The 230,686-nt window shown below is 66.9% G+C and carries 203 protein-coding genes, 3 tRNA genes and 3 pseudogenes (2 of these 209 running past the window's edge); 110 read left to right on the plus strand and 99 right to left on the minus strand.

Features of this window, described 5'->3' with window-relative positions; genetic code table 11:
* Positions 1-189: the 3' portion of a GNAT family N-acetyltransferase gene (locus ACWPXK_RS01645; RefSeq protein WP_454194234.1), read on the plus strand. It extends 417 nt beyond the left edge of the window; 189 of the gene's 606 nt are visible here — the last part of the coding sequence; the start codon falls outside the window, past its left edge; the stop codon is at positions 187-189.
* Positions 190-201: 12 nt separating this feature from the next.
* On the opposite strand, the gene eccCa is transcribed toward ACWPXK_RS01645, so the two are convergent.
* Genes eccCa through eccD form a run of 3 tightly spaced genes read right to left on the minus strand, consistent with a single transcriptional unit; the run spans position 202 to position 7,201 of the window.
* On the minus strand, positions 202-4,302 hold the full coding sequence (eccCa, locus tag ACWPXK_RS01650) for a type VII secretion protein EccCa (RefSeq protein WP_454194235.1): 4,101 nt from the start codon (positions 4,300-4,302) through the stop codon (positions 202-204).
* 3 nt (positions 4,303-4,305) lie between these two features.
* Positions 4,306-5,709: a type VII secretion-associated serine protease mycosin gene (gene mycP / locus ACWPXK_RS01655; protein ID WP_454194236.1), complete on the minus strand. Its 1,404-nt coding sequence runs from the start codon at positions 5,707-5,709 to the stop codon at positions 4,306-4,308.
* Between the two features lie 19 nt (positions 5,710-5,728).
* Positions 5,729-7,201, minus strand: a complete 1,473-nt coding sequence (gene eccD, locus ACWPXK_RS01660; RefSeq protein WP_454194237.1) for a type VII secretion integral membrane protein EccD — start codon at positions 7,199-7,201, stop codon at positions 5,729-5,731.
* Between the two features lie 121 nt (positions 7,202-7,322).
* Between eccD and eccA the strand changes: the two genes are divergently transcribed.
* The 4 genes from eccA (at position 7,323) to ACWPXK_RS01680 (ending at position 12,997) form a co-directional block, all read left to right on the plus strand.
* Entirely contained in the window at positions 7,323-9,143 is a 1,821-nt protein-coding gene (gene eccA, locus ACWPXK_RS01665; protein WP_454194238.1) for a type VII secretion AAA-ATPase EccA, read from the plus strand.
* A gap of 431 nt (positions 9,144-9,574) precedes the next feature.
* Entirely contained in the window at positions 9,575-11,851 is a 2,277-nt protein-coding gene (locus tag ACWPXK_RS01670) for a transglycosylase domain-containing protein (protein ID WP_454194239.1), read from the plus strand.
* Between the two features lie 252 nt (positions 11,852-12,103).
* Complete coding sequence (locus ACWPXK_RS01675; RefSeq protein WP_067477108.1) at positions 12,104-12,562, plus strand: GyrI-like domain-containing protein; 459 nt, start codon at positions 12,104-12,106, stop codon at positions 12,560-12,562.
* Between the two features lie 9 nt (positions 12,563-12,571).
* Positions 12,572-12,997, plus strand: coding sequence for a GyrI-like domain-containing protein (locus ACWPXK_RS01680; RefSeq protein WP_454194240.1), 426 nt, complete (start codon positions 12,572-12,574; stop codon positions 12,995-12,997).
* Between the two features lie 105 nt (positions 12,998-13,102).
* Here the strand turns inward: ACWPXK_RS01680 and ACWPXK_RS01685 are convergent, their stop codons facing one another.
* The 5 genes and pseudogenes from ACWPXK_RS01685 to ACWPXK_RS01705 all read right to left on the minus strand — a co-directional run.
* Positions 13,103-14,203 carry an inositol-3-phosphate synthase gene (locus tag ACWPXK_RS01685; RefSeq protein WP_454194241.1) on the minus strand — a complete coding sequence of 367 codons (1,101 nt, stop codon included), beginning with the start codon at positions 14,201-14,203 and terminating at the stop codon, positions 13,103-13,105.
* The gene (locus tag ACWPXK_RS01690) at positions 14,196-14,753 is read right to left on the minus strand and encodes a PadR family transcriptional regulator (protein WP_364320755.1); all 558 of its coding nucleotides are present in this window, start codon (positions 14,751-14,753) and stop codon (positions 14,196-14,198) included. Before ACWPXK_RS01690 ends, ACWPXK_RS01685 begins: the two co-directional genes overlap by 8 nt.
* Before the next feature lie 112 nt (positions 14,754-14,865).
* The gene (locus ACWPXK_RS01695; RefSeq protein WP_454194242.1) at positions 14,866-15,663 is read right to left on the minus strand and encodes a DUF1707 SHOCT-like domain-containing protein; all 798 of its coding nucleotides are present in this window, start codon (positions 15,661-15,663) and stop codon (positions 14,866-14,868) included.
* Positions 15,664-15,667: 4 nt separating this feature from the next.
* Positions 15,668-16,615: a DUF1707 SHOCT-like domain-containing protein gene (locus tag ACWPXK_RS01700; protein ID WP_454195395.1), complete on the minus strand. Its 948-nt coding sequence runs from the start codon at positions 16,613-16,615 to the stop codon at positions 15,668-15,670.
* 12 nt (positions 16,616-16,627) lie between these two features.
* A pseudogene (locus ACWPXK_RS01705) lies at positions 16,628-16,792 on the minus strand (DUF1707 SHOCT-like domain-containing protein); the annotation flags it as partial.
* 138 nt (positions 16,793-16,930) lie between these two features.
* On the opposite strand from ACWPXK_RS01705, the gene ACWPXK_RS01710 reads away from it, so the two are divergent.
* From ACWPXK_RS01710 to ACWPXK_RS01720, 3 genes are all read left to right on the plus strand, one after another.
* The gene (locus ACWPXK_RS01710) at positions 16,931-17,350 is read left to right on the plus strand and encodes a DUF5318 domain-containing protein (protein ID WP_169811140.1); all 420 of its coding nucleotides are present in this window, start codon (positions 16,931-16,933) and stop codon (positions 17,348-17,350) included.
* Between the two features lie 560 nt (positions 17,351-17,910).
* Positions 17,911-20,247 carry a transglycosylase domain-containing protein gene (locus tag ACWPXK_RS01715; RefSeq protein ID WP_454195396.1) on the plus strand — a complete coding sequence of 779 codons (2,337 nt, stop codon included), beginning with the start codon at positions 17,911-17,913 and terminating at the stop codon, positions 20,245-20,247.
* An 805-nt stretch (positions 20,248-21,052) separates the two neighbouring features.
* Entirely contained in the window at positions 21,053-22,765 is a 1,713-nt protein-coding gene (locus ACWPXK_RS01720; protein ID WP_454195397.1) for a glycosyltransferase family 87 protein, read from the plus strand.
* 29 nt (positions 22,766-22,794) lie between these two features.
* On the opposite strand, the gene ACWPXK_RS01725 is transcribed toward ACWPXK_RS01720, so the two are convergent.
* Positions 22,795-24,366, minus strand: a complete 1,572-nt coding sequence (locus ACWPXK_RS01725; protein WP_454194243.1) for a TerD family protein — start codon at positions 24,364-24,366, stop codon at positions 22,795-22,797.
* Between the two features lie 28 nt (positions 24,367-24,394).
* On the minus strand, positions 24,395-25,804 hold the full coding sequence (locus ACWPXK_RS01730; protein WP_454194244.1) for a TerD family protein: 1,410 nt from the start codon (positions 25,802-25,804) through the stop codon (positions 24,395-24,397).
* Positions 25,805-25,986: 182 nt separating this feature from the next.
* On the opposite strand from ACWPXK_RS01730, the gene ACWPXK_RS01735 reads away from it, so the two are divergent.
* The 4 genes from ACWPXK_RS01735 (at position 25,987) to ACWPXK_RS01750 (ending at position 29,185) form a co-directional block, all read left to right on the plus strand.
* A complete protein-coding gene (locus ACWPXK_RS01735; protein WP_454195398.1) occupies positions 25,987-26,610 on the plus strand; it encodes an AIM24 family protein in 624 nt (207 codons plus the stop codon).
* A gap of 9 nt (positions 26,611-26,619) precedes the next feature.
* A complete protein-coding gene (locus tag ACWPXK_RS01740) occupies positions 26,620-27,318 on the plus strand; it encodes an AIM24 family protein (RefSeq protein WP_454194245.1) in 699 nt (232 codons plus the stop codon).
* Between the two features lie 2 nt (positions 27,319-27,320).
* Positions 27,321-28,085, plus strand: a complete 765-nt coding sequence (locus tag ACWPXK_RS01745) for an AIM24 family protein (RefSeq protein ID WP_454195399.1) — start codon at positions 27,321-27,323, stop codon at positions 28,083-28,085.
* 257 nt (positions 28,086-28,342) lie between these two features.
* Positions 28,343-29,185, plus strand: a complete 843-nt coding sequence (locus ACWPXK_RS01750) for a hypothetical protein (protein ID WP_454194246.1) — start codon at positions 28,343-28,345, stop codon at positions 29,183-29,185.
* A gap of 19 nt (positions 29,186-29,204) precedes the next feature.
* Here ACWPXK_RS01750 and ACWPXK_RS01755 read toward each other — a convergent pair whose 3' ends face one another.
* Entirely contained in the window at positions 29,205-30,002 is a 798-nt protein-coding gene (locus ACWPXK_RS01755; RefSeq protein ID WP_454194247.1) for an MBL fold metallo-hydrolase, read from the minus strand.
* 47 nt (positions 30,003-30,049) lie between these two features.
* Between ACWPXK_RS01755 and ACWPXK_RS01760 the strand changes: the two genes are divergently transcribed.
* Positions 30,050-30,451, plus strand: coding sequence for a MerR family transcriptional regulator (locus ACWPXK_RS01760; protein ID WP_454194248.1), 402 nt, complete (start codon positions 30,050-30,052; stop codon positions 30,449-30,451).
* Between the two features lie 150 nt (positions 30,452-30,601).
* Here the strand turns inward: ACWPXK_RS01760 and ACWPXK_RS01765 are convergent, their stop codons facing one another.
* Positions 30,602-30,955 carry a hypothetical protein gene (locus ACWPXK_RS01765; RefSeq protein ID WP_454194249.1) on the minus strand — a complete coding sequence of 118 codons (354 nt, stop codon included), beginning with the start codon at positions 30,953-30,955 and terminating at the stop codon, positions 30,602-30,604.
* A gap of 207 nt (positions 30,956-31,162) precedes the next feature.
* Between ACWPXK_RS01765 and ACWPXK_RS01770 the strand changes: the two genes are divergently transcribed.
* Both ACWPXK_RS01770 and cyaB read left to right on the plus strand, forming a co-directional pair.
* A complete protein-coding gene (locus ACWPXK_RS01770; RefSeq protein WP_454194250.1) occupies positions 31,163-31,663 on the plus strand; it encodes a hypothetical protein in 501 nt (166 codons plus the stop codon).
* Positions 31,660-32,229 carry a class IV adenylate cyclase gene (gene cyaB, locus ACWPXK_RS01775; RefSeq protein WP_454194251.1) on the plus strand — a complete coding sequence of 190 codons (570 nt, stop codon included), beginning with the start codon at positions 31,660-31,662 and terminating at the stop codon, positions 32,227-32,229. The genes ACWPXK_RS01770 and cyaB overlap by 4 nt, the downstream gene beginning before the upstream one ends.
* Here the strand turns inward: cyaB and ACWPXK_RS01780 are convergent.
* Genes ACWPXK_RS01780 through ACWPXK_RS01800 form a run of 5 tightly spaced genes read right to left on the minus strand, consistent with a single transcriptional unit; the run spans position 32,201 to position 38,099 of the window.
* Complete coding sequence (locus tag ACWPXK_RS01780) at positions 32,201-32,989, minus strand: HAD family hydrolase (RefSeq protein WP_454195400.1); 789 nt, start codon at positions 32,987-32,989, stop codon at positions 32,201-32,203. The two genes, cyaB and ACWPXK_RS01780, sit on opposite strands and share 29 nt — an antisense overlap.
* A gap of 59 nt (positions 32,990-33,048) precedes the next feature.
* The gene (locus ACWPXK_RS01785; RefSeq protein ID WP_454195401.1) at positions 33,049-34,164 is read right to left on the minus strand and encodes a cysteine protease StiP family protein; all 1,116 of its coding nucleotides are present in this window, start codon (positions 34,162-34,164) and stop codon (positions 33,049-33,051) included.
* Between the two features lie 20 nt (positions 34,165-34,184).
* Complete coding sequence (locus tag ACWPXK_RS01790; protein ID WP_454194252.1) at positions 34,185-35,660, minus strand: phosphoribosyltransferase domain-containing protein; 1,476 nt, start codon at positions 35,658-35,660, stop codon at positions 34,185-34,187.
* Complete coding sequence (locus ACWPXK_RS01795) at positions 35,657-36,871, minus strand: HpcH/HpaI aldolase/citrate lyase family protein (RefSeq protein ID WP_454194253.1); 1,215 nt, start codon at positions 36,869-36,871, stop codon at positions 35,657-35,659. Before ACWPXK_RS01795 ends, ACWPXK_RS01790 begins: the two co-directional genes overlap by 4 nt.
* A 13-nt stretch (positions 36,872-36,884) precedes the next feature.
* The gene (locus ACWPXK_RS01800) at positions 36,885-38,099 is read right to left on the minus strand and encodes a hypothetical protein (protein WP_454194254.1); all 1,215 of its coding nucleotides are present in this window, start codon (positions 38,097-38,099) and stop codon (positions 36,885-36,887) included.
* Positions 38,100-38,244: 145 nt separating this feature from the next.
* Here ACWPXK_RS01800 and ACWPXK_RS01805 point away from each other — a divergent pair, with 145 nt between their 5' ends.
* The 3 genes from ACWPXK_RS01805 (at position 38,245) to ACWPXK_RS01815 (ending at position 40,795) form a co-directional block, all read left to right on the plus strand.
* Positions 38,245-38,820: a TerD family protein gene (locus ACWPXK_RS01805; protein WP_364320715.1), complete on the plus strand. Its 576-nt coding sequence runs from the start codon at positions 38,245-38,247 to the stop codon at positions 38,818-38,820.
* Between the two features lie 162 nt (positions 38,821-38,982).
* Positions 38,983-40,080 carry a DUF475 domain-containing protein gene (locus ACWPXK_RS01810; protein ID WP_454194255.1) on the plus strand — a complete coding sequence of 366 codons (1,098 nt, stop codon included), beginning with the start codon at positions 38,983-38,985 and terminating at the stop codon, positions 40,078-40,080.
* A 91-nt stretch (positions 40,081-40,171) separates the two neighbouring features.
* Positions 40,172-40,795 carry a TerD family protein gene (locus ACWPXK_RS01815; protein WP_454194256.1) on the plus strand — a complete coding sequence of 208 codons (624 nt, stop codon included), beginning with the start codon at positions 40,172-40,174 and terminating at the stop codon, positions 40,793-40,795.
* A gap of 8 nt (positions 40,796-40,803) precedes the next feature.
* Here ACWPXK_RS01815 and ACWPXK_RS01820 read toward each other — a convergent pair whose 3' ends face one another.
* The gene (locus ACWPXK_RS01820) at positions 40,804-42,189 is read right to left on the minus strand and encodes a hypothetical protein (protein ID WP_454194257.1); all 1,386 of its coding nucleotides are present in this window, start codon (positions 42,187-42,189) and stop codon (positions 40,804-40,806) included.
* A gap of 146 nt (positions 42,190-42,335) precedes the next feature.
* On the opposite strand from ACWPXK_RS01820, the gene rpsF reads away from it, so the two are divergent.
* The 5 genes from rpsF to ACWPXK_RS01845 all read left to right on the plus strand — a co-directional run bounded on the left by rpsF (position 42,336) and on the right by ACWPXK_RS01845 (position 48,515).
* The gene (gene rpsF / locus ACWPXK_RS01825; protein ID WP_454194258.1) at positions 42,336-42,623 is read left to right on the plus strand and encodes a 30S ribosomal protein S6; all 288 of its coding nucleotides are present in this window, start codon (positions 42,336-42,338) and stop codon (positions 42,621-42,623) included.
* An 89-nt stretch (positions 42,624-42,712) separates the two neighbouring features.
* Entirely contained in the window at positions 42,713-43,249 is a 537-nt protein-coding gene (locus ACWPXK_RS01830; protein ID WP_454194259.1) for a single-stranded DNA-binding protein, read from the plus strand.
* Between the two features lie 57 nt (positions 43,250-43,306).
* Positions 43,307-43,558, plus strand: coding sequence for a 30S ribosomal protein S18 (gene rpsR, locus ACWPXK_RS01835; protein WP_364320701.1), 252 nt, complete (start codon positions 43,307-43,309; stop codon positions 43,556-43,558).
* 17 nt (positions 43,559-43,575) lie between these two features.
* Complete coding sequence (rplI, locus tag ACWPXK_RS01840) at positions 43,576-44,028, plus strand: 50S ribosomal protein L9 (protein ID WP_454194260.1); 453 nt, start codon at positions 43,576-43,578, stop codon at positions 44,026-44,028.
* Positions 44,029-44,729: 701 nt separating this feature from the next.
* Positions 44,730-48,515 (plus strand): replicative DNA helicase, encoded by a 3,786-nt coding sequence (locus ACWPXK_RS01845; RefSeq protein WP_454195402.1) that lies wholly within the window; start codon positions 44,730-44,732, stop codon positions 48,513-48,515.
* An 88-nt stretch (positions 48,516-48,603) separates the two neighbouring features.
* Here ACWPXK_RS01845 and rpoB read toward each other — a convergent pair whose 3' ends face one another.
* Both rpoB and ACWPXK_RS01855 read right to left on the minus strand, forming a co-directional pair.
* Complete coding sequence (rpoB, locus tag ACWPXK_RS01850) at positions 48,604-52,044, minus strand: DNA-directed RNA polymerase subunit beta (protein WP_454195403.1); 3,441 nt, start codon at positions 52,042-52,044, stop codon at positions 48,604-48,606.
* Positions 52,045-52,644: 600 nt separating this feature from the next.
* Entirely contained in the window at positions 52,645-53,880 is a 1,236-nt protein-coding gene (locus tag ACWPXK_RS01855; protein ID WP_454194261.1) for a phthiocerol/phthiodiolone dimycocerosyl transferase family protein, read from the minus strand.
* Positions 53,881-54,114: 234 nt separating this feature from the next.
* Here ACWPXK_RS01855 and ACWPXK_RS01860 point away from each other — a divergent pair, with 234 nt between their 5' ends.
* The 4 genes from ACWPXK_RS01860 to ACWPXK_RS01875 all read left to right on the plus strand — a co-directional run bounded on the left by ACWPXK_RS01860 (position 54,115) and on the right by ACWPXK_RS01875 (position 58,600).
* Positions 54,115-55,032, plus strand: a complete 918-nt coding sequence (locus tag ACWPXK_RS01860) for a DMT family transporter (RefSeq protein ID WP_454194262.1) — start codon at positions 54,115-54,117, stop codon at positions 55,030-55,032.
* A gap of 83 nt (positions 55,033-55,115) precedes the next feature.
* Positions 55,116-55,781 (plus strand): class I SAM-dependent DNA methyltransferase, encoded by a 666-nt coding sequence (locus ACWPXK_RS01865; protein ID WP_454194263.1) that lies wholly within the window; start codon positions 55,116-55,118, stop codon positions 55,779-55,781.
* Between the two features lie 136 nt (positions 55,782-55,917).
* Entirely contained in the window at positions 55,918-57,255 is a 1,338-nt protein-coding gene (locus ACWPXK_RS01870) for a WS/DGAT/MGAT family O-acyltransferase (protein ID WP_454194264.1), read from the plus strand.
* Positions 57,256-57,475: 220 nt separating this feature from the next.
* Entirely contained in the window at positions 57,476-58,600 is a 1,125-nt protein-coding gene (locus ACWPXK_RS01875; RefSeq protein WP_454194265.1) for an NAD(P)H-dependent flavin oxidoreductase, read from the plus strand.
* A 241-nt stretch (positions 58,601-58,841) separates the two neighbouring features.
* Here the strand turns inward: ACWPXK_RS01875 and ACWPXK_RS01880 are convergent, their stop codons facing one another.
* The gene (locus ACWPXK_RS01880; protein ID WP_454194266.1) at positions 58,842-59,618 is read right to left on the minus strand and encodes a GntR family transcriptional regulator; all 777 of its coding nucleotides are present in this window, start codon (positions 59,616-59,618) and stop codon (positions 58,842-58,844) included.
* 240 nt (positions 59,619-59,858) lie between these two features.
* On the opposite strand from ACWPXK_RS01880, the gene ACWPXK_RS01885 reads away from it, so the two are divergent.
* The gene (locus ACWPXK_RS01885; RefSeq protein WP_454194267.1) at positions 59,859-61,214 is read left to right on the plus strand and encodes an ABC1 kinase family protein; all 1,356 of its coding nucleotides are present in this window, start codon (positions 59,859-59,861) and stop codon (positions 61,212-61,214) included.
* Between the two features lies 1 nt (position 61,215).
* On the opposite strand, the gene ACWPXK_RS01890 is transcribed toward ACWPXK_RS01885, so the two are convergent.
* Positions 61,216-61,809 (minus strand): DUF459 domain-containing protein, encoded by a 594-nt coding sequence (locus tag ACWPXK_RS01890; RefSeq protein ID WP_454194268.1) that lies wholly within the window; start codon positions 61,807-61,809, stop codon positions 61,216-61,218.
* A 156-nt stretch (positions 61,810-61,965) separates the two neighbouring features.
* Here ACWPXK_RS01890 and ACWPXK_RS01895 point away from each other — a divergent pair, with 156 nt between their 5' ends.
* Positions 61,966-62,748: a 2OG-Fe(II) oxygenase gene (locus tag ACWPXK_RS01895; RefSeq protein WP_454194269.1), complete on the plus strand. Its 783-nt coding sequence runs from the start codon at positions 61,966-61,968 to the stop codon at positions 62,746-62,748.
* Entirely contained in the window at positions 62,735-63,517 is a 783-nt protein-coding gene (locus ACWPXK_RS01900) for an SDR family NAD(P)-dependent oxidoreductase (protein WP_454194270.1), read from the plus strand. Before ACWPXK_RS01895 ends, ACWPXK_RS01900 begins: the two co-directional genes overlap by 14 nt.
* Before the next feature lie 4 nt (positions 63,518-63,521).
* Here ACWPXK_RS01900 and ACWPXK_RS01905 read toward each other — a convergent pair whose 3' ends face one another.
* Positions 63,522-64,379 carry an SDR family NAD(P)-dependent oxidoreductase gene (locus ACWPXK_RS01905; RefSeq protein ID WP_454194271.1) on the minus strand — a complete coding sequence of 286 codons (858 nt, stop codon included), beginning with the start codon at positions 64,377-64,379 and terminating at the stop codon, positions 63,522-63,524.
* A gap of 20 nt (positions 64,380-64,399) precedes the next feature.
* Entirely contained in the window at positions 64,400-65,299 is a 900-nt protein-coding gene (locus tag ACWPXK_RS01910) for a polysaccharide deacetylase family protein (RefSeq protein ID WP_454194272.1), read from the minus strand.
* 503 nt (positions 65,300-65,802) lie between these two features.
* On the opposite strand from ACWPXK_RS01910, the gene ACWPXK_RS01915 reads away from it, so the two are divergent.
* A complete protein-coding gene (locus ACWPXK_RS01915) occupies positions 65,803-68,082 on the plus strand; it encodes a lysylphosphatidylglycerol synthase domain-containing protein (RefSeq protein ID WP_454194273.1) in 2,280 nt (759 codons plus the stop codon).
* Positions 68,083-68,145: 63 nt separating this feature from the next.
* On the opposite strand, the gene ACWPXK_RS01920 is transcribed toward ACWPXK_RS01915, so the two are convergent.
* Positions 68,146-68,832, minus strand: coding sequence for a class I SAM-dependent methyltransferase (locus ACWPXK_RS01920; protein ID WP_454194274.1), 687 nt, complete (start codon positions 68,830-68,832; stop codon positions 68,146-68,148).
* 98 nt (positions 68,833-68,930) lie between these two features.
* On the opposite strand from ACWPXK_RS01920, the gene ACWPXK_RS01925 reads away from it, so the two are divergent.
* Both ACWPXK_RS01925 and ACWPXK_RS01930 read left to right on the plus strand, forming a co-directional pair.
* Positions 68,931-69,518 carry a TetR/AcrR family transcriptional regulator gene (locus ACWPXK_RS01925; RefSeq protein ID WP_454194275.1) on the plus strand — a complete coding sequence of 196 codons (588 nt, stop codon included), beginning with the start codon at positions 68,931-68,933 and terminating at the stop codon, positions 69,516-69,518.
* A 256-nt stretch (positions 69,519-69,774) separates the two neighbouring features.
* Positions 69,775-70,512 carry a hypothetical protein gene (locus tag ACWPXK_RS01930; protein ID WP_454194276.1) on the plus strand — a complete coding sequence of 246 codons (738 nt, stop codon included), beginning with the start codon at positions 69,775-69,777 and terminating at the stop codon, positions 70,510-70,512.
* Between the two features lie 23 nt (positions 70,513-70,535).
* Here the strand turns inward: ACWPXK_RS01930 and ACWPXK_RS01935 are convergent, their stop codons facing one another.
* Entirely contained in the window at positions 70,536-70,871 is a 336-nt protein-coding gene (locus ACWPXK_RS01935; RefSeq protein WP_454194277.1) for a DUF397 domain-containing protein, read from the minus strand.
* 6 nt (positions 70,872-70,877) lie between these two features.
* The gene (locus tag ACWPXK_RS01940; protein WP_454194278.1) at positions 70,878-71,744 is read right to left on the minus strand and encodes a DUF5753 domain-containing protein; all 867 of its coding nucleotides are present in this window, start codon (positions 71,742-71,744) and stop codon (positions 70,878-70,880) included.
* A 159-nt stretch (positions 71,745-71,903) separates the two neighbouring features.
* Between ACWPXK_RS01940 and ACWPXK_RS01945 the strand changes: the two genes are divergently transcribed.
* The 3 genes from ACWPXK_RS01945 (at position 71,904) to ACWPXK_RS01955 (ending at position 73,299) form a co-directional block, all read left to right on the plus strand.
* Positions 71,904-72,194 (plus strand): hypothetical protein, encoded by a 291-nt coding sequence (locus tag ACWPXK_RS01945; protein ID WP_454194279.1) that lies wholly within the window; start codon positions 71,904-71,906, stop codon positions 72,192-72,194.
* A gap of 270 nt (positions 72,195-72,464) precedes the next feature.
* A complete protein-coding gene (locus tag ACWPXK_RS01950; RefSeq protein WP_454194280.1) occupies positions 72,465-72,965 on the plus strand; it encodes a hypothetical protein in 501 nt (166 codons plus the stop codon).
* Positions 72,966-73,062: 97 nt separating this feature from the next.
* On the plus strand, positions 73,063-73,299 hold the full coding sequence (locus tag ACWPXK_RS01955; protein ID WP_454194281.1) for a hypothetical protein: 237 nt from the start codon (positions 73,063-73,065) through the stop codon (positions 73,297-73,299).
* Here the strand turns inward: ACWPXK_RS01955 and ACWPXK_RS01960 are convergent.
* Positions 73,296-73,871 (minus strand): RBBP9/YdeN family alpha/beta hydrolase, encoded by a 576-nt coding sequence (locus ACWPXK_RS01960; protein ID WP_454194282.1) that lies wholly within the window; start codon positions 73,869-73,871, stop codon positions 73,296-73,298. The two genes, ACWPXK_RS01955 and ACWPXK_RS01960, sit on opposite strands and share 4 nt — an antisense overlap.
* Before the next feature lie 60 nt (positions 73,872-73,931).
* Between ACWPXK_RS01960 and ACWPXK_RS01965 the strand changes: the two genes are divergently transcribed.
* The gene (locus ACWPXK_RS01965) at positions 73,932-74,303 is read left to right on the plus strand and encodes a MerR family transcriptional regulator (RefSeq protein WP_454194283.1); all 372 of its coding nucleotides are present in this window, start codon (positions 73,932-73,934) and stop codon (positions 74,301-74,303) included.
* Positions 74,304-74,326: 23 nt separating this feature from the next.
* Here the strand turns inward: ACWPXK_RS01965 and ACWPXK_RS01970 are convergent, their stop codons facing one another.
* Together ACWPXK_RS01970 and fadD5 are read right to left on the minus strand one after the other, a co-directional pair.
* Positions 74,327-74,929: a cysteine hydrolase gene (locus ACWPXK_RS01970; protein WP_454194284.1), complete on the minus strand. Its 603-nt coding sequence runs from the start codon at positions 74,927-74,929 to the stop codon at positions 74,327-74,329.
* A 67-nt stretch (positions 74,930-74,996) separates the two neighbouring features.
* A complete protein-coding gene (fadD5, locus tag ACWPXK_RS01975) occupies positions 74,997-76,568 on the minus strand; it encodes a fatty-acid--CoA ligase FadD5 (RefSeq protein WP_454194285.1) in 1,572 nt (523 codons plus the stop codon).
* A gap of 342 nt (positions 76,569-76,910) precedes the next feature.
* Between fadD5 and ACWPXK_RS01980 the strand changes: the two genes are divergently transcribed.
* Positions 76,911-77,885: an NAD(P)H-dependent flavin oxidoreductase gene (locus tag ACWPXK_RS01980; protein WP_454194286.1), complete on the plus strand. Its 975-nt coding sequence runs from the start codon at positions 76,911-76,913 to the stop codon at positions 77,883-77,885.
* Positions 77,886-77,890: 5 nt separating this feature from the next.
* On the opposite strand, the gene ACWPXK_RS01985 is transcribed toward ACWPXK_RS01980, so the two are convergent.
* Positions 77,891-78,862, minus strand: coding sequence for an MBL fold metallo-hydrolase (locus tag ACWPXK_RS01985; RefSeq protein WP_454194287.1), 972 nt, complete (start codon positions 78,860-78,862; stop codon positions 77,891-77,893).
* 178 nt (positions 78,863-79,040) lie between these two features.
* Between ACWPXK_RS01985 and ACWPXK_RS01990 the strand changes: the two genes are divergently transcribed.
* From ACWPXK_RS01990 to ACWPXK_RS02005, 4 genes and pseudogenes are all read left to right on the plus strand, one after another.
* Positions 79,041-79,376: an acyl carrier protein gene (locus ACWPXK_RS01990; protein ID WP_454194288.1), complete on the plus strand. Its 336-nt coding sequence runs from the start codon at positions 79,041-79,043 to the stop codon at positions 79,374-79,376.
* Positions 79,373-84,472, plus strand: coding sequence for an SDR family NAD(P)-dependent oxidoreductase (locus ACWPXK_RS01995; protein ID WP_454194289.1), 5,100 nt, complete (start codon positions 79,373-79,375; stop codon positions 84,470-84,472). Before ACWPXK_RS01990 ends, ACWPXK_RS01995 begins: the two co-directional genes overlap by 4 nt.
* A gap of 41 nt (positions 84,473-84,513) precedes the next feature.
* A pseudogene (locus ACWPXK_RS02000) lies at positions 84,514-84,891 on the plus strand (AMP-binding protein); the annotation flags it as partial.
* 459 nt (positions 84,892-85,350) lie between these two features.
* Positions 85,351-86,646 carry a fatty acyl-AMP ligase gene (locus tag ACWPXK_RS02005; RefSeq protein ID WP_454195404.1) on the plus strand — a complete coding sequence of 432 codons (1,296 nt, stop codon included), beginning with the start codon at positions 85,351-85,353 and terminating at the stop codon, positions 86,644-86,646.
* 40 nt (positions 86,647-86,686) lie between these two features.
* On the opposite strand, the gene ACWPXK_RS02010 is transcribed toward ACWPXK_RS02005, so the two are convergent.
* From ACWPXK_RS02010 to ACWPXK_RS02025, 4 genes are all read right to left on the minus strand, one after another.
* Positions 86,687-87,247 carry a GNAT family N-acetyltransferase gene (locus ACWPXK_RS02010; protein WP_454194290.1) on the minus strand — a complete coding sequence of 187 codons (561 nt, stop codon included), beginning with the start codon at positions 87,245-87,247 and terminating at the stop codon, positions 86,687-86,689.
* Positions 87,248-87,269: 22 nt separating this feature from the next.
* Positions 87,270-87,674: an RNA-binding S4 domain-containing protein gene (locus tag ACWPXK_RS02015; protein ID WP_454194291.1), complete on the minus strand. Its 405-nt coding sequence runs from the start codon at positions 87,672-87,674 to the stop codon at positions 87,270-87,272.
* Positions 87,675-87,677: 3 nt separating this feature from the next.
* Positions 87,678-88,271 (minus strand): C40 family peptidase, encoded by a 594-nt coding sequence (locus ACWPXK_RS02020; protein WP_454194292.1) that lies wholly within the window; start codon positions 88,269-88,271, stop codon positions 87,678-87,680.
* Positions 88,272-88,697: 426 nt separating this feature from the next.
* Positions 88,698-88,955: a hypothetical protein gene (locus tag ACWPXK_RS02025; RefSeq protein WP_454194293.1), complete on the minus strand. Its 258-nt coding sequence runs from the start codon at positions 88,953-88,955 to the stop codon at positions 88,698-88,700.
* A 133-nt stretch (positions 88,956-89,088) separates the two neighbouring features.
* Here ACWPXK_RS02025 and ACWPXK_RS02030 point away from each other — a divergent pair, with 133 nt between their 5' ends.
* The 7 genes from ACWPXK_RS02030 to ACWPXK_RS02060 all read left to right on the plus strand — a co-directional run bounded on the left by ACWPXK_RS02030 (position 89,089) and on the right by ACWPXK_RS02060 (position 98,373).
* Positions 89,089-90,270 (plus strand): AAA family ATPase, encoded by a 1,182-nt coding sequence (locus ACWPXK_RS02030; protein ID WP_454194294.1) that lies wholly within the window; start codon positions 89,089-89,091, stop codon positions 90,268-90,270.
* Positions 90,271-90,435: 165 nt separating this feature from the next.
* Positions 90,436-92,391, plus strand: coding sequence for an acyl-CoA dehydrogenase family protein (locus ACWPXK_RS02035; protein ID WP_454194295.1), 1,956 nt, complete (start codon positions 90,436-90,438; stop codon positions 92,389-92,391).
* Between the two features lie 346 nt (positions 92,392-92,737).
* On the plus strand, positions 92,738-93,700 hold the full coding sequence (locus tag ACWPXK_RS02040) for an alpha/beta fold hydrolase (protein ID WP_454194296.1): 963 nt from the start codon (positions 92,738-92,740) through the stop codon (positions 93,698-93,700).
* 193 nt (positions 93,701-93,893) lie between these two features.
* Positions 93,894-94,181 carry a hypothetical protein gene (locus ACWPXK_RS02045; protein WP_454194297.1) on the plus strand — a complete coding sequence of 96 codons (288 nt, stop codon included), beginning with the start codon at positions 93,894-93,896 and terminating at the stop codon, positions 94,179-94,181.
* Between the two features lie 611 nt (positions 94,182-94,792).
* Complete coding sequence (locus tag ACWPXK_RS02050; RefSeq protein WP_454194298.1) at positions 94,793-95,659, plus strand: hypothetical protein; 867 nt, start codon at positions 94,793-94,795, stop codon at positions 95,657-95,659.
* A 24-nt stretch (positions 95,660-95,683) separates the two neighbouring features.
* Positions 95,684-97,624, plus strand: a complete 1,941-nt coding sequence (locus ACWPXK_RS02055; protein WP_454194299.1) for a fumarate reductase/succinate dehydrogenase flavoprotein subunit — start codon at positions 95,684-95,686, stop codon at positions 97,622-97,624.
* 2 nt (positions 97,625-97,626) lie between these two features.
* Positions 97,627-98,373 (plus strand): succinate dehydrogenase/fumarate reductase iron-sulfur subunit, encoded by a 747-nt coding sequence (locus ACWPXK_RS02060; protein WP_454194300.1) that lies wholly within the window; start codon positions 97,627-97,629, stop codon positions 98,371-98,373.
* 47 nt (positions 98,374-98,420) lie between these two features.
* Here ACWPXK_RS02060 and ACWPXK_RS02065 read toward each other — a convergent pair whose 3' ends face one another.
* The 5 genes from ACWPXK_RS02065 to ACWPXK_RS02085 form a co-directional block, all read right to left on the minus strand.
* The gene (locus ACWPXK_RS02065) at positions 98,421-98,558 is read right to left on the minus strand and encodes a hypothetical protein (RefSeq protein WP_454194301.1); all 138 of its coding nucleotides are present in this window, start codon (positions 98,556-98,558) and stop codon (positions 98,421-98,423) included.
* 232 nt (positions 98,559-98,790) lie between these two features.
* The gene (locus ACWPXK_RS02070; protein WP_364322684.1) at positions 98,791-99,015 is read right to left on the minus strand and encodes a DUF397 domain-containing protein; all 225 of its coding nucleotides are present in this window, start codon (positions 99,013-99,015) and stop codon (positions 98,791-98,793) included.
* Between the two features lie 251 nt (positions 99,016-99,266).
* Positions 99,267-99,728 (minus strand): DNA-directed RNA polymerase subunit beta, encoded by a 462-nt coding sequence (locus ACWPXK_RS02075; RefSeq protein WP_454194302.1) that lies wholly within the window; start codon positions 99,726-99,728, stop codon positions 99,267-99,269.
* A 223-nt stretch (positions 99,729-99,951) separates the two neighbouring features.
* Positions 99,952-100,872 carry a DNA-3-methyladenine glycosylase family protein gene (locus tag ACWPXK_RS02080; RefSeq protein WP_454195405.1) on the minus strand — a complete coding sequence of 307 codons (921 nt, stop codon included), beginning with the start codon at positions 100,870-100,872 and terminating at the stop codon, positions 99,952-99,954.
* Positions 100,873-101,158: 286 nt separating this feature from the next.
* Positions 101,159-103,948 (minus strand): FAD-binding and (Fe-S)-binding domain-containing protein, encoded by a 2,790-nt coding sequence (locus ACWPXK_RS02085; RefSeq protein ID WP_454195406.1) that lies wholly within the window; start codon positions 103,946-103,948, stop codon positions 101,159-101,161.
* Positions 103,949-104,480: 532 nt separating this feature from the next.
* Here ACWPXK_RS02085 and ACWPXK_RS02090 point away from each other — a divergent pair.
* Positions 104,481-106,361, plus strand: a complete 1,881-nt coding sequence (locus ACWPXK_RS02090) for an ABC transporter ATP-binding protein (protein ID WP_454194303.1) — start codon at positions 104,481-104,483, stop codon at positions 106,359-106,361.
* Between the two features lie 45 nt (positions 106,362-106,406).
* Here ACWPXK_RS02090 and ACWPXK_RS02095 read toward each other — a convergent pair whose 3' ends face one another.
* From ACWPXK_RS02095 to ACWPXK_RS02105, 3 genes are all read right to left on the minus strand, one after another.
* Positions 106,407-107,927 (minus strand): alpha/beta hydrolase, encoded by a 1,521-nt coding sequence (locus tag ACWPXK_RS02095; protein WP_454194304.1) that lies wholly within the window; start codon positions 107,925-107,927, stop codon positions 106,407-106,409.
* A gap of 173 nt (positions 107,928-108,100) precedes the next feature.
* On the minus strand, positions 108,101-109,096 hold the full coding sequence (locus ACWPXK_RS02100) for an oxidoreductase (protein ID WP_454194305.1): 996 nt from the start codon (positions 109,094-109,096) through the stop codon (positions 108,101-108,103).
* Positions 109,097-109,133: 37 nt separating this feature from the next.
* Positions 109,134-110,204: a DNA polymerase IV gene (locus ACWPXK_RS02105; RefSeq protein WP_454194306.1), complete on the minus strand. Its 1,071-nt coding sequence runs from the start codon at positions 110,202-110,204 to the stop codon at positions 109,134-109,136.
* Between the two features lie 106 nt (positions 110,205-110,310).
* Between ACWPXK_RS02105 and ACWPXK_RS02110 the strand changes: the two genes are divergently transcribed.
* Complete coding sequence (locus tag ACWPXK_RS02110) at positions 110,311-110,898, plus strand: TetR/AcrR family transcriptional regulator (protein ID WP_454194307.1); 588 nt, start codon at positions 110,311-110,313, stop codon at positions 110,896-110,898.
* Positions 110,895-111,329 (plus strand): PaaI family thioesterase, encoded by a 435-nt coding sequence (locus ACWPXK_RS02115; RefSeq protein ID WP_454194308.1) that lies wholly within the window; start codon positions 110,895-110,897, stop codon positions 111,327-111,329. The genes ACWPXK_RS02110 and ACWPXK_RS02115 overlap by 4 nt, the downstream gene beginning before the upstream one ends.
* Positions 111,330-111,558: 229 nt before the next feature.
* On the opposite strand, the gene lon is transcribed toward ACWPXK_RS02115, so the two are convergent.
* From lon to ACWPXK_RS02130, 3 genes are all read right to left on the minus strand, one after another.
* On the minus strand, positions 111,559-113,895 hold the full coding sequence (gene lon, locus ACWPXK_RS02120) for an endopeptidase La (RefSeq protein ID WP_454195407.1): 2,337 nt from the start codon (positions 113,893-113,895) through the stop codon (positions 111,559-111,561).
* Between the two features lie 341 nt (positions 113,896-114,236).
* Complete coding sequence (locus ACWPXK_RS02125; protein ID WP_454194309.1) at positions 114,237-114,890, minus strand: hypothetical protein; 654 nt, start codon at positions 114,888-114,890, stop codon at positions 114,237-114,239.
* Positions 114,887-115,738: a hypothetical protein gene (locus ACWPXK_RS02130; protein WP_454194310.1), complete on the minus strand. Its 852-nt coding sequence runs from the start codon at positions 115,736-115,738 to the stop codon at positions 114,887-114,889. Before ACWPXK_RS02130 ends, ACWPXK_RS02125 begins: the two co-directional genes overlap by 4 nt.
* A 342-nt stretch (positions 115,739-116,080) precedes the next feature.
* Between ACWPXK_RS02130 and ACWPXK_RS02135 the strand changes: the two genes are divergently transcribed.
* The 6 genes and pseudogenes from ACWPXK_RS02135 (at position 116,081) to ACWPXK_RS02160 (ending at position 120,995) form a co-directional block, all read left to right on the plus strand.
* Entirely contained in the window at positions 116,081-117,436 is a 1,356-nt protein-coding gene (locus tag ACWPXK_RS02135) for a hypothetical protein (RefSeq protein WP_454194311.1), read from the plus strand.
* Between the two features lie 112 nt (positions 117,437-117,548).
* Complete coding sequence (locus tag ACWPXK_RS02140; protein ID WP_454194312.1) at positions 117,549-118,340, plus strand: TIGR03084 family metal-binding protein; 792 nt, start codon at positions 117,549-117,551, stop codon at positions 118,338-118,340.
* 289 nt (positions 118,341-118,629) lie between these two features.
* Positions 118,630-118,968, plus strand: a pseudogene (locus tag ACWPXK_RS02145) (FAD-dependent oxidoreductase); the annotation flags it as partial.
* A 115-nt stretch (positions 118,969-119,083) separates the two neighbouring features.
* Positions 119,084-119,815, plus strand: coding sequence for an L-2-hydroxyglutarate oxidase (gene lhgO, locus ACWPXK_RS02150; RefSeq protein WP_454194313.1), 732 nt, complete (start codon positions 119,084-119,086; stop codon positions 119,813-119,815).
* 138 nt (positions 119,816-119,953) lie between these two features.
* On the plus strand, positions 119,954-120,412 hold the full coding sequence (locus ACWPXK_RS02155; RefSeq protein ID WP_454194314.1) for an SRPBCC family protein: 459 nt from the start codon (positions 119,954-119,956) through the stop codon (positions 120,410-120,412).
* Between the two features lie 10 nt (positions 120,413-120,422).
* Complete coding sequence (locus tag ACWPXK_RS02160) at positions 120,423-120,995, plus strand: ribonuclease H family protein (RefSeq protein ID WP_454194315.1); 573 nt, start codon at positions 120,423-120,425, stop codon at positions 120,993-120,995.
* A 222-nt stretch (positions 120,996-121,217) separates the two neighbouring features.
* Here ACWPXK_RS02160 and ACWPXK_RS02165 read toward each other — a convergent pair whose 3' ends face one another.
* Positions 121,218-122,150, minus strand: a complete 933-nt coding sequence (locus ACWPXK_RS02165) for a helix-turn-helix domain-containing protein (protein WP_454194316.1) — start codon at positions 122,148-122,150, stop codon at positions 121,218-121,220.
* A 172-nt stretch (positions 122,151-122,322) separates the two neighbouring features.
* Here ACWPXK_RS02165 and ACWPXK_RS02170 point away from each other — a divergent pair, with 172 nt between their 5' ends.
* The 3 genes from ACWPXK_RS02170 (at position 122,323) to ACWPXK_RS02180 (ending at position 122,958) form a co-directional block, all read left to right on the plus strand.
* Positions 122,323-122,490, plus strand: a complete 168-nt coding sequence (locus ACWPXK_RS02170) for a hypothetical protein (protein WP_454194317.1) — start codon at positions 122,323-122,325, stop codon at positions 122,488-122,490.
* The gene (locus ACWPXK_RS02175; RefSeq protein ID WP_454194318.1) at positions 122,487-122,660 is read left to right on the plus strand and encodes a hypothetical protein; all 174 of its coding nucleotides are present in this window, start codon (positions 122,487-122,489) and stop codon (positions 122,658-122,660) included. The genes ACWPXK_RS02170 and ACWPXK_RS02175 overlap by 4 nt, the downstream gene beginning before the upstream one ends.
* Positions 122,661-122,784: 124 nt before the next feature.
* Entirely contained in the window at positions 122,785-122,958 is a 174-nt protein-coding gene (locus tag ACWPXK_RS02180; RefSeq protein ID WP_454194319.1) for a hypothetical protein, read from the plus strand.
* A 58-nt stretch (positions 122,959-123,016) separates the two neighbouring features.
* Here ACWPXK_RS02180 and ACWPXK_RS02185 read toward each other — a convergent pair whose 3' ends face one another.
* The 9 genes from ACWPXK_RS02185 to ACWPXK_RS02225 form a co-directional block, all read right to left on the minus strand.
* Positions 123,017-123,580 (minus strand): hypothetical protein, encoded by a 564-nt coding sequence (locus ACWPXK_RS02185; RefSeq protein ID WP_454194320.1) that lies wholly within the window; start codon positions 123,578-123,580, stop codon positions 123,017-123,019.
* On the minus strand, positions 123,580-124,422 hold the full coding sequence (locus ACWPXK_RS02190) for a phage major capsid protein (protein ID WP_454194321.1): 843 nt from the start codon (positions 124,420-124,422) through the stop codon (positions 123,580-123,582). Before ACWPXK_RS02190 ends, ACWPXK_RS02185 begins: the two co-directional genes overlap by 1 nt.
* Before the next feature lie 128 nt (positions 124,423-124,550).
* A complete protein-coding gene (locus ACWPXK_RS02195; RefSeq protein WP_454194322.1) occupies positions 124,551-125,039 on the minus strand; it encodes a hypothetical protein in 489 nt (162 codons plus the stop codon).
* On the minus strand, positions 125,032-125,244 hold the full coding sequence (locus ACWPXK_RS02200) for a hypothetical protein (RefSeq protein WP_454194323.1): 213 nt from the start codon (positions 125,242-125,244) through the stop codon (positions 125,032-125,034). Before ACWPXK_RS02200 ends, ACWPXK_RS02195 begins: the two co-directional genes overlap by 8 nt.
* 554 nt (positions 125,245-125,798) lie before the next feature.
* Positions 125,799-127,295: an AAA family ATPase gene (locus ACWPXK_RS02205; protein WP_454194324.1), complete on the minus strand. Its 1,497-nt coding sequence runs from the start codon at positions 127,293-127,295 to the stop codon at positions 125,799-125,801.
* Between the two features lie 32 nt (positions 127,296-127,327).
* The gene (locus ACWPXK_RS02210; RefSeq protein ID WP_454194325.1) at positions 127,328-127,672 is read right to left on the minus strand and encodes a hypothetical protein; all 345 of its coding nucleotides are present in this window, start codon (positions 127,670-127,672) and stop codon (positions 127,328-127,330) included.
* Positions 127,669-127,980 carry a hypothetical protein gene (locus ACWPXK_RS02215; protein WP_454194326.1) on the minus strand — a complete coding sequence of 104 codons (312 nt, stop codon included), beginning with the start codon at positions 127,978-127,980 and terminating at the stop codon, positions 127,669-127,671. Before ACWPXK_RS02215 ends, ACWPXK_RS02210 begins: the two co-directional genes overlap by 4 nt.
* Positions 127,981-127,991: 11 nt before the next feature.
* The gene (locus ACWPXK_RS02220; protein ID WP_454194327.1) at positions 127,992-128,549 is read right to left on the minus strand and encodes a DUF6907 domain-containing protein; all 558 of its coding nucleotides are present in this window, start codon (positions 128,547-128,549) and stop codon (positions 127,992-127,994) included.
* Positions 128,550-128,641: 92 nt separating this feature from the next.
* Positions 128,642-128,854: a helix-turn-helix transcriptional regulator gene (locus ACWPXK_RS02225; RefSeq protein ID WP_454194328.1), complete on the minus strand. Its 213-nt coding sequence runs from the start codon at positions 128,852-128,854 to the stop codon at positions 128,642-128,644.
* A gap of 108 nt (positions 128,855-128,962) precedes the next feature.
* Here ACWPXK_RS02225 and ACWPXK_RS02230 point away from each other — a divergent pair, with 108 nt between their 5' ends.
* On the plus strand, positions 128,963-129,448 hold the full coding sequence (locus ACWPXK_RS02230; RefSeq protein WP_454194329.1) for a helix-turn-helix domain-containing protein: 486 nt from the start codon (positions 128,963-128,965) through the stop codon (positions 129,446-129,448).
* 3 nt (positions 129,449-129,451) lie between these two features.
* On the plus strand, positions 129,452-130,564 hold the full coding sequence (locus ACWPXK_RS02235; protein ID WP_454194330.1) for a tyrosine-type recombinase/integrase: 1,113 nt from the start codon (positions 129,452-129,454) through the stop codon (positions 130,562-130,564).
* A gap of 49 nt (positions 130,565-130,613) precedes the next feature.
* Here the strand turns inward: ACWPXK_RS02235 and ACWPXK_RS02240 are convergent, their stop codons facing one another.
* The 9 genes from ACWPXK_RS02240 to ACWPXK_RS02280 form a co-directional block, all read right to left on the minus strand.
* Positions 130,614-131,402, minus strand: coding sequence for a hypothetical protein (locus ACWPXK_RS02240; RefSeq protein WP_454194331.1), 789 nt, complete (start codon positions 131,400-131,402; stop codon positions 130,614-130,616).
* A 132-nt stretch (positions 131,403-131,534) separates the two neighbouring features.
* Positions 131,535-132,713 (minus strand): MlaD family protein, encoded by a 1,179-nt coding sequence (locus ACWPXK_RS02245; protein ID WP_454194332.1) that lies wholly within the window; start codon positions 132,711-132,713, stop codon positions 131,535-131,537.
* Complete coding sequence (locus ACWPXK_RS02250; RefSeq protein WP_454194333.1) at positions 132,710-133,801, minus strand: MlaD family protein; 1,092 nt, start codon at positions 133,799-133,801, stop codon at positions 132,710-132,712. The genes ACWPXK_RS02245 and ACWPXK_RS02250 overlap by 4 nt, the downstream gene beginning before the upstream one ends.
* 8 nt (positions 133,802-133,809) lie before the next feature.
* Positions 133,810-134,919, minus strand: coding sequence for an MCE family protein (locus ACWPXK_RS02255; RefSeq protein ID WP_454194334.1), 1,110 nt, complete (start codon positions 134,917-134,919; stop codon positions 133,810-133,812).
* Positions 134,916-135,914 (minus strand): MCE family protein, encoded by a 999-nt coding sequence (locus ACWPXK_RS02260; protein ID WP_454195408.1) that lies wholly within the window; start codon positions 135,912-135,914, stop codon positions 134,916-134,918. The genes ACWPXK_RS02255 and ACWPXK_RS02260 overlap by 4 nt, the downstream gene beginning before the upstream one ends.
* Positions 135,914-136,957 carry an MCE family protein gene (locus tag ACWPXK_RS02265; RefSeq protein ID WP_454194335.1) on the minus strand — a complete coding sequence of 348 codons (1,044 nt, stop codon included), beginning with the start codon at positions 136,955-136,957 and terminating at the stop codon, positions 135,914-135,916. Before ACWPXK_RS02265 ends, ACWPXK_RS02260 begins: the two co-directional genes overlap by 1 nt.
* Positions 136,954-138,441 carry an MlaD family protein gene (locus tag ACWPXK_RS02270; RefSeq protein WP_454194336.1) on the minus strand — a complete coding sequence of 496 codons (1,488 nt, stop codon included), beginning with the start codon at positions 138,439-138,441 and terminating at the stop codon, positions 136,954-136,956. The genes ACWPXK_RS02265 and ACWPXK_RS02270 overlap by 4 nt, the downstream gene beginning before the upstream one ends.
* 7 nt (positions 138,442-138,448) lie before the next feature.
* Positions 138,449-139,312 (minus strand): ABC transporter permease, encoded by an 864-nt coding sequence (locus ACWPXK_RS02275; protein WP_454194337.1) that lies wholly within the window; start codon positions 139,310-139,312, stop codon positions 138,449-138,451.
* A gap of 4 nt (positions 139,313-139,316) precedes the next feature.
* Positions 139,317-140,171: an MlaE family ABC transporter permease gene (locus ACWPXK_RS02280; protein ID WP_454194338.1), complete on the minus strand. Its 855-nt coding sequence runs from the start codon at positions 140,169-140,171 to the stop codon at positions 139,317-139,319.
* Between the two features lie 526 nt (positions 140,172-140,697).
* Here ACWPXK_RS02280 and ACWPXK_RS02285 point away from each other — a divergent pair.
* Positions 140,698-141,372 carry a S1 family peptidase gene (locus tag ACWPXK_RS02285; protein ID WP_454195409.1) on the plus strand — a complete coding sequence of 225 codons (675 nt, stop codon included), beginning with the start codon at positions 140,698-140,700 and terminating at the stop codon, positions 141,370-141,372.
* 64 nt (positions 141,373-141,436) lie between these two features.
* Here ACWPXK_RS02285 and ACWPXK_RS02290 read toward each other — a convergent pair whose 3' ends face one another.
* Together ACWPXK_RS02290 and lppU are read right to left on the minus strand one after the other, a co-directional pair.
* Positions 141,437-142,888: an MFS transporter gene (locus tag ACWPXK_RS02290; protein ID WP_454194339.1), complete on the minus strand. Its 1,452-nt coding sequence runs from the start codon at positions 142,886-142,888 to the stop codon at positions 141,437-141,439.
* 50 nt (positions 142,889-142,938) lie between these two features.
* Positions 142,939-143,562, minus strand: coding sequence for an LppU family putative lipoprotein (gene lppU / locus ACWPXK_RS02295; RefSeq protein ID WP_364322720.1), 624 nt, complete (start codon positions 143,560-143,562; stop codon positions 142,939-142,941).
* A 261-nt stretch (positions 143,563-143,823) separates the two neighbouring features.
* On the opposite strand from lppU, the gene ACWPXK_RS02300 reads away from it, so the two are divergent.
* From ACWPXK_RS02300 to ACWPXK_RS02310, 3 genes are all read left to right on the plus strand, one after another.
* Positions 143,824-145,110 carry a serine hydrolase domain-containing protein gene (locus tag ACWPXK_RS02300; RefSeq protein ID WP_454194340.1) on the plus strand — a complete coding sequence of 429 codons (1,287 nt, stop codon included), beginning with the start codon at positions 143,824-143,826 and terminating at the stop codon, positions 145,108-145,110.
* Positions 145,111-145,178: 68 nt separating this feature from the next.
* Positions 145,179-146,558, plus strand: a complete 1,380-nt coding sequence (locus tag ACWPXK_RS02305) for a cytochrome P450 (protein WP_454194341.1) — start codon at positions 145,179-145,181, stop codon at positions 146,556-146,558.
* A gap of 278 nt (positions 146,559-146,836) precedes the next feature.
* Entirely contained in the window at positions 146,837-147,751 is a 915-nt protein-coding gene (locus tag ACWPXK_RS02310; protein WP_454194342.1) for a L,D-transpeptidase, read from the plus strand.
* 235 nt (positions 147,752-147,986) lie between these two features.
* Here the strand turns inward: ACWPXK_RS02310 and ACWPXK_RS02315 are convergent, their stop codons facing one another.
* The 3 genes from ACWPXK_RS02315 to ACWPXK_RS02325 all read right to left on the minus strand — a co-directional run bounded on the left by ACWPXK_RS02315 (position 147,987) and on the right by ACWPXK_RS02325 (position 151,315).
* Positions 147,987-150,014: a M13 family metallopeptidase gene (locus ACWPXK_RS02315; protein WP_454195410.1), complete on the minus strand. Its 2,028-nt coding sequence runs from the start codon at positions 150,012-150,014 to the stop codon at positions 147,987-147,989.
* Positions 150,015-150,078: 64 nt separating this feature from the next.
* The gene (locus ACWPXK_RS02320) at positions 150,079-150,453 is read right to left on the minus strand and encodes a DUF397 domain-containing protein (protein WP_454194343.1); all 375 of its coding nucleotides are present in this window, start codon (positions 150,451-150,453) and stop codon (positions 150,079-150,081) included.
* Between the two features lie 10 nt (positions 150,454-150,463).
* Positions 150,464-151,315, minus strand: coding sequence for a Scr1 family TA system antitoxin-like transcriptional regulator (locus ACWPXK_RS02325; RefSeq protein WP_454194344.1), 852 nt, complete (start codon positions 151,313-151,315; stop codon positions 150,464-150,466).
* Between the two features lie 134 nt (positions 151,316-151,449).
* Here ACWPXK_RS02325 and ACWPXK_RS02330 point away from each other — a divergent pair, with 134 nt between their 5' ends.
* On the plus strand, positions 151,450-151,974 hold the full coding sequence (locus ACWPXK_RS02330) for a hypothetical protein (protein ID WP_454194345.1): 525 nt from the start codon (positions 151,450-151,452) through the stop codon (positions 151,972-151,974).
* On the opposite strand, the gene ACWPXK_RS02335 is transcribed toward ACWPXK_RS02330, so the two are convergent.
* Together ACWPXK_RS02335 and ACWPXK_RS02340 are read right to left on the minus strand one after the other, a co-directional pair.
* Complete coding sequence (locus ACWPXK_RS02335) at positions 151,943-152,437, minus strand: DUF4190 domain-containing protein (RefSeq protein WP_454194346.1); 495 nt, start codon at positions 152,435-152,437, stop codon at positions 151,943-151,945. The two genes, ACWPXK_RS02330 and ACWPXK_RS02335, sit on opposite strands and share 32 nt — an antisense overlap.
* Positions 152,438-152,559: 122 nt before the next feature.
* Positions 152,560-153,348, minus strand: a complete 789-nt coding sequence (locus tag ACWPXK_RS02340) for a pirin family protein (protein ID WP_454194347.1) — start codon at positions 153,346-153,348, stop codon at positions 152,560-152,562.
* 232 nt (positions 153,349-153,580) lie between these two features.
* Between ACWPXK_RS02340 and ACWPXK_RS02345 the strand changes: the two genes are divergently transcribed.
* Both ACWPXK_RS02345 and ACWPXK_RS02350 read left to right on the plus strand, forming a co-directional pair.
* A complete protein-coding gene (locus ACWPXK_RS02345; protein ID WP_454194348.1) occupies positions 153,581-154,045 on the plus strand; it encodes an NUDIX domain-containing protein in 465 nt (154 codons plus the stop codon).
* A 127-nt stretch (positions 154,046-154,172) separates the two neighbouring features.
* Positions 154,173-155,471, plus strand: a complete 1,299-nt coding sequence (locus ACWPXK_RS02350) for an MFS transporter (RefSeq protein WP_454195411.1) — start codon at positions 154,173-154,175, stop codon at positions 155,469-155,471.
* Here ACWPXK_RS02350 and ACWPXK_RS02355 read toward each other — a convergent pair.
* On the minus strand, positions 155,461-155,955 hold the full coding sequence (locus tag ACWPXK_RS02355; protein ID WP_454194349.1) for a hypothetical protein: 495 nt from the start codon (positions 155,953-155,955) through the stop codon (positions 155,461-155,463). The two genes, ACWPXK_RS02350 and ACWPXK_RS02355, sit on opposite strands and share 11 nt — an antisense overlap.
* A 313-nt stretch (positions 155,956-156,268) precedes the next feature.
* Here ACWPXK_RS02355 and ACWPXK_RS02360 point away from each other — a divergent pair, with 313 nt between their 5' ends.
* Positions 156,269-157,897, plus strand: coding sequence for a DUF4185 domain-containing protein (locus ACWPXK_RS02360; RefSeq protein ID WP_454195412.1), 1,629 nt, complete (start codon positions 156,269-156,271; stop codon positions 157,895-157,897).
* Here the strand turns inward: ACWPXK_RS02360 and ACWPXK_RS02365 are convergent.
* From ACWPXK_RS02365 to ACWPXK_RS02375, 3 genes are read right to left on the minus strand one after another with little or no spacing between them, the layout of a single operon-like run.
* Positions 157,867-158,724 (minus strand): 5-oxoprolinase subunit C family protein, encoded by an 858-nt coding sequence (locus tag ACWPXK_RS02365; RefSeq protein WP_454194350.1) that lies wholly within the window; start codon positions 158,722-158,724, stop codon positions 157,867-157,869. The two genes, ACWPXK_RS02360 and ACWPXK_RS02365, sit on opposite strands and share 31 nt — an antisense overlap.
* Positions 158,721-159,425 (minus strand): 5-oxoprolinase subunit B family protein, encoded by a 705-nt coding sequence (locus ACWPXK_RS02370; protein ID WP_454194351.1) that lies wholly within the window; start codon positions 159,423-159,425, stop codon positions 158,721-158,723. The genes ACWPXK_RS02365 and ACWPXK_RS02370 overlap by 4 nt, the downstream gene beginning before the upstream one ends.
* Positions 159,426-159,434: 9 nt before the next feature.
* Positions 159,435-160,190, minus strand: a complete 756-nt coding sequence (locus ACWPXK_RS02375) for a LamB/YcsF family protein (protein WP_454194352.1) — start codon at positions 160,188-160,190, stop codon at positions 159,435-159,437.
* A gap of 140 nt (positions 160,191-160,330) precedes the next feature.
* On the opposite strand from ACWPXK_RS02375, the gene ACWPXK_RS02380 reads away from it, so the two are divergent.
* The gene (locus tag ACWPXK_RS02380; protein WP_454194353.1) at positions 160,331-161,146 is read left to right on the plus strand and encodes a hypothetical protein; all 816 of its coding nucleotides are present in this window, start codon (positions 160,331-160,333) and stop codon (positions 161,144-161,146) included.
* 5 nt (positions 161,147-161,151) lie between these two features.
* On the opposite strand, the gene ACWPXK_RS02385 is transcribed toward ACWPXK_RS02380, so the two are convergent.
* Positions 161,152-162,612 carry a CCA tRNA nucleotidyltransferase gene (locus ACWPXK_RS02385; RefSeq protein WP_454194354.1) on the minus strand — a complete coding sequence of 487 codons (1,461 nt, stop codon included), beginning with the start codon at positions 162,610-162,612 and terminating at the stop codon, positions 161,152-161,154.
* Between the two features lie 337 nt (positions 162,613-162,949).
* Here ACWPXK_RS02385 and ACWPXK_RS02390 point away from each other — a divergent pair, with 337 nt between their 5' ends.
* From ACWPXK_RS02390 to ACWPXK_RS02425, 8 genes are all read left to right on the plus strand, one after another.
* Positions 162,950-163,486, plus strand: a complete 537-nt coding sequence (locus tag ACWPXK_RS02390; RefSeq protein WP_454194355.1) for an NUDIX hydrolase — start codon at positions 162,950-162,952, stop codon at positions 163,484-163,486.
* A complete protein-coding gene (locus ACWPXK_RS02395) occupies positions 163,483-166,056 on the plus strand; it encodes a DUF6049 family protein (RefSeq protein ID WP_454194356.1) in 2,574 nt (857 codons plus the stop codon). Before ACWPXK_RS02390 ends, ACWPXK_RS02395 begins: the two co-directional genes overlap by 4 nt.
* Positions 166,057-166,903: 847 nt before the next feature.
* On the plus strand, positions 166,904-170,758 hold the full coding sequence (locus tag ACWPXK_RS02400) for a murein biosynthesis integral membrane protein MurJ (RefSeq protein WP_454194357.1): 3,855 nt from the start codon (positions 166,904-166,906) through the stop codon (positions 170,756-170,758).
* 331 nt (positions 170,759-171,089) lie between these two features.
* The gene (sigM, locus tag ACWPXK_RS02405; RefSeq protein WP_454195413.1) at positions 171,090-171,650 is read left to right on the plus strand and encodes an RNA polymerase sigma factor SigM; all 561 of its coding nucleotides are present in this window, start codon (positions 171,090-171,092) and stop codon (positions 171,648-171,650) included.
* Between the two features lie 101 nt (positions 171,651-171,751).
* Entirely contained in the window at positions 171,752-172,549 is a 798-nt protein-coding gene (locus ACWPXK_RS02410; protein ID WP_454194358.1) for a hypothetical protein, read from the plus strand.
* A gap of 128 nt (positions 172,550-172,677) precedes the next feature.
* Positions 172,678-173,658, plus strand: coding sequence for a thioredoxin-disulfide reductase (gene trxB, locus ACWPXK_RS02415; protein WP_454194359.1), 981 nt, complete (start codon positions 172,678-172,680; stop codon positions 173,656-173,658).
* Positions 173,659-173,691: 33 nt separating this feature from the next.
* The gene (trxA, locus tag ACWPXK_RS02420) at positions 173,692-174,024 is read left to right on the plus strand and encodes a thioredoxin (protein ID WP_454194360.1); all 333 of its coding nucleotides are present in this window, start codon (positions 173,692-173,694) and stop codon (positions 174,022-174,024) included.
* A gap of 160 nt (positions 174,025-174,184) precedes the next feature.
* A complete protein-coding gene (locus tag ACWPXK_RS02425) occupies positions 174,185-175,378 on the plus strand; it encodes an N-acetylmuramoyl-L-alanine amidase (protein WP_454194361.1) in 1,194 nt (397 codons plus the stop codon).
* A gap of 72 nt (positions 175,379-175,450) precedes the next feature.
* Here the strand turns inward: ACWPXK_RS02425 and ACWPXK_RS02430 are convergent, their stop codons facing one another.
* From ACWPXK_RS02430 to ACWPXK_RS02445, 4 genes are all read right to left on the minus strand, one after another.
* Complete coding sequence (locus ACWPXK_RS02430; RefSeq protein WP_454195414.1) at positions 175,451-176,179, minus strand: GNAT family N-acetyltransferase; 729 nt, start codon at positions 176,177-176,179, stop codon at positions 175,451-175,453.
* Between the two features lie 431 nt (positions 176,180-176,610).
* On the minus strand, positions 176,611-177,645 hold the full coding sequence (locus tag ACWPXK_RS02435; protein ID WP_454194362.1) for a ParB/RepB/Spo0J family partition protein: 1,035 nt from the start codon (positions 177,643-177,645) through the stop codon (positions 176,611-176,613).
* A gap of 69 nt (positions 177,646-177,714) precedes the next feature.
* A complete protein-coding gene (locus tag ACWPXK_RS02440) occupies positions 177,715-178,671 on the minus strand; it encodes a ParA family protein (RefSeq protein WP_454195415.1) in 957 nt (318 codons plus the stop codon).
* Positions 178,672-179,265: 594 nt separating this feature from the next.
* Positions 179,266-179,397, minus strand: coding sequence for a hypothetical protein (locus ACWPXK_RS02445; protein ID WP_454194363.1), 132 nt, complete (start codon positions 179,395-179,397; stop codon positions 179,266-179,268).
* Between the two features lie 68 nt (positions 179,398-179,465).
* On the opposite strand from ACWPXK_RS02445, the gene ACWPXK_RS02450 reads away from it, so the two are divergent.
* Positions 179,466-179,636 (plus strand): hypothetical protein, encoded by a 171-nt coding sequence (locus tag ACWPXK_RS02450; RefSeq protein ID WP_454194364.1) that lies wholly within the window; start codon positions 179,466-179,468, stop codon positions 179,634-179,636.
* A gap of 281 nt (positions 179,637-179,917) precedes the next feature.
* Here the strand turns inward: ACWPXK_RS02450 and rsmG are convergent, their stop codons facing one another.
* The 6 genes from rsmG to rpmH form a co-directional block, all read right to left on the minus strand.
* Positions 179,918-180,706 carry a 16S rRNA (guanine(527)-N(7))-methyltransferase RsmG gene (rsmG, locus tag ACWPXK_RS02455; protein WP_454194365.1) on the minus strand — a complete coding sequence of 263 codons (789 nt, stop codon included), beginning with the start codon at positions 180,704-180,706 and terminating at the stop codon, positions 179,918-179,920.
* Between the two features lie 143 nt (positions 180,707-180,849).
* Positions 180,850-181,356 carry a Jag family protein gene (locus ACWPXK_RS02460; protein ID WP_454195416.1) on the minus strand — a complete coding sequence of 169 codons (507 nt, stop codon included), beginning with the start codon at positions 181,354-181,356 and terminating at the stop codon, positions 180,850-180,852.
* A gap of 158 nt (positions 181,357-181,514) precedes the next feature.
* Positions 181,515-182,597 carry a membrane protein insertase YidC gene (yidC, locus tag ACWPXK_RS02465; RefSeq protein WP_454194366.1) on the minus strand — a complete coding sequence of 361 codons (1,083 nt, stop codon included), beginning with the start codon at positions 182,595-182,597 and terminating at the stop codon, positions 181,515-181,517.
* 4 nt (positions 182,598-182,601) lie between these two features.
* Positions 182,602-183,000 (minus strand): membrane protein insertion efficiency factor YidD, encoded by a 399-nt coding sequence (gene yidD / locus ACWPXK_RS02470; protein ID WP_454194367.1) that lies wholly within the window; start codon positions 182,998-183,000, stop codon positions 182,602-182,604.
* The gene (rnpA, locus tag ACWPXK_RS02475; protein WP_454194368.1) at positions 182,997-183,428 is read right to left on the minus strand and encodes a ribonuclease P protein component; all 432 of its coding nucleotides are present in this window, start codon (positions 183,426-183,428) and stop codon (positions 182,997-182,999) included. Before rnpA ends, yidD begins: the two co-directional genes overlap by 4 nt.
* Before the next feature lie 21 nt (positions 183,429-183,449).
* On the minus strand, positions 183,450-183,593 hold the full coding sequence (gene rpmH, locus ACWPXK_RS02480; protein WP_006550910.1) for a 50S ribosomal protein L34: 144 nt from the start codon (positions 183,591-183,593) through the stop codon (positions 183,450-183,452).
* A gap of 646 nt (positions 183,594-184,239) precedes the next feature.
* Here rpmH and dnaA point away from each other — a divergent pair.
* The 9 genes from dnaA to ACWPXK_RS02525 all read left to right on the plus strand — a co-directional run bounded on the left by dnaA (position 184,240) and on the right by ACWPXK_RS02525 (position 198,140).
* Positions 184,240-186,177, plus strand: a complete 1,938-nt coding sequence (dnaA, locus tag ACWPXK_RS02485) for a chromosomal replication initiator protein DnaA (protein WP_454194369.1) — start codon at positions 184,240-184,242, stop codon at positions 186,175-186,177.
* Positions 186,178-187,076: 899 nt separating this feature from the next.
* On the plus strand, positions 187,077-188,252 hold the full coding sequence (dnaN, locus tag ACWPXK_RS02490; protein WP_454194370.1) for a DNA polymerase III subunit beta: 1,176 nt from the start codon (positions 187,077-187,079) through the stop codon (positions 188,250-188,252).
* Between the two features lie 243 nt (positions 188,253-188,495).
* Positions 188,496-189,704 carry a DNA replication/repair protein RecF gene (gene recF / locus ACWPXK_RS02495; RefSeq protein WP_454194371.1) on the plus strand — a complete coding sequence of 403 codons (1,209 nt, stop codon included), beginning with the start codon at positions 188,496-188,498 and terminating at the stop codon, positions 189,702-189,704.
* 376 nt (positions 189,705-190,080) lie between these two features.
* Positions 190,081-190,650, plus strand: a complete 570-nt coding sequence (locus tag ACWPXK_RS02500) for a DUF721 family protein (RefSeq protein ID WP_454194372.1) — start codon at positions 190,081-190,083, stop codon at positions 190,648-190,650.
* A gap of 127 nt (positions 190,651-190,777) precedes the next feature.
* The gene (locus tag ACWPXK_RS02505; protein ID WP_454194373.1) at positions 190,778-191,689 is read left to right on the plus strand and encodes an alpha/beta fold hydrolase; all 912 of its coding nucleotides are present in this window, start codon (positions 190,778-190,780) and stop codon (positions 191,687-191,689) included.
* A 275-nt stretch (positions 191,690-191,964) separates the two neighbouring features.
* Positions 191,965-194,046: a DNA topoisomerase (ATP-hydrolyzing) subunit B gene (gene gyrB, locus ACWPXK_RS02510; RefSeq protein WP_454194374.1), complete on the plus strand. Its 2,082-nt coding sequence runs from the start codon at positions 191,965-191,967 to the stop codon at positions 194,044-194,046.
* Positions 194,047-194,155: 109 nt separating this feature from the next.
* The gene (gene gyrA, locus ACWPXK_RS02515; RefSeq protein ID WP_454194375.1) at positions 194,156-196,669 is read left to right on the plus strand and encodes a DNA gyrase subunit A; all 2,514 of its coding nucleotides are present in this window, start codon (positions 194,156-194,158) and stop codon (positions 196,667-196,669) included.
* A 39-nt stretch (positions 196,670-196,708) separates the two neighbouring features.
* Entirely contained in the window at positions 196,709-197,902 is a 1,194-nt protein-coding gene (locus ACWPXK_RS02520) for a DUF3566 domain-containing protein (protein ID WP_454194376.1), read from the plus strand.
* Positions 197,903-198,066: 164 nt separating this feature from the next.
* Positions 198,067-198,140: transfer RNA gene (locus tag ACWPXK_RS02525), tRNA-Ile, on the plus strand.
* A gap of 611 nt (positions 198,141-198,751) precedes the next feature.
* Here ACWPXK_RS02525 and ACWPXK_RS02530 read toward each other — a convergent pair.
* Together ACWPXK_RS02530 and ACWPXK_RS02535 are read right to left on the minus strand one after the other, a co-directional pair.
* Positions 198,752-199,300, minus strand: a complete 549-nt coding sequence (locus ACWPXK_RS02530; protein WP_454194377.1) for a hypothetical protein — start codon at positions 199,298-199,300, stop codon at positions 198,752-198,754.
* A gap of 907 nt (positions 199,301-200,207) precedes the next feature.
* A tRNA-Ala gene (locus tag ACWPXK_RS02535) sits at positions 200,208-200,283 on the minus strand.
* Between the two features lie 421 nt (positions 200,284-200,704).
* Between ACWPXK_RS02535 and ACWPXK_RS02540 the strand changes: the two genes are divergently transcribed.
* Positions 200,705-202,906 (plus strand): MMPL family transporter, encoded by a 2,202-nt coding sequence (locus ACWPXK_RS02540; RefSeq protein ID WP_454194378.1) that lies wholly within the window; start codon positions 200,705-200,707, stop codon positions 202,904-202,906.
* Between the two features lie 20 nt (positions 202,907-202,926).
* Here the strand turns inward: ACWPXK_RS02540 and ACWPXK_RS02545 are convergent, their stop codons facing one another.
* Positions 202,927-203,589 (minus strand): TetR/AcrR family transcriptional regulator, encoded by a 663-nt coding sequence (locus ACWPXK_RS02545; protein WP_454194379.1) that lies wholly within the window; start codon positions 203,587-203,589, stop codon positions 202,927-202,929.
* A 135-nt stretch (positions 203,590-203,724) separates the two neighbouring features.
* Here ACWPXK_RS02545 and ACWPXK_RS02550 point away from each other — a divergent pair, with 135 nt between their 5' ends.
* From ACWPXK_RS02550 to ACWPXK_RS02595, 10 genes are all read left to right on the plus strand, one after another.
* Positions 203,725-204,858: a VOC family protein gene (locus tag ACWPXK_RS02550; RefSeq protein WP_454194380.1), complete on the plus strand. Its 1,134-nt coding sequence runs from the start codon at positions 203,725-203,727 to the stop codon at positions 204,856-204,858.
* Entirely contained in the window at positions 204,855-205,790 is a 936-nt protein-coding gene (locus tag ACWPXK_RS02555) for a fumarylacetoacetate hydrolase family protein (protein ID WP_454194381.1), read from the plus strand. Before ACWPXK_RS02550 ends, ACWPXK_RS02555 begins: the two co-directional genes overlap by 4 nt.
* Positions 205,787-207,703, plus strand: a complete 1,917-nt coding sequence (locus ACWPXK_RS02560; protein ID WP_454194382.1) for an acyl-CoA synthetase — start codon at positions 205,787-205,789, stop codon at positions 207,701-207,703. The genes ACWPXK_RS02555 and ACWPXK_RS02560 overlap by 4 nt, the downstream gene beginning before the upstream one ends.
* A complete protein-coding gene (locus ACWPXK_RS02565) occupies positions 207,700-208,053 on the plus strand; it encodes a DoxX family protein (protein ID WP_454194383.1) in 354 nt (117 codons plus the stop codon). Before ACWPXK_RS02560 ends, ACWPXK_RS02565 begins: the two co-directional genes overlap by 4 nt.
* Positions 208,053-209,681 carry a bifunctional 3-(3-hydroxy-phenyl)propionate/3-hydroxycinnamic acid hydroxylase MhpA gene (gene mhpA / locus ACWPXK_RS02570; protein ID WP_454194384.1) on the plus strand — a complete coding sequence of 543 codons (1,629 nt, stop codon included), beginning with the start codon at positions 208,053-208,055 and terminating at the stop codon, positions 209,679-209,681. The genes ACWPXK_RS02565 and mhpA overlap by 1 nt, the downstream gene beginning before the upstream one ends.
* Positions 209,678-210,727 carry a DUF3068 domain-containing protein gene (locus ACWPXK_RS02575; protein ID WP_454194385.1) on the plus strand — a complete coding sequence of 350 codons (1,050 nt, stop codon included), beginning with the start codon at positions 209,678-209,680 and terminating at the stop codon, positions 210,725-210,727. The genes mhpA and ACWPXK_RS02575 overlap by 4 nt, the downstream gene beginning before the upstream one ends.
* Positions 210,728-211,053: 326 nt before the next feature.
* Positions 211,054-211,129 (plus strand) — tRNA-Ala (locus tag ACWPXK_RS02580).
* Positions 211,130-211,565: 436 nt separating this feature from the next.
* Entirely contained in the window at positions 211,566-212,291 is a 726-nt protein-coding gene (locus tag ACWPXK_RS02585) for a ParA family protein (protein WP_364322782.1), read from the plus strand.
* 176 nt (positions 212,292-212,467) lie between these two features.
* Positions 212,468-213,118 carry a hypothetical protein gene (locus ACWPXK_RS02590; RefSeq protein ID WP_454194386.1) on the plus strand — a complete coding sequence of 217 codons (651 nt, stop codon included), beginning with the start codon at positions 212,468-212,470 and terminating at the stop codon, positions 213,116-213,118.
* Between the two features lie 683 nt (positions 213,119-213,801).
* Positions 213,802-214,326, plus strand: coding sequence for a C40 family peptidase (locus ACWPXK_RS02595; protein WP_454195417.1), 525 nt, complete (start codon positions 213,802-213,804; stop codon positions 214,324-214,326).
* Positions 214,327-214,407: 81 nt separating this feature from the next.
* On the opposite strand, the gene ACWPXK_RS02600 is transcribed toward ACWPXK_RS02595, so the two are convergent.
* Both ACWPXK_RS02600 and ACWPXK_RS02605 read right to left on the minus strand, forming a co-directional pair.
* Positions 214,408-215,598, minus strand: coding sequence for a hypothetical protein (locus ACWPXK_RS02600; protein ID WP_454194387.1), 1,191 nt, complete (start codon positions 215,596-215,598; stop codon positions 214,408-214,410).
* A gap of 44 nt (positions 215,599-215,642) precedes the next feature.
* The gene (locus ACWPXK_RS02605) at positions 215,643-216,347 is read right to left on the minus strand and encodes a YoaK family protein (protein WP_454194388.1); all 705 of its coding nucleotides are present in this window, start codon (positions 216,345-216,347) and stop codon (positions 215,643-215,645) included.
* Between the two features lie 256 nt (positions 216,348-216,603).
* Between ACWPXK_RS02605 and ACWPXK_RS02610 the strand changes: the two genes are divergently transcribed.
* From ACWPXK_RS02610 to ACWPXK_RS02630, 5 genes are all read left to right on the plus strand, one after another.
* Positions 216,604-217,083, plus strand: a complete 480-nt coding sequence (locus ACWPXK_RS02610) for an SDR family NAD(P)-dependent oxidoreductase (RefSeq protein WP_454194389.1) — start codon at positions 216,604-216,606, stop codon at positions 217,081-217,083.
* Positions 217,080-217,583, plus strand: a complete 504-nt coding sequence (locus ACWPXK_RS02615; RefSeq protein WP_454194390.1) for a pyridoxamine 5'-phosphate oxidase family protein — start codon at positions 217,080-217,082, stop codon at positions 217,581-217,583. Before ACWPXK_RS02610 ends, ACWPXK_RS02615 begins: the two co-directional genes overlap by 4 nt.
* 39 nt (positions 217,584-217,622) lie before the next feature.
* Positions 217,623-218,552 carry an acyl-CoA dehydrogenase family protein gene (locus ACWPXK_RS02620; protein WP_454194391.1) on the plus strand — a complete coding sequence of 310 codons (930 nt, stop codon included), beginning with the start codon at positions 217,623-217,625 and terminating at the stop codon, positions 218,550-218,552.
* Between the two features lie 839 nt (positions 218,553-219,391).
* Positions 219,392-220,411: an ATP-binding cassette domain-containing protein gene (locus ACWPXK_RS02625; protein ID WP_454194392.1), complete on the plus strand. Its 1,020-nt coding sequence runs from the start codon at positions 219,392-219,394 to the stop codon at positions 220,409-220,411.
* Positions 220,408-221,256 carry an ABC transporter permease gene (locus tag ACWPXK_RS02630; RefSeq protein ID WP_454194393.1) on the plus strand — a complete coding sequence of 283 codons (849 nt, stop codon included), beginning with the start codon at positions 220,408-220,410 and terminating at the stop codon, positions 221,254-221,256. Before ACWPXK_RS02625 ends, ACWPXK_RS02630 begins: the two co-directional genes overlap by 4 nt.
* Positions 221,257-221,271: 15 nt before the next feature.
* Here the strand turns inward: ACWPXK_RS02630 and ACWPXK_RS02635 are convergent, their stop codons facing one another.
* Positions 221,272-221,484: a hypothetical protein gene (locus ACWPXK_RS02635; protein WP_454194394.1), complete on the minus strand. Its 213-nt coding sequence runs from the start codon at positions 221,482-221,484 to the stop codon at positions 221,272-221,274.
* Positions 221,485-221,589: 105 nt separating this feature from the next.
* On the opposite strand from ACWPXK_RS02635, the gene ACWPXK_RS02640 reads away from it, so the two are divergent.
* Together ACWPXK_RS02640 and ACWPXK_RS02645 are read left to right on the plus strand one after the other, a co-directional pair.
* A complete protein-coding gene (locus ACWPXK_RS02640; protein ID WP_454194395.1) occupies positions 221,590-222,117 on the plus strand; it encodes a peptidylprolyl isomerase in 528 nt (175 codons plus the stop codon).
* Positions 222,118-222,121: 4 nt separating this feature from the next.
* Complete coding sequence (locus tag ACWPXK_RS02645) at positions 222,122-222,994, plus strand: rhomboid family intramembrane serine protease (protein ID WP_454194396.1); 873 nt, start codon at positions 222,122-222,124, stop codon at positions 222,992-222,994.
* A 60-nt stretch (positions 222,995-223,054) separates the two neighbouring features.
* Here the strand turns inward: ACWPXK_RS02645 and ACWPXK_RS02650 are convergent, their stop codons facing one another.
* A complete protein-coding gene (locus ACWPXK_RS02650; RefSeq protein ID WP_454194397.1) occupies positions 223,055-223,534 on the minus strand; it encodes a PH domain-containing protein in 480 nt (159 codons plus the stop codon).
* A gap of 86 nt (positions 223,535-223,620) precedes the next feature.
* Positions 223,621-223,887: a cell division protein CrgA gene (crgA, locus tag ACWPXK_RS02655; RefSeq protein ID WP_454194398.1), complete on the minus strand. Its 267-nt coding sequence runs from the start codon at positions 223,885-223,887 to the stop codon at positions 223,621-223,623.
* A 96-nt stretch (positions 223,888-223,983) separates the two neighbouring features.
* Between crgA and ACWPXK_RS02660 the strand changes: the two genes are divergently transcribed.
* A complete protein-coding gene (locus ACWPXK_RS02660; protein WP_454194399.1) occupies positions 223,984-224,628 on the plus strand; it encodes an aminodeoxychorismate/anthranilate synthase component II in 645 nt (214 codons plus the stop codon).
* Positions 224,625-225,305, plus strand: coding sequence for a RibD family protein (locus ACWPXK_RS02665; RefSeq protein WP_454194400.1), 681 nt, complete (start codon positions 224,625-224,627; stop codon positions 225,303-225,305). The genes ACWPXK_RS02660 and ACWPXK_RS02665 overlap by 4 nt, the downstream gene beginning before the upstream one ends.
* Positions 225,306-225,505: 200 nt before the next feature.
* Here the strand turns inward: ACWPXK_RS02665 and ACWPXK_RS02670 are convergent, their stop codons facing one another.
* The 4 genes from ACWPXK_RS02670 to ACWPXK_RS02685 all read right to left on the minus strand — a co-directional run.
* Positions 225,506-225,925: a CBS domain-containing protein gene (locus tag ACWPXK_RS02670; RefSeq protein WP_454194401.1), complete on the minus strand. Its 420-nt coding sequence runs from the start codon at positions 225,923-225,925 to the stop codon at positions 225,506-225,508.
* 109 nt (positions 225,926-226,034) lie between these two features.
* A complete protein-coding gene (gene pknB / locus ACWPXK_RS02675) occupies positions 226,035-227,927 on the minus strand; it encodes a Stk1 family PASTA domain-containing Ser/Thr kinase (protein ID WP_454194402.1) in 1,893 nt (630 codons plus the stop codon).
* A complete protein-coding gene (locus tag ACWPXK_RS02680) occupies positions 227,924-229,432 on the minus strand; it encodes a protein kinase domain-containing protein (protein ID WP_454194403.1) in 1,509 nt (502 codons plus the stop codon). The genes pknB and ACWPXK_RS02680 overlap by 4 nt, the downstream gene beginning before the upstream one ends.
* Positions 229,433-229,469: 37 nt before the next feature.
* Positions 229,470-230,686, minus strand: partial view of a peptidoglycan D,D-transpeptidase FtsI family protein gene (locus ACWPXK_RS02685; protein WP_454194404.1) — the 3' portion only. It continues 250 nt past the right edge of the window; 1,217 of the gene's 1,467 nt are visible here — the last part of the coding sequence; its start codon lies off the right edge, out of view; the stop codon is at positions 229,470-229,472.

A 230,686-nucleotide genomic window follows, 5' to 3' on the forward strand; every position in this document is an offset into this window, starting at 1 on the left:
CTGCACGACTACTACCGCTCGGCGGGATTCCGCCTGGCCCGCATCGCGGGGCCGCCGGCGCAGGGGCCCTCCCGCGCGCTGTTCGAGCGCAGGGCCGACAGCTGGGACCAGGCGCTGCCCGTGCCGGTCCCCGCCGTCGGCCGTCCGGACCATTCGGTGATCCTGGGTCCGCCGCGACCGAACAACTGACCAGCCCGCGGGTTACAGCGGTGGCAGATAGGCGATCTGGATCATCTCCGGTTCCCTGCTGCGCGAAATGAGAGTCCCGCGGCCAGGTGGAAGCTTGGTCGAACGGATGTCGCCCAGGAACTTGCCCTCGTCCTTGGGCGCGCTCATCAGCAGCGCGTCGACCGAGATCTCCTTCATCCGGCCGAGCACCTTGTCGTACAGGGCCCGCGACGCGCCGCCGGAGCGCCGGGTGACAATGAGGTGCATGCCGATGTCACGCGCTTGGGGCAGGAATTCCAGCAGCGGTTCCAGCGGGTTCTGACCCGCGGCGACCATGTCGTAGTCGTCAACGACGATGTAGATCTCCGGCCCGCTCCACCAACTGCGCTCCCGCAGCTGCTGCGGCGTGATGTCCGAACCCGGAATGCGTTTGGCGAGATAACCGGCGACTTCTTTGATCATGCCGACCGAGGTCTGCGACGACGTCGAATAGCCGGCCAGCTGGTCGCCTTCGAGCACACCGAGCATGGTGCGCCGGTAGTCGATGAGGATCACCCTGGCCTCGTCGGCGGTCGAGTTCTCCGCGATGCCGAGCACGATGTTGCGCAGCAGCGTGGTCTTGCCGCATTCCACGTCGGCGAAGGCCATGAAGTGCGGTTGGGCGCCGAAATCGAGTACCAGCGGCTGCAATTCGGACTCGCCGAGACCGACGACCACGCGGGTCGGGCCCTGCTCGATACCGCGTGCACGCGCCGCCGCAAGAACCTGTTCACGCGGGATCTCCATGGGCAGCATCCGCACTTCGGGGGCGCGCCTGCCGCCGTAGAGCTCGTTGAGCTGCTGTTTGGCGGCGCCGACACCTTCGGGCAGACTCTGCGGATCGGAGTCGGAATCCAACCGCGGCAACGCGATCAGCATGTGCAGCCGGTCGGGCGTCAGGCCGCGGCCGGGACGCCCCATCGGGACGAGCACCGCGGTGCGCCGGTCCATCTCGGAATCCGCGGGGTCGCCGAGGCGCAACTCCAGCCGGGTACCGATGAGGTCCTTGACGGCGGGCCGGATCTCCGCCCAGCGATTGGCCGAGACCATGAGGTGGATGCCGTAGGACAGACCCTGCGCGGCCAACGCGTTGAACGCCGGTTCCAGTACGTCGAATTCCGCGCGAATGGTCGGCCAGCCGTCGACGACGAGGAATACGTCGCCGAACAGATCCTCCGACAGCGGGTCGGCGGCGCGCTCGGTTTCGGTCATCATGGCCAGTTTGGCCTTGCGCCTGCGGAACTCGTGGATCGACTCGATGCCAAGCTCACGGAAACGTTCCTCACGCTGGTGCAGCAACGTGGTCATCTCCGCGATGGTGCGCCGGACCCGGTCGACCTCGAGCCGTCCCGCGACCGAACCGACGTGCGGCAGATCGGCCAGGCCGGCCAGGGTGCCGCCGCCGAAGTCCAGACAGTAGAACTGCACCTGCTCGGGGGTGTGCGTGGCCGCGGCGGCCATGATGACCGTACGCAGAGTGGTCGACTTGCCCGACTGCGGACCGCCGACCACGGCCAGATTGCCCTGTCCGCCGGACAGATCGATGACCAGCACGTCTCGGCGCTGCTCGTAGGGCTTGTCGATGACACCGATCGGCATCCACAGCTGACCGTGCCGGTTCACCGGGGACTTCCAGTCCGGATCGGGCAGCAGCATGTCCACCGAGGGCGATTCGTCCAGCGGCGGCAGCCAGACCTCGTGCGCGGGCCTGCCGTGACCGGTAAGGCGTCCGACCACCACTTGGAGCAAGGTCGCAGGCACCGCCTCGACCGGACGCGCGGCCTCGACCGGTTCCTCCGCGAGGTCGAGCTCGCCCGGCGGAGGCGGCAGCTCGAGCGACCCAGGAGACGGCGGGAGCTCGGGACGCCCTTGCCGAGCGGTTCTTTCGGCGCGGGTGGCCTGCTCCCGCTCCTCCACCGTGCTCGCCGTGAACACCACCGGCGACTGGCCGCCGACCGCGCGGCCGTCCACCTGCTGGCTGCCACGTGGCGAAACGTAGGGCCCGGACACATAGGCCGCGTTGAACCGCAGCGGGTCGTCCGCGTCGCTCTTGAGGTAGGCCGAACCGGGCACGCTCGGGAGATGGTAGGCGTCGGTGATGCCGAGCACCGCGCGGGATTCGTTGGCCGAGAAGGTGCGCAGACCGATGCGATAGGACAGGTGACTGTCCAGGCCGCGCAGCTTGTTCTCCTCCAACCGCTGCGAGGCCAGCAGCAGATGCACCCGCAGCGAGCGGCCGAGGCGGCCGATCATCACGAACAGGTCGGCGAAATCCGGCTTCTGCGAGAGCAGTTCGGAGAACTCGTCGACCACGACGAACAGCGCGGGCAGCGGATCGAGCTGGGCGCCTGCGGCACGCGCCTTCTCGTATTCGGTGACGTTGGCGAAATTGCCCGCCGAGCGCAGCAGTTCCTGACGGCGGTTCATTTCGCCCGACAGCGCGTCCTTCATGCGGTCGACCATCGAGAGTTCTTCCTCGAGGTTGGTGATCACCGCGGCGACGTGCGGCAGCGATTCCAGGCCGAGGAAGGTCGCGCCGCCCTTGAAGTCGACCAGCACGAGGTTGAGCAGGTCCGGCGAATGGGTGGTGACCAGCGAGAGCACCAGGGTGCGCAGGAACTCCGATTTACCCGAACCCGTCGCGCCGATGCACAACCCGTGCGGGCCCATGCCGTTCTCGGCGGACTCCTTGATGTCGATCTCCACCGGCGTGCCGTCCGGGGAGACGCCGATCGGCACGCGTAGTCGCTCCCGGTCGCTGCGCGGGCGCCACACCACGGCCGGGTCGATCTGGGCGGCGTCCGGAATCTTCAGCAGCGCCATCAGACCGGGGACGGCGCGCGTCTCGTCACCCAGGCTGACGATCTGCGCAGCGGTCGCGACCCGGTATCGGGCCAGGTCGCGGGACAGCGCGGCGGCTTCGGCCAGGCTCACCGAGTCCGCGGTCGCGAATCGTTCGGTGCCGGCGGCGGATTTCGCGGCCACCCACCCGTCCGAGACCACCAGTTGCAGGCCGCGGCGCACGGCGAGACCGGTCTGCGGCGCGGTGAGGTCGAGCACGGTGACCGAGTCCAGGCCCGCGTCGCTGACGATCCGCTCGGTTCCGCTGACGAAACCGTCGTCGATGATGACGAGCAAGTGGATCCGGCCGGCGGTCGGCTGCGCGTTACGCATGAACCTTCCGCGTTCGAGCAGCTCGGCGGCCATTGCCGTTTCGAGTTCGCCCAGTGACCGGTACATCATGCGCGCCGATCCGATGCCGTCGCGATCGACCGGATGCTGCAGGTGTGGAAGCCACTTCGCCCACGACCACGCCTCACCATCGGGATCGGCGCAGATGATGGCGACCGCGGTGTGGTCGGGTCCGTGGAACGCGGTGAACTCCATCAGCATCGACCGCGCGAGCATGCGGGTCTGTGCCGGTTCGCCCTCGATGTTGATGGCCGGGAACGCGCGCAGCGAGATCGCGGTCGGCAGGTCGTGCACCACCGAATGGGTGCGCACGAAACGACGCAGCGCCACCGTCGACACCGGCTCGAGATCCTCCAGCGGACCCGTCTCCGGCCGGGCCAGCTTGGTCGCCAACCGGTGGCTGCCGACGCCGACGCGCACGTGCCCGAAATCCGGGTCGTTGGGGCGGCGCTCCCACATGCGCCGGGTACCGACCAGCGACTGGAGATCGGCCGGGTCCGGATGACTCCACAGCAGCGCGTCGAGCTGCGCGCGCCCGGTCTTGCGGACGTCCTTGCGCACCTGGTCCAGGTACCGGAAGTAGTCCTTGCGTTCCTCGTTGAGCTCGGCGGCCTTCTTCGGTCCGCCCCCGCCCCGGTATCCCGCCATCATGCCGACCATCGACATGATCATCATCATCGGGAACATCATCATGAACGGATTGGCCAGCAGGCTGCGGCCCATCATGACCATCATCGCGATCATGCCGACCACGGCGACCACCATCACGACCGGCATGAGCTTCATCAGCAGGCCGCTCGGTATCGGACGGGGAATCTCCGGCGGAGCGGTCAGCGCCACCTCGCCGCCGGGCGCCCGCGGCGGCGCGATGCGAGGCCGGCGCACGAAACCTTCGGTAGCCATGTCCTACAGTCCTTCTCCGGTCTCCGCCGGGTCGACGACGCCGCGGCCCCGGCGAAACGGGACGGACAGCGCGTATCCGATGCCGAGCAGGGACAGCAGCACGATCGTGCCTATGGTCGCGACGCGACGCGGCGTCGGATCGACATAGGGCGGGGGCGGAGGCGGCGGAATGGGCCGCGCCACATCGGCTCCCGCGTTCACCGGGCGTTCGGGCAACTGCGCGGTCAGCGCGGCTAGCGGGTCGACCAGGCCGTGGCCGATCCGGTCGTCGCGTCCGGAGCCGGGTTGCTGTGCCGTGCGGGTGATCCGGTCGATCACCTGCTGCGCCGACAACTGCGGGAATCTGGCGCGCACCAGCGCGGCGAGCCCGGACACGTAGGCGCTGGAAAAGCTAGTCCCGTCAATGGATCCGACGCCCTCGGCGGTCTGCACCGAATCGACCAGACCGGTAGCGCCCGGCTTGCTGTCCAGCGAAACGATATTGCGTCCCGGGGCCGCGACGCCCACCCACGGTCCATGGATGGAGAACGGCGAGGCCGTGCCATCGGCCTCCACCGAGGCGACCGAGAGCACGTAGGGCGCGAACCAGGCCGGACTCACCGCGGTACGCACCGCGCCCCATCCTGTTCCCTCGTTCTGGCCATCACATGCCCCACCCTGCTGTATGTTCCCGGCCGCGGCCACCACGACCACATTTCGATCGTAGGCGTATTTGACGGCCGCGCCGAGCGCGCCGTCGGCCGGGTCCGCACCCGCCGGTGAGCAGGCGACCTCGGAGATATTGATCACGCCCGCCCCCATGTCCACCGCGCGCACGACCGCGGCGGCCAGGGTCAGCACGTTGCCGTACCCGGCGCTGGCGATCTTTCCCGGAACCTCCGAGCGCGCCCGGTCTTTCGGCTCGTACGCCAGGCTCAGCTGCCGGATGGCCAGGATCTCCGCGTCGGGCGCGACGCCGGAGAACGCGTCGTCGGGGCTCGGCCGCGCGGCGATCAGGCCGGCGACCAGCGTGCCGTGGCCGTCGCAGTCACTGGTGCCGTCGGAGTTGGATACGAAATCGCCGCCGGGTTGCAGCGCGGGCAGCCGCGGATGCCGGTTCACGCCGGTATCGATCACCGCGACCTTCTGTCCGCCGCCACGGCTGAACTCCCAGGCCGCGGGCAGGTCGAGAATCCGTTGCGGCAGCGGCGCGTCGCGTGGCGGGCCGCCGCCGAGCATCGGCTCGGCACACACCGAGCGCTGTTCGGTCTCGTCCGGCGGACCACCCCTGGCATTGACCGCGATCGCCGCGCCCAGCGCGCCGTCATCGATGGCGGGCGGCCCGAGGGCGGAGGCCGGAGCTGGCGGCGCGAGACAGCTGAGGCCGAGCACCAGCGCCACCCCGGTGAGCCGTAGCGGAACACTCATCGCCACAACCACTCCACGATCACAGGTTTCTTGCCGCCGAGTACAAGTCCATGATCCACAGCACCAGCGGCACGACGGTGACGATCAGCAGATATTCGAAGATCTCCCCGGCTCGTCTGGTCACCGGCGACATCTCGGTGTGCGGAGCGATGACACCGAAGCCGACCATCGCCGTCGCGACCGCCAGCAGAATGCCCGCCGTCGGCACCAACCACGACGAATGCCCGACCGCGACGGCGACACCGACCGCGACCAGCGTGGCCGCGCCACCCGCGATCAGCGTGCCCGCCTGGACCAGGTCCGCGAATGCCCGTCCGCGCAAGGACAGGATCAGCCCGACGACCACCCCCAGTGCGATGCCCTGCCAACGCGCCGCACCCAGCGGATCGGCGGCGAGCACCGCGCCGACCGTGGCGGCGAGCGTGCTGCCCAGCAGGATGCCGGATTGGTACTGGTTGGCGGCTTTCGCGCGCAGTTCCAGACCCGCCGCCGATGGCAGCGCGGTGGCTCCGATCGCGCCGATGTCCTCGATGGTGGGGCGCGGTTCGTGATCGGCCGGGTCGATCGCGCCGCCCGCGGTGGGCACCGGCGGGACGGGCAGGCGCGCGGCCGCGACCGCGAGCCGCGGCGCCATCGTGATCATGATCAGTGCGGCGACCAGCACACCCGCCGCGATCTTGGGCGTTCCGACTTCCCACACCATCCGCACCAGCGCGGAGAAACCCGTGAACGCGGCCGTGGTGAGCGCCGCCGCGCACAGCAACGCGCCGACTCCCGTGACGCTGTAGGCGACCACCGCCACGACCAGCGCCGTGACCGACGCGAGCAGCAGATGCGGACTGCCGAGCGTGTTGGGGACGAAAAACGCGGCGGCCGCGAAGAACAGCGCTATCGCGTACAGCGACAGCAGTGTCGCGGCCAGCGTCGCCTGGTATTTCCGCACGCCGATCACCGCGGCGGTCACCGCGGCCAGCCCGGCGCCCGCGGGCAGGAAGCCGATCGCGATGCTCGCGCCGTCGGTCTTGGCCACGGCCAGCAGACCCAGCGCGGCGAGCACGCCGACCAGCGCCGTGATCAGGCCCATCCACCGGGCCGCGACCGGTGACCAGTTGTGGAACGACTCGGCCGTCAGCCGCGACACCGCGTCGATCACGTCGTCGAACAGGGCAGGCGATTCCTTCGCCGTCACCGACCGCAAGACCAGCAGCTCGCCGTCGAACACCTCGGCGTCGGTCAGCGTCTGGTTGGGCGGAATCGGGTCCCGCCCGATCCTGGCCAGGGTCCAATGCTCGGTGCGCAGCGGGGCGCCTTCGTCGTGCTCGGTGAGGTCGGGAGTACGGGACTCGATCAGTTCCACGATGTCGGTGATGAACGCGGCGATCGGAATCGTCGCGGGCAGGCCCAGATCCAGCTGGGTGTTGCCGCCGATCACCGAGACTCGGCACAGCTCTGGATCAGCGGCTCCCAAGCCGCTGGTCGACGACTCGGTCACGAGTTTGCAGACTCCCTATGTCGACTCTGTCTTGCTTGGCAACGCACTCAATCTATACCGCTGTCTCCCGGTATGCTGACCGAGAACTCGCAAATACCGTAAGCTTTGGGGGCTCACCCGCATGACCGGCAACCGCCAAGCACAACGCGCCTTCGACGCCGGCGTCTTATCATTGGGCCTCAGTATCGACGGGCAGGAATCCACACGGGATCTGGACTACGCGAAGCTCGCGTTCACCAGGGCGACCGAGTGGGATCCCGGTATGTGCGACGCGTGGCTCGGCCGCGCCGCCGCCGGTGAGGTGACACGGGAAGTCCTGTTCAATCTCTACAAGACCAGCTCGACCACGCTTTTCCGGGAGCAGCGCAGGCTGGGTCTGCGGCCGAGGGAACTCGCGGGCCGATTCGTGGTCGGCCAGTACATCGACTATCCGCTGGCCAGCTACACCGAGATCTGGCTCGCCCAGGCCGCGCAGCTGATCGCCGACGCCGACTACGACGAGGCCGAGCGGGTGCTCGACGAGCTGGCCGCGCATCGCAAAACCCAGCTCTCCCAGCCGGACAAGGAGATCGACGACCGCATCTGCGCCTATGTGCGTGCGGTGCTGCACTATCAGACCCAGCGCTGGCCCGACGTGATGACCGTGCTGGCCGGGTCCGCGGAGTGGGAAGACCCGTACATGGCCGCCGCCGCGCACGTCATGGTCGGCACCGCCTGCGCGCAGCTCGGGCTGTTCGGCGAAGCGATCCGCCGGATGGAACAGGCCGAGCAGGGACCGATCCCGGCCGCGGCGACCACCGCCCGGTTCTGCCGCGGACTGTGCCTGCGGGAAACCGGCAATGAAGTCGAAGCGCAGGCGCTGTTCGAGAAGGTGTTCTCCGAGGCGCCCGATTTCGAGGCCAACACCCAGGCCATGCGGGACCGCAAGTACCGCATCACCGTGACCACGAAAGAACAGATCGACGCGCGCACCAACCGCTGGGATCCGGCCTCCGCGCCCTCGGCGGAGCAGATCGGACGCGAGGAACGCGACGACAAGGCCAAGCAGATCCTCGAGGCCGCGCGCGCGGAGCTCGACGCGCAGATCGGCTTGGCCGCGGTGAAGACCCAGGTGGCCAAGCTGCAAGCCACCGCGCAACTGGCCAAGATCCGCGCCCAGAAGGGTATGGCCAGCGTGCCGCGCGGCCAGCACTTGGCCTTCACCGGGCCGCCTGGCACCGGCAAGACCACCATCGCCAGGGTGGTCGCCAAGATCTATTGCGGGCTCGGATTGCTGAAGACCGACAATCTCGTCGAGGCCAAGCGCGCCGATTTCGTCGGACAGCACCTGGGCAGTACCGCGATCAAGACCTCCAAACTGATCGACAGCGCCATGGACGGCGTGCTGTTCATCGACGAGGCGTACACGCTCATCCAGACCGGCCTGCAGGGCGGCGACGCGTTCGGCCGCGAAGCGGTGGACACGCTGCTGGCCAGGATGGAAGACGATCGCGATCGGCTCGTGGTGATCATCGCGGGTTACGACGGCGAGATCGATCGTCTGCTCGCCGCCAACGACGGCTTGGCCTCCCGCTTCGCCAAGCGGGTGAAGTTCGACTCCTACACCCCGTCCGAGCTCGGCGAAATCGGCCAGTTCATCGCGCGGAAGCGGGATTCGGAGGTCTCCGAAGAGGCGCTGGCGCTGCTCGTCGCCGCCTGTGCCGAGCTGTACGAGAAGGAGAGCACCGACCAGAGCGGTCAGCCGCGCCGCGGCATCGACCTCGCCGGCAACGGCCGCTTCATCAGGAACGTGATCGAGGCGGCCGAGGAGGAACGCGAATTCCGGCTGGCCAATGACGAAAACCTCGATCTGGCCAACCTGGACGAGGCGGTGCTCATGCGCATCGAGGCCGAAGACATGCGCAATGCCCTCACGAATGTCCTCGCCACGCTGACCCGTTAGCTCTGTTAATTTGCAGCGCCTGCGGCGCTGCGTGTTCGCGGCCCCCTTGTGGCTCGCGTCCGAGCGACCGCCGCTGGCGACTTCGTCGCGGACGCGGCGGCCACTCGGACACGAGCCGGGCCGCGAACGGGACATGCTCGGTCTCGTTGCGCTCGAAACCCGTGGCCGCGCCGATGTGGTTACCTCACGTGGTAATCGCGGCGACTAGGGGTTAGCGATCCTCTGGCGCTCGACGGGCCGGAGCTGCGCTTGTGCGCTCGTCGAGCAGTTCGGCGTCGGCCGGTGCGGGCGACACGCCCAGCAAAATGTCGCAGATGAGTCGGCCATACGGAAGCGGAAGGCGCTGTAAAGCGACACGGTAAACTCGGTTCCTCAATACTCTTTTCCGATCGTGTTCGTGCAGGTGGGTTCGTCCGACACTCCGGGAGGAGATGATCGTGAGCTCGTTCCGCAAACCGCCAGGGCGCACACGCGGCGCCAAGAGGAATCCCCGGCCCGCACTGTTTTCCTCGAGCGCGGGCCGGAACGAGCGGACGCAAGCGCTGAACCGGACCGCGCGGACGAGACGCGAGCGAAACACGGCTCGCGGAAAACAGCGGCATCCCACGCCACCGCCGGTGCACGATCCGGATCCACGGCCACGGAGTAGGGCCGAACGCGTCCGTCGTCTCCTGCTCGCCCTGTTCATCCTGTTCGGCGTGGTGCCGGCGCTGCTATCCGTCCTGGCGTACTGGAGCGCCGAGATACCGGACCCGACGGCGATGCAGGGGAACCAGATCGCCACCGTCCTCGCCGCCGATGGCAGCACCGTGATCGCGAAGGTCGTTCCGCCCGAAGGCAATCGGACGCCGGTCCCGTTGTCGGACGTGCCGCGGCCGGTGCGCGACGCGGTGCTGTCCGCCGAAGATCGCAACTTCTACACCAATCCCGGCTACTCAGCCTCCGGCTTCCTCCGCGCCGTCCGCGACAACATGCTCGGGCGCGACAACGCGGGCGGCGGCTCCACGATCACCCAGCAGTACGTGAAGAACGCCTTCCTCGGCTCCGAGCGCACGGTCACGCGCAAGCTGCGCGAGCTGGTCATCGCGGCGAAGATGGCCCGGCAGTGGAGCAAGGACGATATCCTCGCCGCCTATCTCAACACCATCTATTACGGCCGCGGAGCCTACGGGATAGCGTCGGCGGCCGAGGCGTACTTCGACAAGCAGGTGAACCAGCTGACCCTCGCCGAGGGTGCGGTGCTGGCCGCGCTGATCCGGACGCCGTCGATCCTCGACCCGGAAACCCATCTGCCGGATCTGAAGGCGCGCTGGCGTTACGTGCTCGACGGCATGGTCGAGATGGGAGTGCTGGCGCCGGGTGACCGCGACGCGACGATGTTTCCGCCGATCATTCCCCTCTCGGAGATACCCGACGACAACGTGACCCGCGGTCCGGAGGGTTTGATCCGCAACCAGGTGGTGCGCGAGCTGCGCGCCTCCGGCATCAGCGAACGCGAATTGAACACCGGCGCATTACAGATCACCACCACCATCGACGCGAAGGCACAGCAGGCGGTGCTCGATGCGGTACGTGATCGGCTCGATGGCCAGCCACCGGAACTTCGCGCGGCGGTGGTGTCGATCGATCCACGCTCCGGCGCGGTGCGCGCCTACTTCGGCGGCCACGACGGCATCGGCTTCGACTTCGCTCAGGCGCCATTGCAGACCGGGTCGGCATTCAAGGTCTTCGCGGTGATAGCCGCGCAGCAGCAGAGCATTCCGCTGTCTCGGGTGCTGGACAGCTCCCCGGTGACCGACAGGCGCACCCGGATCACCAACGTGGACGGCGAGTCCTGCGGAAAGTGCACCATGGCCGAGGCGCTGAAGCGCTCGCTGAACACCAGCTTCTACCGGTTGACCATGTCGATGTTCGACGGGCCTCAGTCCATCGCCGACGCGGCGCACGCGGCGGGCATTCCCGAGGAGATGCCCGGCGTGGCGGGCAAGACGCTGACCGAGGACGGTGGAAAACCGCTGAACGGCATCGTTCTCGGCCAGTATCTGGTCCGGCCCGTCGACATGGCCTCGGCGTACGCCACGATCGGCGCTTCGGGCGTCTACCACCAGCCGTACTTCGTGCAGCGGGTGGTAACCGGTGACGGGCGGGTGCTCCTCGATCGCGGCGGCGCCCCCGACCAGCGGGTCGGCAAGCAGATGCCGCCGGGCCAGCAGCGCATCTCCCCGGCGATCGCGCAGAACACCGTTCAGGCGATGACTCCGATCGCGGCCTACTCCAACGGGCACGGGCTGAAGGACAACCGTCCCTCGGCCGCCAAGACCGGCACCACCCAGCTCGGCGACAGCGACGCGAACAAGGACGCGTGGATGATCGGCTTCACCCCTTCGCTGTCCACGGCGGTATGGATCGGCACCGAACGGTCGCAGCCGATCCGGACCGCGCGCGGCGCCGACATCTATGGCTCCGGCCTGCCCGCCGACATCTGGAAACAGGTCATGGACGACGCGCTCGACGGCACCCCGATCGAGCAGTTCCCCGGCACGCCGGCGCAGCCGAACCAGAGCAAGCCCTCCGGCGGGGCCTACGACATCCTGAATCCGCCGCAGCAGTCGCCGCAGCGCGAGCCCGTCGTCATCATTCCGCCCACCACGCAGCCCCCCAGGGAAGTCGAGATTTTCCCGGGACTGAGCATTCCGGTTCCGGGATAGCGATGATGCTGTGACCTTCCGTGGCCCGGCGGAACGGATGACATGGCAGCATCGTTTGCCAGAGTGAGAGCGAACAGCGAGTGCGTCGGAAATGGCCCGACGCCGAAACCGCGGAAACGATGCGGAAGGATATGCGCTCGAGCGACGACAGCGCGGCGCGAGCGACGGGCCCGGAGGCGGTAGCCTGCGTCACCATGAGGGGCACCGGGAGCGACGCCAATTGGAGACAGACGAGACATAGGGGCTACGCCGGTGGATTTCAATGTCGTTGACCAACCCGAGACGCTGGTGGCGGGAACGGTGCTTCGCAGCCCCGCGCTCGCGGTCGAGGGGCCGCGCCGCGCGAAAGTCGAAGAGGCGTGGAAGCGCAACCTGGCTCGCAAGCTGCCCGGACCGCCGACCACGGCGTACGTCGACCATGCGCCGGAGATCAATTCGTACCTGACCCATATCGTCGGCTACCGCTGTCACAGCCTGGCCGATCTGCTGCCCGGTGACGTGCTCGCCCGGGTGCCCGCCGGACGGTTCGCCCGGTTCATCGCCAGCGGCGACAACCTCGGCGACACCATCGTGAGCATTTGGCGCGCGGTGTGGGACGCGGAGGCCGCGGGCCGCCTCGTGCGCGCCTATACCGGCGACTGGGAACACTATCCCGACGCGCGCACGGCGGAAGTCTTCGTGGCATTGGCGGACGATCAGGTCGACGAGTAGGAACAGACAGTGGATTTCGAGATCGTCACATTGGAGCAGAGCATGGTCGCGGGCCTCACCGTGCCGCTCGCCGGCCGCGAGGTCACCGCGCGCGACCTCGACCTGGTCAACTTCACCTGGGACCGGTATCTGGCGCGGGAGAAGAACGTGCCCCGGGTCGCCGCCTACATCGGCCAGAACGACCATGCCGTCGCCGTGCTCGGCTACGAACTCGCCGGGATCGAGGACTTGGACCCGGGCGACGTGCTCACCATCATCCCGCGGGGCCGCTACGCCAAGTTCGTCGTCGCCGACAAGCCCTACGACCTGCTGCGCACCGCATGGGCCCAGGTCGCGAAGGCGGAGAACGCGGGAACCATCACCCGCTCCCACACCGCCGAGGTCGAGCGCTACACCGGCCCGGCCTCCGTGGAGGTCTACGTCTCGCTGGACTAGATCGCGTCCGCGAACGTCGTGCACTGACGCAGCCGGCCGGAGGCTTCCGCCGCCGGCCGGCTTGCATCGATGGTCACCGAATCACTCGGTGCCAGATCACTCGGCTTACTCCGCGCCGATGATGAACGCTTCGAGCTGGGTACGCGCGACATCGTCGGCGAGCTGCTGGGGCGGGGACTTCATGAGGTAGGCCGAGGCCGGGATGACCGGTCCGCCGATGCCGCGGTCCTTGGCGATCTTGGCCGCGCGCACCGCGTCGATGATGATGCCCGCCGAGTTCGGCGAGTCCCACACCTCGAGCTTGTACTCCAGGTTCAGCGGCACGTCACCGAAGGCGCGGCCCTCCAGGCGGACGTAGGCCCACTTGCGGTCGTCGAGCCAGCCGACGTGGTCGGACGGGCCGATGTGCACGTCGTTGGCGCCGAGCTCCTTCTTGAGGTTGCTGGTGACGGCCTGGGTCTTGGAGATCTTCTTGGACTCCAGTCGCTCGCGCTCGAGCATGTTCTTGAAGTCCATGTTGCCGCCGACATTGAGCTGCATGGTGCGGTCGAGCTGCACGCCGCGATCCTCGAACAGCTTGGCCATCACGCGGTGGGTGATGGTCGCGCCGACCTGGCTCTTGATGTCGTCACCGACGATCGGCACGCCGGCTTTGGTGAACTTCTCGGCCCACACCGGGTCGGATGCGATGAACACCGGCAGGGCGTTCACGAACGCGACACCGGCGTCGATGGCGCACTGCGCGTAGAACTTGTCGGCTTCCTCCGAGCCCACCGGCAGGTAGGACACCAGCACGTCGACGTTGTTGTCCTTCAGCACCCGCACCACGTCGACGGGGTCGGCCTCGGACAGCTCGATGGTCTCCGCGTAGTACTTGCCGATGCCGTCCAGGGTGGGGCCGCGCTGCACGACGACGTCGCTCGGCGGCACGTCGGAGATCTTGATCGTGTTGTTCTCGCTGGCGAAGATCGCCTCGGCCAGGTCGAAGCCGACCTTCTTCGCGTCCACGTCGAACGCGGCGACGAACTTGACGTCGCGAACGTGGTACGGCCCGAACTTCACGTGCATCAGCCCGGGAACGGTCGAGGTCTCGTCGGCGTCCTTGTAATACTGCACGCCTTGGACCAGCGACGAGGCGCAGTTGCCCACACCTACGATGGCGACGCGAACTTCTGTGGCGTTGTCAGCCTTTTTGTCGTCACTCATGGCCGATATTTCCCTCTTTCTGTGGTGCCGCCTTCGTCGATTGCTCCGCCGCAATCAACTCGTTGAGCCAGCGCACTTCGCGCTCGCTTGATTCGAGTCCGAGTTGATGGAGTTGCCGGGTGTAGCGATCCAAGGACCCGCTGGCCTTCTTGATCGCCTCCCGGAGCCCCTCTCGGCGCTCTTCGACCTGACGCCGCCTGCCCTCCAGGATCCGCATCCGCGCCTCCGCGGGGGTGCGGCTGAAGAAGGCGAGGTGAACGCCGAAGCCGTCGTCGGTGTAGTTCTGCGGTCCGGTGTCGGCGAGCAATTCGTTGAACCGCTCCCGCCCGGCTGGAGTCAGTTGGTAAACCCGGCGCGCACGGCGTGTCGTCGCGCCCGCGGGGATCTCCTCGGCGATCAACCCGTCCGCCTGCATGCGGCGCAGCGTCGGGTAGAGCGATCCGTAGGAGAAGGCCCGAAACGCCCCGAGCAGGCCGGTCAGCCGCTTGCGCAGCTCGTAACCGTGCATGGGCGATTCGAGGAGCAGCCCGAGAATTGCCAGTTCGAGCACCGGGCTTCACCCCCTGACTGTGTTCAGACCTAACCGATGGATACGACTTTCCACTATATCGGAGCGATACATCCGTGCACAGTCGTCGCCGATCGGTGGACGACGTGCCAGCTCAGCGAGAGGGCGGATGGACGGCGAGCGGCTCCCCCGCGAGAGTGACCCGCACATAGCCGGACGCGCTGCCTTCGCCCTTGACGTAGATGTCCATCACGGGGCCGAGGTCGACGGTGCTGTACGACGCATACTCGACCACCACGTGGGTGATCACGCCGTCCGGGAGCCGCACTGTCTCCGGCGCACCGGCCAGCAGCCGGGCGATGGCGGGGACGTCGACGGTCGCGAGATCGAAGGTGCGCGTCCCGGATTTGCGCTCCGAGGTCGTCGAGGTGCGGAAGTCGCCGTTGTAGCGGTAGTCACTGGTCTCGGCCGCGTTGCCCGGCGTCTGCCGGTCCACGATCACGTACTTCGGATACAGCGTCACCTCGTCGGCGGTCAGATCGCCGAATTCGGCACGGTACTGCGCGAGGAAGTAGGCGAGACCCGCACCGGTGGTCAGGTCTGGAACGTTCTCCGACGACCCCGGCAGGTCTATGCCACACCGGCTGATCCCGCCGACCATCGCACCGGCCACGGTGGCCGCAACGACGATCGAGAGCGGCGCCAGCCAGCGCCGCGGACGACGCCGGTCCACCCGGACCACGGGAGTGTTCGCCAGCTCGTCCGGAATTTGCAGGTCACCGATCAATGCGTCGAGCTCCCCGAAGGACTTGGAGCGCATGGCCGTGGCGGTCCGCGCGGCGTGCTCGCTGTCGGTGAGCTGTCCGTCGGCCAGCGCGGCGTCCAGCAGTCCGCACACGTCGGCGCGGTCGGTGTCGCGGGCGCGGATGTCGCTGTATCGGGTTGTCGCCATGGTCTTATCCCTTGAACGGCCAGACGCGGCGAACCTCGCCCGCCGGGGTCATCGTGAAGTGGCCGGACTCCTTGACGGAGTTGATCACGTAGACCTCGACGATGGTTTGCCGTTCGCGACTGCCGGATTCGGCGTCGAACCTGTTGTCGTTCACGCTCACCGCGAAATGCGACACGGCGCCGCCGGGAACTCGGGTGATGGTGGCCGCGTCGGCGAGCGCACGGCCGACCGCCTCCACGTTCAACCCACCCAGATCGGCCGACGGGGTGTCGGACTTGCGCGTTTCGATCTGCCGGGACTGCACGAAACCCCCGCGGTAGTCGTACTCGACCTTTCGGTTCGGCTGACCGGGCACCGCCCGGACGATCGACGCGTGCTTGTCGTACATGCGCAGTTCGTCTACCTGAAGGTCCCCGAATTTCCGCTGGTAGTTACGCAGGAACGTGGTGATTCCGTCGGTGGTGACCAGACTCGGCGTCGGGACCACCAACGGCTGCACCGCTCCTGGATCGACCACGGGCGCGGCTTGCGCCGCGGGTCGCGGTTCGTCCGCCGCCCGGGTGACCGCGAGAAATCCGGCGCAGGCGGCCGTCACCGCGGCGAGGGTGACGGCGCCCAGGTACCACTGGCGGCGGCGCGAGCGCGGTGGACGTGGTGGCGGGGCGACGTTGCCGGGCCGCTGTAAGTCCGCGACCAGATCGTCCAGATCCCCCAGGGTGCGCGCCTCGGCGGCGAGTTCGGTGAGGGTGTCGTGTTCTTCTTCGGTCAGCTGGCCCTCGGCGCGGGCGAGGTCGAGCAGGTCGCGCGTAGTGGCGCGATCCGCATCACGCGCCCGGGTGTGATCGGGATAACTTATTCCGAATGCCGGGCGTCGCAACACTTTTCGCGTGACCGGCGGCCGATCGGCGGCGAACTCCCCCGCGCCGGCGACCGCCGACCACCGACCGACCACCGACCACCGACCGGGGGTTTGCAGATCAGCGGTGAGTCGGGCCAATTCGCCGAGCGTCCGCGCGGCCGCTGCCTGCGCGATTCGGTCGTGGTACTCGTCGGCGCCGAGCTGCCCCTCGGCATAGGCGGCGTCCAGCAGGCTGGACGCGGCGGCGCGGTCGAGGTCACGCGCGCGCATGCGCCCGGGTGCTGCGGTGGACACAGACGGATCGTAGTCCGACCGGGGGCGCGAGGCGCCGGTACGCGCACGGATCGCCGACCGGGCAATCCGCACAGCCCGGGGCGGCCCGATGGCAACACCGCTACTCTGGTTCTCGTGCGAATTCAGCGGCAAGTGGTCGACTACGCCCTCCGGCGCCGGTCGCTGCTGGCTGACGTCTATGCGGGCCGTGTCGATGTCGCCGAGGTGTGTGATGCGAATCCTTATCTCTTGCGTGCGGCGAAGTTCCACGGCCGGGGGAGCGAGGTCACATGCCCCATCTGCCGGAAAGAACAGCTGACCCTCGTATCCTGGGTCTTCGGCGACGGCCTCGGACCCGTCGCCGGATCGGCTCGCACACCCGAGGAGCTCACGCGCCTCGCCGAGACCCGCGAGGAGTTCTCGGTTCATGTCGTCGAGGTATGCCGGACCTGCAGCTGGAATCATCTGGTGCAGTCCTATGTGCTCGGTTCCGCGCCGGCACCACCGCGCCGCCGCACCGGGACACGCGCGAACCGGCGCACTGCCGCCGAATGAAGTGCCTGGTCATCTGCCCGGCGGGTGACTCGCGGAGCCGGCCTGTGTCCGCCGCGGTGACCACCGCCGATAGCCACCTGGACCGCTACGAGTTATGGAGATCTTGTCAGTGAATTCGCCCTACGAGTCCCCCTACGGCGATGAACCAGGCAGCCGTCCGCAACGCAATTCACCTCAAGGTCCCAACCCGTACCAGAATCCCCGTCCCGGGCCCCCGGGAGGGAGGCCCGGGACGCCCGGCGCCCGGCCGGGCCCTCCGCCCGGTGCGCGTCCCGGCGCCCCGTTCCCCGGCGAACCGCGCGGCCCGCAGCCGCGCGCGTCCCCCCCCCCCGCCACGGGGCCGCCCGGCCCAGCAGGGCCGTCCACCGCAGCCGGGGCGCCCGCCGCAGCCGGATCGCGGCGTGCCCGATCGCGGCGCCCCCGCCCCCCAGGCAACCCAGAAGATCCAGCACCCCGGCTCGCCGACCGAGGCGGCGGCCGAGCGCGGCCGGCGCGGTCCGGCCACCGGTCCCCGCCCGATCACCGGCCAGCGCCCTGCGGTCGATCGCAACGGCCGTCGCGTGTCCGGAGCCGGGCCGAGCACCGGTGAACGCAGGCAGACCGCAGGTGGCCCGCCCTCCGGCCCGCCCCCGCGCCGTGGCAGCGGTAGCGGCGGCTCCGACGGGCCGGGTAGGCGTCGGCCCGCGGAGCAGAAGAAGTCGCCCTGGCGCATCGTCCGCCGGACCCTCTACGTCCTCGTCGCGCTGGCCATCCTGGTGCCCAGCGGCATCTTCCTGGCCGCGTACACCACGGTGTCGGTGCCGCAGCCGGGCGACCTGAAGACCAACCAGGTCGCGACCATCCTCGCCGCCGATGGCAACACGGTGATCAGCAAAGTCGTTCCGCCGGAAGGCAACCGGACCGACGTCACCATCGAGCAGATTCCGCCGCACGTGCGCAACGCGGTGATGGCGGCCGAGGACCGGGATTTCTACACCAACCCCGGCTTTTCGATCTCCGGCTTCGCGCGTGCGGCCAGGGACAACATCCTGGGCAAGGAAAGCGCGGGTGGTGGCTCGACGATCACCCAGCAGTACGTGAAGAACGCGCTGGTCGGTGACGAGCGCTCGCTCACCCGCAAGATGCGTGAGCTGGTCATCTCGGCCAAGATGGCGCGCCAGTGGAGCAAGGACGAGATCCTCGCCGCCTACTTGAACACCATCTACTTCGGTCGTGGCTCGTACGGCATCGACGCGGCGGCCAAGTCCTACTTCGGCAAGCCGGTCCAGGAACTGACCGTCGCCGAGGGCGCGGTGCTCGCCGCCACCATCCAGCTGCCGTCCAGCCTGGACCCGGAGAAGAATCCGGAGGGCGCGAAGACCCGCTGGAACTACGTGCTCGACGGCATGGTCTCCAGCGGCAACCTGCCCGCGTCCGAGCGGCAGGGCCTGCAGTATCCCCAGGTGGTCCCGCTCGCGGCGACCAGAGACAAGGAACAGGACTCCGGACCGGAGGGCCTGATCAAGTCTCAGGTACTCAGGGAACTCTCCGCGGCGGGCATCAGTGAGCAGCAGTTGAACACCGCGGGCCTGCAGATCACCACCACGATCGACCCGAAGGCGCAGCAGGCGGCGGTCGACGCGGCGACCAAGAAGATGGAAGGCGAGCCGGAACAGCTCCGGACCGCCGTCGTCTCGATCGATCCGCGCACCGGCGCGGTGCGCGCCTACTACGGCGGCAACGATGGTCAGGGCTACGACTACGCCAACGCGGGCCTGCAGACAGGCTCCTCGTTCAAGGTCATCGGCCTCGCGGCGAATCTCGAGATGGGCATCCCGCTGTCGCAGATGTACGACAGTTCGCCGATCACCGTGAACGGCATCAAGATCACCAACGTCGAAGGCGAGCAGTGCGGAATGTGCACCATTGCCGAGGCGCTGAAGCGATCGCTGAACACCAGCTTCTACCGCATGCAACTCGACATGCAGAACGGCCCGCAGAAGATCGCCGCCATGGGCCACAAGCTGGGCATCCCGGAGACAATTCCAGGCGTGGGCCGGACGCTCACCGAGTCGGACGGCTCCGGTCCGAACAACGGCATCGTGCTCGGCCAGTACCAGGCCCGACCGCTCGACATGGCTTCCGCCTACGCGACTTTGGCGGCGTCCGGCGTCTACCACGCGCCGCACTTCGTGTCGAAGGTGGTGACCGCCGACGGTCAGGTCCTGCTCGATCGCGGTGAGGTCGCCGGTGAACAGCGCGTCTCGGCCGCAGTGGCCGACAACGTCACCGCCGCAATGAGGCCGATCGCAGCCTATTCGCGCAACCATGGTCTGGCTGGCGGCCGCGACTCAGCTGCCAAGACCGGCACTGCCCAGCTCGGTGACACCGGCGAGAACAAGGACGCCTGGATGGTCGGTTACACCCCGTCGCTATCGACTGCGGTGTGGGTCGGCAGCGTCGATAACTCGCCGCTGCGCAACTACAGCGGCGGCATGATCTACGGTTCCGGCCTGCCCTCGGACATCTGGAAAGCAACCATGGACGGCGCCCTGCAGGGCACTCCCAACGAGACCTTTCCGAAGCCCGCCCCAATCAAGGGCCAAGCCGGTGTCCCCGAATGGTCGGCGCCCTACACCCCGCCATCCGCCGTCGATTCCCCGCTGCTGCCTCCGGTCGTAGTTGCGCCGACGCAGGTGGAGGTTTTCCCCGGCATCGTCATCCCGGTCCCCGGCGTCCAGCCCGCCCCGCAGCAGCCGCGTTCACAGCAGCAGCGTGAGCAGGACGCGGGCCCGCTTCCCGGCCAGCCGGTCGCACCCACCGACGGTTCGTCGCCCACGGTCACCGGAACGCCACGCTCAGGCAACAACGGCAACGACGCGGGGACGACCGGAGCACCTCCCACCCGGGGCAGGTAGCCGGTTCCGACGATGGTGAGAGCGGCGGACGAACGGAAGCATGCGGCTATCCGATCATCGGGTATCGGTTAGGCACTATGCAGCCGTCCTTGCTCTGCCGGTCGGTCGGCTCTCGTCACCGACCGACCGGCAGACGGGCATGCCAAGCCGCAACTGGCGCAATTCGCAATAGGTAGGACCGGCCTACCTCCATCGGCCGCCTTCGTGGCGAATAGATATCAGGCCTGTAATATTCCGGCTCGAGGGTATATTAATGACTCCGCCTGGAAAGCCCGTCGAATGCCGGTAGCGCAGAGTCCGTCCTGGCCAGCAGCACTACACTGCCGACCAGGATCGCAGAGCGTTAGAACTTAAATAGGCGTCGAATACCAGAAGCCATTCGGATCCTGATAGCACCGCTCCCTAGCGCCAGCATTGCTCAAGCAGTCGGTGTATTCCCGGTAACCCTGTAGAACCACCCAGGAGCCGTCTGATATCTGAACACACTTGTCCGTCACCCCCTTGGAGTTCAGACAGTCCGAATAAGACGGATACCCGGCCGACGCATTGCCGGCCAGCGCGACAAGAGATACACCAGCAACAGCCAGCGAAACAACGAACTTCGTGAACATACCCACCCCTTTATTGGAGAATCGACGCCTCCACCTTCGGCGCCGATAAAATAGAATGCTAACATCCGCGAAATGCTTTCGGAAGCGTAATACAAATTGTGTGGCTGGCTCCGCATGGAGGAACCGGCGTGACTCGATCCGAACTACGAGCCCCGCTCCAGGTAGCCTCGGGTTCTGTGACCGATCAGCAGCTGGTGGAGCCACGGAACGGGAGGGCGCCGCTATCCGACCGGGCAGGGGCCGGTGGGGCCTACTACGCCGCGCCCGCCCCGCTCGCAGCGGATCTCCGCTCGGCGGACGCGCGAGACCGGCCGAGCCGCAACGATTCGCTCACCGCCCAGCTGTCCACGGTGATCGGTGGACCGGTCGGTGATCACGCCCTGATCGGGCGGGTGCGGTTCTGGACGCCGATGCGAGTGCTGCTGGCGTTCGCGGTGGTGTTCCTCGCACTCGGCTGGTTCGGCAAGGCGGGCTGCATTCAGCAGACCACCGGCGCCGACGGCGACCTGACCCTCGACTGGAACAACGGCCGCCAATACGTGGCCATGTGCTACTCGGACACCGTGCCGCTCTACGGCGCGGAACGACTGAACGAGGGCGCCTTCCCGTACAAGAAACATTGGATCGAGCAAACCCCCGACGGCGGCCGCGAAGTCCGGTACATGGAATACCCGGTGCTCTCGGGCCTGTACCAGTATTTCGCGATGCGGATCGCCAAGAGCTGGGACGCCGCGCCCCTGCCCGGCGCGCTCCAGGTGGTGATCTACTTCAACGTCGTCGCGTTCGGGCTCGCGATGGCCTGGCTGGTCACCATCTGGGGCTCGGCGCTGCTGGCCGGCCGCCGGATCTGGGACGCGGCGCTGGTCGCCTGCTCGCCATTGGTGGTCGTGCACGCGTTCACCAATTTCGACGCCCTGGCAACGGCTTTCGCCGCGACCGGTCTGCTCGCCTGGGCCCGGCGCAAACCCGTGCTCGCCGGCATCCTGCTCGGTCTCGGCGGCGCCGCGAAGCTGTATCCGCTGCTGCTGCTCGGACCCATCGTCGTGCTGTGCCTGCGCACCGAGACGATGCAGCGGATTCCGCGCAACCACCTCGGCCTGCGGATACGCGATGTGGACGGCTGGCCTGCGTTCCTGGCGTGGGTACGGGAGACGCCCTACCGCGTCCAATTCCTCAGCGCCCGCCCGCTCGGCGCCGCGTCCGTCACGGTGTCCGCGGCACTGGGCACCTGGCTGGCGGTGAACCTGCCGATCGCCGCGCTGTACCCGAACGGATGGCGAGAGTTCTTCCGGCTGAACACCACCCGGCACGCCGATCCGGACTCGATCTACAACGTGATCTCCTCGTTCACCGGCTGGCCCGGTTTCGACGGCGTGCTCGACCACGGGGAGCAGCCGGTCATCCTGAACACGGTCTCACTGCTCGCGTTCGTCGTGGCGTGCGCGGTCATCGGCTATATCGGTCTCACCGCGCCGCGGCGCCCGCGGCTGGCACAGCTGTGCTTCTTGGTGGTCGCGGCCTTCCTGCTGACCAACAAGGTGTGGAGCCCGCAGTATTCGCTGTGGCTGGTGCCGCTCGCCGTGCTCGCGCTGCCGCACCGGCGCATCCTGCTGGCCTGGATGACCATCGACGCGCTGGTCTGGGTGCCGCGCATGTTCTATTACCTCGGCCTGGACCGCAAGGGACTGCCCGAGCAGTGGTTCACCGGCACGGTGGTGCTGCGTGACCTCGCGGTGGTGGGGCTGTGCGCCCTGATCGTGCGCCAGATCTACCGTCCGGAGGAGGACCTGGTTCGCCGCGACTACGTCGACGACCCGGCCGCTGGTGTTGTCGACCGGATGCCGGATCCGCTGCTCCCATGGCTACCCGAGCCGCTGCGGCCGCGGGTGACCGTCGCCCGTGGCTGACCGCCCGGCCGGTCAGCCACCTCGAGCGCTCACCGGGTGCGCAGGAAGCGCGCCTGTTGCTCCGGCTCCTGCGGCAGCATATCGAGATCCAGCTGCCACGCGCTGCCCGTCCACGGATCGAACAGCGGGGTGCCGCCGACGGTGGGCAGGTGCCTGCACGACTGCGACAGCAACGCCACGGTGGAGTCGGCGGAATCGGATTCGTTGGCGCCGACGATCACCGTGGACAGGCCGATCAGGTCGCCGCGCGCCATCAGCACACCGATGCGCTGCGCGTCCGAGCTCTGGTAGCCATGCGGAAAATCCGCTGCCAGCAAGACCCGGTGTTCGCTCGGCGGCGTGAAAGCGCCACTGCTGTAGGCCAATTCGGCGAGCTCGGCGGCGTCCACCAGTGCCTGCAATCGTGCCGAGATATCGGTGTGGTCGGTGACCGGCGGTCCGTTCAGCACCGGCGCGAGCAGGCCGGTGAAGCCGCTGAACGCGTCGGTCAGGTCGATGATGTCGACCAGTGCCCGCCGCTGCGGCGCCGTGGCGAGCAGTCGTGCGAGCAGCGCACCCACCACGGGCGCGACGGCGCGGGTCGACTCGGTATCGATCCACAGCGGCCGATTCAGCGGCACGGGAACGCAATACGGGATGCGCAGCGGGCCGCGATCGAGTGCGTAGAGCTCGCCGAGCCGGATGCCATCGCTCGGGGCGGGCGGCTTGTCCCAGGCGGGCGAATCCCAGGACGCCAGCGCGGGCGGTAGCACCCGGTCGGCCTCGGCGAGTTCGCGCCTCAGCTGTTCGGCGTCGCGCTGGTGGTTGTGCTCGGCGATGGCGATCAGCTCGTCGTTGCGTTGCTGTGCGGCGCGGCGAGCCTCCTCGGCCGCCGGGGTGTTCCTGGTCGCGGGATCGGAAACAGCAAGCGATAGCTCGTGATCCAAACGCTTGGCCGCGTATTCGCGCGCCGAGACGAGCGCGGCGGCCGACCGCGCGGCGTCCTCGAAGACCATCCACAGCCGTTCCAGGCCGTGTCCGACTTCCAGCGGTGCGCCGCTGGTCTGCGCATCGTCCGCCAAGGGATCGGCCACGGTGTGCGCGTCCGGCTGCGGTGCGGCTGCGGGCTGTGCGGGCTCACCGTCGACGTCGACACCGTGCGCGGTGAGCAGCACGGCGAGTCCGCCCGCATAGCCCTGGCCGACGGCGCGCAGCTTCCACGCCGGGCCGCGCCGGTACACCTCGAGACAGATCAGCGCCGTCTCGCCCGCTGTCGGCGCCATTGCGAATTCCACTGTGGCGCTGCCGTTCTCGGACAGCATCGCGGTCACCGGCCCGAGCCCGTCACCGCTCGGAGGCGCGGCTGGGTCGGCACTCACCACCAGCAACACCGCCTTGGCGTCCGGTCGGACCTCGGCGAGCGTGATCGTCACCCCGTCGGCGGCCAGAGCGACACCCGCCGTGGCGGGCTGGTTGTAGAAGACGAAATCGTCGCTGGAGAACACCTTCAGGTTCTCGGCGACCACCAGCGCGGAAACATCGAGGGCAGCCTCGGCTTTCGCACTGAAACGAACGACCTCACCGGTCAACGGAATGTTCTGACCGGCCTTCAGTTGAATCACGTATCCGCCCTGCTGTTCGCCCCGCCGATCAACCGTTGACGAGGAACCGGCCGAGCTGCGGCACCGCCTCACCGGGGTGCTTGGCCTGGAAGCCCTCGCCGAGCGCCTGCAACTTCCAATCGTTGCCCACCCGGTACAGCTTGGCCATCGCCATGGCGGTGAACGGCATGCCGCCCGCCAGTGTGTACCTGGCCAATTCGCCGTTGTTGGTGCCGTCGATCAAGCGGCAGAACGCGTTCTGCACCTGCTCGAACGTGTGGCCCTTGTAGGAGGTCACGATGAACACCAGCGTGGTCACATGCACCGGGACACGAGTCAGGTCGACCAGGATTACCTCGTCGTCGCCTTCGCCCTCGCCGGTGAGGTTGTCGCCCTGGTGGCGGATCGAGCCGTCCTTGGAGGTCAGCTGGCCGTAGTAGGCGACGTCCACCGGGTTCATGTCGGCGAACATGATGACCGAGGAGTCGAGGTCGATGTCGACCGTGCGGTTGCCGAACATGCCTCGGCTGCGCACCGGATCCCAGCCGAGACCCATCTTGACGAAGGTCAGCGCGGTGCCTTCCTTACGCAGCGTGACCCGCTGCCCCTTCACCAGGCTGACCGGCCGGTCCTTGGTCAAGCTGACCTCGGCCGCCGGTTGCTGCGGCGGCGCGGGCTGAGCAGGCGGCGGGTAACCCGGTCCGGGGGGCGGCGGGTAACCAGGGCCGGGCGGCGGGTAGCCCGGACCACCCTGCGGCGGCGGCGCAGGCTGAGCAGGCGGCGGGTAGCCGGGACCGGGCGGCGGCGGGTACGAGCCGGGCGGCGCGTACTGCGGCGCCTGCTGCTGCGTCGGGTATGCCGGGGTGGTCGGTGGCGGGTAGTTGGCGGGCTGCTGCGGCGGCGCGGGCTGCGGAGCCTGCGCGGGCTGCGGAGCCTGCGCGGGCTGGGCGGGCGTGTCGTCGACGGTGACACCGTGGTCGGTGACCAGCGCGGCGAACCCGCCGGCGTAGCCCTGCCCGACCGCGCGTACCTTCCACGCGCCCTGGCGCCGGTACAGCTCGAGCGCGATCACGATCGACTCGGTGTTCAGGCCGTCGATCCGGTACTCGTACAAGCGATTGCCCGCCGCGTCGGACACGATCGCGGTCGGAGCGGCGAACTGGCCGAAAGTGCTGTTCGCGTCGTCCAGCGTGATCACCGCGCGGATCTGGTCGATGTCGGCGGGCACCGCGTTCAACGACACCGCCAGCGACGCGGGCTGTCCGGCGGGGGCGGGCTGCAGATTCACGCCGGGGCCTGCCGGCTGGTTGAAGAAGACGAAGTCGGCGTCGGAACGGACCTTGCCCCGCTCGGTGACCAGTAGTGCCGACAGATCCGCCGGCGCCGAGAGCTGGACGGAAATCACCACGTCGTTGGTGGCCAGCGGACCGTTCTGGCCCTTGGCGAGTGTTGCGGACAAGTTCGACCCTTCGCTTGTCGGTGCGTACGCCTGACACTCTACGAGAAACGCGCTCGGCACCGCTCGTACTGAACGGCCGCGCTACCCCCGACACGCGCTGGCACATCGGTTAGGGTGACGGCACGCAGATGGAATACGGCGATCACACCGTGTTCCCGATCGAGACAGCAGGCAAACACTCCATGGCGCAACTGTTCGAGCAATCGAAGAAGGTGATCGAGGCCCACCTCGCCGGAACCAGCCTCAGGGCGATTTCCGGCTCGATGATCGCCTATGAAGGAAATGTGCAGTTCAAGTCGGCCGGTTTCGGCGGGGGCGACGGCGTGCTCGCCGGGCTCAAGCGGCGGGCGACCGGCGAGAAGCTGTCGCTGATGGAGTGCTCCGGCAACGGCCGGGTTTTCTTCGCGGTCAACGGCCAGCATGTCACCGTGGTCGAGCTGAACAACGAGACGCTGCAAGTGGAGTCGCAACAGCTGCTCGCCTTCGCCGGGAACCTGCGCACCGACGTGCGTTTCGCCGGTGTGCGCGGCGCGTCCTCCGGGCAGGGCCTGTTCACCACCACCGTCTCCGGCCAGGGGCAGGTCGCGCTGCTCTCGGCAGGCGGGCCACTCATTCACCTCGAGGTGTCGCCGCAGTATCCGCTGGTGGTGGACCCGGACGCGTTCGTCGCCGCGCGCGGCAACCTCAACCAGTCGTTCGTCACCGACGTGTCCTGGCGCAGTTTCGTCGGCCAAGACGCGGGCGAGGCGTTCTCGCTGCGCTGGGATGGGCAGGGCATGGTGTCGATCCAGCCGGCGGAACGGTAGGGACCAGCGATGTTCGAGAAAGTCAACGGCAAGGTCGTCAAAGTCAACGTCGGGATGGCGGGCGGCGTGGTCGCCCGCAACGGCGCGATGCTCTTCTACACCGGCGATGTTTCCTTTGCGCCGCATCAGATTCCGGGCGGCCAGGGCATGGGTGGCATGGGTGGCGTGATGCGGCTGGCCGGGCGCGCGATGGCGGGCGAGCACGAGCGCACCATGCTGGCGCAGGGCACCGGCGAGGTGCATTACGGGTTCGCGGGCCTGGAAGCGCATGTGGTGCACATGCAGCCGGGCGCGACACTGCGCGTCGAGGCTTCGCGACTGCTGGCCAACACCGCCGGGTTGCAGAGTTCGGTGGTGTCGGTGATGAGTTCGGGCGGCGGAGGCGGTGGCGGCGGCCTGATGGGCGCGCTGCGCGGCGCCGCGTCGGGCGCGTTGACCGGCCAAGGCATGTTCACCACCCAACTGTCTGGGCAGGGCGCGGCGGTGCTGCTCGCGCACGGCGGGTTCCTGGAACTGCAAGTGGGCGGCCCGAATCCGATCGTGGTCGACCCGCAAGCGTTCGTCGCCGCCTACGGCAACGTGCAGACCGAGCTGAAGACGGCGCTGAGCTGGCGGGACGCGGTCGGCCGCGGTGCCGGTGAGGCGATGCAGTTGCATTGCGTCGGGCAGGGCGTCGTCTATGTGCAGGCCTCCGAAGAGAAGTTGTGAGCATGTCCCAGATCCTCAATCCCATGAATCTCGGTGAGAGCGACAACATCCCGGGTAACAGCTACGCCTACTGCATCGACCTGAACAAGCCGTGGTTCATGCGCAAGGGCGCGATGATCGCCTACTACGGCGACATGCGGTTCCAGATGCTCACGCACGGCCTGCACGGCGGCCTGCTGCACATGGTGTCGCAGCAGTTCTCCGCGCCGCTGTTCACCGGCGACTACGTCGTAGCGGAGGGACACGGCAAGCTGATCATCGGCGACCGCGGCTACGACATCAATTCCTATGACCTGGAGGACAACGGCAACCTGACCATCAGGGCGGCGAACCTGCTGGCGTTCGAGCCGGGTCTGTCACTGAATCAGTCCATCGTGCCGGGGTTCCTCACCCTCATCGGCACCGGCAAGTTCCTCGCCTCGTCCAACGGACCGGTCATGTTCGCCGAGCCGCCGCTGCGGGTGGACCCGGAATCGCTGGTCGGGTGGGCGGATTGCCCCTCGCCGAGCCACCACTACGACCAGCGGTGGGTCACCGACTTCCTGGCCGCGGGCGCGGCTGCCCTGGGCGTCAACTCCGGTGAGGAGCGTCAGTTCGACTTCACCGGCGCGGGAACCGTGCTGATCCAGTCCAGCGAGAAGGTGCTCAGCGACTCGATGCTGGTGCGCACGATCGAGGGACAGCTCCAGAGCGGCATCACCGTCGGCGGCCTGCAACGGCTGCAGGGGTTGATCGCGCAACAGCTGGCGGCGCAGCAACAGTACTGACCGGCGGCGGGCCTCGCACTGGACGCGGTCAGGTGTTATGCCGCGTCTACCTGGCCGGTAAGACGCCGGGCGCGGAGGCCGTCATGTTCACGTCCGCTATGCGTCCTGGACGTTGTACGGGTGATTCGGGCAAAACAGAGCAGCCTATAGCGGGTTGGCGGGCGGAATACTTACGGACAGCAAAGGATTCGCGACAGGAAGATGAAATCGTCTCGATGTCCGTCTGAGCGGCGCCCCGGTCGGCGGAGAATCGGGGCATGGCTGACTTGGCGCTCTCGCCGCAGCGTCGCACGGCGCTGACGAACCTGGTCCGAGACGAATCCACCTTCGCGACAGCGTATCCGCGGGTCGCCGACTACTGGGCCACCGCGGCCGGGTTGCCCGGCACCGGCGACGACATCGCCGACGCCACCTTCGACCTGCATCTGCTGCACTACATGACCGGCGGCGCGAGCGAAAACCCGTACTGGGACATCGTCGCCGCCGCGGTGACGCCAGGTCCGCCTGAGCGCGCGGCGCGCCCCGAAGTGAACGGCGGCAATCCGAAAGGCAGTGCGCGCCTAGCCTATGCACAGATCGTTCTGCAAGCAGCCTACGCCTACGCCATACCCTCCCCTGCGACGTTGCGCTGGGTCGCGGACGTCGCACAGGGCAGACCGATCGTGGAGGTCGGGTCCGGCCGCGGCTACTGGGCCCATCAACTCGCTGGAATCGGCGTGCCGACAACCGCTTTCGACTCGCATCCGCCCGACCGCACGACCAATACGGCCTTCCCGGCAGCCCCAGGACAGTCCGCGACCTGGCATCCCATCGCGACGCCACCCGAATCGGCGGACGATCTGGCCGCCGCCCACGCCGAAGACGCCCTGTTCCTCTGCTGGCCGCCCGGCTGGGAAGACCCCATGGCCTCGACCACCCTCACCGCGTATCAGGAGGCGGGCGGCTCCTTACTCATCTACATCGGCGAGGCGCGGGGCGGACGGACCGCCGATACCGCCTTCTTCGACATGCTGGACGCGGAATGGACCCTGCTCGACCAGGACCCGGACTACGTCTCGTGGTGGAACCTCGGCGACACCGCCCAGTGCTGGCAGCGTTGATGACCGAGCACGCACTCGGTCAGCTTGCGCGCTGGAATTCCCAGGGATCGTGCGCGCTGATCAGCATGATCTCGTGGCCGTGATCACGGTGGAGTTCACGCAGCCGCGCCTGGGTACCCAGTCGCAGGTCGTGGTGGACTTCGGAGCTGGCCTGCACGATGTCGAGAATCGGATGCGGCTGCGGAGCCGGATCGAGTTCGCGGTGGTAGTAGTAGGCGTCGCCGCAGTGCAGCAGCCAGCGCTCACCGTCGCGGACGGCGACGCCGGTATGGCCGGCGGTGTGCCCGCCCAGCGGGATCAGCTGGAAGTCGTCCGGCAGGTCCTTCGGTTGAATCGCGTTGAACTCGAACCATTTTCCCGTGGCGGCCGACGGGTAGGTCACCCACTGCGGGTTATGCGCCCAGTGCGCGGACCGGTAGCGGAAACTCGGGGCTTCGGCGAGCGCGGCCTCCAGCTCGGCGGCGAGCACGTGGACCCGCGCGTGCGGAAAGTCGGGCAGCCCGCCGCAGTGATCCACGTCGAGGTGGGTGAGGATGATGTGCCGGACATCGCCGGGGTCGTAACCGAGACGCTGTACCTGCCGGATGGCGGTCTCGTCCTCGGACAGGACCGGCTGCGCCATCGCGACCCAGTCCGCGCCGAGAGTGCCCGCCGGGTCGCGGACGTCGTCCAGCCCGATACCCGTCTCGATCAGGACCAGGCCCTCGGATTCGGTCTCGACCAGCAGGCAGTGATTGACGGCGTGGGCAGGGGCAGGTCCGTCATAGGTGGCCTCGATCTGCCGCACCGATCCGCAATTGAGGTGATGAACTGTCATGCGAGTTAGTCTGTGACTTGAAGCGCGGTTCAAGTCAAGGAGCCAAGATGACCGACGTCCTGCTCGACATCGCCGAGGTGGCCGAACACACCGGCCTCGCCCCCTCCGCCTTGCGCTTCTACGAGAAACGCGGACTCGTCGCCGCGACCGGCCGCAACGGCCTGCGCCGCACCTACCACCCCGACGTCCTCGGCCGCCTCGCCCTCATCACCTGCGCCCGAGACGCCGGTTTCACCCTCGCCGAAATCGGCCGCTTCCTCCGCGCCTCCCCCACCGACGCCGAACTACGCGCCCGCATGGCCGAGAAAGCGAACCAACTCGACGAAGACATCGCCCGCCTCATCCGCATGCGCGACAGCCTCCGCCACGCCTCCACTTGCACCCACGACCCGCTGGTCGAATGCCCGGATTTCAAGTCCACCTTCGACCCCACCACCGAGCCGGTGTGACGCTCGAGTCGATCGGGACAGCCTTGCCGTCGATGACTTCGAACGGTTCACTGGCGACGCCGTACTTGTCGACTGCGGACCACGTCCCATCATGGTGCTCCATCCATGCTGCGGGACCGTCCCGCACATCCTCCCTGAGCCAGTCCACGATTACTCCTCCGCCAATCCGAAGCTATAGGCCGCTGCGGACAGGTACTGCTTGCAACCGGGACCATGGCCGGAGTGGATATTCGCGACGAATCGGGCCTGCTCGAGCGATCGGAATGAGCCGTCTATCGCACAATCTCGGTGCGTCATCCGCCAGTGGTCGGCGTCGGCGAACGAGATGGTCATCGGTCGGCCTTCTTGCTCGACGCGCTGGATGATCTCGAATGCATCGACCGAGTTGTCAGGTTCGCCCCCGCGGTCGATGAGCCATGGCAGGACGTACCAAACGATCCACAGCCCGAACAGGACTGCGACTACAACGACAATGGTGGTGACGAGTTCGGCGGGCATCGACATGACCTCTTGGTGAATTCGATTGTTGTCGCCGCCAGCTCGACATAGCCGCAGGCAGAGCGACGATTACGAGGAGATTGTGGTTTCCGCGATGCCCTGTGCTCGATACCCCAGCAGGTATCTCATTGTGAGATATATGCTTTGACGGCATGGAGACGAGGTACGGGGGAATCGACGTCCCTGCTGGGGTCTGGCACAAACCCGAGATGGATGCGCTCCTACGCCGACGCGATGTATCGCAGCTACGCGGATCAGATCGATGTGCTGGCAGTGCGCGGCCTGGGACTTCTCGCGCTGAATGACTCGCTGCTGCGTGGAGTGCTGCTCAAACGGACCAGCACCGTCAGTGTCCGAGCCCTCCTGCTGGACCCTGATTCGGAAGCGACCGGTGTCCGCGCCGCAGAGATCGGCGAATCGAGGCCGTCATTCGCCGCCGGGATCAATCTGGCCCTGGCACGAACGTCAGAGTTTCACGACCATCCTTTCGTCGAACTGCAAGTCGCTGTATACGACACGCTGCCGACGTGGCGGATGCTGGTCTTCGATCAGACGCTGTACTTGTCCGCGTTCGGTGCGTCAGCAGAAGGGCATCGCTCAGGCATGTACAAACTTACGGCCGCGACCAACGGCGTCCTACACGCCGGATTTCTGCGGCAATTCGAACAGATGTGGCGCCAGGCACGACCGATCGAGAGAGGATCGGTGACATGATCGAGGCCGAACTCAAGGCTCGGGTCCATGACGTCGAGTCAGTGCAAGCCGCACTCTCGTCGCGAGGGGACGGTCAGCACTCGACCTATCACGACACCTACTACGATCTGGCGGATCGACGGCTGTCGTCGGAAGGCCGTGAACTGCGATTGCGGACCATCACCACAGGAAACGGGCGGCGATCCCTGCTGACGTACAAGGAACCCGCAGTCGACACGGTCAGCGGGTCCAAGCCGGAATATGAAACCGAAGTGGCAGACGCGGCAGTAATCGATGCGGTACTGCGCGGCCTTGGACTCACCGAGTTGGTCAGCTTCGAAAAGCATTGCGTCAATTATCGATTCGCGTCCGGCGGTCGCGATCTGCTCGCCACTGTCGTGACAGTGCCCGAATTGGAGGGCACGTTCATCGAGCTGGAAACCCTTGCGCCCGAACCGGAGCTGACCGAAGCATTGAAGATCGTTCGGACCACACTCCATCAGCTGGGGATCACGGAAAACGATCTCACCACCGAGCAGTACACGGATGCGGTGCTGGCTACTCGAACTGCGCCGGGGCCGCCTTGATGAACCAGTTGATGATTTCCTCGCCAGCGAGGATGCCGGTGGCGCGGGTGACAGTGAGGTTCGGGTGGGTCCAGTTGAGTTGTTCCAGTTCGCCGTGGCGGGGGCGGATGGCGGAGTCGGCGGCGCGCAGCATTTCGGCGTCGAGGGCGCCGTCTCCCGCGGCGAGGGTTTTCGCGTCGTCGGCGAGTTCACCGCTTTCCCAGAGGCGTTTGCGGACTTCGTCGACCGCGCGGCTCTTGCAGACGGCCAGCGGCATGGTGTAGATCTTGCGGCCCTGCTGGGAGGCCGACCAGCCGCGCGCACGGCACCAGTCGTCCCATTCGGCGAGAAATCCATCGGGGACCGACTTCGGCTTCACCACCAGATAGCAGAACAAGTGGTCGGCCACGCGGAACTTGGTCACCCACGAATCATCGATGCGGGTCTGAAGTTCCCTGGTCACCTCCGAGAGGGTGGCGCCGCCCGCGCGAACTTGGGCGTCGATGTCGATGCGCCAGCTCAGATCGGGAATGCCGTCGACGAGGATGTTCCCGCCATTGCTGGTGATCGCATACCGCCACGGCGCCCCAGGTAGTTGAATGCGCCCGAACTGTTTGATGGTGCGGGTGGTGGTGGGAATGACGGCGGCCGGTTCGGTCAGGGATTGCATCCGCAGCGCCGCGGTGGTGGTCATGAACGACAGCGGCGCCCCTTCGAGATGCTCCACACAGACCGTCGGCACGTCGGCGGTGGTGCTGAAGGCGTTACGCGAGTAGATCATCGTCCGGTCCAGGTCGGTCGCGATCAGCGCACGTCTTCGCTGCACTCTCCGAGATAGGTTCACTGCTGCACGTCCTTGATCAATCCCATACACGAATATGCCAGGTCATCGACGACTTCCACAGGAACCCCACGGGCGGCGGCGAGCAACCGGATATGCGCGTGCTCCGGCGCGTCCGCCTCGCGGACCAGCACCAGCCACGGAACTCGCCGCAACAGCACCCGGGTCGTCTCGCCGACGCCGGGCTTCACGAAGTTGACGCCGGCGATGCCGTACCGCTGCCTGACCTTCTCCACCGACGCCCAGCCGGTCCAGGTGGGCGTGCGGTCGCTCGCGCGGATCGCGGCCACTTCGGCCGCCACCCGATCGCGGACCGCGTCGAAGGCGCCGCTCACGGTGTCGAGCAGCCGACCGGACACATCGTCACCGGCCAGCTCCCGGTAGAACTTGGCGCCGTGGAAATCGCCGGGTCCGATCAGCGTGTCGTTCAGCACGGTGCGCGAGATCAGGCCGGAGACCGTGGAATTCAGGCAGGCCGAGGCGATCAGGAAGTCGTCGCGGGTGCCGTAGGTGCGCACGCAGTGCCCAGGATCGGCCAGCACGGCCAGCTCGTCGTCGAATCGTGCACCCCCGGCCGCACGGTAGGCGTCCAGCGCCTCGGTGAGCTCGCGGGTGATCGCGCCCTTGCCGGTCCATCCGTCCACGAACACGACGGAGTCCGGGTCGTGGTGCTCGGCCAGATAGTCCAGCGCCACCGCATCAATGCCGCGGTCCCGCACGATGGACACCGCGTAGTGCGGCACCGCGAGGCTCGGCCGCCGCGCGTGCAGCCAGCGGCGCATCAGGATGCCGACCGGCGTGCCCGCCCGCGCCAGCGACACCAGCACGATGTCCTCGCCGCGTTCGGCGATGACCAGTTCCGACACGGTCGCGACGGCGAGCGCGAGCCGCTCGGCACTGGCCGTGAGCACCTCGTCGAACAGCGCCCGGTATTGCGCGTCCGGTTGGTATTCGATCGGCAGCGATTCCGCGTAGTGCGCCTGACCGGCTTGGATCTTCCGTTCCCGCTCGGCGATGTCGCGCTCCAGATCGACATCGGACAGGTCCTTCAGTAACCAGGAAACCTCTTCGGCGGCATAGGATCCGAACTCCGGACCGTGCAGCGGAACAGGCAACGCACCCACCCTCGTGGTCGTCATAGTCGGCTCCCGTTCCCTGTTCCCGGCGACTCGGCGCGTTCCGCGTGCAGTCGCCGCGGGTCGGCTTCTCGCAGCACCGCGAGCAGCACGTCGGCACCGGAGGCGGTAAGCACGTCGATCAATCCGCCCTCGGCCCGTAGCTGTGCGGTGTCGGCGGGCGAGTCGACCACGACGACGAGCACCGGATCGGACACGGGACCGTCGCCCTCCGCGCCGCTGTCGACGCCGTCATCGGTGATCGCGACATCCTCGTCGCCCGAAGCCGCGTCGGCGACCAGTACGCCGAGCCCCGCCATATCCGCTTCGAAAAGGTCCAGCGAATCATCGGGCCAGTGCGCGTTGTACAGGTAGCGCGGCGCGGTGTCGCCGGGCTCCGGCGCGACGAACCGGAACCCGCGTCGCAAGGGATATCCCGGCTCGTCCAGCACATACGCGGGCGATCGCGTGGTGGTTTGAAAGCGCGTCGGCGTACCGGTTTCGGCGAGCAGCGCCGCCAGCCGCAGCGGCAGATACATCAGCTCCTCGTGACCGAGCACGATAGCGGGCCGACCAGCGAAATCAGCGTCGAGCCGCGCGGTCAACACCTCGGCCGCGGCGATCAGCGCCGCCTCGAACGCCTCGGTGTCGGACGCGAGTATCCCGTGCCTGCCGCCCTCCGGTACCGAAGCCGGCCAGGGCAGTTCCATCCGCCGGAACGAGCCGGGATGACCGGCGGCCGGGTTGAGCAGGGGCTCGGGGAGCGCGCCGACCGCGTCGACCAGTCCGTCGGGCAGCGTCGCCCGTCCGGTGGCGAGACAAACCGTGTCGATGCGCGCACCGAGTTGGGCCGCGGCCGCGTCGAATTCGGCGCGGTCGGCCGCACCGCGCAGGTCGACCAGTGACGCCAGCACGTAATGCGACCGCGGCGAAAAGGCGTGCAGCGCGCGCACCGCGTCGATCGCCGTTGCGCCGGTGGAGATTTCGTCGTCCACCAGCACCAGCGGCAGATCGTTGACGAAGATGTCGGCCGGCGCCGGTTGCAGCAGATGCGAGGTGGCGTGCGAATGTCCCTCCTCGAACCCGGCGAGGGTCTGCGCATGCGGCACCTCGCGACGGGTCGAGTGGAGATAACAGCTCGCGCCGATCCGCGCCGCCACGCAGTGGCCCAGTCCCGTCGCGGTCTCGGCGAACCCGAGCACCACCGCTTCGCGTTCGCCGAGCACCTCGCGCACCAGATCACCGAGGTGATCGCCCGCTCCGAGCACCACCCGCGGATCGGTCGGGAGATGCTTGCCGAGCACGGTGGACACCAGCAGGTGCGCACGGCGCGGATTGTTGTGGCGAATCCCCGGCCGGATCAGCGCCGTGATCGGCAGCCGGGCCGAGCGCAGGCAATCCGCGTCACGCTCGGCATCATGATGCAAGCAGATACCGAGAGTTCTGGTCGCCCATGGTATTTCGTTGTGTCCGAACTCGGTCGCCGTCCGGCTCATACGGTGACCAACGCCGTCAATAGATCCACGAACGACACTCCCTTGTTCGCCACGCCGAACACCCTGGCGCGCAACAGGGTCTGCCGCGCCCAACTGCGGTGCGGCCGCATCTCGTTCATCTTGTTCCGGTAGCCAGAGGCCGCCACGCCGCCGACATCGGCCCGCAGAATGTCCAGCGCGTCCGAGTACTCCTCGTGCGTCACCACCGACAGCGCGTGCACGGCGGCCACATGCGACGGATGGATCACCGTCTTGCCCTGAATGCCGTTGGCGCGATCCAAAGTGATCTCCCGCAGCAATCCGTCCAAGTCCCGGCTGACCAGGTACTGCCGGAACGGCACGGCGTCGGATTCCTCGAACGGCGCGGTGCGCAGCAGCGGCCGGAACATCCGCTCGTGGTCGGCGAAGTACTCCCACACCGGGCCGGTGATGACGAAACCCGTTCCGTCCGCGCGCCCCAGATAGTTCACGATGTCGGCGATGACGTCGGCGACCACCCGCACGTCGTAGATGGTCAGGTCGCGATCGCGCCGGATGCCGAAGGTCGAGCACATGTCCGTCGCGCCGACCCGCACCGCGAGCACTCGGTCCCGATCCGCGGCCAGCAGCGCCGCGATCTGCGTGAGTTCGTAGTCGCGGGTCTCCCGGTGCACCAGGCACGGCGACTCCAGCACCGGCATCCCGTACAGCGGCCGGTCCACACGCTGGGTGGCCACGTTCAAGGCGTTGAGGTACTTCGGTCCGGAAACACTGTCGAACTTCGGGAACACGAACCCGGTCAGTGCCCGCGCCCCCGGGCCCAGCTGCTCGATGAGCTCGGTGATCGTGTCCGCGTCGCGCACCCGTACGAACAGCAGCGGATTGGCGTCGTGACCGGCCGCGAGCAGATCGAGCGCGGCGACGGTCTGCTGTTTGGCGTACTCCACCTCGTCGTCGGCGACCGCGTCCTCGAGATCGATGACCATCGAACACACCCCGTGCTCGGCCCGTTTACTGATCGTCAGGGCCAGATCGGGCCTGGTCGCGGGCGCATATAGCGTCGCACCGAGCCCGATCGCGAGTAATTCCCGATCCGTGCGGTCGCTGGCGAACGGTTCGGGCTGCCGGTGAAAAAGACGCCTCGCCTCTGGGCCGTGCAATTGCCGGAAGTGGCGCAGCGGCATTCGCTTCCGCAGGGAAACCTCCTGCTGGACGGCGATGCCTGCGGTCATCGTTGCCCCATCCTCATTCTCGTCGTGGTCCTGCTTGTTTTCTCATTCGATCCACTATCCCGGCTATGAATTCGGTGACGGCATCCAATTCCGCCACATAGGCCCAGTAGTCGGGGTGACGCCCCGACAGTGTTTCGCTGATTCGGTCGATCCGTGCCGCCTGCGCGTCGAGCACCGATCCCCATTCGGCGACCAGCCCGCGGCTCACCGCGAGCATTTGCGCATCCCGCAGCCGGAATCGTACGGCCTTGGCGTGTTCTTGCGGGTCAGCCCGGATCGCGCGCAGCAAGGTGAGCCGCTTGGGGACGGCATCTACCTGCTGCTCGGCCTCGGCGAGGAACCCGCGCGCGGATGTGGTCAGATCAAGTGCAAACTCCGGGTTGTTTTCCGTCGCTGCCGCACGCGCCCTGCCCAGAGCCGCCTCCGCGGCCTCGATGGCTCGCCGACTTTTCCGCTCATTGTCAGCCAGATCCGCCGAACTCGCAGCGTTGAACTCGCGCAGCAGCGACGAGTACGCGGGGCCGATCCCCTCCGCCCTGGTCCGGACGGCGGCGAGACGGGTGGTCACCGAGGTGATCGCGGTCCGCGCCGCGGCGGCCCGAGATGGGGCCTGCGCCAATGCTTCCGCCAACTCCTTGGTGGCGCTCTGCAGCCGGTTCGCGGCCTCGCGCTCGGCGCCAGGTGCGCCGGAGCCGATGGCTTCCAGTGTGACCAGCGCCTCATCCACCGCGGCCGTGCGCTCGCGCACCGAGGGATAATTGGCGAATTCGGATTCGGCGGCCTGTCCGCGCACGGCCGCCGCGGCGAGCTTCACCTGCCGCACCAGCTGCGGCACCGCACCGAGCACGGCAACCGCCTCCTCTAGCCCGCTCCGGTTGCCGCGATAGAACTCGTCGACGGCACCGGCCGCGTCGGTCAGCTGCCGCACCGCGGCATCGACGCGCTGCTGCCCGTGCGGTATCGGCGTGCCGGTCCGCCGCGCGCCGTCCAACTCCTCACTGAGCGCCAGGTAGGTCTCCCCCGCGCCATAACATCTGTCGCGCACCGGCTCCCAGCGCGCGCCCGTCCGCCGTTCCGGAAAAACCTGATCGGCCGCGTGCACCGCCGCGTCGGCCGCGCTCTGCCGCCGATCCATATCGAGAAACGCCGAGGCCAACGCGGTGCGGGCGTGCTCGATCCATTCGTCGTTCTCCGACGACCGGAACCAACCACGCCTTCGGCCTGCCACGCCCCGATGGTAGGAGATCTTCCTGTTCGCCGAGGGTTACGCGGGTTCCTACGCAAGTTCGCGGAAACCTACTACTGTCGTATGGCGTACCCGGCGATTCGGACATGCTGGGAACCAATGACGGACTATTGAAAGGGAATCCCGCATGGGTGTCAGTTTGTCCAAGGGCGGCAATGTCTCGCTGACCAAGGCGGCGCCTAACCTGACTGCTGTTTCGGTCGGCCTCGGGTGGGATGTGCGGACTACCACCGGCACCGACTTCGACCTCGACGCGAGCGCCATCGCGACCGGCGCGGACAAGAAGGTCCTGTCCGACCAGCACTTCGTGTTCTTCAACAACCTGAAGTCCCCGGAAGGCGCGATCGAGCACGTCGGCGACAACCGCACCGGCGAGGGCGAGGGCGACGACGAGGTCATCAACGTCGACCTGGCAAACACCCCGCCCACCATCGAGAGCATCTTCTTCCCGGTCTCGATCTACGACGCCGACTCCCGCTCGCAGTCGTTCGGCCAGGTCCGCAACGCCTACATCCGCGTGGTGGACCGCAGCAACAACGAGGAACTCGCCCGCTACGACCTCACCGAGGACGCGTCGACCGAAACCGCCATGGTCTTCGGCGAGCTGTACCGTAACGGTGCGGAGTGGAAGTTCCGCGCGATCGGCCAGGGCTACGCCTCCGGCCTGGCCGGCATCGCCCGTGACTACGGCGTGAACGTCTAAAGAATTCTTCGCTGTTCGCAGGGGGCCCGGCGACGGGCCCCCTCGTCATGCGACCCAGGCATGCCGGAGTGCCCTGGGAACAGCGTTGGACAACCGGCGATCCAGCGGCCACGCTGGTAGCAACCCTCGCCGACTCGGTTTTACTTCAGGAAAGGTCCCAGCGTGGTCCTGCGCATATTCGGCATGTCCCTCATCGTCACGGTGCTCTCGCTCGTGGTGGCGTTCGTGTACGGCGGCCCGACCGCCTTCGCGCTCGCCGCGATCCTCGGCATCCTCGAGGTCTCGCTGTCGTTCGACAATGCCGTGATCAACGCCACCGTCCTGCAACGCATGAGCGCGTTCTGGCAGCGGATCTTCCTCACCATCGGCGTGCTGATCGCCGTCTTCGGCATGCGCCTGGTCTTCCCGCTGGCCATCGTGTGGATCACGGCCGGGCTGAATCCGGTGGAGGCCTTCGACCTGGCGCTCAACCCGCCACCGAACGACGCGCTGACCTTCCCCGACGGCAGCCCCAGCTACGAGAAACTGCTCACCGACGCGCACCCGCAGATCGCGGCCTTCGGTGGCATGTTCCTGGCGCTGCTGTTCCTCAACTTCATCTTCGAAGAGCGCGAGATCACCTGGCTCGGCTGGCTGGAGCGGCCGCTGGCGAGGGCGGGCAAGCTGAACATGCTCTCCATCGTGGTCGCGGGCACCGGTCTGATCCTGACCGCGGAGTTCGTCTCCGCCGAGGCGCACCGCTCGACCGTCCTGGCGGCCGGCCTGCTGGGCATGATCACCTACATCGTGGTCGACGGCCTCGGTTCGATGTTCCACACCGAGGAACACATCGGAGGGCCGTCCGAGCTGGCCAAGGCCACCGGTAAGGCGGGCTTCTTCCTGTTCCTCTACCTGGAGGTACTCGACGCGTCGTTCTCCTTCGACGGCGTGATCGGCGCGTTCGCCATCACCTCCGACCCGATCATCATCGCGCTTGGCCTCGGCCTGATCGGCGCCATGTTCGTCCGCTCGATCACGGTGTACCTGGTGCGCAAGGGCACGCTGGCGGAATACGTCTACCTGGAGCACGGCGCGCACTGGGCGATCGGCGCGCTGGCGGTGATCCTGCTCGTCTCGATCGGCGTGCACATCAACGAGCTCGTCACCGGTTTGATCGGCGTCGCGTTCATCGGCGCGGCATTCGTCACCAGCATCCTCCGCAACCGCCGCTCGGACGAGGAAGAACTGGACAGCGAACGGGAACCCACGCCGGTAGGCTGATTCCCGGCATGCAGCCGAAGACCCATTGCGGCAGCGGCCCCGTCCCCAGGGATGGCCGCTGCCGCTCTCGTTTGCACAGAGGGGGAGCGCCATGGTGATCGAAGGCAACCCCGGCGGCGTCAACCTGTCCAAGGTGACCCTGTCGAAGGCGACACCGAGCATCAACCTGACCAAGCCGGGCGAACAGCAGGGCACCATGCGGGTGAACCTGAACTGGTCGAGCGGTCCCAAGGGATTCTTCCGCCGCTCCAAGCCGGTCGATCTGGACCTCGGCTGCCTCTACGAACTGTCCAACGGCGCCAAAGGTGTCGTGCAGGCGATCGGTCACAACTTCGGCGCTCTGGACGTCGAGCCCTACATCAAACTCGACGGCGACGATCGCAGCGGTTCGGCCGCGAGCGGCGAGAACATGCACATCAACCTCGCCAGGCCCGAGCTGTTCCGGCGCATCCTGATCTTCGCCTTCATCTACGAGGGCGTGCCCAACTGGGCCGCCGCCGATGGCGTGGTGACCCTCTACCCGACGGCAGGTCCGCAGATCGAGGTCCGGCTCGACTCTCCAGTGGACGGTGCCCGCTCGTGTGCCATCGCCCTGTTGCAGAACCAGGGCGCCGGGATCACCGTGCACCGGGAGGTGCACTACGTCAACGGCGCCCAGCGCGAGATCGACCAGGCCTACCACTGGGGCATGCAGTGGCACAGCGCGCGCAAGTAGGGCGGATCCTAGGAAACCGGAACTAGATCACGGGACCGCGGCGCCGACGGCGACACCGATCGGTACCCGCGCGGCAGCGCCCACAGGAACACGAAGAACAACACCACCAGCAGGCTCGCGCGTCCCCAGACCCCGAATTGGACGATGTTCTGCATCAGCTCGACCGAGGTGCCCGACCCCATCGAGTAGAAGTAGCGGAACACCCCGATCCCGATGGCCGCGTCGGCGACGAGGTAGCCGCCGATCAGCCACCACGGCACCTCGAGCAGCACCAGGAACGGCACCAGCCACAAGGTGTACTGCGGCGAATGCACCTTGTGAAACAGCAGGAATCCACACAGCATCGCACCGCTCACGCCGACCCATCCGAACACGCCGGTCCTCAGGTACCGCTTCCAGCCGAGCCACATGGCCAGCGCGAACGCCACGAGCACCAGCGCGGGGGAGGCGACGGTAACCACCTGCTGGAACGCCGCCTCGCTGTGCGCGTCCGGACCGAACATCGGCCGAAGCCCCCAGTACCAGATGGAATTCGTGGTGATGTCGGCCTGACGCAGCTGCTGGAACGTGATCGACGCTCGCCAGCCCTCGTAACCCGTCAACGCGAACGGCAGGTTGACCGCGACGACGGTTGCGATAGCGGCGGCCGCGGTGAGCAGCGCACCGCGGACGTCCACGCCACGATCGCCCTCATCGGCGTCGCGTTCCACGCCCCCGGTCAGCACATATACCACCAGCGGCAGCACGAAGATCCCCGGATACAGCTTGAGGCAGAACCCGAGCCCGAGTAACACGGCTGCCGCCATTCCCCTGGTGCGCAAGGAAAAGCGGGTCAGCGCCGCCACCACGTAGACGGCCGCTACAGCCATGCACACCACGGGGAGTTCCCAGTTGTGGAAGGCATAGAGCACCAGCGGGGGACCGACCGCCCACAGCAGAGCGGCGCCCCCGGCCAATCGGGCCAACATCCACGCGGTGAGCAGCGCGAAGGGCGCGAGCAGCAGGGCTGAGTAGCGCAGGAACTCCGCATCGTTGTCCGCGCCGACCGCACCGAGCCACATCAGCGCGCCGCTGAGCACCGGATACTCCACTGCTCCGCCGACCAGCGCGCCGTCGTCGGTGATGCCGCCGTGCACGTAGGGAAAGACGTGCTCGTTGATATCCCTGCCGAGCCAAAGGAATTGGATATCCGAGTAGCAGACGTCCGAATCCTTGATGACGTCGAAGACCGTGCTGCGACCATCCCCGTCGAACGGTTCCCCCGCACAGCGCGCCTTGTTCGCATACGCCAAGGCGAGCGTGAGGCCGCACAGCAGCACTACCACCGCTGCCAGCGCCGCAGGGCGCCGCACGCGGCCTGCGGGCAGGTCGCGGGCGGCGAGTCCGGTCGGCATGACACCACCCTAAGCGGCCCCGCCGGACCATGCCGGTGAACCCCGGCGAATACCGCTCAGGTAGCCTGTTCGGGTTGCTGACGCAACGACCCTCCTGCCACGGACCGTCCGTGGCCGTTTCCTAGTCCACAGGAGGTGATTGGTCCGTGCGTCATTACGAAGTGATGGTCATCCTCGAGCCGAGCCTGGACGAGCGCACTGTTGGTCCGTCGCTGGACAACATGCTCAGTGTCGTTCGCACCGAGGGCGGCAAGATCGACAAGGTCGACATCTGGGGCCGCCGCCGGCTCGCCTACGAGATCGCCAAGCACGCCGAGGGCATCTACGCCGTGGTCGACCTGACCGCCGAGCCCGCCACCGTGAGCGAACTCGACCGGCAGCTCGGTCTCAACGAGTCGGTGCTGCGCACCAAGGTTCTGCGCCACGACAAGTAGTCCGGCAACCCTCGTTTGCGTCGGAGCCTGTGCCTAGGCTCTAGCGCAACAGCGAGACGCGGACTGCACACCGAGCAGGAGGAACCACAATGGCAGGCGACACGGTCATCACCGTCATCGGAAATCTGACGGCCGACCCGGAGCTTCGATTCACGCCGGCGGGACAGGCGGTGGCGAATTTCACCGTCGCGTCGACCCCCCGGGTGTTCGACCGTAATTCGAACGAATGGAAAGACGGCGAAGCGCTGTTCCTGCGCTGCAATATCTGGCGCGAAGCCGCGGAGAATGTCGCCGAAAGCCTGACCAGAGGTTCCCGTGTCATCGTGAGCGGACGGCTCAAGCAGCGCTCCTACGAAACCCGCGAGGGCGAGAAGCGCACGGTCGTCGAGCTCGAAGTCGATGAGGTCGGCCCCTCGCTGCGCTACGCCACCGCGAAGGTCAACAAGACCAGCCGCGGCGGCGGGGGCGGCGGCTTCGGGGGCGGCTCCGGCGGCGGTGGCAGCTATGCCTCCTCCGGTGGTGGCGGTGGGCGTTCCGGCGGTGCCGAGGACGACCCTTGGGGCAGTGCGCCCGCGGCCGGCTCCTTCGGGGGCGGCGGCCGCATGGATGACGAACCGCCGTTCTGAGAACGGCCACATCGGCCCGCTCGACTCGGGCCATCAATGATTACGGAGTAAAAGACCATGCCTAAAGCGCCCGCGCGCGAAAAGGTGCTCAAGAAGAAGGCTTGCTCGTTCTGCAAGGAGAGCAAGACCGGAACTGTCTCGATCGATTACAAGGACACGGCGTTGCTGCGCAAGTACGTCAGCGACCGCGGCAAGATCCGCGCCCGCCGCGTCACCGGCAACTGCGTGCAGCACCAGCGCGATGTCGCGGTTGCGGTCAAGAACTCGCGTGAGGTCGCTCTGCTGCCTTACGTGTCGACGGCTCGCTGAGAAAGGGAGGCACGCAAATGAAGTTGATTCTGACTGCAGATGTGGACAACCTCGGTGGCCCCGGCGACACCGTTGAGGTCAAGGACGGTTACGGCCGCAACTACCTGCTGCCGCGCGGCCTGGCGATCGTGGCCACCCGTGGCGCGGAGAAGCAGGTCCAGGGTATCCGCCGGGCGCAGGAAGCCCGCCGGGTCCGCAACCTGGACCACGCCAACGAGCTGAAGCAGGCCCTGGAGGGCCTGGAGTCGGTCTCGCTGACCGTGAAGACCGCCGGCACCGGCAAGCTGTTCGGCTCGGTGACTCAGTCGGACGTCGCTGCCGCGATCAAGACGGCGGGTGGTCCCGTCATCGACAAGCGCAGCATCGAACTGCCGAAGGCACACATCAAGACGACCGGCAAGCACGTCGTCGTGGTGCACCTGCACCCGGATGTGGTGGCGAAGTTCGACCTGACGGTCACGGCTGCCTGATACGGGCATCCCATCGAGGACCACTCCCGTGGCGACACGGGAGTGGTCCTGACTATACCGCGGTCGATAAATAGCTAATTGTTTGCCGATAGACCGCAGCGTCATTCGGGGCATTTGGGCAGCTCATAACCCTGCGGTGGGGCATCGGTTTTTCGAGCCTGTGGATTACCGGCGCAACCGACCGTCCATGCTGTGATTCAAGTCATATTCACCTCACGTGCTGTTAACCCAACACGCCCGGCTGTTCAACTTGGCCGACACGCCGTAACTTCATTAATCCACACGGCGCGAAATGCGGAAATCACTATCTATCTGCGTGTTCAACCGCGCTCACCTGGGTTTTCCCCAAGTTGTACACAGGGGGTGCACATCGTTAGGTGAACTCTCCCCAAGTTATCCACAGCTGTGTGCACAGTCCGGTTTGGTGGGCGACCTCCGGGTCGCCTAGGTTCTTCGCATCGCCGTGTCCCGCCCTGCCCGAACGGCGTGCACGGGCGGGTGCCGCAGCGATAGCTGGACCCCTGGTCAGCGGCGGTGTCGAACATGTCGGTGCCCGGGGGTAGAACGAGTCAACAGGGTGGAACCCGGTCGTGGGGTAGAGAGGACGGTCGAGTCAGGTGACAGCCACCGATGACCGCGGGCACACGGATTTCCCGCCCGAACCCCCCGGCGAAGACTTCGGCCGCCAGCCGCCCCACGATATGGCGGCCGAGCAATCGGTGCTCGGCGGCATGCTGCTGAGCAAGGACGCCATCGCCGATGTGGTCGAGGTGCTCCGCCCCGGCGATTTCTACCGTCCCGCCCACCAGGCCATCTACGACACGATCCTCGATCTCTACGGGCGTGGCGAACCCGCCGACCCGGTCACCGTCGCCGCCGGGCTGGACCGCCGCGGCGAACTGAAGCGCATCGGCGGCGCGCCGTATCTGGTCACGCTCACCCAGACCGTACCCACGGCCGCCAACGCCGGTTATTACGCCGAAATCGTCGCGGAGAAAGCCATTCTGCGCCGCCTGGTCGAGGCGGGCACCCGCATCGTGCAGTACGGCTACGCCGGCGCCGACGGCCAAGATGTCGCCGAGGTCGTCGACCGCGCCCAGGCCGAGGTCTACGAGGTCACCGAGCGCCGCACCAGCGAAGACTTCCTCCCGCTCGAGGAACTGCTCCAGCCGACGATGGACGAGATTGACTCCATCGCCAGCCGCGGCGGCATCTCCCTCGGCGTCCCCACCGGCTTCACCGAACTCGACGAAATCACCAACGGCCTGCACCCGGGACAGATGATCATCGTCGCGGCACGCCCTGGAGTCGGCAAAGCCCTGGCGGTGGACACTCCGCTGCCAACGCCGACCGGATGGACCACGATGGGTGAGATCCAGGTCGGCGACGAATTGCTGGATGCCGACGGCTTTCCCACCCGTGTGGTGGCGGCCACCGAGGTCATGTCCGGACGACCCTGCTACGAAGTCGAGTTTTCCGACGGCTCTGTGCTCGTCGCGGACGAACAGCACCAGTGGCTCACCGAGACCAGATCGTCCCGGCGGTCGAAGCGGACTTTCGCCCAGGTGCGGACCACCGCCGAGATCGCGCGCACGCTGCGATGCGACACGGCCGATCGCCGGCTCAATCACTCGGTCACCAACACCGCTGCGCTACGGCTGCCCGCGCGCACGTTGCCGGTGCCGCCCTACACGCTAGGCGCCTGGCTCGGCGATGGAACATCGGCGGCCGCACAGCTCACGTGTGCCGACCCGGAGATCGTCGTGCGCGTCGAGGCAGAGGGGATCGTCGCCGTGCCGTCGCAGTCGGCGCGGCTGCGTTACCAACTCCGACTGCCTGCCGACGATCCGATTGCCGCTCGCGAGTGCGTAGTGTGTGGACGGGAATTCGTTCCCTTCACCAGCGAGGTCCGCACCTGCGGGCGCTCCTGTGGCGGAAGGGCACGGTTTTATTCGGCTCCGGTGCCCGCGCCCCGCTGCCCGAATTGCGGCGAGCGGTCGATCGGTTTGCGCCTATGCCAAAAATGCCGAAACACCGTGGGCAGTGTGCAGGCGCGGCTGCGGGCACTCGGCGTGCTCGGGAACAAGCACATCCCTATCGAGTACCTTCGGGCCTCCGAACAGCAGCGCCGTGCACTCCTGGCGGGCCTGCTGGACACCGACGGCACCGTCACGCATGGTGGCTCGGTGCAGTTCAGCGCCACCAATGCACGACTCGTCCGGGACGCGCAGGAGCTGATCGTCAGCCTCGGCTACCGCTGCCACGTCTCCACCAAACGAGTCCGCGGTCGGTCCGAAGAATCGTCCACCGCGTACACCATCACCTTCGCCACCGACGACGAGGTATTCGGCCTGCACCGAAAGGCGATGCTGCACAAAGAACGGCGCGCCAGCCGCAGCACCGTCCGATCGAACTCGCGTTTCATCGTCGACGTGCGCCGGATCGACAGCGTTCCGGTGCGCTGCGTCGAAGTGGACAATGCCGACCATCTGTATCTGGCCGGTCGCTCGATGGTCCCGACGCACAATTCCACGCTCGGAATGGATTTCATGCGCAGTTGCTCGATCAAGCACGGCTTGGCGAGCGTTATTTTCTCGTTGGAGATGAGCCGCACCGAGATCGTCATGCGGCTGCTGTCGGCAGAGGCCAAGATCAAGCTCGGCGATATGCGGTCCGGGCGGATGAGTGACGACGACTGGACCAAACTGGCGCGGCGGATGAGTGAAATCAGCGAAGCGCCGCTGTTCGTGGATGATTCGCCGAACCTGACCATGATGGAAATTCGCGCGAAGGCACGACGGCTCAAGCAGCGCCACGACCTCAAACTTGTCGTGGTCGACTACCTCCAGCTGATGACCTCGGGTAAAAAGGTCGAATCCCGCCAGCAGGAAGTCTCGGATTTCTCCCGGAACCTGAAACTGCTGGCGAAGGAACTCGAGGTCCCCGTGGTCGCGATCAGCCAGCTCAACCGAGGTCCCGAACAGCGAACCGACAAGCGCCCCATGGTCTCCGACCTGCGCGAATCCGGCTGCCTACCCGCGTCGACTCGAATCCTGCGTGCCGACACCGGCGGTGAGACGACTCTCGGTGAGCTTCTGGCCAGCGGCGAGCAGCCACTGGTGTGGTCTCTCGACGAACGGATGCGGATGGTCGCCAGGCCGATGGTGAAGGTCTTCCCCAGCGGTCGCAAAGAGGTGTTCCGCCTCCGGCTCGCCTCCGGGCGCGAGGTCGAGGCAACGGGCAATCACCCATTCCTAACCGTCGACGGTTGGATTCCTCTGGAGAAGTTGGCCGTCGGCGACCGGCTCGCCACCCCGCGCCTCGTCCCCGAGCCGGTGCACACCACGCGGATGCCGGACGCCGAGGTGATCCTCCTGGCCCACATGATCGGTGATGGCTCGTGCGTCAAGCGCCAGCCGATCCGGTACGCCAGCATCGACGAGGAAAACCTTGCGGCGGTCACGCAGGCCGCCACTCACTTCGGTGTGACGGCTGTCCGCGATGACTACGCGGCCGCGCGCGTGACTACCCTGCGTTTGCGCGCCCCCCAACGGCTCACCCACGGCAAGCGCAACCCGATTGCCGCATGGCTCGACGAGCTGGGCCTGTTCGGCCTGCGCAGCTACGAGAAGTTCATCCCGCAACAGATTTTCGCACTCCCCAATGATCAGGTCGCCCTGTTCCTGCGTCACCTTTGGGCAACGGATGGCTCAGTGCGCTGGGATGCGAAAGGACGCCAGGCGCGGGTCTACTATGCGTCGACCAGCCGCCGTCTGATCGATGATGTAGCCCAGCTTCTGCTTCGTCTGGGTGTGCACGGCCGAATCAAGAAGGTCCACAAGACCGGCTACCGCGAATGCTGGCATCTCACCATCGACGGCTCGGAGAACCAGACCATCTTCCTGCGCGACATCGGCGTGCACGGCGCACGCGGGCGGTCGGCGCGAGAGGCCCTCGACGAGTTGGAGCCAATGACTCGCAATACGAACGTCGACACGGTCCCACGCGAAGTCTGGTCGAAAGTTCGCACACTCCTCACCGCAAAGAACATGACGCACCGCGAATTCTCGGCGGCGATGGGCTCCCGTTTCTGCGGATCAACCATGTGGAAGCACTCGCCGAGCCGATCTCGGCTTGCCCGCGTGGCGGCCGTGCTGGACGACGTGGAGATCGAGATGTTCGCGACCAATGACGTTTTCTGGGACAAGATCCTCGAAATCACCAGTCTCGGCGAACAAGACGTTTTCGACGGGACGGTGCCCGGCACGCACAATTTTGTGGCACAAGGCATTTCAGCGCATAACAGCCTCGAACAAGATGCGGACATGGTCATCCTTTTGCACCGCCCGGATGCCTTCGAACGCGACGACCCGCGTGGTGGCGAGGCCGACCTGATTCTCGGCAAGCACCGCAACGGGCCGACCGCGACGATTACCGTCGCACACCAACTGCATCTGTCGCGATTCGTGGATATGGCGCGCGGCTGAGCTGGTGGTGGCCGCGGGACAGCCGCACCCGCATGTCTCGGAGCGCCGCGCACCGAAGATCCGGTGCGCGACAGCTCTGACAGGCGGATCAGCCGGGGAGGTCGTCGATTGAGGCGGATTCGTTGCGGGACAGTGTGATGCCGAGATTGGCGGCGGTGCGGTCGATCTCGTCGTCGCCGTGGTGCAATTCGATGGCGGAGCCAGCGGAGAGGACCTCGACGTTGAGGCACAGCGACTGGAGTTCCTTGAGCAAGACCTTGAACGACTCCGGAATGCCCGGCTCCGGAATGTTCTCGCCCTTGACGATCGCCTCGTAGACCTTCACACGACCGACCACGTCGTCGGACTTGATGGTCAGCAGCTCCTGCAGCGTGTACGCCGCACCGTAGGCCTGCATGGCCCAGCACTCCATCTCACCGAAGCGCTGACCACCGAACTGCGCCTTACCACCCAGCGGCTGCTGGGTGATCATCGAGTACGGACCGGTCGAGCGCGCGTGGATCTTGTCGTCGACCAAGTGGTGCAACTTCAGGATGTACATGTAGCCGACCGCCACCGGGTACGGAAAGGGTTCGCCGGTGCGGCCGTCGAATAATGTCGCTTTACCGTCAGCCCCCACTATGACGTCGCCATCGCGGTTGGGCAGCGTCGACGCCAGCAACCCGGCGAGTTCTTCCTCGCGGGCACCGTCGAAGACCGGTGTCGCGAGATTCGTATCCGGGCCCGCCGACAACAACTCCTCGGGCAATCGCTTCGCCCAGTCCGGACGAGTTCCGTCGGCGAGCTGAATATTCCAGCCGGCCTTGCCGATCCAGCCCAGATGGGTTTCCAGGATCTGGCCGATGTTCATACGACGCGGCACACCGTGGGTGTTCAGGATGATGTCCACCGGGGTGCCGTCGGGCAGGAACGGCATGTCCTCGGTCGGCAGGATCTTGCCGATCACACCCTTGTTGCCGTGCCGGCCGGCCAGCTTGTCACCGTCCTGGATCTTGCGCTTCTGCGCCACATACACCCGCACCAACTCGTTCACACCCGGCGGCAGATCATCATCGTCCTCCCGGGAGAACACCCGGATACCGATCACCTTGCCGGACTCACCGTGCGGCACCTTCAACGACGTATCACGCACCTCACGCGCCTTCTCACCGAAGATCGCACGCAGCAACCGCTCCTCCGGAGTCAGCTCGGTCTCACCCTTCGGAGTCACCTTCCCGACCAGAATGTCGCCGTCCCGCACCTCCGCACCGATACGCACGATGCCACGCTCATCCAAATCGGCCAGCACCTCATCGGAGACATTCGGAATATCCCGAGTGATCTCCTCAGCACCCAGCTTCGTGTCACGCGCGTCGATCTCGTGCTCCTCGATATGAATCGAAGTCAGCACATCCTCTTCCACCAGCCGCTGCGACAGGATGATCGCATCCTCGTAGTTGTGACCCTCCCACGGCATGATCGCCACGAGCAGGTTCTTACCCAACGCCATCTCACCGTTATCGGTGCACGGACCATCAGCCAGAACCTGACCGGCCTCCACCCGCTGACCCTCATCCACGATCGGACGCTGGTTCGAGCAAGTGCCCTGGTTCGAGCGGTTGAACTTGCGCATCCGGTAGCTCTTGCGCGTGCCATCGTCGGCCATCACGGTGACGTAGTCGGCGGAAACCTCCTCGACCACACCGGACTTCTCGTTCACCACCACATCACCGGCATCGATCGCGGCACGCAGTTCCATGCCGGTGCCGACCAGCGGCGCTTCGGAACGGATCAGCGGCACGGCCTGCTTTTGCATGTTCGCGCCCATCAGGGCGCGGTTGGCGTCGTCGTGCTCGAGGAACGGAATCATCGCGGTCGCGACCGACACCATCTGACGCGGCGACACATCCATATAATCGACCTCGGCGGAATCAACGAGCTCGACCTCGGAATTCTTGCGACGCACCGCGATTCGCGCATCGACGAAGCGTCCCTCGGCATCGAGCGGCTCATTCGCCTGCGCCACGACATGCAGGTCTTCCTGGTCGGCGGACAGGTAGTCGACCTCGTCGGTTACCTTGCCGTCGATCACTTTTCGGTACGGCGTCTCGATGAAGCCGAACGGATTGACGCGCGCGTACACCGACAGATAACCGATCAGTCCGATATTCGGACCTTCGGGTGTCTCGATCGGGCACATCCGGCCGTAATGGCTGTAATGCACATCCCGGACTTCGAGACCGGCGCGTTCGCGGGTCAGGCCACCCGGCCCGAGCGCCGACAGGCGTCGTTTCTGGGTCAGACTCGCCAGCGGGTTCCGCTGATCCAGGAACTGGGACATCTGCGAGGTTCCGAAGAACTCTTTGATCCCCGCGACGACGGGGCGGATATTCATCAGCGTCTGCGGCGTGATCGCCTCGATATCCTGCGTCGTCATCCGCTCGCGGACCACGCGCTCCATCCGAGACAGCCCCACCCGGAACTGGTTCTGGATCAGCTCGCCGACAGTGCGCAGTCGACGGTTGCCGAAGTGGTCGATGTCGTCCACTTCCACCGGCACCTCGACACCGCCGGGGGCGGTCATGGTCTTGTCGCCCGCGTGCAGACGGATCAGGTACTCGATGATCGTGACGATGTCGTCCTCGGTGAGCACCCGGGATCCGATGACTTCGCCGGTGTGGACGCCGAGTTTCTTGTTGATCTTGTACCGGCCGACGCGCGACAGGTCGTAGCGCTTCTCCTTGAAGAACAGGTTCTCCAACAGGGTCTGCGCCGACTCCTTCGTCGGCGGCTCACCCGGGCGCAGCTTGCGATGAATATCGAGCAGCGCCTCATCGGTGCCCGGCGTGTTGTCCTTCTCCAGGGAGGCCATCATGATCTCGGAGAAACCGAACCGCTCGGTGATCTGCGCACTGGTCCAGCCGAGCGCCTTGAGCAGGACTGTCACGGGTTGACGGCGTTTGCGGTCGATGCGCACGCCGACGGTGTCGCGCTTGTCCACGTCGAATTCCAGCCACGCACCGCGCGACGGGATGACGCGCACACCGTGCAGATCCTTATCCGTGCCCTTGTCGACGGTACGGTCGAAGTAGACACCCGGCGAACGCACCAGCTGCGAGACGACCACACGCTCGGTGCCGTTGATGATGAACGTGCCCTTGTCGGTCATCATCGGGAAATCACCCATGAACACCGTCTGGCTCTTGATCTCACCGGTGTTGTTGTTCATGAACTCCGCGGTGACGAACAGCGGCGCCGCATAGGTCATGTCCTTGTCTTTACATTCCTCGACCGAGGCCTTGACCTCCTCGAAACGGGCCTCGGAGAGCGTCAACGACATCGTCGCGGCGAAGTCCTCGATCGGGCTGATCTCCTCGAGCACCTCCTCCAATCCACCCGCAAGCGAGTCGCCGCGCGCCGCTACCCGTTCGCGCCAGGCGGGCGCACCGATCAACCATTCGAACGAATCGGTCTGGACCTCCAACAACTCCGGAACATCCAGGGGCTCACGGAGTTTGGCGAACGAGACCCGCTTCGACGCCCCCGACATTCCGGCACCGACCTTGTTCTGACTCGAGATTGCCAAGATGCGTCCTTCCAGCACCTCTCGCCGCCCACGCATTCGCGTGGTCGTCACGGTATCTGCTTGTCTGTGGGCTGTATTTCACATTACGCACCGTGCCGGACGCTGCCCGAACATGACTCGACAACAACGCGTAGAGAGTGACACGCGGACACTGCCACTTTCTACAGTCAGTCTTTTCGTATTTCGAGAGTTGGACAGCACGCGACTCGGAGCGAAGCTCCAAATTACACCCGAATTCAACCGATGTCGAGGGCGCGAAAAAACAGGCACACAATTTTCTGTGCCTTCCCGTAGTGATAATGACATCTCGATATGCCGGTCGTCAAGTCTATTAGCGGTAATCCGCCAACGCATTCACACCGGCAGGGAAAAGAGCCCTCGCCACCCGCGACCATCGACAGAGACAGCGCCCATTCCGGCGGCGTTCGGCGAGGTGATCGCGGGGCATGCCGAAGGATGCGACGGCTCGCAACCCTCGGCGGCGCGTCGCCCGAAGCAACAGCAGTCGAGAGCGGGATGGGGAGCGAACGGGCGCCGCATGGTGGCGTGCGCCCTTGGAACGCCTCAGGCGAGTGCGGACCGGAGGTTGCGCTCCAACACTTCGATGCGGTGGCGTTGGAGGTCGATGAATTCCGGCGGGTGGTGGATTTCCACGCTCAGGCGCCCGGCGAAGGTGCTGATGACGCAGGTGCCGCCGCCTGGTTGTTGGGGGCGGCGGCCGGTCAGATCCGGTTTCGCGAGCATGGTGGAGTGGAAGTCGTCGATGCGCAGGGCGTCCTGCTCCGGCAGCTGTGGGATGGTGCCCCAGTTGGTCGCGATCACCACGCCGGGGAGCGCCGGAGGGGGCGCGGCGGCCATGTCAGGGATGTTCAAGGGGGTCCGTTGCACGATGCCCGCGGACAAGCCCGCGTGCAGGGCTTCGCTGATGCCACGGGCCAGGTCGACCAGTGTCACGTCGGCTTCGGGGGACAGGTAATTGGCGAAGCCGAGGACGTTCGTCCCCCCGGTGGCGTCGATTTCGGGACTTACCCTGGATCGTAGGTCGACCGAGTACAGGTAGAGCAGTCCCGTCAGGGGTAGTTCGCGAATCTGGGCCTCGGTCCGCAGCAGCGCCGCCGACACCAAGCCGTGCACCGTGACGTTCTCGCGATGGCCGAGTTCGACCAGCGCCGCGGTCTCGTCTCGGGTGAGCCGGCAACGGGTCGTGCGCAGCACGGGGTACTCGTCCTCGCGCGGCGGCGAAACCGGCGGCGGGGCGGTCGATTCGCCCGCGGGTGGCCCTCCGGGCAGCGCCATCTTCTCGATGCCCCGCGCCGCGAGCAGCTGCTCCACCGGCTCGGGAAACGTGTGCACCGGCAGGTCGAGCGGGCGCCCGGCGGCCGCGTCCCGGTACCCGGCCCACAGCGCGTCCACCACGGCGAAAGCGTGATAGGCGTCGGCGATGCTGTGGTGGATCATGAGCGTCACGCTGGCGGTATCGCCGGCGCGCACCACGCACAAGGCACACACGCTCACGCGCTGATCGAATTTCGCGCCGGTAAGCGGGTTTTCGGGATCCGCGTCGGCGACGAAGATCTCGGGGGTGGCATTCGAGACAGCGAACGCATGCCCGCCCCCATCGGCCACCTCGATGCGGGCGCGCAGGATCGGATGCGCGCGGGCGACGGCCTCGAACGCGGCCGTCAAAGCCGTCAGGTCCAATGGGCCCGATACCCGCGCCGAATAACCGATGAAGACCTCGCCCGCGGCGAACATCTCTTCGCTCGGGGCCAGCCGGCGGATCACGTCGACCACGATCATGCATTCCCTTCGCTCCCGGCGAGACTAGCTCGAACACCGTTGCCCGCGCCGACCATTCGGGAAAATCGTGCGAAGGGGACAGTGGGCCCAGCGGGAACCGGCCTTGTCACGACCGGGAACTGGATCTGTCGGATGATCGGATCATCTGTTTAAGCTCCGAGTGGTCGAAAGCGAGCGGAGCATGTCACCAACCGATCCGATTCTCATCCCTCGGCGCCGATCGGGGGTCGCGCGATGACGCGACGCGGGTGGGCGCTGTTCCTGGCGATGGGCGTGATCTGGGGTGTGCCGTACGCGATGATCCGGATCGCGGTGGAGGATCTCGACCCTATAGTGGTCGCGTTCGGGCGCACCCTGATCGGCGGCCTGCTGCTGTTGCCGATCGCGCTGTACCGCGATGTATTGGCTCCGGTGCTGCGGCGATGGCGGCCGCTGCTGCTCTACACCCTGGTGGAGATCACCGGCCCGTGGTTCCTGATCGGGTATGCGGAGACCACGCTGAACAGCTCGACCGTCGGGTTGCTGATCGCCGCGGTTCCGCTGATCGCCGTGGTGATCGTGACCAAGCTCGGCCACGACCGGTTCGACGCGCGCCGGGTAACCGGCCTGCTCGTGGGATTCGCTGGTGTCGCCGCACTCGTCGGCCTGGATATCGACCTGGGGAATCCGGCGGCCATCGGCGCGATCGGCCTGACGACGATCGGATACGCGGTCGGCCCGATCATCATCAACCGCGCGCTCGCCGACCTGCCTCCGCTCGGTGTGGTCACCGGCTCCCTGCTGCTGGCCGCGGCGATCTACGCCCCGTTGGCGGGCTGGCTGTGGCCATCGCACATCACGGCCGATTCAGCGTGGTCCGTGCTCGGCCTGGCGGTGATCTGCACGGCCGCGGCGTTCCTGTTCTTCTTCGCGCTGATCTCCGAAGTCGGTCCCGCACGCGCCACGGTGATCACCTACATCAACCCGGCGGTGGCGATCCTGCTCGGTGTCATGGCGCTCGACGAGCCGCTGACCGCCGGCATGGCGATCGGCTTCCCGTTGGTCATCCTCGGCTCGATTCTCGGCACCGCGCGCAGCCGCGCCGAGCCGGCCTCCGACGATCGGCCCGTGCCCACCGTTCCCGAGGCGATCGCCCCACTACCCGACAGGTGAAGCGATGCGGGTGTCCGTCATCCACGAGGACAGTCCGGCGGTCGCTCAGACCTTCGATCCGATCGCGTAATACGCTGCTGAGGATGCTGGACACGACCGAAGACCCCAGGGACGAATTCGACGATGTGACCGCAGCGCGCATCGCCTACGACGACGTTGCCGACCTCTATGCCGAGCTCTTCCGGTACCAGCTCGATGGCCAGCCGCTGGACCGGGCGATGCTCGGCGTGTTCGCGGAGTTGGTGGGGGACAACGGTTCCGGGCTCGTGGCGGATCTCGGCTGCGGCCCTGGGCGGGTTGCCGCGCATCTCGCGACCCTCGGTGTGCGGGTGTTCGGGATCGATCTATCGCCGCGGATGGTGGCGCTCGCGCGGGCGGAATTTCCACACCTGTCCTTCGACCAAGGTTCCTTGGAACAGCTACCGATCAGCGACGGGGAACTCGGCGGTATCGTCGCCTGGTATTCCTTGATCCACATCCCGCCGGATCGCGTGCCGCAGGTGTTGGGCGAGTTTTCTCGGGTACTCGCGGACAAAGGCCACCTGCTGCTGGCGTTCCAAACAGCCGATCTGCCCGATGCGGTGGAAGCCTTCGACCACAAGGTGACTCGTGCCTATCGATGGGCGCCGAAACGGCTCGCCCGTCTGCTCACCGATGCCGGGTTCACCACGATCGCCCGTATGGTGCGTGAGCCGAAGCCCGACGAACGGTTCGGACAGGCCTACCTGCTGGCCGCGAAGGTTCGGTGATTCGCCGAACACGACCCGTCCGATGCGGGTAGGTTGATCGTGTCGCGGCGTTTTCATGGGCTGCGCGGACCCGCCGACAACGTGGTCGATCGCAAATCACAACACTTTCACCACTGTCGTCAGGGGGCGACTCGCCATGGAATTCATCGCGCCGGTCGATGCGGTCTTTCTGCTCGCCGAATCCCGCGAACAGCCGATGCACGTCGGATCGCTACAACTATTCGAGCCACCTGAAGACGCCGGCGCCGACTTCGCCGCGCAAGTTCATGAAGAACTCTTGCGCTGCACCGACATCGATCCCACCTTCCGCAAGCATCCCGCAACGATGCTCGGCGCACCACAGATGGCGTGGACGTACGCCGATGACGTCGAACTCGACTATCACGTGCGGCGGCTGGCCGTGCCTGGTCCCGGACGGATGGACCAACTCGTCGAGCTGGCCTCCGGGCTGCACGGCAGCCTGCTCGACCGGCATCGCCCGCTGTGGGAGATCCATCTGATCGAGGGCTTGGCCGACGGACGGTTCGCGCTGTATTCGAAGATGCACCACGCCTTGATCGACGGCGTTTCGGCACAACGTCTTCTACGTCGCACGTTGACCAGCGACCCGTCCTCCACTGCGACGCGGGTGCCGTGGCATCTGCCCAGGACACGGCGCAGGTCGGAGCCGCTCGGTGTGCGCGCCGCGACGCGAAACCTGTTGTCGGCGGCCACTTCCGGCGCGTCGCTGCTGCGTGCGGCCCGCGAAGCCCTGCTGCGGCAGCAGCCTTTCGCCGCGCCGCGCACCATGTTCAACGTGCCGATCGGCGGCGCGCGTCGTTCGGTGGTCCGGTCCTGGCCGTTGGAGCGGCTGCAGCAGGTGAAGAAGGCGACCGGTTCGACGCTCAACGATGTCGTGCTCGCCATGTCGGCGGGCGCGCTGCGCCGCTATCTGCTCGAACGGAATGCCTTGCCGGACAAGCCGTTGATCGCGATGGTGCCGGTGTCGCTGCGTTCCGAGGACGATAACGAGACCAACGGGGTGAAGGTCGGCGCGGCGCTGTGCAACCTCGCCACCGATCGCGCCGATCCACTGGAGCGGCTGCGCGTGGTCAGCGCGTCGATGCACGACAGCAAAGAGGTCTACCGCGCGCTGTCGTGCAATCAGACGATGGCGCTGTCGGCGTTGATGCTCAGCCCGCTGGCCCTCAATCTCGTGCCCGCGCTGATCCCGTGGACCAATCCGACGTTCAATATCGTCATCTCCAACGTGCCGGGTCCGCGCGAACCCATGTACTGGAACGGTGCTCGTCTCGATGCCAGTTACCCGCTGTCGATCCCGTTCGACGGGCAGGCGGTGAACATCACGCTGACCTCCAACGCGGGCAACCTCGATTTCGGCCTGGTCGGCTGCCGCCGCAGCGTGCCGCAGCTGCCCCGGATGCTCGATCACCTGGAAGACTCCCTGGCCGAACTCGAGCACGCCGCGGACTGACTCCGCGGCGAGGATTCCCCGCAAAACTAGAACGTGTTACTGTCGATGCATGGTGGGCGGGCCCGTTGCTGACGCCGCAGCCGCTTCATGGCGATATCTGCGGTGAGCGGCGGCAGCGACGCGCTGGCAGCCTGCCGAACCGCGCGACAATTATGCAACTCGTTCTATGACATCTGCGCCGCGCCGTTCGCGGCGGAGCAGTTAGGGAGACCAGCACGCCATGCGTACCGAAATCTGCGAACGGCTCGGGATCGAATTCCCCATCTTCGCCTTCACCCACTGCCGTGACGTGGCAGCCGCGGTCAGCAACGCCGGCGGGCTCGGCGTGCTCGGTGCGGTCGGCTTCACCGCCGAGCAACTGGAGGTCGAGCTGGCTTGGCTCGACGAGCACGTGCAGGGCGTCTACGGCGTCGATCTGGTGATTCCGTCCAAGTACGAGGGCAAGGGGATCGAGGGCCTCACCCCCGAGCAGTTGGAAGCCGAACTGGCCGAAATGGTCCCACAGGGTCATCGCGATTTCGCCGAGAAGATCCTCGCCGACCACGGCGTGCCCGAACTGCCCGAGGGCGAGCACCACAACCAGTTGCTCGGCTGGACCGCCACCACCGCGGGCCCGCAGGTGGAGGTGATTCTGCGGCATCCGAAGGCGAAGCTGGTCGCCAACGCGCTCGGTACCCCACCGGACGACGTGATCAAGCAGGTGCAGGACTCCGGCAGGCTGATCGGCGCGCTGTGCGGGTCGGTCAAGCACGCGCTCAACCACAAGAAGGCGGGTCTGGACTTCGTGGTCTGCCAGGGCACCGAAGGCGGCGGTCACTGCGGTGAGGTCTCCTCGCTGGTGCTGTGGCCGCAGGTGATCGATGCCGTCGGCGACCTGCCGGTGCTGGCCGCGGGTGGTATCGGCAACGGCCGTCAGGTCGCCGCGGCCATGGCGATGGGCGCCGCGGGCGCGTGGACCGGCTCGCTGTGGCTGACCGTCGAGGAGGCGAACGTGCCGCCCGAGCAGATGCAGACCTACCTCGAGGCCACCAGTCACGACACCGTGCGGTCGCGCGCCTGGACCGGCAAGCCCGCCCGCATGCTGCGCAACGACTGGACCGAGGCATGGGAGCGGGCCGACACACCGGACCCGCTGCCGATGCCACTGCAGATGATGGTCGCCCTGGACGGCGTGAAGCGCGGCCACCGCTACCCCGAGGCCGCCAAGGACGTCAACTTCAACCCGGTCGGCCAGATCGTCGGCATGATGAATCGGGTGGAGCGCTCCGCCGACGTGGTGAACCGGCTGATCGAGGAGTACGTGGAGGCGTGCGAACGTCTCAACAAGATCAACGGCGGACTCTGAGCCACCGGAAGACTATCCCGGAGCAGATCGGGTCGGGCGATGCCCGCAGCACGGCTGCGCGGCATCCCGCCCGACCGGTTGGACCGGAACAGAGGCGTCCGATCGGCGACCGATTGTCTGAGACATGCATGACACCGCCCCCGACCTGCATACTCCCGCCGCAGGCACCGCGCCGAGTAACGCCTCCGCGCCTGGCTCATTCGCGTCTCAGACGCGTTGTGCGGTGTACGAACGACAGCGGCTATGCCGTGGCGGCGCGCGTTTCGTCGACAGCCGGCTCGACTCCGCCCACCAGCTGCTCGAACCGCGCGATGACCTTTTCGTGGTACATGCCGAACAGATCCTCGAACAGCGCCAGCTGCGCCTCGCTCGGCCCGGAGCCGGAATCCCACACCGCGGCAAGCGCCCGCCAGACCAGGACGTGCAGATCGGGCGCGCCCGCGAAGTACGCCTCGATCGCCTCGGGGACCTCGAGCACCATCTCGCCGATCGAGTTCAGGATCGCGCGCTGCATGGTGAGGCCGAGCGCGGTCAGCAACCTGCGCACCAGCGCGACTTCGATGGCCAGGAGCCGGCGCAAATCCGGATCGTCCTGGCGGGCAATCGTTTCGAGCTCGTCGATCGAGGCCTTCCACTCGGCCGTATCGATCTCCTGCTGGCCACTGGTGTAGGCGAGCAGCGCCTCGAACACGAGGTTGCGCTCCACGTCCACGATGTCGCGGAACATCTCGATCGCGACGTCGGGCATGGGAATCGAGAAGCGGAACAGCTGGCGGTACACATCGACGCCGCCGGACTCCCGGACGTCCCGAATCGTGAATCCCTTGCCGCGCCGAGCTTCGACGAAGCCGTACGACTCCAGCCGACCCAAGGTCAGCTGCGCCGTCGCGCGGTTCATGTCGAACTCCTCGGCGACCTGACGCACCGACGGCATGAGATCCCCCGGTTGATATTCACCCGCGGCAACCCGGCGCGCCAGCTCGTCGGCAACGTCGGCGACCACCGTCTGGGATCCCATCGAAGTCACCTTTCGACTACTTTCGAATACGTCCCAGACAGTCTAGGTCCTACTGTTCGGTACTGCACCTGTGTCACACTTGTCCGCGCAACTGTGAGGTGACTCATGACCTTTCGGCCCATCGGTGAACGTCCCGACGAGCGATTCGCAGGCAAGCGATCCCGGCTCTTCGCGTCGCGATTCTCCGATAAACCTCCAGTTCACAGCGCAATTCGGGGCGCTAAGCTCGCCACGCTCCCGATGGCCTTCGCCGGACGCCAGGCGGCGGGCGCCGGTAAACGCGCACTCGGGAAATCGGCCGAAGAAGTCAATCGAGACATCCAGCTGCGCACCGCCCAGCACATCTTCGAAGTGCTCGGCGAGCTGAAGGGCTGCGCCGCGAAGCTCGGTCAGCTGCTGGCCATCTACGAGCTGGCGCTGCCGCAGGAGCTCGCCGAGCCGTACCGGATGGCGCTCAGCAGGCTGCAGGACGCCGCGCCCGCCATGCTGCCGCACACCGTGCACGCCGCCATGGCGGCCAGTATGGGCGAGCAGTGGCGGTCGCGATTCCGCGAGTTCGACGACCGGCGAGCCGCCGCGGCCTCGCTCGGCCAAGTGCACCGCGCGGTCTGGCACGACGGAAGGCAGGTCGCGGTCAAGGTCATGTATCCCGGCGGCAGGCAGGCGGTAGCGGGCGATCTGGAACAGCTGCGCCGAATCTCCTTCCTCGCGTCGGTATTCCTGCCCGGCGCGGACGTCAAGTCGGTGACCGAGGCGATCTGCGCGTCGGTCACCGACGAACTCGACTACGCGGCCGAGGCCGATCACCAAAGGGCTTTCGCCGCCGCCTACGCCGACGATCCGGATTTCCACGTGCCGGACGTCGTGGCACAGCACGGCGACGTGCTGATCACCGAATGGATCGAGGGCACGCCGGTGCCGCGGATCATCGCCTCCGGATCACGGGCCGAGCGAGACCAGGTCGGCATGCTCATGGTTCGCTTCGTGACCTCGGGCTGGGGCCGGCACGGCTTGCTGTACGCCGATCCGCATCCCGGCAACTTCCGGTTGCTGTCCGACGGTCGGCTCGGCGTGGTGGATTTCGGCGCGTGCTGCGCTTGGCCTCCCGAGGGTTTCACCGAGCTGACCCTCGATTACTGCAAGGCGATCTTCACGGGCGGTCCAGAGGACCTGGCGGCCGCCACACGCAGACACGGATTCGTCGAAGCCGGGCGGGTCTTCGACAGCGCGGCACTCTACGCCGCGATCAGCCCGTGCGCCGAGCCGCTGCGGCATGCGACCTATCGGCTGACCACGCGGTGGCTGCGCCGGCAGGTGCTGCGTACCACGAACCCCCGTTTGTCGAACGTGCTGCGGGAGACGACCATGCCCGCCTACTGCACGCCCTTCGCCCGCTCGTTCCTCACCCTGGTCGGCGTGCTCGGCCAGCTGGAGACCGAGGGGCGCTATCGCGACGAAATCCTGCGCTGGTTACCGGAATTGGCCGAGGCATTCAGCTCCGACGAAGAGCCTGCCTACGCTGCGCGACCGGTGGATCTGGACGCGGTGCGCAGGCAGCGGTCCGCAGCGGGCGAGCGCAGCCGGTCCATCGGCTGACTCACAACCACTCCCGCCACCGCGGCATGATCAGCGCGGCGATCTCGTCGTAGCCCGCCGCCCCCGGATGCGCGCCGTCTCCCGCACGGACCTCGGCGGCCCACACCGCGTTGTCGCACAGCGCCTGATAAACGCTCACGTAGGGCACGCCCGCCGCCGCACAGATCCGTGCGAACCGCGCGTCGAGCGCGGCGGTGCGGGCATTGTGTTCGGCGTCCGCGATCGGCGGCGGTGCGACCACCAGCACCGGCCAGCCTCGCTCGGCGGCCTGCGCGAGCATGCGCTCCAGATTGGCCACCGACCGCGCGGGCGGCACTCGTGGACCATCGTTGTCGTACATGGCGTCGTTCACGCCGAACGACAGCACCACCCTGGCATCCACGCCCTCGGGCAACCGCGGCGCAGACTCGATCAGCCAGCGGTCCAGGATCTCGGCCGAGGTCTGCCTGCGCACGCCCAGGTTGTACGCGGTCAGCGGCACCCCCTCCGCGTGTGCCGCGGCCGCGAGCCGACCTGCCCAGCCCAGGCAGCGTTCGTCGCCGACACCGGCGACGAACGAGTCTCCGATGAAACACACACGCAGATCACGGCTCACCCGCCCGATCCTGGCAGGGCCGAGACTCGGCCGCGCGCACCGGGTGCGGGCACTATGCGGCTGCCTCGCCTTCGCTCGGCCCGGCGCGGGCTAAGGACGGACTCCGTCCGACTGCGCCCTTTATGATCGCGATGGTCAGACCGGGAGGGAGTGATAGTGACAACCGAGTCGGCGCTCGCGGTTCCGCAGTGGTTCGCGGAGTTGTTCGCCCATCGGCGCTGGGTCCGCCGCAGCCAACCGTTTCCGCACGTGTACGCCCGCGACGTCTTCGTTCCCGAGTTCTATCAGCGTTTGACCGGTGAGCTGGACCGGGTTCGCCGCGAGCGTCCCGAGCTGTTCGGTTCGGTCGCCGACGGCTACAGCGCGGACGGCCTTCGCCTGGCCGACCTGCGCGACGGGCCGCTCGCGATATTCAGCTCGCGGGAGTGGCACGATCTGGTCGCCCGGGTCGGCGGCGTCGAGGCGACCGGCGATATCGAGGGATCGGTGCACCATCACGGTCCGGGCAGTCCGTTCGGCTGGCCACACAACGACCTCAACCCGGCCTGGTTCCAGGGACCGCCCCCTGGTCCCGACGAGGTACGGCTGCCCGACGGCACGGTCGACACCAAGACCGGGGCACGTGCGCCCGGCGTCGTCGCACGGGAAAGCGTGCGCGCCGTCGCGGTGCTGTTCTATCTGGGCAATCCGGGGTGGGAGCCCGGCGACGGCGGTGAGACCGCGCTGTACGACCACGTCGCCGACGACGCCACACTCCCCTCGGTGACCCTCGTTCCCCCGCTGGACAATTCGCTGATCCTGTTCGAGGTCACGCCGCGCAGCTGGCACACCTTCGCGGGCAACAACACCAAAGACCGCAACAGCGTGGTGATGTGGGTGCATCGCACCAGGGCGGATGCCGAACGGCGCTGGGGAGGAGACAAGATTGTCCACTGGTGAACGCCGCGTCTGCCTGCTCACCGGCGCGAGCGGCACGCTCGGCGATGCCTTCTGCCGTGCCTACTATCGCGACTACGACATCGTCGCCGTGTGCCGCACGCGCACGCCCGCCGCGCCGTCACAGCTGGAGTGGTATGTCGATCCGCTGGCGCCGGACGCGGCGGTGCCGGAGAACGATTCGCGCATTTTCGTGGTCCGGTCCGATCTGACGCAGCCGGGCGAGGTGGAGCGGGTGGTCGACTTGGCGCTGGCCCGGTTCGGCCACGTCGACCTGCTGGTGAACAACGCGGCGCACATCCGGCTGCACCCGCGCGGCATCGTCGACGGAGATGCGGCACTGGAAGACTTCGATCGCCATTTCGCGCTGAACGTCAATGTGCCGTTTCGCCTTTCGGCACGTTTGGCACAGCGCTGCTGGCTGCACGCGGGTCCGGAGAACCGCGCGCGCAACCGCAACATCGTCAACGTCTCGAGCATCTCCGGATCGGAGGTGTACCCGGGACAGACTTTGTACTCCACGTCGAAGGCCGCGCTGAATCAACTGACTCGCAACATCGCCGCCGAGTTCGCCGAGTTCGGTGTGCGCGCCAATGCCATCGCGCCCAATAGTTTTCCGGCGCTCGTGCCCACCGAGCAGGTCGCTCAGGCGATCGTCGAGCTCGACGCGAGCGACCGGTCGGGTGGGGTGTACGGCGTGGGCGTCGAGCTCGACCAGACGGACGAGCCGGAGGGCGTGAACTCCCTCCGACTCGCCGACGCCGAGCCGTGACCGCCTATTCCGCGGTTGCGATGCCGGTGGCCTGCTCGGACAGCTTCCACAATCGCTGTGCGAGATCGGCGTCGATCGCCTGCTTGTTGCTCGGCGGCTCCAGCTTGAATCGGTGGAAGTACTGCCCGTTGATCGCCTCGCCATCGGCGGTGGTGGCCAGGTGCACCAGCGGCTCGGCGCCCTTGTCCGGGCGGATGAAGAACGGGCGCGACAGCGGGGACCGGATGAACCAGCCGAGTCCGAGCGGGGCGTTGTCGTAGACGTGGGTGGCGACCGCCCCAGGGTGGAATGCCGCGGTGGTGAGACCGGTACCCGCGGTGCGGCGGGCCAGTTCCCTGGTGAACAGGATGTTCGCGAGCTTCGACGCGGCGTACGCGCCGAGTTGGTTGAACGAACCCGTCGGCGCGTTGACCGTGTCCAGGTCCAGCTTGGCCATCCGGTAGGTCGTGCTCGAGGTGTTGACCACCCTGGCCCGCGACTGGGTCAGGCGCTCCAGCAGGAGATTGGTCAGCAGGAACGGCGCCAAGTGGTTGACCTGGAAGGTCAGCTCGTTGCCGTCGTCGGTGACGGTGCGCTTGGGCCAGGCACCGCCCGCGTTATTGGCCAGCACATCGATGCGCTGATACCGGCCGAGCAGCTGATCGGCCAGCTTGCGCACGTCATCGAGCCGGGCGAAGTCGGCGACGAACGGCTGCGCACCCGCGTTCGCCGCCACCTCCGCGGTGCGTTCCGGCGAACGGCCCACCACCGCGACGGTGGCCCCGCGGGCCGCGAGCCGCTGCGCCGCCTCGGCGCCGATGCCGGAGCTCGCGCCGGTCACCACTACCGTCTTTCCGGTCAGATCCTTGTCCTGCACTGCCATTCCCGCCTCCCGAGCATCGGCTATGTGACCCGATCGTCTTCGTATCGCGCGGATTCGGCAAGTGCCGACGCGCCCGCGTAGTGCTCGGCGATCTCGTCGCTAGTCGTCAGCCACACCCCCGGATGGGTCGCCACGTAGTCGAGCGCTTGGTCCAGGTATTTGATCCGGAATGCCTGACCGATCACGAACGGGTGCAGGGCGAGCACCATGACGCGGCCACTGTCGGCCGACTCGGCGTAGAGCTGGTCGACTTGATCGCGGACGATCCGCACGAATTCGGGACCGCTGGTGGCCTTGCCGAGGAAAAGGGTGTTGTCGTTGAGTTCCACCGAGTAGGGAACACTGAGCACGCCTGGCACGGACAGGTGGTACGGCTGATCGTCGTTGGTCCAGTCGAGCACATAGTCCAGGCCGAGTTCGGCGAGCAGTCGCGGGGTCTGGAAAGTCTCGGTGAGCGCCGGACCCATCCAGCCGCGGGGCCTGCGGCCGGTCGCTCGTTCGATGGTCGCGACGACGTCGGCGAGATAGGCGCGCTCCTCGTCCACCGACATGTCCGCCTGGAAGATCGAGTTGTTCTTCCCGTGTGCCAGCCACGCCCAGTTCCGCCGCAGACCCGCGGCGATGATCTGCGGATTGCGGGCGGCGACATCGGAATTGAGCAGCGCGCTGGCCCGGATACCGTGCCGGTCGAGCACCTCGATCACCCGCCAGATGCCGACCCGCGGCCCGTAATCGCGCCAACCGTAGTTCAGCGGATCGGGCGCCAGCCCGGCGGTGCCGGGAAAGATGCTCGTGCTGGGCCGGTCCACCTGATAGTGCTCGACGTTGAGACCGACATAGAACGCCACCCTGGCCCCGCCGGGCCAGCGCAGCGGCGGCCGCTCGACGATCGGGCTGTAGTCGAAGAGTTCGTTGTCCATGCCCTCATGCTCGAACTTGACACCAATGTCAGAATCAACCTCGGACGCGAGTGATGTAGAACACAGTTGATTGCGGAGCAGCATCCGCACCACCGGATACCAAGAACATCGCCACATATGCCGCGCAGTATCGTGCAGCGAACGCAACAACTGATCTCGTCCGCACATGGGTAACTCGTCGGGTACGCCCAAAACTCGAGCGGCACCCAACGCAGGACCTGAACGCAAACCCTGCGCCACCCGACCAGTACGGCCTGAAGACCCGGAGAGGCGGGGGAGCCTGAATACTCGGAGAGGCGGGGGAGCACATGGGTAACTCGTCGGGTACGCCCAAAACTCGAGCGGCACCCAACGCAGGATCCGAGCGTAAATCCCGCGTCACCCGACTAGTACGGCCCGAAGACCCGGAGAGGCGCAGGAGCGGGCGGGAAATCCCGGTCACGGGGAGCCTGCTACAGCCGCTGATCCGCCGGACGAGCGACATCGTCCGGGTCGTCCTCGCGATGCTGGGGGTGGCGATCGTCGTCGCGGCCTCGCTGATCACCCGGCCGGAATGGCTGGCACTGGAAAGCTCGGTGTCCACCATCGTCGATTTCCTGAACCCCGCTCAGTCGAATCTGGTGTACCTGGTCTATGGCATGGCGATCCTGGCCCTGCCGTTCGCGATCTTGATCGAGCTGATCATCGGCCGGCAGTGGAAGATGCTGGCCGGCTATGCCGCGGCCGGAGTGGTCGCCGGACTGCTGCTGTCCATCACCGGCACGGGACTGTCCGCGCCGAGATGGCACCTCCAGGTGCCGGACCGGTTGGACACGTTCCTGTCCCAGTTCCTGGACGATCCCCGCTGGATCGCGATGATCGCCGCGATGCTCACCGTATCCAGCCCCTGGCTGCCCATCCGGCCGCGTCGCTGGCTGTGGTTCCTGCTGCTCGCCTTCGCGCCGATCCACCTGGTGGTCAGCACCGTGGTCCCGGCGCGGGCGATGTTCGGGCTCGCGGTCGGCTGGCTGGTCGGCGCGGTGATCGTGCTCGTGGTCGGCACGCCCGCCCTCGAGGTTCCGCTCGACGCCGCCGTCCGGGTGCTCGCCAGGCGAGGCCACGCCGTCACCGGCTTCACGGTGGTGCATCCGGCCGGACGCGGGCCGCTGGTGCTGGCCGCCGCCGTCGAGGGGCCCGAGCGCGAGCTGGTCGTCGAGATGTTCGGCAAGAACCAGCGCAGCTTCGGCGCGCTGCGGCAGCTGTGGCGCTGGCTCACCTTCCGCAGCAGCGAAGCCGCGGCCATGCACGGTTCCATGCACCGCGCGGTCGAGCATCGCGCGCTGATGGCGGTCGCCGTCGGTGACCTCGGCCTGGCCAGCTGTACTCCGGTCGCGGTCGCCGCGCTCTCCCGTGGCTGGATGCTGTACGCGTACACCCAGCCGAGCGGCAAACCGATTACCGAGTCGGCCGACGACGTGCTGCCCGGTCTGTGGCAGGCACTCGACACCCTGCACCGGAAGCAGATCTCGCACGGGGACCTGCGACCTATCGACATCCGCATCGAGGACGGAGCGACAGCTTTCGGCGGCTTCGGCAACGCCGAGTTCGGTGCCTCGGACGCACAGCTGCAGTCGGATATCGCCCAATTGCTCGTGACCACCACCGCGGTCTTCGGCAGGGAGCCCGCGGTGCGTGCGGCCATTGGCACGCTCGGCGAATCGCGGGTGCTCGCGGCGGCGAGCCGGTTGACCAAATCGGCGATACCCGCCGGGATTCGCAACTCGGTCCCGGACTGGAAACGCGCGCTGTCCGAGGCGCGCGAGGAGGTGCGCAAGCAGACCGGGCAGGACCGGATCGAAGCCGAGCAGATCACCCGGTTCTCGCGCAACCAGATCATCCAGTTGGTGCTGCTGATCGGGCTGGTGTACGTCGCCTATCCGTTCATCAGTGCGGTACCGACCTTCTTCACTCAGCTGCGAACGGCGAACTGGTGGTGGGCGCTGCTCGGACTCGCGGTCTCGATGCTGACCTACATCGGCGCGGCGGCGGCGCTGTGGGCCTGCGCGTCCCGTGCGGTGAGCTTCCGGAATCTGGTGATCATGCAGATCGCCAACACCTTCGCCGCGACGACGACCCCCGCACGCGTGGGCGGGCTCGCGCTGAGCGTGCGCTTCCTGCAGAAGGCCGGTATCGGTGCGGTTCGTGCGACCGCGGCGGTCGCGCTACAGCAGGCCGTGCAAGTGATCACGCACATCAGCCTGCTGCTGGCGTTCAGCATCGTGGCGGGCACGTCCGCGGATCTCTCGCATTTCGTCCCCGACGCCACGGTGCTGTATCTGCTCGCGGGTGTCGGCGTGGGTATCGTCGGCACCTTCATGTTCGTGCCGAAGCTGCGCCGCTGGCTGAACAACGCGGTCCGGCCGCAACTGCAGGAAGTCCTCGGCGAACTCGGCGAACTGGCCCGCGACCCCAAGCGGTCCGCGGTGATCGTCCTCGGCTGCGCGGCGATCACCCTCGGTATGGCGGGCGCGTTGTGGGCCAGTGTGGAGGCGTTCGGTGGCGGCACGACGTTCGTCACCGTCACCATCGTCACCATGATCGGCGGCACGCTGGCCTCGGCCGCACCGACCCCGGGCGGTGTCGGTGCGGTCGAGGCCGCGCTGATCGGCGGTCTGGCCGCCTTCGGACTGCCCGCGAACATCGCGGTGCCCTCGGTGCTGTTGTATCGCGTGCTCACCTGCTGGCTGCCGGTGTTCTGCGGCTGGGCCACCATGCGGTGGATGACCGCGAAGGATCTGATCTAAGCGGCTGCCTCGCCGTCGCTCGGCTCGGCACGGGCTGTGGACGACTCCGCCCGGCAGCGTCCTTTATGGCTTGGTGGCCAGCAGCACGCCGGTCGCTGGCCGCACAGCGACGAACTTCACGTCATCGAATCCGCTCGCGTCCAGCAGATCCCGATATCGGCGGATGTCTATGCTCGCCAAGGGATAATCGTTGTCGTGCGCGGCATCGTGCGTGCGGTGCGCGGCGAAACGCGCCATGACGCGCACGGCCGTGGAATGGACCGGGCCGGTCGGGTGGGTGTCGGCGAGCAACAGCCTGCCGCCCGGTCGCAGCACCCGGAACATCTGCTCGACGGCAGCGGTACGGTGGGCCGCGGGGATGTGGTGCATGGCGAAAGTCGAGGTCACCAGATCCACGGATGCGTCGGGCAGCGGAAGCGATTGCGCCGTCCCGAGTTCGAATCGGCAGTTCGTCAGGTAGCGGGAGCGCGCGGTCGCATAGTCGATCATCGGCGCCGACGGATCCACCCCGGTGACCTGCCCGGCGGCGCGAGCCAGCACGCGAGAGAAATCGCCTGGACCACAACCGATATCGACGACCACCGCGTCGGGCGACGGGCGAGCCAGCTCGGCTAGACGCACGTTCAGGCGACCCGCGCGGCCGAGCAGGAACGCGGACTTCAATGCCCGATAGCGGCGCGGCTGGGTGAGCAGCACGCCGATGTCGTCGTCGTGCTGGGGGATGGCAGACTTGGGTTCGTTTCCGGTCATATGTTCAGGATCGGTGGACGTCGCCATGCCGCCCAGGGGCAATGTGGCCGAAACCATCCGCAACCGGACACATACGGAAGATTCGTTCAGGAGGCATCGTGTCGGACGGACCGGACACCACGGAAAGCGCGGATCGCCGGGTCCGGCGCACGAGGAACCTGCTGCACCGGGCGCTGATCGAGCTGATGCTCGAACGCGGCTACGACCGGATCACCGTCCGCGACATCTTGGACCGCGCCGACGTAGGGCGCTCGACGTTCTACGCGCACTACCGCGACAAGGACGATCTGCTCCTGCGCAGCAGCACCGATTACCTGCACACCGCCGTGGCGGCGGCGGAGACGGACACCGACGCCGAAGAACCGCTCGCACCGGTGCGCACCTTGTTCCGGCTGGCCGCCGACAACCCCGAGGTATATCGAGCCCTGCTCGGCCGCAAGAGCGGCACCGTACTGCTGCGGACGACCAGGGTGATGGTCGGGCAGATCCTCGCCGAGCGACTGGAGGACCGGCTCGCGATGCCGGAGGACGAATTCACCACCACCGTGACATTTCTTTCCTGGGGTGTGGTCGGCATGCTCGGCGCCATCGCTGAACCCCATCCGCCGCTCTCTGCCGAGGATGCGTACCAGCACTTGGTCCAGTTGGTCGGTCCCGGCTTGAGCAGCCGGGTCCGCGTCGACTGAGCCGACGCTGTCGGGCGGGCTGCGCTTCGGCGAGTCGACCAGTACAGCTGGCGAATCAGCGACATTGTCGTTGCCGAAGTTTGACGATTCCTTGCCACATCAGGGCTGATTTCTTGACGGGGCCAATACAGCCGAACTCCTAGCCTGGGAAATCGTGCGTCCTACCCCCTGGCAGATCAGAGAAACTCGACATGAGCAGTTCGACCCAGTCGGTGGGACGCAGCGACCTCGACGGGATGCCGCGCGGTTGCGGGCAGTGCTCGGCGAAAAGCGGCTGCGGGCCGTGCTAGACGGAAACTGGGGTTATCTGTTCGCCGCGGTCGGCTGCGTCATCACATTTGTCCTGCTGTTCCAGCCATGGCTGACCACCAACACGGGCGGGACCGACGGCACGATCTACGCGAACGCCTTCGGCCGACTCCATGTGACCACCTTCTGGGTAGATCTCTGGGCGCGGTCATCAGTGCCCAGTCCGAAGGCCAGCGGTGCGTGCGGCATCCTCACCAGCGTCGCGATCGGTGTTGCCGTATGCAGTGTGACGGTCAATAGCGTGGTCCGCACCACGGCGGTCACCTACCTGGCGATCGTCGCCACGGTCTTCGTCGCGGTTTTCACGGTCGCCACCGCGCTCTATCTCAATAGCAAAGGCGACGAACTGACGCGCGTGGTTTCGTATGGGTCGGCACGAGATCCGGGCACACAGATCGGATTGCTGATCCGATGGGCCAAAGACCACGACAACTATCCGGCACCCGGGATTCGCTCGGTTTCCTACGTCACCGCCAGTCTCACTTGGTCTGCGATACTCGCCTGCGCAATTTCGCTGCTTTCCGCTGTGGGTGCTATCGCTCAGTGGGTTCATGGACGCAAGACGCGCCAACACCAACCAGCGGATCGGTTCAGCGAGCGTAGTGAAATGGTGGCGCCTCGAGCGCCTTCGGCCACCATTTGCCTACCGCCACCGCCCCTAGGCGCTGGTTCGGCTGACGGCTGAGGGTATTTCGTACAGGTTCAGGGTCAGCGGCGGTCGAACTGGCCGTCGGCGACGCCCTTGGTGAAGGCGTCCCATTCGTCGGCGTTGTAGAGCAGGGCGACGCCTTGGGCGGAGATCGTGGCTCCGCCGTCCTGGTGGAGGGAGATGGTCACGCCTTCGGCCAGGGTGCCGGAGTTCGCGCTCAGGGCGAGGTCGAGGAAGGCGGGCCAGATCGCGGGCGGAACCGAAACGATCGGCTGCTCGGCTGCGGGGCCGGTGTACTTGCTGTCACGGATGAGCACGGCATCGCTGCGATGGGCGACTTCTACACAAGCTTGTTCTGCGCTGCTGAACGTCGATTTGAACCAGGTGGTGCTCATGGCTAGTCACCCTAGCTGACGGGCAATGCGGTCGATGAGGCTCAAGGATTCGTCTCGATCGAGGGCAATCGTCCGGACCTGGTTGTACAGGTAGTCGAGAGCTTCTACCTTCTTCGGGTCCTCAATGACTTCGCCGTAGATCGCGGTTTCGAGCCAACCCAACATTGGCAACCGTGCGCTCTCGAAATCCAGCAACTGGAAGGTCGCAGTGTTGAGGTTGGCGATCGACCCGCGGGCGTTGAACGGGATCACACGCAAGTCGAGGGTATCGGCGTATTGCTCGGCCAGTTCGAGTAGGTGTCGTAGTTGCCCTCGCTGGACGTCTGGACCGCCGACTTCCTGCATCAGGGCAGCTTGGCCGATGACCACGGAAAGCTGGAGCGCATCAGGTTCTTCGAGACGGCGTTGACGCTGCAATCGTGCCCGAACACGCTGCTGCGCCTCAGTAGGCCGAGCCGTGTAGACGATCGATGAAACCAAGGCACGGATGTAATCCTCGGTTTGCAGGAGTCCAGGTATGACGCTGTTGTCAACGCTGCGGATGCTTTGCGCACCGTCTTCCAGCCCGAAGAACCTGGCGAGTTCGTCGTTGAACAATGCCGAGTACTCGTTCCACCAACCGCGCCCCTTCGCGACCTTGCGAAGTGCGATCAGTTCCTTCTTCTCGTCCGGCTCGAACTCGAGCAGGTCGAGGAGGATCTCGAGCTTCGTCTCCGTGAGGACACCGCGATAGTTGGCGACTTGCGACCAGTAGGCCGAGCTGATGTCCAAGGCTTTCTGGATCGTCGTTGCCTTCACCCCGAGCGCCTTGCTCTGCTCCCGGATGCGCAGCATCAGTTCCCACCCAGCGACGGTTGGAGACGTCCGTGCCATCTCGATCCTTCCCCTTCGATAAGGCCGCCATCACCGTACAGCAGAGAACTGCGACCAATTCTTCCGATTAGGTTGTCCACTTAATCTAAGTGTCATACTCTACCCAGCAACAAAGCGAAGGGCTCAATTGGGCGCTGGCGCAAGGGGATAGGGGACACCATGGCGGTCAGAGTGGTCCGCAACTCGCTGATGATCAGCGATCAGACCGAGCATCAAGCGAAAAGCGTCGGTGACGGCTGCTGGGTCGTCTCGTACCTACCCGGGCGCACCCTGACCATCGACCAGGCGACGGCGGCGATGAAGGCCGCCGAGGTCGCCTCTGCGGTAAGCGATTTGGCCGGTCAGGTGGGGCTCACCGCGTTGGAGACAGTCGGCATGGCGCTTCAGCAACCGCCGTGGGACTGTCCGCAGACCCAGCCGTGCAGACCCCGGCTATTCGGGCGGCGTTGAGGCGGAACTCCCCGTGGCGATTGCGCCGCAATGGCGTGCCGGGTGAATCGCGTTGTCGCCGAACAGAAGTCCTCGACCAGATGAGCCGGATGTGCATCTCCGGTTCGTCTACGTCGGGGCGACAGGCGACTTGGTCATCGACCGCTGTGCGTGCGAGACGGCGGCGCGTGGCTTTCTCGACGCCTGGGTGCGCAGCCATTCCCCAGGTCTGACGGTCTTCGTGGTGAACGACGGCCGAACCAACTTCCAACGATTGAATTGTGAGCTTTTATGGGCACAACCAGGTCCGTCGCGATCCAGGCCGCCTGGCAGCGCCGCGATCTCTACGAGCGCGAGTTCGGATTCCGATCGACCGTCGACCCCGACCTCGGGGCACTGTGGCTCGAAGCCGGACTCGATACCGGAGTGCGGGTAGTCGGCATGCCGGGTGCGATCGGCCGAGTCATGCGAAACAAGCTGCTGCGGTTGGACATGCACGCACCGGTCATCTCGCATGCCGACACCGGCTGCGCCTGCGGAGGATCGCGGCGCTGGCAGTTCCTGTCCGCCGCCGCGCCGGAGGACGTTCACCTGATCCGTGGAATCAGCAACGACCCGCTCCTTGTGGTGCACAAAGTGAGTGCCTACCTCGGCATGCGGGTGCGCCTTCCGGCCCCTGGCGACCCACGCCACGTCTGGATCGACCCGCCGGTACCGGGGGAGATGCCGTATTTCGGAGACTTCATCGACGGCGTCCGGCACGTCCTCACCCAGATGACCGGGGTGCGGTGATGCTGACACACCCGATGTTCTGCATGCAGGCCATGCCGGCGTACCCACCCGGACCGGAGAGACGGGACATTCTCGACCCGGCCGAGGTGACCAAGCGATGAGCATCGCGGTCCTCGCATGCACGGCCGTCGCCATCCTCGTGCAGATGGGCTGTTACTTCGGGGCCACGTGGGCGCTCGAGCGTCGAGTGGACCGCGAGCTGGCACCGCCGCGTCGCCCGTTGCCGCCGGAGGTGTTGCGGATGCTCACCGAAGCGGGTGTCGTCATCCCACTGCCATCCGCGACGTTCGCCTTGCGGATTTCTACGGCCGAGCTGAACAAAGCCGCTGGTTAGCCGGGCGAATCGCCCAGGGCTACAAGAATTTCAGGTAGCGAAGTGACGCCGTCCGAAGCGAGGAAGTGACCGGCTCCGGGGACCACCTCTGCGGAAGTTCCGAGGAGGTTGGCAAGACGGTCGGTGTGACCGACCGGAACCAGCGGGTCCGAGTCGGACCGGATAACCGTGAGTCGACCGATGTGGTTGCTGAGCCCCTCCACATCGCAGCCGTCTCCGATGTATGCGTTCAGTTCCGGGAGGGCAGGCAGTTGGTCGACGAATCCGGACACCAGCACGAGGGCACCGACGTGCCAGGGCTCCGGAAGTGAACACAGATGGCGCAGCACGGTCAGACAGCCCAGGCTGTGCGCGACGATAATGGAGTTTTCGTCAAGGGTGCCCAGCTCCGCGCGGACGGCGTCGGCCCACTGCACCTCGTCCGGCTCGTGCGGGTTCGGCAGAGCCGGAACCGTGGTCTGTATGCCTACCGCGTCGAGTTGCCCCGCCAGCCAACCGAACCAGTGATCCTCGGGCGATGCGGAGTAACCGTGGATGATCGAGGCCCGCGGCTGGGTTGTTCGAGGTGTCATACGGCGGAGGGTATGGGTTCACGTCAGCGTGAATGTCAAGCCGATGAGGAGGACCCGAGGTTGCTGATCAGCGAACTCGCCGAGTTGACCGGCGTGAGCGCGCGAGCGCTACGCCACTACGAGGATCGAGGACTATTGGTCCCGGCTCGTAACAGCAGCGGGTACCGGGAGTACTCCGAATCCGATGTCACCCGCGTGGCCCAGATCAAAACGATGGTCTCCGCTGGTTTGGGAACCGCGGCCATCCGAAAATACCTCGGTTGCGCCCACACCGGCGATCACGGCATTTTCCTCGAGATGTGCCCACAATTGCGGGCAGAACTGGACGACTTGGCCAGACGCATCGAAGCACGACAAGCCGAACTCAGCGAGACACAGCGTCGATTGAACAGGCTCGCGTCCATCGATGGAAGCATGTCGACAACATCATGACCCGCAACAACTAGATCAGGCCGTCAGCCACGGACGAGTTCCAGCGCCTGTGCGGCGGTCAGGCACCCAGCCGTGACGAGTTCGAGGTTGGCCAGCGCGGCGTCGTGCGCTTCCGGACTCCCGGCCGCCACACAGTCGGACACCGGGTGCACGGTGAATCCGAGGTCGGTGCCGTGCCGCGCGGTCTGCTCGACGGTTAGGTTGGTCGCCACGCCGGTGACGAAGAGCGTCCCGATGCCTTGATCCGCCAACCACTCCGGAAGCTTGCTGCCCGCGAGTCCGGACAGCTTCTGGTTGTCGAACACTTCCGTGGCCTGCGCCTGCATCTCTGGAATGATCGCGGTGCCGGGGGAATCGGGGCGGAAATCGGTTTGCGCCGCGCCGACCGAGCGCATGAAACCTGTGTTGCGCACGAGCTCGCCCTCGCCGACCGGGATGGTGAACCGGGTGAACACCACCGGCACCTCCAGCGCGAGCGCCGCCGCGTGGAAGTCCGTCGCACGAGGCACCACACCGCTTGCCGCCACCGGCGCGGCCAACATGGGCCCGAAGAAGCCTTCCGGCCGAATGACATTCACCTGCCAGTGCAGCGCCAGCACTGCGGCGCGGATGCGTCGGATCGCCATAAGACGACCTTACGCATCGACGCCCGTTCGGAGTGTCCGATTCACGTGAAACGTACGCGCCGCCAGCTCAGGACGAATACTCCTTGCGCAGCTGCACTTTGACGACCTTGCCGCTGGCGTTGCGCGGCAGCTCCGGCACCAGCACCAGATCCTTGGGATGCTTGTAGCGGGCCAGGTTCTCGTTGAGGAACGGCTCCAGCTCGGCCAGCGTGAGCTCGTCGCCGGGGTTGTGCAGCGCGACCACCGCGACCGGTACCTCACCCCACTTCTCGTGCGCGCGGCCCACCACCGCCGCCTCCCGGATCTTCGGGTGCGCGAACAGGACGTTCTCCACCTCGGCGCAGTAGATGTTCTCGCCACCGGAGATGATCATGTCTTTCTTGCGGTCCACCACGTAGACGAAGCCCTCGTCGTCCTGGCGGACCAAATCGCCGGAGTGGAACCAGCTGCCTGCGAACGCCTCCGCGGTGGCTTCCGGCTTGTTCCAGTAGCCCTGCATGAGGGTGGGGCCACGATAGACGATTTCACCCACCGCGCCGGGCGGGACGTCGTTCATCTCGTCGTCGACGATGCGCGCCTGAATGGTGGGAATGGGCTTGCCCACCGAGCCGATCTTGCGGATCGCGTCCTTGCCCTCCAGCACGCAGGTGATCGGCGACATCTCCGTCTGTCCGAACACCGCGACGTTGAACGCGTTCGGGAAGCAGTCGGCCATCGCGCGCAGCACGGTGTCCGACGCGGGCGCGGCGCCCCAGCTCAGCACCTCGAGCGCGAGTTTGCGCTCCTTCACGGTCGGGTGGTCGCAGACCAGCTGCCACTGCGCGGGCACGCAGAACGCGGAGGTGGCCTGCTCACGCTCCAGCGCGTCGAGGAATTCCCCGGCGTCGAAGGCGCCGAGCGGGTGCAGCACCGTCTTGGAACCGAGCAGGAAAGCCGGTGCGAGACTGCCGAGTCCGGCGATGTGGAACAGCGGCGAGGTACACAGTCCGATCGAATCCGGTTCCAGGGCCAGCGCCCGGATGCAGGTCAGCGCTTGGGCGTTCATGTTCGCATGGGTCAGTACCGCGCCCTTGGGGCTGCCCGTGGTGCCCGAGGTGTACATGATCAGGCTGGGGGTGTCTTCGGGGATGTCCAGCGGGGTATGCGGTTCGCCGTCTTCGGCGAGCAAGTCGTCGAAGCCGACCACGCCGTCGCTGGACACGCCGCCGATCACCACGCAGGTCTCCAGGGCGGGAGCCTGCGCGCGCACCGCAGTGGCCAGCGGTTGCAGCACGGTATCGGTGACGACCGCCGTGGCGCCGCTGTCGCTCACGATGTAGGCGACTTCGGGCGGCGTGAGCCGGAAGTTGACCGGGACCGCGATCGCGCCGAGCGCGTTGATGCCGAAGACGGCTTCCAGGTATTCGGGGTAGTTCAGCGCGAGGATCAGGACCCGATCGCCGAATCCGACGCCGCGGCGCGCCAGGCCGTCGGCGAATTTCAGCGATCGTTCGTGCAATTGGCGCCACGTGGTGTCCACGCCACGGAACCGCACCGCGACCGCGTCCGGGCGCATCAGCGCATGCACGGCGATCTGGTTGTTCCAGTGGTTGCGCCGCGACCTGATCGGCTCGGCGAGCGCTGCTGCCCCGGTGGTCATGCCACGAACTCCTCTCGGACCGCCACCGGGACCGCCGGGATGTCCGGCGGCGGCGACGGGCTGAATCGGGAGCAGAATAGCAACTAACTTAATCGTCCGCCAAGAGATGGGTGGATGAATCCGTGTTAAGCGTCCGGGATTTGTACCTAGACTCCAAGTCGGCGCTTCCACCTGGTTATCCAGGTACAACTCGGACGCATCGAAGTATAGGACGACTACGCAGAAACTTGCCGATCGTGCGAACCTCGGCTCACTTATGAGTTGAACACGAGGCGATCCTCATGTCACCATCGACGCCAACGGGCGAACCGGCACGCCCGCGCGAGACAGAGGAGAAGCGCCATGCTGCGGACCAGGTTCACCGAGAAATTCGGGGTGGAGCATCCGATCGTGCAGGGCGGCATGATGTGGGTCGGGCGCGCCGAACTCGTCGCGGCCGTCGCCAACGCGGGCGGGCTCGGCTTCATCACGGCCCTGACCCAGCCGACCCCGGACGACCTGCGCCGCGAGATCGCCCGCACCAGGGAGCTGACCGACAGACCCTTCGGCGTGAACGTCACCATCCTGCCGTCGATCAATCCGCCGCCGTACGCGGAATACGTCCAGGCGATCATCGACAGCGGCGTCGAGATCGTCGAAACAGCGGGCAGCAACCCGGAACCTTTTCTGCCCTACTACAAGGACGCGGGCATCAAGGTCCTGCACAAGTGCACCAGCGTCCGGCACGCCCTGAAGGCGGAGCGGATCGGCGTGGACGGGGTGAGCATCGACGGCTTCGAATGCGCGGGCCATCCCGGTGAAGACGACGTCCCCGGCCTCGTGCTCATCCCCGCCGCGGCCCGCGAACTGAGCATCCCGATGATCGCTTCCGGCGGCATCGCCGACGCCCGCGGGCTGGTCGCGGCGCTCGCTCTCGGCGCGGACGGCGTCAATATGGGCACCCGATTCCTGTGCACACAGGAGTCTTCGATCGATCCGAAGGTCAAGGAGCGGATCGTCGCGAACTCCGAGCGCGACACCCAGCTCATCTTCCGCACCATGCGCAATACCGCGCGCGTCGCGGACAACGAGATCAGCCGCAAGGTCGTCGAGATCGAAAAGTCGGGCGGCACTTTCGACGACGTGCGGGATCTGGTCGCGGGCGCGCGCGGTCGGCGAGTGTTCGAGGAGGGCGATCTGGACGCGGGCATCTGGTCGGTCGGCCTGTGCCAGGGCCTCATCCACGACATCCCGACCTGCGCCGAACTGATCGGCCGGATGGTCACCGAGGCCGAGGAGCTGATCACCGCCCGACTCGCCGAAACCGTCGTCGGCTGACCGGGTTACTTGCTCGCGCGGGCGGTGACGGCCTCGTAATCGTGGCTGGCGATGAGTTCGATGTCGTCGGGCAGCGCGTGCAGGCGGTGAATCGTGGTGAACGCGGCGTCACGGTCGGAGTCGAAGAGTTTGCCAGGCATCGGCGCCTTCTCCCGAATCAGATCGACCTGCAGCTTGCTCCAGACGGCGTCGCCCGCGAACAGTACCCGGCTGCCATCGTCCACCGCGAGCAGCACGCCGATGCTTCCCGGCGTGTGGCCCGCGAGATCCACCAGCAGCACCGAACCGTCGCCGAACAGGTCTTTGCTGCGCGGGAACGTGAGTACCGGCGGTCCGTCCAACTCGAACCGGTCGAAGATACGACCACGCAGTGGCCCGCGCGCCACACCGGCCGGGGCGTGCGGGCCGCCCATCGCCCAGTCGTATTCGACGGCGGGCAACCGGATCTCGACCGAGGGTGGCAATTCCAGCAGGCCCGAGACGTGGTCCCAGTGCAGGTGGGTGGGCAGTACGAAATCGATGTCGGCGCCCGCGATGTGGTGCGCGGCGAGCGCGTCGGACAGACCGAGCACCGGTTTGTCCGGCGCGACGAGCAGCGGGACGGGGAAGGGCAATTCGGGCAGCACCCGGTCGTGCACGCCCGCGCACAGGGCGGGATCGACCAGGAAACGCGCCTTCGGATGCTCGACGAGGAACGCTGCCATCGACAGCGTCATCTCGCGCAAGCTGCGCACGCCCTCGGCCACGATGGTGGTCGGCGCGGACATGGTGGCCTGCTCGAGCACGGTGAGCCGCACCGCGGCGCTCGCCGGGGGCAACGGCCGCACCTCGAGGTTCGCCAGCAGTGCGGTGTCGGGGCGGCGCGGGCGCAGTAACCGGCCCGGCGTCGCCGCAAGCGCGACACAGCAGCGCAGCACAGTGGGCAGGATCGGAGTGCGCTCGGCACGGGTGGCGGCACCGCTGTCCGGTTCGGTCACCATGCCACCGTAAGTGATCGCCGTGATTCGCGAAAGGCTGGGCAGGCAGCGGAAATGCGGCTGCCTCGCCGTCGCTCGGCCCGGCGTGGGCTTCGGACGGACTACGTCCGGGCTGCGTCTTCAAGCGACCTTGCTCCGGCCGATTTCTCCGGCATAATCGCGTGAGTACCGTTCTTCAGTGGGTAGCAGCAGCCGGGAGACGGGGAGGGAGGACGCGATGCCACCCAGTCTTCCGGACGGGCACGGTGGTACGCAGGGGAATGACGGTTCGCTCGGCTATCGCCGACGCACCGCGTTGACTTGTGCCGCCGTCTCGGCCGTTGCGGACCTACTAGGGGTCGACGCCGCCACGGTGTCGACCAGCTCGCCCTTTACCGATCTCGGCCTCAGTTCCACCCAGCTTGCGAGGCTGACCGCCCATCTCGAAGACGCTATGGGAGTCGAGGTTCCGCTGACCGCGATCTACGACCATCCGGACATCGAGCAGCTTGTCGAGTATCTCGCGATGCGATGAGCAGCGCGGCTACCGACTCCGTCGGCTCGCATCCACCCGTCTCCATCATCGGCATCGGCTGCCGACTGCCTGGAGCGGCGAGCGTCGCCGAATTCTGGCGGCTGTTGCTCGACGGCCGGGACGTCACGTCCACACCACCCGCCGGCCGCCTCGGCACCCGGCGCGGCGGCTATCTCGACGATGTCGAGTCGTTCGACAACGACTGGTTCGCCATCTCCGAGCGGGAGGCCGCCGTCATGGACCCGCAGCAGCGGATCGCGCTGGAGGTCGCGGTGGAGGCGCTCGACGACGCCGGGATCGGCTATCACGCACGCGGATCCGGCGCCGCCGTGGTGTTCGGCGCGTCCGGATACGACCACGGCATCGCGGTGCTCGGCCGGGAAGGCCACGACGCACCGTACGCCGTGACCGGGTCCGCGCTCAGCATCATCGCCAATCGGTTGGCGTACGTGCTCGATCTGCACGGGCCGAGTCTGGTGCTCGACAGCGCGTGCTCGTCCTCGCTCGCCGCGGTGGACCTCGCGGTCCGGTTGCTCGCCGACGGCACGGTCCCGTTCGCCATCGTCGGCGGCGTCAATCTGGTTTTGCTGGAGCACACGTCGAACTACCTGGCCGAGAGCGGTTTCCTGTCGCCGGTTGGGCGGACGGCGCCGTTCGACGCCACCGCCGACGGCTATACCCGCGGCGACGGCTGCGCGGTGGTCGTCCTGCAACGGACCGCGGACGCGCTGCGCGAGGGCAACCGGGTGTACGCGGAGATCATCGGAACGGCCGTCGGATCGGACGGGCGCTCCAACGGTCTGTACGCACCGAACGGCCGCGCGCAGCAGGAGACACTGCGCACCGCGTGGTCACGTGCCGGTAGCACGCCGAACAGCGCTGGCTACTTCGAATGTCACGGCACCGGAACGCCTTTGGGTGACGCGGTGGAAATCGGCGCGCTGGCCGCCGCGCTCGGCGATGGCACTCAACGATCGACCGAACAGTCGCACATCGACACCACCGATCCGATCTGGATCGGCTCGGTGAAGTCCAATATCGGACATCTGGAAGCCGCCGCCGGAGTCACCGGGCTGGTGAAGACTGCCCTGTCCATCCACCACGGCGTGATCGCTCCGACGATCAACCTCCGCACCGAACACCCGTTGCTGCACCTGGCAGAGCGCGGCCTGCGTGTGCCGACCGAGCCGGTGGACTGGAGCCACGTGCCAGCACCACAGCGCACGGCGGGCGTCAGCTCGTTCGGGTTCGGTGGCACGAACGCGCACATCGCGGTGCGCGGGGTCGCCGCGTCACAGCACGCCCGGAGCGATCGGTTTCCGGTGCTGCTTCCACTGACCGCCCGCGACGACGGGGAGCTGCGCGAGCACGCACTGCGGCTGGCCGACGAGCTGGCCCACGATCGCCCATCGCTGGGCGAGTTCGCCGCGGCCACGGCCCGATTGCTTCCCGAGACGACGCGAGCCGCGGTCCTGGCGCACGACCACCGGGACGCGGTGCACCGGCTGCGCAGCCTGGGCCGCGGCGACGCCGACGCGGTCCTCGGCCCCGTGCGGAACCGCCGTCCCGGCGGGCTGCTCTTGTTGTTCTCCGGTCAAGGTGGCCAGCATCCGAAAATGGGTCGCGCGCTGGCGGCGCGATATCCGGTCTTCGCCACCGCGCTCGCCGAGGCGACCGACGCGATCGTGGCGGCGGGTGGACCGCGAATCTGGACGCCGCGGCACGGTTTCACCTTCGCCGACACCGGTGCGCACGCCACCGAATTGGTGCAACCCGCGCTGTTCGCGTTCCAAGTGGCGGCAGTGAAACTCTTGGCGGCGTTCGGTATCCGGCCCGACGCGGTGGCCGGGCACAGCCTCGGCGAGATCGCCGCCGCTACGGTCAGCGGTGCACTGTCGCTGGCGGACGCGGCGCGCATCGTGGTGCTGCGCAGCGCGACCCTGGCCCACCTGGACGGCCACGGCGCGATGGCGGTGCTGGAGGCGGCCCCGGACGAAGCGGCGAAACTGGTGGAGCCGATGCACAGGGAGGTGAGCATCGCCGCGGTCAACGGCCCCAGATCGGTAGTGGTGTCCGGTACGCCGCGCTATGTCGACACGCTGGTGCGCCGAGCCACCCGCCGCAACATGTTCGCGCGTCGGCTCGCCGTCGACTTCGCCGCGCACGGCCCGCAGGTCGCCGCCGTGCTCCCGTCGTTCGTCGGGGCGCTGAGCGGGATCACTCCGCTGGCGCCGCACGTACCGGTGTACTCGACGGCTCGGCGCGGCGCGAAGATCACCACAGCGGCCATGGACCGCGACTACTGGGCCGAGAACGCGGCGGGCACAGTGGAGTTGGCGGCGGCGATGGAAAGCGCGATCGAGGACGGCATCTCGACCGTGCTGGAGATCAGCCCGCATCCCGTGCTCACTTCCGCCGTGCGGGAGTACCCGGATTTCCGTGCGGGCACTCATCCGGTGGCGTCGCGCGAGGACGAGGCGGGCGGATTTCTCGCCGGTCTGGCGCGGCTGTACCTGGAGGGACGGCCGGTCGACTGGTCGGCGCTCGGCCCGTTCGGCGGAACATCCCCACGGCAGTGGCGCAAGCGGAGGTTTCCGCTCCTGGTGTCGGAATCAGCGAACGGGCACACCCCTGAATCCGCGTTCCTCGCCGAGGATCTCACCGATCACGTGGTGCAGGGCGAAAGCACGGTGCCCGCCGTGTTCTGGCTGCGTAGGCTGCTGCACCTGGCCCGAACTGCCGCCGGGGTGACCAGGCTCGCCGACTTCGTCGTACACGAGAGGACCGATTCGAGCACACTGCCCGAGGTGGTCTATCGCGGACCGGGAGCCGAGGAAAGCATGCGGGCGGAGGTCACTGGCACCGAGACGCTGGCTTCGGCCCGGCCCGCCGGTGACCCCACACCCGCGGATATCGTCGCATGGATGCGGGTGGTCGACGCAAACCGGGCCGCCCGCCACCACATGCGTGTCATCGCCACCGGCACTTTCTACGAGGAACTGCGCCGCAGGCGGTTGGAGTACGGACCGCGTTTCCGTGCGTTGCGCGGCATCGCGGCGGGCACCGGGCGGGCACTCGGCCTGTTCGACGCGGCCGAATTGCACCGCACCGCAACCCTGGACGGGTGCCTGCAAGTGCTCGCCGCCGCACTGTTCGACGAGCTGCCCGCCGCGTCGATTCCAGTGCCGATCGGCATGGACTCCGCCTGGCTGTCGAACGAACCGAATCGCCATGTGCTCGAGGTGCACGCGCTGATCCGGGAGCGGACCGACAACGGATTGGTGGGTGACGTCATCGCGACCGATCAGCACGGCGTGCCCTGTCTTGCCTTCTCCGGCGCGCACATTCGCTACGTCCAACCCGGTGACGCGGACGGGATCGGCGCACTGCGGACGCCACGCGCCGAACAGGACGCGCCGTTCCGTCAAGAGGCGTGGATATCGCGCGACCCGCAGTCGCTCGGGCTCAGCGACGCGCCCGCAACCGAAGCGTTCGGGCGGCGCGCGGTAGTGGTAGGTGCCTCCGAACTCGCGGTCCGGCTCGCCAGGGCATTGGATGCCAGCCTTCCGACCGAGCGAATCGCGCGCGAACCGGACGACGCGGGGCCGCTCGTCACGGCGGTCCTCACCGGGCGCGGTGACGGCCGGACCGCCGTGGTGGTGGTCTGTCCCGCGGACGGCGATGCGAGCGATGCGCAGGCAGGCATCGCGTCGCTCGGGCAGGTCCTCGATCTGCTGCAACGGGTCTGCGCCGACGATGCCACCGCGTCCATGACGGTCGTCCTGCCGCGGCACGATGCCGCCCACGCTCGGCACGACGAACTCGCCATGCGGTCCGCGGTCGAGCCCGCGGCGATCGCGGGCCTCGTGCGCTCGCTGCAGCTCGAGTCGGGCCGGACGGTGCGGCTGGTCTGGGCCGATACCGATCCCAACAGCGTGCCGCTGCTCAGCCGTCTGGTGACCGCTGCCGATATTCCCGACGAGCTGCGCTTGTCCGCGGGTGAGGTCGCGGTCCGGCGTTTCACGCCCGCACGAGCGCGGGCGCTCCCGGTCGCGGGTATCGACACGAACGGAATCTATGTCGTCACCGGCGGGCTGGGGACGCTCGGCTCGGTCGCCGTGCGCTGGCTGCTCGACGCGGGCGCACGAGACGTGGTGGTGCTGACGCGTGCACCCCGCCCGGTGCCCGCACTGCTCGACGGCTTGGAGGACCGCATCGTCGTGGTGCGCTGCGATGCGGCCGACCGGGACGATCTGGCGAACGCGCTCAGCGATATCCGGGCCTGGGGAGCGGCCATTCGCGGTGTCGTACACGCCGCAGGCGCGCTGGAGGACGCCGCGTTCGACGCGGTCACGGCAAGTCAGCTGGCCAGGATGTGCGCCCCCAAAGCCACCGCGGCGAGCAATCTGATCGAACTCACCGCGACCGACGCGACCGACTTCGTCCTGCTGTTCTCCTCGGCGACCGGAGCGCTCGGCGCACCCGGCCAAGCCGCCTACGCCGCGGCGAACGCGGCCATGGACGCCTTGGCCTCGCGCGAGCCGGGCAGGCGGATTCTCAGCATCGGCTGGGGCCTCTGGGATTCCGGGCTCGCCGCCACGGCCGGTGGGGCGAGCCACTTACGGCGCGCGGGCGTCGGGGCGTTCGACGTGCGCCGCGGTAGCGCCGTGCTGTCCCAAGCCCTCCGCTACGAAGGCCCGTATCTGCTCGCAGTGGACTACACCCCAACCGCCGACACTTCACCGGTAGCCGGACGCCTGGCTACTTTTCTTGTGCCGGTGGCCGATTCATCGCTCGGCCGGGAAAGCGCACCGGAGCAACCGCTCGCCCTGCCGGACCCCGCGGAGCCACTGACCACCACCATCCGCCGCGTACTGGCGAGCACACTCGGCCTGCCCGCCGAGCACATCGACCCCGCCGCCGACTTCAACGACCTCGGGCTCAGTTCCCTGCTCGCGATCGAGATGCGCCGCAATCTGGAAGCCCGGCTGCGCGTCCGGATCGCGACCGCGGAGCTGTTCAAACACCCCACCATCACCGCACTCGGCGCCGCCCTGCTTGACCGGGTCGCGGCGAACGCCAGCGAGGCATCGTGACCGCGAGTGACCACGCACCGGGCAATATCCTCGCGGCCCAAGTGGCCCACTGGGCTGCGACCCGGCCGGACGAGCCCGCCTACACCGAACTGCGCTTCCGCCTGCAAGATCGCGTGCCCGTCACGGTGACCTACGCGGGCCTGCACGCCGCGGCAGAGGCGCTCGCCGCACGACTGCGACGGGCGAGCGCCCCCGGCGATCGAGTCGCCATTCTCTGCGCCCACGGAATCGACTACGCGGTCGCCTTTCTCGCATGCCTGTACAGCAATCGCATAGCGGTACCGCTCTTCCCTGCGGCGGGCACACGCAACCGAGACCGCCTGCACGCGGTCCTCGCCGACGCCCGCCCTACCCTGACCCTGCTCTCCGCCCACGACGAGATCACCGCCGCAACCCTCGGACCAGCGTTGGGTCGCGTGCTCATCGTGCCGCCGGAACCGTCCGAGCCGATAGCGGATTCGGCGGCAGCAGCCGCAAACACGCTCGCTGCGACCACGCGTTCTGTACCGCCGACTACGAATACAACAGCTTCGGCGTCTCCCTGGCGGCCAGGTACCGGACGGCCGACCGCACCGGTCGCTGGATCAGCGCCACCGAGTGCGCATTCAGCCGCACCAGCGACGTACCCGGCCGCGCTGTCACCAACGTCGATAACCGAATGGGCCGCACCCGCGCCACATGTGGGCGCGCAGGGCGCAGGGCAAACCACGCGGCCGACATCGACGGTAGGTGATCTGGCCACGCCAACCACACCGCCGCCGAGCCTATCCGCACCTAGGCCGGCCTCAACCGCACAGCGTGCGCGACGAAGCACACCGGCGGCGGATCCCGCGAGCAAGCATGAAGATGCACCAGGTGGCAGGCGTGCGGCCGCGCGGATGACAGTTCGCGCCGCGCCGAAGACGGATTCGCCCGTCGTCGCCCCGGTGCGCGGCGAGCTCGCGTATCTGCAGTACACCTCAGGATCGACCAAGTCCCCCACCGGGGTTCGAGTCACGCATGAGAATCTGGCCGCGGCGCTGGCGCAGTTGCAGGACGCCTTGTCCGCGGCCAGGGATCGGCCCATCGTGACCTGGCTGCCGTTCTTTCACGACATGGGGTTGATCCTGGGTCTGGCGCTGCCGCTCTGGCTCGGCGTGCACGGCGTCACGCTGGCGCCGGCGGAGTTCGTGAAGCGACCCATCCGCTGGCTGCGCGCGATCGCCGACTACCGCGCAGGCATCACGGGATGCCCCAATTTCGCCTTGACGCTCGCGGTGTCGGGCACGACGCCGCAGGAGCGGACCGGTCTGGACCTCTCCGGACTGGATATCTTGCTCAACGGCTCCGAACCGGTCCGCGCCGACGCGCTGGAGGAATTCACCAGGACTTTCGCCCCCTACGGCTTCCGCCACCACGCGCACACACCCGGGTTCGGCCTTGCCGAGGCCACGCTCACGGTCACCGTCTGCGACTCACGCGAGGAACCGGTGTGGCATCACTTCGAACGCGCCGCGCTCGCCGAAGGCCGCGCGGTCGCGCTACCCCACGACGCGCGGGAGTCGCGAAACGGCACGCCACTCGTCGGCTGCGGCGCACCCGCGGGCCAGGCGGTACGTGTGGTCGATCCGGCCACCGGGGCGGCGCTGCCACCTGGGCGCGTCGGTGAGATCTGGGTGGCCGGAAACAACGTGTGCGACGGCTATTTCGGCAGGCCCGACGCCTCCGAGGAGACCTTCGGCGCCACGCTGGCCCAGGACGACGTCCGCTGGCTACGCACCGGTGACCTCGGCTTCCAGCACGAGGGCCAGCTCTACATCGCCGGACGCCGCAAAGACGTCATCGTGGTCGACGGACGCAATCACTATCCCACCGACATCGAGACGACCGTGGAAGCGTGCTCGCCGGATATCCGGCCCGGCCATGTGACGGCGTTCGGGCATGATGACGGGCGTCGGGAAGACTTGGTCGTCGTCGCCGAACTCGTCACCATCGGCGCGGCCGAACCCGCCGAACTCTCCGCGCTCGCCCGTCGCATCCGCTCCGCGGTCGCCTCGACGCACGAGGTGATGCCCGGTGCGGTAATGCTCGTCGAGCCGGGGCGGATTCCCAAGACCAGCAGCGGAAAGCTGCGGCGCGGTGAGTGCAGGGCTCGCTACGTCGCGGGCCAGCTACGCCCCGTCGCGATGATCTGAGACCGAACATCCGGCCGCTGTCACGCCGACATCGCCTGTGTCAGGCTTTGAATGTGTGCAGGCCGGCGGTTGCGAGGGTCTGTTGTGCGTCGAACGCCTCGAAGGTGCTGACGGGCTGGAATCCGAGGCGAGCGGCGAGTTTCAGTGAACGCAGGTTGGCTGTCTGGGTGATGATCAGGACCGGCTGGTCGGGGAGTTCGGCGGCGGCGGTGCGCAGCGCGGCCATCGCCGCTTCGTACGCGAGCCCGGCGCCCCAGGCATCGCGCCGCAGAAGATAGGTCAATTCCAGTTCTTCGCCATCCGAGGTGAGGTGTCCGGGCTGGTCGGCGGAACGCCGGTTGAGCATCAGCGTTCCGAGGAGCAGGTTCGTCTCCTTGGCCGCGACGACATACACGCCTGGAGCAGCTGTCACGTTCGCGACGCCGACAGCGTCGAGGTACTGCTCCACCATGTTGCGGGGCCGGGGCCCGCCGAGATATGCCCGCACCTCGGGATCGGTCTGTAACTCGATCAGTCCCTCGCGGTCGCCGTCGTGCGCTTTGCGTAGCAGCAGACGATCCGAGGTGATTTCCGGCGCGGACAGCGTGGGCAGTCGACTCATGGAGGTAGGGGGACCGGCTTGTTCAGTGATCAGCCCGGCCCATGAGGCGATCGGTCTCGCGCCGCTCACGCTTGGTGGGTCGCCCAGCACCGCGATCTCGCCGGGGAATGCTCGCCAGGATTTCCCGTGGCGGGGGCGGTGGACTGCGATCGATCAGACACTGCGCGGCGATCGGAGCGCCGACGCGCTTGGTGACGATTCGCTCCACGATGACGATGCGCTCGTGACCACCTGACCGGATGCGCACCTCGTCACCGGGGCGCACTGGCTGTGCGGGCTTGGCCGTCGAGCCGTTCACCCGCACGTGCCCACCACGACATGCTTCCGCTGCGGCGGATCTGGTTTTGAACAGGCGCACGGCCCAAGTCCACGAATCGACGCGGGCCTGGGTCGCGCTGCTCTGGATGCCGGTTTCGGCGCGGGCCACTCGTTAGACGATACGGCGTGCGGTAACCACCATGTCGGGGCGCAGCGGGGTGTAGGACACCGGCGTACCCGACTGCACCGCATTCAAGAGCTTGTTGTCGCCCGCGTAGATACCCACGTGACCGCCGCCGCGGGTGACGACGATGTCGCCCGGCTGCAGCTCGTGGTAGGCGACCGGGGCGCCGACGTGCGACTGCTCGAAGCTGGTGCGGGGGAGTTCGACGCCCGCCTGGCGGAACGCCCACTGGACGAGGCCGGAGCAGTCGAAGGACCTGGGACCCGCGGCGCCCCACGAATACTGTGCGCCGACTTTGGTCTTCGCGGCGTCGAGGGCGATATCACCCGGGGAGGTCGGCTGGGCGAACAGGCCCGGCATCATCGGCGCGAGACCAGGCAGCTGGGGAGCCACCTGCGCCTCGGGCGCGGGGGCGGGAGCGGCGGGAACGGCCGCGAGCGCCTGCTGGATCTGCTGATTGAGCTGCTGGACCGGCTGCTCCCATTCCTGCGGAACGTCGAAGTTACCGACGCCAGGAACGTTGATGGTCGCGGCCATGGCCGGAATCGCGGGCATGGCGCCGGTCGCGGCCACCGCACCCATGACAATCGCACCCTTGACGGAATTCGGAACCCGAGAATCCCGTTGCAAGCTGTGTTTACCCACCGAGCTACGTCTCCGATCTTGCTGCGCTCCCGCCGACCGAGTTCGGACCGGGAGAACGGCCCCTACCCAGACGATCCTCTGAGTCCTCGGTACGACTGCCGAGACCCGTTGGTCCCGACTGCCGCTTTAGGCGGTAACTAGTGGCGCCGTTTCTCTTACGAAGCGACTGGTTCCACTAAGTCACGAAGAGATTACGACGTTGGCGCGGTGTTGTCCAGCGCACAGAGCTGGTTGTTTTCGATCACCGCACAAACCACTGCAAGCCCGCGGGGAAGCGAACGTGCGCCGCCAGGTCACAAGCAGATCTCGACCGACCGCGCGGATCACCGAATGGACAACGCGGCCTGGGTCCAGGCACCGTACTCAGGATCGGCCTCCGCGGATCACGCGCTCCAGTTCGTCGATTCGGCGCCGCGCGTCGGCCAACTCCACCTCGAGCTTGCCGAGCGCCATGACCAGCGGACCGACCGCGAGGTCCGCGACCAACTGGGGATCGTCATAGCCGCGTTCGATCGCGACGAGGATGTTCGATCTGATGCGCTGGGCAACCGTGGCGCCCGCAGGAACGTTCCACGACTCGACCACCTCGGCGGTGCCTGCCGGGTTCGGTTCGTCGGACATGGCCCTCCCTTCTCGGGTCAGCCCGGAGGGCCAACGGCGAGAGCAATAGTGCAATACGGACCGCTAAGGCTCTCTAGGACACGCCGTAGATGTGCCCAGATTATGCGGACCTGACACGCTACGGTGTCGGGGCATGGACCCCGTGCGGAATCCGTATGCACCCGGAGCGGGACAGCGCCCACCCGAATTAGCCGGGCGCGACAAGCAACTCACCGCGTTCGACATCGTGCTCGAACGCGTGGCGCGCGGTCGCCCGGAACGCAGCGTGATGCTCACCGGCCTGCGCGGTGTCGGAAAGACGGTGCTGCTCAATCAGCTTCGCTCGGCCGCGATCTCGCGCGGGTGGGGCACCGGGAAGATCGAGGCGCGGCCGGATCAGGAATTGCGCCGCCCGCTGTCCTCGGCGCTGCACATGGCGGTGCGCGCGATCGCCATGGCGCACCGCAATCCGGAACGGGTGGACGATTTCCTCGGCATCCTCAAGGCCTTCGCCCTGCGGGCCACCGCGGACAAGGGCATGCGGGAGCGCTGGCAACCCGGCATCGACGTGCCGGCGGTGAGCGGGAGGGCCGATTCCGGCGACATCGAGATCGACCTGGTGGAGCTGCTGGTCGAGGCGGCCGCGCTGGCCGCCGACATCGGCGTCGGCATCGCGATCTTCATCGACGAGATGCAGGATCTCGGCCCCGCCGACATCTCCGCGATCTGCGGCGCCTGCCACGAATTGAGTCAGGATGCCGCGCCGCTGATCGTGGTCGGCGCGGGCCTGCCGCATTTGCCCGCGGTACTGTCCGCCTCGAAAAGCTATTCCGAGCGACTATTCAGTTATCACCGCATCGACCGGCTGGACCGGGAGTCCGCCGATCAAGCGCTGATCGCGCCCGCACAACGCGAGAACGTGAAGTTCACCGACGGCGCACTGGACGCCCTGTACCAACGGGCCGATGGTTACCCCTATTTCGTGCAGGCTTACGGCAAAGCGGCCTGGGACCAAGCGCCGGAGAGCCCGATCACGGCCGAAGACGTCGAAGTCGCCTCACCCGCCGCCGAGGAGGAGCTGGCGGTGGGGTTCTTCGGTTCCCGCTATGAGCGAGCAACGCCCGCTGAACGCGAATACATGCGTGCCATGGCGGACCTGGCCGGCGATGACGGCCCGGTGGCGACCGCGGCGGTGGCCAATGAACTCGGCCGCAAGCCCGCCTCGCTGTCGCCCGCCCGCGACGGGCTGATCAAGAAGGGCCTCATCTACTCCGCCGAGCGCGGCACGATCGGCTTCACCGTGCCGCACTTCGGCCGCTATCTGCGCTCGGTCTGACCACCGCCCGGCGGGCAGGAGGTCCAGCGGTCGATTGCCCACTATTCGCCCCTCTTCCAAGATCAATAGATATTCGTAGATTTCTCTCGACCAAGAGCCCTACCGACGGGTAACAAACTCTCCTACACTCGGATGTGATCCTGATCACGTCCGAGGGAGGACATCATGGCGACAGCCGCGAAAGTCGACGCCACCGAAGAACAGGCACGCGCACTGGTCGAGGAGTCCCGCGAAACAAGCTGGGCCAAGCCCTCATTCGCCAAGGAGATGTTCCTCGGACGGTTCCGGCTGGATCTGATCCACCCATACCCGCAACCCGGCCCCGAGGACGCAGCGCACACCGAGGCGTTCCTGTCCCGGCTACGGACGCTGTGCGAGTCCATGGACGGAGCGGTGATCGAGGCCGAGGGCCGGATTCCGGACCAGTACGTCAAAGACATGGCCGAGCTCGGCTGCTTCGGCCTGAAGATACCGCAATCCTATGGCGGCCAAGGGCTTTCCCAGTTCGGTTACAACCGCGCACTGATGCTGGTCGGCTCCACGCACCCCAGCCTCGGCGTCCTGCTCTCGGCACACCAGTCCATCGGCGTGCCGGAACCGCTGAAGCTGGCGGGCACCCCCGAGCAGAAGGCGGAGTTCCTGCCCCGGTGCGCGGCGGGCGCGGTCAGCGCGTTCCTGCTCACCGAGCCCGACGTCGGCTCCGACCCGGCCCGGATGGCCAGCACCGCGATACCGACCGAGGACGGCGAGGCCTACATCCTGAACGGCGTCAAACTGTGGACCACCAACGGGGTCGTCGCCGAGCTGCTGGTGGTGATGGCGCGCGTACCCAAGAGCGAGGGGCATCGCGGCGGCATCTCGGCGTTCGTCGTAGAAGCGGACTCGCCGGGCATCACCGTGGAGCGGCGCAACGCGTTCATGGGTCTGCGCGGCATCGAGAACGGCCTGACCAGGATGCACAACGTCCGGGTGCCCAAACGCAACCTGATCGGCCGTGAGGGCGACGGCCTCAAGATCGCGCTGACCACGCTCAACGCGGGCAGGCTCGCCATCCCCGCGATGTGCACCGCGGCCGCGAAGTGGTCGCTGAAGATCGCGCGGGAGTGGAGCGCGCAGCGGGTGCAGTGGGGCAGGCCGGTCGGCGAACACGCGGCGGTCGGCCAGAAGATCTCGTTCATCGCGGCCACCACGTTCGCGTTGGAGGCGTCGCTGGACCTGTCGGCCACCATGTGCGACGAGGCGCGCAACGACATCCGGATCGAGGCGGCACTGGCCAAGCTGTGGGCCAGCGAGATGAGCTGTCAGATCGCCGACGAACTCGTGCAGATCCGCGGCGGCCGCGGCTACGAGACGGCGGCCTCGCTCGCCGCCAGGGGGGAACGTGCCGTCCCGGCCGAGCAGTTGGTGCGCGATCTGCGGATCAACCGCATCTTCGAAGGCTCCAGCGAGATCATGCGGCTGCTGATCGCCCGGGAGATGGCCGATGCGCACATGGCGGCCGCGGGCGCCCTGGTGGACCGCAAGGCCGAGTTCAAGGACAAGGCAAAGGCGGCGGTCGGCGCGACCGGCTTCTATGCGAAGTGGTTCCCGCAGCTTGCCGTCGGAGCGGGCACGGTGCCGGCCGCCTACACCGAGTTCGGCGTGCTGGCGCGTCACCTGCGGTTCGTCGAACGCAGTGCGCGCAAGCAGGCCAGGTCGCTGATGTACGCGATGGGCCGCTGGCAGGCGGGTCTGGAATACCGGCAGAACTTCCTCGGCCGGATCGTCGACATCGGCGCGGAGCTGTTCGCCATGTCCGCGGCCTGCGTGCGCGCCCAGTCGTTGCGCACCGCGGGCGCGCCGGAGGCCAAGTCCGCCGAAGAGCTGGCGGACACCTTCTGCAGGCAGTCGCGGCTGCGCGTGCGCAAGCTGTTCGACGAGCTGTGGGAGAACACCGACGACGACGATCGCACCCTCACCCGCGGCGTGCTCGACGGCCGCTACCAGTGGCTGGAGGAGGGCGTGCTCGATCCGAGCGAGGGAACCGGGCCGTGGATCGCGGAGTGGCAGATGGGTCCGTCGACCGAGGCGAACCTGTTGCGCCCGTTCCTGTCCTCGACCCGCAGCCGCGCGGAGGCGTGACCGCGCGGTAGGCCGCCGTCGTCACGGTCGGTAGCGCAGGGACCGACCGTGGCGGCGGTTGTCGCTCGGGCACTATTCGGCAGTATCGGATTATCCGTAGAAAGTGGCAGATTCTCCGGAGCAGAGCTGGACCGACGAGCGATCGGGGAATCTACCCATATCTACCGTCAGACCAATCATTTCGTAGATTTTCCTGTAGAGCGGGGCCGTGACCACCGGATCGATCGGCAGCCTCAGTTGGGCAACGTGTCCATAACGGCAGGTATGGGTCGTTAACGATGCGGAAAATCCCATCGACAACTGGGCAGGAGGCGGCAACGAGGCCCCTCGCTCACAGGAGAGTGCCATGTCCGCGACCATCGCTCGCCGGGCCGCCGACTACGACGGCCACCACGTCACAGTGTCGGCCGAAGACGGTGTCCCTCTCGCGGTCCGCGTCTTCGGCGCCGACGACGCCCCCGCGACCGTCGTCTTCGTGCACGGCCACTGCCTGCGCAGCGAATCCTGGTGCTACCTGCGCGACCAGCTGCTGCGGCAGTGGGGAAGCGACACCAGGATGGTGTTCTACGACCACCGCGGCCACGGCGACTCCGGCGAGGGGCATCCGTCGACCTACACCATCGACCAGCTGGGGCAGGACCTGGACACCGTGCTGCGGACGGTCGCCCCGACCGGTCCGGTGATCCTGGTCGGCCACTCGATGGGCGCGATGGTCGTGCTCGCCTACGCCCGGCTCTACCCGGAAGCCATCGGCACGCGGATCGCCGGCGTCGGCCTGCTGGCGGGCGCGGCCAACGGCATCACCGAAGTGGGGCTCGCCCGCTTCCTGAACCGGCGCGCGGTGAACTCGCTGCAGGCCGCCGTCACCCGCGCACCGCGCGTGATGCAGGCGTCCAAGCGGCTGACCCGCCTCGTGGTCGCGCCCATTCTGCGCGAGGCCAACTTCGGCACCGGGAAGGTCAACCCGCGCATGGCCGCGCTGGCCACGGCGATGCTGAACGACACCCCGCTGCTGACCATGTGCAGCTTCCTGCACTCACTGATCGCGTTCGACGAGACGGCGAACCTGCACCGGCTCAGCGCCATCCCCGCGCTGGTGCTGGCGGGCTCGGCGGACATCCTCGTCCCGTTCGCGCACTCGGTGGCGCTGGCGTCCCAGCTGGCCGGTTCCGAGTTGGTGCGCCTGGAAGGGGCCGGACACAGCGTCATGCTGGAGCGTGCCGAAGAGGTCGCGCTGTCCATCGTCGGACTCGTCGAACGAGCCTTCGCCGCGATGCGAGCGACCTCCGGCTACGCCGCCGCGAGCTGACCGTCAGGCAACTGGTCGGCAATCACCGATTTTCGGTCGCGTACGAGCCAGAACCCGATTCTTTCGGTACTGTGTTGTAGATCACGTTGTGTGGTGGGTCACACAACTCGGTGGTGCGCGGTCCGAGGCAGACGGGCAAACCGCGCGTCGGCCACCGAGTTCGCATGTCCGCCAGGGAATACAGGAGGTATCGATGACACGCAGCGAATTTGCGGAACTCCGCTACGCGGTCGGCCAGCTCCGGCAATCCATCGGCGTACTGCGCGACCACTACGGCGACGCCAGCCCCGTGCGCCGGCTGGAGAACGACCTCGAGCGCCTGGTCATCGACGCCGACGAACTCGAGCAGTCACCGCCTCCGGAGGTGCGGCGCCAGGCGCAGGACGTCATCTACGTTCCGGACAGCAAGTCCGACGAGGCCGCCTGGATGGGCGCGCAGGACGAGGGGCTCGGCTTCCACTCCCGCCCGCGAACCACGTAGGACGCGGCACTGAATTCGCGGGCCCGAGGTAACCGGAGTGGGCCCGCGAATCGGCATGCGTGGCGGATCAGCATGCCCGTGCCCCGTGCCCGGCACCCACGCGGTTTCGGAGCGGTTGCCCACCCGCCTTCGGTGCGGGTCCGGACCGCCGGCCTGATCCGGACCGGATCGGCACACCGCCGCCGGGAGGACGAGCCACTTCGATCACCTCTCGCGGCCGCCCTGTCGCCGTGCCGACCGGCGGCAACCATCTGCGGAGCATTTCGCTGCGTCTGCGATCACATGAGCAGATCCAGGTCTGACGCCGTATAGACAGACCGGCGGGTCGATCTCCGCACAAGACGGCACCAGGCTCAGCACACCCGGCACCGACCTCGGGCACGGCGATCCGAGCCCGATTCCGTGCCGCGCACAACCGCCGAACCCGTTCCGGCTCAGCGGAGTTCGACCTGTTTGCGGCCCATTCACCACGCGCGGCCACCCTCCGATCCAGCGCTGGATGTGGCGCAAATCACTGGCATCTCGCCCGGCTCGTATTGCCGGGACCCTGCTCATGCCATAGCGGGGGTGTCGTATGGTGCTCAGCATCACATTCGATTGCGGAGGTAACGATGGCCACCCGCACACAAGATCAGCGAGGCATCCCAGTGAATGCCGCACCCACCGCCGCCCCCGACACGGGCACCGGCGTATTCAGCAAAACAAGGGCCCGAATCTCGGAACGCACGTTGCGCACCGACCGATGGTGGATCCCGCCACTGTTCACGGTGCTCGGACTCGCCGCGTTCGTCATCTACGCGACGATCAGATCGTATGTGCGCACGGCATATTGGGTTCCGGACTATCACTATCTGACCCCGTTCTACTCGCCGTGCCTGAGCACCTCGTGCGTCGAGGGTTCGAGCCATTTCGGCACCCCGCTCGGTGAGCTCCCCGCGATCCTGCCGCTCGGGTTCGTGGCGCTGCCCTTCCTGCTCGGCTTCCGGCTGACCTGCTACTACTACCGCAAGGCCTACTACCGGTCAGTGTGGTTCTCCCCGCCCGCCTGCGCCGTGGCCGAGCCGCACGCCGAGTACACCGGCGAGACCAGGCTGCCGCTGATCATCCAGAACGCCCACCGCTACTTCTTCTATGTGGCCCTGGTGGTTTCGGTGATCAACACCTACGACGCGATCGTCGCGTTCCACGGCAAGACCGGCGGATTCGGTTTCGGCCTCGGCAACATCGTGCTGCTGGGCAACGTGATCTTGCTTTGGGCCTACACGCTGTCGTGCCACTCGTGCAGGCACATCGCGGGCGGACGGCTCAAGCACTTCTCCGCGCACCCGGTGCGGTACTGGTTCTGGACCCAGGTCTCCAAGCTCAACACCCGGCACATGGCGCTGGCCTGGACCACCCTCGGCACGCTCGTGCTGACCGACTTCTACGTCATGTTGGTTGCCAGCAACACGATTTCGGACCTGCGGTTCATCGACTGACCGCCTCACTGAGGAGTTCTCTGCATGGCAGAAGTGGAACGGCACAACTACGACGTCGTCGTGATCGGAGCGGGCGGCGCCGGACTGCGTGCGGTGATCGAGGCCAGGGAGCACGGGCTGTCCGTGGCGGTGGTGTGCAAGTCGCTGTTCGGTAAGGCGCACACCGTGATGGCCGAAGGCGGCTGCGCCGCGTCGATGGGCAATGCCAACGAAAAAGACAATTGGCAGGTCCACTTCAAGGACACGATGCGAGGCGGCAAGTTCCTGAACAACTGGCGCATGGCGGAACTGCATGCCCAGGAGGCACCCGACCGGGTGTGGGAACTGGAAACCTATGGGGCCCTGTTCGATCGGACCGCGGACGGCCGGATCAGCCAGCGCAATTTCGGCGGCCACACCTACCCCCGGCTCGCCCACGTCGGCGACCGGACCGGTCTCGAGATCATCCGCACCATGCAGCAGAAGATCGTCGCGCTGCAGCAGGAGGATTTCGCGGCGACCGGCGACTACGAGTCGCGGATCAAGGTGTTTTCCGAGTGCACCATCACCGAATTGCTCAAGGACGGCGACCGGATTTCCGGCGCGTTCGGCTACTGGCGCGAATCCGGCCGCTTCATCTTGTTCGAGACACCGGCGGTGGTACTGGCGACCGGCGGCATCGGCAAGTCGTACAAGGTGACTTCGAACTCCTGGGAGTACACCGGCGACGGGCACGCGCTCGCGCTGCGCGCCGGCGCGACGCTGATCAACATGGAGTTTCTGCAATTCCACCCGACCGGCATGGTCTGGCCGCCCAGCGTGAAGGGCATCCTGGTCACCGAGGGCGTGCGCGGCGACGGCGGGGTGCTGAAGAACACCGAGGGCAAGCGGTTCATGTTCGACTACATTCCGCCGGTCTTCAAGGGTCAGTACGCCGAGACCGAGGAGGAGGCCGATCAGTGGTTGCGCGACAACGATTCCGCGCGCCGCACCCCGGACCTGCTGCCGCGTGACGAGGTCGCGCGCGCGATCAACGAGGAGGTCAAGGCGGGCCGCGGCACCGAACACGGCGGCGTCTACCTCGATATCGCGTCCCGGATGGCCGCCGAGGAGATCGTGCGGCGGCTTCCGTCGATGCACCACCAGTTCAAAGAGCTCGCGGACGTCGACATCACCAAGGAGCCGATGGAGGTCGGCCCGACTTGCCACTACGTGATGGGCGGAGTCGAGGTCGATCCGGACACCGGCGCGGCCACGGTGCCCGGCCTGTTCGCCGCTGGTGAGTGTTCCGGCGGCATGCACGGGTCGAATCGGCTCGGCGGCAACTCACTGTCGGACCTGCTGGTGTTCGGCCGCCGGGCCGGACTCGGTGCCGCCGCTTACGTGGAGGGCCTCGCCGACCGGCCGTCGGTCTCCGAGGACGACGTCTCGAAGGCCGCGAAGGCCGCCTTGGCACCCTTCGATCCCCCCACGGACGGCAATGGCGAGAACCCCTACACCTTGCACACCGATCTGCAGCAGTCGATGAACGACCTGGTCGGCATCATCCGCAAGGAACACGAGGTGCGCGAGGCGATCGGGAAACTCGCCGAGCTGCGCGACCGATTCCGGCACGTGACCGTGGAGGGGCACCGCCAGTTCAATCCGGGCTGGCATCTCGCGCTCGATCTGCAGAACATGCTGCTGGTCAGCGAATGCGTGGCACAGGCCGCGCTGCTGCGCACCGAGAGCCGCGGCGGGCACACCCGAGATGATCACCCGTCGATGGATCCGGACTGGCGCAACAAGCTGTTGGTCTGCGCGGTGGATCCCGGCACGGCCGGCGACCCGATCCCCAGCGTCACAGTGACGCGCAAGGATCAGGTTCCGATGCGTTCGGATCTGCTCGCCCTTTTCGATCTCGGCGAGCTCGAAAAGTACTACACCCCGGCGGAACTCGCCGGGCACCCGGCCGCTGCCGGGAATTCGACGGAGCGAGAGGCGTAACGATGGGTTACGACGCCAAATTCCGCGTATGGCGCGGCGATCTCGATGGTGGGGAACTGCACGACTTCACCGTGCTGGTGAACGAGGGCGAGGTGGTGCTGGACATCATCCACCGATTACAGGCCACGCAGGCGCCCGACCTGGCCGTGCGCTGGAACTGCAAGGCAGGCAAGTGCGGTTCCTGTTCGGCGGAGGTGAACGGGCGTCCGCGTCTGCTCTGTATGACGCGGATGTCCACCTTCGCCGAGGACGAGGTGATCACGGTGACGCCGATGCGGGCGTTCCCCGTGATCAAGGACTTGGTGACCGATGTGTCCTTCAACTATGAGAAGGCAAGGGAGATCCCCTCGTTCACGCCGCGCGCGGATCTGAAGCCGGGCGATTACCGGATGCAGCAGGTCGACGTGGAGCGTTCGCAGGAGTTCCGCAAGTGCATCGAGTGCTTCCTGTGCCAGAACACCTGCCACGTGGTCCGTGACCACGAGGAGAACAAGAAATCATTTGCGGGACCGCGTTTTCTGATGCGGATCGCCGAGCTGGAGATGCATCCGCTGGATGTCGCCGACCGCACGGACTTGGCGCAGGACGAGCAGGGGCTCGGCTTGTGCAATATCACCAAGTGCTGCACCGAGGTCTGCCCCGAGCACATCAAGATCACCGACAACGCGTTGATCCCGCTGAAGGAACGGGTTGCCGATCGGAAATACGATCCGCTGGTGTGGTTGGGCAACAAGCTGTTTCGTCGTTGATACCCTGTGGACGACCGGCCGGGATCACCCCGGCCGGTCGGCGCACCCTATAGCATTGCCACTACACCGAGGGCCACGATCCAGACCAGCAGACCGACGAGCAACGCCGTCAGGACCGAGCTGGTGAGGATGAAAACACCGATCGCCGATACCGCGAACAGCAACGCGACGATCAGCCATTCCACCCAATCGCCCGGCTGTAATTTCTTGTACCGGGGATGGGAACTCTTGAGCCCACGGTCCACAAAGAAGGGCTACCCGTAATCAGGCGTGGCAAACGTGGTTTCGTTGTCGAATCTGTGTCATTTCGTGATCTTTGAGCGCAGATTCGATCACTTCATGCGGCACGACCTGGATTTTTGGGGAGATGTGACCGGGGCCCGGCAGCTCTTCGGTCGCCGCCGGGCCGCGCGGTGATTACTTCGGGCGATCGAACTCACCGTCGTGCACACCAGCGGTGAAAGCGGCCCACTCGCCCGGCGTGAAAACCAGCACCGGTCCGTCGGGGTCCTTCCCGTTGCGCAGACCCACGTGCCCATCGGCGAGCAGCGCAACCTCCACACTGTCGTTGCCCGAGTCTTCGCCTGCCTTCCGCCATACGGCGTTGGTCAGGTCGATGTTCGCGTTGCCTTGAATACTCATGACGTCACCTCGCCAGCGCTCCGCGCCGCTGTGCGCATGGCGCGCTGTGCCGATGGTTCGCTCGCAAGCTCGCTCACGACATGGACTCCTTCGCTATCTACCAGAGCAGAGGTCTACGGACTGGAAATCTCAGTACACCGCGCTCGACGCGCGCCCGATCGTACCGCCGCCACCGGCACTGTCCGGTGTACAACCGAGCAGATCTCCGGGGACCGTGGCACCACCTGCCGAACGCACACCGACGAATGTCTTCACCGACGGTGCCTGGCCGGGTCCGCCCAAGCGCGGATGGCCGCGACCACGACATGACCGGACGGGCGGAAATGATTGCGCGGCGGCACTATCCAGCGGCGGATCGAGCCGACCGCCGCCGTCGGAGACGGCAACGCGATCGTCGATCCGGTGCGAGCGACCGACACATCCAACCGGAACAGCTCGGCGAACAGCCGCGTATCGCTTTCGGGGAGGTCCGGAGTGATCAGGAACGTCCATCGGTTCGAGCGCGGATGCGCGAGGATCGGGCCGAGCGGGATGCTCCTGCTCTGCATATGCGCCTTGACCGCTTGACCCAAGCTGCTCGGCATCGTCAACGCCCACACCGGCCCGGCGCGCATCACGATCCGGCCGAGTTCGGGAGGGTCGACGACGGCGGGCAGATCACACTCCCGCCGATAGAACTGGCATCGGGACCGCGGTGTATCCCCGAGTGGCATCTGATCCACTGACAACCCCCTGCTGCTGTGTGGTTCGACAATGTGCGCCGGCCATACCGAACCCTTACGGTGGCTTCGTGCGAGGCACCAGTGCGGGGATTACGGTGGTGGTTTCAAACGTGGCGCGGGTCACTCCAGTGTCCGTTGTTCATCGTGCGAGGAACCGATAAAGAATGGGCAAAACTGGGGAAAATGAAGAACGCCGATATGCAGAAGGCCTGGCTCAGTGCCAGCTGTGGTCGGTGAGGGGAGTGCGGGGGCCGAACTTCGGTTTGTGAAAGTGGCCGCTGAGCTCGAGCAGGCGGATCGCCCGATAGCGATGCGGGCGTAGTGGTTCCAGGTATTCCACCATCGCGTCGTCATCAATCGGTCGGCCGAGCAGGGTCCAACCGACTGTGGCGGCGAGGTTGTAGTCGCCGACCGACAGGGCGTCCGCGTCGCCGAAAGCCCGCTGCGCGATCTCCGCGGCGGTCCACACCCCGATGCCGGGAACGCTGCGCAGCATGCGCTCCGCCTCGGCCGGATCGACCCGCGCCGCACGCTCGAGCGACTCGGCCACCCTGGCCGCGCGCACGATGGTCTGCGCCCGCTGCGGGCCGACGTTCGCCCGGTGGTAGGTCCAGGACGGAATCCGCCGCCAAGTATCGGCGTCCGGTGGCAGCCGCATTCCCTCGGGCGCGGGACCCGGTGCGGGTTCGCCGAACTGCCGCACCAGTTTTCGCCACGACGCGCGCGCTGAGATGCTATGCACTTTCTGTTCCAGCACGGCGGGCACCAGGGCCTCGAACACCAGGCCCGTACGCAGCATGCGCAGACCCGGGAAACGACGGTGCGCATCGACGAGCTTCGGATGATCCGGGACGAACGTCGAGATGTCCTCGTTCACACACAGCATGTGCTCGAGACCGTCCAGCAACTCCGCCGCGCCGGGCCCCCAGGCGCGGGCCTGCACCGTGCACGGACCGGACTGGGTCACTCGGTAGGTGACCGGCCCGGTCGGCAGGCGAGAGGCGTGCCAGTGCGCGCCGTCGCCCGTCACCCGGTGGCATGGGTCGCCGCTGCCCCGGCCGAGCGGAGCGAGGGTGCTCGCCAGATCGATCGGCCGATCCGCTGTTACGGTCCGGCACGCTCCCGGCTCGGCCATCGCAGTGCGCACGGCATCATTCTGCCCCTATGCTGCGCGCGTGTCGGCGTCCGCCTCTGTGTAACGCCGCTGATGGTGCGGCGATACTGATTTCGATCGGCAAATAGCTGGCAGTCGCCATGACGGAGGTTCCCGATGATCACCAACGTGCTCAACTGGTTGCTCAACGCCTGGGGCAATGTTTCCGCAGGTAGCTCGGGTTACCAGATTCCGCCTGGCACCCTGCCGTTCGGCAGCTGAGCCGAGCGGCGCACGCGCACCGATCTCCGCCGGGCACGCGAAAGAGTCACTGCCCCAAGAGAAATTGCGCGAGATGCCGCCCTCGTCGCCCGGCCAGGGCAGTGGCCTGGGTACGACAGGAGAAGCCGTCGGCGAGGACGACCGCGTCCTCGCCGGCGGCGCGCAGCGCGGGCAGCATGCCGTTCTCGGCCACCGCGGCCGAAATGTCGTAATGGCCGGGCTGCATGCCGAAGTTTCCGGCCAGGCCGCAACATCCGGTGATCTCCGTCACCAGCACCCCCATGCTGGCTAATAGTTGGCGATCGGCCTCGAAGCCGAGGATCGCATGCTGGTGGCAATGCGGCTGGACCACCACGGACTGTCCGGTCCGCGCCGGCGGGCGCCAGCTCGGCTGCTCGGCGAGAAATTCGGCGAGGGTGCGCACCGCGGCGGCGATCGCGGCCGACCGCGGGTCGTCCGGCAGCAGTTCCGGCAGGTCGGCACGCAAGACCGCGGTGCAGGACGGTTCCAGTCCGACGACGATGCCGCCCGCGGCGACGTGTTCGGCCAGTGCGGCCACAGTGGCGCGCAGCCGTGCGCGGGCACCGTCGAGCTGCCCCGTGCTGATCCAGGTGAGCCCACAGCAGACGCCGCGCTCGGGGATCCGGACGCGGTAGCCCAGAGCGGTCAGCAGCCGCGCCGCGGCCAACGCGATCTCCGGGTCGAAGGCGTTGGTGAAGGTATCGATCCACAGCATCACGTCGCCGGAGCCGGTCTCGGTGCCCGGTTCCTCGGGCGCATAGGCGGACTCGGCGAGCAAGGCGCCCTCGTCCAGATCACGCCAGATCCGGCGGAAAGTGCGCTCGGCCAACCGCGGAACGGTACGGCGCGGGTCGATGCCCGCCGCCCGCAAACCCATGCGACGCAGCGCGGGCCGACCGGCCAACGCGTTGACCAGGCGCGGCATCCGAGTCGCGACGGTCAGCCACCGAGGTAACCAGCCAAGCGAGTAGTGATCGATCGGACGCGGCCGGCGACGGTATCGGCGGTACAGCGTCTCCGACTTGTAGGTGGCCATGTCCACCCCCGCCGGGCAGTCCGACCGGCACGCCCGGCACGACAGGCAGAGATCGAGCGACTCGGCGACGGCCTCCGATGACCAGGGCAGCGCGCCGCGCACCACCTCCTGCAGGACCCTCGCCCGCCCGCGCGTGCTGTCCTTCTCATCCCGGGTGGCCTGAAAGGACGGGCACATGAAACCACCGTCGGCGCGGCACTTGCCGACGCCGACGCAACGATGAACCGCCACGCCGATATCGCCGTCGTCGTGCGGGAACGCGTAACCGTTCGACGTTCGGACCGGGGGGAGCCCGGCGAGTCGCAGATCGGCGTCCACCGGACGCGGCGCGACGAGCACACCGGGATTCAGCACGTCGTCGGGGTCGAACAGCGCCTTGTATCCGGCGAAGACGTCGAGTGCCGCAGGGGAGTACATCACCGAGAGCAGCTCCGAGCGGGCCCGGCCGTCACCGTGCTCGCCGGAGAGCGAACCGCCATAACGGACCACCAGCTCCGCCGCGTCGAACAGGAAAGCGCGAAACCGCCGCGGCGCGTCCACGATCGGGAGATCGAGCCGGACGTGGATGCAGCCGTCGCCGATGTGCCCGTAGAGCAACCCGTCCACGCCGTGGTCACGGGTCAGCACGGCGAAATCGCGCAGGTAGGCGCCGAGCCGCTCGGGTGGGACGGCCGCGTCCTCCCAGCCGGGCCAAGCCGGGCGGCCATCGGGTGCGCGACCGGCCAGCCCGGCTCCGTCGGCACGGATCTGCCAGAGCGCGGCGGCGGTACCGGGATCGGTGACGATCCTGCTGTCGAGCGCGCCCGCCGTCCGGCACAATCGCTGTGCGATGGCCACCGCGTCGGCCTGCGTCGCACCGGCGGTCTCCACGAACAGCCATCCGCCACCCCGTGGCAGGTCCGGGACGAAACCCCGGTGCGCGCGGACGACATCGACCAAGCGCGCGTCGATGCCTTCGACCGCGATCGGCGCGCAGGACATCACCGCGGCCACGTCATCGGCCGCGGTAGCGATATCGGGGTAGCCGAGCACCGTGAGCACGGTCGCCGGAGGCAGCGCGACCAACTCGACCGTGGCGTCCAGCAGCAGGCCACAAGTGCCCTCGCTACCGACGAACGCCTTGGCGGCCGACGCGCCGCGCTCGGGTAGCAGATGCTCCAGGCCGTAACCGGACGCTTGGCGGCCGAAACGCCCCAGATCGGTGCGCAATACGGCCAGATGCGCCCTGGTGAATTCCGGTAGGCCCGGTACCGCGGACAAACCCGCTGCCAGCGTGCGTTCGATGCCGGTGCCGTCCAGGATGCGCACTTCGCGCACGGTGTCGGCGGTGCGGCCCCAGGCGACGGCCCGAGGTCCGCAGGCGTTGTTGCCGATCATGCCGCCGAGCGTGCAGCGACTCTGCGTGGAGGGATCGGGTCCGAAGCGCAGGCCGTGCGGGCGAGCGGCGCGCTGCAACTCCGACAGCACCACGCCCGGCTGCACCGTGACCAGGCGCGCGTCCGGATCGATGGCCCCGATCCGGTTCATGTGCCTGCTGAAATCGAGCACGAGCCCGGGACCGATAGCGTTGCCCGCGACCGAGGTTCCACCGCCGCGCGCGGTCACCGGGAGGCCGTGCTCGCGGGCGAATTCCAGGGTGGCCGCGACGTCCTCATCGATGCGCGGGAAGACGACCGCGGCCGGGCGAACCCGATAGTTCGACGCGTCCGAGGAGTACTCCGCGCGACGGCGCTCGGAGGTGTCGACCTCACCCGCGATCCTGCCGCGCAGTGCCGCCATCCGGTTCTCGGTCACCTCGCCAAGCCTAGGCTGTGTTTGATTTGCAGCGCCTGCGGCGCTGCGTGTTCGCGGCCCCCTTGTGGCTCGCGTCCGAGCGAGGCCGCGAACGGGCAATGCTCGATCTCGCTTCGCTCGAAACCGGGAGTTGGGCCGACGGGCAGCGCTGGGTGGCAACGGCAGAATCATCGAGCGCTCGAAGGCCCCCGTGTCCGACGCCTAACGACCGCCGCTGGCGACTACGTCGCGGACACGGCGGCCACTCGGACGCGAGCCGGGCCGCGAACAGACAATGCTCGGTCTTTCTCGCTGGAACCTCGGTCGTGCCAGTGCGGTCGTGTTGGGCCGCAACCGCTGCTCCCGGTGTTTGTGTCGTTGATGACTCGCGATTGGGTGACTGGTGTTTGCCGGGCGAGTCGGTCGCGATCTGGCGGCGGAATTTCGCGCGCGGGAATCGACTTGAACTCAACCATTGTTGAGGTCTTAGTGTCGGTGGCCAGGTCTTGGATGGGGTGGGAGTGAGAGGGAGAACAACGTGAGCATCGAATCCGTGGCGTGGAGTCAGATGTACCGGCGGGCGAACGCGCCGCGGGAACAGCGACCGTTCCGTCTCGCCACCGCCAAGCGCATCGTCCGGTTCGCCGGGCCGCATCGCCGTCGGATCGGCGCGTTTCTGCTGTTCAGTGTGGTGTCGGCGATGCTGGCGGTGGCCACGCCGGTATTGGCGGGCCGGGTGGTCAACGACATCGTCGGTGGTGCGGCGCCGCGGGTCGTGGTGGTCCTCGCGCTGGTGATCGGTGCGCTGGCGGTGTTCGACGCCGGGCTCGGGCTGGCGATTCGCTGGATGTCGGCACGGATCGGTGAGGGATTGATCCTCGACCTGCGCACCGCCGTGTTCGACCACGTGCAGAAGATGCCGGTCGCGTTCTTCACCCGGACCAGGACCGGTGCGCTGGTCAGCCGCTTGAACAACGACGTGATCGGTGCCCAGCGCGCGTTCAGCGACACCTTGTCGGGCGTGGTGGCCAATCTGGTGACCCTCGCGCTGACGCTCGGCGTGATGGTCAGCATTTCCTGGCAGATCACGCTGCTCGCGCTGGTGCTGCTTCCGGTGTTCGTGGTTCCGGCGCGCAGGATGGGCAACCGCCTCGCCGACCTGCAGCGGGAAGCCGCCCGGTTGAACGCGGCGATGAGCACCCAGATGACGGAGCGCTTCTCCGCGCCCGGCGCGACGCTGGTCAAGCTGTTCGGGCGTCCGGAGCAGGAGTCCGACGAGTTCGCGCTGCGAGCGCGCCGGGTGCGGGACATCGGTGTGCGCACCGCGATGTTGCAAACCGTGTTCGTCACCTCACTCACGCTGGTGTCGGCGCTGGCGATCGCCCTGGTGTACGGGCTGGGCGGCTGGTACGCGCTGCGCGGGCAGTTGGACGCGGGTGCGGTCGTGTCACTGTCGCTGCTGCTGACCAGGCTCTACACGCCGCTGACCGCGCTGGCCAGCGCCCGGATGGAAATCATGGCCGCGCTGGTGAGCTTCGAGCGGGTCTTCGAAGTGCTCGACCTGAAACCGCTGATCGAGGACGCGCCGAACGCGAAACCAGTCCCGGCCGGCGCGGTTTCGGTGGAGTTGGACGAGGTGAGCTTCGGTTATCCGTCAGCCGACAAGGTGTCGCTGGCTTCGCTCGAGGAGGTGGCGACCCTGGACACCCGTGGCGGGGTGGAAGTGCTGCACGGCGTGTCATTGCGCGCCGAGCCAGGGCAGCTGATCGCCCTGGTCGGCTCGTCGGGCGCGGGCAAATCGACCATCGCCCAACTGGTTTCCCGGCTCTACGACGTCGACGGCGGCGCGGTGCGGTTGAACGGCACCGACGTGCGCGAGCTGAGCACCCGGTCGCTGCGGGAGACCGTCGGACTCGTCACCCAGGACGGTCATCTGTTCCACGACACCATCCGGGCCAATCTGCTGCTCGCCCGGCCGGAAGCGACCGAGGACGAACTCTGGGACGCGCTGGAGCGCGCACGGCTGCGCGAGCTGGTCGTATCGCTGCCGGACGGGCTGGAGACGGTGGTCGGCGAGCGGGGCTACCGGCTCTCCGGCGGTGAGCGTCAGCGCCTGACCATCGCGCGTCTGCTGCTCAAGCAGCCGCACGTGGTCATCCTGGACGAGGCGACGGCGTCGCTGGACTCGACCTCGGAAGCCGCCGTACAAGAGGCACTGTCGGAAGCACTGGACGGCAGGACCGCGTTGGTGATCGCACACCGCCTGTCCACGATCCGCGCCGCCGACCAGATCTTGGTGCTGGAGGACGGCCGAATCGTTGAGCGCGGCACGCACACTCAACTGCTGGCCGCCGACGGCCGCTACGCAGAGCTGTACCGGACCCAGTTCGCCGACGAGCCCGTTACCGTCGCGGCGTGACCGCTACCGCTGACCCGCGCTCATCGCCGGGTCAGCGGTACCGGGTTAGTGGGCGGACGGATTCGCGTAGCACGTGATGTCGGTGGCCGGGAGTGTTCCCGCACCGAAGTAGGCGTTGATCGCGCTGTTCACACAGCTGCTGAGATCGGGCCGGAATGTCATGTGGATGCGGACGTCCTGCAGGGTGACCATCCGCGACTCGGAGAGGTACTGATGCAGCCGGACGCCGTGGGCATAGGGCGTCCGCGGATCTCCGCTCGCCTGCACGATGAGTGCGGGAACCGAATTCCGGACGACTGTCGGAGGTTCTACGGGCCGCGGCCAGAAGGCGCACGGCTGGATGTTGCCGGCCAGTGCGCCGAACACCGGTTGCGTCGCACGGGTCTCTTCGATGTTGCGCCAGTACCAGGTCGGATCGATCGGTGCGCCGACGTCACCGCAGGCGATCTGCGCCAGCGCCGAGTTCTCATCCTCGCGCAGCGCCTTGACGATCGCGCGCAGCCGGGGCGTGCGTGATTCCGTCGGCGGCCCGCCCGCGGCGTCGGCGATCTCCCGCACGGTGGCGGCCAGCGCTTCGTTGAGCCGGAAGTTGGTCAGCAGGGCGTGCAAGATGAACGGCAGCCAGTGATCGTTGATGGCGAATCCATCGATGACGATCGGCTGGCGGGCGGCAAGCCGTACGAGTTCCTCGATCTTGGCTCGCACCTGCTGCGGGGTCGTACCGAGGTGGAATTCGTCATCCCGGACGGCGACCCACCCGGCCCAGTCGTCGAGCGCGATCTCGTCTGCCGGACCCCAATCCTGCACCAGGCCGGTCCAGTACCGGTCCGGATCGATCGCGCTGTCGAGCACCACTCGATCACTGCGCTCGGGGAACATCTGGGTGAACACGGCACCGAGGTAGGTGCCGTAGGACAAGCCGTAGAAGTTGATCGTGCGCTCACCGAGCGCCGCGCGCACGATATCGATATCCCGCGCGGTGTTGCGCGTGGTGAACTGCCGCATCGTGATCGGATCACGAATCAGGCAGGACGCGGCCATACCCGCGGACTGCACGGTGTCGTGGGCGAACCCCAGTACATCCAGCCCCGCGGATCGAACCATCTCGCCGACCGGCCATCCGCACCGCGGACTCCTACCGGACGCGCCGACTCCGCGCGGATCCATGCCGATCAGGTCGTAGCTCGCCAACACCTCCGGCGACAGCACGTCACCGAGCAGATCCACACTGTCCAGGCCCTGACCACCGGGGCCGCCCGGATTGGACAGCAGAATGCCACGGCGCCGCGCCGGATCCGCGGCCTTCACCCGCGAAATCGCCACGGTCATCGTGCGATCTCCTGGCTTGCTGTAGTCGAGCGGCACCAGCACATCCGCGCACTCGCCACCCGCCTTGTCGAGGTTCTCGACACCGCAGGGTTTCCACTCGAGCCGCTGCTGGTAGAACCGGTCCAACTCGACGGGATGCGCTTCGTCCACTGGCTCGGCCTGGCTGTAGGCGGGCACAGCCACCAGCACGGACACCGCCAGTACCGCTACTGAACGCCAGAACAGCTTTGCTGACAACAGACTTCGCCTCTCGACTGGAGCGAACATGCGGGTTGTTGCGCAGTGAACCGTATCGGATCAGGGCCGCGGTCGTGGCAACCCATTCCCACCCGGGCATAGTCAGGCCGGCCACCGCGGCGATCTCGCGCCGCGCGTTATCGGTGGCAACGATCCGGGCGCTCGCCTGACGATCAGAACTCGCCCGCGACGCCCAATACCGTTCGGCCCGAGTGGTTACCTTCCTTGATCGAGTGCAGCACCCGCTCCGCCTCGGTGACCGGCGCGTAGCTCTCCAAGGTCGAAAGGTGCTGCGGGCGAAGGTCATTGGCGATCCTGGTCCACAGGCCGGCACGGCGCTCGATGGGCACGTTGACCGAATCGATGCCCAGCAGCGCGACCCCGCGCAGGATGAACGGCATCACGCTGGTGGGCAGCTCGGATCCACCGGTGAGGCCGCTGACCGCCACCGCGCCGCCGTAGCCGATCGCGCTGAGGATGTAGGCGAGCGAAGTACCGCCGACGCTGTCCACCGCCGCGGCCCAGCGCGCCTTGGTCAGCGGCCGAAGCTTGGCGGTCGGGTCCTCTGGCAGGCGGCCGATCACCTCATTGGCGCCGAGTTCGCTGAGCAAATCGTCCGCGTCGGTCTTGCCGGTCGAGGCGATGACCTCGAAGCCGAGGTGCGAGAGGATATCCACGCTCACGCTGCCCACACCGCCGGTCGCGCCGGTGACCAGCACCGGGCCGTCATCCGGGGTGAGTCCGCGGTCGAGCAGGGCCTGCACGCTCAGTGCCGCGGTGAAGCCGGCGGTGCCGATCGCCGCGGCGTCGCGGGTATCCAGTCGATCGAGCTTGACGATCCAGTCGGCGGGCACCCTGGCGTATTCGGCGAAACCGCCGTTGTGGGAGACACCGAGTTCGTAACCGTGCGCGATCACCAGATCGCCCGGGGAGAAATCGTCGACGGCGGATTCGACCACCTCGCCGCTGAGGTCGATGCCCGGCACGATCGGGTAGTTGCGGACCACGCCGCCACCCTTGGTGATCGCCAAACCGTCTTTGTAGTTCGCGCTCGAGTAGTGCACTTTGATCGTCACGTCGCCCGGTCCGAGGAATTCCTCGTCGACCTGCCGCCGGGTCAGGACGATCCCGCTATCCGATTCCTGTGCCACCATCGCCCAGAACACCATGCCGACGAGCATACGAGTGTCCGGACGGGTCCGGGAGCTACTGCGGCACGAGTTCCAGGCGGACGCCGAGCAGACGAACCGGCCGGTCGAGCTCGAACCGGTCGACGATGCGCACCGCGGTCTCGGCGATCCGCGCGACGTCGATGGTCGGTTCGGGGAGCTTTTCCTGCTTGCTTCGGGTGTAGAAGGTGTTGGTGCGAACCGTTACGGAGACGCGGGTGCCGATCCGGCCCGCGGCGGCCATCTCTTCGGCGACCTCGGTGGCCAGCCGCGCGACCTGGGCACGAATCTCGCCGGGATCGGTCAGGTCGCGCGGAAATGTCTCGGATTTACTGCGGCCCACTGGGATTCGCGGTTCGGTGGTGACATCGGTGTCGCCCTTGCCGTGTCCGAGCACCCAGAGATAAGGGCCGGTGTTCGGACCGAACTCGGCGGCGAGCCGATGCCGATCGGCCGCCATCAGCTCGCCGACCGTGTGGATGCCGAGTTCGGCGAGACGAGCGGCGATCCGATTGCCGATACCCCAGAGCGCGTTGGTCGGGCGGTGGGCCATCACTTCGCTCCAGTTCGCGGCGGTGAGCCGGAAGACGCCAGCGGCGGCTCCGGTGTCCGCGGCCGGTTCGGCCGACGACTTGCCCGCCGACTTGGCGAATCCGGTGGCGAGCTTGGCGGTGAGCTTGTTGTCGCCGATGCCGATCGAACAGGTCAGCTCCAAGCCGGCGATGGCGCCGCGGATCTGCTGTGCGAGCGTCTCGGGGTCGTCGGTGTCGGCTGCGAGGAACGCCTCGTCCCAGCCCCACACCTCGACCCGCCCGGGAAATGTCCGCAGCAGTGCCATCACCTCGTCGGAGGCGTCCTCGTAGGCGGCCATGTCCAGGGCCAGGAAAATGCCGTCCGGGCATTTGCGCTGGGCGCTGCGCAGCGGCATCCCGGCCCGTACCCCGAACGCGCGCGCCGGGTAGGACGCGCAGGTCACCACCTTGCGCGGTTCGGTCGGGTCTCCGTGCCCGCCGACGATGACCGGCAGCCCCCGCAGTTCCGGATGACGGCGGAACTCCACCGCCGCCTGGAACTGGTCGAGGTCGACGTGCAACAGCCATCTGGCCACATCCCGTTCTTACCGCAGCCCTCCGACACGCTGCGGGAATTCCGGCGCGATGGACTCCAACCAGCACAGCCTTGTGCCTGCCAGAAAACAGAACTAAATTCTGGTTATGAAGATTCGAGATCGGTTGCTGCTGGCGGCCGAGCGACAGTTCGCCGAGCGAGGAGCGCTGGACGCGACGCTGACGCAGATCCGCGACGCGGCGGGCGCCAGCGTCGGGGCGCTCTACCACCACTTCCCGGACAAGGCCGACCTGTACCGGCAGGTGTGGGCCAACGCGCTCGCGGACTACCAGGAACACTTCTGGACGGTGGTCGGCGACAGCACCGACGCCAAGGAAGGCATCATCGCCGGAGTGCGCGAGCACCTGCGCTGGGTGAGCGAGAACCAGTACCGGGCAACGGTGCTCACCTCGGCGCGTCCACCTGGGGTGCGGGACAGCGAGAGCAATCGGCGTTTCATGAGCGACATCGCGCGCTGGTGGCGCACGCATGCCGGATACGGAGTGGTCCGTGATCTCCCACTGGACTTGGTCTACGCACTGTGGCTGGGACCGGCGCAGGAGTACACCCGGCAGTGGCTGAGCGGGGAAATGCGCATCTCCCCCATGGAAGTCGCGAGTGAACTCGCCGACGCCGCCTGGCTCACTCTCGCCGCCGGCCGCAACCGAGCCCTGGAAGGAAAGGTTTTCGAATGACCGCCCCCACGCTGGACATCGACAGCGCGCGAAAGGTTCTCGACGCACAGCCGTTCGCCGCCTTGGTCGGCACCGAGATCACCGCGTTCGGCGACGGCACCGCTACCTTGGTCATCCGCATCCGCCCCGAACTCGGCCAGCAATTCGGCTTCGTGCACGGCGGCGTGCTCTCCTACGCGGCCGACAACGCGCTCACCTTCGCAGCGGGAACAGTCCTGGGCCCGAACGTGCTCACCGGCGGTTTCACCATCACCTACCTGCGGCCGGCCGCGGGAACACGGCTACGTGCGGAGGCGACCGTCACGGGCTCGACCCGACGACAGGCCGTGGTCCACTGCGAGATCTACGCCGAAAGCGCGGACCGCGAACCAGTGCTCTGCGCGGTGGCACAGGGCACCACGCGAACCGTGGAGCGAGATCTGGGGGCATGAGTCCGGAACCCGGCTCACCTCAGGTTGTGCATGTTCGCCTGGGTCGGCACCCTCGGCCGAGGCCGCATGCAACAGGACATGCAGCCCCGCGACGTCAGCCTCGCCAGCGTCGAACGAAGCATGCAGGCGATCGCCGACCTCGAGTCACTCGACCAGTACGGCGTGAAGAACCGGACAGGCGGTGGAGTCGGGCACGGAAAGGTTTCCGTGCCCGACTCCTTTGCCCAGTTCAGGCGGTTGCGGCGAGCGCCGGACCGTCGAGCGCAGGTTCGGCGACCGGCTCGATTGCGTAGGCCAGGATTTCGGCCACATCGGCTACTGGCCGCACATCCAGCGCCGCGAGCACTTCCTCCGGGACGTCGTCCAGGTCCGGTTCGTTGCGCGCCGGGATGAACACCGTCTTCAAACCCGCCCGCTGGGCGGCAAGCAGCTTCTGCTTCACGCCACCGATCGGCAGCACCCGGCCGTTCAGCGTGACCTCGCCGGTCATGCCCACGTCCGAGCGCACCTGGCGATCCAGCGCCAGCGAGACCAGGGCCGTGACCATGGTGACGCCCGCGGACGGGCCATCCTTGGGCACCGCGCCCGCCGGGAAGTGGATGTGGATGTTGCGGTCCAGCACCGACGGCTCGATGCCGATCTCCTCCAGGTGCGAGCGCACGTAGGTCAGCGCGATCTGCGCGGATTCCTTCATGACGTCGCCGAGCTGGCCGGTGAGAGTCAGCGAGCGCTCACCCTCGGCAGCGTTGGCCTCGATGTAGAGGACATCGCCACCCGCCCCGGTCACGGCGAGGCCGGTCGCCACACCCGGAACCGCGGTGCGTTCCACCGAGTCGGGGGTGAAGCGCGGGCGGCCGAGGTAATCCTTCAAGTCGCCCAGACCGATCGTCAGGGCGTCCTCCACCAGTCCCTCGTAGCCCAGCTCGGGGTCGTAACCCGATGCCGCCGACCCGGTTTCACGCTCGGACAGCCGAGTCGCCGCTTTGCGCAGCGCCTTCGCGATCAGCCGCTCCATCTGCCGCACACCGGCTTCCCTGGTGTAGTTCGCGGCGATCTCGCGCAGCGCCTCCTCGGTGACGGTCACCTCGTCGGTGGTCAGCGCATTGCGCTCCAGTTGCCGCGGCACCAGGAAGTCGCGGGCGATGGCCACCTTGTCGTCCTCGGTGTAGCCGTCGACAGTGATCAGCTCCATCCGGTCCAGCAGCGGTCCCGGGATGGTCTCCATGACGTTCGCCGTGGCGATGAACAGCACGTCGGACAGGTCCAGGTCGAGATCGAGGTAGTGGTCGCGGAACGTGTGGTTCTGCGCCGGGTCCAGCACCTCGAGCAGGGCCGCGGCCGGATCGCCACGGAAGTCCGAGCCGACCTTGTCGATCTCGTCCAGCAGGACGACCGGGTTCATCGAACCGGCCTCCTTCATGGCGCGCACGATGCGACCGGGCAGTGCCCCGACGTAGGTGCGCCGGTGACCGCGGATCTCGGCCTCGTCGCGCACGCCACCCAGGGCGACGCGAACGAACTTGCGGCCCAAGGCCCGCGCGACGGACTCACCGAGCGAGGTCTTGCCCACACCGGGCGGACCGACCAGCACCAGCACCGCGCCGGAACCGCGTCCACCGACGACCTCCAGGCCGCGGGCGGCACGGCGGGCCCGGACGGCCAGGTACTCGACCATGCGGTCTTTGACCTCGTCCAAGCCGTGGTGGTCGGCGTCCAAGACCGCGCGGGCGGCCGAGACATCGGTGCTGTCGGTGGTTTTCACCGTCCACGGGAGTTCCAGCACGGTGTCCAGCCAGGTCCGGATCCAGCCGGATTCCGGGCTCTGATCGCTGGCCCGCTCCAGCCTGCCGACCTCGCGCAGCGCCGCCTCGCGCACGGTGCCGGGCAGGTCGGCCTGCTCGACGCGGGTGCGGTAGTCATCGGCGCCGTCGGGTTCGTCCTCGCCGAGTTCCTTGCGGATGGCGTTGAGCTGCTGGCGCAGCAGGAACTCGCGCTGGCTCTTCTCCATCCCCTCGCGGACTTCTTCGCTGATCTTCTCCGTGATCTCGGCCTCGGCGATGTGCTCCTTGGTCCACTCGATGAGGGTGCTCAGCCGCTTGGCCACATCAGGGGTTTCGAGCAGTTCCCGCTTCTGCTCGGAGGTCAGGTACGGCGCGTAGCCCGCGGTGTCGGCGATCGCCGACGGATCGGTCAGCTGATTGACCGCGTCGATGATCTGCCACGCCTCGCGGCGCTGGAGCACCGAGACCACCAGCTTCTTGTATTCCGCGGCCAGCTCCTTCGTCCGGCCGTCCGGTGTGGGTATCTCGACCGGTTCGGCCTCGACCCACAGGGCGGCGCCCGGTCCGGTGACCCCGTGTCCGATCTTGGCGCGCCGCTCGGCCTTCAGTACGGCCGCAGGGGCTCCGCCGCGCATCCGGCCGACCTGTTCGATGGTCGCGACCACACCGTAGGTGGCGTAGCCCTCGGTCAGCCGGGGCGCGAGCAGTACGGAGTCCTTCTTGGCGGCCCGAGCGGCGTCGATCGCGGCCTGCGCGGATTCGTCCAGTTCGATGGGCACGACCATGCCCGGCAGCACGATCGGATCGGTCAGGAACAGCACCGGCAGGTTCTGTGGTGTAGTCACGTCTTCGACCCTTCCAAAAGTTGAGCGTTGCCTACTCAACCCGGGGGTGTTCGCGTTTGTTCCACGGCTCTCGGGTAGTTCGCTTACGGCGAATCAACGGAGCTTCTCAGCGGACCGGTCGCCGACTATCCGCATCGACGTTCCGTCCGGCCGGTCGCGATATCGCCAGGACGGCCAGCAGAAACGCGACAGCACAACGCATCCGGCCTACCTTCAAGACCTGGCGCACCGTTGGCGGCCCGCGCAGCGGTGTAGCAGCGCAGGACCCCGCTGCGCTTCACTCAATGGTTCGCCTGAGGTGGCCGCGGCCCGGGCACGCCACTGACCGGCAATGCGGGAGGCGGAGCAGGCACGCAGTCGACGAGCGGTATCGGCAACCGCAGATCGATCATGGTCGCCGCGTGCAGCGTGCGTTTGCCCTCCATGATCGGCCCGACTTCCGGAACGCAGATCGAAACCGTCACGGTGCAGTCACCAGGGCCCAGTGCCACCAGCATGCCATCGCGGACGGTGGCCGCGAGCGGCTCGAGCAGCATCGCAACGCAGAGTTCGAGCGCCAATTCACCCACCGGGTTTCCGTCCACGGTGACATCGAGCCGTGGACGGTAAGTCTGGTTGATTTCGTGCTCGAACAACGTGACTTGCTCGACTCCACCGGCACGGGTACGCATCGCCGCGCTGCGAAGCTTGTCGTAGCAGCGCCAACCCGCGACCGCGACACTGCCGAGGTCGACCTCGAGCAGCCCGTCGACCGCCTCGGCCACCTCGTGTAGCGCCGCCGACCGCAGTACCGCGGCAGCGCCCGGCGCTCGGCGCAGCGCCAGGCGTTCGACGCCTCTCTGCTGCAGGCGCCCCTCCAGCTGATCCACGCCGACCTCGTGCGGGGCGCCCGGGAACAGCACCGTCCGGGCCCTGACCGATGTTGGACTCGTCATCCGAGCACCTCCCTGATGTACAGCCGCGGCGCGCCGACGTTCAGCCGAACCTGAACGGCCGGAGTGCGCGTGACCTGGCGAATGTTGATCGATGGGCGCGGATCCCCAACCACCTGCACACGTACTTGGGGCGGGCGCGGGCTTGCCGCCTTCTGCCGACGACGCAGTACGAGCACTGCGACAGCCAAGGCGAGGAGGAATCCGCCGATAGCGAGCACAATGCCGATGACAATGCCGATGTTGTTGTCCCGCTCGACGGGCGGCTCCGGCGTCGTCGGATTCGTTGGCGGTGGCGTGATCAAAAGCCGCGTCGTCGGTGGCTGCGTGGTCGTCGGCTGTGTCGTCGTCGGCTCCGTCGTCGTCGGCTTTGTCGTCGTCGGCTCCGTCGTCGTCGGCTCCGTCGGCGTCGGCTCCGACGTCGGCGGCAGTGTTGTCCGCCGCGCCGTCGTCGGCGGCCCCGTCGTCGTCGGCCCCGTGGTCTCAGTGGGCGAGGGTTCGTAGGTGGTGGTGACCGTGACGACTCGCGCAGGGACGATCTCGACGGACGCCTTCTCGACAATGTCTGGCGTCGCCAGGCAGGCGACGCGAACCGAGTGCCGACCTAGTACGGCCTGGTCGGGCACCTCGACGGGAGCATCGAACGAACCCTTGTGAACCTCCGCGGTCACTGAAGCAGACCAGTCGGGAAAGACCTGGACCCTACGGCAGGGCCAGTCGTCGCTGTGAATGGTGATCTGCGTGCCGCGTTCGGCGGTGGCAGGCACGTCGAGCGCAAGAGGCGAGCGCGGCACTGGCACGGTGGTAATAGGCGCCGTTGCCGCGATCGAGACCGACACGGTGCCGAGCAATCCCGCTACGGTCACCGCGACAATGAACGCTCGCGAGTTGTTTCTCATGATCACTGTTCCGAAATGAAGATGCTCTTGGAACCTGTACCTCGGAAACGAGTCTGTGCCTGGCCCGACGTGTCGACGCGAGTAGCCGACTACCTGTCTTCGACAGTTGTCGAAAATAGCGATGGCTCTGGCCGGGTCCGGACGGCTTGCGTGGATGCCCGGCTACCCGGGCGTGAGCACACGCCCGCGCCGGCACACCGCTCTCGTTGACACTCTGTCCAAGACAATGAGAACGTGGGGGCCTTGGTATCTCATACCGGCGGTACCGCCGGACCGGCCTAGGGAGTCCCATCGATGTCGTCGCTCGCCGCTGGCGTGTTCATCGACTGGGAAGGGTTGACCGGGCAGCCGAAGTTCGTGGTCGACCTGGTCACGTTTCCGGTGTTCAGTGCGCTGGCCGGGTGGCTGACCAACTGGACCGGCGTACTGATGCTGTTCTGGCCGATCGAGTTCCGCGGCGTTCGCATCCCCGGCCTGCAGGTGCTCTACCCGTACTTTCCGCGCCGAGTCCAGGTGCTGCCGACCTTCTCCGCCGACGGCCGCCGCCTCGGATTCCAGGGCTTCATTCCGGCCCGCGCGGAGAAGATGGCCAGTATCTGCGTGGACAAGGCGCTGATGCGGATCGGCAGCCCCAAGGACTTCATCCACGAACTCGATCTGGACGGTATCGCCGATTACACCGCGATGCTCGCCCGCAAACAGGTGCGGCCGCTGGTCGATGAACTGATGTACCGGGAGAACCGCGATCTCTGGCGCACCGTGCCGCGCGCCGCCAAGCAGTTGATCTATCAGCGGGTGGATCGGGAACTGCCCGCGCTGTCGCGCCGCGCGTTCGCCTCACTCGGCGACAATGTCGACCAACTGATCGACATCAAGAGCTTCGTGATCCGCTACCTGCGGGAAAATCCGGCCATCCTGAAGGACTTGACCACCACCATCGCGGCGCCCGAGTTGCGATTCATGGTGCGCATCGGATTGCTCGGTGCGCCGTTCGGACTGCTGCTGGCCTTGTACATGCATGTGCACCAGCGCATTCCGGTGTTCGGCTTGGTGCCGGGCTGGGTGATCGTGCTGCTCGTCTCGGCGGCGATCGGTGTGATCGTGAACGTCATCGCCGTGAAGATGGTGTTCGAGCCGGGCGACCCGCAACCGAGGTACAAGTACTTGTGGAAGCAAGCGCTGCTGGCGAAACGGCAACCGCAGGCGGCGACCGACCTCGCACACATCCTGGCCTACCAGGTACTGACCCTGCCCAACCTCTCGAAAGAGCTGCTCGACGGCCCGAACGGGGACAAGACCAGGCAGTTGCTGGAGCACTTGATCGCCGACGAGATCCATCGCCAACTCGGACCGACCAGCACGCTCGTGCGAGCGGCACTGGGGCACCGCCAGTTCGTCAACCTCTCGGTGGGTGCGGCGGGAGCCGCGGTCGGCTTGGCGCCCAGCCTGGTGGAAGACGAGGAGTTCACCCTCGAACAGGCCAAGACGATCGACGATTTCGCGGCGCGCAAACTCCGGCGGCTGACGCCGGGCGAATTCATGGAGATGTTCTACGCGTCCGTCGAGCAGGACGCCTGGCTGCTGTACCTGCACGGGGCGGTCCTCGGGCTCGTCGTCGGTGCCGCCCACCTGGTTGTTTTCGGCTGGTAACGCGCATCCCCGGCAAATATAAAACAAGCATGCTTGCCTTTTTCCACCCTGTGCTGCGATGCTGGACAATAACGGCACATATGGTGGGGTACCTCGGAGGGCAAGGACACGCATGGCTGACCTCGAAGCGCTGCTCGGTGATCTCGCCGAAGAATGCGCGGATCTGGAACGGCTCGTCGGCCCGTTAGCCCGGGAGGAGTGGGCGCGCACGACACCCGCACCCGGCTGGACCATCGCTCATCAGATCGGCCATCTGGCATGGACAGACGAGATCGCGACGATCGCGGCAGCGGACCCTGAGACCTTCCAGCGTCTGGTGACCGAGGCCGGGCCGCGTGCGCTCACCTTCGTCGATGAAGCGGCCGAGAAGGCCGCGACCGAACCACCCGCCGACTTGCTCGACCGGTGGCGGCGTGGACGCGCGTCCCTGGCCGCGGCGCTGCGCGCGGTGCCCGCGCGTGTCAAAGTGCCGTGGTTCGGCCCGCCGATGAGCGCGGCCTCGATGACCACCGCCCGCATCATGGAGACCTGGGCGCACGGGCAGGACGTGGCCGACGCCCTCGGCGTGCGCAGGACGCCCACGGCACGGCTGCGCACCGTGGCCCATATCGGCGTGCGTACCAGGAACTTCGCCTACACGGTGCACGGAAAGACCCCGCCCGCGGCGGAATTCCGAGTCGAGCTGACGGCGCCGGACGACACGATCTGGTCATGGGGCCCCGACGATGCCGCGCAGCGGGTGACCGGGCCAGCGCTCGACTTCTGCCTCCTGGTGACGCAGCGCCGCCATCCGGACGACCTCGCGATCGAGGCGCACGGAGACCACGCCGCGGAATGGCTCACCATCGCACAAGCTTTCGCGGGACCGACGGGCGAAGGAAGGACAGCGGGCCAGTTCGCCTGACCCGCTGCCACCCGACCCGATCCGCAAATTGGGAGCGGGCGAGCGCCACACTTGGGTGCGCCGTGTTCGTGTCGACGGCCGGACGCCGTTGGCCGGGTGTCTCGATGTGGCAGTCGAGAATGACGCTCGCCAGCTACACGGATATTTACCCGCTCGTGTATTGCCGGAAACATAAACGCCCCGCGAAGGCCTCGTTGGGGAGCCACCGCTTACCCTGCTCGTCAATGAGTGAGCGAACCATCGAGACAGCCGCGGTCATCCCGGAGCCGAGCATGCGCGAGGCGGCGGGATGACCACCTATGACTTCTGCGTCATCGGCGGCGGCATCGTCGGGGTCGCGACCGCGCACCAGATCCTCGCGCGCCATCCCGGCACGAGCCTGGTGCTGCTGGAGAAGGCATCCGAGCTGGCCACACATCAGACGGGGCACAACAGCGGCGTCATCCATTCCGGCATCTACTATCCGCCGAACAGCCTGAAGGCCACGCTGTGCCGCCGTGGCGCGCGCTGGACCAAGGATTTCGCCGCGGCACATGACATTCCGTACCGAGTCTGCGGCAAGTTGCTGGTGGCCACCGACGATGCCGAATACACACGTATGCTCGCGCTGCACCAACGGTCGATCACCAACGGGGTGGCCGTCGAACTGATCGACGCCGCGGAACTCGCCCGGCGCGAACCGCGGATCACCGGTGTCGGCGCACTGTTCGTACCCGACACGGGGGATCATCGACTTCACCCGGGTGACAACCGCACTCGCCGAGGAAGTGCGCAGAGCCGGTGGCGAATTCGTGCTCGGCACCGAGATCACCACGCTCACCGAGACGGCGGACGCGGTGACCGCCGCAGGCCCGACCGGCTCCTGGACAGCGCGCCGCTCGGTGGTCTGCGCGGGTCTGCAGGCCGATCGGATGGCGCGAGCGGCGGGGCTGCGCACGGACTTTCGCATCGTTCCGTTCCGGGGCGAGTACTACCAGCTGCCGCAGGAGCGAGCCGAGCTGGTCCGCACGCTGATCTATCCCATTCCGAATCCCGAGTTGCCCTTCCTCGGCGTGCATTTGAGCCCGACGATCGACGGCGCGCTGACCGTCGGCCCGAACGCGGTGCTCGGATTGGCCAGAGAGGGCTACCGCAAGGGCAGCTTCGACGCCAGGGACGCACGAGAGATATTCGGGTTCCCTGGATTCCACCGGGTCGCCAGGGCGAACGTGCGGACCGGGCTGCGGGAACTGCGCGACTCCCTGTTCAAACGCGGATACCTGGCACAGTGCCGCCGCTACTGTCCGGAGCTGACGCTCGCCGATCTGCTTCCGCGCGAGGCGGGCATTCGCGCTCAGGCGGTGCTGCGGGACGGAACACTGGTGCACGACTTCATGATCGAGCGCACCGAGCGCTCGATCCACCTGCTCAACGCCCCCTCACCCGCGGCGACCTCGGCCATGCCGATCGCGGAGCACATCGTCGATCAACTCTGAGCGTCGCCGAAAGACACGGATCCACTGAGAAACCGGCCGGTCGCGATCTGGCAATACGACACACCAAAACGCGCCGAGCTCTCGAATAAAGAGGAGAGCTGTAGTACTTTTGACGCCAGTCGTGAACAGGGAGGGCCTATGGGCCACATCAAGTACGCGAGTGACGTCGGAGCACCCGTCGAGGTCGCCTTCAGCTACACGGACAACCACCTATTCGTGCCGGACTGGATGTTCGGCGTCGCGGAATTCGTACCGACCGGCGAAGCGGACCGCGGCCTCGGCGCCGTCTTCGCGACCAGCGCCCGCCTCGCGCTCTGGCGACCGAACGCGACCTGCGAGATCACCGAATACCGCCGCAACGCGGTGATCGGGTATACGCTCCGTGGACGCTTGTCCGGGACGCTGACGCTGCGCTTCGACCCGCTCGGTTACGGGCGGTCGGTGCTGACCTCCGAGGCAGCATACGGCCAACCCCGTGGCCCGGTCGGACGCCTGGTGGACGCCGCGGTCAAATCGGCGCTGCGGCGTACCGAATCCCGGCTACGGAGGGAGATAGAGGAATTTCACGGTACCGATCTTGTCGGTCGGATTGCGTAGGGTGCCAGCCATGATCATCGTGAGCACCGACGGATCCTGCCTGCGCAATCCCGGCGGCGCCATCGGCTGGGCTTGGGTCAATCATCAGGGCTCCTCGGCGAGTGGGGGAGCCGCGTCCGGAACCAACCAGGTCGCGGAGTTGCGCGCGGTGCTGGAGGCGATCCTCGCCCATCCCGGATCCGAACCCCTTCTCATCGAAAGCGATTCGCTGTACGCGATCAAATGCGCCTCGGAGTGGGTCTCGGGGTGGCGACTCAACGGATGGCGCACGTCAACCGGCGGCGCCGTGAAGAATGTCGAACTCGTCCAGCAGATCGATCGAGCCATCGCCAGCAGGCCCGGTCCGGTCCGATTCCGTTGGGTGCGGGGACATGTCGGCAACTACTTCAACGAGCAGGCCGATGCGCTGGCCGGAGAAGCGGCTCGGCAGGCCGCGGTCACCGCGGCTGTCGCCGAGGCGAACACCGTGGAAATACCCGCGGTGACTGTGGAGGAAGCGTCGACGGCGCCGGAAGCGCCGAAGGACAAGGCCGCGGGGAAGGCGGCCGCGCCGTCGGCGCCACAAACATTGACACTGTTCTGATCCGCTCGCGCGGACCCGGGAAGCTGCCCGAATGACCTCCGGCGGTGGTGGCTCGGCCCACCGCCGGAGGCGCTCGGACCAGGCGAAATAGGCACTGACCTGCGGAAACGTCTCTGGCGACGTCTCGCTAGGTCAGGGTGAATCACGCTGAATCTCGGTCGGTTGTGCCCAAAATGTGCCCACGGAAGCGGCCTCGTGGGCACGTTCGGGGCAACGTGGATATCAGGCGTCGGCGGTCATGTCCGGGTCGACCTGACTCAGCATCAGGGACAACCACTCGGTGCGGCGGTGCTCGACGGGCATCGCCGCTACTCCCTGCGTAGCCTCGCGTATCGCCTCGGTCTTGCGACCCAACAGCGACAGCACCACACCGCGGTGCACGGCCTGGAAGCCCTCCCCGTACCAGTACAAGGAATCGGGTAGCTCGATGCCGTCCGCCGTTGTCGCCATCGCGTCGGCCTCGGCCAGTTCCCTGTCCGCCGATCGCGCCTCACCTTGCATGGCAAGGAGTTCTCCGCGCTGGATGTGCCCGTACAGTCGGAATACCGGGTGCACGTCCGGCACCGCCCGCGCAGCCTCCGACAAGGCCACGCCTTCAGCATGATCACCTCTCGCCATTGCGAGGTACACGCCGAAGGTCAGACTGTGCGTGAGCCGGTCCGAATCACGGCCTTCCTTCGCCAACTCCACCGCCTTGCCGAGACTGCGCCGGGCAGCAGCGTCACCCCCCGCCGCGTGCTCGAGCCAACTCTGGTACTGGTCGATTTCCGACGCGAGGGACGCCGCCTGCGCCCGTGCCGTCGTACGCGCTTCCCTGGCGAACGCCTCGGCCATGGTCGACATGCCCCGCACCGCGGGCAGCACCGACACGACTCCGGTCGCGTCCTCGATTCGCCGCGTAGCCGCCAGCATTGCCGCCACATCGGCCAGGGCGTTGGTGTCCACGCTGGCGGGTGACTTCGCTGCGGCCGTGAGGCGTTCGAGGTTCGAACCGAGCACGTTCTCGTAGGCGGTCACGACGGCGGCAGCGATCGGGCGCTGCCCGGTCTCGATCAGCCCCAAGTAGGCCTTGCTGTAGTAGGTCCGCTCGGCCATCGCGCGCAGCGAGATGCCGGCCGCCTCGCGAGCGGCACGCAGCAGGGCTCCGAGTTCCATACAGGGCACCATAACGCGATGTAGACGGGCTGTGGACGCGAATGCATATCAGCTTCAAGCCGATTCGGTTGATGCTCGAGTTGGCCTCGGCGCCGGGTCGATGCCGCCCCGAACGGGATCCCCGGCGCCGGGTGCCGCCCAACCCACACCACGCGCTCCGGAGGGTCACTGAATGACCGAAGAACTCGCAACCGTCCTGATCGTCATTGCCGCCGTCGCCGGGCTGCTGATCATCGTGTTCTGGGTGCTGCCGTGGCTAATCCAACTCGGCGAAGAACCCGACGAATCCGTCCCGTTCCGTGAGGTCATGGAACGCATCGACCGCGAGGACCGGCAGTGACGACGCGCCGTTCCTGGGTCGAGGACTATTGCGACGACAGCGACATGCCCGCCGACGAAACCCATGCCCGCGGCCTGCTGAAGATCCACGCCACCTGCACCCCGCCGTGCCCGCGGAAGGTGTCCGCGGAGCGCTATCTCCGGGAGCAGACCGAAGGGCAGCAACCGTAGGTGCATGTCCGAGGACACTGCTACCCTTCCCATCGGGGGATGGCATGGCGCGGCACGGTTCGGCACCGGGGGGAAGTTCTGTCCCGAAAACCGAATCCATCCCGACAAACCGAAAGGGCAAGCCATGCCTACACTCACCGATTCCCAAATCCGCCGTCTCGCGTCGCGTCGCGGGTTGTGCCTCACCAAGCACCGCGGCCGCTACTTCCTCGTTGACCCTGGAATCAACGCGGTGGTCGCAGGCGGGCAGATCGGATGGAGCGCCGCCGACGTAGCCGAACATCTCGCGGCACTCTGAAGCAGCGAACCGGGGGACTCACGATCGAGTCCCCCGGTTCGCTATCTGTGGGACGGTGTCAGTTCTCGCCGACGATGCCCGCCAGTTCGCCGATGCTGCTGTATCGCTCGATCCGGGCGTACGGGTACCGCCGACGTGCCGCGCGGACGATTGGGCGAGCGACGCCTTCCCGGATCCAGATACGGCCCTCCAGACGCAGCCACGTCGCCCGGACCGTCGACGGCGGATCTTTGAGGTTCAGACCCGGCAACTTCGGCCCCCGAGCAGTCACTTCGGCTATGACAGGCCGAGCCGCGATGTCGTCGCGACCGCGCAAACTAACGTCGAGTCCTAGCCCCGACGGCCTGTATTCAGCTAGCTCGGTCAGATCGGCAACGACATGCCAGCCACACCAGCAATCCCACACCGGGGCAATGTGATCATGCTGGACGCAGAACGCGGCGGGTGTCCATCGCGCCCGATCATCGCTGGGGCGGTTACCGAACCGGGGCCCCTTCGCCTCCGGTGCACCATAGAAACCGATGGTGCCGTTGGGTCGGATTCCATCGAATCGGTAGCCGTGCACCACCTCCGGCAGTGATGCGCGCGCGTCGAGTTCTTCCTGGTCCGCGGGCGCGGTCATCAACTCGGGTCCGGCAGGCCGATGCGGACGATTGCCTGCGGATGCGGGAACCCGAAAGCCACACGCATCGTCGCCTTCACACCCACCCGATCCGAGCTGAAGTACGCGTCCTCGGAAATCGTGAGCCGCGTGTCCGTGCGCAGCGTGGTGAACGCGAACGCCTGCGGAATACCCCAGATATCGCCATCGGTGACGTACGGGGAGGTCAGCAAGGGCACACCGAGCACGGTTGTCGCGCCGGGCCGCGCCGGATCCGGGCCAAGAAGAGGCTTGTTCGAACCGGTCATCTCCTTCAGCTTCGCCAAGTCCAGCGCCGTGTCCGGGTGGGTCACGAAGTTCGTGATCTGGGCGCCGACGTTCGCCGCCTTGCTGATCGCCTCGGCGAACACGTCAGTGTTGACGATGCCCGAACCCACGTCGACCACCTGGTGCACGGTCGAGCCGATGCCGTTGGGGCCGTTGGCCGTAGTCGTCGCGAAGAACGCCGTGTCGACCTTCGCCACGATGCTGCGCACCAGGCCAGCGCCGACGATATCCAGCGCGGACGGGTTGCTGTCCTCTGCCAGTTCGCGCGAGACGACCACCAACCCGGCGACCTTCTTGTGCGTGATCTCAAGTTCATCGTGCCCGGAATCGGTCGGCGTGATCTCGCTGCCCTCGGGCACCCACGCCGCGGCAGGGTCGCTGGTCACAATCGGGAACTTGGAACTGGTGGAGTCGGTTTGCAGGACGGTGGTCACGGTGAACGCGACCGAATCACGTTGAACGGGACGGACGATCAGCGCATGGATCTGCTCAGGCAGGAGACCGCCGATGCCGCTCGTGGAGGTATACAGAGACACGAATGCTCGCCTTCGAGTAGCGGGGAATGATCTCCGGTGGGCTCCAAGCCCTTCCGGTTGCCCCGCTGGGGCGAGCGTGACGGCGGTGCCCTAGCTCCCTGGCAGTCGCACCGCCGTCACGTGACAGTTTACAGCCGCTCCCGCGACGACCCGAACACGTCCGCCCAGCTCGTGCCAAGGCTGTCGACGCTCGCACCCGACGCACCAGACCGCAGTGACCCGACCGCGGGCCGTTGCTTCTGGGCTCGCTGCCAATGCGGGTGCGACTGGAGAAGGGCGTCAATCGACTTGCCTACCTTCGCCGCATCTATCGCGCCGTCCTTGCCGCGCAGCGTCTCGAGGTCGACTCCACCCGTCCACAGATCGGCAGGATCGGCAAGCCTGTCCGCGGCAAGGCGTTCGACCTCGGCGCGTTCGTACGCAGTGACGCGCTCACGGAGGGCATCGCGTTCGGTCTCGACGGTGCGCAACTGGCGACGATACTTGGCCGCTTCTCGGTTCGGTGTCTGCTGCTGCTCGGCGCCGGAGTCGGTCTCCGGGTCGGCCGGCGTGGGTTCGGCCGGCGCGGCGTCGATGGGCTCGACCGGTTCGGCCGGCGCGGTAGTCGGTTCAGTCATCGGTGTGATTCCTCTCGGTGAATGGTGGGGTGACGTAGATGTTCTCGGTGACGCGCTCGACTCCGTCCTCGGTGAACTCGAAGTAGGTCACCTGCGCGTCGCCCACGGGGATGTCGTCGGCGGGCAAGGTGCGGCGTGGCACGATGTCTGGAGGCGCACGGTGGTAGGGCGGCAGGCCGTTGTTGAAGTCGTGCTCAGCTGCCATCGGTGTGTTTCCTCTCGGTGGGGACTGGGGCATCACTCCCACATCGGCCCAGAACGTCAGCCTTGGTCATAGACGCTCTGGTTCCGCTTGAGTCTGGGGGTTTCGGGGGTGCGGGACGACTCCCTTCCGCTGTTCCCGCATCCGCAGGCAAAGGCGGGCATCTATCCATGGATTTTTTTCCACGGCGCCCCTGACGGGGCCGTCCTCCCGGTGGCAGATCGGCGCGTTACGTTCCAACGCGCCTACCAGTGGAAACTGCGAGGCGTGGCGATCGGGCGGACCAGGGCCAGAACCCGCGACGCCCTGGCCTGCTGCGATGGGTTTGGAAAAAACGGATAGGGGGACTTTGCCTATGCCTGCGGGTGCGAGCGGACCGCGATCGAGCCCACCCCGCACCCCGCACCGCCCCCATAATCCCCAGACCCGTAGAGAACCCGGGCGTCTTGGCCATCGGCTGACGATTCGAGCGGTCTGGGAGGCGACGCCCCGGGTACTGAGACCGTGCCGACGCCGCACGGCAGCAACCGTGCGGCGTTCGGCGTGAAGGGTGCGCATCAGCTCGCGCCCTCGTCGGTTGGAACACCGCCGCGCGTCCGTTTCCGCACACGTGTCCGGCGCTCAGTGCGTCGTGCAGCGTCGAGCGGTGTAATAGTCCTGTCCGATGTGTCCGAACGGTCCGAACGCCTATGTTCTTCCAGGTCAGTGACCTTATTCGGTTCGGACACATCCGCATCGCTTTCGGACACTCCACGATCAGTGTCCGAAAGCTGAGGGGCAGTGTCCGAAACAGATTCCTGCCGTGAACTGGGGCTATCCAATCCTTCGGACCGTTCGGACAGTTCGGACACGGGTACGAACACACCGCGTGTGCGCTTGCCGATGAGCCCCTTGTCGAGCAGGCGCCGGAGGTACTTGCCTGCGTCGTCATTGCTGATGCCCAGCTTCTCGGCGAGGTCGGTTGCGCGTGTGCCGAGCGGACGGGCAGCAACGAACGCAAGCGCGTCCATCGTGCGGTCGCCGAGCTGGGCTGTCTGCTGCCTGGTCTCGACTGCTGCTGCGGCGTCCATGAGGTCCATGCCGTCGAGCGACCACCGTCCGTCCTCGGTGATCAAGGCGTATTCGTTCTCGGGGATATCGCGCCCCGTGACCGACAGGACTGCCTGATCGGACTTCCGCTTGCGCGCGAGCACCAGCACGAAGTCGGCGGATCCGGCGATGCCCTGAGTTCCGCTCACCGCGTCCACGAAATCGACGGACTCGGCCTTGCGGGTGTGGTGCACGACGAGCAGGGATGCGCCGGGCACGCTGTCGGCGACGTTCTTCAACTGGGTGCCGATCGCGTAGTCCGCGGCGTACGAGTCCTCGCCGCGAGCCTTCGGCGGACGGGCCTTGCCGAGCGTGTCGAGGATGACCAGCGGCGCCGCGTCGCGGTGACGGATCATGTACTCGGCAATTGTGGCAATGATGACGTTCTGCTCAGCCTGGACAATGAACGAGATTCCGGCCGGTATGGGCTGGTCCATCATCAGGGTTCGGAACCGCGATTGCAGGCGACGGTGACCGTCCTCGAGCGCCAGGTACAACACCGATCGACGCTGCACCGGGATCCGGCCGAACGCGAGACCGCCGGACGCGCATGCGAGCGCGATACCGCCGACCATCCAGGACTTGCCTGCCTTCGGCGGACCGACTAGCAGACCGAATCCTTCGGACACGATTCCGGGGACGCACCACGACAGCGGCGGAAACTCCTGCGTGTCGAGCCATCGGCCGTCGACCATCCCTTTGAGGAGGCTCGACTCAGCGGTTGATGCTGGCGGAACCGGTTCTCTGTCCTGCTCTGGAGCAACCGGTGGCTTTGTGTCGCCAGTTCCGCCACTTCCACCGGTTACTCCGGTGCGCTTCCGGGGATCGCCTTCGAGCAGTTCGCCTCTCTGCTGCGCAAGCTGGATGCGGTAGAACTTCTGGCACAGATTGCAGTCTCGTACGAAGATCTTGTGGATCGGGCAGTGTGCGGTCGGTTCCGGCAACACGCCCGAGGGCGCGGCCATGTCGGCCGCGCCTCCGGTGTCGGTGTGGTTTGTCAAGCAGCACCGCCTAGCGTCTGCTCGGCGTGGTCGCGGCTCTTGGCGAGCTTGGCCCGGAATCCGGTGCGCGGCAGCACTTCGTCGAGGACTTCCAGCAGCGGAGCGAGCACGCATCGCGTGAGCAGAGATAGCGCGCCCGCGCAGACGTAGCCGAAATCGTCCGGGTCGAGCCGTGCGGCCCACTCGGTACTGATCCGGTCGACCTCGGCGTCGTCGCCCGCCGCGGCGGCGAGCTGGTACATCAATCGGGTTGCATTGGCCTGCATCTCGGCCAGGTCGACCACGCCGCGAGGCACGCCGTCGTCGCCGATGACCATGAAGTGATCCGGTGTCGCGGTCATGCTGCGGCACCCCCTTTCGTCCTTCGGTTGGTGGAGAGGGCTCCGGCGTCCGGATGCCGATCCCCCGCCAAATCTCGGCGCAACTTCGCGTCCAGCCGGGCCACGAACTCGGCGAACGACTGGACGGACGGCAGGATCCGCAGCTCGTCTTCGTCGCCTTCCAGCAGCAGAATCAGGCGCGCGAGCGCTGCCTCCAGCTCCATGCGGTAGGTCGAACGGAAGTGCCGCTGAGCCCATTCGGTTGGCTGATAGCCCTGGCCCCACGTGTCGAGTAGCGCTTGCACTTCGGAGTGCCCGAACTTGGTCACGGCCGCGCCTCTCAGTCCGCGTCCACGGCGTCGGCGACCTGGAGCAGGACGGCCGCCAACTGCCGCGCTTCGGACACCGTGGCGTCGAAGTCGGTGACGCCGTGGCGCTGGTTCACCGCGATGTAGACGCTGTCCTTGCCTCCGGGCCGCCGCACCGGGGAGACTTCGGCGCTGGCGACCATGCCGACTCCCGGAGATGGTTCGATCGTCAGCGCGACTACCGTCTCGGCCCCGTAGCAGATTTTGTCGGCCTCGAACAGCTCGCCAGGGTGACCGTCGCCCGTCGGGCACCAGCTCGCGCAGCCGGGGTCGCGGCGGCACTGCTGGCACCGGATCGGCACCGGAGGAGCCGGGGCGGGGATTGTCCCGATGACCGCGTTGCAGACCGAGCAGAGCAGGTCGTCCAGCGCCGATTCCACCTGGGCGGGATCGAGGATCAGGTTGTCGTCCAACCCGTTGATGTACGCGATGATGGAGTGCGCGGTGAGCGCCTTGACGGTGGCCAGTTCACCGGACGCCAGCACCCGGATTGGGTCGCCGGGGCGGAACGGGGTAGTACTGTTGTTCACGGAATCTTCTCCTTGGTGTGGGGTGGTTTCTTCGGCCCGGTGAGCGGTGGCACCCGCTCCCGGGTCGCTTTCGTTTCCGGGGGCGTTGGGCATCAGGCCGCCCCCGGCTGCTCGCCAGTGCTCTGCCGGGTGTTGGCCTCGAGCCATGCCTCGACGTCGCTCCAGCGGTAGCGGACCTGGTGACCAGTGACCTTGATGAACTTCGGCCCCTTGCCGAGGTAGCGAAGCTGCTTGCTCTGCGCAGGCGTGAGCCCGGCGAATTCGCAGAACTCGGCGTCGGTCGCGAGCTTGCGTGCGTCCTTCACGCGATCCTCCGTAATGATCTTGCAGTATTGTGTGTGAGTCTTGCTGACTCTCACACAGTCTTACAGCATGGGCGATCGTTCGGCAACATCCGTTATAGAATCTGCATCATGGCGACACGCAGAGTAGAGATTGGCCCGACCGGGCACACTGTCAGGGCGAACATTTCCCGCATCCGGAAACGGCAAGGCCTCACGTTGCGAGACCTTGCCGACCAACTAGCGTCGACAGACCGACCGCTTTCTCACAATGCGATCAGCGAAATAGAAAGGGGCGCAAGGAGAGTCGACTCGGACGACTTGATGACGTTGGCTGTGGCGCTGAACACCACGCCGAACGCGCTCCTTTTGCCGCCAACCGACGACAACGCGCTGATGGTTCAAATCTCTTGTGCCGGTTGGCAAAACGCCGCTGGCGTATGGGAGTGGGCACGCGGCAAGAAGGCCCTACCGGTGCCGAAGCGGCCCCCCGGAGGCGCCGAGCGGGCCACGGCGCAACTCCAACTGAACTCCGATCCGTCCATCCAGGACGTGACGGACGCGCCGAACGTCGAGTTTGGTCCTATCACCGATCCCAGTGAGAGCACCGGAGAGTGATACGTGGCGACGATTGAGCCGTACGAGACCAAGTCCGGGAAGCGGTACATGGTCAGGTACCGCAAGCCGGACGGTAAGCCGACCAAAAAGAGAGGATTCCGGCGCAAGCTCGACGCCGAGCGGTTCGCGGACACCGTGGAGGTGTCGAAGATGACCGGCGACTACGTGGCCCCTGGGTTGGGTAGGGTAACGATTGCCGAACTCGCACCAAAGTGGTTGGCGCACAAGGAATCCAGCGTAGCCAAGTCGAACTATCGGCCGCTCGAATCGGCGTGGAGAGTCCACGTGCAGCCGAAGTGGGGAGCGACCCGGATATCCGACATCGACCTGCCCGCGGTCGAGGACTGGATAGCCGAACTGCGCCGCGCCGGGAAGAGCACGACCACGATCGTGCGCGTGCACGGCGTGCTCGCGGGGATCCTGGATACCGCGGTGAAGGCGAAGCGGCTGCGCGCGAATCCGGCCCGGGGCGTGGACAACCTGCCCGCCAAGTCCGCCAAGCGGCACGTGTACCTCACCGCGGACGACGTGACCAAGCTCGCCAGCGAGGCCAAGCACCGGGTACTCGTGATCACGTTGGCGTACACGGGTTTGCGCTGGGGTGAGGCGGTGGCGTTGCGGGTGCGCGACATCCAGTTCCTGCGGCGGCGGCTGTCCGTGACCGACAACGCGGTGCAGGTGGGCGCCGAGCACGACGAGAAGGCACCGAAGAGCAACCAAACCCGGTCCGTCCCGGTGCCGCAGTTCGTCCTTGACGAGCTCGCGGTGCATTGCCAGGGCCGCAGCCGGGACGACCTGGTGTTCGGCAACGGCAAGGACTACCTAGCGCGGCCGAAGTCCGGCGACGGGTGGTTCGCTGGCGCGGTGCGCCGCTCGGGGGTGCAGAAGGTCACGCCCCACGATCTGCGGCACACCTGCGCCAGCCTCGCCGTGTCCTCCGGTGCGAACGTCCTCGCCCTGGCACGGATGCTGGGTCACAGCAACCCGGCGATCACGCTGCGGGTGTACTCGGACCTGTTCGACACCGACCTGGACAAGGTCGCCGAAGCCATCCACGCGGCCTACGCCCCGGCGGAGTGTGCCCAAAACGTGCCCAAAACCGCCGAAACAGCCTGATAACCAGGGCTTTCCTATGGTGGCTCGGCCCACCGCCGGAGGCGCTCGGCTAGTTACCCGGCTGCGGCCCGGGCTGAGCGGACGGCGCGGGCTGCGGAGCGCCGCCCGGCGCCGGCGCACCCGGCAGGCCCGTACCGGCGCCCTTCAGCATCGGCGAGTCGAGCTTCTCGACCAGCCACTTGTCGCCCGACTTCTGCAGCTGGGCGATCACGACCACGAACTGCCGCTCCGGGTTGGCCTGGGTGAAGTTGGTCCGATACTGCGTGAGGGTCACCAGCACCTTGGCCGAGGTCTTGTCACCGGACTGATAGCCGCACTGCACGTCATCGGCCCAGGACTTGACTTGCGCCTGCACCATCGCGTCCTTGAGCGCCTTGGTCGCGTCGTCGAACTCTTTCAGGAACTCCCCGGTCGATCCGGCCTTCACCGTGGTGAAGTAGTCGTCGAGGTTCTTCGAGTAGTCGTAGACCGAGACGTCCTTGCCGAACTCGCAAGCGGCGCTGGTCGAATCGCGAATCGCGTCCAGCTTGTCCCCGCGATCCTTGCCCTGCAGGAAGAACACGACGAGGGCGGTGATCGCCGCGACCGCCAGCACACCGGCCGCGAACGCGGCCACCAGCGGAAGCGATGCGGACTTCCCGGACGCGTCCGCCTTGGGAGCGTCCTTCTCCGCCGCCTTCTTCTCCGTCTTCGGCTTGTCTGCCTTCTCCGCCTTGGACAGCTCGGGCTTCGCCGCGTCAGCGGCATCCTCCGACTTCTCGGTCACCGCGTCGGTGTCCTTGCCGCCCGCGGCGGCCGTGGTCTCGGAGTCCTTGTTCTCGGCGTCGTCGGTAGACATCGATACAAACCTGCTTTCCCGGCGCGCAGCGGCGCGCGCCGATTGGCTTCGGGGCCCGCGACAGCGAACCTTACGCGTTCTACCGGCGAGTATGCCCGGTCCGGCGGGATGACCGGCGGACCGGGTGTGAACTCACCGCACCGGAGGAAGGGTCCGCTCGTTCGGATCCACACCCGGCGGCATGTGCGCGCCGTTGTTCGGCACGTTTGGCCGCGGCGCGTTCGCCGCACCACGGATCAGCTGGCCCGGCGGCGGGTTCTCACAGTAGTTCCACTTCGGAATCGTGCCGTCCTGGACGACCTCGTTGCGGATCTTCGGCGTCTCATAGGTGCAGAACGGCCGCGGCCAGATGTCGATGATCGCGTGGAACTCACCGTCGTGCGCCGGGACGCCGAGCGCCTCGCCACCGAGCGCGAGCGAGGGGAACAGCGCACGCAACGCGGGCAGCCGCAACTGCGCCGCCTTGGTGATCGCCTGGAAGTTGGTCGCCAGGCTGGTGATCGGATCGGCGGTCCGGTCCACCACCGCGCCGAGGCTGGTGAGCTGACCGGGAGCCTGGTCGAGCACGCGCTGCAGTTCGGCGTTCGCGTTGTTGAACTGCTCGAACAGCGTGCCGGAGTTGCGGGTCAGGGTGGCCAGGTCCGGCTGCGCCATGGACGTGGTGTTGGCGATGGTGCGCAGATTCGTGATCAGGTTCGTGGTCTGTGGCAGCAACGAGTCCAGGCCCGCCATGGCCAGGCTGATCCCGTTGACCATGCCGCGCAGCTGATCCGGTCCCGCGCTGAGCGCGACGTCCAGCTCCTGCAGGATGACCTTGAAGTGGTCCGGGTTGATCTGCGCGATCAGGGCGCTGGAGTTGTCCAGCACCGCCCACACCGGGGTCGGCGTCTGGATCTTCTCCGGATCGAACTTGATCACCGCGCCGTCGGCCAGGAACGGCCCCTGCTCGGAGTTCGGCCGGAAATCTATGTACTGCTCGCCCGCGCCGGACAGGGCCTGCACCGCGATCCGGGTGTCCACCGGGATCTTGTACTTCGCGTCGATCTGCGCGGTGGCGGCGATGGCTTGGCCGCGGTCGGTCAGCTCGATCGAACTGACCTTGCCGATCCGCCATCCCCGCAGCGTCACGTCATTGCCGGGCTGCAGACCGCCGGAACGGTCCAGGTTCACCGTGACCGTGTAGTCCGAGCGCAGCGGGTTGACCCGCATGACGTTCACCATCAGGTACGCGGCGCCGACCAGCAGCACGAGCACCAGGCCCAGGTTCGACAGCAGCAGCTTGCGTCCGGCCAGGTTGCGCAGGAAGGTCATCGGTGTCCTCCCGTCACCCGGCCCTGCACCAACTGCAGCACCTGGATCAAGCTGCCCGCGAAGTCCTGCAGGTCGTGCAGATCCTGGAGCTTGCCGTGCTGCGGGTCGGTGAGCGCGCTGATATCGAGGTTGGTCGCGGTCGCGTACACCGCGAAACTGCTGCCGCGGAAGGTCGCGTCGACCTTCGGGCGCAGCACCCGCAGGCGATCGAGCAGCACGCCGAAGCCGTCACCGGTTCTGGCCAGCGCGTCCATCAGCTGATGGGTGTTGTCCAGCAGGCTGCTCAGCTGTTCGGTGGAGGTGTTCGCGTAGTCGCCGAGCGCGGCGCTGGTCACCGAGAGCTTGGTCAGCAGTTCGCCGATGGCCCGGTTGTTCTCCGCGACGGCACCGACCATCTGCGGCAGCGTGTCGGCCACCTCGCCGAGTTCGGACCGCCGCGACTCGATGGTATTGGCCAAGGTGCTGAACTCGCCGAGGACGCTGTCCACCCGGGCGGTGTTGGCGTTCAAACTGCTGACCACGCCGGTCATTTCGGTGATCAGATGGGCCAGCTGCCCGCCGCGGCCGCCGAGGATGGAGTCCAACTCCGCGCCCAGCCTCGACAAGCTCGCGATGCCGCCGCCGTTGAACAGCATGGACACCGAGATGAGCAGCTGCTCGACGGTCGCACCCGCGGAGGTGCTGTCCAGGGTCAGCGTGTCACCGTCGCGCAGCATTTCCGCGCCCGGGTCCACCTTGGGCTTGGACACCGCGACGAACACGTCACCGAGCGGGGTGGCCTGACGCAGCTCCGCCGTGCTGCCCTTGGGCAACTCGATGTCCTTGCGGATGGTCAGATCCACGACGGCCTGGAAGTTCTTCGTCTTGATGTCGGTGACCACGCCGACATCCGAGCCGCCGATCTTCACCTTCGCCTGGTCGGGCAGGTTCAGCGCGTTCTCGAACACCGCGTGCACCGTGTAGGTGTCCCCGTTCAGGCCGGGTTTGGGCAGCGGCAGTTTCTCCACGGTGAACCCGCAGCCCGCGGTGACCCCCACACCGGCCACCGCGACCAGGGCGACCAGCGCCCTGCGTGCCTTGATCGTCATTCGGTACGTCATTTCGTCAGTCCGAGCAGTGCGGCGGTGAGCCCGTAGTCGGGTCCGAAGTCCTGCATGTTTCCGGTGCGGCAGCCGTCGGCCCTCATCTGGACGCGCTCGCAGAACAGGCTGACGATCTCACCCGACAGCGCGGTACCGATGATCGCGTGCAGCCGGACGTATTGGTGCTCCCGGTTCACGATGCCGTCGATGTTCTGCATCACCATCGGCGCAACGTCGACGACCTCGGTGATGCCGTAAGCGTTGTCCCGCAGCTGCTGGGTGACGTTGGTCAGGCCGGTCATGGTGCCGGACAGCTGGTCCTGGTACTGCGTCAGCGTGCTGCTCGTGTTCACCAAGAAGGCGTTGAGCTGGTCGAGCGTGGCCTGCAGGCCGGGGGACTGCTCGGCGAGCAGGCCGGTCATCTGGGTCACCCGGTCGCTGAAATCGCGCACCGACTGGTCGTTCTCGGCCAGCATGGTGGTGAGCTCGTTCAACTTGATGATGATGCTGGAGATCGCGTCCTTGTTGTCCACGCCGACCTTCAGCGCACCGGACAGCGCGTTGAGGGTGTCGCGGATCTTCTCGCCGTTGCCGTTGAGCATCGGGTAGAGCACCCGGCCCGACAGCGGGCCGATGCCCTCCTGGCCCGGCTCCGGCTTGAGCGCGGCGGCGAACTGATCGATCGTCTTGATCATCGTGTCCAGCTCGACCGGCGTCTTGGTGCGCGCCTTGGGCAGGTGCGCGCCGTCGGACATGGTCGCACCGCCGGTGTAGACGGGCGTCAGCTCGATGTGCCGGTCGGTCACGATGGACGGCGAAACGATCGCGGCCTCCGCGTCTTTCGGGATCTTCACGTCCTTGTCGATGGACATGTGCACCTCGACCAAAGTGCCTTTGGGCACGACCTTGTCGACTTTTCCGACGTCCAAGCCGAGCACCGTGATCGGATTGCCCTCGTAGATACCCGCGATGTTCTCGAAATCCGCGGTGATCCGCATCGTGGTGCCCAATGCGTCGTTCACCGAACTCGGAAGCAGTGAGCAACTGCCGACCGTCAGCGCCGCGGCGCTGATCATGAGCGTCTTCGCGACGGTCTTCAGCGGAAAAGCCGTGCGGAGTTTCATCCCTGGCACCCTTCGATCACTTGGGCGAAGCACAACCAGTTGTCCGGGAAGAGCCACGGCAGGCCGACGTCGCCGTACGGACCGCTGCCACCCCACGAGTTCGCCAGGTAACGCACGGTCGGCGGCATGAGCGACAGCAGCCGGTCCAGGTTGTCCTTGTTCTTCTGCAGGCCCTCGGCCATGGTGTTCAGCTGCGCGATGGTCGGCCCGAGCTGATCGTTGTTCTGCGCGCCGATCTCCTGCAGCTGCCTGGTCAGCGTCGCGACGCCGTCGAGCAGCTGGCGCAGCAGGGCCTGACGCTCCATCACCCGGTTGGCGATGGCCTCGCCCTGGGTGATCACCAGCAGCACGCTGTTGCGGTTGTCGGCGAGGATCCGGGTGACCCGGTCCAGGTCCTTCAGCAGCGCGTCCACCTCGGCCCTGCGGGTATCGATCACCTTGGCCAGCGCCCCGACACTGTCGAGTGCCTGCGCGGCGAGCTGGGGGGATCCGCCCATCTGCTCGTTGATCAGATTCAGCGACTGCGCCAGCTTCTTGGTGTCGAGCGCCTCGAACTTCGGCGTGCCGACCTGCACCACGTCGGCCAGGTTGTACGGAACGGCGGTATTGGACAACGGGATTCGCTTGCCCTTCAAGCCGGAGCCGTCGCCGGGCTCCAGATCGACATACCTGGCGCCGAGCAGCGTGGCCATCTTGATCGAGGCGCGCGCGTCCGGGCCGAGCTTCACGTCGTCGCGCACGCTCAGCGTGAGCAGCACGTGGCTTCCTTCGAGTTCGGCGTCGACCACCCGGCCGGCGGACACACCAGCGACGTTCACCTTGTCGCCGACCTTGATGCCCGCGGCCTGCACGAACTCGGCCTTGATCGACTGCTCGCCGACTCCGATGAGTTTGTAGACGCTGGACACCAGCAGCAGCACCACGATGAGGACGCCACCGAGGATGCCCAACCAGAAGTACCGGTTGCTGTCGAACCTGGCCTTGAGTTTCGTCATCATGGGCGGCACACCGCCGAGTGCGAGGTGCCACCGATCTGGGAGAACAGTCCGCGCGGGAACAGGATGCCGTAGAGCGAGACGTCCAGGCCGCACAAGTACGCGTTGGCGTAGGCGCCTTCGGAGGTGTGCCTGCCGGCCGCCGACAGGACGTTCGGCAGGTCGACCGCCGCCTGATCCAGCTTGGCGCCGTTGTCCAGCAGCAGGGTCAGCGCCGCGCTGGTGGAGTTCTGCGCGGTCTGCAGCCCGGGTTGGATCCGGTCCATCATGTCGACCAGCGACGTGGTGGCGGCGGCGATCTGCTCGGTCGAGGCAAGCAACGACTGCCCCTGTTCGTACAGCCCGCCGATCAACGCGCGGGTCTGGGTTATCAGGGTCTCCAATTCATCACCTCGTTTGGCCAACCCCGCCATCACGCCCGAGAGGTTGGTGATCACATCGGACAGAATCGCGTCCCTGCGCTGGAAGTCGGTGGCCAGCTGCGCGGCCTGAACGATGAACGCGCTCAACGAGACACCATCACCCTGCAACGCCTGGATGAAGGTCTCCGACAAGCGGTTGACCTGCTCGGGCTGCAACACCTGGAACAGCGGCTGGAAGCCGTTGAGCAGAGCCGACACGTCGAACGACGGCTCGGTTCGCTCGATCGGGATCGAGCCGTTGTTCTTCAGCGGCGCCGGGCTCGGCGTCGCGCCGGGAGCCAGGGCCACATACCGCTGACCGATCAGATTCTGGTAGCGGACAAGGGCTTTGGTGTCGTCGTAGATCATCTGGTCGCGCTGCACCACGAAAGTGACCTTGGCGACCGACTTCTTCAGATTGGCGTCGCGGCCGAGCTCGATCTTCTCCACCTTGCCCACCCGCACGCCCGCCATGCGCACGTCATCGCCCTCGTGCAGGCCGAGCACGTCGGAGAAGGTAGCGGAGTAGGTGTAGGTGTCACCGGAGACAATGCGCGCCAACGTATTCCACACGACCACCGTGACCAGGATCGACACGATGGCGAAGATGCTGAATCCGATCAGCGGCTTACGAATGCTCATCGTCCGGCACCATTGTCGGACACGTGCATGGTTCCGCCCTTCAAAATCGAGCCGAGCAGCAGATATTCGGCGGTGGTCGGCTTGCGGCCGAGCAGCGCGACGATCGCCGAGTCACCCTGATAGGAGATCGGCGCTGCCGACGGGGTGCCCTCCGGCGCGGCGGCCGGAGCAGCCGGTGCCGGTGCGGCGGGCGGGAGCAGACCGGGCGGCAGCATCGGGAACAGACCCTCGAGCGGCGTGCCGGCGAACGGAGCCGGCGCCCCGCCGGTCGGAGCGGCCGCGGTGGCCCTGGCCGGGTCCGGGGTGGTGATACCCGGGATCAGGGGCAGACCCGGCATCGGCACCACGGGCGGAAGCCCGGCGGCCGACGCGAGTGCGCGCGGCTTCAGCTGTTCGGGCAGTTCGGGCAGTTCGGCGACGGCGGGCGCGGTGTAGCAGCTCGGGCCGACCAGCTCGCCGTAGCGCGGGCAGTCGGCCACGGTGTACGGCCGGTACGGCGTGAGCGTGATACCCGCGTTCCAGACCTGCTGCTTCTGCGGACCCCAGTGGAACGTGGTGTCCATCCGGCGCATGGTCTCGCTCAGGTTGAGCAGGCTCCTGGTGATCGCGTCGGGGTCGGCCGCGAGGGCGCCGAACATGTCGCTGGTCCCGGCGGTGACCTCCTTGCCGACATCCGGGTTGCGGGCGAAGAGATCGTTCACCGTGTCCACGGTCCCGCTGGTGCCGGTGATCAGCGCGACCAGCTCACCGCGGCGGTCGGCGATGGTGCGCGCGGTCTGCACCGAGCTGCCGAGCACGTCGACCAGCTCCGGCGCGGACTGGTTGAGCGCGTGGAACGACGCGGAGAAGTCGCCCAGCAGCACGCCGAGGTCGGGAATCGACTCGTCGACCGCAAGCAGCCAGCGGTCGAACCGCTCGACCGTGGAGCCGGGCATCCGGCCGCTGCCGTCCAGCGCCTGCGACAGGGTGCCGAGTACGCGGCCGAATTGCACCGGGTCGATCTTGTCGAGGATGTCGCGCACGGTGGTGAGGGTGTCCTGCAGCGCGATGGTGCCCTGACTGCGATCCTCCTCGATGACGGAGCCCTCGTGCAGGTACTGATCGGAGGGTCCGTTGAAGACCAGTTCGACGGAGGTGACGGCGAACAGGTTGCTCGGCACCACACGAGCGGTCACGTTGGCCGGGATGTCGCCGGCGAACTCCGGCTTCATCTCGATCCTGACCTTCTGCAGTTCGCCCTTCGCGGCGACATCGACGTTCTGCACCGCGCCGACGAGCACGCCGCGGAACTTCACGTCGGCCTGCTCGGGCAGGCCGTCGCCGGTGGTGGTCAGGTTCGCGGTGACGTTGACCTTCTCCTTGAAGTAGCCCTGGTAGCGCAGCATCAACAAGGTCAGCACAAGCGCGAAGACGACCAGACCGCACAGGCCTGCGACGAGCAACTGCCGCATGGTGGGCCCGCGCCCACTGGGATCGATGATCATCTGGTGTTTACCCCGAGATCCGAATGCCGGGGTTGACACCCCAGATCGCCAATGTCATGAACAGGTTCGCGAAGACGACCGCGATGATGCACATCTTGATCGCGCGGCCCGCGGCCACACCGACGCCTTCGGGACCACCGGAGGCGAAGAAGCCGTAGTAGCACTGGATGAACGTGGTGATCGCGACGAACAGGATCGCCTTGAGCAGTGAGTAGATCACGTCGACCGGGACCAGGAACTGATAGAAGTAGTGCTGGTAGGTTCCCGCGGCGGTGCCGCCGATGAGCTGCACGGTCACCGCGCAAGAGATGTAGGCCATGGCCAGGCCCAGGCAGTACAGCGGGATGATGGCCACCATCGCCGCGAACATCCTGGTGCTGATCAGATAGGGCAGCGGCCGGATGGCGATGGACTCCAGCGCGTCGATCTCCTCGGAGATGCGCATGGCGCCCAGCTGCGCGGTGAATCGGCAGCCCGCCTGGGCGGCGAAGGCCAGGGTCGCGAGCAGCGGCCCGAGTTCACGGGTTGTCGCGAACGCCGAGATGGCGCCGGTGATCGGACTCAGTCCGAGCAGGTTCAACGAGTTGTAGCCCTGGATGCCGACGGTCATGCCGCCGAAGGCGCTCAGGATGACGACGACGCCGATGGTGCCGCCGCCGACGACGAGATTGCCATTGCCCCAGGTGACATCGGAAAGCAGTCGCCAGACTTCCTTGGGGTAATGCTTGAGCGCCAACGGAATGGAGCCGATCGAGCGCAGCAGGAAGAACACCTGGTGGCCGAGCCTGGCGAGCAGATCTACCGGCGCCTGAGCGGATTTCCGGAGTGTCTGGAAGGGCCGCAGCAGCGGAGGTACATAGGTTGATGACACCGGCTCAGACCACCTGTGACGGGAATAGTGCGTTGTAAACCTGGGTGATGATGAGGTTCACCCCGAACAGCATGATGGCGGAGCTCACCACCGCGGAATTCACCGAGTTCGCGACACCGCCGGGACCACCTCGGGTGTTCAATCCGGTATCGCAGGCGATGATTGCGGCCAGCAGTCCGAAAATCAGCGATTTGATCAGCGCGACAAGCAGGTCGGTGGTCACCGCGAACGACGAGAAGGTGCCGACATACGAACCGGGCGTTCCGTTCTGCGCGAAGATATTGAACATGTAGCCGGTCAAGAAACCGACGAACACCACGAAGCCGCACAGCAGCACGCTGACCAGCATCGCGGCCCCCAACCGCGGCGCGACCAGCCTGCGCATCGGGTCGACGCCCATCACTTTCATGGCGTCGATCTCCTCGCGGATGGTGCGCGAGCCGAGATCGGCGCAGACCGCGGAACCGACCGCGCCCGCGATCATCAGCGAGGTGACCAGTGGGGCGCCCTGCTGGATGATGCCGAGACCGTTGGCGGCGCCGATGAAGGAGGTGGCGCCGACCTGACCGGCGACCGAACCGACCTGGATGGAGACGATCACGCCGATCGGGATGGCGACCAGCAGCGTCGGCGCCGCGGAGACACTGGCCATGAACGCACACTGCCGGATGAACTCCCGGACCGGGAACCGTCGACGGAAAATCGCGACGAACAGTTCGGCGACGGCCGCGAAACCCATGATGATCTGGCGACCGAACGTTTCCAGCGAACGCTTCGGGTGATCTTGCCAGTACGACTTCGTCCAATCGACCGCATCACTGAACCGTGACCCTCGGGGTGGACTCTCGGTCGACTGCACTGGCTAACCCTCCTCGACGCCGGTTGGCTGCCCCGACGACTCGTTTGCTTGACGCACCTTACTACGGAGTAGTGCAGAACACACCACCGACTTGTGATTGCGGTCATAGATGTCGCTCACCGTTGACAAAAAGCAATGGCAGCGGCCATGAACATTGGGATACGGCCCAGTACCGGCGAGTCCATCTCTGGAACAAGTGACAACCTACCTGCGCGAATCTCCGGTCTATGCCGGTTGCTGCGGCGAATTAATATGGAGAGAATTCATCAAAAATAGTATTTGATTCCGGAGACCAACACATCCACCTCTCAGTACCCTCGCACGACAAACGGCCACGAGATTTTCACAATTATGATAGCGGTCCGCTATCGTGCACGTAAGATACATTTCAACTATTGTGTACGAAATAGGGTTGAAGTAGATCGCAGTGGGGACAACCCGTAGTGGGTGACGCGCCCGAGGTCGATTACTGACACGATGGGTGCGACAGATTGATATCGTGCGGGCTTCCGACGTCTGGAGGGACATGTTCAGCAAACTCGCCAAGGTGGCCAACGCCGCCTTCGCCGTCGCCCTTGGCGCGGCGCTGCTCGGCACGGGCGCAGGGGCCGCAAACGCCCAACCGGGCCTGCCGGTCGTGGGCGGTGGATCCGGGATCATCATCGACAACCAATTCGAGTGCACGGTCACCACGGTCGGCCACGACAACGCGGGCCGTCTGGTCGGGCTGACCGCTGGGCACTGCGGCGATCCCGGCTCGCAGGTCTACGCCGAATCCGATCGGGGCGCGGGCGTGATCGGCCGGTTCACCTATTCCAACCACGACCTGGATTACGCCGTCATTCAGTTCGAGCCGGGCAAGATCGTCCCGGTGAATCGCATCGGCAACGTCACGATCACCGGGATCGGCGGGCCTGCCAACTTCCCGCAGATCGTCTGCAAGGAGGGCCGGACCACCGGCAACACCTGCGGTATCGCCTGGGGTGACGTGTTCCGGACGAACGTCGAGACCTGGAGTCAGATGTGCGTAGTGGAAGGCGACTCCGGCGCACCGGTCGTCGTCGGCTCGACGCTCGTCGGCATGGTGAACGCGTACCTGGCCATCGCTTGCTTCGGCCCGGAAGTCGGCACCAACATGAGCGCGATCATGGGTGACCTCAACACGCGCGGCGGTGTCGGCGCGGGTTATATCCCGATCTGATCGCACATCCGACCTGATCGGACACCAACCGAGCGGCCCGAATGGAGCAATCCATTCGGGCCGTTTATTTTTGGCTTCGTGCCGGCGCGAGCGCGGGGGCGGCCACCCCGCACTGCGGCAGGCAGTCGACGTTGTCCAGGACGGGCACGCGTCGCTCGGGGCGCAACAGGACGGCGGCGAGCATCGCTCCGATCACCAGCAGGCCGACGCACAGCCACATCGCGGTGGCGAAACCATCGTCGAACGCCTCCGGGTCGCCCAACGCACCCGAGATGCCCGCGAGTCCGGGCAGGGCCGCCACGGCGAGCAGTTGCGCCGTGCGGGCGACCGCGTTGTTCACCCCGGAGGCGATGCCCGCCTCGCTGCTGGGCACGGCACCGAGCACCGCGCCGGTCAGCGGGGCGACCAGTACCGCGAGCCCGAGCCCGAAGACGAGCACGCCCGGCAGCACGTCGGTGAGGTAGGTGGTATCGGGACCGATGCGCAGCAAGAGCACCAAGCCCGCGGCCGCCAGCAGCGGTCCGGCGGTCATCGGAACGCGGGGACCGTGCACCTGCGCCCAGCGCCCAGCGGGAGCCGACAGCATCAGCATGATCAGGGTGACCGGCACGGTCGCGACACCGGACATCAGCGGCGAGTAGCCCGCCACCAGCTGCAATTCCAGCACCAACAGGAAGAACACCCCGCCGAGGGCGGCATAGACCGCGAACGTCACGAGATTGGCCGCGGTGAACACCCGGGAACGGAACAGCGCGGGCGGCACCAACGGATGATCGCTTCGCAGCTCGATCACGACGAAGAGCGCCAGCAACACCACGCCGATGGCGATGAGCAGCGGAATGGTGTCGATCAGTCCCAGCGTCAGCGCACCGAGGCCGAGCGCGACCACCAGCGCGCCCGGCAGATCGAGCTCGGCCACCGCGCTGGGGTCCCGGCTCTCCGGCACGTGTCGCACCGCGACCAGCACGACGACCAGGGCCAGCGGAACATTGAGGAAGAAGATGGAACGCCAGCCCGCGAACTCGATCAGCCAGCCGCCGAGGAAAGGTCCGAGCGCGCCCGCCACGCCCCCGAAGCCCGACCAGAGTCCGATCGCCGCGCCTTGATCGCGCTGGTCGATCGAAGAGGAGATCAGGGCGAGGCTGCCCGGCGTGAGCATCGCGCCCGCCACACCCTGCAGGATCCGGGCCGCGACCAGCATTTCAATGGTCGTCGCGGCGCCACACAATACGGATGAGATCGCGAAAGCGACGGTCCCCCACACGAAGACCCTGCGCCTGCCGAGCTTGTCGCCCAGCGAACCGCCGAGCAGGATGAACGAGGCAAGAGTCAGCGTGTAGCCGTTCAGCGTCCACTGCAGCCCGGCGACGTCGGTGTCCAGCGAGTCCCCGATCCGCGGCAGCGCGATGTTGACGACCGTCGCGTCGAGCGAGGCTACCGACGATCCGAGGATGGTGGCCAGCAGAATCCAGCGACCGGTGCCGGACCGCAGACGGGGAAGCTCGGTGGTGCTCACCAACCCAACCTAGCGACGGGCACGGCCCGTATGGTCACCCACCGAGCCGGTCAGAGCTCTTGGACGCAGACGACGAAGCGGCGTTTGTCGTAGACGTATCCGGTGCCGCTGCCGCAGACGCTGACATCGTCGGCGCCCTGCTGGATCTTGACCACCTTCACGCCCTTCGCCGGGCTCGAACCGGCGCAGTCGATGCGCTTGGGATCATCGCCGCCGACGTCCATGCACCCGCCGACCACCCAGTCGATGTCCAGGCACAGCGCGCCCTGCTCGATGCCGTTGATGGTCTCGGCGTAGTAGTTGTCCGCGTCGCTGACGCACTGCGAGCTCTTCGACTTCTTCTCGATCACCTTGTAGTTCGATGCGCGGCTACCGCACGACGCCTTGTCGATGGTGGCGTTGGTGGTGGTGCCGCCGAGTGTCACGCAGTCACCGACCTCGGCCTGGAAGTCGGTGTCGCCGCCCGACTTGGTCGGCGACGGCTTGCTGCTCGGAGCGGGCTTGCTCGCGGACGGTTTCGGCGTATTGGTCACCGAGACCGCATCGATCGTCCCGTTCTCCACCGCCGGCTGCGCGGTACCGCTGATGGTGGAGCTGCACCCGATCAGCGACAGACCCGCCGCGATAGCGAGTCCGGCGAAGGCGAGACGACCCCAGGTCGGTTGACGAGACACGTACAGTCCTCCCGAGCTGTAACGCTCCGAACTCACACCCCCGTAAGAATCCGAAGTTGCCATAGCAGTGCTTGAAATACCACGCCATGAATACACCATGGACCGAGCGCACGTCGAGCCGGAGACGGAAACCATCCGCCTATGATTCCGGCGATAGGTGCCTCACCACGCCTTTTACCCGTCGGCAGACCTGGTTCGCGGGTTACTCTGGTTCACCGGCGCGACTAACGGTGGTCAGGAGGTGACCCCATGGTTTCGGCAATGGCGGCTGATGAGTTCGAGCCCGCCGATGCGGCGGGCAAGAAGCTTGCGCCACCGCGCGACATGCTGGTCGACCCGCGATTCATCCGGCTGGCCGATCAGTTCTTCGGCATGTTCGCCCAGCCCGCGCGCGGTGGCGGCGCACTAGCGGTCTACCTGGATGGCAGGCCGGTTGTCGACATCTGGGCCGGCTGGGCGGACAAGGAGCGCCGCTGGAACAGCGAGACCGTCGTACTGACCTTCTCCACCGGCAAGGGCGTGGCCTCGACCGTGGTGCACCGGCTCGCCGAACGCGGACTGATCGGCTATGACACGCCGGTCGCGGAGTACTGGCCGGAGTTCGCCGCGCACGGCAAGGAGGACATCACGGTGCGCGACGTGCTGTCGCACCGCGCGGGTCTGCACCGGGTGCGCGGCTTGGTCCCGGGTCGCGAGGGCATCCTGAACTACGACGCCGTCATTCGCGCGCTCGCCGAAAGCCCGCCGGATCCACGCCGCATCCGCACCTCCGGTTATCACGCGATCACCTTCGGCTGGCTGGTCGCCGAGATCGTGCAGCGGGTGACCGGCGCGTCGTTCACCGACGTGGTGCGCACCGAGATCGCCGAGCCGCTCGGGCTCGACGAGTACTGGTTCCAGGTGCCGGAATCCGAACGACATCGGATCGCCAAGATCGTGCGGCCCCTCGGTCCGCCGGGAATCCGCTGGAACACCGCCTCCTCGGTGATGTCCTGGGTGCGGCCGGTACGTGGGCTCGCCGAGGCGGGCATGCCGGAGAGCTTCGACGAACTGGTCCGCGACCCCCGGGTGCACGACGCGGTGATGCCCGGCTGGAACGGCGTCTTCTCGGCACGCGCGCTGGCGCGGATGTACGGCGCGCTGGCCAACGACGGTGTGGTCTACCTCGATCGGCCGGAGCGGGGCGTGCACGGCCTCGGAACGGCCGCTCCGGAGCCCGTCGTGCGACTCCTGTCTCCGGAAACGATCGAGACGATCAGCAAGGTGCTGCCCGCTCAGAGCCGCGACTACGTGCTCGGCGTGCCGATCCGCTTCACACTCGGATATCACCGCCCCGTGCTGATGGCCAAGCAGCAGCCACGAAACGCATTCGGCCACTATGGCGCGGGCGGTTCGGGCGCGTACGCCGATCGTGATCTCCGCATGTCGATCGCGTTCGTGACGAACGGGATCGGCAGCATGGTGACCGCGCTCGGTGACGCCAGGCTCGCGCGGCTGGGCGCGACGGCACAGGCCACGGTCCGCAAATACAAACAGGCCGGACAATAGGCGAGCCACGGGCGGCCCGGCTGAACCCCTCGAGTGGCGACTTCGTATTTCTGGGTATGGACGTGCGTATGGCTTCGATCCGCGCAAGTGAGGACAGCGCCGGGCCACGCGCGCCGCGATGGACCGTGCTGCACGCGCTGGCCGCAAGCCTCGATTTCGACCTGTACTTCCGGTGGCGCAGGGCGCGCGATGGCGACCCGTTCTATGTTCGTTTCCCTGGATTCGGTGCGGCACTCTTCACCGGGACGGCTGTCGGTGCACGCGAAATGTTCCGCGCCCCGATGGAGACCACGCAGCCGCCACGTCCGAATCCGATTGAACCGATGGTCGGGACCGCATCGCTGATCCTGGCTTCGGACGAGCGTCACCGACGAGACCGTGCGCTGCTCGCGCCCGCGTTCCACAGTCTGCGGATTCGCGAGTACGGCGAACTGATCCGCGACGCCACCATGCGGGAGATGTCCGGGGAGAGCGGCCAGGCGTGGGTGGTGGGCGCGCGTATCGACGCACGAGCGGCCGCACGGGCGCTCACGCTGCGGGTGATCTCAACGGTGGTCTTCGGAGTGGACAACGAGCAGCGGCGGGCGGAGTACACCGCCGCCGTCACCGACTTCCTCACCGCGTTCTCCGGGCCGCTGATGCTGGTGCCCGCACTGCGGCACGGACTGCTCGGGCACGGTCCATGGGACCGATTTCGCGCCGCCCGCGCGCGGCTGGACACGCTGCTCCGCGCCGAGATCGCGCGGCGGCGCCGGACCGTAGGCACACAGCCGGCGGACGTGCTCGGCATGCTGCTGTCCGCTGCCGCCGACGACCCCGCCGCGAGCACCGACGACGAGCTGTGCGAGCAACTGCGCACCCTGCTGGTCGCTGGGCACGAGAGCACGGCGACCGCCCTGGTGTGGGCGCTGTTCCGGCTGCATCAGGCACCGGGGTCGCTGGCGCGGCTGCGGGCGGAACTGCGTGACGCCGGTCCCGACGCGAGCCCGGGGCAGCTGGCCGGACTGCCCTACCTCGACGCCGTATGTCAGGAGACGCTGCGTCTGCATCCGCCGGTCCCGATCGTTGTTCGCAGGCTCACCGAGCCGTACGCGCTACGCGGCGTTGCACTCGCACCCGGCGACACCATGGGGATCGCGGTGCCGTTGCTGCACTCCGACCCGGACGTTTGGTCCGACGCCGGGCGCTTCGATCCGGGCCGTTTCATCGAGCGCCGCTACCGGCCGTTCGAGTTCGCCCCGTTCGGCGGTGGGCACCGGCGCTGCGTCGGCGCCGCACTCGCGGACTACGAACTGCGGATTGCGCTGGCCACCATTCTCGGGCAGAAGCATCTGCGGCTCACACCACGCTACGCGCACGGACGTGTCCCGGTCTCGGTGCCACACAACATCTCCACCGGCCCATATCGCCCGATTTCGTTCGACGTAGTGAGTGACGTTGCTCACTGAGAAGTTTGCGCCGCACCACCTTCCAACCATCCACCGCACTCGGCCTCAGACGGGGCGATCCGGATTGACCGGGACGTTCATCCAACCGATACGCATCGAGACATCTTGTGGTGCACGACACATTCAGCGCGCTAACTGAATCACTCTGAAACGCCAGTGGCTTCGGCGGGCGTCGGACGGTAGGAAGGACGACGGGTCGGGCCGTCAATACCCACGGGGCGCTCTTCTGGCTCCGCGCTGACTGAAATATCTCGCTACGCGCGCGTGCGAGAAATGGAATGGACGAGAAACCTATGCATGCCGCTTTGCACACCGCGTCGTTGCCTGCTCACCGCAAGGGAGCTCGGCTAGCCCGCCGGTTGCGCGAGGGCGTCCTGCTGTCCGCCGCGATCGCGGCGGCCGGAGTCATGCTCGTCGCGCCCGCCCAGGCCGAACCGATTCCGGGTCTCGACACGGGCTCGGCCACCGCGGCCACCGATCCGGCGCCGCAGGCCAACTTCGCCCCACCCTCGATCAACATCGCCGACGGCGAGGTCGTCGGTGTCGCGCAGCCGATCATCATCACCTTCAAGGAACCGGTGACCGACCACGCCACCGCCGAGAAGGCCATCAAGATCACGTCATCGAGGCCGGCCCCCGGCCACTTCTACTGGCGCGGCGACAAGCAGGTGCGCTGGCGGCCGGACGAGTTCTGGCCGGACAACACCGACGTTCAGGTCCAGGCGGGCGGCACGACCAGCTCGTTCCGGATCGGCGACGCGTTCGTCGCCACCGCCGACGACGACACCCACACCATCACCATCACCCGCAACGGCGAGGTGGTGAAGGAAATGCCGACCTCGATGGGCAAGCCCAAGCACGAGACCCCGAACGGCACCTACATCGTCGGCGAACAGCAGCGCAAGATGATCATGGACTCGTCCACCTACGGTGTGCCGATCACCGACCCCGAGGGCTACAAGCTCGAGGTCGAGTACGCGACCCGCATCTCCAACAGCGGCATCTTCGTGCACGCGGCTCCGTGGTCGGTCGCCCAGCAGGGCGTGTCCAACGCCAGCCACGGCTGCCTGAATGTCAGCACCGAGGACGGCAAGTGGTTCTTCGAGAACGCGCGCCGGGGTGATCCGGTGATCGTGCAGAACACCAAGGGCGGCACCCTCAGCGCCAGCGACGGCCTCGGCGACTGGAACTGAGAGTTGTCGCGTCGCGCCCCTGTGGGGCGCTGACGAAAAGGACGATCAGATAATCCGAAGTCGACCGTGGTGTCTCTGGTGATTGCTTCACTCGGCCGGTGCGTGAGAAAGTTCTGCGCGTCTGCGCCGCCCCATGGCCGAGGTCGGTCTTCTTCTCGACTCCCGGGCCTGGGGCGTTCGCGCTGAACATTGAGCCGGGCGGTCCCCCTCGGTGGGACCGCCTCGGCCCCACCGATCACCAGATCTTTACGCGCTCAGCTGGTTCCAGGTACAGCGCGTCGCCGGGTTCGACGTCGAACGCTTCGTGGAAGCTGTCGATATTGCGCACCACCGCGTTGCAGCGGAACTCGGGCGGCGAGTGCGGGTCGACGGCGAGTCGGCGTATGGCCTCCTCTGAACGGGCCTTCGTGCGCCACACCTGTGCCCAGCCGTAGAACACCCGCTGCAAACCGGTGAGTCCATCGATCTCCGGCGCCTCGGCGCCGTTCAGCGAGATCTTGTACGCCTCCAACGCGATGGACAGGCCGCCGAGGTCGCCGATGTTCTCGCCGATGGTGAACTCGCCGTTGACGGTGTGTTCGTCCGGCAGATCCTTGGGCGAGAGCACGTTGTACTGAGCGATCAAAGCCTTTGTCCGCTTGGCGAATTCGGCGCGATCCTCGTCGGTCCACCAGTCGACCATGTTGCCGTCACCGTCGTACTTCGCGCCTTGATCGTCGAAGCCGTGCCCGATCTCGTGGCCGATCACGGCCCCGATGCCACCGTAGTTGGCCGCGTCGTCGGCGTTCGTGTCGAAGAACGGCGGCTGCAGGATCGCGGCGGGGAAGACGATCTCGTTCATGCCCGGGTTGTAGTAGGCGTTCACTGTCTGCGGGGTCATGAACCACTCGCCCCGATCGACCGGGCCGCCGAGCTTGTTCAGATCCCGATCGTGTTCGGCGGCATAGCCGTTGCGGTAGTTGCCGACCAGGTCGGCCGGATCGATCACCACGGCCGAGTAGTCCCGCCACTTGTCCGGGTAACCGATCTTCGGGGTGAACTTCGCCAGCTTGGCCAACGCGGCCGCCCTGGTGTCCTGCCCCATCCACTCGAGTTCGGCGATGTTGCGCCGGTATGCCTCCTGCAGGTTGGCCACCAGCTCGACCATCCGCGCCTTCGCCTCCGGCGGGAAATGTTCGGCCACATACAGTTTGCCGACCGACTCACCGAGCAGGTCTTGGACCAGCGCGACGCCACGCTTCCAGCGCTCCCGGTTCTCTTCCGCGCCGGTGAGCGTGCGGCCGTAGAAATCGAAGTTCTCCTCGACCAGTTCGTCGGTCAGATACGGTGCGCGCGAACGCAGCACCCGCCATGCCGCCCATGCCTGCCAGTCCGCGAGCGGTTCGGCGGCCCAGACCTGCGCGAACGTACGCAGGTAATCCGGCTGGTAGACAACCAACTCGGCGAACAGGTCGGATCCGTTGCTTTCGACTCCCTCGGCGAGAGCGGAAGTCCACGCGGGCCAGTCGAATTCGGGATGGTCCGCGACCAATGCGTCGAAGGTGGTCAGGTTGTACCTGAGTTCGGCATCGCGGCGGCGCACCACGTCCCAGTGTCCGGCGGCCAGCTTCTGCTCCAAAGCGAAGACGCGCTGTCCGACCGTGTCCAACCCAGCGGGCAGCAACCCCGAGACCCCCGGGTCGGCGGCGGCCAGGGCGAACATGCGGTTGATATGCGCGATGTACTTCGCGCGGATCTCGGCGAACTCGTCCTGGCGGTAGTAGGACTCGTCGGGCAGCCCGATCCCGGACTGGGTGGCATGCGCGAGGTAGCGGGTGGAGTTCTTGTCGTCGGTGTCGATGAAGACGGCGACGGCTCCGCCGACGCCGGTGCGCTGCAACCGGCCCAGCAGCGTCGCTAAAGTTCCCTTGTCGCTCACGTCTGCGATCGCGGCGAGTTCATCGGCGATCGGCGCGAGCCCGGCGGCGGCCACCGCGGCGGTGTCCATGAAGCTGGAGTACAGGTCGCCGATCTTGCGGGCGTCGCTGCCCGGCTCGGCGCCGGCGGCAGCGGCATTCTGGATGATTGCCTGGACATCCAGCTCGGCCTGGTCGTACAGCGCGCGGAAGGCGCCGTCCACCGCGCGGTCGGCAGGGATCTGATGGTCGGCCAGCCATTTGCCGTTGACGTGCGCGAACAGGTCGTCCTGCACCCGCACGCCCTGGTCGAGGTGGGACAGATCGATACCGGAAGGACGGGTCAGCTCGGAAGTCACGATCTCCAGTATGCCGATACGCGCGAGAGCCGGCCCCCGGCCGCGACCGGCCGGGGGATGCTGAGCAGAGGAATCAGGCGAACGCGATGATACGGTCGAATTCGCCGTCGTGTGCGCCGAGCAAGAAGGCGTCCCACTCCTCGGGGGTGTAGGTGAGGGAGGTCTCGCCGTGGCGCAGTGTGGTGTGACCGTTCGCGGCGGTGTGCGCGCTCAGTTCGCCATTCGATCGCCCGCGGGTGCGCAGGACGTCGAGGAACGCGGTCCATTCGGCGGCGGTGACGGTGATGATGGGCTCGTCGGCGGGGCGGTTGGCCGGGTTACGGCGATATTTGCTGTCACGGATGAGTACCGCATCACCATCGAACCGAACCTCGACGCATTGGTTGCCGTTGTTCGATCTGGTCGATGTGAACCAGCCGGTGCTTACCGGCCGTGCGGTGGTGGCCATGGGCAGGATTTTACACGCGAGAATAGTGCCTGATCAGGGCCAATGACTCGGTACGTGAGAGGGATTGCTCCACCGCGCGCAGGTACGCGAAGCTCAGATCCCGCACCAGATCCGGGTCCTCGACGGCGCCGCCGAACACCGCGCTCTCCGCCCAGCCGAAGGTGGGCAGCTGCTCACCGGCGAAGTCGATGAGATGGAAGCTGGAGCCGCCGAGTACCGCGCCCGCGGTGGCGGCGAACGGGATTACCCGCACTTCGACGGTGTCGAGTTCTTCCATCAGCTCGGCCAGGTAATTCAACTGCCCCCGCAACACGTCCGGCCCGCCGGTCTGCTGGAGCAGGGTGCCCTCGCCGAACACCGCGGTCAGCTCGACCGGGTCTTCGCCGCGAAGCCGCTCTTGGCGCCGCATCCGAATCGCCACCAACTGCTCGACCTGGACCGGCCGGATCATCACGTCGGCGCTGATCAACGCGCGGGCGTAGTCCTCGGTCTGCAGCAGTCCCGGCACGACCAGGCTGTCGTAGCTGCGGATGCTCTGCGCGCCGTACTCCATTCCGTAGAGCCGCTGCAACTCCGGTCCGATCAGCGCGGACGACTTCGCCCACCATCCGCGCTGCTTGCTTGCCTCCAGCAGAGCGAGCAGTTCCGCGCGTTCCTCGGGCTCCACCTCCAGCAGCTCGAGTACCGGTCCGATGGTGTTGGTGGTGAGTACGCGTCTGCCCTTCTCCACATGTGACCAGTTGGCCGGGGTGAACCCGACCCGCTTGGCGAAGCCCGCCGAGTCGAAACCGCGCTGTTCGCGCAGCTCACGCAGGCGAAGCACCAGCTCCCAGCGGGCAACGGTCGGCGAGACGGGTGCCATGCCCGGTGATGCTACGCCGACTCCGACGCGCCGACGTCTGACTATTGTCAACCGACTTGCCCAGGACTACGGTCGATACAAGCGGTCGATTTTCCAGCACGCGATCCACCCGCAGCGAGGCGAGGTTGTTCGTCATGAGTAGATCCCGCATCGAGTCCGGCACCCGTCTCACACCAACGGATCCGCCGGCGATTCAGGACGCATTCACTCGCTGCCGTCACTACCGCCAGGACAACGGGCTGTACGCCGTGGTGGACGCGACACTCGGACGGATCATGCTGGAAGTCGGCTCGGTGGGTGCCGTGGTGATGCCCACCGCGTTCGGCCGCAAGGTGAAACAGCGGCTGATAGCGGGAGCCGAGCACCGGCCGGGGCCGATCATCGCGCATCCGCGATCGGACCGCTGGACCTTCCTGACCGGCCCCACCGACAATTCGTACCTGGATACCGAGCTATTCGCCGACCTGTTCCGCAACTGTGCCTCGATCGCCCTGCCGGGCAGCCACATCGTGCTGCCCTCACCCACCGACGAGCACGGTGGTTACCGGACCTGGGTCGTGGCGCCGGACGGCGACTTCCGCCGCGAGTTCGCCGACGTGATCGCCACGACCCGCGCGTGCGCCGCTGCTACCGGGGAGTCGGTGGCGCGGGCGGAGTAAGCGTGACGCTGTATCTGTCCTGCCGCTTCTGATTCCACTCGCGCTCGCACTGCTCGATCTTGGACTGATCGTTGCCCGCCTTGTTCAGGCAGTCCACGAAGTCCTTGCCGCCGGACTCGACGAAGAAGCTGTACCCCACGATGGTGAGCAGAACGGCACCGACGAGACTCAGCACGCCGAGCACCGAACCGGTGATCGCCATACCCATGCCGCCCGCACTGCCAGCCCGGGCCTTGAACACCGCGATCAAGCCGAAGATGACGGCGAAGATGCCGAACAGATAACCACCGACGACCGTCCAGAAGCTCAGCAACCCGACGATGCCGAGCACCAGCGCGGTGATCGCCAAGCCCTTGCCCTTCGGTGACTCCTGCCAATAAGCGGGCTGGCCGGGGTACTGCCCAGGAGGCGGCGGGTATTGACCCGGCGGCGGATACTGGCCGGGGGGCGGATACTGCGACATGGACTTCCTCTCCGTCGGTGCCTCGCGATGCTCGGTCCGGACGAGGTGGTCCGGTAGGTGCGCGGCGATCGCCTACTGATCGCGCTGCCTACGGACGGATGTTAATGCGGTGGCCGGACCGGCTACTGGGCGCCCAATCGCGCATGCATTTCCCACACCAGGATCTCCGAAGGTCGCCGCGCGGTCACGCGCTGGCCGCCGGTCCTGGTCAGACGCACCGCGTCGCCCTCGTATAGCAGGCCGACCCCTTCCATCTCCACCTCGCCGCGCGCGACGAAAAAGTGCAGGTAGGGCGCGTCGGGCAGTTCGACCACCGGTTCGGCGCCCGGCTCCGCGCTCATCATCCGCGCCACGTGCAGCGCAGAATGGCTGCTGTTGATGGCGATGGCGGTCCGGTCGCGATATCGCGGCAGCCCCGAGGCGACCGTCACCAGGCCGCCGCCCGCCAGCTCGTCGTCGATCTCCAGCTGTTCATAGCCGGGGGTGAGGCCCGGCTCGTCCGGCACCACCCACATCTGCACGAAGTGCACGGGCTGGTCATGTTCCGGAGTGCGGCCATCCAGCCGCCATGAGTCGTTCTTCTCGGAGTGCAGGATGCCGGTGCCCGCGCTCATGCGCTGGGCCAGCCCGGGATAGATGACGCCGCTGTGGCCCAGGGAATCCTGGTGCACCAGGCTGCCGCCGAGCACCCAGGTGACGATCTCCATGTCCCGATGTGGGTGGGTATCGAAGCCTTGGCCGGGGGAGACGATGTCCTCGTTGTTGACCAGCAGCAGGCCGTGGTGGGTGTTCTCGGGATCGTAATGTTCCCCGAAGGAGAACGAGTGCTTCGAATCCAACCAGGAGACCCGCGTCTTCATGCGGTCGCCACCACGATGGACGTCGATGTGTGGTGTCGTGAGTGTGGACATCATGGTCCTCCTCTCGGGACCGTGCACCGATCGCCATTCAGGGTAGGGCACTTCCGCCGCGGTACTCCGCATTCCTAGTAAATTGAGCTGCACTCGGCATTTTACGCGAGCGACCGGAAGGTGAACGGGAGGCGAGCAGAACCAACCGGTACGTCGAAATGTCGGGCACCTCGTCGGATATCGAGGCCCGTGCCGATCGCCGAGCACCACAATGCCAACCGGAGGTAACGACGTGCTGGGACCCGCTGAGCTCGCCCGGATCGAACGGGAACTCCGCAGCGAAGCGCGGCGCGACGGCATCGCGCATTTCGTGATCGGCATCGCCGTGTTCCGCGCGGGCAGACTGCTGCTGGTGCGCAGGGCCGCCGACGACTATCGCGGCGGGTTGTACGAACTGCCCGGCGGAGGTGTCGAATCCGGCGAGACATTTGCCGAGTGTGTAGCGCGGGAATTGCTGGAGGAAACGGGGTTGCGTGTGCGCGGGATCTGCGAATTCCTGGGTGGATTCGATTACTCCACCCGAACCAAGTCGAAAGTGCGTAAATACAGCTTCGTCGTGGAAGCGGAACCCGGTGATGTCGCTCTGGCGCCGCGCGAGCACGACGCGTTCGCCTGGATCGACGCGGACGGGCTCGACGAACTGCCGATGGCGCCGGATACCCGCAAGACGGTCAGCACACTGGTGGATCGGGTCTGATTCGGGCGCCGCGTGATTCGCGCTGCGTAGCCGGGTGCGCGGCGATGTCGACGAAAGCAGTACCCTCGCGGACGTGTCGACTGGTCATGCCGAAGGCCGCACCCCCGCGGAGCAACGGCCGGTTGGGCTGCGCGCGGCACTGCGGGAAAGCCCGGGCGTGTCGCGTCTGGCGCTGGTGCGATTCACCGGGCAATTCGGCGACGGCATGTTCCAGGCCGCGTTGTCGGGCGCGATCCTGTTCAATCCCGAGCGGGAGACCGATCCGCTGGCCATCGCGGCGGGCTTCGCCGTGCTGCTGCTGCCGTATTCGCTGATCGGGCCGTACGCGGGCGCGCTGCTGGATCGCTGGGACCGGCGCGTGGTGCTGTTGGTCGCCAATGTGCTGCGTGCGGTCTTGATCGCCATGGTGAGCGCGGGGCTGCTCGCCGGGATCGGCGAGACGCCGCTGCTGCTCCTGGCGTTGGCCGTGGTCGGCGTCAGCCGTTTCGTGCTGGCGGGTGTGTCGGCGGCGCTGCCGCGAGTGGTCGCACAGGCATGGCTGGTGCCGATGAACTCGGTGTTCGCCACGGTCGCCTCCGGATGTGCCGGCCTGGGCGCGGCCGCCGCGGTGGGGATGATCGGCCTGATCGGGGCGGGAGACTTCGCCTCGGCGATCACGGTCGCGGTCAGCGGCGCAGGGTCGGTGATCGGTGCGGTATTGGCGGCCGGATTCCGCCGACATGTGCTCGGTCCAGCATCCGATGCGGCGGCCGGGGAGAACACCGTGCACGCGATCGCCACCGGACTGCGCACCGGCGCCACGGCGGTGTGGGAATCGGTGCAGGTCACCACGGCGATGCTGGGCATCGGCACGCACCGGATCGTCTTCGGCGTGAATTCGCTCATCATGGTGCTGGTACTGCGCCAGATTCCGGTGGACGGCTCCGGGCTCAGCGGTGGTCTGGTCGGTTTCGGCGTCGCCATCGCCGCCACCGCGGCGGGCATGCTGGTGGCCGCCGTCGTGGCGCCGCTGCTCATCCCCAGGCTTGGGCGGCCGCGCACCGTGGTCGCCGGTCTGATCACCGCCATGCTGGTGCAGGCCACGCTGGTAACGCCGATCGCGTTCGCCGACTCGGGCGACGCGGTGCAGCGCGCGCGTGAACTCTTGCTCGTCGGCGCGTTCCTGCTGGGCCTGGCCGGACAGACGATCAAACTGACCGGTGACGCGACGATGCAGATAGACATCGATGACGCACGGCGCGGCGAGGTGTTCGCGCTCCAGGACACGGTCTTCAATATCACGTTCGTGCTGGCGATCGCGGCCGCCGCGCTGGTGATTCCGGATGATGGCCGGTCGCTGGCCGTGATTCTCGCCGGTGCCGCGATCTACGGCGCGGGCATAGCGGCCATCGCGCTGAACACGCGACGCGGCGCGCTCACGCGATGAACGATTCGTCGCCGAGGTTTCGTCCATCCCGGCTCAACCAGTGCGCCACGTGCTCGGGCAGCGCGTCGACCTGCGTGCGCTCGGACAGCGCGGCGGGGTGATCGGTGTGCTGGTCCGCAACCGGCGGCTCCGCACCGCCGACGAGACGATCGGGCATCTCCTGCTCCGTGCGCACGATCCAGTCGAGCTGCTCGCTCGCTGCGTCATCGGGCAGGCCGGTGATCTGATGATTCCAGGTGCCCAGGCCGGTGGGGTCGGTGAAGAAGTGGTCGAGCACGCCGTCGTCGTCGAGATCCAGCGCCGCGATGTCGGCGATGCCGGAGCCGGAAGAATCCCATAACGCGTCGTCGGCGTTGCCGTCTCCGTCGAAGTCCAGCCGCACCGCGTCGGCCCCGCCCCCATCGCCGAGTTCCAGGTCGGCCTGGCTGGTCCAGACGTGCACGGTCCCGTCGCCGGTGCCGAACACATACTCGATCTCATTCATATACCTTTGGACGCACGCACGGCGGCGCCGGTTCCACTACCCGGCGTTTCCGATTCCCGTCCCACGTTCGCGGGGCTGATTCCGGTATGTTGACCTGTCGGCGGCCGACCGACAGGAGGCAACACGACATGGGTTTTCCGGCGATGGAAGCCCGATGCGGTGCGAACATTGCTGGGCGCGTGGAAGACCCGACCGACTACCGGTTGCCCGATGCTCGGATGGCCACCGACGAGCCGACGTGACGCGCGAATCCGGAACCAGATCCCCTTGTGCACCGGCATTGTTCGGCGCGCTGCTGGCCGGCGTTCTCACCATGCCGATGCCCGCCGCGCAGGCCGCGCCGTTCCCATGGGCGCCACCTCCGGTGAACAGCTGCGGTGAGGTCGGGTTCGATCCGCTCAATCGCGAGCCCGATCCCTCGCAGCCGCCTCCTCCACCGGTGCCGCCGCAGATCGATATCCCGGTGCCGGTCCCGGAGATCACTCCGGTTCCGGTGCCCGACCCGCCGCAGGACAATACGCGGATCGTCCCCGACCCGCTGCCGGCGAATCCGTGTGACAACCCGTGCCCGGACATCAGGGACACCCCGAAACCACCGGAGCCGGAGACCGATCCGAGCCCGAAGTCGGATAACGGCACCGACCCCGGGACCGGCACCGATTCGGGCTCCAACTCCGGATCCGCCTCGGGCTCAGGGAACGGCTCCGGCTCGGCCAGCGGTTCCGGCAGCGGCTCGGGTTCGGGCAGCGGCTCGGGTTCCGGTGAGCCGGTCAAACTGCCCCGCATCGAGTTCAAGCCGGAGATCGAACCGATTCCGATTCCGGTGCCCGGCGGTCCGGGGGAGGAGCCGCAGCCCGCGCCGCCGCACGTGGTGCATCCGGCCGAACCGGGCCCGCTCGCCGCGCGGGTGACCGCGCCGCAAGTCGAGTCGGTGCGCCTGGTCGGCCAGGTGACCGGGCACGGATCGGAGAACCGGACCGACATGCGCTGGCAGGTCGACGGCACCGACCTCGGGCTGATGTGGGAAACGAGGCCCGGCGAGGTCGCCGTGGTTTTCGGCGACACTTTCGGCACGGGCTGGGGCGGCGGTGGCGCGGGCAACGACGACCAGGACTGGCGCAGCAACGTGATCGGCTTCAGCACCGATCCCGACCTCTCCGACGGCCTGACCCTGGATACCTTCGCGCAGGACAGCCGTTGTCACGCCGCGGAGATCCTGGGCAGTCGCAAGATCAAGAACTGGGAGACCACCACCATCCCCACCTCCGGGTTCGCCATCGGCAACCGGCAGTACCTGAGCTACATGTCGGTGAATCGATGGAGCCGCATCCCGGGCCTGTGGTGGACCAACTACGGCGGCATCGCCTACTCCGACGATCACGGGCGCACCTGGAAGAAAGACCAGCATGCCAAGTGGGAGAACTTCTTCGGCCTCGGCCGATTCCAGGTCGCTGCGATGGTGCCGCAGGGCGACTACGTCTACATGTTCGGCACCCCGAACGGGCGCATCGGTGTGATCGGGCTGGCCAGGGTGCCGAAGCACCAGGTGCTCAACAAATCCGCCTACCAGTACTGGGTCGGCGGAAACTGGGCGCCCGCGGCCGAGAACCAAGCCACCCCGCTCGTGCTCGGCATGGCCAGTGAGGTGTCGGTGCGCTACGACCGGGAGACCGAACAGTGGCAGATGGTCTACCTGGATTCGGCGCGGGGCGCGATCGTGCTGCGCACCGCGTCGAGCCCGCAGGGCGCGTGGACGGACGCGATCCCGCTGGTGTCCACCGCCGACTACCCGAAGTCCTACGGCGGGTTCATCCATCCGTGGTCGACGAGCGAAGATCTGTACTTCATGCTCTCGGCGTGGGACAGCTACAACGTGTATCTCATGCACGCCAGGCTGGACCCGAGCGCCGGTCAGGCCGTGCGGACGAACCGAACGGGCTGACCAGGACGCGCCTGCGCGATCGCGTCGACGTCCGCATCGATGACCACGGCGATCACGGGATAACCGCCCGTGATCGGGTGATCGGCGAGGAACACGACCGGCTGCCCGCTCGGCGGCACCTGGATCGATCCGAGCGCCATGCCTTCGGTCGGCAGCTCGCGGGTGTCCTTGCGGGTCAGCGGCGGGCCGGTGCGGCGATCGAGTCGCGCACCGATCCGATCGGTATCGGGGGAGACGGACCAGAGGCCGTCGAACAAGGCGGCGGCATCGGAGAACCAGTCGTCGCGTGGACCGAGCATGGCACGCACGGTGACGATATCCGCGGGCAACTCGGCCACCGGGGCCAAATCCACGACCGGAATCGTATGCGGAGACGGGCCGATCGGGAGTCGATCGCCCTCGGCCAACGGCTCCGGCCCCAATCCCGACATGGTGTCGCGGCTGCGCGAACCGAGCGTCCTGGGTACATCGATACCGCCGCGCACCGCGATATAGCTGCGCAGTCCGACGGACGCGTAAGCGAGTCGAAGCCCCTGTCCCGGTTCGAGTTCCAGCACACTGGCGTGCCCCACCGGCCTGCCGTCAACAGTCGCGGGCGCGGACGCGCCGGTGACCGCCAGCATGACATGTTCTTCCGCGTGCAAGGCGAACCCACCCAGCAGCACCTCGATCGCCGCGTGGCCCTCCGGGTTACCGACCAGCCGATTGGCCAACCGCAGCGACCCGCGGTCCGCGGCGCCCGCGGGACCGACACCGGAATCGAACCAGCCCGGCCTGCCGAGATCCTGAATGGTCGCGAGCGGACCGACTTGCTCGATGACGATCATCCGGCCTCCTTCGCGTCGACGAATCGGACCGTGGCGCCGGCGCGGACCAATGCGGGCGGATCGCGCTCGACATCCCACATGCTGAGCTCGGTGGTGCCGATCAGCTGCCACCCACCGGGCGTGCTGCGTGGATACACCGCGCTGTAGCCTCCGGCCAACGCGACGGCGCCCGCTGGAATCGCGGTGCGCGCCTGCGCTCGGCGTGGAACCGACAGCCGGCCATCGGGCGATTCGAGGTAGCCGAAGCCGGGTGCGAATCCGACGAACGCGCACCGCCACACCGTGCCGGTGTGCGCGGCGATCACCTCGGCGGTGCTGAGTTCCAGCAGCCTGGCCACCTCGTCCAGGTCGGCGCCGTCGTAGCGCACCGGGATCACCACCGGATCGGCTCGGAAAGCGCTGTCCGGCAAGGTTTTCCGGGAAGCACCGCCGATGAGTTCGCGCAGCGCGACCAGCATGGTGGTCAGCGCGCGTCGTACCGCGTCACGGTCGTGCGGTGAATCCAGCGTCAGCAGTACGGTTTCCGCGGCCGGGAGCACGTCCTGCACACCGGGGATCGGTCCGGCTCGCAGCGCCGCGACAAGTTCCGCGATTACCTCGCGCCGTTCCGGCGTCACCAGCAGCGCCCGATCGCCTGCCGCGCGAATCGCCGTCTCGGCCTCCTGCCGAGCCGCGTCGGGCACTGCTCCCTTCGTCGTCATATCCCGGCCTCAGCCGAACGGCTCCACCGGCACGCCGACTTCGCCCAGCACGGCACGGATCCGACGGGCCATCTCCACCGCCGCAGGTGAATCACCGTGCACGCAGATACTCGCGGCGCGCACCGCCACCGTGCCGGATCCATCGACCGTCCGTGCGGTGCCCGACTGGGCGATCGAAACCGCCTGGGCGACAGCATCCGCCGGGTGCAGCACCGCGCCGGGCTCACCACGCGCGGCCAGTGAACCGTCCAGCGTGTAGGCGCGATCGGCGAAACCCTCGCCGATGAATCGCACCCCGGCGGCCTGTGCGGCCGACTCCAGCTGGGTGCCCGCCGGGCCCAGCAATCCGAGCCGCAGGTCGTACTCCACGATCGCGCCCAGCACCGCGTCGGCAATCATCCGATTCCGCGCGGCCGAATGATAAAGCGCCCCATGTGGCTTCACGTACCGAACCCGATCGCCTGCGGCCTTCGCGAAGGCGTCGAGGGCGCCGATCTGATACAGCACCTCGTCGCGCAGTTCTCCGGGCGCGACAGTGATCTCGCGCCTCCCGAATCCGGCCAGGTCGCGGTATCCCACGTGGGCGCCGATCCGCACCCCCTTCGCCACGGCCAGCGCGCAGGTCTTGCGCATGATCGAGGGGTCGCCCGCGTGGAAACCGCAGGCGATGTTCGCACTGGTGACAATGTCGAGCATGGCGGCGTCATCGCCCATCGTCCACGGTCCGAAGCCCTCGCCCAGATCACTGTTGAGATCCAGCGCCATGTGCGTTCTCCCAGTTCCGTGTTGCGGCGGACTTCCGATTCTCGTACCGAGGCGTCTGTCCCGGCAAATGCGCCCGTCCGCGCGACCTGGCTCACAGATCCCAGGTTCGGCGGGACTCGCCAAGTACGCTCGGTCCAATCATGGCCACGTATTTCGATCCGAAGTCCTGGTCGCCGTCACGGGCCGTCGATCTCGGCAAGCGCCTGTTCGATCAATCCTGGCGGGAGCAGTGGGTGGCGCTCAGCACCGCTTGGCTGGATCCGGTCGCCGACCTCGGCTCCGGGACCGTCACGGCGCTGCTGCCGGATGTGCTGATGACGATGCTCAGCGAGGGCATCCTGAGCCGGTTCGGCGGGCAGGAAGTCAGCGCGACACTGCTGGGTCACGACCTGCGGGCCACCTTGCGGGTGCTGAAGGTGCGCCGCCGCGGCGCGCATTTCCAGACCAAGACGGTGTTGGCGGGGCTGCGCTGGGACGACCATTCGATCGAGGCCGTGACCGTCATCGCACATGGCGTCCGCTTGATTCCGGGCGTGCCGACCAAGGTCCGCGCCGCGCGGCTCGACCTGGACGGCACGGTCACCGCCGCGGCGCTGGTCGGGTGGCTCAACACCCAGCCGCTGGGCTGGACCCTGGACCTGCACGAAACCGGATTCATCCGGGCCAGGCACCGCCGACGAGCGGTCACGGCGCTGATCGAACCGTCCGTCACGGACAATCGGCTGGACATCGCCGTACGCAGGGCGAGCTGGTTCGGCGTTCCGATCCCGCGCAGGCTGATCGGCGTTCCCGCGGTGCTGCTGGAGCAACTCCCCAACGGCGCCCGGATCGCGCGCGCCACCCGCGAGGGCGAGCTGATCCGGTTCCGCATCGAACTGCCCGAGGTCACCGGTTCGTTCGATCTCGCGCAGATCCGCTCCGCGATCCTGGCGGGCACCACCCTGGTCGTCTTCTGACCCGGTCAGCTCTGCGTTTTCCACCACTCGAGCAGTGCCGACTCGGCTTCCTCGCGGGTGAGCGGCCCGCGGTCGAGGCGCAGTTCCTTCAGATGACGCCAGGCCCGGCCGACCTCGGGGCCGGGCGGCAGACCGAGCAACTCCATGATCGCGTTGCCGTCCAAGTCCGGGCGGACCTTGGCCAGGTCCTCCTGCTGCCGCAACCGGTCGATCCGCACCTCCAGCTCGTCGTAGGTCGCGCGCAACGCGGCGGCCCTGCGCTTGTTGCGGGTGGTGCAGTCGGCACGGACGAGTTTGTGCAGACGGGGGAGCAGATCGCCGGCGTCGGTGACATAGCGCCGGACCGCCGAATCGGTCCACTGGCCTTTGCCGTAGCCGTGGAAGCGCAGGTGCAGGAAGACCAGCCTGGCCACGTCTTCGGTGAACTGCTTCGGGTACTTCAGCGCCCGCATCCGTTTGCGCACCATCTTCGCGCCGACCACCTCGTGGTGGTGGAAGCTGACGCCGCCACCCGGCTCGTTGCGCTTGGTATCGGGCTTGCCGATGTCGTGCAGCAGCGCGGCCCAGCGCAGCACCAGATCGGGGTCGCCTTCTTCCTGGTCGATGGCCTGCTCCAGCACGGTGAGCGAATGCCAGTAGACGTCCTTGTGCTGATGATGCTCGTCGATCTCCAGCTTCATCGCGGGAACTTCGGGCAGCACCCGCTGGGCCAGCCCGGTTTCGCACATGACGTTGATGCCGTCGATCGGGTGTGCGCCCGCGATCAGCTTGTCCAGCTCGACGCGCACCCGCTCCGCGGTGATCCGGTCGATCTCTCCGGCCATGGCCGTGATCGCGACCCGAACCCGCGGATGCAGCTCGAAGCCCAGCTGGGAGACGAACCGCGCGGCGCGCAGCATGCGCAGTGGGTCGTCGTTGAACGAATCCTCCGGGGCGGCAGGCGTATCGAGCACCCCTTCGAGCAGGGCGTTCATCCCATCGAGCGGATCGACGAACTCCAGCGCGCCGTCCGCGCCGATCCGGACCGCCATCGCGTTCACCGTGAAGTCCCGGCGCACCAGGTCGTCCTCGAGCGAGTCGCCGAAGGTCACCTGGGGGTTGCGGGACACGCGGTCGTAGCTGTCCGCGCGGAATGTGGTGATCTCCAGTTGCTCGGCGCCTTTTGCCGCGCTGACCGTGCCGAACGCCAGACCGCCGGTGTCCCACACATGGTCGGCCCAGCCGCGCACCATGTCCTGTACCACCTCCGGCCGCGCGTCGGTGGTGAAATCCAGATCGGTCCCCAGCCTGCCGAGCACCGCGTCGCGCACACTGCCGCCAACCAGGTACAGCTCATGCCCCCCCGCGGCGAACATCTCGCCCAGGGGCGTCAGCACATCCGACAGCCTCCCCAGCGTCACCGCCGCGGCGGCCAGCAATCGGGTACGTCTATCCAGCGCAGCGTCCTCGGACTTGGGCGAAACCACGAATGAGCAGCTTACCGAGCCGCGACACCGAATATTACGGCGCAGTCCACGCAGACAACCGTGGCAGTTCGGGGCATGCCCGCGGCTCGCAGTTGCGACAGGGTTCGGTGAACATCCAGGATTGCCGGTCACTGCCCAGCGCTCCCGCACCGGCTCAACCTCGGTTTTTCGAGCGAAGCGAGACCGAGCATTGCCCGTTCGCGGCCCGGCTCGGGTCCGAGCCGCCGACGCGCAAGCGACGAAGTCGCAAGCGGCGGTCGCTCGGACGCGAGCCACAAGGGGGTCGCGAACACGCAGCGCCGCAGGCGCTGCAAATCGAACACAGTAGGATTGCCAGGTGTCTCCGGCCGATCGTGCGAACAGTCGACGCCGCCAGTCTCGGCGCCGCGGTTCGGCCGCCAATGCCGCGAAGCCGCGGATGCGCACGGTGCGGGAGACCTCGGCGGGCGGGCTCGTCGTCGACGGCCTGGACGGTCCGCGGGAGAACCGCAGCGCGGCCCTCATCGGCCGCACCGACCGCCGCGGGCGGCTACTGTGGTCACTGCCCAAGGGACATATCGAAGAAGGCGAGACGGCCGAGCAAACCGCGATCCGGGAGGTCGCCGAGGAGACCGGCATCAATGGTGTCGTGGTCGCCGAACTCGGCAGCATCGATTACTGGTTCGTGACCGACGGTCGGCGGGTACACAAAACGGTGCATCATTATCTGCTGCGTTCGGTCGGTGGTGAACTGTCCGACGCCGACGTGGAAGTCACCCAGGTAGCGTGGGTTCCGTTGAGCGAGCTGGATTCTCGGCTGGCCTACGCCGATGAACGGCGACTGGCCGAGATGGCGAACAAGCTGATCGACCGGATGGAGACCGGCAAGCGATGACGCATGGACTGTTCCGGATCTTCGTGGCGGTCCTGACCATCCTCGGCCCCGTGACGGCGCTGCCGCTGCTGGATGCGACGGCCGTGGCCCAACCCAGCGGATCCGGTACCTCGTCGAACCCGAAGTTCCTGAAGCTGTCGCTGGATTCGGTGTCGCCGACAACGGTGACCACCGCCAGCGATCCGCTGCTCACCGTCTCGGGCACGGTCACCAACATCGGCGACCGCTGGGTGGACGACGTCAGCATCCGCATCCAGCGAGCGGCGGCGATCACCGCGCCGAGCGGGTTGCGCGCCACTTTGCGCCTCGATGAGGTCAATTACGACGTGAACGGCGAGTTCGAGGATGTCGCGCTGCGGCTCAATCCAGGGCAGCGCAAACAGTTCACCCTGAGCATCCCGTTGCGCTCGGAGAGCGGCACGGCGTCGTCGCTGCGCATCACCGAGCCGGGCGTCTATCCACTCCTGCTGAACGTGAACGGCGAACCCGCCTACGGCACCCAGGCCAGGCTCGACGACGCCAGGTTCCTGCTACCGGTCCTCGGAGTGCCGCCCGCTCCGAGCGAAGACGGCTCCGGCTCCGCGGCCCCGGCGATACCTTCGCCCACCGACGCGCCCGTGGCGACGACCTTGCTGTGGCCGCTGGCCGACCGGCCGAGACAGGTCGCGGGCCATCCGGGCAGCGTCGACGGCAAAGTGGAACTCACCGACGATGAACTGGCCGCTTCGCTCGGTAAGGGCGGTCGTCTCGACCAACTGCTGGCCGCGCTGGAGGGAGCGATCGGCGGGGGCACCACCCGGGACGGCAACCTGGCTTCGGCGGTATGCCTCGCCGTCGATCCCGATCTGCTGCTCACGGTGCGGTCGATGACCAGGGGCTATCGCGTGCTGGCGAGCCCGTCCGACCCCGATGGGGCGACCAGGGCGGGCGCGGGCGCCGAAAACGCGCAGATCTGGCTGGATCGGTTGCGCGCACTGGCCGGGTCGATGTGCACCGTGGCGCTGCCGTTCGCGCAGGTCGATCTCTCGACGCTGGCCGCGGTCAACGACCCGGCGCTGTCCGCGCGCGCGATCACCGAACCCGCCGACATCATCGACTCGATCCTGTCCACCCGCTCGGTGCGGGGTGTCAGCCTGCCGGATTCCGGAAGCATCGATGCCAGTGCGGGACTCCTGTTGCGCAACCACGGTTTCGGAACCGCCGTGCTCGCCTCGACGGCAACCATTCCGCAGGGCGCCGCGGATTGGGCGCAGTCGACCAGCGAAAGCGGCAGGACAACAGCCGATCCGAACTCGGTTTCCTCGATCGCCGACTCGGCGAGCCCGGAAGTGGTCCGGCTGCCCGCGATCACCGCGATGTCGCCGGCCCCCGCGCCGCCGCCACCGGCAGCGGCCAACGGAATTCCGTCGGCCGCGCCCGCTCCGGCCGCCGACCCAGCGCTGCACGCGGTGACGTTCGACATCTGGTCCGCGACCGCCCTGGCCGCGGTCGGATCCAATCCACCCACGCCGCCGTTCACTCCGTCCCGGGTTCGGTACGACGTCACCAACGATTCGCGTGCGGCGCGATTGCAGGACGCGCTCGGTGCGATCTCCTGGACCGCGCTGAATCCGGAGACGAGCCGGCCACGCTCACTGTTGCTCGTGCCGCCGCAACAGTGGGGACCGAACCGGGACGAAGCGACGGCGCTCTTGGGCCAAGTGGACATGCTGCTGCGCGGCAACCTCGCCACCGCGCGTCCATTCCATGACTTGGTGGCGCTGCCGCCGGACCCCCAGCCCTACGAGCTGGACTATCTGCCTCAGGCCGCGCAAGACGCGGTGCCGGACCGTTTCGTGCTGCCGGTGCGCGACCAGGGCCGCCGGATCAGCGAGATGATGCGCGCGTTGGTGGACGTGCCGGAGGCCGAGCTGACACCGCACGCTTTCCTGACGCCGCTGCGGGACGACCTGATCCGCACGCTGAGCCTGTCGGACAGGCGCGCGGACGGCTCCGCGCAACCGGACACCTTCGCCCAGCGCAGACTGGACCAGACCATCCGGACGATGGACCGGCTGTACCGCTCGGTCACCGTGCTGCCGCCGGGCGGGGTGTACACGCTCGCGTCCGAGCAGAGTCCGTTGCTGCTGGTCGCACGCAACGATCTGCCCGTGGCCATCCGGGTGAGGTTCCGGATCGAGGCACCGGCGGAGACGAAGATCACCGATCCCGGCGAGCAGCAGCTTCCGGCGAACGGGTCCCGATCGTTCCAGATTCCGACCGAGGTCAGCGACAGCCGCAACCTGGTCATTCCCATCTCGCTGACCACATCGGAGGGGATCGCAGTCGGCAATCCCACACAAGTCTCGGTGCGTTCGAACGCTTATGGTCAGGCCTTGGCGATAATTACCGGATGCGCCGGACTTCTGCTGCTCCTGTTGGCCGGCCGCCGTTTGTGGCACCGGTTCCGTGGGCAGCCCGACCCGGCGGACGAGGGCTTCGATCCCGGCACCAGGCGCCGGGTCAACCGGTACCGGCGCGCACGCAGCCGGATGCTGCGGGAGCAGGAGCAGTTCCAGGAGACCCGGTGAGGGACCGTGCGGCGACGGACCCTCGCAAACCGCTTCTACCTGCATCAATGTGGTATCCCACGGTGTCGTGTGGCACGGTGGAGGACAATCGGAGTGTTCCCGGGCCGGCCCGGGTCGGAGGGACGCGATGGGCAGAAGGTTCACCGATCACGGTGGACCTGTGTGGTAAGCCGCGGCTCACCACACCGATGGGGGTGCGGATATCCCGGCAGGTACAGGAGGCATGATGAGCGACGATGACATATCGGCTCATCGCCCTGGACCAGGTGATCGGCTCGACGGGCCACCGGCCCGCCGAGCGCCGGTCGCACCGTGGGAACGCCGTCCTCCGCATCCCGAGGCCGGTGATCCGGAGTTGAACGGCGGCCAGAACGGCGGCCAGCCGCAGGTGCCGCAGATCAGTCGTCCCTCGGCCGCGCCGCAGCCCAGGCCGGGTCAGCGCATGCCACCACCGCCGCCCGCACCTCAGCCGCGACCGCAACGGCCGCCCGTTCCACCCCCACCACGCTCCGATCCCGGGCCGCACCCGGGCCAACGGCAATACCCCGCGGCGCCACCTCCGGGTGCCGGACGGCCGCCCGGTTCCGCACAAGTGTCCGGTTTCGCACAACGGCCCGGCCCCGGACAGGCGGCCGGTCCCGCCGAGCAACGGCGCCCGCTGCCGCCTGGTCCCGCACGTCCGGGACCGGGACAGCCCGGTCCGCTCCCGACCGGTGCGCCGAGGCCCGCGCCCGCCGTGCCGCGGCCACCACACTCGGGTGCGATTCCGGCCACGCCGCGTCCGCCGCAGTCGGGTCCCATCCCGGCCGGGCAGCGCCCGCCCCAATCCGGACCGATCCCGGCCGCCGTGCCCGAGTCCGGCCGAGTGCCACCGCCGCGCTATGCCCCGCAGCAGCCGCAGCAATTCCGGCCACCGCCGCGGCAGCGGCCGCCCGCGCCGGTCCGGCACGAGCACGCCGAGCCGGACCGCCCCCGCACCAGGGAGTGGCCCGCCGCCACGACCACGGAGCCGCCGAAGGACGAGGACTCGAAGCAGAGTTCGAGTGCCCGGCTGCTCAGCGACTCCGGATCGATCGCGTTCGCGACGCTGATCAGTCGGATCACGGGGTTCGGCAAGCAACTGCTGCTGCTGACCGTGCTCGGCCCGGCCATCGCCAGCGCGTTCACCGTCGCCAGCCAGATCCCGAACATGATCGCGGAATTGGTGCTCGGTGCGGTGCTCACCGCCATCGTGGTGCCGACGCTGGTGCGCGCGGAGCAGGAGGACCCCGATCGCGGGGCCGCCTTCGTCCGGCGCCTGGTGACCGCGGCCTTCATGGTTCTGGCCACCGCCGCGCTGTTGGCTACGGCGGCGGCGCCGGTGCTGACCACGCACGTCTTCCTGTCCGACGACGGCCAGGTGAACACCGCCCTCACCACGGCGCTGGCCTTCCTGCTGCTGCCGGCGATCCTGTTCTATGGCATGTCGGCGCTGCTCACGGCAATCTTGAACACCAGGCAGATGTTCAAGCCCGGCGCGTGGGCTCCCGTGCTGAACAATCTGGTCGTGCTGGCCGTGCTCGGCCTGTACGTGCTGATGCCGGGCGAAATCACCCTGGATCCGGTCCGGATGAGCGATCCCAAGCTGCTCGTGCTCGGCGTCGGCGTCCTGAGCGGCGTAGTCGTGCAGGCGGTCAGCCTGATCCCGGCGATCCGCAGGGCGGGCATCGACCTGCGTCCGCTGTGGGGGATCGACGCCCGGCTCAAGCAGTTCGGCGGCATGGGCGCCGCCATCGTCCTGTACGTCCTGATCAGTCAGGCGGGTTTCGTTTTCGCCACGCGGATCTCCTCGCATGCCGATGCGGCCGGCCCGGCGATCTACAACAACGCCTGGCTGCTGCTGCAACTGCCTTACGGCGTGCTCGGTGTCACGGTGCTCACGGCGATCATGCCGCGGCTGAGCCGCAACGCCGCGGCCGACGACACGCCCGCGGTCGTGGACGATCTCTCCGCCGCCACCCGGCTGACCATGATCGCCCTGGTTCCGGTGGTCACCTTCCTCACACTGGCCGGCCCGCAGGTCGGGCAGGCGCTGTACGGCTACGGCAACTTCGGCTCCGACGCCGAGCGCCTCGGCCTCGCGGTCAGCTGGTCGGCGTTCGCGCTGATCCCGTACTCCCTCGTGCTCATCCACCTGCGCGTGTTCTATGCCAGGGAACAGGCGTGGATTCCGACTTGGATCATTCTCGGCATCACCGCCGCGAAGATCGTCTTCTCGGCGCTGGCCCCGATGGTCACCGACGCCGAGCACGTGGTGATCGCGCTCGGCGTCGCGAACGGCCTAGGCTTCGCGGTCGGCGCCGTGGTCGGCGGCTTCCTGCTGCACCGCAGCCTGGGCGATCTCCGAATGAGCAACGTCGGCCGCACGGTGACCCGGGTGGTGCTCGCGTCGCTCGCCGGCGGCGCGGTGATGTGGATCGTGGACCGGGTACTCGGTTTGGATCGGCTGAGTGCGGCCTTCGACGGTCCCGGCTCGCTGATCCGGGTGGCGATCACCGCGATCGTCATGTTCGCGGTGGCCTTCGGCCTGATGCGACTCGCCGGGATTCCCGAGATCGTCGCCATCACGGTGGCCATCTCGCGGCGCCTCGGGTGGACCCCGCCCGCGCCGGATCTCGACCTGGAGAGCCCGGTCGAAGATCCCTACGTCACGCAGGTGCTCCGCAGGCCCGACCCGTATCTGGCCTACCCGCGCTTCGACCCGTACATGGATGCCCAGACCATGGTGCTGCCCGTGATCAGAGCGGAAGCCGTTGACCGCACCGGCGTGGGTGAGTTCCCGTACCCTGTTCGGCAGAGAAGCACAAGTGGCGAATTCGCCGGAACCTCGACATATCAGGGCGAAGGAGGACCGAGGGTGAGCGACGACGCGGTGGGCGGCGTCCCAGCCGCCGATTCTTCTGCGACCACGGCCGGCGGACTGTCCACCGATGTACCGCCGACCGCGGGGGAGCCGTTGGATCCCGCGTACGCGAACAAGGAGCCGGGCACGGCTCCGCCGGATCAGGGCGCGGCGAGACCGCAGGAGAACCAGCTGCCGCCGCGCGATCCGATGTACGACACCGGGATGATCCCCATCGGCTCGCCGGAGATGCCGCCGATGGGTGGGGAAAACCTCGGCGCTCGGCGCATTCCGCGCGGCCCCAAACTGATCCCGGGCGCCTCGGTGGCCGGTGGGCGCTACCGGCTGCTGGCCAGCCACGGCGGTGCGCGCGGCCTGAAGTTCTGGCAGGCGCTGGACATCAAACTCGACCGCGAGGTCGCGTTGACCTTCGTCGACGCCGACCAGAAGGCGGCCGACAACTCCGGCCACGACGGCCCCCAGGCGATCCTGTCCCGCACGCTGCGCCTCGGCCGGATCAATTCGCCCGGCCTCGCCCGTGTTCTGGACGTGGTGCGCGGCAGCTCCGGCGGCATCGTGGTCGCGGAGTGGACGCCGGGCCGCTCCCTGCGCGAGATGGCCGAAACGGTGCCCTCGCCGATCGGTGCGGCGCGCGCCATCCGTGCGCTCGCGTCGGCGGCCGAGTTGGCCCACCGCGGCGGTGGGTCGCTGTCCATCGACCACCCCGACCGGGTGCGCATCAGCGCGTCCGGTGACGCGGTGCTCGCCTTCCCCGGCACGCTGTCCGATTCGGACGCACAGTCCGACGTGCGCGGTCTCGGCGCGATGCTCTATGCGCTGATCACCGCGCGCTGGCCGATCCGCTCCGGCGGAGTCACCGGCGCCGCCGCCACGGTCGGCGGCTTGCGGCTGGCCGACTTCGGTCCGGATGGCACCCCCATCGAGCCGCGCCAGATCCGCCCCGAAGTACCGTTCGAGATCTCCGCGGTCGCCGTGCGCTCCCTGGAATCGAACAAGGGCGTGCGCACCGCCGCCACGGTCCAGCACGTGCTGGAGCAGGCGTCGGTGGTCGACCAGAAGACCGATTTCATCCCGGTGCTTCGACTCGGTCAACGCCCGCCCGCGAACATCGACGACTCGCTCGCCGATCCGGAACTGCTCGCGGCGGAGCGCGAACGCTCGCAGCGCATGATGTGGATCATGGTGGGGCTCGGCATCCTCGCCGCACTGGTGGTCGGCATCGTCATCTGGTGGATGGTCAGTGTGTTCGCGCCGGGCGCCTCGGAGGCACCGCTGAACGAACAACGCAATATCGGGCTGACCACCAACAGCCAGCCCGCCCCTACTCCCGCGGCGGCTGGTCCCAACCTCACATCGACCGGCGTGCCGGTCCCGGTGACCGGCGTGACGGTGTTCTCTCCGGAGGGCACCCCCGACGGCGTCGCCAACGTGCAAGCGGTGCTGGACAACGACCCGGACACCCAGTGGCGCACGGATCAGTACTTCCAGCAGTTCCCGGCGCTCAAGAAGGGCGTCGGCCTGCTGGCTACCCTGCCCAGCCCAGCCAAGCTCACGAACGTCTCGATCAATTCGCCCAGCGCGGGCACGTCGGTGGAGATTCGCACGTCACCCACCGGCTCGCCGACCCTCGATCAGACCCAGCTGATCGGTTCCGCCCGGCTGGACGACGGCGTCACCGACATCCCGGTGCGCGCCGATCAAGCCGCCCGCTATGTGCTCGTCTGGATCACCGGGCTGGGGAACTCCGGCGGTCAGTTCCAAAGTCTGATCGCCGACATTCGTTTCGACGCCGCACCTTAGCCCGGATCCACACGGAGCTTTCGCGGCACGTACTCGCTCGTGCCGGCCATCCGCACGCACGCGCTGGGCGTCGCGCGTTCCTCTGATTTCCGCCCGCTCCCTTGGTTGCTGCCAAATCGTGCCGAACGATATGATCTTCGAGCGCTCTCAGCAGGGGAGCTTCCCGGGCTCTGGTGCTATCGATCCCGGATGCTGCGAAATTCTCGGCGATGGTCAACCGTGCCCGTTGCCGCCGTGAGCGCTGTCCAAGGGGTTGGCATTGTCATCCGAATTGAACGAGGGGTTTCGCGGGGGGACGTCGCGGCCGGTCGCGTACCGCGAGCGCTCGTTCATCCCCGATGAGTACACCGATGTCGAGTTGTTGCGGGCGCACGTCCGTGGGCAGCGGCACGCGTTCGCGGAGTTGCTGCGCAGGCATAACGATCATTTGTGGCAGACGGCGTTGCGCACCTCCTATACCCGGGAGGACGCGGCGGATTCGCTGCAGGACGCGTTGTTGTCGGCGCATCGCACGGCGGCGTCGTTCCGCGGCGAGGCGGAGGTCCGCAGCTGGCTGCACGCGATCGTGGTGAACGCCTGCCTGGATCGGATCCGGCGCAACAAGACCAGGCGCGCAATCTCGCTCTCACCCGAGACCATGCCCGAACCGAAGGACGAACGCGATGAGATGGCCGAGCTGGAGATGTCTATGGTGATCGATCGCGCCCTGTTCGCGCTGCCGCCGGAGCAGCGCACCGCGTTGGTCGCGGTGGATGTGGAGGGGTATAGCGTGGCCGAAGCGGCCGCACTGCTCGGTGTCGCGGAGGGGACGATCAAGAGCCGGTGTGCGCGGGCGCGGCAGCGGTTGCAGCTGCGGTTGGATTTTCTGCGTGATCCGGGGAACCGGAGGTAGCTGCGATGCGTCATTAACAGTGACGAACCACGACGCGATGTAGAGACAGCCCCGTCGGCGAGGGGATTGCCGTGATGTCAGAGGCGAACAACGGAGGTGCGATGGCGACCCGGGTGCCACGGCCTGCGCTCACGGCCGAGTTACTCGCCGACCTGCACGCCGACAACGTGGCGCCGGAGCAGCGTGAGCAGTTGTGGCCCGCGGTCTCGCGCGACCCACAGGCGCTGCGTTACCTGCGGTCACTCGATAAGGTCAGCGCCGAGCTCCGTGCCTTGGGCCGGGACGAGCGCATCATCCACACCATGCCCGCCGACGTCTCGGCCCGCCTCACGCAGTTCGTCGACGAGTTGGACTCACCCGAGGGGCCGGCTGCGCAGGACGCCACGATCCATTCTTTGCCGTCCGTGCCGACGGATGAATCCGGCGGGGAACCAACGGTTTCGGAATCCACGCCCGCACAACCGGTCGTGCTCGACGAGCACCGCCGCGGCAGGTTGCGCTGGTTGGCCGCGGCAGCCGCGGCGATCCTCGCTGTCACCGGTGTGGGCGGCGTCGTCTCGACGCTGCGCGGCGGTGACGACCCCGCACCACCCACCGCTCAACCCACCACTGGAACCGACGACCTCGGCGAGGATCTCACCGCCACCGTCGCGCTCTCCGCCCTCGGCCGCCACACCGTCACCGGCTCCCTCGCCAACCCGGCCGCCTTGAACCGCTGCGTACAAGCCAACGGACTCGATCGGACCGTCCTCGGCTCCACCGACATCACATTCCAGCGCCGCAACGCGGTCCTCATCCTGCTCAGCGGCCCGCGGCCACCCACGATCACCGCGCTTGTCGTCGGAACCGGTTGCGGCGCAGACGATCCACAACGCCGGGCATTGCAGGACATCGGCTGAACCTGCGATATCGGGCACACGCACGGTGTGACCCGGACAACGCGGGAACAACAGCCATTACCCTGTTGTTGACCGACACGTCCCTGTCGTCCACCGACACGTCCACTGCAACTCCCCGGAAGGGCCCCATGAGCGTTCGCGACCTGATCATCATCGGCTCCGGACCTGCCGGCTACACGGCCGCTGTGTACGCGGGCCGGGCCGAGCTCGAGCCGCTGCTGTTCGAGGGGACCCAGTTCGGCGGTGCGCTGATGACCACCACCGAGGTGGAGAACTTCCCCGGCTTCCGCGACGGCATCATGGGCCCGGATCTCATGGAGGAGATGCGCGAGCAGGCCAAGCGGTTCGGCGCGGACATCCGCACCGAGGACGTGGAGGCGGTGGATCTCACCGGCCCGATCAAGAAGGTCACCGTCGGTTCGGAGGTCTACGAGGCCTACGCCGTGATCCTCGCCATGGGTTCGGCCGCGCGGTATCTGAACGTCCAGGGTGAGCAGCGGTTGCTCGGCCGCGGTGTCAGCGCGTGCGCCACCTGTGACGGCTTCTTCTTCAAGGGACAGGACATCGTCGTGGTCGGCGGCGGCGACTCCGCGATGGAGGAGGCCACCTTCCTGACCAAGTTCGCCTCCAGCGTCACCATCGTGCACCGGCGCGAGGAGTTCCGCGCCTCCCGCATCATGCTGGAGCGCGCGAAGGCGAACGAGAAGATCAAGTTCGTGCTCCATGCCGAGGTGATCGAGGTGCACGGTGAGAACAGCGTCACCCACCTGACGCTGCGCGACACCCGCACCGGCGAGACCTCCGAACTGCCCGCTACCGGCCTGTTCGTCGCGATCGGCCACGACCCGCGCAGCGAGCTGGTCAAAGGCCAGATCGCGCTGGACGACGAGGGATACGTGCTGGTGCAGCACCCGACGACCGCCACCGACATCCCGGGCGTCTTCGCCGCGGGCGATCTCGTCGATCACACCTACCGCCAGGCGATCACCGCGGCGGGCACCGGCTGCCGAGCGGCCATCGACGCCGAACGCTGGCTGGCCGAGCAGGGCGATATCACCTCGAACACCCTCGACAACGCGGGCGAGTCGGTCACCGTCCCCGCCAACTGATCTTCCGTCTCGCCGTATTCCAAGGAGAAATTCATGTCCGAGTCCGCCAAGACGGTCACCGTCACCGATGCGTCCTTCGCCGACGACGTGCTGCTCAGTGAGAAGCCCGTCCTCGTCGATTTCTGGGCCGACTGGTGCGGGCCGTGCAAAATGGTCGCCCCCGTCCTGGAGGAGATCGCGGGCACGCACGCGGACAAGTTGACCATCGCGAAGCTGGACGTGGACGCCAACCCGAGCACCGCCCGCGATTATCAGATCCTCTCGTTGCCCACTATGATGCTGTTCCGCGGCGGTAAGCCGGTCAAGCAGATCGTCGGAGCGAAGGGCAAAGCGGCTCTTTTGCGGGAACTCGACGGCGTCATCTGACGACGCGAAACGATAACGCGCCGTAGGATGCCTGGACCCGGGGAATTGTCGCAACCCGGTCCGGGTCTGAGACAATCGACCGACGCTCCGGTCGTGCGAAGGTGTATCCCATCGCATGAGTGGGTACCCGCGGGTTGACGGAAGGAAAGGGCTCTCACGCATGCACCGACTTCGTCACGGCGATTCCGGTCCAGCCGTAGCAGAGGTTCGGGGCACCCTGGCAAGTCTCGGGTTCCTACATGCGCACGTCGGTACCGATCACGCGGACGCACGCGAGTACTGGAAAGACGCCGACGTCTCCTTCGACCATCAGCTCGACTCCGCGGTCCGTGCGTTCCAGCAGTACCGCGGGTTACTTGTCGACGGCGTGGTCGGACCGGCGACCTATCGGGCGCTGAAGGAGGCGTCTTACCGGCTCGGTGCGCGCACGTTGATCTATCAGCTCTCCGCACCGCTGTACGGCGACGACGTGGCCACCCTCCAGCGCAGGCTGCAGGACCTCGGTTTCTACGTACACCGCGTCGACGGCTATTTCGGGCCGCACACCCATGACGCGCTGACGGCCTTTCAGCGTGAGATCGGGTTGTCGGCGGACGGCATCTGCGGTCCCGACACGCTTCGCTCGCTGGACCTGCTCGGCGCCAGGGTGACCGGAGGCAATCCGCATCGCATCGCCGAGGAAGAAGTAGTGCACCGGGCGGGCCCGCAGCTGACCGGCAAACGGATCGTCATCGACCCGGGGCTCGGCGGTCCGGACAAGGGCTGCGCGGTGCCCACCGAGTACGGCGACGTCTACGAGTCGGAAATCCTCTGGGACTTGGCGAGTCGCCTGGAGGGCCGGATGGCCGCCACCGGCATGGAGACCTTCCTGTCACGTCCGTGGGGGGCCAACCCGACCGACGCCCAGCGCGCCGATACCTCGAACGCCTTCGACGCCGATCTGATGATCTCGCTGCGCTGCGCCACCAACCCGAGTCCGCTCGCGAACGGCGTCGCCGGGTTCTACTTCGGCAACTCGCACGGCTCGGTGTCGATGATCGGCCAGGTGCTGGCCGGTTTCATCCAGCGGGAAGTCGTCGCGCGAACTTCATTGCAGGACTGCCGGACCCATGCGCGAACTTGGGATCTCTTGCGTCTCACCAAGATGCCGACCGTACAGGTCGACATCGGCTACCTGACAAACGAATACGACGCCTCGGTGCTCACCAACCCGCGCATGCGGGATGTGATCGCCGAAGCGATCCTGATCTCGGTGAAGCGGCTGTACCTGCTCGGGCAGGACGATCAGCCGACCGGTACTTACACTTTCGCGGAATTACTGGCCGAAGAGCTGGCCGCAGCGGACCGGATGTAGAACTCGTTGCCCTGAAAACGGGAAGCGCCCCCTGTCCTTTCGGATCGGCAGGGGGCGCTTCGATATTCCGGCTCAGGGCGCGCCGATGCGGGTTGGTGCGGTCATCGAAGCCGCCGCGAGGAGCTGGTCCAGCGCCCGTTCGACGTCTTCCTTCCAGCCGTGATCGGAGTCCAGCTCCAACCGCAACCGGGGGAATCGGTGATGGGGGGCGACGACCTCGAAACCGACGTCCTCTAGGAAGTCGGCATCGATCATGCAGGTCTCCGGCGAGCATTCGGTGGCCGCACCGGACGCGCTCGCACCATTGATCGGTGTGATGATCCGTTCCATCAGCGTCATCGAGCCGAAGCGCTCCGACAGCGCCTGCGTGGACGGATCGGTGCGAATGCCGAACGCCTCCAGCGCGCGCACGCCGCGGCGCACCAGATCTGCCACCACCGCCTGGATCAATTGATGGGCAACATCGGCATCCTGATAGGGAAATTCGGACCGCAGCGTGGTCAGCAGGACCGCGTCCGGGCTTACCGGAGAAGTAGGGAAGAGGGTGGCCCGCGGCACCGCGCTCGGCGGGGCGTACAGGGCGCAGCCGGCGACATTGCCGTCGACGTTCGCTACCTGTCCGCACGAACCCCACTCGAGCATGACCGTGGACAGCCACGCTTCCTTCTCGAAGACCGGATCGCTGAAATTGCGGGAGTCCTCGGCCACCGCGGGATCGATCTCCCAGAAAACGCAGCGCCGCGCATGCGCGGGAAGCTTTTCCAGTCCGCCGAGGGTAAGTGCTGTGACGCTGGTCGACACCGCTCTGCTCAGCCTCCAGCTGTCCGATTCATCCACGCTCACGCCTCCGCCTCGCTAGCGCTCGCCCCTGGCGTGCGCGTTGCGCGCTGTGACATGGCTCGCTCGCTCATGCCTGCGCCTCGCTGACGCTCGGCTCCGGCACGAGCGAGTGCTCGGCTGTGTCCATTGTTCGCTCGCTGCGCTCGGCTGTGTCCATTGTTCGCTCGCTGCGCTCGCTCATGCCGCATCAATATTTGCTCGCCAGCAAGAATAAGCGATCAAAGGGAACCCGCCTCATTCCATGTCGCTGTGCTGTTGGTCAGAAGAACTTGTGCTGCTCTGCCCCCGGAGCAGCACACGCTCCGAGGCCGCGCGGAGCCATGCCGTCACAGTGACGTTTCGGCCGAAGGCCCGCACCCATGGAAATCACAAGTTAAATTTCGTCACTTCTGTCACTGAGTAGCGACCGCCCCGTCATCAGGTGTGTTCTGCTCCATCAGGGAGACGATCCGCTCGAGGTCTTCGATCGACCCGAACTCGACGACGATCTTGCCTTTGCGCTTGCCCAAACTCACGGTGACCCGGGTGTCGAACGAGCCGGACAGCCGATCGGCCACGTCCTGCAGACCCGGCATGTGGATCGGCTTCCGCCGGGCAACCGGGGAGGGCGCCGCGGCGCCCGGATCTCGGTTCGCCAGCGTGACGGCTTCCTCGGTAGCCCGGACCGAGAGTCCCTCGGCGACGATGCGGGCGGCGAGCACCTCTTGGGCGTCCGCACCCGCTTCGAGACCGAGCAGTGCCCGCGCGTGCCCGGCGGACAGTACGCCCGCCGCGACCCGGCGCTGCACCGGGATCGGCAACTTCAGTAGACGGATCATATTCGTCACGACGGGGCGGGAGCGACCGATTCGGGCCGCCAATTCCTCATGGGTGACGTCGAACTCCTCCAACAGCTGCTGATAGGCCGCCGCCTCTTCGAGCGGATTCAGCTGTACCCGGTGGATGTTCTCCAGGAGGGCGTCACGCAGCATCGCCTCGTCCGCGGTCTCACGGACGATCGCGGGGATGGCGGCCAGACCGGCCTCCTGGCATGCCCGCCAGCGCCGCTCGCCCATGACGAGCTGATAGCGGTCGACGCCTGGTTCCAGTCGGCGCACCACGATCGGTTGCATCAGACCGAACTCGCGGATCGAATGCACCAGCTCGGCCAGCGCCTCTTCTTCGAAGGCGGTGCGGGGCTGCTTCGGGTTCGGCTCGATCTGATCCGGCGGGATCTCACGGTAGATCGCGCCACCGACCTCGAGCTCGGCATTGTCGTCGGCGGGGTCGGGGACCCGGTGCAGGTAGGTCGTGGTGGGCTGCGGCCCGATCGGATCGAGACCGATGACGCTCGCAGCGGAGCCACTGTGCCCCGGCGTGGCCACCGGTGCCGTCGGGATCAGCGCGGCGAGGCCGCGCCCGAGTCCACCCTTCTTCGCCTGACTCATCGGTCTACTGATCCCTTCCTCGTTCCGCCACCAACCGGACTTCGCCGAGCATCGACTCGGCCGACCGAGTCACTCCGCCGACTTCGTCGCGGCAGCGCGCGGCACCATCGCGCGGGCTGCCATCTCGCGTCCGGCATCCAGGTAGCTCATCGCACCCCGGGAGCCTGGATCATAATCGAGCACCGTCATGCCATAGCCCGGTGCCTCCGACACCTTCACGCTGCGCGGAATCACCGAGCGCAGTACGACATCGCCGAAGTGTCCACGGACCTCCTCGGCGACCTGGTCGGCCAGCTTCGTGCGGCCGTCGTACATCGTGAGGATCACGGTCGAGACATGGAGTTCCGGATTCAGATGCGCCTGCACCAGCCCGATATTGCGGAGTAGCTGCCCGACACCTTCCAGCGCGTAGTACTCGCACTGAATGGGGATCAGCACCTCCTTCGCGGCGACCAGCGCGTTGACCGTCAGCAGCCCCAGCGAGGGTGGGCAGTCGATCATCACGTAATCGATGTCGTATCCGGCGATATTCGCCTCCTGGATGGCGGCTTTCAGCCGACCTTCCCTGGCCACCATCGAGACGAGTTCGATCTCAGCACCGGCCAGGTCGATGGTCGCCGGGATGCAGAGCAGACGCTCATTGTGCGGACTCGTTTGGATAGCGTCCCTGACCGACACCTCGCCGATGAGCAACTCGTAGCTGGACGGGACGCCTGAATGATGCTCGATCCCCAGGGCGGTACTGGCGTTGCCCTGCGGATCCAGATCGATCACGAGAACGGTCATCCCCTGATGCGCCAGGGCGGCCGCCAAATTCACAGCGGTGGTCGTCTTTCCGACGCCACCTTTCTGATTGGCGATCGTGATGATGCGTTGCTCATGCGGTTTCGGCACAGTCGCCTTTCCTGGATGGAGGACCTGACTTGCGCGTTGGGCTTCGGCGGCTATCGGGGTCTCGCTCGGCGAGATGTGCCCGAACGGTGTGCTTCCGAATGCCTCCGCGTCGAAATTGCTGGAGTCCAGCATCCCCGGCACGCGCGACGTCGTTTCCCGTGAAACATTCGCCGGACCGCTCGACATAGACAGCTCCTAACCCGAGAAACTTCAGAACACGTGCGCGCGACGGACAGGTCGACGTCGTGTTGCAACAGCCTTGTGTCGGATCGAACACGATGCACAACCGGGTTCGCGGCGCCCGATCGACCGAGCGGAGCTCTTGCCGCTGTGACAACCAGATCCTCCGTGGCACCTACGCTCACGCCCGACGCACACTAGCTTGCCAGCACTCAGCGCGATAAGAAAGCTGAATCGCGGCGAGGCGCACAGCGACACGCAAATCCGCACGGTTTCCCGCCGCCACGCCCGCTGTTTCACATGAAACATCGCCATGCGGATCGAACGTGTTCGGGGTAGCCAGCGAGTGCAGGCGATCCTCAAGAGCCGCATTGGTTCAGCGCGCGTGCCCAGATCGGCCGGTTGGGTGGGTTCGCTCGAAGCCATGTTTCACGTGAATCATGCGGAGGCATATGCCAAACGAATACAGTCGCGGGAGGAGAATCATTGGTGCGGCAGCTGGGTCCGCTCGATTCGACTCCGCCACGGTAGGCGGCGGATTCGAGCTCATCGACGAAGCACCGATCCGATCGAACTCGCGGCCGGGCAGTGATACGTGGTCTCGGTGAACGCGCCCAACCGCATGCCTTCTTCTACCCCCACCAATCGCCATGGCAGCAGCCGGATTCCCTCGGACATGGATCCAAGAAGCGGGATCGCCCTTGCGGACTGCATCAGCTCCGTCGTGCATTCCTGCGCTGCGGCCAATGGCAAAAGGGACAGCCCTCGGCCGCACCCGGGTTTCGTGCAGCCGCATGGCGATGGGGGGATCAGCACCGGTCGCGCTCAACTCGACTTCGCCGCTGCCCGGACTGTGGGGCATCGGGAAGATCGGTCGTGCCGCCATCACCGCCGCGGATCCGCGTCGATTCACGTGAAACATTGTCAGGCACTCTGCGGCACATGCCGGGCACGACTTTTGAACACGAAATGCGGTGACGAGCGGACCGATCAACTCGGCGGCGCACTTCGGTACGAGTGCCCGCCACTCACTCAGCGCAGCGGCTGATCGACATCAATCGGCTCAGCTTCGTCAGGGTGACGAAACAACCCCGCCCCCAAGGATCCGAATGCCCAAACCCGCGATCGAGCGTGCTGGATCGCGGGGCTTTAGGTGTGGGATCGACCGCACACGACCATCTCTCCCGACGACAAACCCTTACTCGGATTTCCGAGTCGCACGCTTGGTGCGGCCGCGCTCCATCACCCCGCTGCGAGCCGCCTTAGCGCCCGCGCGTTCGGCGCGCCGCCGGGACGTGCGTTCGGCGCGGGGGAGTCGTTCAGCGCTGATCACCATCGTCGGCGTGGACACCAATCCGACACCACACGCCAGCACGACCGCATTACCGGCGCCAGCCCGCACCAAGGCGTCGCCGTCGCGTTCGAGTTCTTCCGCCGCGCTGGCTCCCTTCAGCGCGAGCATGTGCCCGTGGTCGCGGAGGAGGGGAAGCGACCACTGGGCCAACTTGCCGAGCGGAGCAACCGCGCGGGACGTGACGACGTCCGCCCCGCCGGCTTCCTTCATCACGCCCGACTGTTCCGCACGGCCACGGACCACGGTCACGTCCAATCCCACCGATTCGATGAACTCGCTCAGGAAGATGGTGCGGCGCAGCAGCGGTTCGACCAACGTGATCCTGAGGTCCGGCCGCGCGATCGCAAGCGGAATCCCGGGAAGTCCGGCACCGCTACCGATGTCGACCACGGACGCGCCCTCCGCGATCAACTCGCCGAGTACGGCACAGTTCAGGATGTGGCGATCCCAGAGCCGGGGCACCTCGCGCGGACCGATCAGCCCGCGCTCCACGCCCGCGGTCGCGAGCGCCGCGCAGTATCGCTGCGCGAAATCGAGTCGGTCGCCGAAGACGGTCGCCGCCGACGCAGGTGGTTCCAGCTCCTCCGCGGGCACCGCGGTGGTTCCACCGAGATCTCGTTCCACGTGAAACATCCTTCCGAACTCGAGTCGATCAACGAGCGAGCAGTCGGGCGCCGGACACGAATAAGGCCCCCGGTCCGAAGACCAGAGGCCCTATCCAACCACTACCCATCCGGCCGCGGAACACGCGGCTGCCTCCTGCCTTGGCTCGGCACTCAGGCGGGAACGACCACCACATGGCGGTTCGGCTCGACTCCTTCGCTTTCGCTGCCGACACCCTCGATCGCGGCCACGGCGTCATGCACGATCTTCCGCTCGAACGGGGTCATGGGCGCCAGCGATTCCGGCACACCCGACTCCAGCACCCGCTGCGCAGCGGCCGTACCGAGCTCGCTCAGCTCCGACCTCCGCTTGGCCCGCCACCCGGCCACGTCCAGCATCAGCCGGCTGCGCACACCCGTTGCCTGCTGAACAGCCAGGCGAGTCAATTCCTGCAAGGCGTCGAGCACTTCACCGTTGCGCCCAACGAGCTTCGTCAGGTCGCGGCCGCCGTCGATGCTCACGACAGCGCGGTCGCCTTCCACGTCGAGATCGATGTCACCGTCGAAGTCGAGTACATCGAGCAACTGTTCGAGATAGTCGCCGGCGATCTCGCCTTCCTCGATGAGAGCTTCCTCGGCGTCGTTCTCGACGTCGCCGACATCGGACCCGGCGTTCACCATCGTCGTCGCCACAGTGGCGTCCCCTCCGTCGGTCTCAACAGTCATTTGATTTCCTTCATCTGCTCATCGCGCGCGCCGGGCAATCGCCGCCGGGCGGTATTCGCGATCAAGGGGTTGCTCAGCGATAGAGATGGACCTGTAGGCCCACCGATTGGGGGTCAGCGCCGACGCTTCTGGTTCGCCCTGCCCCGGCTCGTCGACCGCTTCTGGCCGCCCGCCCGGCGTTGGCTCGCGGCCTGCTTCGCCGGTTTGGCGGTGCCGTTCGTCGACGCCGCCGCACCGGCCTCGTCCGTCCCGGTGTCGGCCTCAGCGGATGGTGCCGGCTTCTTCTTCACGTTGACCGGCTTGGCGCCCGGCTTCGGCGCGTTCTGCGCGCGCTGTTCCAGCTTCGCCTGCTTCTTGGCTTCCTCTTCCTTCTCCATCCGGCCGAAGACGAGGTGCTGCTGCCCGTAGGTCCAAATGTTGTTGGAGACCCAGTACAGCAGGATGGCGATCGGCAGGAACGGACCACCGACGAGCACGCCGAGCGGGAACACCCACAGCGCGAGCTTGTTCATCATCGCCGCTTGGGGGTTGGCCGCGGCTTCCGGTGTCTGCCGCGCAACCGAGGCGCGCGCGTTGAAGTGGGTCGCGAGACCGGCGATGACCATCAACGGGATCGCCACGAGCGCGATGCTCAAGCGGCTCGGCACGCCGCCGTAGTCGGCGAACGCCTGCAACTCGCTGACGGGCGTGGTGATGAACGCCGAGATCGGCGCTCCAAAGATGCGAGCGCTCAGGAACGACTGGACGTCGGCGGCACTGAAGACGTAGTTCGCGGTGTTCGCGTTCTGCTCGGGCGTCAGGCCGAGCTGGCCGAAGCCGTGCCCGGTCCGGTTGAACGACCGCAGCACATGGAACAACCCGAGGAAGACCGGCACCTGAGCGAGGACAGGCAGGCAACCCATCAGCGGGTTGAAGCCGTTCTCCTTCTGCAGCTTCTGCATCTCGGTCGCCATCTTCTGGCGGTCGTTCTTGTACTTCTTCTGCAGCTCCTTGATCTGGGGCTGCAGCTCCTGCATCTGCTTGGTGGTGCGCACCTGCTTGACGAACGGCTTGTAGAGCAGCACGCGCAAGGTGAACACCAGGAACACCACAGCCAGTGCCCAGGTGAGACCGTTGTCCGCGCCGAACGCGAACCCGAAGACCCGATGCCAGAACCAGAGGATCCAGGACACCGGGTAATAGATGAAGTCGAGCACGGTTCTATGCACTCCCGTCGTTCGTGTCGCCGATCACCGCGTGCGGTGATCCTTTACAAGCGTTCGGCTGCGACCGCGGCTCGGCAGGAAGGCTCGGTTCCTGCGACGCCGCGTCGGTAGCTGCCTCGTCCACGGGCTCGGCGCGGAGGGTGCTCCGCTTCCGCTCCGGGACGGGGTCCCACCCACCAGGGTGCCAGGGCGCGCATTTGGCCAAGCGCACGACCGTCAGTACGAGCCCGATGAACACGCCACGGGTGCGCAGCGCGGTAACCGCGTACTCGCTACACGTCGGGGTGAATCGGCACACCGGCATGCGGGTGGGGGAGACATAGGTCCGATACAGCTCGATCAGAAAGATCAGCGCGTTCGCGGGCAGTTTGGTGATCGTCGCGGGCATGCTCATGTCGGACCGCCCGTCCGCGCTCCTGCCGCGGCGCCGGCGCCGAGCTTGCGCAGGGCGCCGCGCAGCTGGCGGAGCAGGTCTTCCGAGGACGCCGTGGCGGCACCCGGAAGTACCCGGATCACGACATCGGTTCCCGGCGGCACCTCGGCGAGCACCTGGGCACACATATGACGCAGGCGGCGAGCAACGCGATGTCGAATCACCGCGTTGCCCACCGCCTTGCTGACAATCAACCCGAAGCGCGGTCCACCCACGCGAACCAGCTTGTCGTCCGGGATCTGATCGTGTCGTTCATTCACGCCCACGACTCCGTCATACTCGCCTAGGAGCGCGTGCACGACCAGATCACGCCTCCCGATTCGCTGGCCGCGGCGCACCGTCCGGGAGAAGTCGGCACGATGATGCAACCGATACGGCTCAGGCAACACCCGAGCGTCCGAGAGCGAGGATCAGGCAGTGAGGGAAGCGCGGCCCTTGCGGCGACGCGCCGAGACGATGGCGCGACCCGCACGGGTGCGCATCCGGAGACGGAAGCCGTGCACCCGCGCCCGACGACGGTTGTTCGGCTGGAACGTCCGCTTGCCCTTGGCCACGGTCAACACTCCTCGAGTAGGCGGGCGCCAGGTAGCGCCCGAAGCTTGTCGGTGATACGTGTAGTGCGCGAATGAATCGCAGGTCTGGTCATCATCGGCGCGCGTCGGTCCTGGCGCACAGTCGGTCGATCACGACCTAAACGCGGTCAGCACAAGACCGCCACCGCACCAAGGGGTGACTGTACGAGGGTACTGATCGGTCCGGGGCGGGTCAAACTCGCCCCACTCCTGCGAGCCGGAGCCCGCGACCAGGCAGAATCGGTCGCGACGAGTCAGACGCCCTGGCAATGACCGTGAGCTCGTCCACACCCCTGGCCACCGCGCACCTCGGCCACCAGGGTACGTAGCCAGGCGATTGCTGCAGAACCGCAGGTCGCAGCGCTGCCGCCCCCGCGCGTGCGCGCGTTCCTCAGTTCCCCAGGGTTCTCCACATCTGTGGATAATTGTGTGGAAAGACCCCTGGAGTGGCATATTCGTAGGGCCGACGGTGCCACGCCGCTGCCCGGATGGGGGACCCGGACAGCGTCCGAACCGGTTACGGACGTACGCAGGATCACGGGACCGACCCCAGCACGGTCGCACCTCACCCCTCCCCGCGTACCCCGGCCGTCTGCTCCTATCGACCTACTTCCGGGGAGGAAACTGCATGGACGACGAGCAGAACGTGTTGGCCACGGTGTGGCCCGAGGTTGTCACCGAGCTCACCACCGGCTCACCGGACGGCGCCATCCCTCCGGTGACCCGAGCGCAGCAGGCCTGGCTGAAGCTGGTCAAGCCACTGACGGTCGCACAGGGGTTCGCCCTGCTCTCGGTGCCCTCGTCGCTGGCCCAGGAGGCCATCGAACGCGATCTGCGCGAACCGATCCTCCGCTCGCTCGCCCGTCGACTCGGTCCCCAAGTGGAAGGACTCGGCGTCCGTATCGCCGCCCCGACCAGCCCGACGGTCGACCGGCAGAGCAACACACCCCGGCATGCCAGGATGACGAGCAGGCCCGAGCGAGCGCGGGACGTCGGGCGCGGTCCAGCGACATATCCGGGTTCCGACTTCCCGGGCCGCGACGCATATCCGGCGCCCCGCTACGCACAGTCCGCCGACTACGCGCCTGCGTCGCCCTACGACGATGGCTCCGACTTCTCTCGATCCGAATACGGACAGGAATTCGCGCCCGGGGACGAGTACCGCCAGGCGGATTACGGTCACCCTGACTACCCTCCGCGCGGCGAGTACTCGACCATGGCCGAACTGCCCGGGGTGTCCGCGCCGGACGCCGCGCCGCGGCGCGAAACCGGACTTCCGCCGCGCCGCGACTCGGCCATCCCACCGGGCCAGGAGTCACTGTTCAATCCCGAGCCGGGACCGGGCCCGCTGCGCGGCCCGATCCGTGCCCCGGTGCGGGAATCCGCCGAGACCGATACGGGGCTGGCACACGATCCGGTGCGCGAGCCGGTCGGTGACAACCCGCGCGGTGACCATGACGACGAGCCCGTGGTGAATGTCCGCAACTCCTGGCCGACCTACTTCACCAAGTCGCAGGAGTCCGCTCCGTCGACCTCCTCGGCCAGCCTGAACGCGAAGTACACGTTCGAAACCTTCGTCATCGGCGCGTCCAACCGTTTCGCACACGCCGCGGCTGTGGCCATCGCCGAAGCCCCCGCGCGCGCGTACAACCCGCTATTCGTCTGGGGCGCTTCGGGATTGGGCAAGACGCACCTGCTGCACGCGGCGGGTCACTACGCGCAGCGCCTCTTTCCCGGCATGCGGGTCAAGTACGTCTCGACCGAGGAATTCACCAACGACTTCATCAACAGCCTGCGCGACGACCGGAAGGTCGCGTTCAAGCGTCGCTACCGCGAGACCGACATCCTGCTGGTCGACGACATCCAGTTCATCGAGGGCAAGGAAGGTATCCAGGAGGAGTTCTTCCACACCTTCAACACGCTGCACAACGCGAACAAGCAGATCGTCGTCTCCTCGGACCGTCCACCGAAGCAACTGGCCACCCTGGAGGAGCGGCTGCGGACGCGGTTCGAGTGGGGATTGATCACTGATGTGCAACCGCCGGAACTGGAGACGCGGATCGCGATTCTGCGCAAGAAGGCGCGGATGGACCGGCTCGATGTGCCGCATGACGTGCTGGAGCTGATCGCCAGCCGGGTCGAGCGCAACATCCGTGAGCTGGAAGGGGCGCTCATCCGGGTGACCGCGTTCGCCTCGTTGAACGGTCAGCCGCTGGATCTGCCGCTGGCCGAGGTGGTGCTGCGCGATCTCATGCCGGATACCGCGGCGCTGGAGATCAACGCGGCGACCATCATGGCCGTCACCGCGGAGTACTTCAACACCACCCTGGAAGAACTCACCGGCCCGGGCAAGGCTCGGCCGCTCGCCCAGGCCAGGCAGATCGCCATGTACCTGTGCCGCGAGCTGACCGATCTGTCGCTGCCGAAGATCGGTCAGGCGTTCGGTCGCGACCACACCACGGTGATGTACGCGGAGAAGAAGGTGCGCAAGGAGATGACCGAGCGGCGCCGCGTCTACGACCAGGTCCAAGAACTCACAGCCCGAATCAAACAGCGCTCGCGCTGAGATCCATACACAGCTGAGCACCGCCTCTGACCTGGGGCGGTGCTTTTTTGTGGGTTGTGGATTCCTCGAGGAATCCTTGTGGAGTCCTCGAGGAATCCACTGGGTTGTCCACCGATTCGTGCACAGGCGAGGGTGAGCGTCCCCAGTTGTCCGCTCACAGGCCGAATTCAACAGTTTCCCCAGGGGCGGTTGCACACACCCGGTGACCAGCACGGTGTCCGGATCAAGCCTTGTGGAATCCTCGAGGAGTCCGTGTGGAGTCCTCGAGGATTCCTCGAGCTGTCCACCATTTCGTGCACAGGTGTGAACAACCGGGTGAATCCGGTGGAACAACTCGAGGAGCGCTCGAGGATGAATCGGGGACAACCGGTGAACCTCCACAGACGCCTGGTGTTCATCCTCGAGACACCCCTCAGTCATCCCCACGGCACCACGCCCGCTGACCAGTGGATTCGGCCGCAGTCCACAGAATCCACAGCCCCTACTACTACTTCAGTTCTTCTCATTAGAGATCTCTCTTCAAAACAGGGTGTGTGGAAAGTCGGTCGAGCGACGAGGCTTCGGCTCCACGCCGTTTCCGGCATGGAGAACAGAGCCGGCCGACGTTCCATGCGCACGGTCGGCACCGCGCCACGCTCCCGGCGAATGAACGAATGACGAACCCCGGCCGCACACGCGCGACGCGTTCGCGCCTGCTCGACCCACTCGGCAGCCCTCACGGCACCGACTGGGCGTACCGCCGGAGGGTCGGGCTAGGTGCTCGTCTTCCACGCGGGTACGGTTTGATGTCGGTCGCCTGTGCCAGACTGCGAAGGCGGCCGATTCGGCAGGACCCTTTCGAGCACCGACACTGACGAGCCGACAACAGATCACGGAACCGGGAGAGGACAGATCGGGCGATGGAGCTTGCAAGCATGAAGTTTCGGGTCGCCCGCGAGGATTTCGCCGACTCCGTCGCCTGGGTGGCGCGCAGTCTTCCGTCCCGGCCCCCCGTTCCGGTGCTCGGTGGTGTGCTGCTGGTCGCCGACGAGGACGGGCTGACCGTCTCGGGTTTCGACTACGAAGTGTCCGCGCAGGTGCGCGTCGCGGCGGAGGTCGCGGGTCCGGGCCAGGTGCTCGTCTCCGGCCGACTGCTGGCCGACATCACCAAGGCGTTGTCCAACAAGCCGGTCGATGTCTCGGTGGACGGCACCCGGGTGCTGATCACCTGTGGCAGCGCGAAGTTCTCCCTGCCCACCATGCCGGTCGAGGACTATCCCCAGCTGCCCGAGGTGCCGCAGCAGACCGGTGAATTGAGCGTCGAGGTCTTCGCCGAGGCTGTCGGACAGGTCGCCGTCGCCGCCGGGCGCGACGACACCCTGCCCATGCTCACCGGAATCCGGGTGGAGATCGAAGGCTCGCAGGTCGTCCTCGCGGCGACCGACCGGTTCCGCTTGGCCGTCCGGCACATCGAATGGCAGCCCGCGCGCCCCGACATCGAGACTTCGGTGCTCATCCCGGCCAGGACGCTCTCGGAGGCCGCCAAGACGCTCGGGCCGTCCGACGCCCCGGTCCAGTTGTCGCTGGGCTCCGGTGCGGGATCGGACGGCCTGCTCGGCATCGTCAACGCCGGCCGCCGCACCACCACCCGCCTGCTCGACGCGGAATTCCCCAAGTTCCGCCAATTGCTCCCCAAGGAACACACCTCGATCGCCACTTTGGCGGTCGCCGCGCTGACCGATGCCATCAAGCGCGTCGCACTGGTCGCCGAGCGTGGGGCCCAGGTGCGGTTGGAGTTCACCTCCGACGGTCTGCTGCTGTCGGCGGGCGGCGACGACGCCGGCCGCGCCGAGGAATGGTTGGAGGCGGACTTCCGCGGCGAGGCGCTTACCATCGCGTTCAACCCGGGCTACCTCGTCGACGGCTTGTCCGCGCTGCACGCCGACCGGGTCACCTTCGGCTTCACGACGCCGAGCAGGCCCGCTGTGCTGCTGCCCGCTTCCGAGGAGGAGCCGGAGGTGCTCGACTCCGGAACGTTCGCGGCGCTGTCCAGCCCGTACATCTATCTGCTGATGCCGGTCCGGCTCCCGGGCTGATGGCCGGTGCATGATCGGGTACCGTGCGGATCCACGCCGCGTGATCCGGTGCAGCTGAGCGGCCATATCGCTGGGCAACCACCAGCGACGTCGGAGAACGCGGTCGCGCCGCGGGTGTCCGCGCACTCTATCCACAGGTGTTCCACAGGCCTGTGGCCTGTGACATGGGGATCGGCGGCTGTGCCCATGCCGGACCGACCGGCAGGAATGACTGCTTCTGCCCAGGCAGGGGCGCGATAGCGGATGTTCATCCGGGCCCTGTCACTGCGTGACTTCCGCTCCTGGGAACACGTGGAACTCGAATTATCCCCAGGCCGGACGGTTTTCTTGGGATCGAACGGCAACGGCAAGACCAACCTGCTCGAGGCGATCGGCTACCTGGCAACGCTCGGGTCGCACCGCGTCGCCACGGAGGCGCCGTTGATCCGGACCGGCATCGAGCGTGCCCGGATCGGTGCCACCGTAGTCAACGCGGGCCGCGAACTGCGCATCGATGTCGAGCTGAACCAGGGCAGCGCCAACCGTGCGCAGATCAACCGTTCACCGGTCCGCCGGACCCGGGAAATCCTCGGCATCCTGCAGACGGTGCTCTTCGCGCCGGAGGATCTCACGCTGGTGCGCGGCGATCCCGGCGAACGTCGGCGCTTCATGGACGAGTTGTGCACAGCACGCCTGCCCAGACTGGCCGCGGTGCGCGGCGATTACGACCGGGTACTGCGCCAGCGGTCGGCGTTACTGAAGACCGCTGGGCGCCATGCCAGGTCGAAGGCGGACTTGAGCACCCTGGACGTATGGGACGGGCACTTGGCCGCGCACGCCTCGGTACTGCTCGCCCAACGGCTGCGCCTGGTACACGACTTGGCTCCGTACGTCGCGCAGTCCTACTCCTCGATCGCTCCAGAGTCGCGGCCTGCCTCGATCGCCTATCGCAGCGCGGCGCTGCCGCCGGAATTCCTGGATCCGGCGAGATCACCGCGCCCGGAGGACACCGAGGCGCTCGAGGCGATCGTGCTGCGCGAGCTCGCCGCGGCGCGTCCGAAGGAACTCGAGCGCGGGGTGTGCCTGGTCGGCCCACATCGCGATGAGCTGGAGCTGATGCTCGGGGACTCGCCCGCGAAGGGGTTCGCCAGCCATGGCGAGTCGTGGTCGTTCGCGCTGGCCTTGCGGTTGGGGGCGTTCGATCTGTTGCGGGCCACCGGCGCCGAACCGGTGTTGCTGCTCGATGACGTCTTCGCCGAACTCGACCGCCGCCGCCGCGCCGCGCTGGCCGCGGTCGCCGCGGGGGCCGAGCAGGTGCTGATCACCGCAGCCGTACCGGAGGACGTACCGGCCGAACTCGCCGCTGTGCCGCTGCATGTCGAGACCACGGGGAGCCCCGATGGGCGCGTCTCGCGCCTCGTCGCCGAAGAGACGGCCTGCGGTGGCAGCCTGGGTTCCGGCGGCGAGCGGTGAACGACGTGGACCCGGATGCCGTGCCGCGCGCGGAGACGCGGTCCGCGCCTGCACGTCTAGGGCTTCGATCCACTACAGTGACCAGTCGTCGGGCCTACCGCGCGTTTTCTGAACAGCTGCGGCCGACTCCCCAGCCACCTGTGGAAAACTCGGCCGGTCGACGTCGCCCAACCCGGCGAAACTCGATTCAGCAACAGTTGGGCAATCATATGACGTCGTCCGGGAATCCTCTCGAATGGGCGATGAACAGGTCAATTGACCGGCTGTCTGGTTGTTGGCCTCCCGAGTTTCCGGGTAGCTGGCAACATTCGGCAAAGCCTGGGGACAACGTGATCGAAACTGGGGACAACCGAATGCGCGCGAAGGGAGAGGGCCGATGAGCGATCAGCCCGCAGAGCCCGGATCTGCCGAATCCGCAGGCCGCGAACCCGAGCTACGCGGAATCGATCTGGCCCGGCGCGCGCTGGAGGAGGCCCGCGCTGCGGCGCGGGCGAGCGGTAAGTCCGTCGGCCAGGGGCGTTCCTCGCCGCAGCGCAGGCTGCGGACCGGCGCCCGCAGGCGCACCGGATGGTCCGGCGCCCGCCCGGACGATCGCGATCCCCAACTGCTGTTCAAGCTGGCCGGCTCGATCGCCAAGAACCGTGGTTGGTCGAGCAAGGTGGCCGAGGGCATGGTGTTCGGCCGGTGGGCAAGCGTCGTCGGTGAGGACATCGCCGCGCACGCCACCCCGGTCGCGCTGAAGGACGGCGTGCTGAGTATCGCGGCAGAGTCGACCGCGTGGGCCACGCAATTGCGGATGCTGCAGAGCCAGATTCTGGCGAAGATCAACGCCGCTGTCGGCCACGGCGTGGTGACGTCCGTGAAGATCTCCGGGCCTGCCGCACCGAGCTGGCGTAAGGGTGAACGTCATATCAGGGGCCGAGGACCCCGCGACACGTACGGATAGTTGGGCAGTATCTGATACTCGGTGTTACGGTTACATCGACAGGCGTTTCACGTGGAACGCCTCGGCCCGATGTCGTGCCCGGAACCTGTCGCGTCGGATCGAACTCGCCCGGGCGGAAGGTCTTTCGATGACGATCACCACCTCCGTTGGTCCGTTTCCCGCGGCTGCGACCCGCACCGTCCGCCGCGGCGACGTCGAACTCGCGGTGTATGAATGCGGTAATCCCGAGGGGATACCGGTCCTGCTGATCCACGGCTGGCCCGACACCCACCTGCTGTGGAGCCGGGTGGCCGCCTTGCTCGCGGGCCGTCATCGGGTGATCGCCTTCGACAATCGCGGTGCGGGCAACAGCTCGGCGCCAACGGATGTCGCGGCTTACCGGATCGAAGAACTCGCGGCCGACGTCCGTGCGGTGATCGACGCAGTCGCGCCCGGCGAACGGGTCCACGTCCTCGGCCACGATTGGGGATCGGTGGTCGGTTGGGAGTTGGTCGCTGCTCCGGACGCCGCGTCGGTGATCGCGTCGTTCACTTCGGTGTCCGGCCCGAACCTGGATTTCCTCGGCGCGTATCTCCGCGGCTCCGTTACCCCGGCACGGCTACGCGGCTCGCTCGCCCAAGCCATCGCGTCGGCCTACACCGTCGCCTTCCAGATCCCCGGACTGCCGAATCCGGTGCTACGAGTGTTGTCCAAGCATTGGCCGCGCTTCCTCGGCTTCTTCGATGGCTTGGATCCCGCGCTGGTGGAGACGGCGCCGACGCTACGGACCGATATGATCAACAACCTGAAGCTCTACCGCGCGAACATCCGCACGCACTTGCGCCACCCGCGGCCCCGCCCGATCGAGGTGCCGGTGCAGCTGATCGTCGCCACCGGCGACCGGGCGGTGCGGCCGGTGGTCAATGCCGAGGCCGGTCGGTGGGTGTCGAACCTGACCCGCACCGAGATACCGGCTCGGCATTGGTCGCCGATCTCACATCCGGCGGAGCTGGCCCGCCACACGGCCGCCTTCGTGGATCGGATCGGCGCCGCTCGCTGATCGCGGGCGGCCAGAAGTCCGCGGCCGCCAACGCATCTCTCAGCCCACGCCTGCTGGATGAAAACCGGCGGAAGGCGGACCCGACTCGGCGGAATCGGTTTTCTCGCATTCACGGAGCCGTCAGGGGTGTCGGAGGTGCGTTGTAAGTTGGGTGTACCAGTAGGATGGTGACGTAACTAGCGGCGATACCTTCGGCGCGTTTCGCACAGTCCGCGCGTGGACCCTAATTTTCGAGCAGACACCACCAGGGCCCCACGTGTGCTGTCGATCGCTGTATGCCGGGATCAGCAAGTAAGGAGAGCTACCGACCAGTGGCTGCCAAAGACTCCACCGCATCGGGTTCGACCAAGGCAACCGGGAAGCAGGACTATGGTGCCTCCTCCATCACGGTTCTCGAGGGGCTCGAGGCGGTTCGCAAGCGTCCGGGCATGTACATCGGCTCTACCGGTGAGCGCGGTCTGCACCACCTGATCTGGGAGGTCGTCGACAACTCCGTCGACGAGGCGATGGCCGGGTACGCGACGAAGGTCGAGGTCACCCTGCTGGCCGACGGCGGCGTCGAAGTGGTCGACGACGGCCGCGGCATCCCGGTCGCGATGCACGCCCAAGGCGTGCCCACCATCGAGGTCGTCATGACCCAGCTGCACGCCGGCGGCAAGTTCGACTCGGATTCCTACGCGGTGTCCGGCGGTCTGCACGGTGTCGGTATCTCCGTGGTCAACGCGCTGTCGACCCGTCTGGAGGCGGAGATCGACCGCGACGGCTACCACTGGAGCCAAACCTACAAGGACGCCACCCCCGGCAAGCTGGTGCAGGGCGAGCCGACCAAGAAGACCGGCACCGTCATCCGCTTCTGGGCGGACCCGGAGGTCTTCGAGACCACCACCTACAACTTCGAAACGGTGGCTCGCCGGCTGCAGGAGATGGCGTTCCTGAACAAGGGGCTGACCATCAAGCTCACCGACGAGCGCGTCAGCGACTCCGAGGTCATCGACGAGGTGGTCAGTGAGACCGCCGATGCGCCCAAGCACGCCGACGAGAACGGCGCTGCGGCCCAGCACAAGGTCAAGACCAGGACCTACCACTACCCGGGCGGGCTGGAGGATTTCGTCCGCCACATCAACCGGACCAAGCAGCCGATCCACAATTCGGTCGTCGGGTTCACCGGTAAGGGCACCGGCCACGAGCTCGAGGTCGCGATGCAGTGGAACTCGGGTTACTCGGAGTCGGTGCACACCTTCGCCAACACCATCAACACCCATGAGGGCGGCACGCACGAGGAGGGCTTCCGCGCGGCGTTGACCACAGTGGTCAACAAGTACGCGAAGGACAAGAAGCTCATCAAGGAGAAGGACGGCAACCTCACCGGTGACGACATCCGGGAGGGCTTGGCCGCCATCGTGAGCGTCAAGGTCGGCGAGCCGCAGTTCGAGGGCCAGACCAAGACCAAGCTCGGCAACACCGAGGTGAAGTCGTTCGTGCAACGCACCTGCAACGAGCACCTCACCCACTGGTTCGAGGCCAACCCGGCCGACGCGAAGACCATCGTGAACAAGGCGGTGTCCTCGGCGCAGGCCCGCATGGCGGCGCGCAAAGCGCGCGAGCTGGTGCGCCGCAAGTCGGCCACCGACCTGGGCGGCCTGCCCGGCAAGCTCGCCGACTGCCGGTCCAAAGACCCGCACAAATCCGAGATCTACATCGTCGAGGGTGATTCCGCGGGCGGCTCGGCCAAGTCCGGTCGCGACTCGATGTACCAGGCGATCCTGCCGATCCGAGGCAAGATCATCAATGTCGAGAAGGCGCGCATCGACAAGGTTCTCAAGAACAACGAGGTCCAGTCGATCATCACCGCGTTCGGCACCGGCATCCACGACGAGTTCGACATCAGCAAGCTGCGGTATCACAAGATCGTGCTGATGGCCGACGCCGACGTCGACGGCCAGCACATCTCGACACTGCTGCTCACGCTGCTGTTCCGGTTCATGCGTCCGCTGGTCGAGCACGGTCACGTGTATCTGGCGCAGCCGCCGCTGTACAAGCTCAAGTGGCAGCGCAGCGAGCCGGAGTTCGCGTACTCCGACCGCGAGCGCGACGGTCTGCTGGAGGCAGGCATGGCCGCGGGCAAGAAGATCAACAAGGACGACGGCGTGCAGCGCTACAAGGGTCTCGGTGAGATGAACCCCAAGGAGCTGTGGGAGACCACCATGGATCCGTCGGTGCGGCTGTTGCGTCAAGTGACGTTGGACGACGCGGCCGCGGCCGACGAGCTGTTCAGCGTGCTGATGGGCGAAGACGTCGAGGCGCGGCGCAGCTTCATTACGCGCAACGCCAAGGACGTCCGCTTCCTCGATCTGTGAGTCAGCACACGCGTCGTGACGCGCGATCCCACGATTCCGCACGAGACCATCGCGCAGCGTTCATGACGCCGACGGGGTGCGGGAGCATCCGCAAGACACAGGAGACCTCATGACCGACACCACCCTGCCCCCGACCGGCGGCGAGCGCATCGAGCCGGTCGACATCCAGCAGGAGATGCAGAACAGCTACATCGATTACGCGATGAGCGTGATCGTCGGCCGCGCGCTGCCCGACGTGCGCGACGGCCTGAAGCCGGTGCACCGGCGCATCCTCTACGCGATGCACGACAACGGGTATCGGCCCGACCGCGGTTATGTGAAGTCCGCGCGCCCGGTCGCCGAGACCATGGGTAACTACCACCCGCACGGCGACGTCCCGATCTACGACACCCTGGTGCGCATGGCGCAGCCGTGGTCGCTGCGCTATCCGCTGGTCGATCCGCAGGGCAACTTCGGTTCGCGCGGCAACGACGGCCCGGCCGCCATGCGGTACACCGAGTGCAGGCTCACGCCCATCGCGATGGAGATGCTGCGCGAAATCGACCACGAAACGGTTGATTTCGTGCCGAACTACGACGGCCGCTCGCAGGAGCCGGTGGTTCTGCCCTCCCGGGTGCCGAACCTGCTGATCAACGGCTCGGGCGGCATCGCGGTCGGTATGGCGACCAACATCCCGCCGCACAACCTCAGGGAAGTCGCCGAGGCGATCTACTGGGCGTTGGAGAATCACGACGCCGACGAGGAAACCACCCTCGCCGCGTGCATGGAGCGGGTCAAGGGCCCGGATTTCCCGACCGACGGCCTGATCGTGGGCAGCCAGGGCATCCACGACGCCTACTCGACCGGGCGCGGCTCCATCCGCATGCGCGGTGTGGTCGAGATCGAGGAAGACAACAAGGGCCGCACCACGATCGTCATCACGGAGTTGCCCTACCAGGTCAACCCGGACAACCTGATCTCCTCGATCGCCGAGCAGGTGCGCGACGGAAAGATCGCGGGCATCTCCGACATCCACGACGAGTCCTCCGACCGCGCGGGCCTGCGCATCGTGGTCACCGTCAAGCGCGACGCCGTGGCCAAGGTGGTGCTGAACAACCTCTACAAGCACACCCAGCTGCAGACCAGCTTCGGTGCGAACATGCTGTCCATCGTCGACGGGGTGCCGCGCACCCTGCGGCTGGACCAGATGATCCGCCACTACGTCAACCACCAGCTCGACGTGATCGTGCGGCGGACCCGCTACCTGCTGCGCAAGGCCGAGGAACGGGCCCACATCCTGCGCGGTCTGGTCAAGGCGCTGGACGCGCTGGACGAAGTCATCGCGCTGATCCGCCGCTCGGCCGACACCGAGACCGCGCGCACCGGCCTGATGCGGCTGCTGGACATCGACGAGATCCAGGCCACCGCGATCCTCGACATGCAGCTGCGGCGCCTCTCGGCGTTGGAGCGGCAGAAGATCGTCGACGAGCTGGCCAAGATCGAGCTCGAGATCGCCGATCTCAAGGACATCCTGGAGAAGCCGGAGCGCCAGCGCGCGATCGTCCGCGACGAGCTGCAGGAGATCGTCGACAAGTACGGCGACGATCGGCGCACCAAGATCATCGCCGCCGACGGCGATGTGGCCGACGAGGATCTCATCGCCCGCGAGGACGTGGTCGTCACGATCACCGAGACCGGCTACGCCAAGCGCACCAAGACCGATCTCTATCGCAGCCAGAAGCGCGGCGGCAAGGGTGTGCAGGGCGCCGGCCTCAAGCAGGACGACATCGTCAAGCACTTCTTCATCACCTCGACGCACGACTGGTTGCTGTTCTTCACGAACAAGGGCCGCGTCTACCGCGCCAAGGCATACGAGCTGCCCGAGGCCAACCGCACCGCGCGTGGGCAGCACGTGGCGAACCTGCTGGCTTTCCAGCCGGACGAGAAGATCGCCCAGATCATCCAGATCAAGTCCTACAACGATGCCCCGTACTTGGTGCTGGCCACCAAGAACGGCCTGGTGAAGAAGTCGAAACTGACGGACTTCGATTCCAACCGCAGCGGCGGCATCGTCGCGGTCAACCTGCGTGACGAGGACGAATTGGTCGGCGCCGTGCTCTGCTCGGCCGACGACGACCTGCTCCTGGTGTCCGCGCTCGGCCAGTCCATTCGCTTCTCGGCCACCGACGAGGCGCTGCGTCCGATGGGCCGCGCCACCTCGGGTGTGCAGGGCATGCGGTTCAATGACAGCGATGAACTGTTGTCCCTCAATGTGGTTCGCGATGGCACATATCTGCTGGTCGCGACGTCCGGCGGCTACGCAAAGCGGACCGCGATCGAGGAGTACACCGCGCAGGGCCGCGGCGGTAAAGGCGTATTGACCATCCAGTTCGACGCGAAACGTGGCACCCTGGTCGGGGCGCTCATCGTCGACGACGAGGATGAGTTGTACGCGATCACCTCCGGGGGCGGCGTCATCCGGACGGCGGCGAAGCAGGTTCGTAAGGCTGGACGACAGACCAAGGGCGTGCGATTGATGAACCTCGCAGAGGGCGATACTTTGCTTGCGATCGCGCGCAATGCCGACGAGCCCGATCCCGATCAGGTCGCCGGTGGCGGCGACGCAGGTTCTTCTGAGAAGTAATCCACTAGCGGCGGCAACGAACGGATCTAAGGATTCCCATTGACCACTCCGAATCAGCCGAATGACGAGCGGCACCAGACGAACGGTGTGACCGAGCGGATCGCACCGTCACCGATCCCGCCGCGGCCGATCCCACGGCCGGTCGCCTCGGCCGAGAACGGTCAGCCCGGTGGCGGCCAGCAAGGAGGCGGCCAGCCGGGCGGCCACCCCGGTGGTGGACAACCGGGTGGTCACCAGAGCCAGCCGGGGCCTCAGCCCGGTGGGCAGCCGGTCGGGCAACCCGGCAACCAGCCCGGCGCCAACCAGCCGAAAGCCCAGCAGCAGGAGATCCGCGACAAGCAGGGTGATTTCCCGGCACCGCAGGGGTCGCCGGACAAGGTGCCCGGCGGCGACGGCCAGGACCACTTCGATCAGAAGACGGCGCGGATAAACACCAAGGCCGAGCAGTCCGCGCCCGAGGGCGGGGAAAAGCAGGCCGGCGGTGCCCCCGGCAACGGCGGACAGCAGTCGCAGTATCAGGACGGGTGGTCGCAGCTTCCGCAGCGGGAGCCGCAGTCCAACCTGTACCGCCCTGGCCAGGCGCCGGTCGCCGGCCGCCCGAACTCCGCCGGGCCGGGCGGGCTCGGCAACAGCATGTCCAACGCACGCACCACCGCCGACCTAGCGGCCAAGGCGGCACGCAAGGAAGCGGCAATGGTGAAGTCCGTCGGTATCGACGGACCCACCCGCAGTATCGCGCGGCCGGAGCTGATCAAGGACATGCCCGACCTGTCCGAGATCCGCCACCCGCTGCCGCCGACCGAAGCCCCCGGTGCGCAGTCCTCGCCGGTCTCGCCCGCGGTGCCGGTCGCGGTCGCCGCGATCGCTTCAGGTGAGCCACTGCGGGCCACGGTGCAGATCCGTCGCATCGATCCCTGGTCGACGCTGAAGATCTCGCTGGTGATCAGCGTGGCGATGTTCTTCGTGTGGATGCTGGCGGTCGGCCTGCTGTACATCGTGCTCGAAGGCATGGGCGTGTGGGAACGGCTGAACAACACGTTCACCGACATGGTGTCCCAAGACAGCGGCTCGGTGGGGTTGATCGACGCGGGCACCGTCTTCGGCTACGCGGGCGTGATCGGCTTGATAAACGTCGTCCTGTTCACCGCGCTCGGCACGGTCGGCACCTTCATCTACAACCAGTGCTGCGACCTCGTGGGCGGTATCCAGGTAACCCTGGCCGACCCCGACTAGTCCGGTTCCTCCGAACGGCCGGTACCCGCCCCTGCGCGGCTGGTACCGGCCGTTTTGGTTTCGGCAGCGCCCGCGACAGAGGTGCTCTGACCAGCCGTTTTGGTCCATATAGGTCGTGTCGGGTAATCTTTGCTCTCGGCTCGGCGATCCGAGTCGAACAATACGGGCCTATAGCTCAGGCGGTTAGAGCGCTTCGCTGATAACGAAGAGGTCGGAGGTTCAAGTCCTCCTAGGCCCACCCACGAATACGCACGTCAAGGTTTCGCTCTACGGCTCATCGCCGGACAAGCCAGTTCCAGTATTGAGACGAGGGCGCCCGCCGCTCCTCAGAAACCCTTCGACGACCACGAATCCGCCGGGCGCTGGGCGGCGCTCATCGACCGGAATCGGCATCACCGAAAGCCCTGAAGATCCTCGAAGTACAGCGCGGCACCGGCATCGGTGGCGCTGACCGACTGGCCGACCCGAGGTGTGGTGCTGCGCATGGCGGGTAGATCGGTGCGTGACTGCATGGGAGCTGAGCAGGCTCGTGCGAGAGGAGATCGAGCTCGCCGCCCTGCAGACCCCGTGGCAAGGCGCGGCAGTTGAGCGTGGGTGCCGGGGTGGTGGGAGCGGCCGCGATGCTCGCCCGCTGAAGCGGCGGACCGGTCGCGGCCGCGGTGCCGGACCTCGATCACCGCGCGAGCCGGGAAGATTGCTGCGCGACCAAGGCAGAGCTGCTGGGGTGTCAGGCGCATGAAGGTCGTCGTCACCGGCGCCAGCGGCAGCGTGGGCGCAGACAGAGGCCGAGCGGTCTGGTCGACCGCTCGGCCGCGTTGACCACCTCGATTCGGTTCCTCCGGAGATCTATCAGATCGGGAAGAAGAAGAAGCCGATCGTGGCACCGATGGCAGCGCCGATCGCGCAACCGATCACGGCGCCCACCAGGAAGAACCAGATTCCGATGAGAACGCCGATCGCGCAACCGATCGCCGCGCCCACGAAGAGCCCGACGAACAGGGCGTCCTGCAGCAAGCTCTCCACCTCGGGTGGCGTGTTGACCGCAGCGGGTGACGGGGCGCCACTCGCCGGTGTCATCGTCAGCGTCCTACCCGTGCTGTCCAGCGACGGCGTGAGGGCGAAGGTTTGGCCGGTCTCCATGCGCAGTGTCGTCGGGATCGAGCCGACGAGTGCGCCGTTATCCGCGATCACATTGATCGCTTCGGGAACCGGGACGAACTTCCCGGACGCCAGGTTGATCGTGGCGCTCGAGTGATCAGCCGCCAGCGTCGCTGTGTAGGCGATGGGGCCGTCCGCCAAATTGAATGTGAGATCCTGCCCCGCTACTCGAGCCTGACCTTGGGCCGTAACGGTAGCGATCCCCGTGGATGCGATGGCTATGAGTGCGGCCACCACCAACTTTCTGATTATCATTGGACTTCCAATCTCCTGCCGATTTACGGTTTGTCCGTTTCCCCGACAAACGGCATCATGGATATCATCTCTCTCAGGAAGTTCTAAGTCTATGGGTGTTTCGCGTTACCTTTTTTGATTCAAACGGTCGGTTTTCACTCGGGCGTTGGATTATTGGTATTCAATGGACATCCCATACGAACTCACCTGGCGATCGGATCTCCAGCCCGCGTCGGGCAAGTTATTCCCGCCCTGCCGCTTTCACGGCGGCGAGTCGGAGGACGCCGGACCGTGGGCGTTCATCAGGGCTCGGCTGGAGGTTCCTCCGCAGGACGGAAACCGCTGAGGCGATCGGCTCCAAGCGACAGCATGTGAGGGCATCGATATAACGATCGCTGTGAAAGGCTCTGTGGCGCAAGCTGTTTTCGGGCGCCGGATGTCTAATAGTCGCCGTATACGCGGCAACGACAACCTGTCGGGGGATTACCCGATAGGGCTCCCGGCGCGTGAATCGGCTATTCGATCCTCTTCACCACCGGATATACGAGCCCAGCGTGACCCGCTTACCGCCGCCGAGTAGATGACAGTCGGCTTCCTGACGGAGACGACCATTCACGCCGACCACATTTGGTGTATTCGGAGCCGCAGGGGATCATTTTCTCCACTGCGTCGCTCGCGGACGGCGCAGAATGGCCCGACGTGTCAGCCGTCATCGACGAGCAGGCCCACGTCCGCACCGCGGCGCATGCCTACACCGTAGAGAGGGGTCCATCGCTGCGCCCCGGGCCCACGGCCTGGCGAGCCGGGATGGGGGTCCGGGGGCGAAGCCCGCCGGGCGGGGCGTGGGGGTTGCACCCCACAAAACACGCGGAACCAAAAAGGCGAGTGCTCTCCACGAGCACTCGCCTCCCATTGGTGGAGCCTAGGGGAATCGAACCCCTAACCCCTGCCTTGCAAAGGCAGTGCTCTGCCAATTGAGCTAAGGCCCCGGCACCGTTCATCACGGTCGGCGCGCACAGACGCCTCCAAAACGGTACCTTCTCGCCGTTGACATGGTCAAAACGGCAGGGTGCCGGGTGCGCGTAGCGCGGTTGACGCGCCTGTTCGTCGTGCGGTGCGCCGCAGTAGGTGTCCGAGGACTCGAGCAGGCTGTGGGTCGGCGACGGTGGCATGACCGCGCCGATGCCGACGAGATCTGGCGGATCCGCGCCGACGGGCGATCGGATCAGCGAGCAAGGTCAGCGGGCAGTCCGCCGCGGTGGTGACGATCGTCGACGGGTCGCGCATCCCGCTCGGGGGCAGGATTCGAGCGTTGTGTCCGTACCGCCTGGCGAGGGCATTTATCGTGGTCGCAGCGGTCGTGATCCGGGTTCGTTGATGTGTCGTTGGTTGCTCGACGAGAGGACCCGCATGTCTCGGTATCTGTTCGCTCTTGGTCGACTGGTTACCCTTCGGCGCTGGTGGGTACTGGCGGTGTGGCTGGTCCTGCTCGCGTGTGCGATCGGATTCGCCGCGGTGACCGGCGGCAAGACCACCGACGACTTCACCATCCCGAATACCGAGTCGCAGGACGCGGTTTCCCTGTTGAAACAGCGGATGCCCGCGTACAGCGGTGCTCAGATGCAAGTTGTGTTCGCCAGCCCCGGCTCGGCGAAGGTCACCGACCCGCAGCCGAGCGCTCAGATCGAGCAGGTCATTGCCGGTCTGCGAGGGCTGCCGCAGGTGGCTACGGTGGTCGACCCGTTCGAAGCCAAGGCGGTCGCACCCGATCAACGGGTCGCATTGGGCAGCGTGCAATTCTCGGTGCCGGCGGGGGAGGTTACCGAGGAGACACTGGACGAGGTCGCCTACATCGCCGCCCCGGCGCGGGATGCGGGCTTGGACATGGAGTTCTCCGGAGCGGTGTACCCGGGTTTCACCGCTGAAGTGCCCGAAACTCCGGAGGTCTTCGGTATCGTCGCGGCCTTCATCATCTTGTTGATCACATTCGGGGCGGTTGTCGCCGCAGGCCTGCCCATCGTCACGGCGTTGGTGGGCGTGGCCATTGGTCTGACCGGAATCCTCGGTGTGGCCGCCTTCGTCGACGTGCCCGCGGCTGCGACTTCGCTGGCCTTGATGCTGGGGTTGTCGTGCGGGATCGATTACGCGCTGTTCATCTTGTCCCGGCATCGGCACAACATCGTGATCGGACTGCCCGCGGAGGAGTCGATACCGCTGGCGTGCGGCACGGCGGGAAGTTCGGTCGTCTTCGCGGCGGTGACCGTGATCATCGCGTTGTGCGGGCTCTCGGTCGCCGGCATTCCGTTCCTGACGGTCATGGGATTGACGGCGGCCGGCGCCGTGCTGGTGGCGATGCTGGTCGCCCTGACCCTGCTACCCGCACTGCTCGGGTTCGCCGGTGCGACTGTCGCTCGCTTCATTTCGCCTCCGCTGCATCCGGGACGACCGGAGGAGGTGGCGCGGATCGCGGCCTACGAACCGGAGCGCACGGTGGGGCACGCGTGGGGCCGATTCGTCACGCGCTTCCGGGTGCCGCTGCTGGTGCTCGGAATCGCGGCGCTGGTCGTCTTGGCGGTTCCGGCCACGCGGATGGATCTGGGGCTGCCCAGTGGCGAGTCGCAACCGGAGTCGAGCACTGCCCACAAGGCGTACGACCTGGTCAACCGCTCATTTGGTCCCGGCTTCAACGGTCCGTTGCTGCTGGTGACCGATCTGTCTCGCGCCACGAGCCCGGATGCGGCGCAGACGCTGATGACACAGCTGCAGCGGGAACCCGACGTCGCAGCGGTCCAGCCCGCCGGCAGCGGCGACGGCCTGCTGCTCATCCAAGTCGTGCCGAAGACCGGCCCGGATGACGAGGCAACGTCGGATCTGGTCAACCGACTGCGTGACAATCGCGACCGCATCGCGGCCAACACCGGGGCCACGTTCCTGATCGGCGGCACCACCGCCGCGAATATCGACACCTCCAACCGGCTGGCCGACGCGCTGCCGATCTTCCTCGTGGTGGTCGTCGGCTTGGCGCTTGCCCTGTTGACGATCGCCTTCCGCACCGTGCTGGTGCCGTTGACCTCGATCGTCGGATTCATCCTCTCGGTCTTCGCCGCACTCGGCATACAGGTTGCGGTTTTCCAATGGGGCTGGGGCGCGAACCTTTTCGATGTAACCCAGGCGCAGACGCTGAGCTTCCTGCCGATAATCATCCTCGCGATCATCTTCGGCCTATCCAGTGACTACCAGATCTTCGTGGTATCCCGGATCAAAGAGGAGTACAGCCGCACCGGGGATGCGATCGGTTCAGTGCAGAACGGTGTCGCGCATTCGGCCCGGGTGGTGACCGCCGCCGCTCTGATCATGTTCGCCGTGTTCGTGGCCTTCACCTGGGTCGACAATCCCATCGTCAAGCCGCTGGCGTTCACGCTGGCGGTCGGTGTTGTACTCGATGCCTTCGTCGTGCGGCTCACGCTGGTGCCCGCTGTCATGGCCTTGGTCGGAAGCCGTATGTGGTTCCACCCTCGCTGGTTCGGGCGTTATGTCCCCGATCTCGACATCGAGGGCGCCGAACTGGAACACGAGTTCGCCAAGAGCACTGTGGGTAGCGCCCCTGGCTGACGTGGCCGCCGAACCGCGGTTCAGGCGGCGCTGTCGCCCTGCGGCAGTGTGTCGAGGGATGGCAGCGGCACCTGGCAGATCTCGCGAGCCTCGTCGGCCGGGATGCCGAACATGCGCAGCAGATCCTCCGTGACCTGGTCGGCGTCGGTCGCGTCGTCGCGTTCTGGGTGCTCGTGCAGCAACTGGCCGAGGCACAGCGCGGCGCCGGCCACGATCGTCATGGCCAGCTCCGCGTCGCGAATGTGAAACCGGCCCGCGCGGGCGGCGGCCTCGATGTCACGGCGAGCGCGTGGTGCCAACCCGTTCTCGGAGGCGGTCAGGGCGAGTCCGTTGTTGAGCAGAACCTTGCTGAGGGTGGGGTTTCGCCGATGCATGCGCCCGGTCAGCCGGAAGCTCTGCGCGAAGATCCGGGCCGGGTCGTCCAAGCCCTCCATCAATGTGTCGAGCAAGGCGCCATGCTGGTCGAGCGCCTCTTCGACCGCGGCTTGGAAAAGCTCCTCCCGGCTCTGGAAGTGGTTGTAGAAGGACCCCATGCCGACATCGGCGGCTTGGGTGATCTCGAGGATCGGCGCGTTCAGTTTCCCGGTCGCGATGAACGACTGGGCGGCGCTCACGAGGGCGGCGCGCGTTCGTGCCTTACGGCGCTCCAGCCGGTTCGGTTCCGCACCGGTCTGTTCGGCCATGCCTGCTCACCTCTTCCTGGTCAGTCCGCTGGCCATATTAGCCCCCCTTTCAGTTATGACGAATTCATCAGAGACGCTTGACTGAATATTGCGTCGTATGTGACGATATCGTCAGTCTTATGGAGGGAGTGGTCGATGCTCGACCATCACGACCCGCATACCGGTCTGCACAGTGAGCACGGCGCAGTGGCGGGCGAGCATCAGGGGCGGGCGCGGGACCCGATTGTCAAGGTGCACGATCTGGCGTGGCTGGAGTTCGAGAAGCCGGATCTGGAGGGCGCGGAGGCCTTCGCGCATGTCTTCGGTTTCGCGACGTCGCTGCGCACGCCGAACGAGCTGCACCTACGGGGCGCCGACGCCGGCGCGCCATGCGTGCTCATTCGGCGCGGATTGCGATCGAGGTTCGTCGGCCCCGCCTTTCGGGCGTCGGACACCGCCGATCTGCTCCGCTTGGCGGATGCCGGGGGAAGTAAGGTGGCGCACCTGCCTGACAGCCTCGGCGGCGCGACTGTCGATTTGACTGATCCGAGCGGGCTGCGTGTGCGGGTCGTCGCCGACACGCACACGTTGACCGCATTGCCCGAACAGACCCCGCACACACTGAACCTCGGCCACGAGGTGGCACGGGTAAACCGCACGCAGCGGCCGCCGCGCGAACCAGCGCGGGTGCAACGTCTGGGGCATGTGGTGGTGCAGACCACCAAGTACCGGGAGACGCTCGACTGGTATCTGCGGCATTTGGGCCTGATCGTCAGCGACTTTCTCTACTACCCGGGGCAGCGCGAGCGCGGGCCGGTGATGAGCTTCATCCGCTGCGACCGCGGCCGGACTCCCGCCGACCACCACACACTGGCGTTGGTGCTCGGCCCGGCCAACCGGTACGTGCACTCGGCCTATCAAGTCGCCGACCTCGACGCGCTGGCCGCAGGTGGCGAGTATCTGCGCGACCACGGCTACTACCGGTCGTGGGGAATCGGCAGGCACATCCAGGGCAGCCAGATCTTCGACTACTGGCGTGACCCGGACGGGTTCCTTGTCGAGCATTTCAGCGACGGCGACATGTTCGACAACACGCTGGAACCCGGCTGGGCGCCGTTCACCGCCTCCGGGCTGGCCCAGTGGGGCCCGCCCGCCAGCAAAGACTTCCTCGGCCTGAAGCCGGGGCGGGAATCGCTTCGCGAGCTGCGCGCAATGGTCGACGCGCTGCGCGAAGACAACGAATTCGATCTCGGTCGCCTACGCGGCCTGTTGAAAGTAGCCAATTCATGAGCATTTCCGTTCTCCGTACCGACGACGCATGGTGGGTGGCAACACCCGCGGGTGCCGCGAAGGTCGATACCGCGGCGACCACCACAGGTCAGCTGCTGGCCGATCGGCACGCGGTCGTCGCGGCTGCCGCGAGCGGGGAGGTCGTGCCGGTCGAGGGGCTTTCGCTGGTCTCTCCCGTGACCGCGCCCTGCCGGGTGGTCGCGCAGATGACCAATTTCGCCTCGCACGTGAAAGATTCGGGCATGGACCCGGAGACGGTTCCGCTGACGTTCTTCCGCAAGGCGTCGGGGTCGATCAGTGGCCCGCACGACGACGTCATCCGGCCCGCGCACGTGCGGTTGCTGGATTACGAAGTGGAGATCGGGCTGGTCTTCGGCCGCGAGATGCCGGTCGGATCGGAGATCACCCCGGACAATCTCGCGGACTACATCGCTGGGCTTGTCGTCACCAACGACATCTCCGCGCGTGATGTGCAGTTGCCGAAAACCCAGTTCTACGAGGCGAAGTCGTATCCGACGTTCACCCCGGTCGGTCCCGCTCTGGTGTTGCTGGAGGTCGGCGAGCTGAAGCGGTTCGCCGATCTGCGGCTGCGGTTGTGGGTCAACGGCCAGCCGCGCCAGGACATGACCGTCGCGGACATGATCTATCAGCCGCTGGAGACATTGCAGGCGTTGACCCGGTTCCAGCGCATGGGTATCGGAGACCTGCTGCTCACCGGAACACCGATCGGAACCGCGTTGAGCGCTCCGCCGAAACCGGTCCAGTTCATCGCGAATCTGCTCCCGGCGACGGTGAAGTGGAACCTCTTCTTCAAAGGCCAGGCCAAGAACCCGAAGTATCTGCAGGACGGCGACGTCATCGAGGCCACGATCGCCACCACTGACGGCGCCATCGATTTGGGCCGCCAGCGCACCACGGTGAGGTACCGGTGACCGACAACCAGACGATCAGCACCGCGACGACCGAGGAGCTGCTGTGGCCGCGCTACGCGCAGCCGAGCGATCTGGCCGAGATCGAATCGGTGCCGCTGGCGCAGCGTGGCCTGCCGGAATCGACCTATGCCCTGCTGGTGCGGGCAGCGCATTCGTGGCCGGAACGGACCGCCGTCACGGTCTTGCCGGAGGCGGCGCGGTGGCGAGAACCGTTGCGGCATAACTTTGCTCAGCTGCTGGCACAAGTACACCGGTACGCGAACCTGCTGCACGAGCTCGGTGTCCGACGCGATGACGCGGTGGCCTTGATCGCGCCCAACTGCGCCGAGCTGATCGCGGCGACCCTCGCCGCCCAGCTGGCCGGGATCGCCGCCCCGATCAACGGCGGCCTGTCCCGGCGGCACATCGGCGAACTGCTGCAACGAACCGGAGCGCGCGTCCTCATCACCGCTGGACCCGAATTGGCCGAGCCCGTATGGGATTCCGCGTGTGCACTGGCCGCCGATGGACTGCTGGACGCGGTGCTGGTGCTGCGCCCGACCGCGGCTGGGGAACCTCAGCCGCTGGAATCACTCAACGGTGTGCGGGTCGGCTACCTCGACGAACTTGCGGCAGCCCACGATCCGGCCGCCTTCGCCGGGGAGCCGCCGCTCGCGTCCGATCTTGCCGCGCTATTCCATACCGGAGGTACCACCGGTGTGCCGAAGCTGGCCGCGCACACCCATGCCAACGAGGTCACCAATGCTTGGATGATCGCCGCGAATTCCCTGCTCGACGACGATGCCGTGGTGTTCGCGGCCCTGCCGCTGTTCCACGTCAACGCGCTGGTCGTCACGCTGCTCGCGCCGTTGTACAAAGGCCAGTCCGTGGTCTGGGCCGGACCGCTCGGCTACCGGGACTTCGCGATCTACGGCGAGTTCTGGAACATCGTCGCCCATTACCGGATCGCCGCGATGAGCGCGGTGCCGACGGTGTACGCCGTGCTGGCGCAGTGCCCGGTCACCGCCGACATCTCCAGCCTCCGGTACGCCATGGTCGGCGCCTCGCCACTGCCCGCCGCGGTCCGGGAGAACTTCCAGACGCACACCGGAATCACCCTGGTCGAGGGCTACGGACTCACCGAGGCGACCTGCGCCAGCGCGCGCAGCTTCCCCGACCTGCCGAGACCGGGATCGGTCGGGCAGCGTATGCCCTACCAGCAGGTGAAGACGGTGCGCATCGACGAGGACGGGACCTGGACCGACCTGCCCGCGGGTGCGACCGGGGTGCTGGCCATCGGCGGCCCGACGGTCTTCGCGGGCTATGTGATCGGCCGCGGCGAGCAGGGGCATGTGCTCGACGGCATGGGCACACTCGTCGGCGGCTGGCTCGACACCGGCGATCTCGCCCACATCGACTCCGACGGCTTCGTCCATCTGCACGGCCGTGCCAAGGACCTCATCATTCGCGGCGGGCACAACATCGACCCCGCGATCATCGAAGACGCCCTGCTCGCCCACCCCGAGGTCACCGCGGCGGGCGCGGTCGGCCGCCCCGACTTCCACGCCGGTGAAGTGCCCGTCGCCTACGTCACCCTGGCACCAGGCGCCGACATCACCGAATCCGGTCTGGTCGACTGGGCCGTCCAACACGTACCCGAACGCGCGGCCGCGCCGAAGACGGTCACGATCCTCGATGCACTACCGGTCACCGATGTCGGCAAACCCTACAAACTCGGGCTCCGCGCCGACGCCACCCGCCGCGAACTCCTCGACGCCCTCGCCGAGATCACCGGAGTTCACAGCATCGCCGCGGCCGTCGAGGACGGCGCGATCGTCGCGACCGTCGAACTCGACGACACCGGTGCCGAGACGGCCGTGGCGGCGATCCTCGCCCGGTATCCGATCGAGTGGCGAGTCGCGGTGCGCCGATGAACATTGCGTCGATCGTGCTCGCTGTCCTGCTGGCGGTGTTCTTCCTGCTGGTCGGCGTGTCGAAGGTGTTGGCAGTCGGGCCGATGCGAGAGCGCGCCGCGCATGCCGGATTCTCCGTCTCCACCTACCGGAAGGTCGGCGCTCTCGAGATAGCCGCCGCGCTGGGTTTGCTGGTCGGCATCGTCTGGTGGCCGATCGGCGCGGCGGCCGGAGTCGGGCTGGTGCTGCTGATGACCGGAGCCGTTGTCGTTCATCGGCGCACCGGTGACGCGCTGCCACAGTTCACTCCCGCCGTTATCACCGGACTGATCGTCGTCGGCTACCTCGTGACGGTGTTGGGAGCCTTGTAATGCAGTCCGCGCATGTTCCGGTGGTGATCGTCGGCGCAGGCCCGACCGGCCTGACCGCGGCCATGCTGCTCGCTCGGTACGGTGTCGAGTCCCTGGTACTGGAGCGGTGGGAGGGGGTCTACCCGCAGCCGCGCGCGGTCCACTTGGACGGTGAGATCCGCCGGATTCTGGACCGGTTGGGTGTCGGCGACGAGTTCGACGCCATCTCCCGACCCGCCCTCGGGCTGCGCCTCGTCGACCGAAAACTGCGGGTGCTGGCCGAATTCCACCGCGATCCGACGGGCGGCCGCAACGGCTATCCGGACGCGAACATGTTCGACCAACCGGAGCTGGAGGCGATTCTGCGGGCCGCCGTGAAACGGCGCGCGGAGGTCACCGTCCGCGGCGACGTCGAGGTCACCACGGTCCTGCGGGAAACCGACGGCGTGCGCGTCGACTTCACCGACCGGACAACCGGTGCGGCGGAATCGGTCCGGGCGCGATACGTCCTTGGCTGCGACGGCGCCAACAGCTTGGTCCGATCCTCGATCGGCGCCACAATGCAGGACCTGAACTTCGAGCAGCGCTGGCTGGTCATCGACGTGGCCACCACTGTCGAACTCGAGCAATGGGAAGGCGTACATCAGGTCTGCGACCCGGTTCGTGCCGCCACCTACATGCGCATCGGAAAGACCCGTCACCGATGGGAATTCCGGCTCGGCCCGGGTGAAACCGCGGACGACTACGGCGACATCGATCGTCTGCACGGATTGATCCGTCCGTGGACCGGCACCGTTCCGATCGAGGAACTCGAACTGGTCCGGGTAGCCGACTACACGTTCCGCGCGCAGCTCGCCGACCGCTGGCGCGCAGGCCGGATCTTCTTGCTCGGCGATGCCGCCCACCTCACACCGCCGTTCATCGGTCAGGGGATGGGCGCCGGACTGCGCGACGCGGCCAACCTCACCTGGAAGCTCGCCGGAGTCGTCGCCGACGAGTTGCCCGAAGAGGTGCTCGACACCTACGAGACAGAACGAAAGCCGCATGCACGGGCCATGATTCGGCTGGCAAAGGTCGCCGGCATCGCCATGACCGACGGCGGGGAACTCGGCGATCTCGTTCGCCGTCTCATAACACCGCACCTACACCGTATGCCCGGCTTCCACGCGCTGGTTGCCAGCGGAGAGACCCCGCCGCTGCACCGATCCGAGCTCGTGGCGCGGCGGCGCTTTTTTCCCCGTCGGGCGGGCAGCATTGTTCCCAACGCCGTCTTGGACGACGGCCGCCGCTACGACGATGTCGCCGGAGGCAGATACGCGATCGTCACCACGGTCGAGCCGACACCCGCGCAACGTGCCCAGATCCGACGATGTGGTGGGCTCGTGGTGAGCGCCGGTCCCGGAAGCGAACTGGGCCGCTGGTTACGCGGGGGATGGACCCGTGCCGCTCTCGTCCGACCCGACGGCACCGTGCAGCGCTCCGGCCGAGACCTGGCCGCACTCTGCTCGGCCATGCCTCCATTCCAGATGGCGGATCCAACGACCCGGAGTGGTGCGCCCGCAGCACCCGCAGCCTCGAAACGCCTGTCCCGGGCGGCCGCCATGACAACCCCACGGAACCGCTCGAAGTTCAAAGGCGAACAGATATGACCGCAACCGATCACTCGCATGTGCGCCTCGACGCTGACCGAGACGCTCAGCCGAGCATCCGAAGACAAGCGCGACACGGTCACCGTGCCGTCGGATACCTCGCACTCACAATCGCTGTCCTGCTTGCCGCGATCGCGATGCTTCTGCCGAGCTACATAGCCGACGCACTGATCAAGTTCCCGGCTCAGATACGGCAGGTGACCATCGCGTCCGGCACGGGCACGGTGCTGGATCTCGGTCTGTTGATGCAGGGCCGGGTGCACATCCAACACGAGGTCCCCGTCCAACTGTCGACGTTGGTGACCAGCATCGAACCAACAGATTCCGAAACGGTTACCCTGCGCGTCGCTCAGCAGTCGACGCGGCTGGATCGCCCAGGTCAGGCGGAGCTTCTCGACGCGCTGGTCGACCAGGTCAGCATGAACCGAACCAGCGGCGCACCGCGACGCGCTCCCGCTCTGACGGTGTTCGAGCCAGGTCAACGGCCGCTCGAGACAGTCCGCAACGGTGTGCAGTACAAGTTCCCGTTCGGCACCGGCAGGCACGACTACCGGTACTTCGACGTCATTTCCCAACAGGAGACCCGCCTGCGGTACGTCGATGACACCACGGTGCGAGATGGCCTGAGGCTGTTGCATTTCCGCACTCACCTACCACCCATCGACCTGTCTCATCTGCTGCCGATGAGAGGCCGGATCACGCTTCCCGCCCAGATGGTGGGAGGAGTTGGTGAAGCCGGGCCGGTCACGATGTCGTTGTACTACTCCGCCACCCGAGACTTCTGGGTAGAGCCCTGCACCGGCGCGATCATCATGGTGAGCGAGCACCAACGGCGGTATCTGGCCACGGACGTCGACGACCCCGCCCCCATCACCGTCTTCGACGGCAACCTGCGCTTCGACGAGCAAACCGTCGACGAGATGATCGCCCAATCGCAGAAAGCCCGCCATCAAATCGCGGCATTGCGCACCTATGGCCCTGTCACCGCGGCGATCACCGCGATGGTCGCACTGGCCTTCGGTGTCTACCGCCTGAGAAGAAAATAGGATTGACTGGCTGATCATAACTGACGAGATATTCAGACCGGCGAGAAATGTGCCCGTCAACCCATCCGCGTGCCTCGAAGTCTCCCGTGACCGGTCTGATGTTGGAAGGTTCGGTATCGGGCGGGAGCATCGATGGCGGCCAGCGCGGTCGTCGGGCGGGAATTCGAGCTCCAGCCGTTCTGGGCTGACCCCGACCAGAACAGTACGCTGGGGCCATGAAGATTCTTCTCACCGCCGGTGTCGTGATTCTGGTTCTTTTCGGCATCTCCAAGCTGCGCCAGCGCGGCGACGCGGACACGTGGCACGAGGTGACCACCCGCTGATTCGGGGCCTTAGCTCAATTGGCAGAGCACTGCCTTTGCAAGGCAGGGGTTAGGGGTTCGATTCCCCTAGGCTCCACCAATGGGAGGCGAGTGCTCGTGGCGAGCACTCGCCTTTTTTGGTTCCGCGTGTCTTGTGGGGGTGCAACCCCCACGCCCCGCCCGGCGGGCTTCGCCTCCCCGGGGCCCCCATCCTGGCTCGCAGGCCCGTTGGCCCTGGGGACCCCATCCAGTTCGCCAGCCCGTGGTGCTGAACCCATCCAGTTCGCAAATCCCAGTGCCGCTATGACCTCGATCTGCGGTTTCGTCCAGCCCTCTGAATTCGGCTGCCTCGAGCGGCTGAGCTAGCGATCTCACCACTTCACCGCGGCGAATAAGGCGGCTTTGTGTCCAATTGGACACACCAGCGGTGCTGCGGCGGTGGCGACAACAGGCCGCCGCAATCAGCCGATATTCGGTGGCGCTGTGCCAGACTTGCCCCGCACAGTAATGCACTCCTCACCCTCGGAGGACCGTCCATGACGAATTCTGTTGCGCCACTCGAATTGCCCGAACCTCTGGTCATCACGCTGGGGAATCTCAAGGGCGGCGTCGGCAAGACGACCTCGGCGTTCTTCTTGGCGAGTTACTTCGCTTCGGTGCACCGACTGCGTGTGCTGGTGATCGATGCCGACCCGCTCAGTCAGACCGGATACTCCTGGCACCGGCGGCTGGTGAAAGGGGGAATCGAGGTGCCGTTCGAACTGGTGGCTTTCCCCTCCCGGCATGTCGACGATTGCATCAGCGACAAGGCCGCCGATTTCGACGTCATCATCGTGGATGCCGGAGGTGAGTCGGCCGAGATCTTCAAGGCCGCCATCCCGCAGAGCGATGAGCTCTTGCTGGTGACGAGTGTGAGCCCGTCCGAAGTCAAACGGGTGCCGAGTACATTCAAGGCCGCCGAGGAGGCGGCAGCCGGTAGCAGCCGGGAAATCCGGGTGCGGATCCTGATGACCAAAGTCCCGGTGATCATGAAGAACGGCGTGAACGTCTCGACCGAATATCGGGCCCAGCGGCGGAATCTGGAGAGTGCCGGCTACGACGTATTCGAATCCTATTTGAGCGCCTGGAAATGGTACCGGGAGGCGGCCGACGGAGAAGTCGGCGAGGGCGCCGAGAACCCGATCGAAGACTTGGGTGAATATCGTCAGGTGGGTGACGAGCTGGTGCGCTCCTACCGGCTACTGATGGAGGTGCCTGCCTGATGCCTCCACAGCGGAGAAAGGGCTCGATCGGCGGCGGGAATCCGCTGGCCGACGCTGCCGAGCACACACCTCCGGTCTCGCCGCTGCGTGATGCCGAATGGCGGCGACCGAATGCTGCCGATGCGGACGTTTCCACGACATCGTCGACACAAGGCGCGGCTTCGAATGTCTTGACGATGCCGGTGCCGGTCGGGGGCGACGGGCCACTCAGCGATCGGGAGCGGGCGCAGTTGACGGCGTGTGAGTCGTCCATCGACACGCTGCGCATCGCGTTCTGGGCCGCTGGTCGAGCTCTGCAGATCGTGCGCGACGGGCGGCTGTACCGCGACAGTCACGAGACCTTCGACGAGTATGTCGAACAGCGGTGGGACATGCAGCGGTCATACGCGCACAAGCTCATTCGCGCGTGGCCCCTTGCCGCCAGGCTGCATCCGATCGCACCCGCCATCAACGAGGGCCAGGTCCGGGAACTGCTGCCGGTCGTCGCCGAACACGGTGAGGACGCGGCGGTCACCGTGTACACCACCGTGGCCGCCGTCGCGGACGTGAAGGTGACCGCGGGGAAGCTCCGCCAAGCCGTGGCACTGGTTCCCGAGCGCTATGACGAGCACGTGGTTGTCGAGCGGATCCAGGCGTGGTTGCGGGGTGAACTGCCGGACGACCCGAACGACCGGGCGGCAAGCGTGTTCAGCGCCATGGAATCCCGGCTCGCCGCGCTGACCCGCAGAGTCGTCAAAGGTTCGAGCCACGACCCGGCCGCGGCGCGTGAATTCGCGGCGAAACTCCGCACGATCGCCGAACAGATCGAGGAGCAGATCACCGCCTGAGGTCCCATCGCCACCAGTGCCCCGCAGCCGGACGCATTCGCTGCGGGGCGCTTTTGTGTTGCAGGCCGTGAATGCCGCGTGAGCTTTGCTCGAGAATTCTTGAAACGCCGCTACGGCAGTTATTACTTTGTTATCGAATTCGGGCGTGTTGGACTTTGCGTTGTGTGCTCTATGCCGAAAAGTGAATGCTCGGATCGGATCCGCTGGACTGACGAAACACCGTGATGGTTTTCGAATCAATTCGAGGTCTTTGGTTGGGTCCCACGCGCCACGAACTGCGGCGTCGTACGGCCCGCCACCGGCCGACGATATGAGCATCGGAGGACCGCATCATGGCATCATCGACCGACGTCCGATATATCTGCTACCTGCGGCGTGCTGTTTTTTGGACGCTTGCTGCGGGAGCTGCCGCACTCATGGGCATGCTGATCGAAGCCGGACCCGCATCGGCCCAGCCGGTCACTGTTCCCGGCATGGGGACATTCGAAGTCTCCGACGAGATTTCGCTTCCCGGCACATTTGCAGAACCGCTCCGGAACAACGCCATTCTCCCGGTCGCGGAAGCCCCGATCCTGGCCGAGGTATCGGAAGAAACTCCGATCCTGGCCGATGTCTCCGAAATCGAGTTCCGGACTTCCATTCCGGTTCCGCAATTCGAGATCGCACCCTTTACCCCGGCTCCGATAATCGAGCTTCCGATATCGGTGTCCGTGCCCGCGGTCGAGGTGCCGGTGGTCGCGGTTGTCCCGCCGATCGAGATTCCGTTCCTCAATGTTTTTCCACCGATCGACCTACCGTTCCAAGCTGGGCCGCCGGAAATCATGCCGCGGGCGCCGACCCCGCCCGCCGCGGCGGCGCCGCGGAAAACCACCGGCGAGATCGCAGTCGACGCCGCACGGACCAAACTCGGCGCGGACTACAGCTACGGCGCGGTCGGACCCGATTCCTTCGATTGCTCGGGATTTGTGCAGTGGTCCTACGGGCAAGCCGGCGTCGACCTTCCCCGCACCAGCCAGGAGCAGCTCGCCGCCGGTACACCGGTACCGCTGGACGAGCTGCAACCAGGCGATGTGGTGTCGTTCTACGGCGGAAGCCACTCCGCTCTCTATGCCGGTGAAGGCAAGGTCATCCACGCGTCGACATACGGCATCGGGGTGACCACCTCGCCTCTCTCATCAATGCCCGTGTCGGGCGCCCGCCGATTCTGACCTCCGCCCGTGAACATTCCTCGCCACCGGGATCTGTCCCCGGGCCGACCGGGTAGGTACGGTTCGGATTCCCTGCGCAAGTCAGAGCGAGACCGCGGCAGCCTTCAGCTTGGCCAGGGTCTCGGTATCGGGCCACTCGCGGATCTCGTAGCGCCGGGGTGACAGGTTCGGGACCGGTGTGAGGCCGGTAAGGGTCGCGACGGTATCGAATGGGACCTCGAAAAGACCCTCCGGTTCGCCGTTCTCGCCATCTCGGCAAAACGCGACGTAGTCGGCTTCCGGCAGAAGGTATTCGACGCCCTCGCCCCAGACCGTGATCGTGTAGGGACCGTTGTCGCCATGGCCGTACACGACCGAGCCGACGTAGGCGGGCTCGACGTCATAGGGAGTGAACTCGAAATCTCGCTCGACGATCTCGTTGAGAATCTGGGCCTGAGCGTCGTACTCGGTTACTGCCAAACCGCATCGGGCGCGCTGCACCGCGGGCAGGTGGCGGTGTGCGGGCGAGCGATCGAGCGGAATCACCGCGCCGGTGTCGTCCACGGTGTATCCCTGCGGCGAGATCGGGCGGACCGCGTCGCGATACTGCTCCTCGACCACCTCGAAGACCTGCTCGAGCTCGTCCCCGCCGGGCGTGATGATCAGGGTGTCGATGTCGGGCATGAACGCGACCGGCGGCTCGGCTCCGGCGCCGGAGCCGGCGAGCCACCCGGGAAGCAGGGGCCAGGAGGCGCAGTAGCCGTCGCCGTCGTCGACGAAACGCAGAATGCCGGATTCCTTGATGCCGGTGAAACCCACCATGGCGCCGAGGTTCTCGCGAGCCGCGGCGAAGACCTCGTCGACCGTGACGCCCCATTCGCGTACCGACGCGTAGTTGACGATCGATCGAGCATTGGCCATGTCTATAGCGACCAGCTCGTCCACGAAGGGGAACGCGGGTCGCGCGATCGGGCGCAGCTCGGGTTCGGGCACATCCACGCCGAAGCTGTTGGGCCGCAACACCGGCCGTAGTGACGACCGCACCGACGGCCAGTCCTGCTCCGGGCCTTGCAGATCGCGCAAGGCTTCGAAGTGCCGGGCGATGCGGGCGTCGCGGTCCGCGTCGTCGAGATCGCGGGTCTCCCGAAAGATATTGTGCAGATTGAGAATCAGATCGCCGGTGCGTATCGCGAACTCATCCTGGTTGTACTCGATGTCGGTCTCGCCGCGCGCGGACAGATGTTGCATGACGAGCACGGCGAACGCGTCGGCTTCGTCGTCGAATTTCTGCACGCGGCCACCGTAGCCGCGAACACCGACAGACGCATGGCGGATGCTTACCGCGTGAGGGGACCGTGCCGGTCGAGGTGCAGGTAGGTGTAGCCGGTGACGATCAGGCACACGACGGTCGCGGTGATCAGCATGGCCCAGCCCGCGACGACCAGGCTCAACAGTCCACCGAGCAGGGCGCCGAGCGCGAAACTGGCGTAGAGCAGGAAGTATCCGAGCCAATCCGCGTAGTCGCCCCCGCTGAGGTGTCGTTCGATGCCCTGGCCCAGTTTGACCAGCGTGCCGGTGACGTAACTCAGTGGCACCGACACCTCCTCGTTCTGCACGAACGAGGTATTGAGCGCGCCGACTCCGAACGCCACGAACATGATCGGCAGCAAGCCGATCCGCTCGGCGATCGTCTGGTATTCCAGGATGTCGACAACAGAAGCCACCGCCAGGCAGACCGTGGTGAGCAGGGTGGCACCGTGGGGGTGCCCGGACCAGTAGCGCCTGCGGCACCAGGAGGCGACCACGACACCGGACAGGAACGACAGGAGTAGACCGGCGGCCGCCACCGCCATGTCGGGCTCGTCGTGGAAATACCCGAGGACCGCCCGTTCGGTATTGCCCGTCATGAACGTGACGAAATAGCCAGCCGTATGCATGAACGCCGCCGCACCGATCAGGCCGGCGAGCGCGGCGAGCACCCAGGACAGTCTGGCTTCGGCGTCGAAGAGTGTTCGATGGCGACTAACGTCCGGTTTCGGCACAGGTCCGGCTCCTTCGGGGACGGGTGCGACACCTCAGTGATACAGGCTCGTCCACGGAATTCGCCCACGCAGCGCCGATGTTTGCCGACGGATCGCCATCGGCTCAGCCCGGATCCCCTTCTGTCGAGGCGCAGTCGGTACCCGTGCGGTAACCGAGTGACTTCGAAGTGCCGTCTTCCCAGGTCGGTCTCGGTGACGGAAGATGCTGTCGGTTACAAAAAGTAACCACGGAGTGCAGAGCGGAGGACCTCTGATCGTGAACGCAGGAAAGAAGGCCGTGGTAACGGGTGGGACGCACGGTATGGGGCCGGCCATCGTCGAGGCCCTGCTCGCCGAGGGCGTCGAGGTGGTGCTGACCGGCCGCAACGAGGACAACCTCGCGCAGGCTCGGGCCTGCTTGGCCGGGCGGCCGGCACATGTCGTGCGGTCGGACGCGGCGGTCGCGGCCGACATCGACGCTCTCGGCGCGCTTGTCGAACAGCGGCTCGGCCGGGTCGACGCACTGTTCGGCAACCACGGGACCGCGGAATTCCAAACCCTGGACGCCGCCACCGAGGAATCGTTCGACCGTCAATTCGCGATCAACACCAAGGGCGCGTTCTTCACGGTCCAGCGGCTGGCGCCGTTGGTCGCCGATGGCGGCTCGACGTTCACCACGGGAGTCGAGCTTCCGGTCGACGGAGGTTGGGGCCAGGGGCTCGGTGGCCCCGCGCTGGCGGAGGAGGCGGCGGCATGACGCAGAAGGTGTCGTCGTTCGCCGAGATAGCGGACGAGTTCGACGACTACATCGGGCGGATCGTCTACGCGACGATGGTGACGGTGGACAAGCGGAATCGGCCGCGCACGAGGATCCTGATCCCGATCTGGGAGACCGTGGACGGGCGTCCGATCGGGTGGCTGGCGACCTACCGGACGCCGGTCAAGGAGGCACACATCGCGAACAATCCGCATGTGAGCTTTTCGTACTGGGCGCAGGGCAGCAACAACTCCGTCGCCGTCGACGCCACGGCCGAAGGGGTCGACACCGTCGATATCCGGCAGCGGGTGTGGAAGCTGTACCGCCGAACCAGTCCCCACGGAGCCGGCTACGACCTCGGCCAGTTCTGGCGCTCGCCGGAGGATCCCAAGCTGCGGATCCTGCGGTTGGATCCGTGGCGGATCCAGGTGATCCGCGGCAGGGATCTGCGCAGCCGGATCTGGCAGGCATCCGCCGCGGCGCGGCCGGCCGAGAGCTGAGTCCGCGGGGATCGTTCGCCGCTCGGTTACCGTGCTGAGGTGGATTCTCTGTTCGACTTCCTGCTGACCGAGCCCCTCGCGACGGCGCCGCTGAACGATGTCGCCGCCGCGTGGACGCGACACCGGGTGGCTGCGAACCGATTCGATCGGCCGGTCGATGTCGCGATCGCGGGCGGCTTCGGCGCCGATCGGCTCGGTTTCGCGTTCCTATCCGGCTATCAGGAGGCGCTGCGGACACTGATCCCGGATTTGTCGGACGACGAGATGGTCGCGATGTGCGCGACAGAAGAAGGCGGCGGTCATCCCTCCGCGATCCGCACCACGCTCACCGAGCGGGACGGCGTCTGGTTGCTGAACGGCACGAAGTCGTTCGCGACGATGGGCGCTTTCGCGCATCGTCTGGTGGTGATCGCTAGCGTCGGCACTGCCGCGGATGGGCGAAACCGGCTGCGGGCCACCATGGTCGACGCGCACGAGACCGGCGTGCGTCTGACCGGACACCCCGCGCTCGCGTTCGCGCCGGAGGTCCCGCACGCCTCGGTGCTGCTGACCGACGTGCCCGCGCGGGTCTTGCCCGGCGATGGGTATCTGGACTACCTCAAGCCATTTCGCACGATCGAGGACATCCACGTGCTGGCCGCCACGCTGGGCTGGCTGGTGCGCGTGGCCCGAGCGTCGGATTGGCCGCAGCAGAGCCTGCAGCGGCTGCTGACCGCGGTAGCCGCTGTTCGCGGGCTGGATATCGATGCGCCGACTTCGCCGGGGGTGCACATCGTGCTCGGCGGGGTCTTCGCGTTCTTCGGTGACGTGCTGGCCGGTCTGGATCCGCTGTGGGAGTCCGCGGACACCGTGACGCGGCAGCGGTGGGAGCGGGACCAGCCGCTGCTGGCGACGGCGGGGCGGGTGCGTGGGCAGCGACTCGCCGCGGCGTGGCGCACCGTGCAACCGGATGCCGGCCGGACGGAATAGGCATACTGCCTGCCCTCGGAAATGGGAGCGGGCCTCGGCGAAGGGGGGGAGTTAGCCGAGGCCCGCGTAAGGTCGGCCCGGGGGGGAGGGGCCGACGTGAATGATGCTACTCGATGATCCGCGATTGTGTGTGCGTGGGGACGGCCACTTTTCAAGTTTTTTCGGTTGGGCTTACCTTCCCGCCGGTTGATGGCCGCCGCGGGTGACCGACCGGACCTTCGCGCCGTTCCTGCCCGATGGCCTGTCATTTGCCAAAAGCCGTGGCCAACAGGGTGTTCCATGCCGCAGCAGCCCGGTGACGTGCTGCGGCGACCCGCGGCGCGGAACGTGCCGACCGGTCGCCGCAAGGGCCGAATCCGTCTCGATTCCATGCGTGTCGGCGCGCGCGGACCGGCACACCGCGTGTCGCACACTCGCAGCCGCCGGAAGTTGTCATACCCCGATGCGAACATGTGTTCGTGTCCATCGTCTCGACAGCTCGTGCAGAGCACACCCGCTCGGTCCGCCGTTCTGCGTTCTGCGGTATGCGATCCGAGTATCGGTCTTTGTCCATTCGGGTAGTCCGCTACGCACGCCCTGGCGCGTGGGCACGCGGGATCATCGAACCGGTCGCATTCCGATCCGGTACCCCCGAGCACCGACTGGATCGGAATGCGGCCTTCGCACGCCGCGCCTGCGCTGCGCCCGTTGCCATCCCGAAACAAATCGGATGAATTTGTCGGTGGCCGGCGCAATACTGACTCGAGTATCGGCCGGGTCACCCGATCCAGCGAATTGTCGGCGTCCGGATGCCTGGCGCCGCACGGAACGATATCGAGAAACTCAACCTCAGGAGAATCATGCCCGACGCAATAGTCGCCGAGGGTCTGGTCAAACGATACGGCCAGCTGGTGGCCCTCGACGGACTCGACTTGACGGTCCCGGAAGGCACCGTCACCGCACTGCTCGGACCCAACGGTGCGGGGAAAACCACTACTGTCCGGGTGCTCACCACCCTCCTGGTGCCGGATGCTGGACACGCGACGGTCGCGGGAATCGACGTGCTGCGCGATCCCCAGATCTTGCGTTCCCGCATCGGTGCGTCGGGCCAGTACGCCGCGGTCGACGAATATCTCACCGGCTTCGAGAATTTGGAAATGGTGGGACGTCTTTATCACATGGGCGTGCAGCGAAGTAAGGAACGCGCGCGCGAACTGCTCGACCGATTCCGCCTCACCGACGCCGCGGACCGACCCGTTAAGGGCTACTCCGGCGGTATGCGGCGGCGCCTCGACTTGGCGGGCGCACTGGTCGCGAATCCGCCCGTCTTGTTCCTCGACGAGCCGACCACCGGGCTCGATCCCCGTGCGCGCCTCGATCTCTGGGATGTCATCGAGGAGTTGGTCGCGGGCGGCACCACATTGCTGCTCACCACCCAGTACATGGAAGAGGCCGACCGGCTCGCCGATTCCATCGCGGTGATCGACCACGGCAAGGTGATCGCCAAGGGCACCGCCGATGAGCTCAAGGCCCTGGTCGGCGGCGACCGCATCGAACTCACCGTCGATCGAGCGGAGAATCTCGTGACCGCCGAGGCGGCGCTGAAGACCTTGGCGGACGGCGAGATCCATCTCGAGCCCGGATTGCGCCGGATCACCGTCCCGGTGGCCGACGGATCACAGGCGCTGGTCGAGGCGGTCGGCAGGTTGGCCGAGCACAACGTGCAGATTCACGACGTCGGCCTGCGGCGCCCTTCGCTCGACGACGTCTTCCTCACCCTCACCGGCCACGAGGCGGAAACGCCCGCCAACGGTGCCGAGGCGAACGACAGGCTGGCAGCCGGCGACAAGGTGGAAGCCATGGAAGGAAAGAACCGATGACCGCGACGACTCCGGCCCTGGTACGGCCCACGCTGGGCGAGCGACTGTCGATAGTGGTCAGCGACAGCGTGACCATCGCCAAGCGCAACGTCATCAAGATCAAGCGGGTACCCGACGTCCTGATCTTCTCCACCCTCTCGCCGATCATGTTCGTGCTGCTGTTCGCCTATGTCTTCGGCGCGGCGATCGACGTGCCCGGTCTCTCCGGCGGCTACCGCGAGTTCCTGATCGCGGGCATTTTCGCGCAGACCGTGGTGTTCGGCGCGACCTTCACCGGTGCGGGCCTGGCCGAGGACATGCAGAAGGGCATTATCGACCGGTTCCGCTCGCTGCCGATGGCGTCGTCGGCGGTGCTGGTCGGCCGCACGATCAGCGATGTGGTGATCAATGTGGTCAGCCTGACGGTGATGTCGCTGACCGGCTTGTTGGTCGGCTGGCGGATCCGTGGTTCGTTCCTGGACGCGGTGCTGGCCTATGTGCTGCTGTTGCTGTTCGCCTACGCGGTGTCCTGGATCATGGCCGTGGTGGGTCTGCTGGTCCGGACGCCGGAGGTGTTCAACAACGCCAGCTTCATGGTGATCTTCCCGCTCACCTTCATCGCCAACACGTTCGTGCCCAGCGACAAACTGCCCACCGTGCTGCGCGTGATCGCGGAATGGAATCCGGTCTCCGCGCTCACCCAGGCGACCCGCGACCTGTTCGGCAACACCAGCCCGCTGGCGCTGACGCCGGATGCGTGGTCGCTCCAGCACCCGGTGCTCACCTCACTGATCTGGGTGGTGGTGATCCTGGTGGCGTTCGTGCCGCTGGCCCTGCGTCAGTACAAGAAGACGGTCAGCCGCTGATCTGTTCCTCCGCGTCTAGCGATCCCGCTCCGCGCCGACCCCCGTGGCGGGGGTCGGCGCGGAGCCATTGCGGGAGTATCCGATGCGCGGTGGCGCGGGGGCGGGTTCCGGCTGCTGGGGCCGCCGGGTGCGGACCAGATAGGCCACGCCACCTGCCAGCGCGACGGCAGCTGCGACGATGAGCCGGTTACGTGAACGCGAAGAGACATGTAGGCGCCCCGAGGTCATTGGACCACTCTGGCACAGCCTGGCGATTCGTGCAGGAGCCCCAGCTCACAGCGCGGCTCTGCCCAGTTCCGCGGGGTCGTCGGCAATCGTGGCACGATGGGCGGCGTGACCTCCCCGAACCAGACATCCGTGGCGACTCTGCACACGAGTCACGGCGATATCAAGATTTCGCTTTTCGGTAACCACGCCCCCAAGACGGTCCGCAATTTCGTCGGTCTCGCCGACGGGTCGGTGCCGTACACCACAGCGAACGCCAGCGGGGGCAGCTCCGGGCCGTTCTATGACGGCGCGCTGTTCCACCGGGTGATCGCCGGTTTCATGATCCAGGGTGGCGATCCGACGGGTACCGGCCGCGGCGGCCCCGGCTACGAGTTCGGCGACGAGTTCCACCCGGAACTGCGTTTCGACCGCGGCTACCTGCTGGCGATGGCCAACGCGGGGCCCGGCACCAACGGGTCACAATTCTTCATCACCCTCCGCCCGCAACCGCATCTGAACCGCAAGCACACGATCTTCGGGGAAGTCGTGGATCCCGATTCGCGGAAGGTCGTCGACTCGATCGCGACCACCAAGACCGATCGCGACGACCGCCCGCTGGAGCCCGTCGTCATCACCAAGATCACGATCGATTGAGACTATGATTCCTCAGCCGCCCGCACCGACGTGCGTCCGCCACCCGAATCGTCCGACCGGCCTGGCCTGTACGCGGTGCGGTCGACCCTCCTGCGCGGAGTGCCTGCGTCCCGCGGCGGTCGGCCAGCATTGCGTCGACTGTCTGCGTCAGGATCAGCGAAGCGTTCCGCCGGTGCGGACGGTCTCGGGCGCACCGGCGGCCCGGTCGTCGACACCCGCGGTGACCTACGCGCTGATCGCGATCAATGTGGTGATCTTCGCGATCACCGCGGCCCAGGCCAAGAGCCTGATGGACAACCAGCGCGGCTCGGCGTTGTTCCTGGACTGGGTCCTGTTCGCCCCCGCGGTCGCGGACGGCCAGTGGTGGCGGGTGCTCGGTTCCGGCTTCCTGCACTACGGTCCGATCCATCTGCTGCTCAATATGTTCGCGCTGTACGTCGTGGGCCGAGACTCCGAGCTGGTGCTGGGGCGGCTGCGCTATCTGGCGGTATATCTGGTTTCGCTGCTGGGCGGTTCGGCCGGGGTGATGCTGTTCGCCCAGAACAGTCTCACGGCGGGCGCATCCGGTGCGGTGTACGGCCTGTTCGGCGCCATCACCGTCATCCTGATCCGGTTGCGGCAGAACCCGAATCAGATGCTCATCATCATCGGCATCAACGTATTCATCAGCTTGTCGCTACCCGGCATCTCGCTCTGGGGACACCTCGGCGGTCTGGCGGCGGGCACGGTGGCGACGCTCGGCATCCTGTTCCTGCCCGGGTGGTTGCGGGTGAAGTCCCAGGAGACCGCGCGGCTGGTCGGCTGGGTGTCCCTGGGGGTTGTCGCGGTCGCGGCGTTGGCGGCGGTGGGCGTCAGCGCGGTCGCGCTGGCAGCCTGACACGAAATTCGCTTCACGTGAAACATCGCGACCGGCGTGTCGTGTCGCTGCGGCCCGGAATCAGCGGGTCTTGTCCTCGGAGAGGCGCAGTGCCTCGACAATGTCGTGGTACACGACCTCGGGATTGACGCCCAGATCCCAGCGGCCGAAGATCAGCAGTCGCTCCGCGCCGTCACGCTGGACATCGAGTTCCAGCATGGGTGTCTTGCGACCGAGGCGGCGGTAGCCGACCACGCGGGCCCGGATGATCTGGTCACGGGTGTATTCGTCCGGCCCCGTCAGTGTGCGGACGACCAGACGCGGCTGTGCTCCGGGCCGCACGGAAAGGCGCGGTCGCTGCCGGAATCCGAGCCCGGCGAGAGCGAGAAGGCCGACTGCCGCCAGCCCGACGAGCAGACGACTGGGCGCATCGGCGCTGAAAACCGCGGCCACGGCCAAGACGAGGCCGCCCACGGTGACCGACACGAGCGCGGCGGTCGGGGTGGTCCACACCATGCGCGGCTCGTCGCTCGCGCCGGAATCCTGAGGCTCCGGAGTCAAGGCAATCCCCAATCGCTCCTCGAGTTGTCCACAGGCTCATCCACAGATGTGCATGAATGACACGTCTGTAATCCGCGTCGGTGCGGTCAGCGCCAGCGCATGGTCATGATCAGGCCCACCACCATCAGGCCGAAGCCGATCAGGAAGTTCCAGGCGTTGAGGTCGTTCATCCAACTGATCTGTTCGGCCGCCAGGTAGTAGACGAGCAGCCAGATCAGCCCGGCGAGCATAAAACCGAGCATGATGGCGACATACCAGACCGGAGATGGCCCGGCTGCCTTCACCTTCACCGGGGTCCGGCTGGCGGGGTTGATCGTATAGTCGGTCTTCTTACGGACCTTCGACTTGGGCATGACGTCCTCGTATTCGGCGTGCAGGTCGTGCCCCTAGGCTATCCCAACTGGTAATGGGTGCGACGCGGTGCCGGGCGGGGACGTAATCTCGATGCCATGCGTGTTCTGGTCGTCGACAATTACGACAGCTTCGTGTTCAACCTGGTGCAATACCTCGGTCAACTGGGTGCCGATGCCGTCGTCTGGCGCAACGACGATCCGAACCTGGCCGACGTGGACGCGGTCGTGCGCGACTTCGACGGCATCCTGATCAGTCCCGGCCCCGGCACCCCGGACCGTGCGGGCGCCAGCATCCCGTTGGTGCGTGCCTGCGCCGAGCAGGGCGTTCCGCTGCTCGGCGTATGTCTGGGCCACCAGGCCATCGGCGAGGCGTTCGGCGCCACCGTCACCAGGGCTCCCGAGCTGCTGCACGGCAAGACGAGCGAGGTGTTCCACATCGGCGCCGGTGTGCTCGCCGGTCTGCCCGACCCGTTCACGGCCACGCGGTACCACTCGCTCACCGTGCTGGAGGACACCCTTCCGGAAGAGATCGAGGTGCTCGGACGTACCGAGAGCGGGATCGTGATGGCGATGCGTCATCACACGCTGCCCATCCACGGCGTGCAGTTCCATCCCGAATCGGTGCTGACCCAGGGCGGCCACCGCATGCTGGCGAACTGGCTCGGCGTATGCGGGGAGCGTCCTGCCGAGGGCCTGGTGGAGACGCTGGAAGCGGAGGTCGCCGCGCTGGTGGTGCAGTGACCCGTCCCTATGTGCTGCTGTCGGTCGCGGTGAGCATCGATGGGTACATCGACGACGCGAGCCCGGAACGGCTGCGCCTGTCCGGCGCGGCGGATTTCGATCGCGTCGACCAGGTCCGCGCGGACTCCGATGCCATCCTGGTCGGGGCGCAGACCCTGCGCAGGGACAACCCGCGCCTCCTCGTCGACAGTGCGGACCGCAGAGCGGCCCGCGTCGCCGCGGGCAAACCGGAGTATCCGCTCAAGGTGACGGTGTCGGCGAGCGGCGACCTGGACCCCGGCCTGCGGTTCTGGCATCACGGCGGCGGCAAACTCGTCTACACCACCGACGCGGGCGCGGCGAAACTCGCCGATCGGTTGGCCGGTCTCGCGGAAGTGGCCGCTCTCGGCGCGGAACTCGATTTCGGAGCGTTGCTGGACGACCTGGGCCGTCGCGGCGTCACCCGCCTCATGGTGGAGGGCGGCACCCGCGTCCACACCGCTTTCCTCGCCGCCGACCTGGCCGACGAACTGCACGTCGCCGTCGCTCCCATCCTGGTCGGCGATACCGCGGCGCCGCGCTTCCTCGGCGACGCGCAGTACCCTGGCGCGCCACATCGCAGGATGCGGCTCGCCGAGGTAACCCAGGTCGGCGATGTCGCCGTACTGCGCTATCTGCCGAAGGCGCATTCGGTCTGAGGTTCGGCACCGTTCGGCACGAAGGCGAACCACTTCAACGCGGCTGCCGTGCACCGACCGATCCGGCGGTGGGAGATCCCTCGAGTTGTCATCGCCAGGCGAGATCTCGTGATCGATGTGCCGGTGCGGAAGCTACGGCAGCCGCCGTCGAAGTAGCCGAACCCAGCGGGCGGTGTCCCTGCCTGGATTACTCGCCGAACCTAGGGGCGTCCGTAGACAGCGGTGACGAACTCGCCGAGTTGGTTGTCGTCCAGGTGCCTGGCCAGATCCGCCTCGCTGATCATGCCGACCAGCCGCTTGTTCTCGATCACCGGCATGCGCTTGACCCGGTTGCTTTCCATCTCGTCGAGAACGACCTCGATGTCGGCGTCGGCATCGACCCACCGCGGCGTCGCTTCGCACAGTTCTTCCACCCGCGTGCCGGATGGCGATTTGCCCTGCGCGATGCACTTCACGACGATGTCGCGGTCGGTGACGATGCCGCACATCCGTTCGTTATCGTCCGCGATGACCAGGGAACCCACGCCGAGTTCGGCCATGAGTTTGGCGGCCCTTTCGACGGTTTCTTGCTTGGAAATCCACTGTGCGCCGGGCTTCATGATGTCCCTGGCAGTGGTCATGAGCTACCTCCTTGTGGTCAGCTGCGCTGATTAGGATGAAGCAGCCCTATTCTCCCGCAATCCACACCGAATGGTCTCGTTTTCTGGATACCGCAGACGGTCTCGAGACTCAGGCGATCGCTCCGGTCGTGATCGCGATGGTGGAGTTCTTGCCGATGGACGAGCCTGCCGACGGTTGCTGAGCCACGATGCGGCCGACATTGCCCGGATCGAACACCGTGGACTGACTGATCTGCGAGAGACTGCCGGTCCAGCCGCTCTGGCGCAGTCTGTCCACCGCCTGCGCGGGAGTCAGGCCCCGGATCTCCGGCATGCTGATCTGGTCGCCGGTGGATACCTGGAGAACCACGGTCGATCCCTTGTCGGCCGACGAACCGCCGGCGGGTTTGGTGCCGATCACCTCGCCCTTCGGCTGCGAGGAGGCGACTTCCTGGATCTGAACCTTGAAATTGGCTCCCTCGATATTCGGTTGCGCGACGTCGATCGACTGGCCGATCACGTTCGGCACCCGAACCTTCTCGGGTCCGCCACCGATGACGACCACGATGGGCCGACCCGCGTCGACCCGGGAGCCCGCCGCGGGCTCGGTGCCGATCACCTTGTCGGTGTCCTGGGTACTGGAGGGCTTGCGCTCCACGTTCGGGTCCATCTGCAGGCCGATGGAGTTGAGCTTCTGCTCGGCCTCCTGCTGGGTCAGACCGTCCAGCCTCGGCACCTGGACCTGCGCCGGTCCGCTGGACACCTGAACCGTGACGGTGCTTCCCTCGTCGATCCTGGAGCCACCGAGCGGCTGCGTGGCGATCACATTGCCCGTGGCGACCTTACCGTCGGGCTTCTGCTGGATCGCCACCGTGAATCCGAGCTTCTGCAGCGCGTCCTGCGCCTGCTGGGCGGACTTGTTGGACAGGTCGGGAACCGCGACCTGGTCCGGTCGGCTGCCCGGACCGATCAACACCCAGAACAGCGCGAGCACCACGGCGATCGCCGCGGCGGCGCCGAGTGCGATATAGGCGGTGCGGCGCTGGCCATCCGGGTCGGCCGGCTCCTGCTCGGCGGTGTCGTCGTTGCGTTCGATGGTGCGGTAAGCGCGCGGCGGGGGTTCGTCCGAGCCCATGATGGTGGTGCGATCCTCTTCGGTCATCACCATCGGGGCGCTGGGCTTCTGGCCGCCGAGCACCCGGATCAGGTCGGCGCGCATCTCGGCCGCGGTCTGGTACCGGTTGGCGGGGTTCTTGCTCATCGCCTTGAGCACGACCGAGTCCAGTTCGCGCGGAACGCCGGAGAACACGTGCGAAGGCAGCCGCGGATCCTCCCGCACATGCTGGTATGCGACGGCGATCGGGGAGTCGCCGGTGAAGGGCGGCTCGCCGGTGAGGATTTCGAACAGCACACAGCCGACGGAGTAGACATCCGAACGGGCATCCACCGTCTCGCCGCGAGCCTGCTCCGGCGACAGATACTGCGCGGTGCCGATCACGGCCGCGGTCTGCGTCATCGGGTTCGAGCTGTCGGCGATCGCGCGGGCGATGCCGAAGTCCATCACCTTCACCGCGCCGGACCGGTTGATCATGATGTTCGCGGGCTTCATGTCGCGGTGCACGATTCCGGCCTTGTGGCTGAAATCCAGTGCGGCACAGACATCCGCGACGATCTCCATCGCACGCCGCGGCGGCAGCGGGCCCTTGCCGCGCACGATGTCGCGCAGTGTGTCGCCGTCCACGTACTCCATCACGATGTACGGCAGCGGACCGCCGTCCACCTCGGCCTCACCGGTGTCGTAGACCGCGACGATGGCCGGGTGATTGAGTGCGGCGGCATTCTGCGCCTCCCGCTTGAACCGGAGGTAGAACGTGGGGTCGCGCGCCAAGTCGGCCCGCAGCACCTTGATCGCCACGTCCCGGCTCAGCCGGATATCGCGCGCCTTGTGCACTTCGGACATGCCGCCGAACCCGATGATCTCGCCCAGCTCGTAACGAGAGGAGAGATTCTTCGGGGTCGTCATGGCTGTCCTTGCGAAGAAGTAGCGGATCCGCTGCGGGAGGCCGTGGGGCCTTGGGCACCAGGGATCCCGGGAAAGGGTATTTGGATGGTCGGAACGCGCGGCAGGGTAGTGGTGGTCGGCGCGGTCGTCGTCGGCTTCGTCGTGCTCGGTGCCGTGGTGGTGGGCGGCGTGGTCGTCGTCGGCTCCGGGGTCGTGGTCGTCGGCTCGGTGGTGATCGGTTCCGGAATGGTCGTGATCACCGGCGGAGGCGCTGGCTTGGGAGTGGTGGTGACCACCGGCGGGACCGGCTTCGGACTCGGCGCGACCGTCGAGGTCGGCGACGGCGTCGAGTCCGGGTTGGTATCGCCGCCGAACAGCAGGTACGTCGTGATCGCGCCGAAAAGCAGGGCACCGAGGCCGAGCCCGGCCAGCCATTTCTGCGTCGAGGTGGGCCGTTTGCCGCCGGGCGGCTGATTGCCGTCGGCGCTGCGGCTCAGCATCGTCGCCGGAGCCGCGGCCGCACTGGCGCGAGTGGCCGGACCGACCGCCCCGGCCGCGGGCGTCGAGTAGCGCACCGTCGCGCCGTCGAAATCAGCCGGTGCGGAGGGGATCACGGCCGTGGGGCCGGGCGGCAACACGCGGGTGGCTCCGGTCAGCGGTGCGCCCGGATGGGCGCCGCTCGGCGGCGGTGGACGACGGCCGGCGCGCACCGCGGCGACCGCGTCGGCGAACTCGCCGCCGCGGGCGTAGCGACGCCCCGGATCCTTCTCCATCGTGATCTCGATCAGTTCGCGCACGTTGCCGGGCAGATCGGCGGGCATCGGCGGCGGGGTCTCGCGGACATGCTTCATCGCCACGGTGATCGCGCCGTCGCCGGTGAACGGCCGCTGCCCGGCGAGTGCCTCGTATCCGACCACGCCGAGCGCATACACGTCGCTGGCCGCGGTGGCGTCCTCGCCGACCGCCTGCTCCGGCGCGATGTACTGGGCGGTGCCCATCACCATGCCGGTCTTCGTCACCGGCGACGCGTCCACCGCCTTGGCGATGCCGAAGTCGGTGATCTTCACCTGACCGGTCGGCGTGACCAGGATGTTGCCCGGTTTCACGTCGCGGTGCACCACGCCCGCCCGGTGCGCCACGTCCAGCGCACGCCCGGTCTGCTCCAGCATGTCCAGGCCCTGGGCCACCGACAGCCTGCCGAGCCGGTTCAGCACGGTGTTCAGCGGCTCGCCTTGGACCAACTCCATGACCAGGTAGGCGGTCTCGCCGCCCTGTGGGTCGATGGTCTCGCCGTAGTCGAAGATCCCGGCGATACCGGGGTGATTCAACTGGGCGGTCGTCTTCGCCTCGGTGCGGAACCGATGACGGAAGGTGGGGTCGGCCGAGAACTCCGACTTCAGCACCTTGACCGCGACTCTGCGGTCGAGCCTGGTGTCCAGGGCTTCCCAGACCTGGCCCATCCCGCCGGTCGCGATCAGTCGATGCAGCCGGTACCGGTCGGCGATCATCGCACCGTTGTTCAGCATCGAGGTCCCCGTACCTTCACTCGCACATCCATATCGTTCAGCCCCCTCGAAGACCCGCGTCCAGGACCGCGCGAGCCACCGGCGCGGCCACCGAGCCGCCGGTCGCGGCCAGCGCCCGGTCCCCGCCGTTCTCCACGATCACCGCGATGGCGATCTTCGGGTTCTGCGCGGGGGCGAACGCGATGTACCAAGCATGCGGCGGCGTCTTGCGCGGGTTGGTTCCGTGCTCAGCGGTGCCGGTCTTGGACGCGATCTGATACGGGGACTGGCCACCTCCGGCGGTGTTGCTCTCCGACGCGACCATCAGGTTGGTCAGAGTCGACGCTACCTCCGCGCTGACCGCTTGTCCGACCGAGACCGGTTTGGTCTTGGACAGCTCGCTCAGATCGGGGCCTTGCAGCTGATCGACCAGGTAGGGCTCCATTCGGACGCCGCCGTTGGCGATGGTCGCCGCGACGACCGCGTTCTGCAGCGGGGTCAGGGCCACGTCCCGCTGCCCGATGCTGCTCTGCGCCAGCGCCGCGTCATCGGGGATCGTGCCGACGGTGCTCTCCGCCACCGGCATCGGGATGCCGCGGTGCGGTCCGACGCCGAACGCGGCGGCCTCGTCCTTGACATTCGCCGCGCCGACCTTGACGCCGAGTTCGGCGAATGCCGTGTTGCACGACCGCCGGAACGCCTCGAAGAGCGAAGCGGTCGGGTTGGGGCCGCAGGTGGAGCCGTTGTAGTTCTCCAGGGTGGTCGTGGTACCGGGCAGCGTGATGTTCGGTGCCGCGGTGAACTGGTCGTCGGGGGTCGCTGTGCCGTTGGCCAGCGCAGCGGCGGTGACAACCACTTTGAACGTGGAGCCGGGCGGGTATGTCTGTGAGATAGCGCGATTCAACATCGGATGGCGTGGATCCGCACTCAGGGTTTCCCACGCCTGGGTGCCGCGTGCGCCGTCGTGCCCGGACAGCCGGTTCGGGTCGTAGCTCGGCGTGGACACCATGGTGAGAATCTTGCCCGTGCTCGGCTCGATGGCCACCACCGAGCCGGTGTAGCCCTTGCTGGTCATCTGTTCGTAGGCGACCTGCTGCATCACCGGGTCGAGCGTGGTGAGCACGTTGCCACCGCGCGGATCCCGGCCGGAGACCAAGTCGACGAGGCGGCTGCCGAAGAGCTTGTTGTCGGAGCCGTTCAGCACCGAGTCCTCGGCACGCTCCAACCCGGTGCTGCCGTATTGCATCGAGTAGAAACCGGTGGCCGGCGCGTACG

The organism is Nocardia sp. Marseille-Q1738 (genome assembly GCF_965283145.1).

Coding starts and splice junctions, on each gene's coding strand:
- eccCa (WP_454194235.1), bottom strand. CDS start 4,302: ATGGCTACCGAAGGTTTCGTGCGCCGGCCTCGCATCGCGCCGCCGCGG.
- mycP (WP_454194236.1), bottom strand. CDS start 5,709: ATGAGTGTTCCGCTACGGCTCACCGGGGTGGCGCTGGTGCTCGGCCTC.
- eccA (WP_454194238.1), top strand. CDS start 7,323: ATGACCGGCAACCGCCAAGCACAACGCGCCTTCGACGCCGGCGTCTTA.
- ACWPXK_RS01670 (WP_454194239.1), top strand. CDS start 9,575: ATGATCGTGAGCTCGTTCCGCAAACCGCCAGGGCGCACACGCGGCGCC.
- ACWPXK_RS01685 (WP_454194241.1), bottom strand. CDS start 14,203: ATGAGTGACGACAAAAAGGCTGACAACGCCACAGAAGTTCGCGTCGCC.
- ACWPXK_RS01695 (WP_454194242.1), bottom strand. CDS start 15,663: ATGGCGACAACCCGATACAGCGACATCCGCGCCCGCGACACCGACCGC.
- ACWPXK_RS01735 (WP_454195398.1), top strand. CDS start 25,987: ATGGCGCAACTGTTCGAGCAATCGAAGAAGGTGATCGAGGCCCACCTC.
- ACWPXK_RS01740 (WP_454194245.1), top strand. CDS start 26,620: ATGTTCGAGAAAGTCAACGGCAAGGTCGTCAAAGTCAACGTCGGGATG.
- ACWPXK_RS01745 (WP_454195399.1), top strand. CDS start 27,321: ATGTCCCAGATCCTCAATCCCATGAATCTCGGTGAGAGCGACAACATC.
- ACWPXK_RS01750 (WP_454194246.1), top strand. CDS start 28,343: ATGGCTGACTTGGCGCTCTCGCCGCAGCGTCGCACGGCGCTGACGAAC.
- ACWPXK_RS01755 (WP_454194247.1), bottom strand. CDS start 30,002: ATGACAGTTCATCACCTCAATTGCGGATCGGTGCGGCAGATCGAGGCC.
- ACWPXK_RS01760 (WP_454194248.1), top strand. CDS start 30,050: ATGACCGACGTCCTGCTCGACATCGCCGAGGTGGCCGAACACACCGGC.
- ACWPXK_RS01765 (WP_454194249.1), bottom strand. CDS start 30,955: ATGTCGATGCCCGCCGAACTCGTCACCACCATTGTCGTTGTAGTCGCA.
- ACWPXK_RS01770 (WP_454194250.1), top strand. CDS start 31,163: ATGCGCTCCTACGCCGACGCGATGTATCGCAGCTACGCGGATCAGATC.
- cyaB (WP_454194251.1), top strand. CDS start 31,660: ATGATCGAGGCCGAACTCAAGGCTCGGGTCCATGACGTCGAGTCAGTG.
- ACWPXK_RS01780 (WP_454195400.1), bottom strand. CDS start 32,989: ATGATCTACTCGCGTAACGCCTTCAGCACCACCGCCGACGTGCCGACG.
- ACWPXK_RS01790 (WP_454194252.1), bottom strand. CDS start 35,660: ATGAGCCGGACGGCGACCGAGTTCGGACACAACGAAATACCATGGGCG.
- ACWPXK_RS01795 (WP_454194253.1), bottom strand. CDS start 36,871: ATGACCGCAGGCATCGCCGTCCAGCAGGAGGTTTCCCTGCGGAAGCGA.
- ACWPXK_RS01805 (WP_364320715.1), top strand. CDS start 38,245: ATGGGTGTCAGTTTGTCCAAGGGCGGCAATGTCTCGCTGACCAAGGCG.
- ACWPXK_RS01815 (WP_454194256.1), top strand. CDS start 40,172: ATGGTGATCGAAGGCAACCCCGGCGGCGTCAACCTGTCCAAGGTGACC.
- ACWPXK_RS01820 (WP_454194257.1), bottom strand. CDS start 42,189: ATGCCGACCGGACTCGCCGCCCGCGACCTGCCCGCAGGCCGCGTGCGG.
- ACWPXK_RS01830 (WP_454194259.1), top strand. CDS start 42,713: ATGGCAGGCGACACGGTCATCACCGTCATCGGAAATCTGACGGCCGAC.
- rpsR (WP_364320701.1), top strand. CDS start 43,307: ATGCCTAAAGCGCCCGCGCGCGAAAAGGTGCTCAAGAAGAAGGCTTGC.
- rplI (WP_454194260.1), top strand. CDS start 43,576: ATGAAGTTGATTCTGACTGCAGATGTGGACAACCTCGGTGGCCCCGGC.
- ACWPXK_RS01845 (WP_454195402.1), top strand. CDS start 44,730: ATGGCGGCCGAGCAATCGGTGCTCGGCGGCATGCTGCTGAGCAAGGAC.
- rpoB (WP_454195403.1), bottom strand. CDS start 52,044: ATGTCGGGGGCGTCGAAGCGGGTCTCGTTCGCCAAACTCCGTGAGCCC.
- ACWPXK_RS01855 (WP_454194261.1), bottom strand. CDS start 53,880: ATGATCGTGGTCGACGTGATCCGCCGGCTGGCCCCGAGCGAAGAGATG.
- ACWPXK_RS01860 (WP_454194262.1), top strand. CDS start 54,115: ATGACGCGACGCGGGTGGGCGCTGTTCCTGGCGATGGGCGTGATCTGG.
- ACWPXK_RS01865 (WP_454194263.1), top strand. CDS start 55,116: ATGCTGGACACGACCGAAGACCCCAGGGACGAATTCGACGATGTGACC.
- ACWPXK_RS01870 (WP_454194264.1), top strand. CDS start 55,918: ATGGAATTCATCGCGCCGGTCGATGCGGTCTTTCTGCTCGCCGAATCC.
- ACWPXK_RS01875 (WP_454194265.1), top strand. CDS start 57,476: ATGCGTACCGAAATCTGCGAACGGCTCGGGATCGAATTCCCCATCTTC.
- ACWPXK_RS01880 (WP_454194266.1), bottom strand. CDS start 59,618: ATGGGATCCCAGACGGTGGTCGCCGACGTTGCCGACGAGCTGGCGCGC.
- ACWPXK_RS01885 (WP_454194267.1), top strand. CDS start 59,859: ATGGCCTTCGCCGGACGCCAGGCGGCGGGCGCCGGTAAACGCGCACTC.
- ACWPXK_RS01905 (WP_454194271.1), bottom strand. CDS start 64,379: ATGGCAGTGCAGGACAAGGATCTGACCGGAAAGACGGTAGTGGTGACC.
- ACWPXK_RS01910 (WP_454194272.1), bottom strand. CDS start 65,299: ATGGACAACGAACTCTTCGACTACAGCCCGATCGTCGAGCGGCCGCCG.
- ACWPXK_RS01915 (WP_454194273.1), top strand. CDS start 65,803: ATGCTGGGGGTGGCGATCGTCGTCGCGGCCTCGCTGATCACCCGGCCG.
- ACWPXK_RS01920 (WP_454194274.1), bottom strand. CDS start 68,832: ATGACCGGAAACGAACCCAAGTCTGCCATCCCCCAGCACGACGACGAC.
- ACWPXK_RS01935 (WP_454194277.1), bottom strand. CDS start 70,871: ATGAGCACCACCTGGTTCAAATCGACGTTCAGCAGCGCAGAACAAGCT.
- ACWPXK_RS01940 (WP_454194278.1), bottom strand. CDS start 71,744: ATGGCACGGACGTCTCCAACCGTCGCTGGGTGGGAACTGATGCTGCGC.
- ACWPXK_RS01945 (WP_454194279.1), top strand. CDS start 71,904: ATGGCGGTCAGAGTGGTCCGCAACTCGCTGATGATCAGCGATCAGACC.
- ACWPXK_RS01950 (WP_454194280.1), top strand. CDS start 72,465: ATGGGCACAACCAGGTCCGTCGCGATCCAGGCCGCCTGGCAGCGCCGC.
- ACWPXK_RS01955 (WP_454194281.1), top strand. CDS start 73,063: ATGAGCATCGCGGTCCTCGCATGCACGGCCGTCGCCATCCTCGTGCAG.
- ACWPXK_RS01960 (WP_454194282.1), bottom strand. CDS start 73,871: ATGACACCTCGAACAACCCAGCCGCGGGCCTCGATCATCCACGGTTAC.
- ACWPXK_RS01970 (WP_454194284.1), bottom strand. CDS start 74,929: ATGGCGATCCGACGCATCCGCGCCGCAGTGCTGGCGCTGCACTGGCAG.
- fadD5 (WP_454194285.1), bottom strand. CDS start 76,568: ATGACCACCGGGGCAGCAGCGCTCGCCGAGCCGATCAGGTCGCGGCGC.
- ACWPXK_RS01980 (WP_454194286.1), top strand. CDS start 76,911: ATGCTGCGGACCAGGTTCACCGAGAAATTCGGGGTGGAGCATCCGATC.
- ACWPXK_RS01995 (WP_454194289.1), top strand. CDS start 79,373: ATGAGCAGCGCGGCTACCGACTCCGTCGGCTCGCATCCACCCGTCTCC.
- ACWPXK_RS02005 (WP_454195404.1), top strand. CDS start 85,351: ATGACAGTTCGCGCCGCGCCGAAGACGGATTCGCCCGTCGTCGCCCCG.
- ACWPXK_RS02010 (WP_454194290.1), bottom strand. CDS start 87,247: ATGAGTCGACTGCCCACGCTGTCCGCGCCGGAAATCACCTCGGATCGT.
- ACWPXK_RS02020 (WP_454194292.1), bottom strand. CDS start 88,271: ATGGGTGCGGTGGCCGCGACCGGCGCCATGCCCGCGATTCCGGCCATG.
- ACWPXK_RS02025 (WP_454194293.1), bottom strand. CDS start 88,955: ATGTCCGACGAACCGAACCCGGCAGGCACCGCCGAGGTGGTCGAGTCG.
- ACWPXK_RS02030 (WP_454194294.1), top strand. CDS start 89,089: ATGGACCCCGTGCGGAATCCGTATGCACCCGGAGCGGGACAGCGCCCA.
- ACWPXK_RS02035 (WP_454194295.1), top strand. CDS start 90,436: ATGGCGACAGCCGCGAAAGTCGACGCCACCGAAGAACAGGCACGCGCA.
- ACWPXK_RS02040 (WP_454194296.1), top strand. CDS start 92,738: ATGTCCGCGACCATCGCTCGCCGGGCCGCCGACTACGACGGCCACCAC.
- ACWPXK_RS02045 (WP_454194297.1), top strand. CDS start 93,894: ATGACACGCAGCGAATTTGCGGAACTCCGCTACGCGGTCGGCCAGCTC.
- ACWPXK_RS02050 (WP_454194298.1), top strand. CDS start 94,793: ATGGCCACCCGCACACAAGATCAGCGAGGCATCCCAGTGAATGCCGCA.
- ACWPXK_RS02055 (WP_454194299.1), top strand. CDS start 95,684: ATGGCAGAAGTGGAACGGCACAACTACGACGTCGTCGTGATCGGAGCG.
- ACWPXK_RS02060 (WP_454194300.1), top strand. CDS start 97,627: ATGGGTTACGACGCCAAATTCCGCGTATGGCGCGGCGATCTCGATGGT.
- ACWPXK_RS02070 (WP_364322684.1), bottom strand. CDS start 99,015: ATGAGTATTCAAGGCAACGCGAACATCGACCTGACCAACGCCGTATGG.
- ACWPXK_RS02075 (WP_454194302.1), bottom strand. CDS start 99,728: ATGCCACTCGGGGATACACCGCGGTCCCGATGCCAGTTCTATCGGCGG.
- ACWPXK_RS02080 (WP_454195405.1), bottom strand. CDS start 100,872: ATGGCCGAGCCGGGAGCGTGCCGGACCGTAACAGCGGATCGGCCGATC.
- ACWPXK_RS02085 (WP_454195406.1), bottom strand. CDS start 103,948: ATGGCGGCACTGCGCGGCAGGATCGCGGGTGAGGTCGACACCTCCGAG.
- ACWPXK_RS02100 (WP_454194305.1), bottom strand. CDS start 109,096: ATGGTGTTCTGGGCGATGGTGGCACAGGAATCGGATAGCGGGATCGTC.
- ACWPXK_RS02110 (WP_454194307.1), top strand. CDS start 110,311: ATGAAGATTCGAGATCGGTTGCTGCTGGCGGCCGAGCGACAGTTCGCC.
- ACWPXK_RS02115 (WP_454194308.1), top strand. CDS start 110,895: ATGACCGCCCCCACGCTGGACATCGACAGCGCGCGAAAGGTTCTCGAC.
- lon (WP_454195407.1), bottom strand. CDS start 113,895: ATGGTCGTGCCCATCGAACTGGACGAATCCGCGCAGGCCGCGATCGAC.
- ACWPXK_RS02125 (WP_454194309.1), bottom strand. CDS start 114,890: ATGACGAGTCCAACATCGGTCAGGGCCCGGACGGTGCTGTTCCCGGGC.
- ACWPXK_RS02135 (WP_454194311.1), top strand. CDS start 116,081: ATGTCGTCGCTCGCCGCTGGCGTGTTCATCGACTGGGAAGGGTTGACC.
- ACWPXK_RS02140 (WP_454194312.1), top strand. CDS start 117,549: ATGGCTGACCTCGAAGCGCTGCTCGGTGATCTCGCCGAAGAATGCGCG.
- ACWPXK_RS02155 (WP_454194314.1), top strand. CDS start 119,954: ATGGGCCACATCAAGTACGCGAGTGACGTCGGAGCACCCGTCGAGGTC.
- ACWPXK_RS02160 (WP_454194315.1), top strand. CDS start 120,423: ATGATCATCGTGAGCACCGACGGATCCTGCCTGCGCAATCCCGGCGGC.
- ACWPXK_RS02165 (WP_454194316.1), bottom strand. CDS start 122,150: ATGGAACTCGGAGCCCTGCTGCGTGCCGCTCGCGAGGCGGCCGGCATC.
- ACWPXK_RS02170 (WP_454194317.1), top strand. CDS start 122,323: ATGACCGAAGAACTCGCAACCGTCCTGATCGTCATTGCCGCCGTCGCC.
- ACWPXK_RS02180 (WP_454194319.1), top strand. CDS start 122,785: ATGCCTACACTCACCGATTCCCAAATCCGCCGTCTCGCGTCGCGTCGC.
- ACWPXK_RS02185 (WP_454194320.1), bottom strand. CDS start 123,580: ATGACCGCGCCCGCGGACCAGGAAGAACTCGACGCGCGCGCATCACTG.
- ACWPXK_RS02195 (WP_454194322.1), bottom strand. CDS start 125,039: ATGACTGAACCGACTACCGCGCCGGCCGAACCGGTCGAGCCCATCGAC.
- ACWPXK_RS02200 (WP_454194323.1), bottom strand. CDS start 125,244: ATGGCAGCTGAGCACGACTTCAACAACGGCCTGCCGCCCTACCACCGT.
- ACWPXK_RS02205 (WP_454194324.1), bottom strand. CDS start 127,295: ATGGCCGCGCCCTCGGGCGTGTTGCCGGAACCGACCGCACACTGCCCG.
- ACWPXK_RS02210 (WP_454194325.1), bottom strand. CDS start 127,672: ATGACCGCGACACCGGATCACTTCATGGTCATCGGCGACGACGGCGTG.
- ACWPXK_RS02230 (WP_454194329.1), top strand. CDS start 128,963: ATGGCGACACGCAGAGTAGAGATTGGCCCGACCGGGCACACTGTCAGG.
- ACWPXK_RS02240 (WP_454194331.1), bottom strand. CDS start 131,402: ATGTCTACCGACGACGCCGAGAACAAGGACTCCGAGACCACGGCCGCC.
- ACWPXK_RS02245 (WP_454194332.1), bottom strand. CDS start 132,713: ATGACCTTCCTGCGCAACCTGGCCGGACGCAAGCTGCTGCTGTCGAAC.
- ACWPXK_RS02250 (WP_454194333.1), bottom strand. CDS start 133,801: ATGACGATCAAGGCACGCAGGGCGCTGGTCGCCCTGGTCGCGGTGGCC.
- ACWPXK_RS02255 (WP_454194334.1), bottom strand. CDS start 134,919: ATGAAACTCCGCACGGCTTTTCCGCTGAAGACCGTCGCGAAGACGCTC.
- ACWPXK_RS02260 (WP_454195408.1), bottom strand. CDS start 135,914: ATGACGAAACTCAAGGCCAGGTTCGACAGCAACCGGTACTTCTGGTTG.
- ACWPXK_RS02265 (WP_454194335.1), bottom strand. CDS start 136,957: ATGAGCATTCGTAAGCCGCTGATCGGATTCAGCATCTTCGCCATCGTG.
- ACWPXK_RS02270 (WP_454194336.1), bottom strand. CDS start 138,441: ATGATCATCGATCCCAGTGGGCGCGGGCCCACCATGCGGCAGTTGCTC.
- ACWPXK_RS02285 (WP_454195409.1), top strand. CDS start 140,698: ATGTTCAGCAAACTCGCCAAGGTGGCCAACGCCGCCTTCGCCGTCGCC.
- ACWPXK_RS02300 (WP_454194340.1), top strand. CDS start 143,824: ATGGCGGCTGATGAGTTCGAGCCCGCCGATGCGGCGGGCAAGAAGCTT.
- ACWPXK_RS02305 (WP_454194341.1), top strand. CDS start 145,179: ATGGCTTCGATCCGCGCAAGTGAGGACAGCGCCGGGCCACGCGCGCCG.
- ACWPXK_RS02310 (WP_454194342.1), top strand. CDS start 146,837: ATGGACGAGAAACCTATGCATGCCGCTTTGCACACCGCGTCGTTGCCT.
- ACWPXK_RS02320 (WP_454194343.1), bottom strand. CDS start 150,453: ATGGCCACCACCGCACGGCCGGTAAGCACCGGCTGGTTCACATCGACC.
- ACWPXK_RS02325 (WP_454194344.1), bottom strand. CDS start 151,315: ATGGCACCCGTCTCGCCGACCGTTGCCCGCTGGGAGCTGGTGCTTCGC.
- ACWPXK_RS02330 (WP_454194345.1), top strand. CDS start 151,450: ATGAGTAGATCCCGCATCGAGTCCGGCACCCGTCTCACACCAACGGAT.
- ACWPXK_RS02335 (WP_454194346.1), bottom strand. CDS start 152,437: ATGTCGCAGTATCCGCCCCCCGGCCAGTATCCGCCGCCGGGTCAATAC.
- ACWPXK_RS02340 (WP_454194347.1), bottom strand. CDS start 153,348: ATGTCCACACTCACGACACCACACATCGACGTCCATCGTGGTGGCGAC.
- ACWPXK_RS02355 (WP_454194349.1), bottom strand. CDS start 155,955: ATGAATGAGATCGAGTATGTGTTCGGCACCGGCGACGGGACCGTGCAC.
- ACWPXK_RS02360 (WP_454195412.1), top strand. CDS start 156,269: ATGCCGATGCCCGCCGCGCAGGCCGCGCCGTTCCCATGGGCGCCACCT.
- ACWPXK_RS02365 (WP_454194350.1), bottom strand. CDS start 158,724: ATGATCGTCATCGAGCAAGTCGGTCCGCTCGCGACCATTCAGGATCTC.
- ACWPXK_RS02370 (WP_454194351.1), bottom strand. CDS start 159,425: ATGACGACGAAGGGAGCAGTGCCCGACGCGGCTCGGCAGGAGGCCGAG.
- ACWPXK_RS02375 (WP_454194352.1), bottom strand. CDS start 160,190: ATGGCGCTGGATCTCAACAGTGATCTGGGCGAGGGCTTCGGACCGTGG.
- ACWPXK_RS02380 (WP_454194353.1), top strand. CDS start 160,331: ATGGCCACGTATTTCGATCCGAAGTCCTGGTCGCCGTCACGGGCCGTC.
- ACWPXK_RS02395 (WP_454194356.1), top strand. CDS start 163,483: ATGACGCATGGACTGTTCCGGATCTTCGTGGCGGTCCTGACCATCCTC.
- ACWPXK_RS02410 (WP_454194358.1), top strand. CDS start 171,752: ATGGCGACCCGGGTGCCACGGCCTGCGCTCACGGCCGAGTTACTCGCC.
- trxB (WP_454194359.1), top strand. CDS start 172,678: ATGAGCGTTCGCGACCTGATCATCATCGGCTCCGGACCTGCCGGCTAC.
- trxA (WP_454194360.1), top strand. CDS start 173,692: ATGTCCGAGTCCGCCAAGACGGTCACCGTCACCGATGCGTCCTTCGCC.
- ACWPXK_RS02425 (WP_454194361.1), top strand. CDS start 174,185: ATGCACCGACTTCGTCACGGCGATTCCGGTCCAGCCGTAGCAGAGGTT.
- ACWPXK_RS02435 (WP_454194362.1), bottom strand. CDS start 177,645: ATGAGTCAGGCGAAGAAGGGTGGACTCGGGCGCGGCCTCGCCGCGCTG.
- ACWPXK_RS02440 (WP_454195415.1), bottom strand. CDS start 178,671: ATGCTGGACTCCAGCAATTTCGACGCGGAGGCATTCGGAAGCACACCG.
- ACWPXK_RS02445 (WP_454194363.1), bottom strand. CDS start 179,397: ATGTCCGAGGGAATCCGGCTGCTGCCATGGCGATTGGTGGGGGTAGAA.
- ACWPXK_RS02450 (WP_454194364.1), top strand. CDS start 179,466: ATGGCAAAAGGGACAGCCCTCGGCCGCACCCGGGTTTCGTGCAGCCGC.
- rsmG (WP_454194365.1), bottom strand. CDS start 180,706: ATGTTTCACGTGGAACGAGATCTCGGTGGAACCACCGCGGTGCCCGCG.
- ACWPXK_RS02460 (WP_454195416.1), bottom strand. CDS start 181,356: ATGGTGAACGCCGGGTCCGATGTCGGCGACGTCGAGAACGACGCCGAG.
- yidD (WP_454194367.1), bottom strand. CDS start 183,000: ATGAGCATGCCCGCGACGATCACCAAACTGCCCGCGAACGCGCTGATC.
- dnaA (WP_454194369.1), top strand. CDS start 184,240: ATGGACGACGAGCAGAACGTGTTGGCCACGGTGTGGCCCGAGGTTGTC.
- dnaN (WP_454194370.1), top strand. CDS start 187,077: ATGGAGCTTGCAAGCATGAAGTTTCGGGTCGCCCGCGAGGATTTCGCC.
- recF (WP_454194371.1), top strand. CDS start 188,496: ATGTTCATCCGGGCCCTGTCACTGCGTGACTTCCGCTCCTGGGAACAC.
- ACWPXK_RS02500 (WP_454194372.1), top strand. CDS start 190,081: ATGAGCGATCAGCCCGCAGAGCCCGGATCTGCCGAATCCGCAGGCCGC.
- ACWPXK_RS02505 (WP_454194373.1), top strand. CDS start 190,778: ATGACGATCACCACCTCCGTTGGTCCGTTTCCCGCGGCTGCGACCCGC.
- gyrB (WP_454194374.1), top strand. CDS start 191,965: ATGCCGGGATCAGCAAGTAAGGAGAGCTACCGACCAGTGGCTGCCAAA.
- gyrA (WP_454194375.1), top strand. CDS start 194,156: ATGACCGACACCACCCTGCCCCCGACCGGCGGCGAGCGCATCGAGCCG.
- ACWPXK_RS02540 (WP_454194378.1), top strand. CDS start 200,705: ATGTCTCGGTATCTGTTCGCTCTTGGTCGACTGGTTACCCTTCGGCGC.
- ACWPXK_RS02545 (WP_454194379.1), bottom strand. CDS start 203,589: ATGGCCGAACAGACCGGTGCGGAACCGAACCGGCTGGAGCGCCGTAAG.
- ACWPXK_RS02550 (WP_454194380.1), top strand. CDS start 203,725: ATGCTCGACCATCACGACCCGCATACCGGTCTGCACAGTGAGCACGGC.
- ACWPXK_RS02555 (WP_454194381.1), top strand. CDS start 204,855: ATGAGCATTTCCGTTCTCCGTACCGACGACGCATGGTGGGTGGCAACA.
- ACWPXK_RS02565 (WP_454194383.1), top strand. CDS start 207,700: ATGAACATTGCGTCGATCGTGCTCGCTGTCCTGCTGGCGGTGTTCTTC.
- mhpA (WP_454194384.1), top strand. CDS start 208,053: ATGCAGTCCGCGCATGTTCCGGTGGTGATCGTCGGCGCAGGCCCGACC.
- ACWPXK_RS02575 (WP_454194385.1), top strand. CDS start 209,678: ATGACCGCAACCGATCACTCGCATGTGCGCCTCGACGCTGACCGAGAC.
- ACWPXK_RS02585 (WP_364322782.1), top strand. CDS start 211,566: ATGACGAATTCTGTTGCGCCACTCGAATTGCCCGAACCTCTGGTCATC.
- ACWPXK_RS02590 (WP_454194386.1), top strand. CDS start 212,468: ATGCCGGTGCCGGTCGGGGGCGACGGGCCACTCAGCGATCGGGAGCGG.
- ACWPXK_RS02615 (WP_454194390.1), top strand. CDS start 217,080: ATGACGCAGAAGGTGTCGTCGTTCGCCGAGATAGCGGACGAGTTCGAC.
- ACWPXK_RS02625 (WP_454194392.1), top strand. CDS start 219,392: ATGCCCGACGCAATAGTCGCCGAGGGTCTGGTCAAACGATACGGCCAG.
- ACWPXK_RS02630 (WP_454194393.1), top strand. CDS start 220,408: ATGACCGCGACGACTCCGGCCCTGGTACGGCCCACGCTGGGCGAGCGA.
- ACWPXK_RS02635 (WP_454194394.1), bottom strand. CDS start 221,484: ATGACCTCGGGGCGCCTACATGTCTCTTCGCGTTCACGTAACCGGCTC.
- ACWPXK_RS02645 (WP_454194396.1), top strand. CDS start 222,122: ATGATTCCTCAGCCGCCCGCACCGACGTGCGTCCGCCACCCGAATCGT.
- crgA (WP_454194398.1), bottom strand. CDS start 223,887: ATGCCCAAGTCGAAGGTCCGTAAGAAGACCGACTATACGATCAACCCC.
- ACWPXK_RS02660 (WP_454194399.1), top strand. CDS start 223,984: ATGCGTGTTCTGGTCGTCGACAATTACGACAGCTTCGTGTTCAACCTG.
- ACWPXK_RS02670 (WP_454194401.1), bottom strand. CDS start 225,925: ATGACCACTGCCAGGGACATCATGAAGCCCGGCGCACAGTGGATTTCC.
- pknB (WP_454194402.1), bottom strand. CDS start 227,927: ATGACGACCCCGAAGAATCTCTCCTCTCGTTACGAGCTGGGCGAGATC.
- ACWPXK_RS02680 (WP_454194403.1), bottom strand. CDS start 229,432: ATGCTGAACAACGGTGCGATGATCGCCGACCGGTACCGGCTGCATCGA.